This is a genomic window from Stenotrophomonas sp. 86428_Sma, assembly GCF_056481585.1.
Genome location: NZ_CM151156.1, coordinates 3937914 through 4168599, shown reverse-complemented (window position 1 = coordinate 4168599; position 230686 = coordinate 3937914). Strand labels below are relative to the sequence as shown.

Annotated in this window: 190 protein-coding genes, 1 tRNA gene, 1 other RNA gene, 2 pseudogenes and 1 riboswitch; of the genes and pseudogenes, 103 read left to right on the top strand and 91 right to left on the bottom strand. The window is 66.7% G+C overall.

Features of this window, described 5'->3' with window-relative positions; all coding sequences use genetic code 11:
• Positions 1-38: 38 nt before the first annotated feature.
• The 6 genes from ACZK3J_RS19125 to ACZK3J_RS19100 form a co-directional block, all read right to left on the bottom strand.
• Complete coding sequence (locus ACZK3J_RS19125; RefSeq protein WP_014038449.1) at positions 39-602, bottom strand: DUF3916 domain-containing protein; 564 nt, start codon at positions 600-602, stop codon at positions 39-41.
• Between the two features lie 245 nt (positions 603-847).
• Positions 848-1186 (bottom strand): hypothetical protein, encoded by a 339-nt coding sequence (locus ACZK3J_RS19120; protein WP_005410998.1) that lies wholly within the window; start codon positions 1184-1186, stop codon positions 848-850.
• A 77-nt stretch (positions 1187-1263) separates the two neighbouring features.
• On the bottom strand, positions 1264-2205 hold the full coding sequence (locus tag ACZK3J_RS19115; RefSeq protein ID WP_277779167.1) for a DegV family protein: 942 nt from the start codon (positions 2203-2205) through the stop codon (positions 1264-1266).
• A gap of 95 nt (positions 2206-2300) precedes the next feature.
• A complete protein-coding gene (locus ACZK3J_RS19110) occupies positions 2301-2933 on the bottom strand; it encodes a 2-hydroxychromene-2-carboxylate isomerase (protein WP_049400251.1) in 633 nt (210 codons plus the stop codon).
• Positions 2934-2953: 20 nt separating this feature from the next.
• On the bottom strand, positions 2954-4216 hold the full coding sequence (locus tag ACZK3J_RS19105; RefSeq protein WP_149908653.1) for an amidohydrolase family protein: 1263 nt from the start codon (positions 4214-4216) through the stop codon (positions 2954-2956).
• Entirely contained in the window at positions 4216-5625 is a 1410-nt protein-coding gene (locus tag ACZK3J_RS19100; RefSeq protein ID WP_277779168.1) for an amidohydrolase, read from the bottom strand. The genes ACZK3J_RS19105 and ACZK3J_RS19100 overlap by 1 nt, the downstream gene beginning before the upstream one ends.
• A gap of 151 nt (positions 5626-5776) precedes the next feature.
• Between ACZK3J_RS19100 and ACZK3J_RS19095 the strand changes: the two genes are divergently transcribed.
• Both ACZK3J_RS19095 and ACZK3J_RS19090 read left to right on the top strand, forming a co-directional pair.
• Entirely contained in the window at positions 5777-6553 is a 777-nt protein-coding gene (locus ACZK3J_RS19095) for an AMP nucleosidase (protein ID WP_005414446.1), read from the top strand.
• Positions 6554-6596: 43 nt separating this feature from the next.
• On the top strand, positions 6597-7136 hold the full coding sequence (locus tag ACZK3J_RS19090) for a DUF924 family protein (RefSeq protein WP_006384394.1): 540 nt from the start codon (positions 6597-6599) through the stop codon (positions 7134-7136).
• 77 nt (positions 7137-7213) lie between these two features.
• On the opposite strand, the gene grxD is transcribed toward ACZK3J_RS19090, so the two are convergent.
• Positions 7214-8140 carry a Grx4 family monothiol glutaredoxin gene (grxD, locus tag ACZK3J_RS19085; RefSeq protein ID WP_149908652.1) on the bottom strand — a complete coding sequence of 309 codons (927 nt, stop codon included), beginning with the start codon at positions 8138-8140 and terminating at the stop codon, positions 7214-7216.
• A 59-nt stretch (positions 8141-8199) separates the two neighbouring features.
• Between grxD and ACZK3J_RS19080 the strand changes: the two genes are divergently transcribed.
• Positions 8200-8979: a polysaccharide deacetylase family protein gene (locus tag ACZK3J_RS19080; RefSeq protein WP_478476177.1), complete on the top strand. Its 780-nt coding sequence runs from the start codon at positions 8200-8202 to the stop codon at positions 8977-8979.
• A 68-nt stretch (positions 8980-9047) separates the two neighbouring features.
• Here the strand turns inward: ACZK3J_RS19080 and ACZK3J_RS19075 are convergent, their stop codons facing one another.
• From ACZK3J_RS19075 to ACZK3J_RS19065, 3 genes are read right to left on the bottom strand one after another with little or no spacing between them, the layout of a single operon-like run.
• A complete protein-coding gene (locus tag ACZK3J_RS19075; RefSeq protein ID WP_149908651.1) occupies positions 9048-9764 on the bottom strand; it encodes a class I SAM-dependent methyltransferase in 717 nt (238 codons plus the stop codon).
• A 4-nt stretch (positions 9765-9768) separates the two neighbouring features.
• On the bottom strand, positions 9769-10386 hold the full coding sequence (locus tag ACZK3J_RS19070; RefSeq protein ID WP_149908650.1) for an SGNH/GDSL hydrolase family protein: 618 nt from the start codon (positions 10384-10386) through the stop codon (positions 9769-9771).
• Positions 10387-10389: 3 nt separating this feature from the next.
• Positions 10390-11664: a pyridoxal phosphate-dependent aminotransferase gene (locus ACZK3J_RS19065; protein WP_049463664.1), complete on the bottom strand. Its 1275-nt coding sequence runs from the start codon at positions 11662-11664 to the stop codon at positions 10390-10392.
• A 114-nt stretch (positions 11665-11778) separates the two neighbouring features.
• On the opposite strand from ACZK3J_RS19065, the gene rsgA reads away from it, so the two are divergent.
• Positions 11779-12888 carry a ribosome small subunit-dependent GTPase A gene (gene rsgA, locus ACZK3J_RS19060; RefSeq protein ID WP_032129866.1) on the top strand — a complete coding sequence of 370 codons (1110 nt, stop codon included), beginning with the start codon at positions 11779-11781 and terminating at the stop codon, positions 12886-12888.
• Between the two features lie 286 nt (positions 12889-13174).
• Positions 13175-14428 (top strand): flavohemoglobin expression-modulating QEGLA motif protein, encoded by a 1254-nt coding sequence (locus ACZK3J_RS19055; RefSeq protein WP_478476176.1) that lies wholly within the window; start codon positions 13175-13177, stop codon positions 14426-14428.
• A 423-nt stretch (positions 14429-14851) separates the two neighbouring features.
• On the opposite strand, the gene ACZK3J_RS19050 is transcribed toward ACZK3J_RS19055, so the two are convergent.
• From ACZK3J_RS19050 to ACZK3J_RS19030, 5 genes are all read right to left on the bottom strand, one after another.
• Positions 14852-17149, bottom strand: a complete 2298-nt coding sequence (locus ACZK3J_RS19050) for a TonB-dependent receptor (protein ID WP_478476175.1) — start codon at positions 17147-17149, stop codon at positions 14852-14854.
• A 160-nt stretch (positions 17150-17309) separates the two neighbouring features.
• Complete coding sequence (locus tag ACZK3J_RS19045; RefSeq protein ID WP_478476174.1) at positions 17310-17834, bottom strand: hypothetical protein; 525 nt, start codon at positions 17832-17834, stop codon at positions 17310-17312.
• A gap of 207 nt (positions 17835-18041) precedes the next feature.
• Positions 18042-18782 (bottom strand): acetoacetyl-CoA reductase, encoded by a 741-nt coding sequence (phbB, locus tag ACZK3J_RS19040; protein WP_049463659.1) that lies wholly within the window; start codon positions 18780-18782, stop codon positions 18042-18044.
• Positions 18783-18807: 25 nt separating this feature from the next.
• Positions 18808-20136 carry a CitMHS family transporter gene (locus tag ACZK3J_RS19035; RefSeq protein ID WP_032130486.1) on the bottom strand — a complete coding sequence of 443 codons (1329 nt, stop codon included), beginning with the start codon at positions 20134-20136 and terminating at the stop codon, positions 18808-18810.
• A gap of 75 nt (positions 20137-20211) precedes the next feature.
• Positions 20212-21351, bottom strand: a complete 1140-nt coding sequence (locus ACZK3J_RS19030; protein ID WP_414577987.1) for an OprO/OprP family phosphate-selective porin — start codon at positions 21349-21351, stop codon at positions 20212-20214.
• 242 nt (positions 21352-21593) lie between these two features.
• Here ACZK3J_RS19030 and ACZK3J_RS19025 point away from each other — a divergent pair, with 242 nt between their 5' ends.
• From ACZK3J_RS19025 to ACZK3J_RS19010, 4 genes are read left to right on the top strand one after another with little or no spacing between them, the layout of a single operon-like run.
• A complete protein-coding gene (locus tag ACZK3J_RS19025; RefSeq protein ID WP_134950964.1) occupies positions 21594-22283 on the top strand; it encodes a response regulator transcription factor in 690 nt (229 codons plus the stop codon).
• Entirely contained in the window at positions 22276-23667 is a 1392-nt protein-coding gene (locus ACZK3J_RS19020; RefSeq protein WP_414577985.1) for a sensor histidine kinase N-terminal domain-containing protein, read from the top strand. Before ACZK3J_RS19025 ends, ACZK3J_RS19020 begins: the two co-directional genes overlap by 8 nt.
• Positions 23664-24719: an ABC transporter substrate-binding protein gene (locus ACZK3J_RS19015; protein ID WP_049400238.1), complete on the top strand. Its 1056-nt coding sequence runs from the start codon at positions 23664-23666 to the stop codon at positions 24717-24719. Before ACZK3J_RS19020 ends, ACZK3J_RS19015 begins: the two co-directional genes overlap by 4 nt.
• A gap of 28 nt (positions 24720-24747) precedes the next feature.
• Positions 24748-25398 (top strand): response regulator, encoded by a 651-nt coding sequence (locus tag ACZK3J_RS19010; protein ID WP_005414428.1) that lies wholly within the window; start codon positions 24748-24750, stop codon positions 25396-25398.
• Positions 25399-26036: 638 nt separating this feature from the next.
• Here ACZK3J_RS19010 and ACZK3J_RS19005 read toward each other — a convergent pair.
• Both ACZK3J_RS19005 and ACZK3J_RS19000 read right to left on the bottom strand, forming a co-directional pair.
• Complete coding sequence (locus ACZK3J_RS19005; protein WP_369352802.1) at positions 26037-28679, bottom strand: hybrid sensor histidine kinase/response regulator; 2643 nt, start codon at positions 28677-28679, stop codon at positions 26037-26039.
• Positions 28680-28745: 66 nt separating this feature from the next.
• Positions 28746-29915, bottom strand: coding sequence for an OprO/OprP family phosphate-selective porin (locus tag ACZK3J_RS19000; protein ID WP_478476173.1), 1170 nt, complete (start codon positions 29913-29915; stop codon positions 28746-28748).
• 332 nt (positions 29916-30247) lie between these two features.
• On the opposite strand from ACZK3J_RS19000, the gene ACZK3J_RS18995 reads away from it, so the two are divergent.
• Complete coding sequence (locus ACZK3J_RS18995) at positions 30248-31591, top strand: dicarboxylate/amino acid:cation symporter (protein ID WP_049398388.1); 1344 nt, start codon at positions 30248-30250, stop codon at positions 31589-31591.
• 230 nt (positions 31592-31821) lie between these two features.
• Positions 31822-34113 (top strand): NADP-dependent malic enzyme, encoded by a 2292-nt coding sequence (locus ACZK3J_RS18990; protein WP_478476172.1) that lies wholly within the window; start codon positions 31822-31824, stop codon positions 34111-34113.
• 591 nt (positions 34114-34704) lie between these two features.
• On the opposite strand, the gene ACZK3J_RS18985 is transcribed toward ACZK3J_RS18990, so the two are convergent.
• Both ACZK3J_RS18985 and ACZK3J_RS18980 read right to left on the bottom strand, forming a co-directional pair.
• Complete coding sequence (locus tag ACZK3J_RS18985; RefSeq protein ID WP_049460793.1) at positions 34705-35448, bottom strand: basic secretory protein-like protein; 744 nt, start codon at positions 35446-35448, stop codon at positions 34705-34707.
• Positions 35445-38789 carry a GH92 family glycosyl hydrolase gene (locus ACZK3J_RS18980; protein WP_478476171.1) on the bottom strand — a complete coding sequence of 1115 codons (3345 nt, stop codon included), beginning with the start codon at positions 38787-38789 and terminating at the stop codon, positions 35445-35447. Before ACZK3J_RS18980 ends, ACZK3J_RS18985 begins: the two co-directional genes overlap by 4 nt.
• 421 nt (positions 38790-39210) lie before the next feature.
• On the opposite strand from ACZK3J_RS18980, the gene ACZK3J_RS18975 reads away from it, so the two are divergent.
• The 4 genes from ACZK3J_RS18975 (at position 39211) to ACZK3J_RS18960 (ending at position 42504) form a co-directional block, all read left to right on the top strand.
• Positions 39211-39408 carry a zinc-finger domain-containing protein gene (locus ACZK3J_RS18975; protein WP_005410967.1) on the top strand — a complete coding sequence of 66 codons (198 nt, stop codon included), beginning with the start codon at positions 39211-39213 and terminating at the stop codon, positions 39406-39408.
• A 15-nt stretch (positions 39409-39423) separates the two neighbouring features.
• Positions 39424-40539 (top strand): glycosyltransferase, encoded by a 1116-nt coding sequence (locus ACZK3J_RS18970; RefSeq protein WP_032129103.1) that lies wholly within the window; start codon positions 39424-39426, stop codon positions 40537-40539.
• The gene (locus tag ACZK3J_RS18965; RefSeq protein ID WP_049460789.1) at positions 40520-41851 is read left to right on the top strand and encodes an O-antigen ligase family protein; all 1332 of its coding nucleotides are present in this window, start codon (positions 40520-40522) and stop codon (positions 41849-41851) included. The genes ACZK3J_RS18970 and ACZK3J_RS18965 overlap by 20 nt, the downstream gene beginning before the upstream one ends.
• Positions 41852-42054: 203 nt before the next feature.
• On the top strand, positions 42055-42504 hold the full coding sequence (locus ACZK3J_RS18960) for an REP-associated tyrosine transposase (protein WP_049460787.1): 450 nt from the start codon (positions 42055-42057) through the stop codon (positions 42502-42504).
• Between the two features lie 146 nt (positions 42505-42650).
• On the opposite strand, the gene ACZK3J_RS18955 is transcribed toward ACZK3J_RS18960, so the two are convergent.
• The gene (locus tag ACZK3J_RS18955) at positions 42651-43568 is read right to left on the bottom strand and encodes an LpxL/LpxP family Kdo(2)-lipid IV(A) lauroyl/palmitoleoyl acyltransferase (RefSeq protein ID WP_049398382.1); all 918 of its coding nucleotides are present in this window, start codon (positions 43566-43568) and stop codon (positions 42651-42653) included.
• Positions 43569-43628: 60 nt separating this feature from the next.
• On the opposite strand from ACZK3J_RS18955, the gene waaA reads away from it, so the two are divergent.
• Together waaA and ACZK3J_RS18945 are read left to right on the top strand one after the other, a co-directional pair.
• Entirely contained in the window at positions 43629-44927 is a 1299-nt protein-coding gene (gene waaA, locus ACZK3J_RS18950) for a lipid IV(A) 3-deoxy-D-manno-octulosonic acid transferase (protein WP_049398381.1), read from the top strand.
• A 229-nt stretch (positions 44928-45156) separates the two neighbouring features.
• Positions 45157-46374 (top strand): APC family permease, encoded by a 1218-nt coding sequence (locus tag ACZK3J_RS18945; protein WP_049460785.1) that lies wholly within the window; start codon positions 45157-45159, stop codon positions 46372-46374.
• Between the two features lie 100 nt (positions 46375-46474).
• Here ACZK3J_RS18945 and ACZK3J_RS18940 read toward each other — a convergent pair whose 3' ends face one another.
• The 3 genes from ACZK3J_RS18940 to ACZK3J_RS18930 form a co-directional block, all read right to left on the bottom strand.
• Positions 46475-47833, bottom strand: a complete 1359-nt coding sequence (locus tag ACZK3J_RS18940) for a TolC family outer membrane protein (protein ID WP_049460783.1) — start codon at positions 47831-47833, stop codon at positions 46475-46477.
• A 16-nt stretch (positions 47834-47849) separates the two neighbouring features.
• Entirely contained in the window at positions 47850-48497 is a 648-nt protein-coding gene (locus ACZK3J_RS18935; RefSeq protein ID WP_049460781.1) for a protein-L-isoaspartate O-methyltransferase family protein, read from the bottom strand.
• A 136-nt stretch (positions 48498-48633) separates the two neighbouring features.
• A complete protein-coding gene (locus ACZK3J_RS18930) occupies positions 48634-49314 on the bottom strand; it encodes a TetR/AcrR family transcriptional regulator (protein WP_049398377.1) in 681 nt (226 codons plus the stop codon).
• A 119-nt stretch (positions 49315-49433) separates the two neighbouring features.
• On the opposite strand from ACZK3J_RS18930, the gene ACZK3J_RS18925 reads away from it, so the two are divergent.
• Both ACZK3J_RS18925 and ACZK3J_RS18920 read left to right on the top strand, forming a co-directional pair.
• Positions 49434-50564 (top strand): efflux RND transporter periplasmic adaptor subunit, encoded by a 1131-nt coding sequence (locus ACZK3J_RS18925; RefSeq protein WP_032129094.1) that lies wholly within the window; start codon positions 49434-49436, stop codon positions 50562-50564.
• A 4-nt stretch (positions 50565-50568) separates the two neighbouring features.
• Positions 50569-53730, top strand: a complete 3162-nt coding sequence (locus ACZK3J_RS18920; RefSeq protein ID WP_100437662.1) for an efflux RND transporter permease subunit — start codon at positions 50569-50571, stop codon at positions 53728-53730.
• A 235-nt stretch (positions 53731-53965) separates the two neighbouring features.
• Here the strand turns inward: ACZK3J_RS18920 and ACZK3J_RS18915 are convergent.
• Positions 53966-54109 (bottom strand): annotated as a pseudogene (locus ACZK3J_RS18915) (LysR family transcriptional regulator); the annotation flags it as partial.
• A 119-nt stretch (positions 54110-54228) separates the two neighbouring features.
• Positions 54229-55134 carry a LysR family transcriptional regulator gene (locus ACZK3J_RS18910; protein WP_032129092.1) on the bottom strand — a complete coding sequence of 302 codons (906 nt, stop codon included), beginning with the start codon at positions 55132-55134 and terminating at the stop codon, positions 54229-54231.
• Positions 55135-55251: 117 nt separating this feature from the next.
• Here ACZK3J_RS18910 and ACZK3J_RS18905 point away from each other — a divergent pair, with 117 nt between their 5' ends.
• On the top strand, positions 55252-56025 hold the full coding sequence (locus tag ACZK3J_RS18905) for an SDR family oxidoreductase (RefSeq protein WP_478476170.1): 774 nt from the start codon (positions 55252-55254) through the stop codon (positions 56023-56025).
• Positions 56026-56189: 164 nt separating this feature from the next.
• On the opposite strand, the gene leuB is transcribed toward ACZK3J_RS18905, so the two are convergent.
• From leuB to ilvC, 9 genes are all read right to left on the bottom strand, one after another.
• On the bottom strand, positions 56190-57251 hold the full coding sequence (gene leuB / locus ACZK3J_RS18900) for a 3-isopropylmalate dehydrogenase (protein ID WP_049462530.1): 1062 nt from the start codon (positions 57249-57251) through the stop codon (positions 56190-56192).
• A complete protein-coding gene (leuD, locus tag ACZK3J_RS18895; protein WP_006390726.1) occupies positions 57241-57819 on the bottom strand; it encodes a 3-isopropylmalate dehydratase small subunit in 579 nt (192 codons plus the stop codon). The genes leuB and leuD overlap by 11 nt, the downstream gene beginning before the upstream one ends.
• Positions 57819-59237: a 3-isopropylmalate dehydratase large subunit gene (leuC, locus tag ACZK3J_RS18890; protein WP_049462528.1), complete on the bottom strand. Its 1419-nt coding sequence runs from the start codon at positions 59235-59237 to the stop codon at positions 57819-57821. The genes leuD and leuC overlap by 1 nt, the downstream gene beginning before the upstream one ends.
• A 60-nt stretch (positions 59238-59297) precedes the next feature.
• Entirely contained in the window at positions 59298-60077 is a 780-nt protein-coding gene (locus ACZK3J_RS18885; protein WP_049462526.1) for a class I SAM-dependent methyltransferase, read from the bottom strand.
• 10 nt (positions 60078-60087) lie between these two features.
• Positions 60088-61674: a 2-isopropylmalate synthase gene (locus ACZK3J_RS18880; protein WP_049462523.1), complete on the bottom strand. Its 1587-nt coding sequence runs from the start codon at positions 61672-61674 to the stop codon at positions 60088-60090.
• Positions 61671-62762, bottom strand: coding sequence for a threonine dehydratase (locus ACZK3J_RS18875; RefSeq protein ID WP_049462521.1), 1092 nt, complete (start codon positions 62760-62762; stop codon positions 61671-61673). Before ACZK3J_RS18875 ends, ACZK3J_RS18880 begins: the two co-directional genes overlap by 4 nt.
• Positions 62763-62858: 96 nt before the next feature.
• A complete protein-coding gene (locus ACZK3J_RS18870) occupies positions 62859-63110 on the bottom strand; it encodes an ACT domain-containing protein (RefSeq protein WP_014038403.1) in 252 nt (83 codons plus the stop codon).
• Positions 63094-64830: an acetolactate synthase 2 catalytic subunit gene (gene ilvG, locus ACZK3J_RS18865; protein WP_478476169.1), complete on the bottom strand. Its 1737-nt coding sequence runs from the start codon at positions 64828-64830 to the stop codon at positions 63094-63096. Before ilvG ends, ACZK3J_RS18870 begins: the two co-directional genes overlap by 17 nt.
• 39 nt (positions 64831-64869) lie before the next feature.
• Positions 64870-65844 (bottom strand): ketol-acid reductoisomerase, encoded by a 975-nt coding sequence (ilvC, locus tag ACZK3J_RS18860; RefSeq protein ID WP_014038401.1) that lies wholly within the window; start codon positions 65842-65844, stop codon positions 64870-64872.
• A gap of 612 nt (positions 65845-66456) precedes the next feature.
• On the opposite strand from ilvC, the gene ggt reads away from it, so the two are divergent.
• Positions 66457-68250, top strand: coding sequence for a gamma-glutamyltransferase (gene ggt / locus ACZK3J_RS18855; protein ID WP_223224664.1), 1794 nt, complete (start codon positions 66457-66459; stop codon positions 68248-68250).
• 558 nt (positions 68251-68808) lie between these two features.
• On the opposite strand, the gene ACZK3J_RS18850 is transcribed toward ggt, so the two are convergent.
• Entirely contained in the window at positions 68809-70386 is a 1578-nt protein-coding gene (locus ACZK3J_RS18850) for a BCCT family transporter (RefSeq protein ID WP_049461383.1), read from the bottom strand.
• 245 nt (positions 70387-70631) lie between these two features.
• Positions 70632-70733: riboswitch (TPP riboswitch) on the top strand.
• Positions 70734-70815: 82 nt separating this feature from the next.
• On the opposite strand from ACZK3J_RS18850, the gene thiC reads away from it, so the two are divergent.
• From thiC to ACZK3J_RS18820, 6 genes are all read left to right on the top strand, one after another.
• Positions 70816-72660 carry a phosphomethylpyrimidine synthase ThiC gene (thiC, locus tag ACZK3J_RS18845; RefSeq protein ID WP_049461385.1) on the top strand — a complete coding sequence of 615 codons (1845 nt, stop codon included), beginning with the start codon at positions 70816-70818 and terminating at the stop codon, positions 72658-72660.
• A gap of 139 nt (positions 72661-72799) precedes the next feature.
• The gene (locus ACZK3J_RS18840) at positions 72800-73471 is read left to right on the top strand and encodes an ion channel (RefSeq protein ID WP_032128402.1); all 672 of its coding nucleotides are present in this window, start codon (positions 72800-72802) and stop codon (positions 73469-73471) included.
• 260 nt (positions 73472-73731) lie between these two features.
• Positions 73732-76056, top strand: coding sequence for a winged helix-turn-helix domain-containing protein (locus ACZK3J_RS18835; protein WP_049461386.1), 2325 nt, complete (start codon positions 73732-73734; stop codon positions 76054-76056).
• Positions 76057-76171: 115 nt separating this feature from the next.
• Positions 76172-77071, top strand: a complete 900-nt coding sequence (locus ACZK3J_RS18830) for a helix-turn-helix transcriptional regulator (RefSeq protein ID WP_032128400.1) — start codon at positions 76172-76174, stop codon at positions 77069-77071.
• A gap of 49 nt (positions 77072-77120) precedes the next feature.
• On the top strand, positions 77121-79979 hold the full coding sequence (locus ACZK3J_RS18825) for a TonB-dependent receptor (protein WP_049400560.1): 2859 nt from the start codon (positions 77121-77123) through the stop codon (positions 79977-79979).
• 170 nt (positions 79980-80149) lie between these two features.
• Entirely contained in the window at positions 80150-80359 is a 210-nt protein-coding gene (locus ACZK3J_RS18820) for a hypothetical protein (RefSeq protein WP_032128398.1), read from the top strand.
• A 55-nt stretch (positions 80360-80414) separates the two neighbouring features.
• Here ACZK3J_RS18820 and ACZK3J_RS18815 read toward each other — a convergent pair whose 3' ends face one another.
• Positions 80415-81536 carry an HDOD domain-containing protein gene (locus ACZK3J_RS18815; RefSeq protein ID WP_049461388.1) on the bottom strand — a complete coding sequence of 374 codons (1122 nt, stop codon included), beginning with the start codon at positions 81534-81536 and terminating at the stop codon, positions 80415-80417.
• Positions 81537-81688: 152 nt separating this feature from the next.
• Positions 81689-82225 carry an inorganic diphosphatase gene (gene ppa / locus ACZK3J_RS18810; RefSeq protein WP_005410935.1) on the bottom strand — a complete coding sequence of 179 codons (537 nt, stop codon included), beginning with the start codon at positions 82223-82225 and terminating at the stop codon, positions 81689-81691.
• 184 nt (positions 82226-82409) lie between these two features.
• Between ppa and ACZK3J_RS18805 the strand changes: the two genes are divergently transcribed.
• From ACZK3J_RS18805 to ACZK3J_RS18790, 4 genes are all read left to right on the top strand, one after another.
• Complete coding sequence (locus ACZK3J_RS18805) at positions 82410-82883, top strand: hypothetical protein (protein ID WP_032128396.1); 474 nt, start codon at positions 82410-82412, stop codon at positions 82881-82883.
• Between the two features lie 72 nt (positions 82884-82955).
• On the top strand, positions 82956-83456 hold the full coding sequence (locus ACZK3J_RS18800; protein WP_014038389.1) for an RNA polymerase sigma factor: 501 nt from the start codon (positions 82956-82958) through the stop codon (positions 83454-83456).
• Between the two features lie 104 nt (positions 83457-83560).
• On the top strand, positions 83561-84493 hold the full coding sequence (locus ACZK3J_RS18795; RefSeq protein ID WP_478476168.1) for a FecR family protein: 933 nt from the start codon (positions 83561-83563) through the stop codon (positions 84491-84493).
• A 267-nt stretch (positions 84494-84760) separates the two neighbouring features.
• The gene (locus ACZK3J_RS18790; protein ID WP_478476167.1) at positions 84761-87679 is read left to right on the top strand and encodes a TonB-dependent receptor; all 2919 of its coding nucleotides are present in this window, start codon (positions 84761-84763) and stop codon (positions 87677-87679) included.
• Between the two features lie 96 nt (positions 87680-87775).
• Here ACZK3J_RS18790 and ACZK3J_RS18785 read toward each other — a convergent pair whose 3' ends face one another.
• Entirely contained in the window at positions 87776-88033 is a 258-nt protein-coding gene (locus tag ACZK3J_RS18785; protein WP_006390068.1) for a DUF2789 domain-containing protein, read from the bottom strand.
• Between the two features lie 106 nt (positions 88034-88139).
• Between ACZK3J_RS18785 and ACZK3J_RS18780 the strand changes: the two genes are divergently transcribed.
• Genes ACZK3J_RS18780 through ACZK3J_RS18760 form a run of 5 tightly spaced genes read left to right on the top strand, consistent with a single transcriptional unit; the run spans position 88140 to position 91092 of the window.
• Entirely contained in the window at positions 88140-88727 is a 588-nt protein-coding gene (locus tag ACZK3J_RS18780; protein WP_101766032.1) for a biliverdin-producing heme oxygenase, read from the top strand.
• 31 nt (positions 88728-88758) lie between these two features.
• Positions 88759-89226, top strand: coding sequence for a YbaN family protein (locus tag ACZK3J_RS18775; RefSeq protein WP_478476166.1), 468 nt, complete (start codon positions 88759-88761; stop codon positions 89224-89226).
• A complete protein-coding gene (exbB, locus tag ACZK3J_RS18770; RefSeq protein WP_478476165.1) occupies positions 89213-89941 on the top strand; it encodes a tonB-system energizer ExbB in 729 nt (242 codons plus the stop codon). The genes ACZK3J_RS18775 and exbB overlap by 14 nt, the downstream gene beginning before the upstream one ends.
• A gap of 9 nt (positions 89942-89950) precedes the next feature.
• The gene (gene exbD / locus ACZK3J_RS18765) at positions 89951-90376 is read left to right on the top strand and encodes a TonB system transport protein ExbD (protein ID WP_478476164.1); all 426 of its coding nucleotides are present in this window, start codon (positions 89951-89953) and stop codon (positions 90374-90376) included.
• Positions 90373-91092: an energy transducer TonB gene (locus ACZK3J_RS18760; protein WP_478476163.1), complete on the top strand. Its 720-nt coding sequence runs from the start codon at positions 90373-90375 to the stop codon at positions 91090-91092. The genes exbD and ACZK3J_RS18760 overlap by 4 nt, the downstream gene beginning before the upstream one ends.
• Before the next feature lie 93 nt (positions 91093-91185).
• On the opposite strand, the gene ACZK3J_RS18755 is transcribed toward ACZK3J_RS18760, so the two are convergent.
• Complete coding sequence (locus ACZK3J_RS18755) at positions 91186-93213, bottom strand: sodium-translocating pyrophosphatase (RefSeq protein WP_478476162.1); 2028 nt, start codon at positions 93211-93213, stop codon at positions 91186-91188.
• Positions 93214-93520: 307 nt separating this feature from the next.
• Between ACZK3J_RS18755 and ACZK3J_RS18750 the strand changes: the two genes are divergently transcribed.
• Entirely contained in the window at positions 93521-94024 is a 504-nt protein-coding gene (locus ACZK3J_RS18750; RefSeq protein WP_277778979.1) for a hypothetical protein, read from the top strand.
• 165 nt (positions 94025-94189) lie between these two features.
• Here the strand turns inward: ACZK3J_RS18750 and ACZK3J_RS18745 are convergent, their stop codons facing one another.
• The 3 genes from ACZK3J_RS18745 to ACZK3J_RS18735 form a co-directional block, all read right to left on the bottom strand.
• On the bottom strand, positions 94190-94579 hold the full coding sequence (locus ACZK3J_RS18745; RefSeq protein WP_049421719.1) for a DUF488 domain-containing protein: 390 nt from the start codon (positions 94577-94579) through the stop codon (positions 94190-94192).
• A 120-nt stretch (positions 94580-94699) separates the two neighbouring features.
• Positions 94700-95494 (bottom strand): hypothetical protein, encoded by a 795-nt coding sequence (locus ACZK3J_RS18740; RefSeq protein WP_049400701.1) that lies wholly within the window; start codon positions 95492-95494, stop codon positions 94700-94702.
• Between the two features lie 205 nt (positions 95495-95699).
• Complete coding sequence (locus ACZK3J_RS18735; protein WP_478476161.1) at positions 95700-96956, bottom strand: 6-phosphofructokinase; 1257 nt, start codon at positions 96954-96956, stop codon at positions 95700-95702.
• A 136-nt stretch (positions 96957-97092) separates the two neighbouring features.
• On the opposite strand from ACZK3J_RS18735, the gene ACZK3J_RS18730 reads away from it, so the two are divergent.
• The 3 genes from ACZK3J_RS18730 (at position 97093) to ACZK3J_RS18720 (ending at position 99924) form a co-directional block, all read left to right on the top strand.
• Complete coding sequence (locus tag ACZK3J_RS18730) at positions 97093-97656, top strand: adenylate kinase (RefSeq protein ID WP_032128385.1); 564 nt, start codon at positions 97093-97095, stop codon at positions 97654-97656.
• 328 nt (positions 97657-97984) lie between these two features.
• Positions 97985-99349 (top strand): UDP-N-acetylmuramate:L-alanyl-gamma-D-glutamyl-meso-diaminopimelate ligase, encoded by a 1365-nt coding sequence (gene mpl, locus ACZK3J_RS18725; RefSeq protein WP_478476160.1) that lies wholly within the window; start codon positions 97985-97987, stop codon positions 99347-99349.
• Positions 99346-99924: an LON peptidase substrate-binding domain-containing protein gene (locus tag ACZK3J_RS18720; protein ID WP_032128383.1), complete on the top strand. Its 579-nt coding sequence runs from the start codon at positions 99346-99348 to the stop codon at positions 99922-99924. The genes mpl and ACZK3J_RS18720 overlap by 4 nt, the downstream gene beginning before the upstream one ends.
• A 220-nt stretch (positions 99925-100144) precedes the next feature.
• Here the strand turns inward: ACZK3J_RS18720 and ACZK3J_RS18715 are convergent, their stop codons facing one another.
• Positions 100145-102139 carry a bifunctional DedA family/phosphatase PAP2 family protein gene (locus ACZK3J_RS18715; RefSeq protein ID WP_049421707.1) on the bottom strand — a complete coding sequence of 665 codons (1995 nt, stop codon included), beginning with the start codon at positions 102137-102139 and terminating at the stop codon, positions 100145-100147.
• A gap of 85 nt (positions 102140-102224) precedes the next feature.
• Here ACZK3J_RS18715 and ACZK3J_RS18710 point away from each other — a divergent pair, with 85 nt between their 5' ends.
• The 3 genes from ACZK3J_RS18710 (at position 102225) to ACZK3J_RS18700 (ending at position 103925) form a co-directional block, all read left to right on the top strand.
• Positions 102225-102887 (top strand): serine/threonine-protein kinase, encoded by a 663-nt coding sequence (locus tag ACZK3J_RS18710; protein ID WP_049460648.1) that lies wholly within the window; start codon positions 102225-102227, stop codon positions 102885-102887.
• Complete coding sequence (locus ACZK3J_RS18705) at positions 102884-103390, top strand: DUF2867 domain-containing protein (protein ID WP_277778977.1); 507 nt, start codon at positions 102884-102886, stop codon at positions 103388-103390. The genes ACZK3J_RS18710 and ACZK3J_RS18705 overlap by 4 nt, the downstream gene beginning before the upstream one ends.
• Positions 103391-103565: 175 nt before the next feature.
• Positions 103566-103925, top strand: coding sequence for a DUF6984 family protein (locus tag ACZK3J_RS18700; protein WP_049421701.1), 360 nt, complete (start codon positions 103566-103568; stop codon positions 103923-103925).
• 164 nt (positions 103926-104089) lie between these two features.
• On the opposite strand, the gene ACZK3J_RS18695 is transcribed toward ACZK3J_RS18700, so the two are convergent.
• Positions 104090-104773 carry a hypothetical protein gene (locus ACZK3J_RS18695; RefSeq protein ID WP_180868157.1) on the bottom strand — a complete coding sequence of 228 codons (684 nt, stop codon included), beginning with the start codon at positions 104771-104773 and terminating at the stop codon, positions 104090-104092.
• 108 nt (positions 104774-104881) lie between these two features.
• On the opposite strand from ACZK3J_RS18695, the gene ACZK3J_RS18690 reads away from it, so the two are divergent.
• The 3 genes from ACZK3J_RS18690 to ACZK3J_RS18680 all read left to right on the top strand — a co-directional run bounded on the left by ACZK3J_RS18690 (position 104882) and on the right by ACZK3J_RS18680 (position 107769).
• Positions 104882-105700, top strand: coding sequence for an SDR family oxidoreductase (locus ACZK3J_RS18690; protein ID WP_478476159.1), 819 nt, complete (start codon positions 104882-104884; stop codon positions 105698-105700).
• Between the two features lie 93 nt (positions 105701-105793).
• On the top strand, positions 105794-106786 hold the full coding sequence (locus tag ACZK3J_RS18685) for a YiiG family protein (protein ID WP_149908745.1): 993 nt from the start codon (positions 105794-105796) through the stop codon (positions 106784-106786).
• Between the two features lie 17 nt (positions 106787-106803).
• Complete coding sequence (locus ACZK3J_RS18680) at positions 106804-107769, top strand: YiiG family protein (protein WP_478476158.1); 966 nt, start codon at positions 106804-106806, stop codon at positions 107767-107769.
• 65 nt (positions 107770-107834) lie between these two features.
• On the opposite strand, the gene ACZK3J_RS18675 is transcribed toward ACZK3J_RS18680, so the two are convergent.
• Positions 107835-108707 (bottom strand): ion transporter, encoded by an 873-nt coding sequence (locus ACZK3J_RS18675; protein WP_478476157.1) that lies wholly within the window; start codon positions 108705-108707, stop codon positions 107835-107837.
• A 63-nt stretch (positions 108708-108770) separates the two neighbouring features.
• Between ACZK3J_RS18675 and ACZK3J_RS18670 the strand changes: the two genes are divergently transcribed.
• Positions 108771-109997 (top strand): acetylornithine transaminase, encoded by a 1227-nt coding sequence (locus ACZK3J_RS18670; protein ID WP_478476156.1) that lies wholly within the window; start codon positions 108771-108773, stop codon positions 109995-109997.
• 53 nt (positions 109998-110050) lie between these two features.
• Here the strand turns inward: ACZK3J_RS18670 and ACZK3J_RS18665 are convergent, their stop codons facing one another.
• Positions 110051-110653 (bottom strand): HAD-IA family hydrolase, encoded by a 603-nt coding sequence (locus ACZK3J_RS18665; RefSeq protein WP_149908744.1) that lies wholly within the window; start codon positions 110651-110653, stop codon positions 110051-110053.
• 122 nt (positions 110654-110775) lie between these two features.
• On the opposite strand from ACZK3J_RS18665, the gene azu reads away from it, so the two are divergent.
• Positions 110776-111225, top strand: a complete 450-nt coding sequence (gene azu, locus ACZK3J_RS18660) for an azurin (protein WP_049460658.1) — start codon at positions 110776-110778, stop codon at positions 111223-111225.
• A 111-nt stretch (positions 111226-111336) separates the two neighbouring features.
• Here the strand turns inward: azu and hemL are convergent, their stop codons facing one another.
• Both hemL and thiE read right to left on the bottom strand, forming a co-directional pair.
• Positions 111337-112626, bottom strand: a complete 1290-nt coding sequence (hemL, locus tag ACZK3J_RS18655) for a glutamate-1-semialdehyde 2,1-aminomutase (protein WP_478476155.1) — start codon at positions 112624-112626, stop codon at positions 111337-111339.
• A 16-nt stretch (positions 112627-112642) separates the two neighbouring features.
• On the bottom strand, positions 112643-113269 hold the full coding sequence (gene thiE / locus ACZK3J_RS18650) for a thiamine phosphate synthase (RefSeq protein WP_032128373.1): 627 nt from the start codon (positions 113267-113269) through the stop codon (positions 112643-112645).
• 34 nt (positions 113270-113303) lie between these two features.
• On the opposite strand from thiE, the gene ACZK3J_RS18645 reads away from it, so the two are divergent.
• Entirely contained in the window at positions 113304-113528 is a 225-nt protein-coding gene (locus tag ACZK3J_RS18645) for a rubredoxin (protein WP_014038358.1), read from the top strand.
• 59 nt (positions 113529-113587) lie between these two features.
• On the opposite strand, the gene ACZK3J_RS18640 is transcribed toward ACZK3J_RS18645, so the two are convergent.
• The 8 genes from ACZK3J_RS18640 to ACZK3J_RS18605 all read right to left on the bottom strand — a co-directional run bounded on the left by ACZK3J_RS18640 (position 113588) and on the right by ACZK3J_RS18605 (position 117718).
• Positions 113588-114433 (bottom strand): SirB1 family protein, encoded by an 846-nt coding sequence (locus ACZK3J_RS18640; protein ID WP_049400716.1) that lies wholly within the window; start codon positions 114431-114433, stop codon positions 113588-113590.
• Between the two features lie 144 nt (positions 114434-114577).
• A complete protein-coding gene (locus ACZK3J_RS18635; protein WP_049421686.1) occupies positions 114578-115021 on the bottom strand; it encodes a DUF192 domain-containing protein in 444 nt (147 codons plus the stop codon).
• A gap of 21 nt (positions 115022-115042) precedes the next feature.
• Positions 115043-115690, bottom strand: coding sequence for a ribose-5-phosphate isomerase RpiA (rpiA, locus tag ACZK3J_RS18630; RefSeq protein ID WP_006389802.1), 648 nt, complete (start codon positions 115688-115690; stop codon positions 115043-115045).
• Positions 115691-115712: 22 nt separating this feature from the next.
• Positions 115713-116192 (bottom strand): EVE domain-containing protein, encoded by a 480-nt coding sequence (locus ACZK3J_RS18625; protein WP_032128370.1) that lies wholly within the window; start codon positions 116190-116192, stop codon positions 115713-115715.
• Positions 116189-116782 carry a 5-formyltetrahydrofolate cyclo-ligase gene (locus ACZK3J_RS18620; protein ID WP_134951474.1) on the bottom strand — a complete coding sequence of 198 codons (594 nt, stop codon included), beginning with the start codon at positions 116780-116782 and terminating at the stop codon, positions 116189-116191. The genes ACZK3J_RS18625 and ACZK3J_RS18620 overlap by 4 nt, the downstream gene beginning before the upstream one ends.
• 83 nt (positions 116783-116865) lie before the next feature.
• A non-coding RNA gene (ssrS, locus tag ACZK3J_RS18615) (6S RNA) lies at positions 116866-117051 on the bottom strand.
• Positions 117052-117203: 152 nt separating this feature from the next.
• Complete coding sequence (locus ACZK3J_RS18610; RefSeq protein ID WP_005410899.1) at positions 117204-117500, bottom strand: cell division protein ZapA; 297 nt, start codon at positions 117498-117500, stop codon at positions 117204-117206.
• Positions 117497-117718: a TIGR02449 family protein gene (locus tag ACZK3J_RS18605; protein WP_005410898.1), complete on the bottom strand. Its 222-nt coding sequence runs from the start codon at positions 117716-117718 to the stop codon at positions 117497-117499. The genes ACZK3J_RS18610 and ACZK3J_RS18605 overlap by 4 nt, the downstream gene beginning before the upstream one ends.
• 153 nt (positions 117719-117871) lie before the next feature.
• Here ACZK3J_RS18605 and ACZK3J_RS18600 point away from each other — a divergent pair, with 153 nt between their 5' ends.
• Positions 117872-118420, top strand: a complete 549-nt coding sequence (locus ACZK3J_RS18600; RefSeq protein WP_032128368.1) for a YecA/YgfB family protein — start codon at positions 117872-117874, stop codon at positions 118418-118420.
• 5 nt (positions 118421-118425) lie between these two features.
• Positions 118426-119748, top strand: a complete 1323-nt coding sequence (locus ACZK3J_RS18595; protein WP_100437673.1) for an aminopeptidase P N-terminal domain-containing protein — start codon at positions 118426-118428, stop codon at positions 119746-119748.
• A 450-nt stretch (positions 119749-120198) separates the two neighbouring features.
• Here the strand turns inward: ACZK3J_RS18595 and pepQ are convergent, their stop codons facing one another.
• From pepQ to rph, 7 genes are all read right to left on the bottom strand, one after another.
• Positions 120199-121530 (bottom strand): Xaa-Pro dipeptidase, encoded by a 1332-nt coding sequence (gene pepQ / locus ACZK3J_RS18590; RefSeq protein WP_478476154.1) that lies wholly within the window; start codon positions 121528-121530, stop codon positions 120199-120201.
• Between the two features lie 75 nt (positions 121531-121605).
• Entirely contained in the window at positions 121606-121980 is a 375-nt protein-coding gene (locus tag ACZK3J_RS18585; RefSeq protein WP_010484030.1) for a PilZ domain-containing protein, read from the bottom strand.
• Entirely contained in the window at positions 121977-124256 is a 2280-nt protein-coding gene (locus tag ACZK3J_RS18580; protein WP_149908742.1) for a DUF1631 family protein, read from the bottom strand. The genes ACZK3J_RS18585 and ACZK3J_RS18580 overlap by 4 nt, the downstream gene beginning before the upstream one ends.
• 201 nt (positions 124257-124457) lie before the next feature.
• The gene (hemW, locus tag ACZK3J_RS18575; RefSeq protein ID WP_049461727.1) at positions 124458-125684 is read right to left on the bottom strand and encodes a radical SAM family heme chaperone HemW; all 1227 of its coding nucleotides are present in this window, start codon (positions 125682-125684) and stop codon (positions 124458-124460) included.
• A gap of 56 nt (positions 125685-125740) precedes the next feature.
• Complete coding sequence (rdgB, locus tag ACZK3J_RS18570; RefSeq protein ID WP_049461728.1) at positions 125741-126337, bottom strand: RdgB/HAM1 family non-canonical purine NTP pyrophosphatase; 597 nt, start codon at positions 126335-126337, stop codon at positions 125741-125743.
• On the bottom strand, positions 126334-126723 hold the full coding sequence (locus ACZK3J_RS18565; protein ID WP_032956062.1) for a VOC family protein: 390 nt from the start codon (positions 126721-126723) through the stop codon (positions 126334-126336). The genes rdgB and ACZK3J_RS18565 overlap by 4 nt, the downstream gene beginning before the upstream one ends.
• Positions 126720-127445 carry a ribonuclease PH gene (rph, locus tag ACZK3J_RS18560; protein WP_012512000.1) on the bottom strand — a complete coding sequence of 242 codons (726 nt, stop codon included), beginning with the start codon at positions 127443-127445 and terminating at the stop codon, positions 126720-126722. The genes ACZK3J_RS18565 and rph overlap by 4 nt, the downstream gene beginning before the upstream one ends.
• Positions 127446-127569: 124 nt before the next feature.
• Here rph and ACZK3J_RS18555 point away from each other — a divergent pair, with 124 nt between their 5' ends.
• Positions 127570-128430, top strand: coding sequence for a YicC/YloC family endoribonuclease (locus tag ACZK3J_RS18555; protein ID WP_019661992.1), 861 nt, complete (start codon positions 127570-127572; stop codon positions 128428-128430).
• Positions 128431-128581: 151 nt separating this feature from the next.
• On the opposite strand, the gene ACZK3J_RS18550 is transcribed toward ACZK3J_RS18555, so the two are convergent.
• The 9 genes from ACZK3J_RS18550 to fdnG all read right to left on the bottom strand — a co-directional run bounded on the left by ACZK3J_RS18550 (position 128582) and on the right by fdnG (position 140376).
• Positions 128582-129715 carry a Fic family protein gene (locus tag ACZK3J_RS18550; protein WP_049461729.1) on the bottom strand — a complete coding sequence of 378 codons (1134 nt, stop codon included), beginning with the start codon at positions 129713-129715 and terminating at the stop codon, positions 128582-128584.
• A gap of 182 nt (positions 129716-129897) precedes the next feature.
• On the bottom strand, positions 129898-130977 hold the full coding sequence (gene selD / locus ACZK3J_RS18545; protein WP_478476153.1) for a selenide, water dikinase SelD: 1080 nt from the start codon (positions 130975-130977) through the stop codon (positions 129898-129900).
• Between the two features lie 26 nt (positions 130978-131003).
• Positions 131004-131099: transfer RNA gene (locus ACZK3J_RS18540), tRNA-Sec, on the bottom strand.
• Positions 131100-131123: 24 nt separating this feature from the next.
• Positions 131124-133055: a selenocysteine-specific translation elongation factor gene (gene selB, locus ACZK3J_RS18535; RefSeq protein ID WP_049461753.1), complete on the bottom strand. Its 1932-nt coding sequence runs from the start codon at positions 133053-133055 to the stop codon at positions 131124-131126.
• Positions 133052-134476 carry an L-seryl-tRNA(Sec) selenium transferase gene (gene selA, locus ACZK3J_RS18530; protein ID WP_049461731.1) on the bottom strand — a complete coding sequence of 475 codons (1425 nt, stop codon included), beginning with the start codon at positions 134474-134476 and terminating at the stop codon, positions 133052-133054. The genes selB and selA overlap by 4 nt, the downstream gene beginning before the upstream one ends.
• Before the next feature lie 4 nt (positions 134477-134480).
• Positions 134481-135464, bottom strand: coding sequence for a formate dehydrogenase accessory protein FdhE (gene fdhE, locus ACZK3J_RS18525; protein WP_049461732.1), 984 nt, complete (start codon positions 135462-135464; stop codon positions 134481-134483).
• Between the two features lie 271 nt (positions 135465-135735).
• Complete coding sequence (locus tag ACZK3J_RS18520) at positions 135736-136383, bottom strand: formate dehydrogenase subunit gamma (RefSeq protein WP_049461733.1); 648 nt, start codon at positions 136381-136383, stop codon at positions 135736-135738.
• Positions 136380-137297 (bottom strand): formate dehydrogenase subunit beta, encoded by a 918-nt coding sequence (gene fdxH, locus ACZK3J_RS18515; protein ID WP_012481154.1) that lies wholly within the window; start codon positions 137295-137297, stop codon positions 136380-136382. The genes ACZK3J_RS18520 and fdxH overlap by 4 nt, the downstream gene beginning before the upstream one ends.
• A gap of 10 nt (positions 137298-137307) precedes the next feature.
• Complete coding sequence (gene fdnG, locus ACZK3J_RS18510; protein ID WP_478476152.1) at positions 137308-140376, bottom strand: formate dehydrogenase-N subunit alpha; 3069 nt, start codon at positions 140374-140376, stop codon at positions 137308-137310.
• 290 nt (positions 140377-140666) lie between these two features.
• On the opposite strand from fdnG, the gene gmk reads away from it, so the two are divergent.
• From gmk to recG, 5 genes are all read left to right on the top strand, one after another.
• Complete coding sequence (gene gmk, locus ACZK3J_RS18505) at positions 140667-141332, top strand: guanylate kinase (RefSeq protein WP_014038334.1); 666 nt, start codon at positions 140667-140669, stop codon at positions 141330-141332.
• Between the two features lie 110 nt (positions 141333-141442).
• Positions 141443-141742 (top strand): DNA-directed RNA polymerase subunit omega, encoded by a 300-nt coding sequence (gene rpoZ / locus ACZK3J_RS18500; RefSeq protein ID WP_005410877.1) that lies wholly within the window; start codon positions 141443-141445, stop codon positions 141740-141742.
• Between the two features lie 106 nt (positions 141743-141848).
• The gene (locus ACZK3J_RS18495; RefSeq protein WP_478476151.1) at positions 141849-144011 is read left to right on the top strand and encodes a RelA/SpoT family protein; all 2163 of its coding nucleotides are present in this window, start codon (positions 141849-141851) and stop codon (positions 144009-144011) included.
• Between the two features lie 177 nt (positions 144012-144188).
• The gene (locus tag ACZK3J_RS18490) at positions 144189-144575 is read left to right on the top strand and encodes a RidA family protein (RefSeq protein ID WP_049461736.1); all 387 of its coding nucleotides are present in this window, start codon (positions 144189-144191) and stop codon (positions 144573-144575) included.
• Between the two features lie 7 nt (positions 144576-144582).
• Complete coding sequence (gene recG, locus ACZK3J_RS18485; protein WP_134951129.1) at positions 144583-146694, top strand: ATP-dependent DNA helicase RecG; 2112 nt, start codon at positions 144583-144585, stop codon at positions 146692-146694.
• Positions 146695-146838: 144 nt separating this feature from the next.
• Here recG and ACZK3J_RS18480 read toward each other — a convergent pair whose 3' ends face one another.
• Positions 146839-148167, bottom strand: a complete 1329-nt coding sequence (locus ACZK3J_RS18480) for a Fic family protein (RefSeq protein WP_065427838.1) — start codon at positions 148165-148167, stop codon at positions 146839-146841.
• A 225-nt stretch (positions 148168-148392) separates the two neighbouring features.
• Between ACZK3J_RS18480 and ACZK3J_RS18475 the strand changes: the two genes are divergently transcribed.
• The 11 genes from ACZK3J_RS18475 (at position 148393) to ACZK3J_RS18425 (ending at position 164809) form a co-directional block, all read left to right on the top strand.
• The gene (locus tag ACZK3J_RS18475; RefSeq protein ID WP_032127836.1) at positions 148393-149331 is read left to right on the top strand and encodes a nucleoside hydrolase; all 939 of its coding nucleotides are present in this window, start codon (positions 148393-148395) and stop codon (positions 149329-149331) included.
• An 88-nt stretch (positions 149332-149419) separates the two neighbouring features.
• The gene (locus tag ACZK3J_RS18470) at positions 149420-149662 is read left to right on the top strand and encodes a type B 50S ribosomal protein L31 (protein WP_032127837.1); all 243 of its coding nucleotides are present in this window, start codon (positions 149420-149422) and stop codon (positions 149660-149662) included.
• Between the two features lie 296 nt (positions 149663-149958).
• The gene (locus ACZK3J_RS18465; protein WP_032127838.1) at positions 149959-151236 is read left to right on the top strand and encodes a citrate synthase; all 1278 of its coding nucleotides are present in this window, start codon (positions 149959-149961) and stop codon (positions 151234-151236) included.
• Between the two features lie 346 nt (positions 151237-151582).
• Positions 151583-152653: a hypothetical protein gene (locus tag ACZK3J_RS18460; RefSeq protein ID WP_049461739.1), complete on the top strand. Its 1071-nt coding sequence runs from the start codon at positions 151583-151585 to the stop codon at positions 152651-152653.
• 300 nt (positions 152654-152953) lie between these two features.
• Positions 152954-153316, top strand: a complete 363-nt coding sequence (locus ACZK3J_RS18455; RefSeq protein WP_049461740.1) for a NirD/YgiW/YdeI family stress tolerance protein — start codon at positions 152954-152956, stop codon at positions 153314-153316.
• Between the two features lie 549 nt (positions 153317-153865).
• Complete coding sequence (locus tag ACZK3J_RS18450) at positions 153866-154375, top strand: CS1 type fimbrial major subunit (protein WP_478476150.1); 510 nt, start codon at positions 153866-153868, stop codon at positions 154373-154375.
• Between the two features lie 51 nt (positions 154376-154426).
• Entirely contained in the window at positions 154427-157159 is a 2733-nt protein-coding gene (locus ACZK3J_RS18445; RefSeq protein ID WP_478476149.1) for a TcfC E-set like domain-containing protein, read from the top strand.
• On the top strand, positions 157156-158289 hold the full coding sequence (locus ACZK3J_RS18440) for a CfaE/CblD family pilus tip adhesin (protein ID WP_478476148.1): 1134 nt from the start codon (positions 157156-157158) through the stop codon (positions 158287-158289). The genes ACZK3J_RS18445 and ACZK3J_RS18440 overlap by 4 nt, the downstream gene beginning before the upstream one ends.
• A 17-nt stretch (positions 158290-158306) precedes the next feature.
• Positions 158307-159014 (top strand): pilus assembly protein, encoded by a 708-nt coding sequence (locus ACZK3J_RS18435; RefSeq protein WP_414576908.1) that lies wholly within the window; start codon positions 158307-158309, stop codon positions 159012-159014.
• Between the two features lie 59 nt (positions 159015-159073).
• Positions 159074-163996 (top strand): ESPR-type extended signal peptide-containing protein, encoded by a 4923-nt coding sequence (locus ACZK3J_RS18430; protein WP_478476147.1) that lies wholly within the window; start codon positions 159074-159076, stop codon positions 163994-163996.
• A gap of 69 nt (positions 163997-164065) precedes the next feature.
• Positions 164066-164809 carry a hypothetical protein gene (locus ACZK3J_RS18425; RefSeq protein WP_107432127.1) on the top strand — a complete coding sequence of 248 codons (744 nt, stop codon included), beginning with the start codon at positions 164066-164068 and terminating at the stop codon, positions 164807-164809.
• 304 nt (positions 164810-165113) lie between these two features.
• Here ACZK3J_RS18425 and ACZK3J_RS18420 read toward each other — a convergent pair whose 3' ends face one another.
• A complete protein-coding gene (locus ACZK3J_RS18420; protein ID WP_012511978.1) occupies positions 165114-165758 on the bottom strand; it encodes a hypothetical protein in 645 nt (214 codons plus the stop codon).
• 443 nt (positions 165759-166201) lie between these two features.
• The gene (locus tag ACZK3J_RS18415) at positions 166202-168625 is read right to left on the bottom strand and encodes a penicillin-binding protein 1A (protein ID WP_049461748.1); all 2424 of its coding nucleotides are present in this window, start codon (positions 168623-168625) and stop codon (positions 166202-166204) included.
• 219 nt (positions 168626-168844) lie between these two features.
• Here ACZK3J_RS18415 and ACZK3J_RS18410 point away from each other — a divergent pair, with 219 nt between their 5' ends.
• The 13 genes from ACZK3J_RS18410 (at position 168845) to tkt (ending at position 185049) form a co-directional block, all read left to right on the top strand.
• Positions 168845-169903, top strand: a complete 1059-nt coding sequence (locus ACZK3J_RS18410; protein WP_010484061.1) for a pilus assembly protein PilM — start codon at positions 168845-168847, stop codon at positions 169901-169903.
• Positions 169903-170799: a PilN domain-containing protein gene (locus tag ACZK3J_RS18405; RefSeq protein ID WP_049422632.1), complete on the top strand. Its 897-nt coding sequence runs from the start codon at positions 169903-169905 to the stop codon at positions 170797-170799. Before ACZK3J_RS18410 ends, ACZK3J_RS18405 begins: the two co-directional genes overlap by 1 nt.
• A complete protein-coding gene (locus ACZK3J_RS18400) occupies positions 170796-171452 on the top strand; it encodes a type IV pilus inner membrane component PilO (protein ID WP_049400744.1) in 657 nt (218 codons plus the stop codon). The genes ACZK3J_RS18405 and ACZK3J_RS18400 overlap by 4 nt, the downstream gene beginning before the upstream one ends.
• Before the next feature lie 26 nt (positions 171453-171478).
• Complete coding sequence (locus ACZK3J_RS18395; protein WP_010484064.1) at positions 171479-171985, top strand: pilus assembly protein PilP; 507 nt, start codon at positions 171479-171481, stop codon at positions 171983-171985.
• Between the two features lie 21 nt (positions 171986-172006).
• Positions 172007-173980, top strand: coding sequence for a type IV pilus secretin PilQ (locus ACZK3J_RS18390; protein WP_049422631.1), 1974 nt, complete (start codon positions 172007-172009; stop codon positions 173978-173980).
• A gap of 244 nt (positions 173981-174224) precedes the next feature.
• Complete coding sequence (locus tag ACZK3J_RS18385) at positions 174225-175250, top strand: AAA family ATPase (protein WP_032127852.1); 1026 nt, start codon at positions 174225-174227, stop codon at positions 175248-175250.
• 8 nt (positions 175251-175258) lie between these two features.
• On the top strand, positions 175259-176188 hold the full coding sequence (locus tag ACZK3J_RS18380) for a DUF58 domain-containing protein (protein ID WP_049461750.1): 930 nt from the start codon (positions 175259-175261) through the stop codon (positions 176186-176188).
• Positions 176185-176634: a DUF4381 family protein gene (locus tag ACZK3J_RS18375; protein ID WP_049461751.1), complete on the top strand. Its 450-nt coding sequence runs from the start codon at positions 176185-176187 to the stop codon at positions 176632-176634. The genes ACZK3J_RS18380 and ACZK3J_RS18375 overlap by 4 nt, the downstream gene beginning before the upstream one ends.
• Positions 176631-177635, top strand: coding sequence for a vWA domain-containing protein (locus tag ACZK3J_RS18370; RefSeq protein ID WP_049400749.1), 1005 nt, complete (start codon positions 176631-176633; stop codon positions 177633-177635). The genes ACZK3J_RS18375 and ACZK3J_RS18370 overlap by 4 nt, the downstream gene beginning before the upstream one ends.
• Positions 177632-179488: a tetratricopeptide repeat protein gene (locus tag ACZK3J_RS18365; protein WP_478476146.1), complete on the top strand. Its 1857-nt coding sequence runs from the start codon at positions 177632-177634 to the stop codon at positions 179486-179488. Before ACZK3J_RS18370 ends, ACZK3J_RS18365 begins: the two co-directional genes overlap by 4 nt.
• Positions 179485-181200 carry a BatD family protein gene (locus tag ACZK3J_RS18360; RefSeq protein ID WP_149908737.1) on the top strand — a complete coding sequence of 572 codons (1716 nt, stop codon included), beginning with the start codon at positions 179485-179487 and terminating at the stop codon, positions 181198-181200. Before ACZK3J_RS18365 ends, ACZK3J_RS18360 begins: the two co-directional genes overlap by 4 nt.
• A gap of 57 nt (positions 181201-181257) precedes the next feature.
• Positions 181258-182577, top strand: coding sequence for a dicarboxylate/amino acid:cation symporter (locus tag ACZK3J_RS18355; protein WP_032127858.1), 1320 nt, complete (start codon positions 181258-181260; stop codon positions 182575-182577).
• 474 nt (positions 182578-183051) lie between these two features.
• On the top strand, positions 183052-185049 hold the full coding sequence (gene tkt / locus ACZK3J_RS18350; RefSeq protein WP_478476145.1) for a transketolase: 1998 nt from the start codon (positions 183052-183054) through the stop codon (positions 185047-185049).
• 126 nt (positions 185050-185175) lie between these two features.
• Here tkt and ACZK3J_RS18345 read toward each other — a convergent pair whose 3' ends face one another.
• Positions 185176-187128 carry an acetyl-CoA hydrolase/transferase C-terminal domain-containing protein gene (locus tag ACZK3J_RS18345; protein ID WP_277778958.1) on the bottom strand — a complete coding sequence of 651 codons (1953 nt, stop codon included), beginning with the start codon at positions 187126-187128 and terminating at the stop codon, positions 185176-185178.
• Positions 187129-187162: 34 nt separating this feature from the next.
• Complete coding sequence (locus ACZK3J_RS18340; RefSeq protein ID WP_277778957.1) at positions 187163-187720, bottom strand: flavin reductase family protein; 558 nt, start codon at positions 187718-187720, stop codon at positions 187163-187165.
• Positions 187721-187838: 118 nt separating this feature from the next.
• Here ACZK3J_RS18340 and ACZK3J_RS18335 point away from each other — a divergent pair, with 118 nt between their 5' ends.
• Genes ACZK3J_RS18335 through ACZK3J_RS18325 form a run of 3 tightly spaced genes read left to right on the top strand, consistent with a single transcriptional unit; the run spans position 187839 to position 189959 of the window.
• Positions 187839-188204 (top strand): BlaI/MecI/CopY family transcriptional regulator, encoded by a 366-nt coding sequence (locus ACZK3J_RS18335; RefSeq protein ID WP_010484077.1) that lies wholly within the window; start codon positions 187839-187841, stop codon positions 188202-188204.
• Entirely contained in the window at positions 188197-189399 is a 1203-nt protein-coding gene (locus ACZK3J_RS18330; RefSeq protein ID WP_277778956.1) for a M56 family metallopeptidase, read from the top strand. The genes ACZK3J_RS18335 and ACZK3J_RS18330 overlap by 8 nt, the downstream gene beginning before the upstream one ends.
• Positions 189396-189959 (top strand): hypothetical protein, encoded by a 564-nt coding sequence (locus ACZK3J_RS18325; protein WP_032127863.1) that lies wholly within the window; start codon positions 189396-189398, stop codon positions 189957-189959. Before ACZK3J_RS18330 ends, ACZK3J_RS18325 begins: the two co-directional genes overlap by 4 nt.
• 57 nt (positions 189960-190016) lie before the next feature.
• Here the strand turns inward: ACZK3J_RS18325 and ACZK3J_RS18320 are convergent, their stop codons facing one another.
• The 3 genes from ACZK3J_RS18320 to ACZK3J_RS18310 all read right to left on the bottom strand — a co-directional run bounded on the left by ACZK3J_RS18320 (position 190017) and on the right by ACZK3J_RS18310 (position 192496).
• Complete coding sequence (locus tag ACZK3J_RS18320) at positions 190017-190817, bottom strand: MBL fold metallo-hydrolase (RefSeq protein ID WP_049461818.1); 801 nt, start codon at positions 190815-190817, stop codon at positions 190017-190019.
• An 11-nt stretch (positions 190818-190828) separates the two neighbouring features.
• Positions 190829-191647: a S1/P1 nuclease gene (locus ACZK3J_RS18315; RefSeq protein WP_049461819.1), complete on the bottom strand. Its 819-nt coding sequence runs from the start codon at positions 191645-191647 to the stop codon at positions 190829-190831.
• 219 nt (positions 191648-191866) lie between these two features.
• A complete protein-coding gene (locus tag ACZK3J_RS18310; RefSeq protein WP_279943146.1) occupies positions 191867-192496 on the bottom strand; it encodes an OmpW/AlkL family protein in 630 nt (209 codons plus the stop codon).
• A 193-nt stretch (positions 192497-192689) separates the two neighbouring features.
• Between ACZK3J_RS18310 and gap the strand changes: the two genes are divergently transcribed.
• The 3 genes and pseudogenes from gap (at position 192690) to ACZK3J_RS18295 (ending at position 197864) form a co-directional block, all read left to right on the top strand.
• Positions 192690-193694, top strand: coding sequence for a type I glyceraldehyde-3-phosphate dehydrogenase (gene gap, locus ACZK3J_RS18305; protein WP_032127866.1), 1005 nt, complete (start codon positions 192690-192692; stop codon positions 193692-193694).
• Positions 193695-193819: 125 nt separating this feature from the next.
• A pseudogene (locus tag ACZK3J_RS18300) lies at positions 193820-196491 on the top strand (DUF2339 domain-containing protein).
• The gene (locus tag ACZK3J_RS18295) at positions 196488-197864 is read left to right on the top strand and encodes a DUF3999 domain-containing protein (RefSeq protein ID WP_478476144.1); all 1377 of its coding nucleotides are present in this window, start codon (positions 196488-196490) and stop codon (positions 197862-197864) included. Before ACZK3J_RS18300 ends, ACZK3J_RS18295 begins: the two are co-directional and overlap by 4 nt.
• Positions 197865-197934: 70 nt before the next feature.
• On the opposite strand, the gene ACZK3J_RS18290 is transcribed toward ACZK3J_RS18295, so the two are convergent.
• Entirely contained in the window at positions 197935-198840 is a 906-nt protein-coding gene (locus ACZK3J_RS18290; protein ID WP_478476030.1) for an IS110 family transposase, read from the bottom strand.
• Positions 198841-199792: 952 nt separating this feature from the next.
• On the opposite strand from ACZK3J_RS18290, the gene ACZK3J_RS18285 reads away from it, so the two are divergent.
• The 5 genes from ACZK3J_RS18285 (at position 199793) to ACZK3J_RS18265 (ending at position 205744) form a co-directional block, all read left to right on the top strand.
• The gene (locus ACZK3J_RS18285; protein ID WP_277779284.1) at positions 199793-200968 is read left to right on the top strand and encodes a phosphoglycerate kinase; all 1176 of its coding nucleotides are present in this window, start codon (positions 199793-199795) and stop codon (positions 200966-200968) included.
• Entirely contained in the window at positions 200965-201618 is a 654-nt protein-coding gene (locus tag ACZK3J_RS18280; protein WP_164081446.1) for an HAD hydrolase-like protein, read from the top strand. The genes ACZK3J_RS18285 and ACZK3J_RS18280 overlap by 4 nt, the downstream gene beginning before the upstream one ends.
• 180 nt (positions 201619-201798) lie before the next feature.
• Positions 201799-203265, top strand: a complete 1467-nt coding sequence (gene pyk / locus ACZK3J_RS18275) for a pyruvate kinase (RefSeq protein ID WP_032127871.1) — start codon at positions 201799-201801, stop codon at positions 203263-203265.
• A gap of 196 nt (positions 203266-203461) precedes the next feature.
• Positions 203462-204466, top strand: coding sequence for a class I fructose-bisphosphate aldolase (locus tag ACZK3J_RS18270; RefSeq protein ID WP_010481439.1), 1005 nt, complete (start codon positions 203462-203464; stop codon positions 204464-204466).
• A gap of 129 nt (positions 204467-204595) precedes the next feature.
• Entirely contained in the window at positions 204596-205744 is a 1149-nt protein-coding gene (locus tag ACZK3J_RS18265; protein WP_277779285.1) for an ABC transporter substrate-binding protein, read from the top strand.
• A 91-nt stretch (positions 205745-205835) separates the two neighbouring features.
• On the opposite strand, the gene ACZK3J_RS18260 is transcribed toward ACZK3J_RS18265, so the two are convergent.
• Together ACZK3J_RS18260 and cysK are read right to left on the bottom strand one after the other, a co-directional pair.
• Entirely contained in the window at positions 205836-206435 is a 600-nt protein-coding gene (locus ACZK3J_RS18260) for an O-acetyl-ADP-ribose deacetylase (protein WP_032127873.1), read from the bottom strand.
• A gap of 275 nt (positions 206436-206710) precedes the next feature.
• Complete coding sequence (cysK, locus tag ACZK3J_RS18255; RefSeq protein ID WP_032127874.1) at positions 206711-207670, bottom strand: cysteine synthase A; 960 nt, start codon at positions 207668-207670, stop codon at positions 206711-206713.
• A 207-nt stretch (positions 207671-207877) separates the two neighbouring features.
• Between cysK and ACZK3J_RS18250 the strand changes: the two genes are divergently transcribed.
• From ACZK3J_RS18250 to ACZK3J_RS18205, 10 genes are all read left to right on the top strand, one after another.
• Positions 207878-208861: a LysR family transcriptional regulator gene (locus tag ACZK3J_RS18250; RefSeq protein WP_043403003.1), complete on the top strand. Its 984-nt coding sequence runs from the start codon at positions 207878-207880 to the stop codon at positions 208859-208861.
• Between the two features lie 596 nt (positions 208862-209457).
• Positions 209458-209889: a DUF2946 domain-containing protein gene (locus tag ACZK3J_RS18245; RefSeq protein ID WP_049461867.1), complete on the top strand. Its 432-nt coding sequence runs from the start codon at positions 209458-209460 to the stop codon at positions 209887-209889.
• A 72-nt stretch (positions 209890-209961) separates the two neighbouring features.
• Complete coding sequence (locus ACZK3J_RS18240) at positions 209962-212025, top strand: TonB-dependent copper receptor (RefSeq protein WP_277779286.1); 2064 nt, start codon at positions 209962-209964, stop codon at positions 212023-212025.
• A 275-nt stretch (positions 212026-212300) separates the two neighbouring features.
• Positions 212301-213407 carry an efflux RND transporter periplasmic adaptor subunit gene (locus ACZK3J_RS18235; RefSeq protein ID WP_049399966.1) on the top strand — a complete coding sequence of 369 codons (1107 nt, stop codon included), beginning with the start codon at positions 212301-212303 and terminating at the stop codon, positions 213405-213407.
• Positions 213404-216529: an efflux RND transporter permease subunit gene (locus tag ACZK3J_RS18230; RefSeq protein WP_071228525.1), complete on the top strand. Its 3126-nt coding sequence runs from the start codon at positions 213404-213406 to the stop codon at positions 216527-216529. The genes ACZK3J_RS18235 and ACZK3J_RS18230 overlap by 4 nt, the downstream gene beginning before the upstream one ends.
• Positions 216522-217061 carry a GNAT family N-acetyltransferase gene (locus tag ACZK3J_RS18225; RefSeq protein ID WP_121504476.1) on the top strand — a complete coding sequence of 180 codons (540 nt, stop codon included), beginning with the start codon at positions 216522-216524 and terminating at the stop codon, positions 217059-217061. Before ACZK3J_RS18230 ends, ACZK3J_RS18225 begins: the two co-directional genes overlap by 8 nt.
• 178 nt (positions 217062-217239) lie before the next feature.
• Positions 217240-218760: an alanine/glycine:cation symporter family protein gene (locus ACZK3J_RS18220; RefSeq protein ID WP_478476143.1), complete on the top strand. Its 1521-nt coding sequence runs from the start codon at positions 217240-217242 to the stop codon at positions 218758-218760.
• On the top strand, positions 218753-219589 hold the full coding sequence (locus ACZK3J_RS18215; RefSeq protein ID WP_134951337.1) for a TrmH family RNA methyltransferase: 837 nt from the start codon (positions 218753-218755) through the stop codon (positions 219587-219589). Before ACZK3J_RS18220 ends, ACZK3J_RS18215 begins: the two co-directional genes overlap by 8 nt.
• 237 nt (positions 219590-219826) lie before the next feature.
• Complete coding sequence (locus ACZK3J_RS18210) at positions 219827-220819, top strand: hypothetical protein (protein WP_032130209.1); 993 nt, start codon at positions 219827-219829, stop codon at positions 220817-220819.
• 10 nt (positions 220820-220829) lie between these two features.
• Positions 220830-222281 carry an alanine/glycine:cation symporter family protein gene (locus ACZK3J_RS18205; RefSeq protein WP_049399972.1) on the top strand — a complete coding sequence of 484 codons (1452 nt, stop codon included), beginning with the start codon at positions 220830-220832 and terminating at the stop codon, positions 222279-222281.
• A gap of 264 nt (positions 222282-222545) precedes the next feature.
• Here ACZK3J_RS18205 and ACZK3J_RS18200 read toward each other — a convergent pair whose 3' ends face one another.
• From ACZK3J_RS18200 to ACZK3J_RS18185, 4 genes are all read right to left on the bottom strand, one after another.
• Complete coding sequence (locus tag ACZK3J_RS18200; protein ID WP_049461870.1) at positions 222546-223967, bottom strand: M28 family peptidase; 1422 nt, start codon at positions 223965-223967, stop codon at positions 222546-222548.
• A 224-nt stretch (positions 223968-224191) separates the two neighbouring features.
• Positions 224192-224596 (bottom strand): large-conductance mechanosensitive channel protein MscL, encoded by a 405-nt coding sequence (gene mscL / locus ACZK3J_RS18195; RefSeq protein WP_032130206.1) that lies wholly within the window; start codon positions 224594-224596, stop codon positions 224192-224194.
• Positions 224597-224651: 55 nt separating this feature from the next.
• Positions 224652-225368 carry a fumarylacetoacetate hydrolase family protein gene (locus ACZK3J_RS18190; protein ID WP_032130205.1) on the bottom strand — a complete coding sequence of 239 codons (717 nt, stop codon included), beginning with the start codon at positions 225366-225368 and terminating at the stop codon, positions 224652-224654.
• Between the two features lie 75 nt (positions 225369-225443).
• On the bottom strand, positions 225444-225725 hold the full coding sequence (locus ACZK3J_RS18185) for a hypothetical protein (RefSeq protein ID WP_005410817.1): 282 nt from the start codon (positions 225723-225725) through the stop codon (positions 225444-225446).
• A 178-nt stretch (positions 225726-225903) separates the two neighbouring features.
• Here ACZK3J_RS18185 and ACZK3J_RS18180 point away from each other — a divergent pair, with 178 nt between their 5' ends.
• Positions 225904-226239: a Rieske (2Fe-2S) protein gene (locus ACZK3J_RS18180; RefSeq protein WP_049401603.1), complete on the top strand. Its 336-nt coding sequence runs from the start codon at positions 225904-225906 to the stop codon at positions 226237-226239.
• Between the two features lie 510 nt (positions 226240-226749).
• Here the strand turns inward: ACZK3J_RS18180 and ACZK3J_RS18175 are convergent.
• From ACZK3J_RS18175 to thiS, 4 genes are all read right to left on the bottom strand, one after another.
• A complete protein-coding gene (locus ACZK3J_RS18175; protein ID WP_478476142.1) occupies positions 226750-228597 on the bottom strand; it encodes an SLC13 family permease in 1848 nt (615 codons plus the stop codon).
• Between the two features lie 27 nt (positions 228598-228624).
• Complete coding sequence (gene trmB, locus ACZK3J_RS18170; RefSeq protein WP_010481468.1) at positions 228625-229359, bottom strand: tRNA (guanosine(46)-N7)-methyltransferase TrmB; 735 nt, start codon at positions 229357-229359, stop codon at positions 228625-228627.
• Positions 229359-230153, bottom strand: coding sequence for a thiazole synthase (locus ACZK3J_RS18165; protein ID WP_010481470.1), 795 nt, complete (start codon positions 230151-230153; stop codon positions 229359-229361). The genes trmB and ACZK3J_RS18165 overlap by 1 nt, the downstream gene beginning before the upstream one ends.
• Before the next feature lie 153 nt (positions 230154-230306).
• The gene (gene thiS / locus ACZK3J_RS18160; RefSeq protein WP_008265079.1) at positions 230307-230507 is read right to left on the bottom strand and encodes a sulfur carrier protein ThiS; all 201 of its coding nucleotides are present in this window, start codon (positions 230505-230507) and stop codon (positions 230307-230309) included.
• Positions 230508-230686 lie beyond the last annotated feature (179 nt).

Genomic DNA, 230686 nt, shown 5'->3' with positions numbered 1-230686 from the left:
CGTGCGCCGGGCCACGTGCTGTGGACCCGGTGGACGCATCAACGCCGGTCCGCTACCTCGCCGTAAAACCAGTATTCCTGTTCCAGACCGTCATCGTGGTCGGTGGGAGGAATGCTGACCTGCACACCTCGCTCCTCAACGCCTTGGGGTAGGACGAGCTGCCATTCGGCGGAAAGACTGCGCGAGGTGATGGCGGTGACCTGGCCATCCGCTGTCGAGGCGACGTGGCCCTGGAAGTACGCTTCGTCCAGGTAAAGGCAAATCTCGCTGGAGAACATCCCTGGCTGGGCGATGCAGCAGGTTACCCGCACAGTAGCTTGTGAAGCGGGCCGCGACTGGATCAGATTTGCGCAGGCGCTGATGAGCGATTGGGCACAGGCACGCTGGATTCTCAGGGTGGTGGCCGGGCCTTCGATCAGACCGGCTCGGGTCGGAACCTTGTAGTTCCAGTAGCGAGCTTGACTGCCCAACTCCTCTGGCGAGGGAAACGCACCACTGAAGCAGTCAGCCCAATGCTGCAGGTCGCGTAGTCGGCGTGGGGCATCGCGCAGCTTCTTCTCGCCGCGCGTACCCGGCCGGGTGATGGCATCTCTGTTTCTCATTCCCACAGTGTGCCAGCCACATGCGCGGCGGGTTGGAAAGCGCCAACCGAGGTTGGCATCTACCGGAGCAGCCCTCGGAAGCGCAGGGCCATGTCCGGCGGCGCGTCAGTAGTGGCCAACCTTGGTTGGCAGCCGTTTGTGCAAGCGCCAACCAAGGTTGGCGTCTACCAGAGCATGGTCATCGGCACCGGGTCGATCACGACACGGGCACGGTAGCGCCGGGCCATGCCCGGCGGGCGGGTGCCTCAACGCACGTCGCGCAGTTCCCAGTGGCTGCCGGCCAGCAGGCGCAGGCGCTGCTTGAACACGTCACTGTCGATGCGGGTGGTGGCGACCAGGTTGATGCGCAGGTCCTTCTGCTCGCCGGTCACGGTGGCCTCCGGATCGGTCACGCCCCACTGCGGTTCCACCGCGTCCGGGTCGGGCTGCTTGGCCTTCCAGCGCTCGAACAGCGTGCCGCTGCGCAGGGCATCCTGCAGCTCTTCGGCGAAACCGGCGGCGCCCTGCGAGTGGAAGGACAGGTCAGGGTCATTGCCGCGGGCCTTGGACGGGTCGGGCAGGCTGATGTGGTACTGCGCAGGCATGGAGTTCTCCTTGAAGTGCGGCAAGACTGGCACAACCGCAGTGGAATCGATGTGCAGATTCCGGCCGTGGCCAGCGCTCATTCGAACCGATGCGGCCCATCGGCGAAGCCTACGGTGACCGCGCCCTTGCCGACGTTGACCATGCCGGTCAGGCTCATCACCGATTCGTACACGGTCACGCCATGGGTGGCGCAGACCTCTTTCAGCTGTGCGTAGCCGGGCAGGGCACGCAGCTCGTCCAGTTCTCCGCCGTAGCTGACGCACACCGTCGGCGTCATCAGTCCGGCACGTACGCGCTGGCCGACCACCGCGAACAGCTTCTGCACGGCATTGTCGAATCCCTTGATCTTGGCCACCGACCCGGTTTCGCCGCGGTAGCCGTGCAGCACCGGCTTGATGTCCAGCGCGCTGCCCAGCGCCGCACTGAGCAGGCCGACACTGCGGTCGCCCTTGTGCCGTGCGCGCGCACGCATGTAGTACAGGTCACGGGTGACCATGTAGCCGTGCACGTTGCCGGCCAGTTCCTCCAGCCGCTCGCGGATCTGCTGCACGCTGGCGTTGCTCTCGCGCAGGCGCACGGCTTCCACCGCCGTAACCGCCTGCGCGGCGAACAGGTTCTGGGTATCGAGCACGCGCAGCGCGAACGGTGAGTTGTAGCCTGCCGCCTGGCGCACCGGCTTGTAGTCGTTGAGGATGGCGAAGCTGGCCTGCAGCGCGTTGTCGTGGATCGGGCTGCGGGTCTTGGTGATGGTCATGCAGAACACGTGGTCGTAATCGATCACCAGCTGCTGCAGGAACAGGTCGCGGATCTGGTTGACACTGAAGGGAATGGTTTCCGCCTCGGCGCCGTGTTCGGCCACGTGCGCGTGCAGGAAGCTCAGGGTGGCCTGTTCATCGCGATGATCGGCCAGCACCGCTTCGCCGATGCGTACGGTGATCGGCAGCAGCACGATGTTGTGGGTGGCGATGAAGTCCGGCGGCAGGTCGCAGGCCGAGTCGACGACGATTCCGATGCGCATCCGCGGCTCCCCCTCCAGGGCGGTTGTAGGTTCGGAAACGTGAAATCTATCTCAAATCCCAGCCAGGCGCGCGAGGGAAACGCGCCACGCCCTGTTCAGCGACTGCGCTGCACCGCCACCGGCAGGGTGGCCAGGCGCAGCCATTCGGGCTGCCGCAGCAGGTCAGGATCGGCCAGAACGGCAGCCATCAGCGGGTGCGCGTCGTTGCCCCAGAACAGCTCCTCATCGATAGCCAGGGTCGGCACACCGAACACCCCGGCGCCAATTGCGGCCTCGGTGTTACGGCGCAGCTGCTCCTTCACCGCCGGGTCGGCGATGGCGCTGGCGACATCGTCAATACCCAGCTGTGCGGCCGGTTCGCGCAGGGCGTCAGGGCTGTCGGCCGCGTTGCCGTCGCGCCAGATCCAGTCGAACAGGACGTCCACCGCCTGCACGCTGGCACCCGCGGCCAGGCACAGGCGCAGGGCGGGCAGCGGGTTGAACGGATGGCCGGGCGGGAATCGCAGCGGTGTGCCCTCGGCCTGCGCGGTCCACAACAGTTGGCGGTAGATGAAGCGCCGCTTGGCCGGAATCTCCGCCGGACCGAGATTGCCAAGGTGATGCAGCACCGCACCGAAGGCGATCGGCACGGTCTGGATCTGCGCGAACTGCGGCAGCTGCTTCAGCTTCTGCCAGTGCAGGTAGGAGTAGGGCGAGATGAGGTCGAAGTACCAGCGCAGTGTCGCCATCGGTGTGTCCTCGTGTGCGGTCAGGGCTGCGCGTTGCGCTGCAGGTAGCGGTCACGCAGTTCAGTCTGGCGTGAGCGCATCGGCATCGCACGGCCGCCCAGCCAGACCTGCTCGGCATAGTGCGCCACGTCCAGCGGATCGCCCTCCCACAGCACCAGGTCGGCGCGCTTGCCGGGCTCGATGCTGCCGATCTGGTCGGCCACCCCAAACGCCTGTGCAGGCACCCGGGTCAGCCCGGCCAGGCCATCGGCCCACGGCAGGCCGTTGGCCACCGCGTTGCCGGCCAGCTGGCGCATCTTGCGCGCGTTGTGGGTGGCGTCGCCGCGCTGCACGAACGACACCGGCACGCCGGCACGCTGCAGGCGCGCGGCGTTTTCCAGGGTGGCGCCGATCTGGTCGAAGCTGGCCGGCAGGTTGGCCAGCACGTCGACGAACACCGGTACGTGCGCAGCGGCCAGCTCTGGGGCTACCTGCCAGGCTTCGCTGGCACCGGCGATGGCGATCTTCACCTTTTCGCGGGTGGCCCAGCGCAGCAGCTGGCGGATATCGGAGGCGCGATCCACCTCCACCACGATGCGGCCCTGGCCGGCCAGGTAGCGACTGAGTGTGCGGCGTCCGGCTGGCGTCAGCAGCGCGTGCGGCGAGTCCGCAGCCACCTGTCCGCGTGCTTCGTCGATCATCTGCTGCAACAGCATCCATTGCGCGGCGCGCGAATGCCCGGTCAGTTCGGAGGCGGCCGCGCCGATGCGCAGGAACAGGGCACGCGGGCCGATCGGATCGGCGCTGCCATCGAGCCGCATCACGCCGCCCTGGCCGGCCACGAAACCACCGCCGGTGGCAGCGCCCAGCGCAGTGAAGCCGATGCCTTCCAGCCGCGTGACCGGAATCAGCACTGAGGCCGGGTTGTAGGCGAGGGTGACGTCGAATTCCGGCCGCAGTGGCTGCTCACCGAGCTTCAGAGAACTGTCCACCGTGCTCGATTCACCGGAAACTTCTTCGATGCCAGTCTCGGTGATGCCACCGAACAGTGCCGGTGTCAGGGGACGGCCATTGGCCTCGACCACGCTGGCGCCGGCCGGCGCCGACAGGCCGTTGCCCACCGCGCGGATGATGCCGCCCTGCACCAGCACATCGGCGTTCTGCAGGCTGCCACGTGCGCTGGCGGTGTGCACCGTTGCGTTGCGCACCAGCAGGTCCTGCGCCGATGCCGTGGTTGCCAGCAACAGCAACGCCACCACGGTAGCGCCGGGCCATGCCCGGCGACGCTTGTTCAACACGCCCATCAGCGCACCTCCTGGCCAAGCTGGAAATCGGAACGCGGCGTCGCTGCCGGTGCACTGCGGTCGTACAACCTGCGGCCATCAATGAAGACCTGCTCGGCCAGCGCGTACGAGCTGAAGGGATTGCCGTTCCAGACCACCACATCGGCCATCTTGCCGGCCTCCAGGGTGCCGGTCTGGCCTTCAATGCCCAGTGCCTTGGCGGCGTTGGCGGTCATCCAGGTGATGGCATGTTCGGGCGTGATCTCCGGCATGCGCGCGCGGCGCGCGGACGCCATCACCTTGGCCGCTTCCTGGTTCAGGCGCTGGATGCCTTCGGGTGAGTCGGAGTGGACGATGGCGCAGCTGCTCTTCGGCCGGTCGACCAGCGCGATGTTCTCCGGGATGCCGTCGAAGGCTTCCATCTTGAAGCCCCACCAGTCGGCCCACAGCGCACCGCAGACGCCGTCGGCGGCCAGCCGGTCGGCCAGCTTGTAGGCCTCCACGCCGTGGTGGAACGCAGCGACCTTGAAACCGAATTCCTTGGCCAGATCGAGCATGGTGGCCATTTCGTCGGCGCGGTAGCAGTGGATGTGCACGCGGATGTCGCCTTCGATCGCACCGGCCAGCGTGTCCAGCTTGAGATCGCGCTTGCCGCCGGCATCACCGGCGCTGTCGCCCTTGTCGCTGCCGAACCAGCCCTTGCGCTTGGCCGGCTTCGGCTTGTTCTTGGCGATGTAGTCGGCGGCATCGATGAAGGCGGCGCGGTAGCCGGCCACGTTGCCCATGCGCGTGGCTGGGGTCACGCCCTTGCCTTCGCCATAGACGCGCTTGGGGTTCTCGCCGCAGGCCATCTTCAGGCCCCACGGTGCACCGGGGAACTTCATCGCCTGGTAGGTCACCGCGGGTACGTTCTTGAGGGTCACGCCGCGGCCACCCACCAGGTTGGCCGAGCCCGGCAGCACCTGCATGCTGGTCACGCCGCCGGCCAGCGCAGTGGCGAAGCCCGGGTCCTGCGGCCACACCGAGTGTTCGGCCCAGACGTTAGCGGTGACCGGTGCGGTCATCTCGTTGCCGTCGCTGTGCGCGCCGACGCCGGGGCTGGGGTACACGCCCAGGTGCGAGTGCACGTCGATCAGGCCAGGGGTGACCCACTTGCCCTGCGCATCGATGCGGGTGACACCGGCATCGGCCTGCAGCTGGCGGCCAACGGCGACGATGCGGCCCTCGCGCAGCAGCACGTCGGCATTGTCCAGGCGCTGGCCGGTGCCGGTCAGCACGGTGGCGTTCTGGATCAGCACCGGCGCATCGGGATGCGCCTGGTAGGTGCTGGGGTAGGGATCGGCGACGAAGCGCGAGGCGCCCACCGCCGGAGCCGTGCTCAATGAAAGCAGTGCCAGGGCTACCCCGGCGCGCAACAACGTCGATGCCATGCAGTTCCCCTTGCAGCTGGTCCAACCGTCGACGCTAGCCCGGAGGCGGCGGGCTTGCCAAGTGACCTTCTTCACAGGCCTGTCGACGGTGGCTCGACGGCACCGGCCGGGTGGCTGAAAATACCCGGTCCCCCGCCGTACCGGACTGCCCATGAAGAGCAAGCAGGAAATCGTCGACAACTGGCTGCCGCGCTATACCGGCGTACCGCTGGACCAGTTCGGCCAGCACATTCTGCTGACCAACTTCGGCGGCTACCTGCATACGTTCTCCGAGCTGACCGGCGCGCCGGTCATCGGCCTGGACCGGCCGATGGCCAGTGCCACCATCGATGGCATCACCATGATCAACTTCGGCATGGGCAGTCCCAATGCCGCGATCATCATGGACCTGCTGTCGGCGGTGATGCCCAAGGCGGTGCTGTTCCTGGGCAAGTGCGGTGGTCTCAAGCGCAAGAACCAGCTGGGCGACCTGGTGCTGCCGATCGCGGCGATCCGCGGCGAGGGTACCTCGGGCGACTACCTGCCGCCGGAAGTACCGGCGCTGCCGGCCTTCGCGCTGCAGCGTGCGGTTTCAACCATGATCCGCGACCTCGGCCACGATTACTGGACCGGCACCGTCTACACCACCAACCGCCGGGTCTGGGAGCACGACGAGGCCTTCAAGGAGCGGCTGCGGGCAATGCGCTGCATGGCCATCGACATGGAAACGGCCACGGTGTTCGCCGCCGGCTTCGCCAACCACATCCCCAGCGGCGCGCTGCTGCTGGTTTCGGACCAGCCGATGATCCCGGACGGGGTCAAGACCGAGGCCTCCGATGCCAAGGTCAGCTCCCAGTTCGTGGAAAACCATATCCAGATCGGCATCGAGGCGCTTAAGCTTATCCGGCGCAACGGCAAGTCGGTCCGCCACCTGCGCTTCGACGAATGATGATGAAGACCGGGCGCGGGGCGTCCGGGCCTGGGAGTAGGTAATGGACGTTGCCGCGCAAGTGGTGGAATTCTGGAAGGAGGCGGGCCCTGCGAAGTGGTTCGCCCGCGACGACGCGTTCGACGCGCAGTTCCGCCAGTTGTTTCTGGATGAGCATTTCGCCGCCGCTTCGCGCGGGCGCGAGCATTGGCTGGGCAGTGCCGAAGGGGCGCTGGCCCTGATGCTGCTGCTGGACCAGTTCCCGCGCAACTGTTTCCGGGGCACTGCCCATTCCTACGCCACCGATGGCCTGGCCCGGCATTACGCCATGCGTGCCATCGAGGAGGGCCTGGACCTGCAGCTGGTGCCGAAGCTGCGCGCCTTCATCTACCTGCCGTTCGAGCACTCCGAGGATCCGCTGGACCAGGACCGCTCGGTGGCGATGTTCGACGTGCTGGGTGACAAGGAATACCTGCAGTACGCCGAACTGCACCGCGACATCATCCGCCGTTTCGGGCGCTTCCCGCATCGCAACGCCGTGCTGGGCCGCATCCCCACGCCGGAAGAACTGGATTACCTGGCCGAAGGCGGGTTCGCCGGCTAAGAAAAAGGGGACGGAGGGGATTAAGTCGTTTGAGGCACAAACGACTTAATCCCCTCCGTCCCCTTTTTCAGTGCCGATCAGTACTTCGGCACGCCGTTGTCGACGTCTTCCGACCAGGCGTTGATGCCGCCGGTGACGTTGAACACCTTGGTGAAGCCCAGGGCGCGGAACTGCTCGGCGGCCTGCGCGCTGCGGCCACCGTGGTGGCACATGAACGCCAGTGCGGTGTCCTTGGGCAGGGCCTCCAGCTCCGCACGGCCGTTGCCGTCGAAACTCTTGAACGGCACGCCCACGGCAGCGATCTCGCGCTCGTCGGCCGGGCGCACGTCCACCAGGGTGATGTTGCCGGCACGCACCAGGTCATCGGCATCACGCACGCTGATTTCCTGCACCGGCTTGGGTGCGTTCGGATTGTCGATGGCCAGGCCCTTGCCGCGGATGTCGTCGACCCAGTCGATGGTGATGCCGTTGGCGCGACGCGCGCTGGTCAGGTCGAACTGCACGCGCAGGCCGTTGGACTCGGCAGCGATCGCGCCTTCGTCGTGCGGGGCCAGCTGGAAGTTCGGCTGGAAGCCGGCGTCGATGCTCAGCTGCAGGGCAGCGCCCGGGGCATCGGCCAGCGCGCCCTTGAGCATTTCCACGGCGGCCGGGGTCACGGTGATGCTCGGCGGGGTGCGGTCCGGTGCGGCCATGCCCAGCACGCTGCTCAGCTCGCCGCTGGCGGCCATCTGCAGCACGATGTCGCTGCCACCGACCAGTTCGCCGTCGATGTACAGCTGCGGGATGGTCGGCCAGTCGCCATAGGCCTTGATGCCTTCACGGATTTCCTGGTCGGCCAGCACATTGACGTGGGCGAACTCGACGCCGAGGTCCTGCAGGGCGCCCACGGCCTTGGCCGAGAAACCGCACTGCGGCATCGACGGCTGGCCCTTCATGAACAGCACGACGCGGTTGGCGTTGAGGATGGATTCGATGCGCGAACGCAGGGCGGGATCGAGGGACATGGACGTCGGGTTTCCGGGAATTCGAATCATCAATTCTACCCCTCATGGCATCATGGGGGATGAGCAACGCAGGAACATTGCATCGCATCCCGACCCGGCCCTGGCGCTGGCTGCCCCGGCTGGTGGCGTCGCAGTTGGTCGTGATCCTGGTATGGGTACTGGCAGGCTGGAAATGGGGCCTGCCGCTGATGGTGGCCAGCCACGCGCTGTTCATGGTGCCGATATTCCTGCCCAACAGCCGCTTCTATGCGCCGGTGCTGAGCCGACTGCCGGAGGCCGGCAACACGGTATGGCTGACCATCGATGACGGCCCCGGTCCGGAAACCCGTGCCGTGCTCGACCTGCTGGACCGCCACCAGGCACGCGCCACCTTCTTCCTGGTGGGCGAACGTGCGCTGGCGCAGCCGGAACTGGTCGCCGAGATCCTGCGCCGTGGCCACGACCTGGGCAATCACAGCCACAGCCATCCGCAGGCACGCTTCTGGCGGCTGGGCCCGGCGGCGATGCGCGCCGAGATCGAGGGCTGCCAGCATGCCCTGCAGGCGGTAAGCGGCCAGCCGGTGCGCTGGTACCGCTCGGTGGTGGGCATGACCAATCCGTTCGTGGCGCCGGTGCTGCAGCGGTTGGGGCTGGTCCGGGTAGGCTGGAGCGCGCGCGGCTACGACGGCGTCGGCTGCACGCCGGACGGCGTGCTGGCACGGCTGCTGCCAGACCTGTGCCCGGGCGCGATCGTGCTGCTGCACGAAGGTGCCGCCCATGGGCACAACCTGGTGATCATCGAGCGCGTGCTGCAGGCGCTGGACGAGCGCGGGCTGAAGGCGCAGCTGCCGGCCGGATAACCGGTAGCGCCGGGCCGCGCCCGGCGAGCGCAGCGGCATGGATGGAATCCGCCGGGCATGGCCCCGCGCTACCGGATGCGGTGCGCCACCAGCAGCCAGCTGTTGAACGGGGTACGCCCGTGCAGCGGCCGGGGCGACGTCACCTGCAATCCGGCCTCGATCAATGTCGCCTGCAACACCTGCGGATCGGGATAGTGGCGCGGTCGTGTGCCCATCCAGCCGATCAGCCAGGCCAGCCGGTCGGCCACCCGCGTGGTGCGGTCGCGGCCATCGCCGGTGGCCAGCGGTGTACGCAGCAACAGGCAGCCGCCGTGGGCCACCTGCGCGCTGGCCGCGCGCAGCAGGGCCTGCTGTGGGCCCGCGTCCAGATACTGAAGCACGTCCAGCAGCAGGACGTGCCCGGCCTGCGCCGGCAGCGGCGCCTGCACATCCACGCAGTCGAAGCGCACGTCCTGCAGGTCGGCGGCAGCACGTTGCGCGCGGGTGATCTTGCCGGCATCCACGTCCACGCCCAGGTAATGCTGGGTACCGCCGCGCTGGCGCAGCACATGGGCGAACAGGCCCAGCCCGCAGCCCAGGTCCAGCACCGGCTGCCCATCGTCAGGCAGATGCTGCAGCACGCCGTCGTACAGCGGATCGCTGCCGAGCTTGCCGCGGGTGTAGTAGTAGTCGCGGCGGCTGCCCCAGACCTGCGCCGGCCGGAATGCGTCGGCGATCAAGCGGGCTTGCGGGGCCGCCAGGGGCGTGCAGGGCAGGGGCGTGCCAGTCCGTGGCGTGCCGTCCATCGCCTCAGTCCGTGCCGCCAAGCAGGTGCGCGGCCACCGGCAGGGCGCGCGCGCTCCACAGCGCGTACATCCGCGCCGAAGGGTGCAGGCCGTCTTCGGCAATCATCGCCGGGTCGTCACCGTGGTCACGGCTGATATCGGTGATGTCGACGAAGGCCACGCCCTGCTGGGTGCTGATCACCTCGGCAGCCGCATTGAATTCGTCGGTCTCGATCTCGATCGTGGCCAGGTCGCGGCCACTGCCGGCGCCGAACGGGGTCGCACCCCAATCGGGAAAGGACAGCACCAGCACGCGGCCGGCATCACCGCCAGCGAAACCGATGGCCCGCTGCAGCAGCGCCTGGAACTGGCTGCGGTATTCGTCCAGCGGACGCCCACGGTACTGGTTGTTGACGCCGATCAGCAGGCTGACGAAATCGAACGGCCCCTGCGGCGCGGCCGCATCGATGCCTGCATCAAGTTCGTCGGTGGTCCAGCCGGTGGTCGCAATGGTCTGCGGATCGGACAGCTCAATGCCCTGCGCACGCAGCGCGGTGGCCAGCTGGTGCGGCCAGCGGCCTTCGACTGCAACCGCTTCACCGATGGTGTACGAATCGCCCAGCGCCAGGTAGGACAGGGTCACAGGTCAGGCCACCGAACGGCGCGGCTTCAGCGGCACGACCTTGGTCGCGTCCTCGGCACGGCGGGCCAGGGCACGGTCAATGCGCGCGAATACATCGCGCATCACCGAGGCTTCCGGCATCAGGGTCACGCGGAAATGGTGGCGGTAGGGCACGTTGAAGCTCGAGCCCGGCACCACCAGCACGCCCTCGTTGTTCATCAGGTCCAGCGCGAAGTTGTGGTCGTCGAAGCCCTTCGCCGCAGCGCCGACCACGGCCGGGAACGCGTACAGCGCACCGGCCGGCGCGACCAGCGACAGGTGTTCGCTGGCTTCGCAGGCTTCGATCACCGCACGGCGGGTTTCGTACAGGCGGCCGCCCGGCGTGCACAGCTCGGAAATGGTGTCCGGGCCGTTCACCGCGGCCTCGATGGCGTACTGGCCCGGCACGTTGGCGCACAGGCGCAGCGCACCGAGCAGGTCCAGCGCCGCGCGGAAGTCACCCAGGCGGGCATCGTCGCCGCTGAGGTGGGCCCAGCCCACGCGCCAGCCGCAGGCGCGGTGCACCTTGCTCAGGCCGCTGAAGGTCAGGCACGGATGATCACCGGCCAGCGGCGCGACCGGCTGGAACAGCGCGTCGTCGTACAGGATCTGGTCGTAGATCTCATCAACCAGCAACAGCAGGTTGTGGCGGCGCGCGATCTCCACCACGCGCTCCAGCAGTTCGCGTGGGTAGCTGGCGCCGCTGGGGTTGTTCGGGTTGATCAGCACGATGGCGCGGGTGCGCGAGGAAACCAGCGTCTCGATCTCGCTCGGGTCCGGCTGGAAGCCGTTCTCCGGTGCGCAGCGGTAGTACACCGGGCGGCCATCGTTGAGGATGGTCGAGGCCGACCACAGCGGGTAGTCGGGCGAGGGCACCAGCACTTCGTCGCCGGGATTGAGCAGCGCACGCAGCGACAGGTCGATCAGTTCGCTGACGCCATTGCCGAGGAAGACGCGGTCCGGGTGCGCATCGGGCGCGCCACGGCGGGCGTAGTAGCTGGCGATGGCTTCACGCGCGACCGGCAGGCCCTGCTGGTGCGTGTAGGGGTCGGTGCGGCCCATGTCGTCGGCGATCGCACGCTGAAGGTGCTCCGGCGCGCGGAAACCGAAGGCGCCGGGATTGCCGATGTTGAGCTTGATCAGCTTGCGGCCCTGCGCCTCCAGCTCCCGGGCTCGCCGCGCCAGTTCTCCGCGGATTTCGTAGCGCACTTCGGAAAGGCGCTCGCGGATGGCCAGGGGCTTGGGCGAGTTGGTGGACATGGGAGCTGGGCCGTCAAAAGGCATGGGGCTTCCATCCTACCGGAATTGCTGCAATGCATGGCAAGGGCTCCGGGCCCGTCATTGCTGGGCTGGCAGGGCGCCGGCACAGGTAGAATGGCGGCGATGACCCAGACCCCCGATTTCATCGCCCTGCAGACCATTGGCTGGCCCTGGCCGGGCCCGGCGCAGCAGGCCGACTGGCAGGCCGCGATGGCCGCACATCCGCAGGCCCGCCCGGCACGGGTGATCGAACAGCACCGCACCCACTACGTGGTGGCCGATGGCCCGGATGCGTCGATCAAGGCCGAGTCGCTGCCGGAATGGCAGCGCCCGCGCTTCCCCAGCCATGAACGGCCAGCGGTGGGTGACTGGGTGCTGCTCGATGGCATCCGCATCGTCGCCCTGCTGCCGCGGCGTACCGCGATCAAGCGCGGTGCGGCCGGCGAGCATTACCACCAGCAGGTGATCGCCGCCAACATCGATACGGTGTTCATCGTCTGTGGCCTGGATGCCGACTTCAATCCGCGCCGCATCGAACGCTACCTGCTGCTGGTCGGTGGTGGCGGTGCAGAACCGGTGGTGGTGCTGACCAAGGCCGACCAGACCGAGTACAGCGAGGATGCGCTGGCGGTGCTGGAAGAGCTGGAGATGCAGGGCATCGCGCTGCATGCGATCAACGGCCTGGATGCCGACAGCGTGGCGGTGCTGCAGCCGTGGCTGGGCCCGGGCCGCACGGTGGTGCTGGTCGGTTCCTCCGGTGCCGGCAAGTCCACGCTGACCAACACCCTGCTGGGCGAGCAGCGGATGAAGACCAACGCGGTGCGCGCCAACGATTCGCGCGGACGCCACACCACCACGCACCGCGCGCTGATGCCGCTGCCGACCGGCGCCTGCCTGATCGACACCCCGGGCATGCGCGAGCTGAAGCCGACCGGCGAAGAGACCCTGTCCGAGGGGGGGTTCGCGGACATCGAAGCGCTGGCCGCACAGTGCCGTTTCAACGACTGCAAGCACCAGCAGGAACCGGGCTGTGCCGTGCGTGCAGCGATCGAGGCCGGCGAGATCGAAGAGAGCCGGCTGCTGAACTACTTCAAGCTGAAGGAAGAAGTGGCCGCCGCTGCCGCCAAGCTGGCGGTGCGCCAGGCCGAGACCGCGCAGGAACGCGGTGGCAAGAAGGGCAAGGGCCAGCAGTTCCGCCCGGCAGGCAAGCCGCGCAGGCGTTGATCGGTATCGCGGGGGCGGATCCCATTGCACCGCAATGGGCTCTGACCCCTGCAATGAAACCCGCCTCTGCCTGCTTCGGGTGGATGCCAACTGCCCGCTCCTGGTAGGTGCCAACCTTGGTTGGCACGGATGTATCCGAAGCCCGCCTCTGCCCGCTCCTGGTAGGTGCCAACCTTGGTTGGCACGGATGTATCCGAAGTCCGCCTTCAGCGGATGCCAACCAAGGTTGGCAGCTACCCGATCCATTGCACCTACCAACGTGCGGGCAGGGCGCTATAGTCCGCGCATGGAACCGACTGCGACGCTGGACCGTGACGTGGCCCACCATGCAGCGCTCGATGCGCGCCTGGTCGAGGCCGTGGGAGGCATCCGCCTGCTGGGCCTGACCAGCTGGCCAGCCACGGTGCAGGCACCGTTCCTGGACAGCGTGGCGCGTGGCCAGCCGGTACTGCCGAAGGTGGATTACCCGAAGCTGAACTTCAGCGAAGAACGCCGCGCGCTGGCCGCGATCGCCGCCGACTGTGACGACAGCCATCCGCTGGGCCACTACGTGCGGCAGTCGGCACAGAGCTGGGACCTGGCCGCACAGCTGCTGGAAGGGCTGGGCACCGCTGCAGTCGATACCTGTTCGGTGCAGCTGTTCGGCGCCCCCGAGCAGCCGCTGCCGGGCAATGGCCCGAGTACGCGTGAGGCTGCACGCCACTTCATCCAGATCGCCGCCGAACTGGACCACGAACTGCTGGCGCCGGAAGAACAGGTGCCGGTCTCGGCCATCGCGCTGCAACTGCAACTGCAGAACGATCTGGACGCGTTCTTCGAATCGCGCATCATCCAGGTACAGCTCGATCCGGAGCTGGTGTCCAAGGCCGCCGCCGGCCCGACCCGCATCCGCCTGCGCACTAGTGCGCGCTTCAGTGCCTACGACCGCGCGCAGCTGTTCCACCATGAAGCGCTGGTGCATTCGCTGACCGCCCTGAACGGCCGCGAGCAGCCGGTGCTGCCGAGCCTGGCACTGTCCTCGCCGCGGGTGACGGCCACCCAGGAAGGGCTGGCCACCTTCGCCGAGCAGATCACCGGCAGCATCGACATCGAGCGCCTCAAGCGCATCAGCCTGCGCACCGAAGCGATTGCGATGGCCCGCGAAGGTGCCGATTTCATCGAAGTGTTCCGCTATTTCTGCGATGCCGGGCAGAACGCGGAGGAGAGCTTCGCCTCGGCACAGCGCGTGTTCCGTGGCGTGCCGCCGAGTGGCGGCCTGGCCTTCACCAAGGACACGGTGTACCTGCGCGGCCTGGTGTCGGTGCACACGTTCTTCCGCCACATGCTGGCCGAGGACCGGTTGCAGGTCTGCCGTTGGTTGTTCGCGGGCAAGATGAGCCTGACCGATGCGATCGCGTTCGCGCCGTTGTTCGACGCGGGGGTGCTGAAGCCGCCGCGCTGGCTGCCGCATTGGGTGAGCCGGGCGAATGGCCTGGCCGGGATGCTGGCGTTCTCGCTGTTCGCCAACCGGATACGGATGGACCAGCTGGCGCCGGAATGAAATGCGTTGGCGGATCCTCCAGCGCCTGCCTGCTATCGGTGGGGAGGAGGCGGGGCACCCTGGCCAGGACACGCAAAAACCCCTCCATGGTGCTCGATGGCGCCATCCATGGCGCCAACGGTCCTGGCCAGGGTGCCCCGCCTCCTCCAGACAGTTTCCTGCGGGCGCGGTAGCAGGTCCACCAGAGGGATTGCGCTTGAAAAGCAAAGAGCCGGGCAATGCCCGGCTCTTTGCTTTTGCTTTTCATTGCCTCCGCGCCGGCGCAGGAAATTGTCGAGCGCGGTGGGACGGGCCGAGGCAGGACCGTGAGGCGCATGGATGCGCCGACCGAGCCTACAGGGACGTACTTGCGGCGTGTCCTGCCTCGGCCCGTCCCACCTCGCCCCGCTGCGGTACTGATGCGCCGCAGCGCCCGCTTCTGACTTAGAACTCCGCCGCCACCGTAATGAACAACTGCCGCGGTGCGCTCGCATGGATCGCATAACGCGTGCCCTTCGGATCAGTCGGTGCGAACGAACTCAGCTGGCCGGCATAGCGCTTGTTGGTCAGGTTGGTCGCATTCAACGACACCCGCACGTTGCGCAGGCCCAGGCCGGGGCCGAAGTCGTAGCCCGCGCCGGCGTCGAAGGTGGTCACGCCCGGCACCGACTGGTCATTGGTGTAGGTGTAGTAGCGCTTGCCGGTGTACTTGGCACGCAGGCTGGCGAAGAAGCCATCGCGGTTCCAGCTGATTTCACTGGAGGCCATGCGCTGCGGCGTATCCACGGTGATCTTGCCGGCCACCGGCACTACCGCGCCGCCGGACAGGTAGTCGTCCTCGTAGGTGGTCTTGTTCCAGGACAGCGCGTTGTACCACTGCAGGCCATCGATCGGCTTGAGGATGAAGGTCAGTTCCGCGCCGTAGCTCTTCACCGAACCGACGTTGATGAAGCGCGTCACGCACTCCGGACGCGTGCCGACTTCGATGCTCGAGCACGGGTTCAGCGACAGCAAGCGGTTGTCGAACTTCACGTTGTAGCCCGCGATCGACGCCTGGTACTTCTCGCCGAAGGTACGGAAGCCGGCTTCCAGGCTCTTGGACTTCTCCGGCTCCAGCCCGGCACTGGCCGCGAACGATTCCGGCGACACCTGCAGCGGGCCGCCGCTGCCACCGCCGACGAAGGCGGCGATGTTTTCGGCATACGAGGCGAACAGCTCGTTGTTGGCGTTGAGCTTGAAGCCCAGGCCCAGCTGCGGCAGCACCGATTCCTTGGCAGTCAGCGTGCCTGAGGCGATGCTGGTTTCCACGCCCGGGTTGGCGGTGGCGCGCATGCGGGTGTTCGGGCTCTTGATGCCCACGTCCACGGTCAGGCGCTGGTCCAGGAAGCGCATGCGGTCCTGCACGTAGAACTGGCGCGTGCGGATGTCGAAGTCCTGGTTGAACAGCAGGCGGTCCGGGTTCTTCAGGTACAGGTCGTCCAGGAACGGGCCGCTGATGTAGTAGAAGTTGCGCGAAACGTTATGGTCGTTCTGCTCGTACCACAGGCCGGCTTCCAGTTCGTGGATGCCCACCGTCCACGACAGCGCGGCGGTCAGGCCATCGCGGTTGATCGTGTAGTTGGTGCTGCGGATCGAAATCGGCAGCATCTTGTCGGTGCCCGGGTAGGACGGCTGGCCCGGTGCCCACCAGTGGCCCTGGCCACGGTTGTCGTGGTGATATGCCAGCAGCTTCAGGCGACCCTGCTCACCCAGGCGCAGGTCGGCATCCACCGAATACAGGTTGTCGTCGCGCAGCGCACGGCTCTGGTAGTACGCATCGTCGATGCTGTTGACGCCGCCGCTGAATGCGCAGCGCGCCTTGTTGTAGGTGCCCGGCGCGCAGTACGCGGCGGCGACGGCGCGATCCCAGTCCGGTGCATAGATGTTCCAATCCCAGCCCAGGCCACGTGCCAGCATGTCCTTGGACAGGTAGGCGTAGTTGGCCTGGCTGGCGCGCGAGGTGGCCACGAACGCACCGAAACGATGGTCGCCCACGTTCCACACCGCCTTGGCGTTGAACTGGCGGGTGGTCTGGTTCTGGTACGGCGCAGCCCACATGTCCTGGTCCTGGTGCACGCCGGACACGTAGGCCGAGAAGCCGTTGATGTCGCCGGTATCCACGCGCAGGTAGCCACGGCGCTGGCTGTTGTCGCCAACGGTGACGCTGGCGCGACCGCCGAATTCGGTGGACGGGTCCATCGAGAAGTACTGGATGGTGCCGCCCAGGTTGCTGGTCGAGGCCACGCCCAGCGAACCGATGCCCTGCGACAGCTCGGCACCGGCCAGGTTCTCGGCGATGATCGCGCGGGCGATGCTCAGGCCGTTGTAGTTGCCGTAGCTGTTGTCGCCCAGCGGGATGCCGTCCAGCGTGTAGCCCAGGCGGCTCTTGTCGAAGCCACGCAGGCTGATGGTCTGCGATTCCTCGTTGGCACCGAAGGCGTCGTTGGACTGCACCGACACGCCCGGCAGGCGATCGAGGATCTTCTGGCCGCTGGTGCCCGGCGGCAGCACCTGCTTGTCGACGGCGGTGATGCGCTGCACCTGGCGGGTCTCGCCCTGGCCGATCACGGAGACGGTATCCAGCGTCTGCGCGCTCAGCGCGGCATCGGTGCTGGCGCCGGTATCGGCGGCGGTGGCAGCATGGGCGCTGGCGGCGGCGGAAAGCGCGATCGCCACGGCGATCGTCAGGTGTCGGGTCTGCATGGTGGTCCGTTGCATTGGGGGTGGTCACCGGCACGGGTGCGCGGTGCATGGCCACTATGCGAACGGAACATGAAACCTTCTTTACGAAAAACCAACGAACGGTGCAGGGCAGTGGTGTGCGTCCTGCAACCTGTTCGTCATGGTGGTATGCCGGAGAGAATCAGAAGCGCTCACCGGGCCAGCTGAATTTGAGCTGGTCCATGCAGTCACGATCATGTTCGGAGAATGAGAACCCGATCTGGATGCCGTTCACTACCGTGCCGAACACCGTCGACTCGTCCAGACTATGCCCTGACGGGACGGAAAGGACGTTGAAGTCGGGGTAGCGACGACCCATCTGCTTTCGCGAGATGCAGGCGCCGCCCAGCGACAGCGTAATGCCTTTGATGATTCGCCCCGACGCGTCGGTGTGGATCTGGCCAGAAGGCCCCTTGATCCTTCCGGCGACCACGAATGGCGCCAGATCGATGGTGGCGCTGTCGCCCCGGCCCCTTCCTGCTTCCGAACGCGAGCCGGCTGGAGCCAGGGGTGACAGCTGCGCGACAAGGTCAGAGCGTGCCAGTTGGAAGGACCAGCGCTCCACGAGCCGCCAGGTTGCGTCCGCCTCTTCTGCAGTGGCAGCGGGTGGGGTTGCCGCCAGTGGCGTGGTGGCGACCGCAAGAAGCGCAATCAGCATTGCACGCATGCCAACCTCCTTGATCCGCGATGTCAGCCGTTCGTCCATTGGGCGCGGCAAGCGCTGGCAGGTATAGCACCGGTTCTGCCGATGCATCGGGAAGTGCGTCTCAGAAATGCAGAAACAAAAAGGGGCCGGATCTCCCTCGCAAGCGAAGGTTCACCGGCCCCGCGCACTCCGTGGGGGAGGCGGTCCACGCGCTGCGTGGAGACGGGCTCAACCCATGTACAGGCCACCGTTGACCGGATAGTCGGCGCCGGTCACGTACGAGGCTTCATCCGAGGCCAGCCATGAGCACAGGCCGGCCACTTCTTCCGGACGGCCCAGGCGTCGCACCGGCACCGAGGCGGCCAGCCGGTCCAGCACGTCCGGCGGGAAGCTGCTGATCGCCTGGCTGGCGATGTAGCCCGGCGACAGCGTGTTGACGGTGACCCCGCGTGAGGCCACTTCGGCGGCCAGCGCACGGCTGAAACCATGCATCGCGGCCTTGGCGGTGGCGTAGTTCACCTGGCCGATCTGGCCCTTGTGGGCGCTGACCGAACCAATGTTGATGATGCGGCCCCAGCCACGCGTGGCCATGCCATCGACCACCTGCTTGGTGAGGTTGAACAGCGCATTGAGGTTGGAGGCAATCACCGCGTTCCAGTCCTCCACCGTCATCTGCCGGAACAGCAGGTCGCGGCTGCCACCGGAGTTGTTGACCAGCACGTCCACTTCACCGACTTCGGCGCGGACCTTGGCGAACGCCGCGCTGGTCGAGGCCCAGTCGGTCGCGTTGCCTTCGGAGGCGATGAAGTCGAAGCCCTGTTCGCGCTGCTCGCGCAGCCAGTTGGCCTTGCGCGGTGAGTTCGGCGCGCAACCGGCAACCACGGTGTGGCCGCTGCGGGCCAGGCTCTGGCAGATGGCAGTACCGACACTGCCCATGCCGCTGGTGACGTAAGCGATTCGAAGCGTCATTGCAGAAGGCTCCTTTGGTAAGGGATCAGGCCGCGAGCGGGTACAGGCCGAACAGCAGGCTGCCGACCATCAGCAGCATCGAGATGGCGATGGCCCACTTCAGGGTGAACTTCTGGTGGTCGGCGAACTCGACCTTGGCCAGGCCCACCAGCAGGTAGGTGGACGGCACCAGCGGGCTGAGCAGGTGCACCGGCTGGCCGGCCAGCGAGGCGCGCGCCATCTCCACCGGGGTGATGCCGTAGTTGCCGGCGGCCTCGGACAGGATCGGCAGCACGCCGAAGTAGAACGCGTCGTTGGACATGAAGAAGGTGAACGGCATCGACGCTACTGCGGTGATCACCGCCAGGTACGGGCCCCACGATTCCGGGATCACCGCCAGGAAGCTGTGCGACATCGCTTCGACCATGCCGGTGTTGTTGAGGATGCCGGTGAAGATGCCTGCGGCGAAGATCAGCGACACCACCGACAGCACGTTGCCGGCGTGGTTGACTACGCGGCGGCGCTGTTCGGCCAGGTTCGGGTAGTTGATCACCAGGGCGATGGCGAAGCCGACCATGAACAGCACCGGCATCGGCAGCACGCCGATGATCAGCGCCGTCATCAGCGCCACGGTCAGGGCCAGGTTGACCCACAGCAGCTTCGGACGCTTGATGTCCTCGGCGTCTTCCACGGTCGGCAGCGGGTTGCTGTCGTCGGACACGCTGTTGTCCATCCAGCTGCCACCCTTGGGCAGGGTCACCACGCCGAGGCGACGGCGTTCCTTCAGGCCCAGGTACCAGGCCAGCAGCAGCACGCCGGCACAGGCGATCACCATCGACGGGATCAGCGGCACGAACACATCGGCGGGGTCCACGTGCAGCGCGGTGGCCGCGCGGGCGGTCGGGCCGCCCCACGGGGTCAGGTTCATCACGCCGCCGGCGAGGATGGTCACGCAGGTCATGTTCAGCGCGTTCATACCCAGCCGCTGGTACAGCGGCAGCATCGCCGAGACGGTGATCATGTAGGTGGTCGAGCCATCACCGTCGAGCGAGATCAGCATCGCCAGCACCGCGGTGCCGAGCACGATCTTCATCGGATCGCCCTTGACGAAGCGCAGGATCACCCGCACCAGCGGATCGAACAGGCCGGCGTCGATCATCACCCCAAAGTAGAGGATGGCGAACATCAGCATCACACCGGTCGGCGCGATCTTCTTGATGCCCTCCAGCATCATCTCGTCGATGTTGGCGCCGAAGCCGCCGATCAGCGCGAACAGGATGGGGATGGTGATCAGGGCGACGAGCGGCGACAGGCGTTTGCTCATGATCAAGTACATGAACGTAATGACCATGCCAAAGCCGAGGATGCTCAGCATCATCTGCGGACTCCTTGCGAATACAGGACGTGGGGGAGTGGAAGGGGCCCGGGCGGAATGCCCGGAATGTCGGGCTTAGAAGTCGTACTGCAGGCGGCCGGTGACCGCACGCGTGCGGTCCACCGTGACCCCGGCGAGGCGGTCGCGGTTGCGGCTTTCGATCACGTTGAGCATGAAGCGCAGGTTGTCGCGCAGGTACCAGTTGCCACCCAGCGTCCATGCTTCGGTGCTGCCGCGGCGCAGGTCGGGGGCACCGTCGAGGTGCTGTGCGCCCCACATCTGGTCGTAGCGCAGCGCCACTTCGAAGGCACCGGCCCTGTGGCGGATGTCCTTCACCCGCGCGAAGCGGCCGGTCTTGCGGTCGTAGGCGCGGCTTTCGCCGGTGATGAACCAGCTGAGCATGCCGTAGGCGGCCATCACGTCGCCGCGCTGCGCGCCGTCATCGAAGGTGGCGCCACTGAACTCGCCCTGCCACGACAGCGGGCCGCGCACCTGCGCGTATTCCAGCGACCACTTGTTGACGTCGGTATCGCGGCCGGCGGAGAAGTCGACCAGGGTCAGGCGGCTCTCGTCGGACAGGTGGCCGGCCGGGCGCGGGCGGATGCGCAGGCCAGGCACGCCATTGGCGCCGGGGTTGTCGTAGGCCTCACGGGCCAGCGACAGGCCCAGGTGCAGCACGTCGCCATCGCTGGGCGAGGGCGCCCAGGTGACGCGGCCACCGGCGGCGCGGCCCTTCACCTGCCAGGCGTCGATGCTTTCCAGGCTGTAGATGCTGGCCGCCCAGGTGAAGTCGCCGGGGTTGGCCTGCCACGATGCGCCCAGGCGATACAGCGGCGCCAGCGTGGTGCCGGCGTTGCCGCGCTCCAGGAAGCTGCCGTAGTTGGAGCTGGTGCGGTCATCCAGCGAGAAGTACTGCTTGAACTGGCCCACGGTGAGCTTGCCGGCCTTGCCGAAGCTGCGTGCCAGGTACACGTCCTTGGCCTCGACGCGGTCGCCGGAGAAATCGGCTTCCAGCTTGTAGTCGACCACGAAGAACTTGCCGGACACATCGACCCAGGCACGGCGGATCTCGGTGTCATCCTTGTTCGGCGTACCGCGGTTGTCGTTGTCGAAGGTGGCGAAGTCCAGGTGCAGGCGGCCTCCGAGCGAAGCCGTGACCGGACGATCGTCTTCGGCGGCAAAGGCCGGCGCCGACAGGGCAGCCAGCGCCATCATGGCGGCAGGGCGCCGCCAGGCAAACGTGAATTCCACAAACCCTCCCAGGTGCGCGCCAGGCGCGCGGCAATCGTGGGCACCGGACGGTGCGCGGCCGCAGTCTGGGTTGCCGTAGCTGTCATCGTCCTGTCAACGGATTGTGCGGTGCAGCGTAAAACCGGCCACTGCGCTCACTGGGCCACGCCCGGCAAGCGCGGCGGCGGCATGCGGTAGCATTCGTTTCCCCTCCCACCCCCGTGCCCATGCGCCTGCTGCTGGTCGAAGACAACCCGGATCTGGCCGATGCGATCATCCGCCGCATGCGCCGCAGTGGGCACGCCGTGGACTGGCAGGCCGATGGCCTGGCCGCCGCCAGCGTGCTGCGCTACCAGAGCTTCGACCTGGTGGTTCTGGATATCGGCCTGCCCAAGCTCGATGGCCTGCGCGTGCTGGCCGGCATGCGCGAGCGCGGCGACAGCACACCGGTGCTGATGCTGACCGCGCGCGACGGCATCGAAGACCGTGTGCAGGCGCTGGACGTCGGCGCCGACGATTACCTGGGCAAGCCGTTCGATTTCCGCGAGTTCGAAGCGCGCTGCCGCGTGCTGCTGCGACGCGCGCGCGGCCAGGCCAGCGAAGTGGTGCAGATCGGTGGCTTCCAGTTCGACAATGCCGCGCACCGGGTCAGCCTCGACGGCGAACCGATCGAACTGCCGAACCGCGAGTACCGGCTGCTGGAGATTCTGGTCGGCCGCCTCGGCCAGGTGGTCGGCAAGGATGAGATAGGCAATGGCCTGTTCGGCTTCGACGACGAGGCCGGCCCGAATGCCATCGAGCTGTATGTGGGGCGCCTGAGAAAGAAGCTGGCAGGTGCACCGCTGCGCATCACCACGGTGCGCGGCGTTGGCTACCTGCTGGAAGCCAGTGATGACAGCGCCGACGCCAATGGCTGACGCGCGGACCGCGAACGCCGCACCGGGCTCGCTGCGGCGCACGCTGCTGCTCTACCTCGGCGCGTTGCTGGCGGTGTTCGCGGTGGCTCTGCTGTTTGCCGCGCGCGGCTATGGCCAGCGCGCCGCCAACCGTTCCTACGATCACCTGTTGGTGTCCTCGGCGTTGTCCATTGCCGATTCGGTGGCCCTGGTCGATGGCCAATGGCAGGTCGATCTGCCCTATGCGGCGCTGGACCTGCTGGCGATGGCCCCGGAAGACCGCGTGTTCTATCGGGTCGCCGACAGCCGTGGCAACCTGATCACCGGCTATGGCGACCTGCCGGCGCCGCCGCGCCGGCCCGGCACGCAACCGCAGCTGTTTGATGCGGCGTACAGTGGCGAGACCGTGCGCTTCGTGGTGGTCGGCCGCAGTTTCGCCGCCGCCTCGGCGCAGGGCGAAGTACAGGTGCAGGTCGGCCAGACCCGGCGTGCGCGTGAAGCGGTCGCGCAGGACATGGTCAACCGCGCACTGCTGGCGGTCGGTGTGCTGTCCGGCCTGCTGCTGGCGCTGGTGGCCTTTGGCGTGCATCGCGCATTCCGGCCATTGGTGCGGGTGGAACGCGAGCTGTCACGCCGCGAGCCCTCTGACCTGAAGCCGCTGGATGCCCGTGTACCGCGCGAGATGGACCAGATGGTGGCGGCGTTGAACCGCTTCATGGAACGCCTGTCCAGCAGCAACGAGACCTTGCGTGCGTTCATGGCCGAGGCCGCGCACCAGATGCGCACGCCGTTGGCGGCATTGCGTGCGCAGGCACAGCTGGCGCTGGATGACGACGATCCCGAAGACATGCGGCGCAGCCTGCAGGCGATCGAGCGCAACGCCACCCACATGAGCCGGTTGTTGAATCAGTTGCTCAGCGATGCCAGCGTGATCCATCGTTCGCATCTGCAGCGCTTTGCTGCAGTGGATCTGGCCGAGACCGTGCACCAGGCCCTGCATGAAGCGCTGCCGCAGGCCGGCCCGGCGCCGCGCGTGCAGCTGGCGATGACCGCCGAGCCGGTACAGGTGCATGGCGATGCGCTGCTGCTGCGCGAGGCGATCAAGAACCTGGTCGACAACGCGTTGAAGTACGGTGGTGATGGGCCGTTGCAGATCGCATTGACCGTGGAAGGCGGGCAGGCCGTGCTGACTATCGCCGACCACGGTGCCGGCATTGCCGCCGCCGATGCCGAACGCGTGTTCGAGCGCTTCGCCCGTGGCGAGGGCGCGCCGTCCGGCGGCGCCGGGCTGGGCCTTGCCATCGTCAAGCGTGTGGTCGACAGCCACGGTGGCCGCATCGACCTCAGCAATCGTCCTCAGGGCGGGCTGATCGCCACCATCCGCCTGCCCCGGAGCAGTCCATGATCCGCCTGTTCACTGCTGCCGTTGCCTTGCTGTTGGCCCTGCCGGTGCTGGCTGCGCCCGGCGATGTGCGCCGTTTTCCCGCACAGGCAAAGACCACGGCGCAGCTGCGCATCCACGGCACCACCGACATCGAAGTGTTCGCGGTGGTCATCGCCGATTACCAGCGGCTGCACCCGGGCACCGAAGTGGTGTACGAGGACATCATCACCCAGGACCTGTACGCGCGGTACCTGCACGACCGCGGCGGACCGGCATCGCCGGACCTGCTGATCTCCAGTGGCATGGACCTGCAGACCAAGCTGGTCAACGATGGTCATGCACTGCCGCACCGCTCCGCGCAGACCGCCGCGCTGCCGGCCTGGGCGCAGTGGCGCAACGAGGCATTCGGCATCAGCTACGAGCCGGTGGTGATGGTCTACAACACCCGCGCGCTGACGGCTGCGAGGGTGCCGCACACGCGCCGGCAACTGCTGGACCGGTTGCGCGCCGAAGGCGCACCGCTGCGCGGCAGGGTCGGCACCTATGACATCGAACGCAGCAGCGTCGGCTACCTGCTGTCAACGCAGGATGCGCAGCGTGGCAGCATCGCCGGTGCGCTGCTGGGCGCGCTGGGCGACAACGATGTGGTGCGCGAGGAGCGCACCGGCGTGCTGCTGGACAAGGTGGCCAGCGGACAGCTGTCGCTGGTCTACAACGTGCTCGGCTCTTACGCGCAGGCGCGCATCGACGCGGGTGCTCCGCTGGCGATTGTGGAGCCCGAGGACTACACGCTGGTGGTACTGCGTACCGCGGTGATTCCACGCACCGGCCCACACCCGGAAGAAGCCCGGCGCTTCCTCGACTACCTGTTGTCGCCGCGTGGCCAGCAGGTGCTGTCACGCGAGGCACGGCTGATGCCGATCGTCACCGGCAGCGCACGTGGCGACGATGCGCCCGGCCGCAGCCGCCGCCCGATCCAGCTGGGCCCGGGCCTGCTGGTGTACCTGGATGCACTCAAGCGCCGCCAGTTCCTCGATGCCTGGCGCAGCAGCGTGGAGCCGGCAGGGCGCTGAGGCGACGGCCTGCCCGTACAATGGCGGCATGAGCGAATACACCATCCTGATCGCCGATGACCACCCGCTGCTGCGTTCGGCGGTGGTGCAGTCATTGCGGCAGAGCCTGCCGCTGGCGCAGGTGCGCGAGGTCGCCAGCGCCGAGGCATTGGCCGAAGCCCTCGACGCGCACCCGGACGTGGACCTGGTGCTGCTCGACCTGACCATGCCCGGTGCACACGGTTTCTCCGCGCTGCTGCACGTGCGCGGCTCGCATCCGGACATTCCGGTGGTGATCCTCTCGTCCAACGACCACCCCCGTGTGATTCGCCGCGCCCAGCAGTTCGGTGCCGCCGGTTTCATCCCGAAGTCGGCCCCGGCCGAGACCATTGGCGAGGCCGTGCAGGCGGTGCTCGATGGTGGATTGTGGTTCCCGGCGATGGCCGCCGAACGCTCCGAGGCCGACGCCCTGCTGGCCAGCCGCCTGGCCCAGCTGACCCCGCAGCAGTTCCGCGTGTTGCTGTGCCTGGCCGATGGCCTGCTCAACAAACAGATCGCCTATACGCTGGGATTGGCCGAGAACACGGTGAAGGTGCATGTCACCGCGATCCTGAAGAAGCTCGAATGCCATAGCCGCACGCAGGCGGCAGTGCTGGTGAAGGCGCTGGAGCCGGAAGGCGACGCGGGCATCGGGTTGTAGTTTCCAGCCAACGGCGCAGCCCCTCGTGGGTGGACACGTAGAGCAGTTCATGGGTGAGGCCGGGCAGGTGGACTGCACAGGGGCCGCTGCAAGTACGTCCATGTAAGCTCGGTCGCCGCTTGCTCGTGTGCGCAGTCCTGCGCACACGGCAAGACCGGGGTTGGGCGTCCTGCCCAACCCGCCCGAGGCATGCCTCGGGCCCATGCGGCTCACGCCCCTACGCAGCCCACCTGCCCGGCCACGGACAGGTTCCGTGCGCATCCATCCACGGAAGAGAAAAGAACATCAAAAGCAAAGGCAGCCTGGCAGGCCGCCTTTTGTAGAGCCGAGCCCACGCTCGGCTGCTTTGCGGCCGGTCCGCGATGCCGAGCATGGGCTCGGCTCTACACGAGCAAGCGCAGCGCGCGACCGGCTTTTGTTCTTCTTTTTCTTCTCCGTGGGTGGCAGGCCACCGAAATCTGTCAGAGGCCGGTCGGGTTGGGTTCGCGGGGGTGTCAGCCGCATGGATGCGGCTGCCAAGCCTCCAGGGATGGATTCACGGCGTCCCCCGTGCACCCAACCCGACCGGCCCACCACGGCTTCTGCTTTCCACGACCAACCAGACACCACCCACGAGGGGCTGCGCCGTTGGCTGGAAACTACCCGCGATGCCGGATCAACAACTGACTCATCAGCGCCCGCAGCGCCGGCGGCTTCACCGGCTTGGCCATCATTCCCCAGCCACGCTCGGCAGCCATCTCACGCAATCCCGCATCGCGCTCGGCAGTGACCAGCACCACCGGCGGGCGGGCCCGCCACAGCTCTGCCAATGTCTCGTACAGCACCGGCCCGTGGTGATCGCCCATGCGCACATCCAGCAGCACCAGCTCCGGCACGGTTGCCGTCGTGGCCAACTGCAGCGCTGCCTGCGGGCCATCGGCCAGCAGCACCTCGCAGCCCCAGCGCTCCAGCAGCGCGCGGCTGGCCGCGCACACGTGCGGATCGTCATCGATCACCCACACCCGGCGCCCTCGCAGCGGGTTGTCCGCCGCCGGTTCCTGCGCCAGCACCGGCGCGGGCGCGGTGGCGGGTATCGCGCTGGCGTCGCCGAACGGCACGCCCACGGCGAACACGCTGCCCTGGCCCAGCTGCGAGCGCAGCCGGATCGGATGTCCGAGCAGGCGGCCGATGCGGTCGACGATGGCCAGGCCAAGGCCGGCACCGCGCTGCTGGCCGTCGTGCAGGCGGCGGAATTCCTCGAAGATCTCGCCCTGCAACGCATCGGGGATGCCGGGGCCCTGGTCGTGCACTTCGATCCACAGCAGGCCTTCGCGGCGACGGCAGCCCAGAAGCACGCGGCCACGTTCGCTGTAGCGCAGCGCGTTGGACAGGAAATTCTGCAGGATGCGGCGCAGCAGCGCTTCATCGCTGACCACCACCGCATCGGTATCGACCCAGTCCACCACCAGGCCACGTGACTGCGCGGCGATGCCGAATTCGCGCGCCAGTGTCTGCAGCAGCGGCCCGAGCCGGAACGCCTGCACACGGGTCGGCAGGCTGCCCGATTCCAGCCGCGCGATATCCAGCAGGCTGTTGAGGATCGCATCCTGCGCGGCCAATGCAGCGTCGATGTGATCGCTGGTCTGCTGCTGCGCCGGGTCGCTCAGCTTGCCGCGCAGCACCGAGACGAACATGCGTGCTGCGTTGAGTGGTTGCAGCAGGTCGTGCACGGCCGAGGCGACGAAGCGGGTCTTGTAGCGGTTGGCCTGTTCGGCCTCGCGGCGTGCTTCGTCCAGGTCGTGGGTACGTTCGGCGATGCGGTGTTCCAGTGCATCGGCCAGCGAGCGCAGTTCGCGTGCAGCATTCTTGTAGCTGGTGATGTCGGCGTAGCTGGTGACGAAACCGCCGTCGGGCAGCGGGTTGCCGCGGATTTCCAGCACCGTACCGTCGTCCTTCTCACTTTCGCGCATGTGCGGACGGCCGCTGCGCAGGTGGTTGAGGCGACGCTCGATGGCCTCGTCGACTGGGCCGGGACCGAGCAGGCCACGGCGTGCGTTGAAGCGGAACAGTTCCTCGATGGGCCGCCCCACGCGCACCAGGTCCAGCGGGAAACGGAACAGTTCCAGGTAGCGCGAATTCCATGCGACCAGACGCAGGTCCCGGTCGATCACCACCACGCCCTGCGGCAGGTGTTCAAGGCTGCGGCTTAGGCCGCTGTCGGCATCGGTGGCGGCCTGCAGCAGGCCATCCTGTGCGGTGCGCAGTTCCTGTGCATGCTGCTTGAGCAGGGTTTCCAGCTCGCGGCGGCTGCGCAGGCGATGCTTGGCCAGGCGCCGGCGCTGCTGCACGAACAGCACCAGGAAGCCCAGCGCCAGCCACGCAGCACCTCCGGTAAGCGCGGCCGCACGGCCGGCGGCGGTGGCGGCACTGGCGTCGTGCAGCAGGTGCAGGTTCCAGTCTTCGGCCGGCAGCGCAAGGCTCTGCCACAGCATCGGCTGCGGCAATGCCGGGTCCAGCAGGCGCACCATGCGGCCGCCATCGGCCAGTACATCCTCGGTACGTGCGCGCAGCGGCTGCAGGGTGCGATCAGCGTACTGGCGGGCGTCCAGCATCTCGCGGCGCTCATCGGCGCCCAGTGGGCGCAGCAGGCGGTAGCGCCAGCTGTCACGGTTGGCCAGGAACACCACGTCGTGGTCGTCGCTGGCCAGCACCACGTCAGGGCTGCTCAGCCACTCCTGCTCCAGCGCCGACAGCTCGACCTTGATCACCACCACGCCGAGCCGCTTGCCGTCTTCCTCGATGGCCTGCGACAGGTAGTAGCCGGGCACGCCGGTGGTCATGCCGATGCCGTAGAAGCGGCCGCGGCCCTGGGCCAGCGCCTGGCGGTAATAGGGACGATAGCTGTAGTTCTCACCGACGTTGGTGGTCGGCTGGTCCCAGTTGCTCGCCGCCACCGCCACGCCATCGTGACCGACCAGGGTCAGGGTCGAGGCACGGGTGACTTCATTGGCGCGTTGCAGCTTGAGGTTCAGCCGCTGCCGTTCGGTGGGCGAGGGCTGCACACGCAGGGCGTGCAGCAGATCCGGATCCAGTGCCAGTACCTGCGGCAGCGTGCCGAAGCGGTCGATGCGCTGCTGCAGGCCCTGGCCATACAACTGCAGCTGGCGTTGTACCTGGCTGCTTTCCTCACCGAGGGCGCGCCGCCAGGCGTAGTGGCCGGCGGCGACCGCACACAGCATGGTGCCGCCGACCATCACCGCGATGGTCAGCAACAGCATCCGGTGGCGGCTGAGCCAGTACATGGCGGCAGTCTACGCAGGGCCGGCGGGCGTGGCGTACACGCCCGCCGGGATCTGACGTGGAAGGGGTCAGAAGTGCATCTGCGCGCGCAGTTCGAAGATCTCCGGCGTGCTGCGCACGCCGCGACGGCTGGCGTCGACCTTGACGTAGTTGGCCTGGAACTTGAAGTGGCTGGTCAGGTACCAGTTCGCACCCAGAGTGAGGTCGTGCTGGCGGCCGCCGAGGATGCTGCCATCGTCGAGGTCCATGCGGCTGTAACGGGCCACCAGTTCCACCGCGCCGTAGTCGTGCGCCGGCTTGATGTTGGCCACCGCACCGGCGTTGTACGGGCGCGATTCGCCGGTCAGCACCCAGCTCGCCATCGCGTACTGGCCGCTGCCGGTGTAGTCGGGCTTGCCGTCATGGCGGGTGACCGTGGCGCGCAGGGCTTCGGCCTGCACCGAGAACGGGCCGCGGATCCAGATGCCTTCCAGGCCGGTGCGGCGGATCTGGTCGGCGGTGACCAGCGCGCCGGAATCGACATAGCGGATGTCGGTCAGGCCGGCTTCCGGACGTGCGCGCAGGCGCGCGCTGGCCTCGTGGTGCACGTCGCGGCCATCGCTGTAACCGCGCGGATTTTCCTGCGAGTAGGCCAGGCCCAGGTGGATCACGTCACCCGGCGCCTTCACCGGGGTCCACACCGCACGCACGGCCTGGGTGGTGCCCGGGTTGTCACCCTGCAGGTCCTTGCCGCCATAGGCGCCGGCCTGCAGCAGGTACTGCGGGCGCTCAAGCACCCATTCCACACCCGTGCGGCGGCCAGCGTAGAAGGCCTGCACCGGCAGCGCGGTTTCCAGGAAGCTGCCGGCGCGCGAGGACGTGTTCGCGTCCAGGCCGACCGGGGTCTTCATGTAGCCGAAGCGGAAGCGGCCGATGTCGCGGCCGAAGAAGGCCTTGCTTTCGAAGCGCACGAACACGTCCAGCCAGGTATCGGACTGGAAGTCGTAATAGACCATCGCGTCGTAGGCGCCCTTCTTCTTCAGCGTCGCACCGAACTCCTTGCGGCGCACGGCGTCGTCGTCCTCAAGGCCACTGCCCGAGGAGAAATCGTTGTAGTCGTAGGCGATGTTGGCGGTAGCGGCCAGCTCGGTGCCGTCGCCGAAGGCGTACTTGGTCGGCCAGTTGTCGAAATCGGCAGCCGAAGCGAAGGCGGGAAGCGCGGCCAGCGACAGGGCCAGCAAGGTGGGAATCGGGCGCATGTTGGGTGCGGCTCTCTCAGATTGCGTGTGGACAGGACAACAACGGCCGCAAGGGCCGGAACTTTCGCAATGACGCGCCCGGCCGTTCAGCTCGGGCCACCGGCCTCCCCGTGATCGGGCGGTGCGGCGCCAGTGTAGGCATCGCGGCCACCTGAACCGGGGGGCTAGTACCAATAGGTTATCTGCGCCAGCGTGCCCGGCGCGTACAAAGGCGTCCATTGGTCGCACCCCCTGCGCGTGCTGCACAGGGCCTGCGGTCAGTTTCCACGGTAACGGTTCCCGTGCAGTCCCGGGGCCGTACGTGCCTGAAAACGCCCCTTCCGGAGTCCGCCATGCACATCCCGACCGCAGCACCGGTGCCTGCAAAGCCGTTGCCGATCTATCGCCAGCTGTACTTCCAGGTGATCGTGGCGATCGTCCTGGGCGCCATCCTCGGCCACTACGAACCGTTGATCGGCGAGAAGATGAAGCCGCTCGGCGATGCCTTCATCAACCTGGTGAAGATGATCATCGCACCGGTGATCTTCCTGACCATCGTCACCGGCATCGCCGGCATGACCCACCTGCGCACGGTGGGCCGCGTATTCGCCAAGGCGATGGCGTACTTCCTGTTCTTCTCCACGCTGGCGCTGATCGTCGGCATGATCGTGGCGCACGTGGTGCAGCCCGGCGCCGGCATGAACATCAATCCGGCCGAGCTGGACCAGACCGCGGTGCACAGCTACGTCGAGAAGTCGCATGACCTGACCCTGGTCGGCTTCCTGATGGACATCATCCCGAAGACGCTGCTCAGCGCGTTCGTCGATGGCAACATCCTGCAGGTGCTGTTCGTGGCCGTGCTGTTCGGCATCGCGCTGGCATCGGTGGGCGAGAAGGGCAAGCCGATCGTGAACTTCCTGGAGGCGCTGGTCGCCCCGGTGTTCAAGCTGGTCCACATCCTGATGAAGGCCGCGCCGATCGGTGCCTTCGGCGCAATCGCCTTCACCATCGGCAAGTACGGTGTTGGCTCGCTGATCAACCTGGCCTGGCTGGTGGGTTCGTTCTACCTCACCGCCTTCCTGTTCGTGGCGGTCATCCTGGGCCTGGTCTGCCGCCTGTGCGGCTTCTCGGTGTTCAAGCTGGCGCGCTACCTGAAGGCCGAACTGCTGCTGGTGCTGGGCACCTCCTCGTCGGAGTCGGCGCTGCCGTCGCTGATGGAGAAGATGGAACGCGCCGGCTGCAGCAAGTCGGTGGTGGGCCTGGTGGTCCCGACCGGCTACTCGTTCAACCTGGACGGCACCAACATCTACATGACCCTGGCGGCGCTGTTCATCGCCCAGGCCACCAACACCGAACTGACCCTGGGCCATCAGATTGCCCTGCTGCTGGTCGCCATGCTCAGCTCCAAGGGAGCGGCCGGCGTCACCGGCGCCGGCTTCATCACCCTGGCCGCCACCCTGGCCGTGGTGCCGGAGGTGCCGGTGGCCGGCATGGCGCTGATCCTGGGCGTGGACCGCTTCATGAGCGAGTGCCGCTCGCTGACCAACTTCATCGGCAACGCCGTGGCCACCGTGGTGGTCTCGCGCTGGGAGGGGGCGCTGGACCGCAACCGCCTGAAGCTGGCGCTGGATGGCCGCGAAAGCGAACTGCCGCCGCTGATCGATGCCGTGCCCGAGGCGCTGCCGGCCAGGGGCTGATCCAGGTGTGTGGTACCGCGGGGCCGATCACGACAGTGGTACGGCCCCGCGGCGTTTCAAGGCGTCCCATGGCTGTCATGGGACGCACCGAAGCTGGTGTCGCGGTACCGTCGCATACGGCACGGAATTGTGCGGTCGCAGCATGCCTGCGACAGGATAGCGACAGGTCCAGACGCTCCAACGGGGGTATCATCCCCTGTCCCTTCTGCCCATTCATGTAACCCACATCGATGTCCAACGAAGATTTCAAACAGGCCGCCCTCGATTACCACCGGATGTCCCCGCCGGGAAAGATCAAGGTTTCCGCTACCAAGCCCATGCTGACCCAGCGCGACCTGTCGCTGGCGTATTCGCCGGGCGTGGCGTACGCCTGTGAAGCGATCAAGGCCGACCCGCAGCAGGCCAGCGAGCTGACCGCCCGCGGCAACCTGGTGGCGGTGATCTCCAACGGCACCGCGGTGCTGGGCCTGGGCAACATCGGCGCGCTGGCCGGCAAGCCGGTGATGGAAGGCAAGGGCGTGCTGTTCCAGAAGTTCGCCGGCATCGATGTGTTCGACATCGAAGTGGACGAGACCGACCCGGACAAGCTGGTCGACATCATCGCCTCGCTGGAGCCGACCTTCGGCGGCATCAACCTGGAAGACATCAAGGCGCCGGAATGCTTCGTGGTCGAGCGCAAGCTGCGCGAGCGCATGAAGATCCCGGTGTTCCATGACGACCAGCACGGCACGGCGATCATCGTCGGCGCGGCCGTGCTCAACGCCATGGCGATCACCGGCAAGAAGATCGAGGAAGTGAAGCTGGCGACCACGGGCATGGGCGCAGCCGGCATTTCCTGCGTGAACATGCTGGTGCAGCTGGGCCTGAAGCCGGAAAACATCCTCGCCTTCGACCGCGAGGGCGTGATCCACACCGGTCGTACCGACCTGGATCCGGAAAAGCAGCGCTATGCGCGCGACACCGACAAGCGCACCCTGGCCGAGATCGTCGACGGCGCGGACATCTTCCTGGGCCTGTCGGCACCGGGCATCCTGACTGCCGACATGGTCAAGACCATGGCGCCGGACCCGGTGATCTTCGCGCTGGCCAACCCGACCCCGGAAATCATGCCGGAGGTGGCGCGCGCCGCCCGTCCGGACGCGATCATCGGCACCGGCCGTTCGGACTACCCGAACCAGGTCAACAACGTGCTGTGCTTCCCGTACCTGTTCCGCGGTGCGCTGGACGTAGGCGCCACCGCGATCAACGAGGAAATGAAGATCGCCTGCGTGCGCGCCATTGCGGCGCTGGCGCGTCGTGCGGCCACCGACATGGGTTCGGCCTATGGCGGCGAGACCCCGAGCTTCGGCCGCGAATACCTGATTCCGCGCCCGTTCGACCGCCGCCTGCTGGTGGAGTTGTCGGCCGCCGTGGCCCAGGCCGCGATGGACTCGGGCGTGGCCTCGCGCCCGATCGAGGACATGGGCGCCTACCGTGACAAGCTGGCCCAGTTCGTCTACCGCACCAGCCTGATGATGAAGCCGGTCTACGACCGCGCGCGCAGCGACAAGCAGCGCGTGGTGTACGCCGAGGGCGAAGAGGAAGTGGTGCTGCAGGCGGTGCAGAACGTGGTCGACGACGGCCTGGCACACCCGATCCTGATCGGCCGCCCGGAAGTGATCGAATCGCGCATCGAACGCCTCGGCCTGCGCCTGAGGATCGGCGAGAACGTTGAAGTCACCAACATCAACGACGACCCGCGCTTCAACGAATACTGGCAGTACTACCACGGCCTGACCGGCCGTCGTGGCGTGACCGTGGCCGCGGCGAAGAACCTGATGCGTTCGCGCCCGACCCTGATCGCGGCGGTGATGGTGGCCCGTGGCGAAGCCGATGCGATGCTGACCGGCATCGTCGGCCGCTTCCACAAGAAGCTGGGTTACGTGCGCAGCGTGCTGCCGCTGGAGCCGAAGGTCACCTCGACCTCGGCGATGACCGGCGTGATCAACCAGCAGGGCGTGTTCTTCTTCGTCGATACCCACGTGCAGGAAGACCCGACCGCCGAGCAGCTGTGCGAAGCGACCCTGCAGGCGGCCTACCGCATGAAGCTGTTCGGCATCGAGCCGAAGGTGGCGCTGCTGTCGCACTCCAACTTCGGCAGCCACGATTCGAAGGACGCGCTGAAGATGCGCCAGGTACGCGAGCTGCTGCTCAAGCGCAACCCGCGTCTGAACGTGGACGGCGAGATGCAGGGCGACACCGCGTGGGACGAAGCGCTGCGCCAGAAGCTGCTGCCGGGCTCGACCCTGCAGGGTCGAGCCAACCTGTTCGTGCTGCCGAACCTGGAAGCGGCCAACATCGCCTACAACCTGGTGCGTGTGTTCACCGACGGCGTGGCGATCGGCCCGATCCTGATGGGCGTGAACAAGCCGGTGCATATCCTGACCACCAGCGCGACCTCGCGCAGGATCCTGAACATGACCGCCATTGCGGCGGTGGATGCGCAGATCCGCAAGCAGCTGGAAGCGGAAAAGAAGGCGTAAGCCTTCTTTCCAGCGTCAGCTGCAGAAGCGCGCCCCCCGGGGCGCGTTTCTGTTTCCGCAAAGCGGAAACGGGTAGTGCCGGCCGCTGGCCGGCAACCCCCAATGATGTTCAGGCGCACAACGGCAGCCGGCCAGCGGCCGGCTCTACCTCCGGGCTGTGCCGCACGCGCTACGCAACCCGGTCATTTCGCAATCGCCGCGGTCGCTGCGCGTTTCTGTTTCCGCAAAGCGGAAACGGGTAGTGCCGGCCGCTGGCCGGCAACCCCGATGATGTCCAGGCGCACGACGGCAGCCGGCCAGCGGCCGGCTCTACCTCCGGGCTGTGCCACACGCGCTACGCAACCCGGTCATTTCCCTGCAACGCCATTGCGGCCCAATACGCCCACGCGGCCCGGCCGTGGGAAGGGACCGGACCGGCCTTCCCACCCTGGGCCCGACCACCTCCCCATCGGCGAAAGTGTCATGCGCAATCGAGTGACCCGGCGGTATTTCCAGCAGCTGTTCGCGCTCTACGCAGGTTTCGTGCAGTCGCGCTGAGGCAGCAATGCGGTAGCGCCGGGCAATGCCCGGCGAACGTGCGGTGCGTGGGTGTCAGTGCCGCTTGCCGCGCCGTGCCGGCGCCGGCGGTGGTGCGTCCGAACGCGGCTTGGCGTACTGCGCCCACAGCGCCGGCAGTGCCTTGCCGGTATGCTTCTGCCACAGCGCCGGTGCATAGCGGCCGTCGCGCAGGGCCTTGTCCAGTGCCAGCACCAGGCCGGGATGTTCCGCCTCCGCCCACTTCAGGAACGCACCGGTCACCCGGTAGCCGCTGTCCACGTTCTGCCCCTTCTCGACCTTGCCGGGCAGTGCCCAACCGGCCGCGGCATTGTCCATGCCGTAGCGGTCGCGCGCGTAGTCGGCGATGCCTTCCACCAGCCAGCCCGGTACCCGTGCATCGCCATAGCCGGGATACCCCTGCACGATGTGCATCGCCTCATGGGTGACCAGGTCGATGTCGTTCGGATGCTGCTCCAGCCAACCCGGATTGATGGTGATCGTCGCTGCCTGGTCCTTGTCGCCGACGAAGGCGATGCCGGTGTAGGCCGGATCGATCACGATACGCACCATTGACGGCGCAGCGGGATGGAAGTCCGCACGTTCGCGCAGGTACGCGAAGAAGAACGTATCGATCACCCGCTTGCGCTGCGGTGCGGCCAGGGCGCCACGGGCGTCCTGGTAGTTCAGCGTCACGCCGTCGCGGGTCAGCTGCGTATCGAACGCCTGGGTCTGGCCGAAGCTTGAGAAGGACAGGGCAACAAGGGCCAGAGGCAGTAGACGGAAGCGCATGCAGCTCATTGTACGGTGCCGGCCGCCAGCAGTTCGATCTCCGCCAGCGGCAGCCGTGCCGGTGCCGCCAGGCGCAGGCGGTACTCGCCGTAACGACCAGGTTTGGCGATGCGGAACGGACGGGTCTGGCGGGCGGATTCGAAGTCTTCGCCGCTGCGCTGGTCGAGCACGGCCCAGCTGCCGCCGCCGTTGCGCGCCTCCAGCGTCCATTCACCGCCCTGGATGCGGCCGTCACCGCTGGTCAGCGTGTACATCGTCGGGGTGCCCTCGGCCAGGCCGGTCAGCGCGATGGTTGCACCGGCGCCCAGACCCACTGTGGTGCCGGCATCGTCATCGACCAGCGCGGGCAGGGTACGGCCATCGGCCAGCGTCGCCTTCGCGCCGCTGCCGAGCAGGTCGTGCAGCAGCTGCGGGTGCTGGCCGCGCGCGGTCAACGAGCGCGGCACATCGTCCACGCCGCTGCCCCAGCGCGAGGGGCGGGGTCCCATCACGAAGTCGAGGGTCGCGCCCTTGGCGATCAGGTCGTGCGGCACCCAGGTCTTCGTCCACGGCGTACCGTTGATCTTCAGCGACTGCACGTAGACGTTCTCACGCGAGTTGTTGGCCGCGTTCACGGTCAGCACCGCGCCACCCTGCAGCTCCACCCGTGCATGCTCGAATGCCGGCGAGCCGATCACGTACTCCGGGGCGCCCATGCGCAGCGGGTACAGGCCCAGCGAGGCCAGTACGTACCATGCCGAGGTCTCGCCATTGTCCTCGTCGCCCGGGTAGCCCTGGCCGATCTCGCTGCCGACGTACAACCGCGACAGGATCTCGCGCACGTGCTGCTGGGTCTTCCACGGCTGCCCGGCGTACAGGTACATCCACGGGATGTGGTGCGCCGGCTGGTTGCTGTGCGCATACATGCCCATGCGCACGTCGCGCGCTTCGGTCATCTCGTGGATGGTGCCGCCGTACGAGCCGGCCAGTGCCGGGTCCGCGGTTTCAGGTGTGGCGAAGAAGGTATCCAGCTTCGCCGCCAGCTTTTCGCGGCCGCCATACAACGCGGCCAGGCCTTCGCCATCGTGGGCGGCGGTGAAGGCGAAGGTCCAGCCATTGGATTCGGTGTAGTCGTGGCCCCACACGCGCGGATCGTAGGCCTTTGCGTCCACGCGCCAGCGACCATCGGCCTTGCGGCCCTGGAAGAAGCCTGCCGCCGGATCGAACATCGTCGCGTAACTGGCGGCGCGATGGCGGAAGTAGTCGGCCTCGGTGCTGTAGCGCTCGCGTGCGGCGGGCGCGGTCGCGCGCTTGGCCAGGGCATCGGCCATGTTGGCGATGCCAAAGTCATTGAGTGCGCCTTCCATCGTCCACGACATGCCTTCGTGCACGTCGGCGCTGGCATAGCCGCGGAAGGTCGAACGGTTCATGCCCTTGCGGCCGACATGGCGGTCCGGCGGCACCACGGTCGCGTTCTTCAGCGCGGCGGCATAGGCCTCGGCCGGATCGAAACCGCCGACGCCCTTCAGCCATGCATCGGCGAAGGCCACATCGGAGCTGGTGCCGACCATCAGATCAGCGTAGCCCGGCGATGACCAGCGTGCGATCCAGCCGCCGGCGCGGTACTGCTCGATGAAGCCCTGCACCAGCTGCCCGGCATCGTCGGGCGTGAACAGCGCATAGGCCGGCCAGGTGGTGCGGAAGGTGTCCCAGAAGCCGTTGTTGACGAATACCTTGCCGTCGCGCACGGCGGCATAGCTGCGGGTCGCGCTGCCCTCGGTGTTGTCATCGCTGGCGCTGGCCTGGTTGGCGTAGCGCCACTCCGGTGCGGCGGCGCTGCCCACGTTCTCATGGCCGGAATTGGGGTACACGAACAGCCGGTACAGGCTGGAGTACAGCGTGGTCTTCTGGTCGTCGCTGGCATCGCCGATGTCGAAACGGGCCAGGCGCGCATCCCATGCATCCTGCGCACGGCCGGCCACGCTCTCCAGCGTATCGGTGGCGGCGATTTCCAGCGCCAGGTTGTGTCGTGCCTGCTCCACCGAGATCAGCGAAGTGGCGATGCGCATGGTCACCCGCCGGTCGCTGCCGGCATCGAACTTGATGTAGCCGGTCGGGCGGCCGGTGTCGAGGCGCCCACTGCTGCGCCACGGCTTGTCGAAGCGGGCCACCACGTACATGCGGCTGGCGCCGTTGGACAGGCCGCTGCGCGTGTCGGTGTAGCTGGACAGCGTCTGCGTGGCGGCGTCCAGAGTCAGGCCGCCACGTGCATCGACGTTGTCGAACAGCAGGTTGGCGTCGCCGTCCTCCGGGAAGTCAAAGCGGAACAGCGCGGCATGGTCGGTCGGCGCGATCGAAGCCGCGACGCCGTTGTCGAAGCGCACGTCGTAGCGGTAAGGGCGGGCGCTTTCATGGCTGCGGTCGAACGACAGGGCACGCTTGCGGCGGTCAGCCTCCGGCACGCCACGACTGGCCGATGGCATCACCTGGAAGGTCTGGCGGTCGCCCATCCACGGGCTGGGCTGATGGCTCAGCGCAAGCGCCTGCAGCTGCGGGCGGTTCTGTGCGTCGTTCTGTTCGTTCCAGCGGTACAGCCAGTTCAGTGCGCCAGCATCGGTCACCGGGGTCCAGAAGTTGAATCCGTGCGGTACCGCGGTGGCCGGGAAATTGTTGCCGCGCGAGAAGGTGCCGTTGGCCTGGGTGCCACGGGTGGTCAGCACCCAGTCGGAGACGCGCGCTGGCTGCTGACGTGGCACTGTGTCCAGGCGCACGTCATCGATCCAGCCCGAGACCGGTGCACCGTCGGCACTGGCCACGTCCAGTTCGATCGCCACCACGCGGCGGCCCTTCAGCGCGGGCACGTCGCCCAGCCGCACCGCCTTGCGCGCCCACTGCTGCGGATACAGCGTCTTCGAATCGCCCTGCGCGCGGGCGCCGAGGGCCACCCCATGCTGGTCACGCGCAGCGCCGGCCGAAACCCGACTGCCATCGTCCAGCAGCAGGTCCAGAGACACATAGGTCGAAGCCACGGTGTCCTTGCCGACGATCTCCGGCAGCACCAACCACGACAGGGTGGTATCCGCCTCGATGGTCACGTCCGCCTTGAACAGTTCGCGCCGCGCGCTGCCGCCTTCGCTGCTGTAGCGCAGTGCATGCAGGCCGCTGTAGCCCGCATTGCGCTTGGCGGCGTAAGGCGCAGCAGGGCCGTTGCCGATCGTGACCTGCAGTGCGCCTGCGGCCGGTGCCGGCGCCGGCTGGCCCGGTTCGAACGAGGTCTGCAGTCCCTGTGCCAGCACCGGCATCGCGGTAGTCGCACAGGCCAGGGCCAGGGCGAGCGGAAGCAGGGCGCGGCGTGGATCGGACAGGGTCATGCAAGGGTCTCCCGGAAGGGCAGGCGGCGGGCAGAACCCGCATCGGCGGACACCACGGACAGCATCGCTCCGCCCGCCGGGATGGCAGTGGAAGAAGCGATACCGGTCCGGTGGGGGCGGGCCATGCGATCGGGTCGGATTGGAGTGGGCCGGTTTACGACCTGGCCCGATCCTGCAACAGCCGTGGCAACCTGACAAGTGCCATTTAGTTCGATCCAAATGCGGGAAATATTGTTGTCGGCGGATTTTCGGCGTGAACCTGCAGGATCGATCGGGAATTTCCACCGGCACCCCGTCCCGAGGTGGCATGCAGGGCCGCAGGGAATCGGCCCGGTACGCGCAAAGACCCGTTGCGGCGCAATGTCGGGGCGGCCCAGATGCTAGAATCACAGGCCTCGCAACCCGTTCATCGACATCCGCCATGAGCCATACCGCCACCGCGCCCGCCAACGCCGAGAAGCGCTACACCGTGCACCGCAGCGATCTGCCGCTGAGCTGCCCGACCCCGGAAATGGCGCTGTGGAACTCGCATCCGCGCGTGTACCTGCCGATCGAAGACGAGCCCAACGGCGAAGCGCAGTGCCCGTACTGCGGTTCCGTGTTCGTGCTGGCCGACTAAGCGGCCGCCCCTTCGATGCGCCGATTGACCGTGGTGCAGTTGCTGCCGGCGCTGCACTCCGGCGGTGTCGAGCGCTCGACCCTGGAAATTGCTGCGGCCCTGGTCGCTGCCGGCCATCGTGCGCTGGTGGTCTCCGCCGGTGGCCGCCTGGTGCAGCCGCTGCTCGATAGCGGTGCCGAGCACCTCACCCTTGATATCGGCCGCAAATCGCTGCTGACCCTGCGCCACCTGCCGACCCTGCGCCGCCTGTTCGCTGAAGTTGGCGCCGACATCGTGCATGCCCGTTCGCGGCTGCCGGCCTGGCTGGGCCTGTACGCGATCCGCGCGATGCCTGCCGCACAGCGCCCGCATTGGGTGACCACCGTGCACGGGTTGAACTCGCCCAGCCGCTACAGCGCGGTGATGACCAGCGGTGAACGCGTGATCTGCGTGTCCAATACCGTGCGCGACTATGTGCAGCGGCACTACCCCACGGTTCCCGAAGCGAGGCTGCAGGTGATTCCGCGCGGCGTCGATGTCGCACAGTTTCCCCGCGTGGCCCGCGCCGACCGTCGGCCACGACTGGCGCTGGCAGCCGATTACCCGTGGCTGGCGCAGGTTGAGGGCCCGCTGCTGCTGCTGCCGGGGCGGGGCACCCGGCTGAAGGGGCATGCTCATGCGCTGCAGTTGCTGGCGGATGTGCGCGCGGCCGGTGTGCCGGCACAGCTGTGGATGCTGGGCACCGATGAACCCGGCCGTGAAGCCTACGTGGCCGACCTGCGCCGGCAGGCGGCTGCTTTGGGCGTGACCGACGCCGTGCAGATCAGCACGCCGACCGCGCGCATCGCCCAGGCCTATGCGGCCAGCGATCTGGTCCTGCAGCTGTCGGACAAGCCCGAAGCGTTCGGCCGCACCGTGGTAGAAGCGTTGTCGGTCGGTCGCCCGGTACTGGGCTGGGACCATGGCGGCGTCGGCGAACTGCTGCAGCAGCTGCAGCCGGCCGGCGCCGTGCCGCTGGGCGATGCACGGGCGCTGGGTGAACGTGCGCTGGCCCTGCTGGCGCAGCCGCCGTCCTTGCCGACCCGCATCCCGTTTACCCTGCAGGCCATGCAGCGCGACACCCTCCGCCTCTATGCCGACCTCGCCGGCTGACCCCGCAACCCTCGTGCGCGAGGACCGCGCCGGGCGCTGGGCGCCCTGGTGGGTGCTGGCGTACGTGGCGCTGTGGCCGTTGCCGGGCATCGCCGAAACCGTGCTGGGTCTTGGCGCGCTGTATGCCGCGGTGCGCATGATCATGCGCCGCCTGCAGCGCCGCCCGCACCTGCTGACACCCGCCGCGTGGGCGCTGACCTCGATCCTGTTCCTCGGTTACTGGCTGCCGCAGGCGTTCTCCGCCTTCGATGCGATCGATCCGGCGGCGTCGTGGACCAAGGCGGCCGCCGGCCTGCGCTATCTGCCCTTCATGTGGCTGGTGGCGATCGCCGTGGCCACGCCGGAACGCCGGCGGCTGACCTTCGGTGGCCTCGCATTGATTACCGCTGCGTGGACGCTGGATGCACTGGTGCAGGCGGTCGTGGGTACCAGTCCGTGGTTCTGGTCACTTGAGCAACTGAAGTTTGCAGTAAGCGGTCACGCGTTGTGCCCGGCCAGCGAGGCAGCATGGGTCGATCGCCTCAGTGGCGCGCTGGGGCCGTGCAACCTGAAGTTCGGCCAGGTGCTGGCCAGCCTTTCACCGTTCCTGTTGCTGCCGCTGGCGCGCCGCTTCGGCAATCCAGGGTGGGTCCTGGCTGCGGCGGCGCTGGGCTGCGTGCTGCTGCTGGCCGGCTCGCGCGCGTCGTGGATCACCTTCGCGCTGGTGCTGGCCTACAGCGGCGTGCGCCAGTTCGGCTGGAAGCGGTTGGTGCTGCTGGGGCTGGTCGCTGTGCTCGGAGCGGGTGTGCTGACCGCCAGCGTGCCGCAGCTGCGTGAGCGCTTCGCACGTACGGCGATGGCCTGGGAGGGGAGCGAACGCGGTGTCGACGAGGCGTTGTCGGGGCGCGCGCGGATCTGGGACGCCGCGGCCTGCATGATTGAAGAGCACCCGATCAACGGGGTCGGCGCGCGCGGTTTCCGCGATGCCTATCCGGCCTGCGTGTCTGGCGACGAACCGGCGGTGTGGGGCGATGCCCCGGCGTTGCATGCCCATCAGATCGTGCTGGAAATCCTTGCCGAAACCGGCGTGCTGGGCCTGCTGTTGTGGCTGGCCGCCGTCGCCCAGGCGTGGCGCGCCTGGCGTTTCGCACCGCCCGCGGCCCGTGACCGCGCGCGCCCTGCGATGCTGGCGCTGGCGGTCACCGTGTTCCCGCTTAACACGCACCTGGCGTTCTATTCCGCGTTCTGGGGTGGCCTGACCGTGCTGTTGGCCGCGTTGTTCGCCGGCAGCCTGTTGGCCCGCGAAACGGATGACACGCCGACGGTGGTGTGATCGCCCATCCACGCATGGCGTGGCTCTACTCCACGTACCGAACAAACGTCCCCATGGTGGATCCACGCCATGGCGTGCATGGGGCGGTCACCGAACGAACGTCGCCGTAGTAGATCCACGCCATGCGTGGATGGGGCTTTACCGACGCAAACACGCGCCAACCTCCACTAGCCGTGCCTCCGTGTGTATCGCACGCTGAGGCCATGGCCAGCCCAAGACTCCGCTACGGTCGTTACTCCTGCACCGGTAACGTCTATTCATTGACTACGGTAACCCTCGATCGTGAACCCTTCTTTGCCGATGCTTCCAACGTAGCGATTCTGGTTGAGGCACTGCGCTTCGTAGAGCGCAAGGGGGTGAGCCACAGCTTCACCTGGGTGGTGATGCCCGACCATCTGCACTGGTTGATGGAATTGCGCGGGGGAACCCTGGCCGAGTGCATGGCCCTGCTCAAATCACGCAGCAGCCGGCTGCTGAATCGGCGATTGGAGCGGCGAGGGTCGCTGTGGCAGCACGGTTACCACGATCACGCCGTACGCAGCGATGAATCCCTTCACGAAAAGGCGATGTACATCCTGGCCAATCCGGTCCGTGCGGGCTTGGCGTGCGTGGTGGGGGAGTACCCGTACGCCTGGTGCCGCTGGCCGTTGTGAATCCCGGCACGGAATCGAAGAGCATCCACGCATGGCGTGGATCTACTTCAGAATGCCCCACGTCATTGAATCCACGCCATACGCGGATGAAGCCGCACAAGGCAGTAGATCCACGCCATGCGTGGATGAAGCCATCCCTCCCACCGCTACTTGTAGAAATCGCTCCGGCCGCCGGGCTGGCGCTTGAACCGCCGATGGATCCACAGGTACTGGTCCGGGGCTTCGCGCACCATTTCTTCGATGGCCTGGTTGACCCGCGTGGTATCGGCTTCCACATCCTCGCTGGGGAAATTCTCCAGCGGTGCGCCGATCTTCAGGAAGTACTTCCCGCCCTCGCGGCGGTGGAAGTACGGAATCACCGCGCAGCCGGTCATCCGCGCCAGCTGGTGGGTGGCGGTAATGGTGGATGCGGTATGGCCGAAGAACGGCACGAACACGGTGTCCTTGCCACGCATGTCCTGATCCGGCGCATACCAGAGGAAGCCGCCCTTCTTCAGGTGGCGCACGGTCGCGCGGATGTCCTCGTTGGCGAACATCGCCTTGGCATAACGCAGGCGGCCAAACTTCACCGCCCATTCGTACACCGGGTTCTTGTGCTTGCGGTACATGCCAGACAGGTCAACGTAGTCGCACAGCAGGCGGCCGCACATCTCCAGGGTCATGAAGTGGCCGGAGACCAGCAGCACGCCGCGGCCTTCGGCCTGCATCTGCCGCAGATGCTCGAGGCCTTCGATCTTCACCTGCGGGCGGATGCGGTCGATGCTGCCCCACCAGGCGCGGATGCACTCGAGCACGCCCACGCCCAGCGCGTCGAAGCTGTCGCGCACCAGGCGCTGGCGCCAGGCTTCGTCCTTCTCCGGGAAGCACAGCTGCAGGTTGACCTCGGCGGCGCGACGGCGGCTGCCGAGCAGGCGCCAGCTGATCCAGCCGACGCCCCGGCCGAGCGCACGCTGCAGCATCCACGGCAGGCGGGCGATGGCGAAGGCGCCGAGCATGGCGGCGAACATCGGCCAGTTGCGGGGATCGCGCAGCGACGGGCGGACGGCGGTGGTGGCATCGGACATGGCGCCATTCTACCAACCCGGCTGCGTGTCTTTCCCGGGGGGCTCCCGTATCCTTGCCGCATGCGTAAAGACCCTGTCGAATGGATCCTGCGCGGCCTGTACTCGGCCGTGCTCTACATCCTGCTGCCGATCACCGTGTACCACCTGGTCTGGCGCGGTTTCCGGGTCCGTGAATACTTCCGGCGCTGGGACGAGCGTTATGCCTCGTATCCGCAGCCGACCGGCCAGCCGCGGGTCTGGCTGCACGCGGTCTCGGTGGGCGAGGTCAATGCCGCCGCGCCGCTGGTGAATGCCCTGCGCCAGCAGCGTCCGGACATCCGCTGGGTCATCACCACCATCACCCCGACCGGCTCGGAGCGCGTGCGCGCGCTGTGGGGAGACGCGCTGGATCACGTCTATCTGCCGTACGACGTACCGGGCAGTGTCAACCGCTTCCTCGGCCATTTCCAGCCCAGCCTGGCACTGATCCTGGAAACCGAGCTGTGGCCGAACATGCTGTTCGGCTGCCGCGACCGTCGCATCCCGGTCTACATCCTCAACGCCCGCCTGTCCGCGCGTTCGCTGCGCGGTTACCGGGTGCTGGCGGCGCTGATCCGCCGTGCGCTGCGCACGGTCACCTGCGTGGCCGCGCAGTCGCAGGACGACGCCGAGCGCTTCGTGCAGCTGGGTGCTGCGCGTGAACAGGTGCAGGCGCTGGGCAACCTCAAGTTCGATATCGCCACGCCGGATGTGCAGGGCTTCGTCGAGCAGTTCCACGCCTGCGTGCCCGCCGGGCGCCCGGTGTGGATCGCGGCCAGTACCCACGATGGTGAGGAGCAGGCGGTGATCGACCTGCATCGGCGCCTGCGCCAGCAGCACCCCGACCTGTTGTTGCTGTGGGCGCCGCGGCACCCCGAGCGCTTCCCGAAGGTGGAGGCGCTGGCGCGCGAGCAGGGCTGGAACGTGACGACCCGTCGCGCGAAGCAATGGCCGGAGGCCGGCACGGATGTATTCGTCATCGACACCCTGGGCGAGCTGATGCCGTTCTATGCCTGCGCGCAGGTCGCCTTCGTCGGCGGCAGCCTGCAGCCGATCGGTGGCCACAATCTGCTGGAACCGGCGGCGATGGGCACTGCCGCTGTGACCGGTCCGCACCTGCACAACTTCGCCGAGATCTCACGGCGCATGCGTGAGGCCGGTGCCTTGCTGATCGGCGAGGACGTGCAGGCGGTAGGTGACCTGCTGCAGCACCTGCTGGGCGACGCAGCGGCGCGCGAGGACATGGCCCGTGCTGGATGCACGCTGGTCAGCAATGGCCGCGGTGCCCTGCAGCGCACGTTGGCGCTGGTCGCGCCACATCTGCCGCCGCCGCGCAGCTGAGCCGGGCAGCAACACCGCCAGGGCGGACACTACGTGGACCGACTGACGTGATCGACTGCATCAATTCTGCTTAGCAACCGGATTCCTGTCGCAGCAGGACCGGATGCGTGGCTGCGAACGTGTTTGTGGTCACATCGCGATGCGCACGGTACGGATTCTGATACCGCCCTTTGGCGCAGGCTGCCAGCCTGCTGTCGACCGCGCATGGGCGGAATCAAGAGGGCTTGCGATGGACAGCGACAACCGCCGTGGCCGGCACGCGCTGCTGGGAATGGATCACTTCGCGTTGGTGGCGTTGACCCTGGTGCTGGGGGGCAGCGTGATCGCCCTGGTCGGCCAGTACACCGCCGCCCAGGCCGGCCCGGCCATCGTACTGAGTCTGCTGCTGGCCGCACTGGGCACAGCGCCGATGCTGTATTGCCTGCACGAGCTGAACCAGCAGCAGCCGGAAGCCGATGGCCTGTACGGCCCGCTGCGGGCCGCCTGGGGCACGGCAGTCGCGCGCCTGCTGGGTGCTGTGCTGCTGCTGGAGCTGGTGGTGACCAGCGCCGGCGTGGCGCAGTCCATGGCGGGCCACGCGCGTGCGGTGTTTGCCAGTCGCGGTATTGAAACCGGCAGCGCATTGCCGGATCCGGTGATGGCCGTCACCAGCCTGCTGGTGCTGGGTGCGTTCGTGTTGCTGCCTCCGCGTCGCATCGCGCTGATGGTCTGCGTGCTGTTGACGGCGAAGATCGGTGTAGGGCTGTTGCTGCTGGCGCTGGCGGTCCGCCACGTGCACTACGCGAACTGGATCCCGTGGCTGCCGGACGCCACCGCGCCCTATCGGTTTGGACCCGGCGGGGTGCTGGCGGCAAGCGTGCCCTTGCTGGCGGTGTTTGCCAGTGTGGGTCTGGCATTGGGGTTTCCTGGGCGTGGCCCGCAGGTGCGTGCGCGGTCACCAGGGCTGCTGGCGGCCGCGCTGCTGCTGGCAATGCTGCTGCTGATCGTGCTGGCGGCGTTGCAGGCCGGCCTGGTCGAGTTCCCGGCATTGGCCAGTACGCGGCCGTTGTCGGTGGCATTGCAGGGCCATCCGCAGTTGCAGTGGCTGCTGCCGTTGCTGCCGCTGGCGGGCATGGCCGGGTTGGCAGCACTGTTGCTGGTGCTGTTGTCGTTGGCCACACATCTGGCAGCGCAGCTCTGGCCTGTGGCCGCGGATGAAGCGCCCGGGTTCCGGACGCGGCTGATACCAGTCACCGTGGTGCTGGCGGCGCTGCTGGCGTTGGGAACACCCGTCGATGCATTGCCGGTGCTGCCGGGCCCGGCCACCCTGCTGGTGATGGCGGCTTTGTGCCTGGCAGCACTGCGTGTGCGCGCGCCTATGCCGGGGGCTGCGATGGTGCTTGCGCCCCTGGCCGCGGCGCTGTGCGTGCTGGCCGCAGTGGAGCGGGCAGGCGCGTGGCCGGGCTGACGGCCGGCGGATCTGCGCCATGCCTGGGTGGGGCCGTACGCGCTGCCCACAAAAAAGCCACCCTCGCGGGTGGCTTCTTCGTTGCCGGCAGGGCGACGACTCAGTGCGTGGTCGTCGACGGGTTGCCCGCGTCCTGGGTCAGCAGGCGGTTCACGTCCTGCAGCTCGGCCACGTCCAGCGCACCCAGCGACTGGCTCAGCAGCAAGCGGTTCTGCAGGAAGGTGTAGCGGGCCTGTGCATAATCCAGCTGCGCCGAGAACAGGATGCGCTGGTTCTGGATCACGTCCAGCACGGTACGGGTACCGACTTCCAGGCCGACCTGCGACGCGTCGTACGCGCTCTGCGCCGAGACCACCGCCAGGCGGCGGGCTTCCACTTCGCTGATGCCCTGTACCAGGGTCTGGTAGGCATTGCGGGTGTTGCGGTCCAGGGCACGCTTCTGCTGCTCGTAGCCATCCTGGGCGATGTCACGCTGGGCCAGTGCCTGGCGGACGCCGGACTGGGTGGCGCCACCGGCGAAGATCGGCACGCTCAGGGTCAGCCCGATGCTGTTGGTGCGTGCATCCGGCGACAACGAGCCGGCACCGGTGCTGTCACCCCAGGTTGCGCTCTTGCCCCAGCTTCCGCCCAGCGACAGGGTCGGGTAATGGCCGCCACGAGCGGCCTGCACGCCAGCCTCGGCGGCGCTGACCTTCAGTTCCTGGGCCTTCAGCGCCGGATTCTGGTTGGTGGCCTGGTGCACCAGCTCATCGATGTTGCCACGGTTGGCCGGCACTTCCGGGCGGAAGTCCGCCGGCAGGCCGCGCAGGTTGACCACCGGCTGGCCGGTCAGTTCGGTCAGGGCCTGGTAGTTATCGGCCAGGGTGTTCTGCGCAACGATGGTGTTGGCACGCGCCTGGTCGTACTGGGCGCGTGCTTCGTGCACGTCGGTGATCGGCGCCAGGCCCACTTCCAGGCGCTTGTCGGCGAAGTCGAACTGCTTCTTCGCGGCCGCTTCATTGGTCTGTGCGGCGTTCAGCGATTCGATCGCCACCAGCACGTTGAAGTAGGCCGCCGAGGTGCGCACGATCAGGCTGTCGTTGGCCGAATCGAGGGTGAAGTCCGCCGCCTTGCTCAGCTCGCGCTGCGAACGCAGGTTGTTGATCTGGGTCCAGTTGAACAGCGTCTGGCTCCCTTCGATCGTGTAGTTGCGGCGCTTGCTGGTCACGGTGCCGGAGTTGGCGTCATGGTCCGCCTCGCTGCGCGAGCGGTTCAGCGTGGCCTGGCCGTTGATCTGCGGCAGCAGGGCAGCGCGGGCCTGCACGGCGCCTTCCTTGTCGTACAGCCGGGTGGATTCGGCGGCGGACAGCTGCGGATCGCCATTGCGCGCCATTTCGTAGACCTGCAGCAGGTCGGCGGCATGGGCGGACAACGGCAGCAGGGCAGTGGCCAGCGCAACAGCGAGGGATCGGCGGATCATTGCGGCTTCCTTGGACTCAGAGGTGGAACTGGGGGGCCGGGGCGGCACCACGCAGGTAATCGATATCGGTCTCGAACAGGGACTCGGTGCTGCCGTCGGCCGTGACCAGCAGGGCCTCCATCGCCGGCGAACGGCCATGGATCACGAACAGGCGACCACCCGGACGCAGCCACGAGGCGAACTGTGACGGCACCACGTCGACCGCACCAGTGACACAGATCACGTCAAAGCGGCGTTCGGTCTGCCAGGACAGGGCGTCGGCCACTTCCACGCGGACGTTGGTGCCCAGGCCGGAAGCGTCCAGGCGGGCACGCGCGGCGGCGGCCAGTTCCGGGTCGATCTCCAGGCTCAGCACGTCGCGCGCCAGCGCGCCGATGCAGGCTGCCAGGAAGCCGCTGCCGGTGCCGATTTCCAGCACTTCGTCACCCGGCTGCAGATCCAGTGCCTGCAGGGTACGGCCCTCGATGACCGGCTTCATCATCTTCTGGCCATGGCCGATCGGGAGTTCAACATCGGCATAGGCCAGTGCCCGGTGTGCATCGGCGACAAAGGCCTCGCGCGGCAGGCGGGCCAGGACGTCGAGCACCTTGATGTCCAGCACGTCCCAGGGACGGATCTGCTGTTCCACCATCAGTTCGCGGGCGTGGGCGTAATCAATCGTCATGAGGTTCAAATCCAGCGCAGTGGGCCGGCCATTTTACCGGTGCCGGAGGCCGGCGGCGCGCCCAGAGCATCAGCTGCCGGGTGGCCGGGGTCGCAGTGCCGGAAGTCATCGCGACCTCCGGTTCGTTCAGTTTTGGTTATCCGGCCGTCCCGGCCCCTCGCGGCGCATAGGCGCGCAGGAAGAAGTCGATGCTGGCGGTCACATGGGCAAGAGGGTCGCACTCCACCGGTGACAGTGGCATGCCGCACATCATATGCATGTGCACTTCGCCCTTGACCAGGGTCAGGAACTGCTGGCCAGCCAGGTAATAGTCGGGGATGTCCAGTTCGCCGCGTTCGCCGCGCGCGCGCAGGAAATCGGCCAGGGCCTCGCAGGTACGTTCCGGGCCGGCCTGCCAGAACAGCTCGCGCAGGCGTTCGTCGGTCTCCGGCGCCATCATCATGCGCTGGATCGAGATCGCTGCGTCGGAGGTGATCAGCTCGAAGAAGGCCAGGCCGATGCCGATCAGCTGGTCGCGCAGGGGGCCGTCCGCGTCGGCCACGAACAGCGCGTCAGGCAGCATTTCAATGCATTTTGACTGCACGGCCTCGGAGAACAGGGTTTCCTTGTCGCCGAAGTGGCTGTACACAGTCAGCTTCGAGACGCCGGCCTGAGCGGCGATGGTGTCCATGCTCACGCCGGTATAGCCCTGTTCGATGAACAGTGCCTTGGCTGCTTCAAGGATCGCCGCGCGCTTGCCGAGGTCCTTGGGACGCCCGGGTCCGGCGGCCTTGGCAGCGGGCTTGGCCGACGGCTTGCGGGAAGTGGGAGAACTCATCGCGACAATACTAGACCAAGCGGTTCGATATTTATACTATACCGGCCGGTTTATTAAATTGGGCCGGCAGTCGCGGCTCCCCCCTTAGTTGCAACCCTGCGTTTTCAGGACGTTGACCGATGAAGATCGTGCGCTGGATGGGCGGTATGGTGTGGGTGGCTGCGCTGGCAGCCTGTTCGGGACAGGAACAGGCGCCACAGGCGGCCGTACCGGTGCTGGTGGTTCACCCCGGCGAACAGGCCGGGCAGGCCCCGGCGGCGTTCCCGGGCACGGTGCGTGCCCGGCAGGAAAGCCCGCTGTCGTTCCGCGTCGGTGGCAACCTGGTCAAGCGCCATGTCGATGCCGGGCAGCGGGTCAAGAAGGGCGATGTGCTGGCCGAGCTGGACGTGGCCGACTTCGCGCTGCAGGCCCGCGCCTCGCAGGCGCAGCTGGCTGCGGCCGAAGCCGATCTGGTACGTGCCCGCGATGACCTCAAGCGCTACCAGGTGCTGGCCGACCAGCAACTGGTCAGCCGCTCGCAGCTGGACCAGCAGTCCGCCGCCTTCAAGGCCGCGCAGGGCCAGGCCAACGCCGCCCGCGCCAACCTCGATGTGCTGCGCAACCAGGCCGATTACGCCCAGCTGCGCGCACCGGCCGACGGCGTGATCGCCAGCCGCGAGGCCGAGGCCGGGCAGGTGGTGTCGGCCGGCCAGACCATCTTCAACCTGGCCGCCGATGGCGGGCGCGAAGTGCTGATCGACCTGCCCGAGGCCACCATCCGCGACTATGCGGTGGGCCAGCCGGTCGAGGTGGAGCTGTGGAACCGTCCTGGCCAGCGCCTGCCGGGCACGATCCGCGAGATCGCCGCCGCCGCCGATCCGCAGGCACGTACCTACGCGACCCGGGTCAGCCTGGCCGCCGATGCGCTGGCCGATGTCGAACTGGGCCAGAGCGCACGCGTCTACAGCAGCGCCGGCCGCCACGGCACCCTGCAGCTGCCGCTGGGCGCGCTGCAGCGCGGTGCCAACGGTACCGCCAGCGTGTGGCTGGTCGACCCGGCCAACAGCACGCTGAAGGCTGCAGCGGTCACCACCGGTGCGTTTGGCAGTGAGACCGTGCCGGTGCTGTCCGGCGTGAGCGCAGGTGACTGGGTGGTTGCTGCTGGTGGCCATCTGCTGCGTGCCGGTCAGCCGGTGATCGCCGTGGACCGGCAGAACCGTCCGGTGCTGAAGCCGGCCGCGCCGGCCGCAGCCGCCAAGGCCAAGGAGTAAGCCGGTGCGCCGCTTCAATCTCTCCGAGTGGGCGCTGGCCAACCGACCCCTGGTGCTGTTCGCGATGCTGGCGTTCGCGCTGATCGGCGCGTGGTCGTACAAGCATCTGGGCCAGTCCGAGGATCCGCCGTTCACCTTCAAGGCGATGGTGGTGCGCACGCTGTGGCCGGGCGCTACCGCCGAACAGGTCTCGCGGCAGGTGACCGAGCCGCTCGAGAAGGCGCTGATGAATACCGGCGAGTACGAGTTCATCCGCTCGTATTCTCGGCCGGGCGAGTCGCAGATCATCTTCATGGCGCGCGACAGCCTGCGGTCCAAGCAGATCCCCGACCTCTGGTACCAGGTGCGCAAGCGTGTGGGGGACATCCGCCCGACACTGCCGCGTGAAATCGTCGGTCCGTTCTTCAATGATGAGTTCGGTGATACCTACGGCAACATCTATGCGTTGACCGGCAAGGGCTTCGACTACGCGGTGATGCGTGATTACGCCGACCGTATCCAGCTGGAGCTGCAGCGCGTGCCCGACGTCGGCAAGATCGACCTGGTCGGCCTGCAGGACGAGAAGGTGTGGATCGAGCTGTCCAACACCCGCCTGGCCACGCTGGGTGTGTCGATGCAGCAGGTGCAGCAGGCACTGGCCGACCAGAACGCGGTCACCGGCACCAGCTTCTTCGAGACCGCCACCGACCGCGTGCAGCTGCGCGTGACCGGCCAGTTCAACGACATCGACGCCATCCGCCAGTTCCCGATCCGCGCTGGCGACCGCACCGTGCACCTGGGCGACATCGCCGAGGTCAAGCGCGGCTTCGCCGACCCGGCGTCGCCGAAGATGCGCTTCATGGGCGAGGAGGCGATCGGCCTGGCCGTGGCAATGAAGGACGGCGGTGACATTCTCAAGCTTGGCGCCAACCTTGATGCCGAGTTCGAACGCCTGCAGAAGACCCTGCCGGCCGGCATGCAGCTGCGCAAGGTGTCCGACCAGCCGCAATCGGTGGAGGAGTCGGTCGGCGAGTTCGTGCAGGTGCTGACCGAAGCGGTGGTGATCGTGCTGCTGGTCAGCTTCTTCTCGCTGGGCCTGCGCACCGGCCTGGTGGTGGGCGTGACCATTCCGCTGGTGCTGGCGATGACCTTCTTCGTCATGCACTACTTCGACATCGGCCTGCACAAGATCTCGCTGGGCGCGCTGGTGCTGGCGCTGGGCCTGCTGGTGGACGATGCGATCATCGCGGTGGAGATGATGGCCACCAAGATGGAGCAGGGCTACGACCGCCTGCGTGCGGCCAGTTTCGCCTGGGAGTCGACCGCGTTCCCGATGCTGACCGGTACGCTGATCACGGCGGCCGGCTTCCTGCCGATCGCCACGGCGGCATCGAGCACGGGTGAGTACACCCGCTCGCTGTTCCAGGTGGTGACTATCGCACTGGTGGTGTCGTGGATTGCCGCGGTGCTGTTCATCCCGTACCTGGGCGACAAGATGCTGCCGGACCTGTTCAATCCGCAGCCGCCGAAGCCGGGCAGCCTGTCCGCGCGCTGGCTGGCCAAGCGCCAGCAGTGGGCCGACCGCTATCCGGCGCTGGCCAACCTGATCGCGCCGCCGCAGCACGGGCACGACCATGATCCGTACCAGCGCCCGTTCTATCGCAGCTTCCGTCGCTTCCTCGATGGCTGCCTGCGCCACCGCTGGTGGGTGATCGCCGCGACCATCGCCCTGTTCGTGTTCTCGCTGATGATGTTCCGCTTCGTGCCGCAGCAGTTCTTCCCGGATTCGACCCGGCCGGAACTGATGGTGGACATCGAGCTGGCCGAGGGTGCGTCGTTGCGCTCGACCCAGGCCCAGGCCGAGAAGCTGGAGAAGCTGCTGTCCAACCGCGATGGCATCGCCAACTACGTGTCCTACGTGGGCACCGGTTCGCCGCGCTTCTACCTGCCGCTGGACCAGCAGCTGCCGGCCACCAACTTCGCCCAGTTCGTGGTGCTGGCCAAGGACATCAAGTCGCGCGAAAGCACCCGTGACTGGCTGCTGCATGAGGTGATCCCGAAGTTCCCGGACGTGCAGATGCGCGTGACCCGCCTGGAGAACGGCCCACCAGTCGGCTATCCGGTGCAGATGCGTATTTCCGGCGAGCACATCGAGAAGGTGCAGGCGATCGCACGACAGGTCGAGGCCAAGGTGCGTGAGAACCCGCACGTGATGAACGTCAACCTGGACTGGAGCGAGCCGAGCAAGGTGGTGCGGTTGGTGATCGACCAGGAGCGTGCGCGCGCGCTGGGTGTGAGCAGTGCCCAGGTCAGCCAGTTCCTGTCCAGCTCGCTGGCCGGGCAGTCGGTGAGCGTGTATCGCGAAGGCAACCGCCAGATCGAGATGCTGCTGCGCGGGCCGGCCGATGAACGCAACCAGCTGGAGCTGCTGTCGAGCCTGTCGATGCCGACCGCCAACGGCGGCAGCATCACGCTGTCGCAGGTGGCGACGATGGAGTACGGCTTCGAGGATGGCATCATCTGGCACCGTAACCGTCTGCCGACGGTGACCGTGCGCGCCGACATCAGTGATGGCATGCAGCCACTGGACGTGGTGCATCAGATCCTGCCGACGCTGGATGGCATCCGTGCCGAGCTGCCGAATGGCTACCTGCTGGAAACCGGCGGTACCGTGGAGGATTCGGCACGTGGCCAGAACTCGATCAAGGCCGGCATGCCGCTGTTCCTGGTGGTGGTGGCCACGCTGCTGATGCTGCAGCTGCGCAGCTTCTCGCGTGCGGCGATGGTGCTGGTGACCGCGCCGCTGGGCATCATCGGTGCGACCCTGTTCCTGCTGCTGTTCCGCGCCCCGTTCGGCTTCGTGGCGCTGCTGGGCACGATTGCACTGGCCGGCATGATCATGCGCAACTCGGTGATCCTGATCGACCAGATCCAGCAGGACATCGATGCCGGGCATGACCGCTGGCATTCGATCATCGATGCCACGGTGCGCCGCTTCCGCCCGATCGTGCTGACCGCGCTGGCGGCTGTGCTGGCGATGATTCCGCTCTCGCGCAGTGCGTTCTATGGCTCGATGGCGATTTCGATCATGGGTGGCCTGATCGTGGGCACGGTGCTGACCCTGGTGTTCCTGCCGGCGCTGTACGCCGCGTGGTTCCGGGTCAAGCCGGACGAATCCGGGGCGTAACGCCCCGGGTTCGGCGGCCACTGCCCTGGTAGGTGCCAACCTTGGTTGGCACTGTTGCGCGCATCCACGCATGGCGTGGATCTACCGCAGCGGGTCTTGGCCCTGGTAGGTGCCAACCTTGGTTGGCACTGTTGCACGCATCCAAGCATGGCGTGGATTAACCGCAGCGGGTCTTGGCCCTGGTAGGTGCCAACCTTGGTTGGCACTGATGCACGCATCCACGCATGGCGTGGATTTACCGCAGCTGCAGGCCGCTCCGCAGCGCTGGCAGCAGCCATTCAATGAACACCTGCACGCGTTGCGCGCGGTGCTGCCGATGCGGCTGCAACAGGGTCACCGGCAGCGGTTGCGCCACGTGCTGTGGCATCACTTCCACCAAGGTTGGTAGTTTCTGCAGTAGAGCCACCCCATGGGTGGCTGCGGAGGACCAGGATCAGTCATCCACGCATGGCGTGGATCTACTGATCTGCGCGGCATGCATCCACGCATGGCGTGGATTTACTGCAGCTGCAGGCCGCTCCGCAGCACCGGCAGCAGCCATTCGATGAACACCTGCACGCGTTGCGCGCGGTGCTGCCGATGCGGTTGCAACAGGGTCACCGGCAGCGGTTGCGCCACGTGCTGTGGCATCACTTCCACCAGCGCACCGGATTGCAGTTCGGCCTGCACGTCGTAGCGCGGAATCTGCAGCAGGCCGAGCCCCGCCACGCAGCACGCGATCGAGGCCTCGGCGCTGTTTACCCGTACCCAGCCAGGCATCGGCAGCGTGCGCAGCTGGCCACCGTCCTGCCATTCCCACGGTTCCACCCGCGCCGTGGTCGGCGATGCGTAGTTCACCGCGCGGTGCTGCTGCAGGTCGGCAGGATGCTGCGGTACGCCGTGTTCGCGCAGGTAGGCCGGCGCGGCGACGTTGACGAAGTCGAGCTGTCCCAGCATGCGGGCCACCAGGCTGGAGTCACCCAGCTGGCCGACCCGCAGCACCGCATCACAGCCGTCTTCGATCAGGTTCACCGCGCGGTCGGTCATGCCCAGGTCCACTTCAACCTGCGGATGGCGCGCGAAGAAGTCGGGCAGGGCCGGGGCGAGGATGCGGCGGCCGATCCGGCTGGGCACATCGATCTTCAGCAGGCCCACCGGCTGCGCATCGTCTTGCCGGAACAGCGATTCGGCGTCTTCAACTTCGGCGATCAGGCGCAGGCAGCGGGCATGGAACACGTCGCCGTCGTGGGTGGTGGAGACCCGCCGGGTCGAGCGCTGCAGCAGGCGGGTGCCGAGCCGCTGCTCCAGCTCGGCCACCGCCGCGGAAACGGTGGAGCGGGGCAGGCCGAGCTGGTCGGCGGCGCGGGTGAAGCTGGCGCATTCCACCACCCGGGTGAAGATGCGGAAGCGATCGATCCGGTCCATTGTTCGCCTACTCTGGAAAGTTAAGTCAATGTGGCGGGCTTTATCCGCATTTTCTGCACGATATCGTCGTCAGGGCAGGGTTGCCACCCCGGGCAGCCCCCTCCTGAGACAAACGCCATGACCGACCATTCCCTCAAGGGCAAGACCGTGCTGATCGCCGGTGGCGCCAAGAACCTGGGCGGACTGATCGCCCGCGACTTCGCCAGCCAGGGCGCCAAAGCCATCGTCATCCACTACAACAGTGCCGCCACCCAGGCTGATGCGGAAGCAACGGTCGCCGCCGTGCAGGCCGCTGGCAGCAAGGCGGTGGCGCTGCAGGGCGACCTGATTTCGGCCGCAGCGATGGAGCGCTTGTTCGCCGATGCCGTGGCTGCAGTCGGCCGGCCGGACATCGCCATCAATACCGTCGGCAAAGTGCTGAAGAAGCCGATGCTGGAGATCAGCGAAGCCGAGTACGACGAGATGAGCGCGGTCAATGCCAAGGCTGCCTTCTTCTTCCTGAGGGAGGCCGGCCGCCACGTCAACGACGGCGGCCGCATCTGCACTCTGGTCACCTCGTTGCTGGGTGCGTTCACGCCGTTCTATTCAAGCTATGCCGGCACCAAGGCACCGGTCGAGCATTTCACCCGCGCGGCGTCCAAGGAGTTCGGTGAGCGTGGCATCTCGGTGACCGCGATCGGCCCCGGTCCGATGGACACGCCGTTCTTCTATCCGGCCGAGAGTGCCGATGCGCAGGCGTACCACAAGACCGCGGCGGCACTGTCGCCTTTCACCCGCACCGGCCTGACCGACATCGCCGACATCGTGCCGTGGATCCGCTTCCTCGTGACCGATGGCTGGTGGATGACTGGGCAGACCATCCTCGTCAATGGCGGTTACACCACCAAGTAAAGCAGCCACGCAGGGCGTGGCTCTACTGCGGTGGTGGGTGCCAACCTTGGTTGGCACGGATGGCGCATCCACGCATGGCGTGGATCTACAGTAGAGCCACCCCATGGGTGGCTGCGCACAATGTCCAAAGGGAGGGGCGCCACGCATGGCGTGGCGCTATCGGATCAGTTGAGTTTGGCCAGCACCGCGTCGGTGGCGGCAGCGGTGCTGACGGCCTGGCCCTTCGCCGCCAGATCGGCGGTGAACACGCCATCGTCCAGCACGGCGTGCACGGCGGCTTCCACCTCGGCGGCTTCCGCTTCCAGCCCCAGCGAATGGCGCAGCAGCATCGCGGCGCTGAAGATCGTCGCGTACGGATTGGCGATGCCCTTGCCGGCGATGTCCGGGGCCGAACCATGGATCGGCTCGTAGATGCCGACCGCACCGGGTTCGCCGAGCGAGGCCGAGGGCAGCAGGCCCAGCGAGCCGGCCAGCATCGACGCCTCATCGGTGAGGATGTCGCCGAACATGTTCTCGGTGACGATCACGTCGTACTCGCGCGGCTTGGCCAGCAGGTGCATCGCCATTGAATCGACCAGCTGGTGCTCCAGCGCAACGTCCGGGAACTCCTCGCGGCCGATGCGCGCGGCCACGTCACGCCACAGGCGCGAGGTTTCCAGCACATTGGCCTTGTCCACCGAGGTGACCTTGCCGCGACGCTGTTGCGCCAGACGGAACGCACTGCGCAGCACGCGCTCGATCTCGGCTACGGTGTAGCGGCACAGATCGCTGGCGCTGTCGGCGTCGCGGGTCTTGTCGCCGAAGTAAATGCCGCCGGTCAGCTCGCGCACCACCACGAAGTCCACCCCCTGCAGCAGCTCGGCCTTGATCGGCGAGGCGTGCAGGGCGGCTTCATGGGTACGCACCGGGCGCAGGTTGGCATACAGGCCCAGCGCCTTGCGGATCGCCAGCAGGCCCTGCTCCGGGCGCACCTTGGCATTCGGGTCGGACCACTTCGGGCCGCCGACTGCACCCAGCAGTACGGCGTTGGCGGCCTGGCAGGCGGTCAACGTAGAGGCGGGCAGTGGCTCGCCATGGCGATCGATGGCGACGCCACCGATGTCGTGCTCGCTGAAGGTGAAGGTGTGGTTGAAGCGTTCGGCGACGGCCTTCAGGACGGCGACTGCCGCGGCGGCCACTTCCGGGCCAATGCCATCACCGGGCAGGACAACAATTTCAGCGTGCATGCTCACTCTCGTAGCGTTCGATTTCAGGGACACGGCCCAACAGATACCCCAACTGGTCGACACCTTCCAGCAGGCAGGTCTGCGAGAAGCCATCCAGCGGGAAGGAATAGACGCGACCATCTGGCGTGCGCAGTTCGCGCGCGGCCACGTCGATGGTCAGCTCGTCGTCCGGGCGCTGCATCAGCGCCTGCACATCGGCCTCGTCCAGCACGATCGGCAGCAGGCCGTTCTTCAGCGAGTTGCCGCGGAAGATGTCGGCGATCTCGCTGCTGACGATGGCACGCAGGCCGAGGTCGGTCAGCGCCCATGGTGCATGCTCGCGCGAGGAACCGCAGCCGAAGTTGCGGCCCGCCAGCAGGATGCTGCGGCCGGCGTTGTGTGGCTGGTTGAAGGCGAAGTCGGCCACCGGGGAACCGTCGGCCTGCCAGCGCCAGTCATTGAACGCGTTGCGGCCGAGGCCGGCACGTTCGGTGGTGGACAGGAACCGCGCCGGGATGATCTGGTCGGTGTCGATGTTGGTCTGCGCCAGTACCACGCTGGACGAGGTCAGGGTACGGAAACCGGCCATCACGCCACCTCCTGTGCGAACAGTTCGCGGGTATCGGCGACGTGCCCGTTCACCGCGGCCCAGGCGGCGCTCATCGGCGAAGCCAGCAGCGTGCGCGAACCGGGGCCCTGGCGGCCTTCGAAATTGCGGTTGCTGGTGCTCACGGCCAGCTGGCCGGGAGCGACCAGATCGCCGTTCATGGCGATGCACATCGAACAGCCCGGCTCGCGCCATTCGGCGCCGGCCGCGCGCACGATCTCATGGATGCCTTCGGCCTCGGCCTCGCGCTTGACGATTTCCGAACCGGGCACCACCAGCATGCGCACCCGGTCAGCGACACGACGGCCGCGCAGGACCTGTGCGACCTCGCGCATGTCGCTCAACCGGCCGTTGGTGCATGAGCCGACGAACACCACGTCCACGGGTGTACCGGCCAGCGCCTTGCCGGCCTGGAAATGCATGTAGTCCAGGCCTTTCTGTGCGGCGGCATCGTTGGCCGCCGGAATCGGCGCATCCACTGCGATCGCGGTGCCCGGATGGGTGCCCCAGGTCAGGGTCGGGCGGATGTCGGCAGCGTCGATGTGCACTTCGCTGTCGAAATGCGCGCCGTCATCGCTGCGCAGCTGCTGCCAGCGTGCCACGGCGGCGTCGAAGTCGGCGCCCTTGGGGCCGCGCGGGGTCGCGGCGACGAAGTCGAAGGTGACCTGGTCCGGGGCCACCATACCGGCGCGTGCGCCGGCCTCGATCGACATGTTGCACAGGGTCATGCGCTGTTCCATGTCCATCGCTTCGATGGTGCTGCCACGGAACTCGATGACGTGGCCGGTGCCACCATTGACGCCGATCACGCCGATGATGTGCAGGACCACATCCTTGGCGCCAACGCCGGGTGCCAGCGGCCCATCAACGGTGATCGCCAGCGTCTTCGCCTTGCGCTGCAGCAGGCACTGCGTGGCCAGCACGTGGCCGACTTCACTGGTGCCGATGCCGAACGCCAGCGAACCGAACGCACCATGGGTGGAGGTGTGGCTGTCGCCACAGACGACGGTCATGCCGGGTTGGGTAAAGCCCTGTTCCGGCGCGATCACGTGGACGATGCCGCGGTTGTCCGAGGCCATGTCGAACAGCTCGATGCCGTGCTCGGCACAGTTGCGTGCCAGCGTGGCGACCTGCGCTTCAGAGGCGGCGCTGGCGTAGGGCAGCGTGCCGTCGGCAGAGGCCGGCAGGGTCGGCGTGGAGTGGTCCATCGTCGCCTTGGTGCGATCCGGGCGGCGCGGCGACAGGCCGCGCTCACGCAGTTCGGTGAACGCCTGCGGCGAGGTGACCTCGTGGATCAGGTGCAGGTCGATGTACAGCACGGCGGGCGCGCTGTCGGATTCAGGGACAACCACGTGGGCGTCCCACAGTTTGTCGTACAGGGTGCGGGGTGCGGAAGTCATGCGTGTGCCTGGCAGAAGTACGAAATAGCGAACATCAGTAAAGAAAACGGAACGGTCAAGTCAGCGGCGACGGGCAAGCACCCGCAGCCGCACGTAGTCGGCCAGCGGCTGGCCGCTGGCGTTGCGCGGCAGCTCGGCCAGCAGAACGGTGGCGGCCTCGCGCACGGTGGCGCGTGCCTCGGCCGGCAGATCGTCCAGCAGCGGTGCGGCGAACACACGCAGCCAGCCGGCCACGCCGGTCGGCAGAGCAGTCGGGCGCGGCGTGCACTCGATCAGCTGCACCTGGAAGCCATGCTGGCGCAGGCGGTCGGCGTAGGCATCGGCAGTGGGGAAGTACCACTGGAATGCGCTGGCGCCGTGGCCATGGGCCGCGCGTGCAGCCTGCACCGCCGCGATGATCGTGGCCACGTTGCCATGCCCGCCGAACTCGGCAACGAAGCGGCCGCCCGGGCGCAGTGCGCGGCGCACACCTTCCATCACCCGGTCGGGGTTGCTCATCCAATGCAGCGCTGCGTTGCTGAATACCGCATCGAACTCACTGTCGAACGACAGCGCGTGGCCATCCATCACCTGCGCATCGACGCCGCGCGCACGCGCGGCGATCACCAGTTCCGGTGAGGCATCCACACCGTGGATGTGCGCGCCGCTGAGCGCCAGCTCGGTGCTGAGCACGCCATCGCCACAGCCCAGGTCGAGGATGCGTTCACCGGCGCGCGGGTCGAGCAGGCGCGATACCGCGCCGCCGAGCAGCGGCACGAAGCCGGCGTCGATCGCATAATCCTGGGCGTTCCACTGCTGGCCAGCGGCGCTGGCCGGGGTGGGGGTGTCGAAGGCGCTCATGGCGGGGTCCTCAGGCGGTGGCGGGGGTGGCAACGTCGGTGTTGCTGTGGGCGGCAGCCTGGCGCTGGCGCAGCAGGCGGTTGGCCACATCCAGCCAGGCCAGCGCGGAGGCTTCGATGATGTCCTTGCTGGTGCCGGTGCCGTCGTACTCCACGCCCTCGTGGCGCACGCTCAGATTGGCTTCGCCGCGCGCATCGGCGCCGATGCCGACGCTGTGCACGTGGTAGCTGTCCAGCATCAGCTGCACGCCGGTAGCGGCCGACAGCGCGCCGAACAGTGCATCGACCGGGCCATCGCCCTGCGCGGTCTCGGCTACGCGGTTGCCGTCCGGGTCGGACAGTTCGACCAGTGCATTGGCGCGGCTGCCGACGTCGCTGATGGTCATCGACGCCAGGCGATAGCCCTGCGCGTTGGAGCCACCCTGCATCAGCGTCTGCAGGTCGGCATCGGTGACCACGCGCTGCTGTTCGCACAGGCCCTTGAACTGCTCGAACACCAGCTTCAGTTCGTCTTCGTCCAGCCAGAAGCCCAGCGCACGCAGGCGCGCTTCAACAGCGGCGCGGCCACTGTGGCGGCCCAGCACCATCTGCGAATCCTCCCAGCCCACGTCTTCCGGACGCATGATTTCATAGGTGCCGCGGTGGCGCAGCATGCCATGCTGGTGGATGCCCGATTCGTGGGCGAAGGCATTGGCACCGACGATGGCCTTGTTGCGCTGTACCGGCATGCCGACCAGGCGCTGCAGCAGCTGCGAGGTGCCGACGATGCGCGGGGTGTTGATCGAACTGTCCTGCTCGTAGAAGGCCTGGCGCACCTTCAGCACCATCGCGATCTCTTCCAGCGAACAGTTGCCGGCGCGCTCGCCGATGCCGTTGACGGTGCACTCGACCTGGCGTGCACCGCCTTCGATGGCGGCCAGCGAGTTGGCCACGGCCAGGCCCAGGTCGTTGTGGCAGTGCGCGCTGAAGATCACATTGGCGGCATTCGGCACGTCGGCGACGCCGGCGATGACCTGCTGGAACATCGCGCGGATCTCTTCCGGCGTGGTGAAGCCGACGGTGTCGGGCAGGTTGATGGTAGTGGCGCCGGCAGCGATGGCCACACGCGCGACTTCGATCAGGTAGTCCAGCTCGGTGCGGGTGGCATCCTCGGCCGAGAATTCGACATCGTCGATATAGGACCGGGCCAGCGATACGTGCTTGCGTACCGACTCCAGTACCTGCTCGCGGGTCATCCGCAGCTTGTGCTCGCGGTGCAGCGGGCTGGTCGACAGGAACACGTGCAGGCGCGGGTTGGCAGCGGCCTCCAGCGCACGTGCGGAGGTTTCGATGTCGGCCTGCAGGCAGCGCGACAGCACCGCCAGGGTCAGGCTCGGGCGGCGCAGTTCGCGGCCGATCAGTGCCATCGCCTCACGGTCGGACTGCGAGCTGGCCGGGAAGCCGGTCTCGATGATGTCCACGCCCAGTTCGTCCAGCGCACGCGCCATCACCAGCTTCTGCGGCGGGCTCATGCTGCAGCCGGGGGACTGCTCGCCGTCACGCAGGGTGGTGTCGAAGATGCGGATGCGCGGGGTGGTAATTCGTTCGATGGTGGTCACAGGGAAATCTCCTCGACAGCGGGTGCGACGGCTTGCAGGGGGGAAGGGGAAGAGGTGGGGGAAGCGATGGCGCTGGCCTTGGCGGGCGAGCGCGGTGTTTCGCTGCGCCGTCGCCGTGGTTTGCGTGGCGGGCGCGGGCGGATGTCGGTGAGCAGGCCGGCCAGGACGCCGGCATCGATGTTGCCGCCGGAGACCACCGCGCACTTGCGGCGGCCGGCGACGCGGCGGCCGGCGGCCAGCGCCAGCGCACCGGCGCCCTCGGCGATGATGTGTTCTTCCAATGCCAGGCGGACCAGGGTTTCGCGCAGTTCGGCTTCGCGCACGATCACCACATCGTCCAGCAGCGAGGTGCACAGGCGGCGGGTCAGGAAGCCGGGAATCTTCACCCGCACGCCGTCGGCCAGCGAAGCAACGGGGGCGATCTCGCGCACGTCACCGTGGATCGCGCGGGCCATCGAATCGACGCCTTCCACCTGCGCGCCAACGACGCGGACGCCCTGCGATTTCAGCGCCAACGCAACGCCGGAGGCCAGGCCGCCGCCGCCGATCGGTACGATCACTACATCCGGCGCGTGCGCGGCCAGCTCGATGCCGACCGTGCCCTGGCCGGCGATCACATCGGCATCGTCGAACGCGGACAGGAAGCGGTAGCCGTGGCGTTGTGCCAGTTCGACCGCGAAGGCGTAGGCCTCGTCATAGCTGGTGCCGTGCTGGCGCACGGTCGCGCCCCAGTGGGCGACGCCGGCGATCTTGGTGGCGGGCGCGCCATGCGGCATCACGGTGATGGCCGGCACGTCCAGGCGGTAGGCCGCCCACGCCACGCCCTGGGCATGGTTGCCGGCCGAGGCGCAGATCACTGGCCGGGTATCGCCGCGCTCGCGGCCGGCCAGCAGCGCATTCAATGCGCCGCGTACCTTGTAGGAACCGGTGCGCTGCAGGTTCTCCAGCTTCAGCCAGGTACCGAAGCGTTCGGCATGGTGCAGCGGGGTGGGCGGCAGGAAGCGGCGCAGACGAGCCTGCGCCGCCAGTACGTCGGCGACGCTTACGTCGCCGACATCGCTTTCCTGGCTGGTGTCAGCGGCCGGCATGGGCCACCAGCGCAGTGCAGAAGACCGCCGCATGCGGGCACGGGCGGCGAAGAAGACGCCTCCGTACCGGCACCGTGGTCGCTACGGTACGGGTGTTCATACGGATGCTCCTTCCACGGCGGTGACCTGCACGGACACGCAGTCGTAGATCTTCTCGATCTGCCGGCACAGCGTTTCCGCCGGACGCTGGCCATCCACCACCAGCTGCAGGTGCCAGCGGCCATCGTCGGCGGCCACCGGCGCACCACTGATCGCACGCGGCGCGAAGCCACGGCGTTCGGCCATGCCGATCACGCGCAGCAGCGCGCCTTCGGCCGGGTGCAGCACCAGGTCAAGCCGGTATTGCATTGGGGCTCTCCTGGCGGGCATGGGCGGGGTTGCTTTCCAGCATCGTGCTGTTGGCGGTGTTCGGCGGCACCAGCGGCCACACGTTGGCGCGTGCATCGATGGCCACGTGCAGCAGCGCCGGGCCTGGTTCGGCCAGCAGTGCGGCCAGGCCGCCTTCCACGTCGTCGCGGTTGTCGATGCGGGTGGCGGCGATGCCGAACACCTGTGCCAGTGCCACGAAGTCCGGGTTGTCGGACAGGTCGATCTCGCTGTAACGCTCGGCGAAGAACAGCTCCTGCCACTGCCGCACCATGCCCAGCGAACTGTTGTCCAGCAGCACGATCTTCACCGGCAGGCGGCAACGCGCGATGGTGGCCAGCTCCTGCACGTTCATCATGAAGCTGCCGTCGCCGGAGACCAGCACCACGGTGCGCTCGGGGCATGCGAACTGCGCACCCATCGCGGCCGGCAGGCCGAAGCCCATGGTGCCCAGCGCGCCACTGGTCAGATGATTGCGCGGGTGGTTGAAACGGCAGTGCTGGGCGACCCACATCTGGTGCTGGCCGACATCGCAGGCGATCACCGCATCGGCCGGTGCCAGCTCACTCAGGCGCTTCAGCAGGGCCGGTGCGTAGATGTGCTGGCCCGGCGCGTCGTAGCGTGCGGCGAAACGATCGCGATGCTGTGCACAGCGCTTGCGCCATGCGTCCTGGTGGGCCTTGGGGGAGGGGAAGGCCGCACGCAGGGCGCGGATGGCATGGCCGACGTTGCCGGGCACGGCGACGTCGGCGCTGCGCAGCTTGGAGATCTCGTAGGCGTCGGCGTCGATGTGGACGACGCGGGCGAACGGTGCGAACTCGGCCAGCTTGCCGGTGGCACGGTCATCGAAGCGCGCACCCAGCACCAGCAGCAGGTCGCTTTCCTGCACCGCCATGTTGGCCGCGCGGGTACCGTGCATACCCAGCATGCCCAGCGACTGCGGGTGGTTGGCCGGCAGTGCGCCCAGCCCACGCAGGGTCATCACCGTGGGGATGGCACTGGCCTCGACGAAGTCGCGCAGGTCCTGCACCGCGTCGCCCAGCGCGATGCCCCCACCGGCGTAGACCACCGGCTTTTCGGCGGCTGCCAGTGCGGCGATGGCCTCGGCGATGGCCGCTTCGGCCGGCGCAGGCGGCGGCTCGATGCTGCTCGGCACGTGCGCTGGCAGATGACTGGCATCGGCCAGCTGCACGTCCTTGGGCAGGTCGATCAGCACCGGGCCGGGCCGGCCTTCGCGGGCGATGCGGAACGCATCGGCGACCACGCGCGGCAGGTCATCGACGCTGCGCACCAGCCAGCTGTGCTTGACGATCGGCATCGTCAGGCCGAACACATCCAGTTCCTGGAAGGCGTCGGTGCCCAGCAGCGGCGTGCCGACCTGACCGGTGATGCAGACCATCGGTACCGAATCCAGCATCGCATCGGCAATGCCGGTGACCAGGTTGGAGGCGCCCGGGCCGGAGGTGGCCACGCAGACACCCACCTGGTTGCTGGCGCGGGCAAAACCGTTGGCGGCCAGCGCCGCGCCCTGCTCATGGCGTACCAGGATGTGCTTCAGCGACGAATCCACCAGCGCGTCGTAGAACGGCATGATGGTGCCACCGGGATAGCCGAACAGCGTGCGGACGCCTTCGGCCTCCAGCGCCTGGGTCAGCCAGCGCGCGCCGTTGGGCGGCGCGCTGCGATGTGTCGAAGAGTTCATGGGGGAACCTTGCAAAGCGGGTGGGGGAGGGCCGCGCGGTTACGCGGCCTGTCCTTGCAACCAGACCATCTTGGCGCGCAGTTCCTTGCCTACCTTCTCGATCGGGTGCTCCAGGTCGGCCTGCTTGAACCTGTTGTAGTTCGGCAGGCCCGCTTCGTACTCGGCCACCCAGTTCTTGGTGAAGGTGCCGTCCTGGATGTCCTTCAGCACTTCCTTCATGCGTGCCTTGGTGCCGGCGTCGATCACGCGCGGGCCGCTGACGTAGTCGCCGTACTGCGCGGTCTCGGAGATGAACTCCAGCATGCGCGAGATGCCGCCTTCGTAGAACAGGTCCACGATCAGCTTCAGTTCGTGCAGCACTTCGTAATAGGCGATCTCCGGCTGGTAGCCGGCTTCGACCAGGGTTTCGAAACCGGCCTGCACCAGCGCCGAGGCACCACCGCACAGCACCGCCTGTTCGCCGAACAGATCGGTCTCGGTCTCTTCCTTGAAGGTGGTCTGGATCAGGTTGGCGCGGGCGCCGCCGAGGCCGGCCGCATAGGCCAGGGCGTACTCGGCCGCCTTGCCGCTCTTGTCCTGGTAGACCGCCCAGATGCACGGCACGCCACGGCCGATTTCATACTCGCGGCGCACCAGCGCACCCGGGCCCTTGGGCGCGACCAGCACGACATCCAGGTCTTCGCGCGGCTTGATCATGTCGAAGTGCACGTTCAGGCCGTGCGCGAACAACAGCACCGCACCCTGTTTCATGTTCGCGGCCAGCACGTCGTCGTAGAGCTTCTTCTGCACCATGTCCGGGGTCAGCACGGCAACCAGGTCGGCATCCTTCACCGCGTCGGCCGGTGCTTTCACGGTGAAGCCATCGGCCTGTGCCTTGACCTCGGTCGGGCCACCCGGACGCAGGCCTACCACCACGTCGAAGCCGGATTCGCGCAGGTTCAGTGCGTGGGCGCGGCCCTGGCTGCCGTAGCCGATGACGGCGATCTTGGTCTGGGGCAGGTCGTTGGTGCTCATGGGGGAGGTTCCTTGCGGTGGGAAGAAAAAAGAACGGCCGGTCGTCGAGGTGACGTGCCGGCCGGTCAGGGGAAAGCGGTGGAGGGGGCGCCGCGCATCGCACAGGCACAGCCACCACGAGGCATCGTGGTGGTGTGGGTCCGGGTTTTGCGTTGGGCGTTGTGCATGGTGGTTGCGTCTGAAACCAGGTCCTGAAATGAAAAAACCCGCACCGGGGCGGGTGCGGGTTTTTGAAGAGTTCCGGTGTGTTTGTTGCTTACACGCTGGCTCGTCCCGCACCTGTTGGTTGGGTAATAAGTACGAGCACAAGAATCGAACGCAGCGAGGCGGCGCCGGTGTCGGCGGCTACGATGTGTGTTCGCGGTGGCGTGTTGTGATGCAACATGTGATCGAGAGAAACACAGCCGTTTCGGCGATGTCAACCCTCGCGATGGAATTTTTATCGGTTTCCGCTGCATCCAGCGCAATCGCTTGTGGCACAAGGATGGTTGCCGCTGAAAGTGTTTCGGTGAACCGGAATTCACTCCTTTCAGCGCGGTTTTTGCGCGGAATCCGGCGGATTTTCACCTTGGTGGGTGCGGACCTTCCGCCCCCATCCCAGGATCAACGTCCATGACCTCTGCCCGATACCGCATGAAGGCCGCAGCGGCGAAGATCGAGGGACCACCCTTCCATCGGAACCCGACCGTGTCCCGACGCCTTGCCCGTTCCCTGCTGGCCGCCGCTGTACTGGCCTCCGTGCCCGCGCTGTCTTCCGCCGCCGACCGCATCACCGGCCACACCTTCGCCACCCGTTCGGAGGTGATCGCCCCGCATGCGATGGCCGCCACCTCGCAGCCGCTGGCCACCCAGATCGCGCTGGACGTGATGAAGGGCGGTGGCTCGGCGGTGGACGCGGCGATTGCCGCCAATGCCGCGCTTGGCCTGATGGAGCCCACCGGCAACGGCATCGGCGGCGACCTGTTCGCCATCGTCTGGGACCCGAAGACGCAGAAGCTCTATGGCTACAACGGTTCGGGCCGTTCGCCGAAGTCGTTGACCCTGGCCGAGTTCCAACGCCGTGGCCTGAAGGACATCCCGCCTACCGGCCCACTGCCGGTCTCCGTGCCCGGCGCAGTCGACGGCTGGTTCGCGCTGCACGACCGCTTCGGCCGCAAGCCGATGGCCGACAACCTGGCGCCGGCGATCCGCTACGCCCGCGAGGGCCATCCGGTGGCCGAGGTGATCGCCTACTACTGGGACCGCTCGGTGCCCAAGCTGTCGCAGTACCCGGGCTTCAAGGAACAGTTCACGATCAACGGCCACGCCCCGCGCAAGGGCGAGATGTGGAAGAACCCGAACCTGGCCAGCACGCTGCAGAAGGTCGCCGACGGCGGCCGCGATGCCTTCTACAAGGGCGATATCGCCCGCACCATCGGCGACTACTTCAAGGCCAACGGTGGCTACCTGAGCTACCAGGACATGGCCGACCACCACGGTGAGTGGGTCGAACCGGTCAGCAGCAACTACCGTGGCTACGACGTGTGGGAGCTGCCGCCGAACAGCCAGGGCATCGCCGCGCTGCAGATCCTCAACGTGCTGGAAGGCTACGACTTCTCGAAGATCCCGTTCGGATCGCCGGAACACGTGCACCTGTTTGTCGAAGCGAAGAAGCTGGCCTTCGCCGACCGTGCGCGCTTCTATGCCGACATGGCGTTCCAGCCGGCGCCGGTGCAGAAGCTGATCTCCAAGGAGTACGCCGCGCAACGTCGCGCGCTGATCTCGATGGACAAGGCGCTGAAGGAAGTGCAGCCGGGCACGCCGAAGCAGTTGGAAGAGGGCGACACCATCTACATGACCGTGGCCGACGCCGACGGCATGATGGTGTCGCTGATCCAGTCCAATTACCGCGGCATGGGCAGCGGCATGGTGCCGCCGGGGCTGGGCTTCATCCTGCAGGACCGTGGCGAGATGTTCGTATTGCAGAAGAATCATCCCAACGGTTATGCGCCGGGCAAGCGCCCGTTCCAGACCATCATTCCGGCCTTCATCACCAAGGGTGGCAAGCCGTACGCCAGCTTCGGCGTGATGGGCGGCGCGATGCAGCCGCAGGGCCACGCGCAGATCGTGATGAACCTGGTGGATTTCGGCATGAACCTGCAGGAAGCCGGTGATGCACCGCGCATCCAGCATGAAGGCTCGACCGAACCGACCGGGCAGGCCACGGCGATGACCGACGGTGGTGAGGTGAATCTGGAAACCGGCTTCCCGTATGAGACGGTGCGTGCGTTGATGCGCAAGGGACATCGCATCGTGTTCGCCGATGGTCCGTATGGCGGGTATCAGGCGATCATGCGTGATCCGGAATCCGGCGTTTACTACGGTGCGTCTGAGAGTCGAAAGGATGGGCAGGCGGCGGGGTATTGAGGTTTCCCGGCCACCGGGCGCAGCCCCCTCCGCGGTGATGGTTCGTGGAAGCGGGATCATGTGATTGGGCCGGGCGGGTGGGCTGGTCGGGGGACGCCGTGAATCCGTCCCTGGAGGCTTGGCCGCGGCATCCATGCCGCGGACACCCCCGCCCAGCCCACCCGCCCGGCCACGGATAGTTTCCGTGTCCATCACCGCAGGAAAAGAAAAAAGAAGATCAAGAGCAAAGGCAACGGCAACAGCCGCGTGCTGTGGGTTGGGGTCGGATCCGTTTCCCACAGGAAAACGAATCCGACCCCTTCTTGTTTTCCGATACACCTCATCCACGCATGGCGTGGATGGACCAACCGTCACACGTAACCTGTCGGGGGTGGGGCGGTGTGGGTGGGCAGGACCGTTGGCGCCATGGATGGCGCCATCGAGCCCCCAGGGACGGGTTTACGGCGTGTCCTGCCTACCCACACCGCCCCGCCCAACCAGCAGAAACCCAGAGCTGCCCTGGCTTTTGAATTTGCACTTGCTTGAAAAAGCGGTGCAGCCGCAGGCTGCAAAACCCACTCAATCCTGATCGTGCGCGCGCGCCGCCTCCGCCGGGGTCTCCTCCTGAGCCGCCATCTCGCGCGCGATCCACGCATCGATCATGTGCCGCTGGCGCTGCGCCTGCCGCCGCTCGCGCGTGTACTCCTGGTCCAGCACCCGGTACAGCGACACCATCACCAGCACCATCAGCAGCGCGAATGGCAACGCCGCAATCGTGATCATGCCCTGCAGTGCATCCAGGCCACCGGCCAGCAGCAACGCCGCTGCAATCAGCGCCACCGCGATGCCCCAGGCCAGCTTGCGCTTCAACGGCGGATCGCCTGCCTCGTCAGTGGACATGCTGGCCAGTACCAGCACCGCCGAATCGGCTGATGTCACGAAGAAGATCATCAGCAGCACCAGTGCGATGCAGGAAAGCAGCAAGGGCAGCGGCATGCTGTCAAACAGGGTGAACAGCACCGTTTCATAGCCATTGCCCAGCGCCTGCACCAGGTCGGCGTGGCCGAAGATCTGCGCCCACAGCGCAGTACCACCAAACACCGCGAACCAGAAGAAGCCCAGCACCGTGGGTGCCAGCACGACGCCGATGACGAACTCGCGGACGCTGCGCCCACGCGAGATGCGCGCGATGAACGAGCCGACGAACGGGGCCCAGGAAATCCACCACGCCCAGTAGAAGATGGTCCAGTCCGCCACCCATGTGCTGCCCGAGAACGGCGACATGCGCAGGCTCATCGTCACCAGCTGGTTGAGGTACGACCCCAGTGTGGTGGTGAACGTATCGAAGATGAATCCGGTCGGACCCAGCACCAGTACGGTGGCCGCAAGAAGCGCGGCCAGCGCAAGGTTGAAGTTGGACAGCCACTTCACCCCGCGCTCGACTCCGCTGGCGGTGGACGCCATGTACAGCACGAACGCGATGGCGATGATGGTCAGCTGCAGTGGCACACCCGCGTGCAGGCCGAACACGCGTTCCATGCCGGCAGCGATCTGGATGGTACCGAACCCCAGCGTGGTGGCCACGCCAATGGCAGTGGCAACAACCGCGGCGATGTTGACCACGCGTCCGATCCAGCCGCGATGGTGCCGGCCGATGATCGGTTGCAGCATGTCACTGACCAGTCCACGGCCATTGCGGTTGAACTGGAACCAGGCCATCGCCAGGCCGATCAGCGCGTAGATTGCCCATGGATGCAGACCCCAATGGAAGAATGCATAGCGCATCGAAGCCCGCGCCGCGTCCATGCTCTGCGGTGCGAGGCCTTCTGGAGGCTTGGTGAAGTGGGAAATCGGCTCGGCGGCGCCCCAGAACACCAGGCCGATGCCCATGCCGGCGGCGAACAGCATCGACATCCAGCTGGCGCGCGAGAACTCCGGCTCGGCATCTTCACCGCCGATGCGCAGGTTGCCGAAGCGACCGAATGCCAGGTACATCAGGAAAGTCAGCGCCAGGAACACGACCAGAAGATAGAGCCAGCCGACACTGCGGATGACATCGGCCAGTACCGACTGCACCACGGTATTGAAGGGGCCGGGTGCAACACCGGCAAGCAGCACCAGAAGCAGAACCAGTGCGATGGAAACGCGAAACACCATGAAGGAGCTTCTCCGATCAAGGGATTGAGGGGAGCGAGCAGAGCTTGCTGCGAGGGGCCGGCGACATGCAGCACAGACCGGGCAGGGGCCGCGGAGGCGGCGGGGAAACACCGGCCGCAGCGGCACGATGCGCGTGCACGTTACTGAATGCGATGTCACGGTTCTGTTAATACAGAAACAGCAGATCCACGCCGTGCGTGGATGGAACCACCAGGAGCTGCAGTGCGTTCTATGCTCTAATGCACACCAAGAAGCGGGGGTACCGCGGCCATGTGGCCACGGTTGAGACAGTCCCTTGGAACCTGATCCGGCTCATACCGGCGTAGGGAAGCTTTGCAGTGCAGCCATGCCCGGACTCCGCCCAAGGACCGTCCTGGCGCGGCAGCAGTGCGCCGCCGCTTCGTCCCTGACCTTCCTGGACGATGCCCGATGAACGCACAGCTCTCCGCCCTGCAGCAACAGGCCCAGCAACTCTCCGAATCCGTGACCCGGCCCATTCCCGGCTCGCGCAAGATCCACGTGCCCGGTTCACGCCCGGATCTGCAGGTGCCGATGCGCGAGATCGCGCTGACCCGCACGCCGACCTTGTTCGGCGGCGAAGAGAATGCACCGGTGACCGTTTACGACACGTCGGGCCCGTACACCGATCCGGAGGTGCGCATCGATCTGTCCGCTGGTTTGCCGGCACTGCGTCGCGGCTGGGTGGAAGAACGCGGTGATACCGAGCGGCTGGAAGGACTGAGTTCTTCGTTCGGTCGCGATCGCGAGCATGACCCGAAGCTCGATGCGGTGCGCTTCCCCGCGCGCAGCCTGCCACGCCGTGCGCGTGCAGGTGCCAACGTCACCCAGATGCACTACGCGCGCCGCGGCATCATCACGCCGGAAATGGAATTCGTCGCCATCCGCGAGAACCAGCGGCTGGACGCGATCCGCGATGCCGGCCTGCTGCAGCAGCACCCGGGCGAGGCGTTCGGCGCTTCGATCCAGAAGATCATCACCCCGGAGTTCGTGCGCGACGAAATCGCCCGCGGCCGTGCGGTGCTGCCCAACAACATCAACCATCCGGAAAGCGAGCCGATGATCATCGGCCGCAATTTCCTGACCAAGATCAACGCCAACATCGGCAACAGCGCCGTGTCCTCGGGCATTGCCGAGGAGGTGGAGAAGCTGGTGTGGGCGATCCGCTGGGGCGGTGACACGGTGATGGACCTGTCCACCGGCAAGCACATCCATGAGACCCGCGAGTGGATCATCCGCAACTCGCCGGTGGCGATCGGTACCGTGCCGATCTACCAGGCGCTTGAGAAGGTCGATGGCCGCGCCGAAGCACTCACCTGGGAGATCTTCCGCGACACACTGATCGAGCAGGCCGAGCAGGGCGTGGACTACTTCACCATCCACGCCGGCGTGCTGCTGCGCTATGTGCCGCTCACCGCCAAGCGGGTCACCGGCATCGTCAGCCGCGGTGGCTCGATCATGGCCAAGTGGTGCCTGGCACACCACAAGGAGAACTTCCTCTACACGCATTTCGAAGACATCTGCGAAATCATGAAGGCCTACGACGTGACCTTCTCGCTGGGTGACGGCCTGCGCCCGGGCTGCATCGCCGATGCCAACGACGCTGCGCAGTTCGGTGAGCTGGAGACGCTGGGCGAACTGACGAAGATCGCCTGGAAGCACGACGTGCAGACCATGATCGAAGGCCCCGGCCACGTGCCGATGCAGCTGATCAAGGAGAACATGGACAAGCAGCTGCGCGAGTGTGGCGAAGCGCCGTTCTATACGCTGGGCCCCCTGACCACCGACATCGCACCGGGCTACGACCACATCACCAGCGCGATCGGTGCGGCAATGATCGGCTGGTTTGGTACGGCCATGCTCTGCTACGTGACGCCGAAGGAGCACCTCGGCTTGCCCAACCGCCAGGACGTGCGCGACGGCATCATGGCCTACCGTATCGCCGCGCATGCGGCCGACCTGGCCAAGGGACACCCCGGCGCACAGGTGCGCGACAACGCGCTGAGCAAGGCACGCTTCGAGTTCCGCTGGGAAGACCAGTTCCATCTCGGGCTGGACCCGGAGAAGGCCAAGGAATTCCATGATGAGACCCTGCCGAAGGATGCGCACAAGCTGGCGCATTTCTGCTCGATGTGCGGCCCGCACTTCTGTTCGATGAAGATCACCCAGGACGTGCGCGACTACGCCGAGGCCGGCATGAAGGAGAAGTCGAAGGAGTTTCGCGCCGCCGGCGCCGAGGTCTATCACCAGGGCTGACGTGTAACGGGTAGTGCCGGCCGTCGGCCGGCATTCCGTCGTGCGTGGGACCAGGGAGAGTGCCGGCCAGTGGCCGGCACTACCGCTCATCACGCCGCTCCCGGCTATCCTCCGCCCATCACCCTGGGGAAAGGACGCCATGCCCGTTGCCATCACCACCCGCTGGCTGGCCATTGCCCGCCGCCATCCTTCGGCCTGGCTGCTGGGTGCCCAGTTGATCGCGGTGCTGCTGTATCCCGCACTTGATGACACCGCCGGCGGCCGTGCGGCGCTGGGCATGTTCGGCATGGCGGTACTCGGCCTGGCGCTGTGGGTGGTCCAGCGCAGTCCGCTGGGCACCTGGCTGGCACTGCTGCTGGCCATTCCTTCGGTGGTGTTCTCGCTGGCCGGCGCACTGCTGGATCGCAGTGCGCTGCTGACCACCGCGCAGCTGCTGGAAAGCCTGCTGTACTTCTATACGGCCGGTGCGCTCATCGCCTACATGCTCCAGGACCATAAAGTCACCCGCGATGAACTGTTCGCAGCAGGTGCGACATTCACGTTGCTGGCGTGGGCCTTCGCGTTTGCTTTCGCCGTGTGCCAGCAATGGTATCCGGGCAGTTTCCAGGGCACCGGTGGTGGCGCGCAGCGCACCTGGATGGAGCTTCTTTATCTGAGCTTCAGTTTGCTCTCGGGTGTTGGCTTGAGCGACGTTGTGCCACTGCATCCGCAGGCGCGCGCCTTGGTCATGCTGGAGCAGTTTTCAGGCGTGATGTACGTAGCTTTGGTGGTTTCGCGACTGGTTGGATTGACCATGCTGCGGCGCATGTGAAAATGAACGCCAGATAAAAATTTCGCGCCCCGCAGGGCGCGAATGGTGCAGCAGATTATGTGAATGCGTCGGCGAGAGAGAGCCTGGATGTCGACCACGCGATAGGCGAGGTAACCCGCATAGGCTAGTATTTGCCCGCTTCATTGTTTTTGCGGTATGCGCCGATGCTTTGTGCGGAGTCTGGCTTTTTGCTGTTCCCAGGACGGGAGGGTATCGAAGGCAAACGCTGCCCCGGACCTGTCTCTACTGTGTAGCGGAAAATGAACAGCAGTGAAAACCAGCCCCCCGGATTCGATCGGATCCGGATAGGAGAGTGCACTGTCACTCTGTCCTCGCGCGAAGTCGAGGTCGTCGGTGCGCGTCGCCCGCGTCGGCTGACGCCGAAGGCGCTGGGCGTGCTGCGTGTGCTGCTGCGCCAGCCGGGGCGTGTTGTCACCCGCGATGAACTGTTCGCGGAAGTCTGGCCGGACACGCTGCCGACCAATGATGTGCTTACCCAGGCCGTCACCCAGCTGCGCAAGGCGTTCAGCAACGACGACGACAACGGCCAGGCCTATATCGAGACCATCGCCAAGACCGGCTATCGCCTGCTGGTGCCGGTGCAGGTACTGGACGATGTCGAGCCGGCGCCGCCGGCGGGAGCCGATGACGAAATCGTGGACATTCAACCGGCGATGGCCATCGCCGAGGTGATGCCGCCACACCTGCAGGCATCGCGCCGCCGCTGGCGCCACGTCCGCCGGCGCGTACTGCTGGTGCTGGGCGTGCTGATGCTGGCCACGGTGGTGGTGCTGACCGCGCTGCTGCTGCGGCGGGCACCGGCCAGCAGTTCAGCTGTGGACGCGGCCGTGGAGAACGGCACGCGCGTGATCGGCAGCCCGCAGCGTCCCTATCGGTTGATCACCGCGACCAGCGGCTTTGAAACCTATCCCACGCTTTCACCCGATGGTTCATTGGTGGCCTATGAGGGCGCCAACGAAGACGGGCAGGGCGGTGGTGCGATCAAGGTGCAGACCTCCGGCAACGCGCCTGCACGGCAGCTGCTGGCTCCGCCGGCCGGCTCGGTCGATCGCTTCCCGAGCTGGTCGCCGGATGGACGCGAGATCGCCTTCGCGCGGTTCAGCAACAACGGCGGTTGCCAGGTGCTGATCGCCAGCGCGACCGGTGGTGCCCTGCGCCAGGCCACACGGTGCGATGGCACCGAGCTGCTCAGTTTCGACTGGACGCCGGACGGCCGTGGTCTGGTGTTCGGCAGCATGGTGGGGCGCTATGCCCATCGCGGCATCCGCAAGCTTGATCTGGCCAGTGGCCAATGGGAGGCGCTGGACTACGGTGTCGCCGAGGATGACTTCGACTATGCGCCGCGCTACTCGCCTGATGGCAAGTGGCTGGTATTCGTGCGCAATCCGCAGCTGGGCGACCTGTGGCGCATGCCGGCCGCGGGTGGCACGCCCGAGCAGCTGACCAACGAGGCCGCTGAACTGCGTGGCTGGGCCTGGTTGCGTGATGGCCGGACGATCGTGTTTGGACGCCGTGTCGACAGTGAGGTGCGCCTGTACTACCTGGACGTCGAGAGCCGCACGCTGCGCGACGCCGGGCTCGACGACGCACAATGGCCGGCGACGGCGCGCCGCGCGGGCATGCTGGCCTTCGTTCACCGCCGCGCGCAGTTCGGCATCTTCAAGGTGCCGATGGAGGGCGGTTCACCCCCGCAGCGCTTGTTTGCGTCCAGCGGCCGGGATGGGCAGCCGATGGCGGCGCCGGATGGACGCCAACTGGTGTTCACGTCCGATCGTTCAGGCAGCTTCGCGCTGTGGTGGGCGGACATGGAGCGCCCCGATTCGCTGCGGCCTATCGAAGGATTGCGGCCTGAGGCACGTCAGGCACCGGACTGGTCGGCCGACAGCCGGCGGTTGCTGGTGGTCGGGCGCGACGAACACGGACGCACGGTGGTCTATGAGATCGCCCCACGTGACGAACGCGTCCAGCCGTTGCCGGTACCGTCGGAGCAGCCGCTGCAGGCACTGTACGGCGCAAACCCGGACCAGCTGCTGGTAGTCGAGCGCGATGACCAGCAACAGACCCGGCTGAGCCTGTTTGATCGAAGCGTGCAGCCTTGGCGCCGCCTTGCCAGCATCGAGGGCGTGTCTCAGGCGCGGTTCGATCGCAGCAGCGGGCGTGTGCTGTTCACCCGCCTGGCGGCAGGCGGCCTGTGGTCGGTGGATGCGGCGCTGGCGCCAGGCAGCGTGCAGCAGATCAGCGATGACCAGCCCAGCCGGTGGCGGTACCGGGCCTGGACCGTGGCCGGCAACAGTGCGATCGGCTATCTCGGTACGTCCACCCGCTGCGGTACGACACTGGTGCTGATCCAGGCCGGGCGCGAGGAACCGGAACGCTGCCTGGATGCGGAACGCCTCAGTGCCGGCAACGGGCTGAGTGCCGGCGCCGATGGGCGCACCCTGTTCGTGGCAATGGCGGTCAGCGACGGTGCCGACATCGGTGTGATGCGTTTGCCCGAGCGCTCGCCGACGCTGCTTCCGGCGTTCTCCAAGTTGTTGTTGTTCAACGGAAATGGGCCTTCGTAATTTCTTCGTGGCGACCTCGCCGCGAATTCGTGGCGATCTCGTCTGACTTTCCTGACGTGGTGCCGCCTGATTTGGCAAAACGGAGGCCTGTACTAGGCAAATCCGTGGTGCCCCCATGCGTCAACTCTCGCTGGCCGATCGCGGCCAAACCGTCTCTCTGGACCGGTCGCTCGACGATGCTGCGCCGACCTGCCTGGGCGTGGCCCGGCTCGGCAGCCTGCAGACCGCAGGCAGCAGCTTCACTGTGTGGATGCAGGTGCGCGGCAGCTCCTGGGTGGAAGCCAAGGAAGGACGCTTCCGCTTGCGCCAGGGCGAGTGGATCGCCTTCGAGAAGGAGTCGCGGCCGCTGGTGCAGGCCGGTCGCAACGGCTTGTGCGTTGGCCTGAACCTGACGGTCGAAGCGCTGCGCGTGCTGGCCGAGATGGCCGATTGCGGTCTGTATGCCGGGCGTGGCCGCATGAACCGTGGCGATGCCCGCGTTGCGCTGCGCCTGTGGCGCGATGCGCTGGCCAGTGGCCAGCCGGCACAGGCACTGCGCCCGCTGCTGCTGCACCTGGCGGGCCTGCAGCGTGGGCTGGCCGACAACGTGCAGCGTTGCCCGGGGCGCTCGCGCAGCCGCAAGCGCCAGGTGTTCGGCCGCATGCAGCGCGCCCGCCTGTACCTGGAAGGCAACAGCCACCGCGTGGTGCGCATCGGTGAACTGGCCGAGCTGACCAACTTCTCCAGCTGGTATCTCTCCAAGACCTTCCAGAGCCTGTACGAGGAAAGCCCGCAGTCGCTTTCGGCGCGGCTGCGCCTTGAGCGCGCTGCCGACCTGCTGCGTGACACCGACATGATGGTCGGCGAAGTTGCTGCAGCCAGTGGCTTCGACAACTGCTGCAGCTTCGCGCGTGCGTTCCGCGCCCGCTACGGCCAGTCCGCATCGCGCTTCAGGGAGAACGGCGGCTTGCTGCCGCCACAATCTGCAAAGTCTCCGGTTGGTTCGCGCAAATACAGCGCTGCAACGCAATCGTAACGTGCTGGGGTGTTTTAACACGCTGCTAACACGTACCTTGGAGAGATAGATGAACGTTCGTAATCCCGCAGTGCGGCTGGGCCTTCTGCCGGCTGGCATTGCGTTGGCGCTGACGCCCGCCTTTGCTTCTGCACAGGAAGCAAAGGATGCGACCACCCTGGATCGCATCGAAATCACGGGCTCGCGCATCCGCGGCGCCTCGATGGAGACCCAGCAGCCGGTCCTCACCCTGAGCCGTGAGAACCTGGAAAAGCAGGGCTACACCACCGTCGCCGATGTCCTGCAGAACCTGACCTCGGCAGGTTCGCCGGCCATTTCCCGTGCGGACTCGCTGTCCTCCGGCGAAAACGTTGGCGGCTACTACGTCGACCTGCGCAACCTGGGCGCGCAGCGCACCCTGGTGCTGATGAACGGCAAGCGCCTGGGCGCGACCACTGCCGGCTACCAGGATCTGAGCCAGATTCCGATGGCCGCCGTCGAGCGCATCGAAGTGCTGAAGGATGGCGCCTCCGCCATCTACGGTTCGGACGCCATCGCTGGCGTGGTCAATGTGATCACCCGCAAGCGCTTCGACGGTGCTGAAGCCAGCGTCTACGTCGGCCAGTACGGCCGCGGCGACGGCGACACCAACACCTACTCGTTCACCCTCGGCTCCGAAGGCGAGCGTGGCGGCGTGACCCTGTCGGCCGAATACTCCAAGCAGGATCCGGTGTGGGCGAAGGATCGTTGGTTCAGCCGCGACGGCGGCCTGGGCCCGAACACCACCTCCGGTGATTGGAGCCCGCTGAGCCAGAACAGCACCTGGTGCGACCCGCGCGTGTGGGGCGACTGCAAGCCGCGCGCTGCAGGCCAGCCGCAGCCGGAGTGGATGACCCTGAATCCGGGCGGTGACCCGAAGAATGCGGCCGACTACCACCAGCTGACCCCGGCCGAGTACTCCAATGCCAACCAGCAGATGATGGTGCAGACCGGCATCGAGCGTAAGTCCGTGTACGTCAACGGCAGCTACGATCTGGCCGACTCGATCACCTTCAATGCTGACGTGCTGTACAACCAGCGCACCACCGACCAGCAGATCGCGGGTTACCCGTACCAGTCGCTGTCGTTCGGTACCCCGCTGTCGAAGGACAGCGCGTTCAACCCGATCGGTCAGGACGTCGAGTTCCGTCGCCGCCTGTGGGAAGTGCCGCGTACCACCAAGAGCGATCTTAAGACCCTGCGCTTCGCGCCGAGCCTGAGCGGCTTCTTCGAATTCGCCGGCAAGACCTGGGATTGGGACGTCGGTGCGCTGTGGAACCGCAACGAGCTGACCAAGACCGGCTACGGCGACATGAGCCTGATCGCATCCGAGCAGGCACTTGGCAAGTCGTTCATCAACGGCCAGGGTGTTGCCCAGTGCGGCACCGCCGCCAACCCGATCCCGCTGAGCCAGTGCCGTCCGTGGAACCCGCTGCTGCCGTATGGCGTCAACGGCCAGGGCTCGCTTGCCGACCGTGATCTGCAGAACTTCCTGTTCCCGACCTACACCGACACCGGTGTGACCAAGACCACCAGCTACACCGCCAACCTGTCCGGTTCGCTGTTCGAGCTGCCGGCCGGTGACCTGGGCGTGGCCATGGGCTACGAGCACCGCAAGGAAGAAGGCCGCTTCGTGCCGGACGCCTTCCGTCAGTCGGGCCAGTCGACCGGCCTGGCGTCGACCACCACCTCGGGCAACTACTCGCTGGATGAGTTCTACCTGGAACTGAACGTGCCGATCCTGTCGGACCTGCCGTTTGCCAAGGAACTGACCTTCAACGTCGCCAGCCGCTACTCCGACTACAGCAACTTCGGTGACACGATCAACTCGAAGTTCGGCCTGGTGTGGCGCCCGATCGAAGAGCTGCTGGTCCGCGGTACCTACGCAGAAGGCTTCCGCGCGCCGACCGTCGACGATCTGTACGGCGGCACCAACTCGAGCTTCGAGCGTTACACCGACCCGTGCGGTTCGACCTCGCCGGGCAACGTCGCTGGCAATGCTGCCTGCGCCGGGGCTGGCGTGCCGGCCAACTACGTGCAGGTCGGCCAGGGCTTCGCGCCTTGCAGCACCTTCCCGTGCGCGACCCCGGACCAGTTCGTCAGCGGTTCGAATTCGGCTCTGAAGCCGGAAACCTCCAAGAGCAAGACGGTTGGCCTGGTCTGGAGCCCGCGTTGGGTGCAGGGCCTGGACATCTCGCTCGACTGGTACCGCTACGAGCTGAAGAACATGATCATCGCTGACAGCGTTGATCGCATCCTGCGTGACTGCTACGTGCTGGGCAACGCAGCTCGCTGCGAAGGCGTCACCCGTGCCGCCGATGGCCATATCGAGGCGCTGACCTACGGCCTGGCCAACCTCGGCTCGATGGAGACCGAAGGCTACGACCTGGGTGTCAAGTACCGCCTGCCGGAACTGTCGATCGGCAAGTTCAGCATCGACTGGCAGACCAGCTACCTGGCCAAGTACGACGAAGCCGGCCAGAACAAGAAGGGTGAGAACATCACCATCGGTCGCGTTGGTGAGCCGGGCCTGTTCCGCGTCCGTTCGAACCTGGGCGTGAACTGGGAGCTGGGTGACTTCGGTGTCAACTGGACTGCTCGTTACTACTCGGGCATGAAGGAAAGCTGCATCGACGACGCATGGTGCGACGCCCCGAACCACTATGCCAATGGTGAGCCGGATCCGCTGCGCCACACCGGCTCCAACACCTTCCACGACGTGCAGGTCAGCTGGAAGGCTCCGTGGGATGCCACCATCGCCCTGGGTGCGAACAACGTGTTCGATCACCGCGGTGCGCTGCAGTACTCGGCGCCGAACTCGAGCTTCGCCTACTACGGTGGCTTCGACGTCGGTCGCTTCCTGTACATGAAGTACACCCAGCGCTTCTGATCGTTCGAAGTGCGATAGCAATACCGGGAGGGCGGACCGCAAGGTCCGCCCTCTTTTTTTGTAGGGGAATTCCGAAATGTCGTGGAAGGTGAGCAGAGTCACGTTCCTGTCGTGTCGTAATCAACACAGTTGCTGGGTCCACTTTCGGACACTTGCACATGGAGAGAGCGATGAAGAGCACGCTGTTGCACAAACTGTCTGCTGCTGCACTGATCTATGCAACATTGGTGGGTGCGGTGTTCGCCCAGACCGGTGGTGTCTGTGGGGGCGGGCTGTACTGCGAAGAGCTGCGCCAGCAATGCCTGGCTGCAGGCAATTCGAAGGTCATGTGCGATCTGCAGTATCGCCACTGCGTGCAGGACGCCTGCGGCGCGCGCTGATGCAAAAAAGGCGCGCCTTTGGGCGCGCCTTCGAGGTTGTTCCTGCGTTGACAGCTCAGGCCTCGCTGGGTACCAGTCCCATCAACGCATTGGCATGCTCGCGCCACTGCGGCAGCCTGTTGAGTACACCTGCGCGCTGCAGGTAGTCCTCATCCACCGGATCGCCGTTGACCAGCGCCAGCGCCACATGCACCGCACCGGTCACCCAGAAGCTGCGCGTATTGGCGCGCTGCGGCTGCAGGTGGAAGGCAACCGCTTCGATGATCGGCATCGGCAGGCCCCACAGGCCCAGCAGGTAGGCGCCGGCCTCGGCATGGCCGGGGCGGGTGTCACCGGCCAGCGACGGTTCGCTGCGCTCGTTGCGTACGCCGGGCAGCAGCAGGCCGATGTCGGCCAGCAGGGCGGCGGTCGCGCCCAGTTCGGCACTGGATTCGGGCAGCAGGCGCGCGGCCAGGCGCGAGGCGAGCAGGGCGCGCTGCTGCAGCGAATTGCGTTCGGCGGTGGACAACGTGGGTGCGGAAAACACCTCGCTGGCCAGCACCAGGTCGCGCAGCGTCGACAGGCCCAGGCGGGTCACGGCCGTGCGCAGGTCAGCGATGGTGCGTCCCTGGCTGAAGAACGCCGAGTTCGACAGCTGCAGCACCTTCGCGGCAATGGCCGGGTCGGCCGCCACCAGCTTGGCGACGTCGGCGCTGTCGGCGTCGTCGTCATGCTCCAGCGCCTGGGTCAGGCTCAGGTACAGGTGCGGCGGCGAGGGCAGCTTCTCGATACGGCCGATGGCATCGCGCAGGCGTGGGCTGTCCAGTACTTCGCGCAGCTCTTCCAGGCTGGTCAGCGCTTCCAGCAGCACTTCCGGTGCCAGTGGCAACGGCAGGAAACGGTGAGCGACACCGATCAGGCGTGCCGGCGGCGGCCGGTTGCCGTGCTGGGCATCGATCAGCGCGATGCGGATGGTTTCCGGGCGCAAGGTCCGGATCTGGCCCAGCAGCGTGGTGGCATTGAGATCCGGCAGCTGCGGGCAGACGATCACCGCATCCACGCCCTGCGTGGCCACCGCAGCCATCGCGGTCTGGCCATCGGTGGCGGTCAGCGGCTGCCAGTCTTCCCCAAGATCGGCAATGAATTCGGTCAGCTCGGCCGGCAGGCTGGCTGCATCCCCAACAAGCAGAATACGCACGACACATTCCCCTGGCTGTCTCGACGATGGATGTCGACGACGTGTGAAGTGACGCAATTTACCTAATACGGCGGCACGTGTGATGTGCCGTCGTCATGAAACGTGACCCGCATCGCTCCGGCGGGGTGCCACCGGAGCGATCCGGTTCAGGCTCAGGCCTTGCTGTCGAGATGGCGCTGGTGCGCCTCGATCAGGATCTGCTTGGCCTCAGCGGCGCCGCCCCAGCCGTCGAGCTTGACCCACTTGCCCTTCTCCAGGTCCTTGTAGTGCTCGAAGAAGTGGCCGATGCGCTCCAGCCAGTGGCTGGACACCTGGGCGATGTCTTCGACGTGGGCATAGCCACTGAAGATCTTCGACACCGGCACGGCCAGGATCTTCTCGTCGCTGCCCGCCTCATCGCTCATCTTCAGCACGCCGACCGGACGGCAGCGCACGACCGAGCCCGGCACCAGCGGCAGCGGCAGCACCACCAGCACGTCGGCCGGATCGCCGTCGCCGCACAGGGTGCTCGGCACGTAGCCGTAGTTGCAGGGGTAGCGCATCGGGGTGGACAGGATACGGTCGACGAAGATCGCGCCGGTTTCCTTGTCCACTTCGTACTTCACCGGCTCCGAGTCCTTCGGGATCTCGATGATGACGTTGATTTCTTCCGGCGGGTTCTTGCCGGGCGAGACGAGTTCCAGACCCATGGTCGTGCTCCAGGTGGGGGATGTAGACGGATAGCCCCCCATTTTATGCCTTTGCCGGGCGCTGTGCAGAGGGAGGGGCCGACGGCGCTGCGGGGCGGGGGCCTACCGGGCAGGCCGGGATTGGCTGATGGGGGCGGCCGGCATGGGAGCGCAGGCTGGACCAACCTTCCCAAGGAGTCTGCCCATGAACGTGTCTGCCCTGTCGTTTGGCCTGACCTGCATGTTGCTGGTTGCGCCTTTGGCCCAGGCGTCCCCTTATGTCGACCTGATCGACTACCCGCACCAGGAGGCCAACTGGGACCGCTTCTTTGCCCTGGAAGGCCGTTTGCAGCATGGCTTCGATGCCATCTGTGGCGACACCTTCTGCGAGGGCGAATACAGCGATATCCGCGCCCTGCGCCTGCGCTGTTCGGTGGATGCGGTGCGGGGAACCGTGCATGAATGCCTGTGGGCATTCGCCGCCAGCGATCTGGAGGTGTCCCGCAACGATGGCGCGATCGTGGCCCGGCAACCGACCTGGTTGTGCCGCCTGCCGCTGGTGGCGGGAACCCCGGTGGAAGCCTTCCATGCCGCGCTCGCCGCGCGCAATCCACTGCATGACCCGCTGCCGGGGACCTCGCAGAGCGTCTATGACGGGCTGACCGGGTGCATCCATTGATGAGAACGTGACTGATTCTCATTAACGGAGTAGCATGCGCGGCGCCTTCCGTCTGTCGTCCCGGTTCCGCGCATGTCCTCCAATGCCGCCTCCCTCACCGAACTGCTGATCCGCGAGCGGCCTGCGTTGCTGCGCCGGGTGCAACGCATCCTGGGGGGCGACAACGGCGCCGAGGACGTGATCCAGGCGGTGTGGTTCAAGGCACGTGGCGTCGATGACAGCCAGGCCATCGACAACCCGCGCGCCTATCTGTACCGGCTGGCCGCCAACCTGGCCACCGACCATGGCCGCGAATCGACCCGGCGCAACCGTCTGCTGGCCGACCACTACCTGTGGGGGCCGGACGAGGTGATCTCGACCGAAGAGCAGGCGATGGCACAGGACGAGCTGCAGCGGGTGCTTGACGCGGCGGGGCACCTGCCGGAGCCGACCCGCACCATCTTCCGGCTCAACCGCCTGCAGGGCCTGACCCAGGCCGAGATCGCACGCCGTCTGGGTGTGTCGGTGACTACCGTCGAGAACCATGTGCGCACGGCGCTGCAACGCCTGGCCTGGGCGCGCAGCGGCCGATGATCGCCCCGCCTTGGGGTTGGCCCTCGCTGAAACGTCTTGATCACTGGACCGCGGATGCGGTCTAGTTCCTCCGCCCGCGCTTGAATGCGCCTGTCCGCCAGCCGATGAGCCCGCCGAACACGCTGCCCGCCGCCAATGACGATGCCCTGGCCGAACAGGCCCGGAGCTGGATCGCGTGGCTGGCCTCGGGTGACTTCGGCGAGGGGCGCATGCACGAGTTCGAGCACTGGCTGGAACAACCGGGGCACCGCCGCGCCTTCGAGTACGAGCGCGCGCTGTGGCGCAGTGTCGGACCACGCCCGCAGGCCCGGCCGGCCGAACGCCGGCGCCCGCGGCGGCTGCGCTGGGCAATGGCCGCTGCAGCTGCGCTGGCGATGCTGGTGGCATGGCCGGAGGCCTGGTTGCGGCTGCAGGCCGACCATCGCAGTACGCATGTCGTGCAGAACGTGCAACTGCCCGATGGCAGTCGTGCCGTGCTGGATGCGGACAGCGCGATCGCCGTGCGGTTTGATGCCGATGCACGCCGGATCGAGCTGTTGCGCGGGCGCGCCTGGTTCGAGGTCAGCCCGGATGCCCAGCGGCGTTTCAGCGTGCTCGCGGCCAATGGCGTGGTCGAGGACATCTCGACCGCGTTCTCCGTCGCACGCGACAACGATCAGGTGGAAACCCAGGTCGGACAGGGCAGGGTGCGCGTGGCCAGCCCGGCCGACGGTGGCTGGACCTACCTGCAGGTGGGACAGCGCGCGGCCTATGGCGAGCGCAGTGGCGTGACGCGTCTGCAGGATGTGGCGGCCGACAGTGTGGGCGCGTGGCGGCAGGGTGAACTGCTGCTGGAGCAGGCCAGCGTCGCCGAGGCCGTGCAATGGGTCGGGCGCTATCGCGCTGGCCCGACCTTCGTGCGTGGCGATCTGTCGCAGCTGCCGGCCGTCAGTGCAGCGTTGCGCATTGATCGCCCGGAGCAGGCGCTGGACGCGTTGGCGGCAACAGCAGGTCTTCGGGTTACTCGTCTTCCATTCGGCGTCGCCATCGTGCAGTAGATCCACGCCATGCGTGGATGACCGTCCCTGTGCCGACCAACGGTCGGCACCCACCACTGCAAGCAGCCGACCAACGGTTGGCACCCACCGCGGCAACCAGCCGACCCACGGTCGGCACCTGTCGCGGCCGCAAATCGCTCTTGGGGTTGCCGCGCTTTCATCCGTCTTACTCCGCGAACGTACCCGCCGCCGCCAGTACGTCGCCGTGTCCGCCCGTGTTGCGGATGTCGCCGCGCCCGCGGCACCGATTACCTGACAGGTTCCCCCATGTTCGATTTCCATCGTCCGGGCCGCATGCCGCGCCCGTCCCGCCTGTGCATCGCCCTGCTGGCGGCCGGCCTGGCCAGCGCCGCGCCCTCCGTACTCGCGCAGGATGCCAGCGGTGACCACGCTGCCGTGCAGCGCTTCGATATCCCCGCGCAGCCACTGGACGAGGCGCTGCGCAGCTACATGCGCCAGTCCGGCGTGCAGGTCGTGTACCCGGCCACCCTGGCCCGGGGTGTGACCTCGCGTGCGGTCAGCGGCAGCCTGTCGGCCAGCGAGGCTTTGCAGCACCTGCTGCAGGGCAGTGGCCTGGCGGTGCGCCGGGTCAGTGCCGATGCGGTGACCCTGGAAGCGGCAGCGTCGGCGCAGGCCGACAGCGGTGTGATCGTCACCGATACGCTGAGCGTGGCCGGCGACCGTATCGACAGCGGCGCAACCAGCGACGAGGCGCGCCTGCTCGACGGCTATCGCAGCGTCGGCTCCACCACCACGCTCAACCGCACGCACCTGGAGCGATTCCGCGGTACGTCCAACGGCGACATCGTCAAGGGCGTGGCTGGCGTCACCGCCGGTGATCCGCGCGTGGGCAACGGCTTTGACGTCAACATCCGTGGCATCCAGGGCCAGGGCCGCGTGCCGGTGATCATCGACGGTGGCCAGTCCAGCATGGATACCTACCGTGGTTATGCCGGCCAGTCGCAGCGCACCTACCTCGACCCGGACCTGATCTCCAGCCTGACCATCACCAAGGGCCCGAGCCTGCAGGCCAACGCCTCCGGTGGCATCGGCGGCGTGGTCGAGATGGAGACGCTGAAGATCGGTGACGTGCTGCGCGAAGGCCGGGACTTCGGCGTGCGCGTGCGTGGCGGCCTGGCCAACAACAGCGCCAACAACCTGCCGTCCTACAGCGCCGCGCCGCGTACCGACCGCAGCGCCACCGGCAGCCAGTTCTTCAACGTGGCCGCTGCGGGACACTGGGATCGCTTCGATCTGGTTGCCGCCTACGCCTACCGCGACAACGGCAACTACTTCTCCGGCAAGCATGGCTACGATGACTTCCCGCAGACCCGGCGCACGCTGGCGCCGCTGAATCCGCCGCGTACCGAGGTCTTCAATACCTCGGCCCGCTCGAAGTCGGCGCTGCTCAAGGGCACCTGGCGCATCGACGATGCACAGACCCTGGAAGCCGGATACCGCCGCTATGAAGGCACCGCGGGCGAGATCATGGCCTCGCAGATCATCCGTGTGGATCGTGACCGCATTCCGCAGTGGGATCCGGGCCACGTCGACATGGACAGCTACAGCCTGCGCTACCGCTTCAACCCGGACAGTGAGCTGGTCGACCTGCGCGTCAACGCTGCGTACACCGACACCGACAGCGTGATGTACAACAGCCTGACCGGCATCACGCCGTGGTACTTCGACCGCCGCACCGAGTGGTACGACGCGCCCAGCTTCAGTGGCGATCCCGGTTACAAGGATGCCTACCGCAATCCGTTGCGGCAGAAGCGCTTCGGCCTGGATGCCAGCAATACATCCGTGTTCGACAGCAGCGCCGGCCGCTTCACCCTCGACTACGGCCTGTCCTTCAGCGATGAGGACATCGCCCCCGGCAGCTCCGGCCCGATCATGCACGATGACCTGGTCAACAACCGCTTCCTGCGCAATGCCGAGCGCAAGGAGTACAGCGCGGTGGCGTCGCTGAAGTGGGCGCCGGACGAACACTGGGAGATGCTGCTGGGCGGCCGCTGGAACCGCGTGGATGTGCACGACCGCAACCGCCTGGCCACGCCCGATGCCTACGAGGTGCAGGGCCAGTACCGCTACACCGAACTGCTCAATGGCAACCCGGCGCTGCCATCGTGGCGGGCCAAGCGCATCGCGCTGCTGAACTGGTATCCGGACGCCAACGGCAATTTCACCCAGGAATCGCTGCTGGCTTCACCGTACAAGAAGGGTACGGTGGGCGACATCGGTGGCTGGAACTTCTACGACGCCGGCAAGGCGCAGGACCTGGAGGTGCCGGTCAGCTGGACCTGGTCGCAACCGATCCGCCGTCGTGACACCGCGTTCTCGCCGACCGCCAGCGTGGCCTACCGCTTCAGCGAAGACACCATGGTCTACGTGAAGTACGCCGAAGGCACCAAGCTGCCGAGCCTGTTCGAGACCACGCTGGGCCTGTTCACCGCCGCCAAGCCGGTCGGCGAACTGAAGCCGGAGCGTGCGCGCAGCTGGGAAATCGGTGCCAGCACCATCCGCTACGATCTGTTCACTGCCGGCGACCGCCTGGCGCTGAAGCTGGCCTACTTCGATACCCGCATCGATGACCTGATCACCCGTGACTACCGCACGCTCTCGGCCGGCCTGATCCGCAACGTCGACCAGTTCAAGGTCTCGGGCATGGAGTTCCAGTCCAGCTATGACAGCGGCAAGGTATTTGCTGATCTGTCCGCGCACTATTACTTCAAGGCCAAGACCTGCGCACCGGACATCGCAGCCGAGCGCCGTGCCTATGGTGCACAGCGCAGGAACGATGAACTGGCCAACACGCCGAACTGCGTGGACGGCGGCTTCGAGGGCTCGTACACCAATACCCAGAACCCGCCGCGCTACATGGTCAACCTGACCCTGGGCTCGCGCCTGTTCGACGAGCGCCTGACCTTCGGTACCCGCGTGGTCCACAACGCCGGTCCGATCAGCAAGCTGGACAAGGATTGGAACGTGGGCCTGTCAGCGATCCAGCAGCTGTACCGGCCGACCACCCTGGTCGACCTGTTCGCCAGCTGGAGCTTCAACGACCAGCTGTCGGTGGAAGCCGGCGTGGACAACCTGACCGACCGCTACTACCTGGATCCGCTGGCCCTGGGCGTGATGCCGGCCCCGGGCCGCACCGCGCGCCTGGCGTTGACCTGGAAGTACTGATCGTCGGGGTCGGATCCCTTTCCTGCAGAAAGGGCTCTGACCCCAGCGGGAGACAACGGTAGCGCCGGGCCATGCCCGGCGCCTTCCTCCAGCCAGTTACAGCCCGGTCGCCGCCTTCACGGCATCTTCGTGCAGCGACTCGTTCAGCTCATCCACCACCGTGGTCCATGCCGCATCGGCCTGCAGCGACTCGGACAGGAACTGGCGCTGGGCATCGTTCCAGTACGGCGCTTCGACCACTTCCACATCGGTGGCCAGCTGGTGTTCGCGGATGAAGCGGGCGATGCCCTCGGCGCTGGCGTCCAGGCCCAGCTGCAGGAACAGGTTGGTCATGCGCGGTTCGGTGGTGATCATCGTCGGTTCCTGCGGGAAGAAGGGATACGCCATTATCGGTGCACATGGCCTTGGGGAAAGCCCCGTGGCGAACGTCTACAGCAGGACGACCCCCTTGGCATCCCCCATGAACGCACACATCGCCCCTGAAGACAGCCGCAGCCTGCGGCTCAAGGCCGCCACCCGCGACAGCCATGGCGCGCTGGACAAGCGCATCATGGCCGGCGACATCTTCGCCGACCGCAGCAACTTCGCCCGTTTCCTGCGCGTGCAGTACCGCTTTCATCGCAGCATCGATGCGCTGTATGCCAACCCTGCGCTGGATGCACTGCTGCCGGACCTGGGTGAGCGCCGCCGCCTGACCCAGGTGGCGCGCGACCTGCAGGATCTGGAGCAGACCCTGCCGGCGGCCGACATCGCACCGTTGCCGTCCGATCTGGAGCTACCCGCCGCATTGGGGTGGCTGTATGTGGCCGAAGGCTCCAATCTCGGCGGCACCATTCTGTACAAGATGGCTGCCAAGCTCGGCCTGGATCGTGATTTCGGCGCCCGCCACCTGGCCGCACACCCGGATGGCGCGGCGCGCCACTGGCGTGAATTCACCGCTGCGCTGGATGCGGTGCCGCTGAGCGCCGAGCAGGAGCAGCAGGTGATCGATGCGGCGGACGCCGCCTTCCGCAGCGTGCACGGCCACGTTGAAGTGGAATTCGCCTGATGCACGCCTCCCGCCTATCGGCGCAACGCTGATGCGCTGGCTCTGGTTCGCGCTGGGCTGGCTGATGGTCGGCCTCGGGGTGATCGGCGCGCTGCTGCCGGTGATGCCGACCACCATCTTCCTGATCCTGGCCGTGGGCTGCTTCGCGCGCAGTTCGCCGAAGTTCGAGCAACGCCTGCTGGCGCACCCGCGCTACGGCCCGTCACTGCGACTGTGGCGCGAGCAGGGCGCGGTGTCGCGCAAGGGCAAGGCGTTTGCCAGCGCCGGCATGGCGGTGGGCTTCGCGCTGTTCTGCTGGGGCGCACATCCGTCCTGGCGGCTGCTGCTGGGCGTGGGCCTGTTCTTCGCGGTCAGCGCCGGCTACGTGCTCAGTCGGCCCGCACCGCGGCTGGAGCCCAACCCGGTCGTGGAAGTGGACGACGCCAATGATCCGCGCGCGGCCCGCCGCCGTGCAGCGACCCCTGATGCTGATGGAAAACGAGACGATGCTGCCTGCTGACCTGGCCCCCGTGGCTGCCCCTGCACTGACGCCCTGGGGCATGTATCTGGCCGCCGACGTGGTGGTGAAGACAGTGATGATCGCGCTCGCGCTGGCGTCGCTGGCCACCTGGACCGTGCTGCTGGCCAAGGGCTGGGAGCTGGCCCGGCAGGGCCGGCAGCTGCGTGCAGCGCGCGCGCTGCTGCTGCAGGCGCCGAGCCTGCCCGGCGGGAGCGTGGAGGCCAGCCTGCAGCAGGGCACCGCACTCGCCATGCTGGACGCAGCGCGCACCGAACTGCGCCTGTCGCAGGAACTGGATAGCCGCGACGGCATCAAGGAGCGCGTGGCCTCGCGCTTGGACCGCATTGAACTGGAAACCGCGCGCGTGCAGCGACGTGGTATCGGCGTGCTCGCCAGCATCGGCGCGGTGGCGCCGTTCGTCGGCCTGTTCGGTACGGTGTGGGGCATCATGAACAGTTTCATCGGCATCGCCCAGAGCAACACCACCAACCTGGCGGTGGTTGCGCCCGGCATCGCCGAGGCTCTGCTGGCGACCGCGCTGGGTCTGGTCGCAGCGATTCCCGCCGTGCTGGTCTACAACCACTTCAGCCGTGTGCTGGCCGGCCTGCGGGGTCTGCTCGGTGATCAGTCGGCGGCCGTGCAGCAACTGGTCTCGCGCGATCTCGATCGTGCCGTTCCGCGTACCGCAGCGGCGCCGCTGCGTGCGGTGCACTGAGGCGCGACGATGGCGATCAGGACCGCGTCCGACCGTGACGATGCGCCGGAAGAAGCGCATGAGATCAATGTCACGCCCTTCATCGACGTGATGCTGGTGCTGCTGATCATCTTCATGGTGGCCGCACCGCTGGCCACCGTGTCGGTGCCGGTGCAGCTGCCGGCCAGCAATGCCAGTGCCACGCCGCCGGAACAGGCACCGGTGTACGTGACCGTCCAGGCCGATCTGTCGCTGCGCGTTGGCGAACAGGCCGTGGCGCGCGACGGGCTGGCGCCTGCATTGCAGGCGGCCACCCACAGTGACACCGCGCAGCGCATCTTCCTGCGCGCCGATACCCACGTGCCCTATGGCGAACTGATGGCCACGCTGGATACGCTGCGAGCGGCCGGCTACCTGAAGGTGGCGCTGGTTGGCCTGGAGCAGGGCGCACGATGAGTGGACTGCGGCGCTGGGCGACCAGCCTGGCGATCGTGCTGCTGGTGCATGCGTTGTTGATCGGCGCGGCCTGCTGGTGGGCGACGCGCGCACCGGTGCTGGCTACGACGGCGCCGCCCGCTGCGCTGATGCTGGAACTGGCGCCGATGGCGCAGGCACCGCCGGTGCCGCCGCGCGAGGTTGCGACCGGCCCGCTGCAGCAGCAACAGCAGCGGCAGGCGCCGAAGCCGGCCCTTCGCGAGCAGCCGAAGGCGCCGGTGCAGCTGCAGGGTGACCTGCCGCCGCCGCGTACACCGGAGCCGACGCCGTCGCCGGACACCGCTGACGCCAATGTCGCGCAGACCAGCGCACCGCCGCAGGTGGCGGCTGATGCGGCCACACGCTACACCGCACCGCAGACCACGGCGGGTGAGCGCAGTCGTGCCGAGGCGACCTGGGAAGGACGCCTGCTCGGGCACCTGCAGAAACACCGCCGCTATCCGCGCCAGGCCGAGCGTCTGCGCCAGCAGGGTGTGGTCTACGTGCGCTTTGCGGTTGCCCGCGATGGCGCGGTCTCGGGGTTGAAACTGGGCCGCAGCAGTGGCTTCGCGCTGCTCGACCAGGAGACGCTGGACACCGTGCAGCGGGCCAGCCCGGTACCGGCGCCGCCGGCCGAAGTGGCCGGCGACCCGGTGGACGTGATGGTGCCGGTGTCGTTCTTCCTGCGCGGGCGTTGACCTCGTAGCGTCGAGCTTGCTCGACCGCTCTTGCGGTGTGGGCCAGAAGCAGTCGAGCAAGCTCGACTCTACGGGTTTGCGCATGGTGTGGATCTACAGCAGCGGCACCAGCAGCAGCGCCACGATGTTGATGATCTTGATCAGCGGATTGATCGCCGGACCGGCGGTGTCCTTGTAGGGATCGCCAACGGTATCGCCGGTCACTGCCGCCTTGTGCGCCTCGCTGCCCTTGCCGCCGAAGTGGCCGTCTTCGATGTACTTCTTGGCGTTGTCCCAGGCGCCGCCGCCGGTGGTCATCGAAATGGCCACGAACAGGCCGGTCACGATCGTGCCGATCAGCAGGCCGCCCAGTGCGCGCGGCCCCAGCAGCAGGCCGACCACCACCGGCACCGCCACCGGCAGCAGCGAGGGCACGATCATTTCGCGGATCGCCGAGCGGGTCAGCATGTCCACCGCCTTGTCGTACTGCGGCTTGCCGGTGCCCTGCATGATGCCGGGGATCTCGCGGAACTGGCGGCGCACTTCTTCCACCACCGCACCGGCGGCGCGGCCGACCGCTTCCATCGCCATCGCACCGAACAGGTAGGGAATCAGGCCGCCGATCAGCAGTCCGATGATCACCGTGTGGTCGCTGAGGTCGAAGCGGAATTCCTGCCCCGGATGTGCTGCCTGCAGGTTATGGGTGTAGTCGGCGAACAGCACCAGTGCCGCCAGCGCCGCAGAGCCGATCGCATAGCCCTTGGTCACTGCCTTGGTGGTGTTGCCCACCGCATCCAGCGGGTCGGTGATGTCGCGGATCTCCGAGGGCAGCTCGGCCATCTCGGCGATGCCACCGGCGTTGTCGGTGATCGGTCCATAGGCATCGAGGGCGACGATCATGCCGGCCATCGACAGCATCGCGGTGGCGGCGATGGCGATGCCGTACAGGCCCCCAAGCGCGAACGCGCCCCAGATTGCCGCACACACCGCCACCACCGGTAGCGCGGTGGACTTCATGGAAATGCCAAGGCCGGCGATGATGTTGGTGCCATGCCCAGTGGTCGAGGCCTGTGCCACGTGCTGCACCGGCTTGTACTGGGTGCCGGTGTAGTACTCGGTGATCCACACGATCAGGCCGGTCAGTACCAGCCCGATCAATGCGCAGCCATACAGCGCCATCGGCCCATGCACGTTGTCACTCATCAGCCCGGTGGTGATCGGGTAGAAGGCGATGGCGGCCAGAACGCCGGAGACGATCACGCCCTTGTACAGTGCGCCCATGATCGAACCGCCCGGCTTCACCTTGACGAACAGCGCGCCGATGATCGAGGCGATGATCGACACGCCGCCCAGCACCAGCGGATACAGCACCGCATTGGCGCCTGCCTCGGCCAGCATCAGGCTGCCCAGCAGCATGGTGGCGATCACGGTCACCGCGTAGGTCTCGAACAGGTCGGCGGCCATGCCAGCGCAGTCGCCGACGTTGTCACCGACGTTGTCGGCGATCACCGCCGGGTTGCGCGGGTCATCCTCGGGAATCCCGGCTTCGACCTTGCCGACCAGGTCGGCACCGACGTCCGCGCCCTTGGTGAAGATGCCGCCGCCCAGGCGCGCGAAGATCGAGATCAGCGACGAGCCGAAGGCCAGCCCGACCAAGGCGTGCAGCGCCTGCTCCATCGGCAGGCCCAGGCGCAGCAGCAGTGCGTAATAGCCGGCCACGCCCAACAGGCCCAGCCCTACCACCAGCATGCCGGTGATCGCGCCGCCGCGGAAGGCGACATCCATCGCCGCGCTGATGCCGTGGCGCGCCGCCTCGGCGGTGCGCACGTTGGCGCGTACCGACACGTTCATGCCGATATAGCCGGCGGCGCCGGACAGCACCGCGCCGACCGCGAATCCAATCGCGGTGTACCAGCTGAGGAAGATGCCGACCAGCACGAACAGCACCACACCGGCCACGCCGATGGTCAGGTACTGGCGGTTGAGGTAGGCACGCGCACCTTCCTGGATCGCGGTGGCGATCGCGATCATGCGTTCATTGCCGGTGGGTTGGCGCAGGATCCAGCGCGCCGAGACGATTCCGAACAGGATCGCGAGAATGGCGCAGCCCAGCGCCAGTGACAGCCCGTGACGTTCCAGCATTAGACCCCTCCGCAGAATGGATGTAGGCATCCAGTGGCGATGAACGGCACCACGAGGGGGACGACGGGCTGCAGCCTGGAACCAACCCGTACCGACCTTGGTGGTCGTCCGACGTATGGCGGTGTTCAGCATTCCCTGGTGCCCGCAGTATGCGTGCCGGCACCTGTAGAGTCGAGCTTGCTCGACTGGCTTTTGCGAGCCGCGCCGCATGCCGCCAGTCCATGGGCATGATTCGAAAGCCACAGGCCTTTGCACCCCGTTAAGCCAGCCTCTGCAAGCCTGCGCTCAGTCCCGTAGGAGATTCCCCATGCGCCTGTCCCTGTTGATGCTTGCCGCCCTGGTCCCGGCCGTACCGGCACTGGCCGCGGAAACCCCGGAGCTGCAGCGCGCCGTGGGTGCCCCCCAGGCCGTGGGCGCGGTGCATACCCTGCGGCAGATTCCCGAGGCCTGCGCGCGCCTGGAAGGTGCCTTCACCGGTCAGGCGGCCGAGCCGTATCGCTTCGCACCGGTGCGGACCAGCGAGCAGTGCCAGCCGCGCGCGCGCTTCGTCGACTATGCCAAGGCGCAGCCGAGTGTGGACAAGGGCTGGAAGCTCAATGATGTGATCCGCGTGCCCAGCGCCGCCTGCCCGGCACAGCAGGCCGTGGTGCGCGTGTGGCGCCTGCCGTCTAGCAACAAGGTCGAGCTGGACGGGCAGGGCCAGTCGCGCATCTATCTGGAAGAGGCCAAGAAGCAGGCCGCCGCCGGCCAGATTCCGCAGGTGACGATGTTCGCCGCGCAGCTGCAGATGGAAGGCAAGGCCTGCAATTGAGGCCGTCCAGCAGCGCGCATCAACGCATGGCGTGGATCTACTGACGTGCCCGGCGCTGCGCATCCACGCATGGCGTGGATCTACTTCGCTGCGCATCGGTAGTGCCGGGCCATGCCCGGCGGGCAACCTGGTAGTGCCGGCCGCTGGCCGGCAAACCTGCAATCATCACTCCGCCAGCGTCGCCCCGCGCGCCACCAGCAGCTCTCGCAGGGCCCTGCGATGGCAATGCGCTTCATCCTCGCAGTAGCACCCCACGCTGATGTCGCTGTGCTGTGACATCGCGGCCAGCAGGTCCAGCGCGTGGGCTGCATCCGGCGCCTTCATCTCGGCCTTGTAGTGGCGGAAGAACGCATTCCAGTCGGCCGCGGTTTTCGCTTCGTGCGCGCGTTTTACCAGTTCCGCGCTGGGTGACAGGGGCGGGAACCAGACGTCGTACCAGTCCTGTGTCGCGAATTCGCTGCGTGGTACGCCGCGCGGTGGTCGCCGCACGGTACCGATACGCAGCCCTTCGCCGGGGTGGCGCGGCGTACCCAGTCGAACAACACGCAGTGCCATGATGACCTCCGGACGGGGTATCCATCATCCTGCGATGCACGTGCGCCAGGTGTGAACCGCTGTGGAAACGAAAAGGCCCGGGCGCCTGCGCACCCGGGCCTTTTCCCATGCTGGCAACGATCAGTTGCCGCGGCAGTCCTTCAACCACAACACACGACCAATCTGGTCGTAGCTGTCGACCACGCCGGTCAGCGTCACCTTCTCGCGCGGGCGCAGGGCCAGCGCATACGCGGCCTGGTTGGCTGCAAACGAGCAGGAAATGGCCACGCGCTCAAAGTCGATGCTGCCATCGCTGGGCAGGTCAAAGCTGGTGTTGTAGGTGCCGCCACTGCGCAGCACGGAGGTGATGCGACCGGTGATGGCGTAGGTCTTGCCCTTGTAGCGCGGCTCGACCGCGGCCGGGTTGTCCTTGTTCTGGTTGCGCAGCTGGAAGCCGAAGCGGTCGGCGGCAATCGTCACCACCGACGCCTGCGGAGTGGCCTTGGCCGCCTGTTCGCCAGCCTTGCCCGGCTTGATCTGGTTGAGCAGCTTGCACATTTCTTCGCGCACGCCGTCGGCCGAGGCAATGGCGCCCTTGTTGACCTTCACCACCATGCCGACGGTGCCCTGGCCGCCTTCGGAGGTGGCACTGATGATCATCGGAATCGGCTTGTGGGCCATGGATTCCGGCTCTTCGATCAGCATCGAGCCGCCTTCCACGTCCTCGCTGAGGACGTCCATGTTGGCGTTCTTGGCGATCACCCGCATCTGGCCGATGGCACTGGCCACGGTCAGGTCCGGATGGGTGACCGATGAGGTGAAGGTCGTGCCGACGAAGGGATTGCCCTTCTTCTGGAAGTTGCTTTCGCAGGTCGCAGCGAAGGCCGGCGCGGCGGCACCGCACAGCAGCGCGGCGATCAGGATCGGGTGCTTCATGGTTACAGTCCTTGTGAAATGGCAGCACAGGCCCGGGCCTTGAAGGCCGGGCAGCGTCGAATCTGGCTTGCGGCGGCCCCTTTGCCCCGGGCCGGAGCCCGATTGTGGGGTGCTTCGGCGGCCGCCGCAATGTGCCCTGCGCTCCGCACAGGGCTCAGCACAGAGGGGCGTATACGACTTAATCCCCTCCGTCCCCTTTTTCGGCTCAGCCCTCGAAGGCCGGCAGCTTCTGCTTCACGGCCACGTTCTTCAGCGTCACGTACTTCGGCAGGCCGTCGGTGCCGTACGGCAGCGGGGCTTCGCCCTTGATCAGCGGCGACAGGTAGGCGCGTGCCTTGGCGGTGATGCCGAAGCCGTCGCGGCGGATGAAGCCGGCCGGCATCTTCTTCTCGTGGTTGGCGATCTTCGACAGCGGCGCCGCTTCGATCTTCCAGCGATAGGGCGCATCGCTGCTGCGCACGATCACCGGCATCACACCGTTCTGGCCCTTCAGCGCCAGCTGCACGGCGGCCTTGCCGACCGCCTGCGCCTGCTCCCAGTCGGTCTTGCTGGCCAGGTGGCAGGCCGAGCGCTGCAGGTAGTCGGGCAGCGCCCAGTGCACCTTCAGGCCCAGCTGGTCCTTGACCCGGCCGGCCAGGTGCGCGGCCACGCCGCCCAGCTGCGAGTGACCGAACGAGTCCTTGCCGCCGCCCGCGTCGGCGACGAAGCGGCCATCGGCGGTGGCGATGCCTTCCGACGCCACCACCACGCAGTAGCCGACGCGCTCGACCACCGCCTTGACCTTGGCCAGGAACGCCGCTTCGTCATAGGCGCGTTCGGGCAGCAGGATGATGTGCGGCGCTTCGTCATCGCCGTTGCCGGCCAGACCGGCGGCCGCAGCCAGCCAGCCGGCGTGGCGGCCCATGGCCTCGTAGATGAAGACACGGGTGGAGGTCTCGGCCATTGCTGCCACGTCCAGCGCCGCCTCGCGCACCGACACGGCGGTGTACTTGGCCGCCGAGCCGAAGCCCGGACAGGTATCGGTCACCGCCAGATCGTTGTCGATGGTCTTGGGCACGCCGATGCAGGTCAGGTCGTAGCCGGAGGCCTTGGCCAGCTGCGAGACCTTCAGCGCGGTGTCGGCCGAGTCGTTGCCGCCGTTGTAGAGGAACCAGCGCACGTCGTGCGCGCGCAGCACTTCCAGCAGGCGGTCGTAGCGGGCACGGTCGGCGTCCAGCGATTTCAGCTTGACCCGGCACGAACCGAAGGCGCCGCCCGGGGTGTGGGCGAGGGCGCGGATGGCCGCAGCACTCTCCTTGCTGGTGTCGATCAGTTCCTCGCGCAGCGCGCCGAGGATGCCGTTGCGGGCGGCCAGGACCTTGATGCCCTTGGCCCGGGCCTGCTCGATCACCGCCGCTGCCGTGGCGTTGATGACCGCGGTGACACCGCCGGACTGGGCGTAGAGGAGAGTACCGTTGCGCATGCTTCTACCTGCTCGGGGGAGGGGACATTGCAGGGACATTACCCGGATGCGGTAAAGTGGCGCTATTGCGGTGCAGCGATACCGGTCCGTCCGGGACGCGAACCTTCTTTGTTTTCAACACGTTGGAGTCAGGTCAATGCGATTGGTTCTGTTGGGACCGCCCGGTTCGGGCAAGGGGACACAGGCGACGCGCCTGAAGGAAAAGCTGGGGATCGCCCACATTTCGACCGGTGACATGCTGCGCGCGGAAATCGCCGCGGGCACGGAGCTGGGCAAGCAGGCCAAGACGGTGATGGATGCCGGCAACCTGGTGTCGGACGACATCCTGCTGGGCATGCTGGAGTCGCGCCTGACCCAGGCCGATGTCGCCAAGGGCTTCATCCTCGATGGCTACCCGCGCAATGTGGCCCAGGCCAATGCGATGGACGGCCTGCTGGCCAAGATCGGCCAGCCGCTGGATGCCGTGGTGCAGCTGGACGTGGCCACCGAGCTGCTGGTCGAGCGCATCGCCGGTCGTGCCAAGGAACAGGGCCGCGCCGATGACACGCCGGAAGCGGTGCGCCAGCGCCTGCAGGTCTACAACGACCAGACCGCCCCGGTGGTCGACTTCTACGCCGGCCGTGGCACCCTGGCCCGCGTCGACGGCGTCGGTGAGCTGGACGAGATCGAAGCCCGCATCCTGGCGGCGATCAAGGGTTGATCCTGCAGGGCCGGTGCACTGCCGGTCCTTCGGGCGCAAAAAGCACAGGCCTGGTCCGCGAGGACCAGGCCTGTGTCGTTTGATAGGCGCCAGCAGAGGGCTTGCTCAGGGCCCCGCAGCATGAGCTCCCTTGGGGATGGCCTCTTGGGGAGTAGGACCGGTTCGGGTACTGCGGCTGGCAGTTCGAATTGTGTCCGGGTTCACAGAACATCGCTATCGGGATTTCCCTGACAGATGATTGGAGTTTTCTCACATCCTGTGTAGGACTTGTCTTACCCCGGATCGGACATTGGCCCTATACAGCCGTCATCGGTCACAATCCTCGGTCATGAGCAGCGTACATATCCTTGCAATCGCCGGCACCTTCATGGGCGGCGTGGCCGCCCTGGCGCGGGAACTGGGCCATACGGTCAGCGGCAGCGACCAGGCCATCTATCCGCCGATGTCGACCCAGCTCGAACAGCTGGGCATCACCCTGGACCAGGGTTACCGCGCCGACAGCGTGCCGGCCGGCACCGACGAGGTGGTGATCGGCAACGCGCTCTCGCGCGGCAACCCGGCCGTGGAGGCCGTGCTCGACGCCGGCCAGCGCTACATCTCCGGCGCCCAGTGGCTGTCCGAACAGGTGCTGCCGGGCCGCGACACCCTGGCCGTGGCCGGTACCCACGGCAAGACCACCACCACCACCATCCTCACCTGGCTGCTGGAAAGCGCCGGTCGTTCACCCGGTTTCCTGATCGGCGGCGTAGCCGAGGATTTCGGCGTCTCCGCCCGCCTGGGCCAGGGCCGCGAGTTCGTGGTCGAGGCCGACGAGTACGACACCGCCTTCTTCGACAAGCGCAGCAAGTTCGTGCACTACCGGCCGCTGGTGGCCATCCTCAACAACCTTGAGTACGACCACGCCGACATCTTCCCGGACGTTGCCGCGATCCAGCGCCAGTTCCACCATCTGGTGCGCACGGTGCCGGCTCGCGGCCGCTTGATCGTCAACGGCGAGGACCAGCACCTGGCCGAAGTGCTGGCGATGGGCTGCTGGACGCCGGTCGAACGCTTCGGATTCGATCCGTCGCTGGAATGGCATGCCGAGCTGCTGGCCGCCGATGGCAGCGCCTTCCGCGTGCATCACCGCGGGCAGGCAATGGGCGACGTGCAGTGGTCGTTGCTGGGCCGCCACAACGTGCTCAACGGCCTGGCTGCGCTGGCCGCCGCGCATGCGGTGGGCGTGGCACCGGCCGACGTGATTCCTGCACTGGCACGCTTCCGCAGCGTCAAGCGCCGCATGGAAGTGATCGGCCACCATGACGGCATCACCATCTACGACGATTTCGCCCATCACCCGACTGCGATCGCCACCACACTGGAAGGCCTGCGTGCCAAGGTGGGTGATGCGCGCATCGTGGTCGCGATGGAGCCGCGCAGCAATTCGATGCGGCTGGGCGCACACGCGCAGGCGCTGGCTCCGTCGCTGGCGCTGGCCGATGAAGTGGTGTTCCTGCATCGCCCGGAACTGGCCTGGGATGCCGCTGCGGTGATCGCTGCGGTGCGTGGCCAAGCGCACGCCGTGCCCGATACCGACGCGCTGCTGGCGCAATTGCAGGCCAGCGCGCGCAGTGGTGACCACGTGGTGTTCATGTCCAACGGTGGCTTCGACGGTGCACCGCGCCGTTTCCTGGCCGCGCTGCAGGCCCGATGAGCGTCGACGGTTCGCTGCCGCTGTTTCCGCTGCACACCACGCTGGTGCCGGGTGCGGCGGTGGGCCTGCGTGTATTCGAGCGCCGCTATCTGGACCTGGTCCGCGACAGCGGCCGCAGTGGTGAGGGGTTTGGTGTCTGTCTGATCCTCGATGGCGAGGAAGTCGGCGCACCAGCGACGCCGGCCGCCTATGGCGTGCAGGTACGCATCGAAGACTTCGATGTCGGCGCCGACGGCGTGCTGCAGTTGCGCCTGCGTGGTACCCGCCGCTTCCATGTCGAGCGCACCCGCGTACGCGACAACGGTCTGGTGGTAGCCGACGTGCGTTGGTGCGATGAAGACCCCGATGACGAATTGCGGCCGCAGCATGCGCTGCTGGCCACGGTGCTGGGGCACATCATCGAACAGGCCGGCGAGGCCTATGCGCCGGCCAACCCGGCATTGCTGGACCAGGCCAGCTGGGTCGGCTGGCGGCTGGCCGAACTGCTGCCACTGAGCGAGCAGCAGCGCCTGCAGCTGCTGCAGATGGACGACCCGCACCAGCGGTTGCAGCAATTGCTGGGCTGGATGCCGTAACCGGAAAACGCCAACCAAGGTTGGCCACTACCAGGGCGCAGCGGAACCGGAAGACGCCAACCAAGGTTAGCGACTGCCAGGGCGCAGCGGAACCGGGAAACGCCAACCAGGGTTGGCGACGGCCAGAGCGCGCCGGAACCGGTAGATGCCAACCTTGGTTGGCAGCCTTCACCCGAAGCGCCAACCAAGGTTGGCGACTACCAGAGAAGCACCGACTCGATCACGGCATGGTCTTCAACCGCAACACCGGCAGCCCGGTTTCGCTGTGCACATCCTCCCGCTGCGGCAGGTCCTGCACGGCGTCCTTCACCGCGTTCAACGCCGGGTCGACACCCCGCAGCGGGTGCCACATGCCGATCCATTCGAAGTGGCGCTCGTAACGCAGGGTCTGTGCACTGCCCAGCCACAGCGGCGTGTTGCCCGGCTGCAGCTGCGCGGGTGCCGGCCACAGGCGCAGCACATAGCGCTCATCCGGCTTCGCACCCTGGCGCACCATCAGCAGTGCTTCCACGCGGGTGTCCAGCGTGGCCGGCAATACCGGCAGTTCATCGGCGCCGGTGTTCTTGTCCAGCATCAGCAGCGCCTGCTGCCAGCCGGCCTGCTCCTGCCGCTTCCAGCCGCGGGCTTCCAGCTGCGCCTGCAGCGGCGCCAGCGGGCCTGCCACCTGCACGTCCAGCGGCCAGCGCTGGTCGTCGTCGAACTCGTTGCGGCGCGCCGGCAGCGTGGCCCAGTCGTGCTGCCACCAGGCTTGCGCATCCATCGCCTGCGGTGCCGGCAGGGTCGGCTCGAACCGCTCCAGCTTCACCGGAATGTGGCGCGGCGCGTACCACATCGCCGCCACGGCGAATACGCCGTAGAACAGCCAGGCCACCGGCTTCACCCAGAACGAGCGGTTGAAGCGGCGGCGGTAGGCGATGCCCAGCACCAGCAGCCAGAACGTGCCGAACAGCATGCCGCCGATCACATCGCTCAGCCAATGCGCGCCCAGGTACAGGCGCGAGAAGCCGATCAGGCTGACCACGATGCCCGACACCAGGTAGGGCCAGACGCGGGTGCGACCGGGCATCTCGCGGGCGATCAGCACCGCGAAGAAACCGAAGGTGATGGTGGCCATGGTCACCGACACCGACGGGAAGCCAAAGCCGCTGCTGGCATCGACCGGGCGCACCACATCCACGGTGGCACCGAGCAGCATGGTCAGGGCCAGGCCGAAGGCAAGCGCGGCCAGCCAGTGCGCGGCTGCCATCCAGCGCCGGCGCCAGATCAGATAGCCCATCGCCGCCGCGGTGGCCGGCAGCAGTACCTGCCAGGCGCCCAGCGATGCCAGCGCGGCCATCGGGTAGTCGGCCAGCGGATTGCGCAGCGCCAGCATGGCCTGGTGCACCAAGAGGTCGATCGCCAGCGGCTCGCCGTGTGCGACCACCACGGTCAGTAACGCGAACCAGCCCCAGCCCAGTACCAGCAGCATCAACGCCAGCATCGCCAGCGGCACCGATTCGCGGCGCTTGGGATCAAGCACGCCAACGGTGTAGCGGCCCAGCGTCGGGTGACGGTTGGACCAATCCAGCAGGCGCGCCAGCCAGTTGTCCATGCGCGCGGCCGACCAGCGATAGCCGTACAGCACGATGGCCCAGACCAGGCCGAGGATCACCGCCAGCAGGCCGACCACCACCACCAGTCGTCCGGCCACGGCGGCCACGGCGTCATACGCCTCGCCAAGAATCCAGCCCGGCGCCAGGAACAGCACCGCCCAGGAGATGCTGGCGATGCCGCTGGCCTGCACGTAACGGCTGGCGGGCATCTTCATCATGCCGGCGATGGCCGGCACGAACGGTCGGATCGCGCCGACGTAGCGTGCGATCAGGATGCTTTTGAAGGCATTGCGGCGGAACAGGTTCTCGCCGCGGTCGAGCAGCTGCGGGTAGCGGCTGAACGGCCACACGCCGCGCAGGCGGTCACCCCAGCGGCGGCCGATCCAGTAACTGATACCGTCGCCGGCAAATGCGCCCAGGGCTGCAGCCGCCACCGCGTACGGCCCGGAGATCTGGCCCAGGCCGATGAACACGCCCACCGCGAACAGCAACGGCAGCGCCGGCACGATGGCGCCAAGAATGATCACCGCATCGCAGAAGGCGATGAGGAAGATAACGGCACCCGCCAACACGGGGTGAGCGGCAATCCACGCGAGGGTGGCGTCGATCCATGAAGAGTCCATTGCCCGATTATAGGGGCGTGAAGGTGACTGGTTCCCAGCCGCTTCGTGACCGTTTGCAACGGGCGCCATCGCCTAGAATGGGCACATGCCGCATTCGCCAGACACGCCCTCGCACGCCCTGAAGGCCGACAGCTTCGGTCGCATCCTCCTTGTGGAAGGGCCTGCCGGCCCCTTCGTACGCCGTGATCTGGGCGCCACGCCGCTGTGGTTGCGGCTGCCGGCCTGGTGGCTGGCCCGCCGCGAGGCACGCGCGTTGCAGCACATCCACGGCATGGCCGATGTGCCGCAGCTGCTGGCGTGGGATGGCCGTCATCTCGACCGCAGCTTCATGGCCGGCGATGCCATGTACCAGCGTCCGCCACGCGGTGACCTGGCCTGGTTCCGCGCTGCGCGTCGCCTGCTGCAGCAGCTGCATCGCAATGGCGTGGCCCACAACGATCTGGCCAAGGAAGCCAACTGGCTGGTCACCGAAGACGGTCGTCCAGCGCTGATCGACTTCCAGCTGGCGGTGATAGGCAACCCGCGCTCGCGCTGGATGCGGCTGCTGGCCCGCGAGGACCTGCGCCACCTGCTCAAGCACAAGCGCATGTACTGCCGTGAATCGCTCACCCCGGTGGAGAAGCGGGTGCTCAAGCGCACCTCGTGGGTGCGCGAACTGTGGTTCGCCACCGGCAAGCCGGTCTATCGCTTCGTGACCCGCCGCATCCTGCATTGGGAAGACAACGAGGGGCAGGGGCCGAAGCCGTGAGCCCTGCGCAGGTGGTGACCGGCCCGCCGAGCGCGGGCAGCGTCCTGCGCCCACAGCTGGCCGGCGCCGACTTCGTGCACGCCTGCCAGGCGACGACCCGTCGCGATGGGCGCTCGGCCTTGCAGGCCTATCGCGATATGGCCGCGACCATTCCCGGCTGGTTCGACGGATTGATGGCGCTGCGCAACCACGGCGTGCGCCTGCTCGGCATGAAGCACCTGGGCTCATTGCGTGCGGTGCAGGATGTTGCGGATCCTCAACCCGGGCAGCGGCTGGGCATCTTCACCCTGCAGTCGCTGACTGACGATGCGATCGTGCTGGAAGACGACGATCGCCACCTGCGTGTGCAGCTAGCCCTGCAGTGGCAGGGCGCCGTGCTGGAAGTGGCGACGGTGGTGCATACGCACAACGCGTTCGGGCGCGTGTACATGCTGCCGGTTGCGCCGGTGCATCGGTTGATCGTGCCGCATCTGCTGAGGAAGCAGGTGCAGGCGTACCGGTAGATCCACGCCATGCGTGGATGCAGTTTGCGATCCATTACATGCTCGTCGGTCATTGCCAAGTGTCACTGAAACGTGGATTCTGCATGCGGCACTCCAGCACCAGTCCAACGCGATGTAAGCAGGGCCGGGGGGCGCGGTGAGTCGGTACGGGAGCAACCCTGAGATCAACGATGCGATGAGCAATCCGACGCGTGCTGTTTCCTGCTTTGAAAGGCAGTTGATCGAGGCTGTGGCATCTCATCTGCCTGAGGCCTCTGCCTCGCAGCTTCACGCCGACCTTGCTCTCGCAGCGGCCGTGGAAATGGGTCTTGGTGGAGCTCGGGTGGGATTTGTCATTTCCGGATATGAGCGTCCGCCGTATCAAGGGCAGCACGCGTATCCCGTCGAGTTGCAGATGCAGGACGCAGATGGTGCTGAACTCACGCCGATTCTTCATGCGGACGCAAATGACCGTCTACTGGAGCTGGAAATCATCCGCTGGGACGGTGCCGAGCTGATATCTCCTCGAATTGAAAGCTTGGTCTGCTATGCCTGAGGTGGCGATGAAGGGTTCTGGTGGAAACAAGCACGATGTGCGGATGGCCGGCCTCGAAGAGCCGGTGGACGTCACGGACGATTCTTGCGAATTCGAGTGAAGGGTCTTGCTAGTGGCGATGATGTGGAGCCGAGCATGGCCCGGCTCTACAGACGCCAGTGACCTTACGGCGTCGCCGGCACCACCTGCTGGCCAATGAAGTTGCGCTTGGCATCGAAGTCATAGGCGATCTGCAGCTGCCCCACGTCCGGGCAGGCGTGGCAGTCGCGCAGCGGCGTGCGGTACAGCAGGCGGATGCCGCCGTTATCCAATGGCGAAGCGCCGGCCGACTGCGCCGGTGCGAACGGCGTGGCCTGCGGGCTGGCCTTCAGTAGTTCCTGCACGGTCGGGTCGGCACGCAGGGTGTCGTCCAACTGCACGGCATCCACGTCGATGCGCTTGCCGCTGGCATCGACCAGTCGCGTGCCCTCATTGGTATTGGCGCGGAAGGGATACTCAATCGTGGCAATGCCCAGTCCTTCGTTCTCGTGCCAAGCGGTCACATAGGCCAGCTCGCCGCCGCTGGACAACTGCTCGGCGGCGGTGATGGCATCGGCGCTGGCGCCACCCGCGCGCATCGCATCGCGCAGGCAATCGCGGGTCGCGGCGTTCTCACCCTGGCGGCAGGCGTTGAGATCGCCATCCCAGACCACCGCCTCGCTCCAGCGCATCTTGCCGTCGGCGGCGGCCTTCTCCGCGCTGGGCGCGTCACCGGCGGGTGGCTCCTTGCCGGGTTCCGGCGAACGGCCCTGGCAGGCAGTCAGCAGGGCAAGCCCCAGGGCAGGCAGCAACAGGCGGGAACGGCGCATGGCGTGGACCTCGTGCGTTGGCTGGAGGCCCGAGTATCGTCAAGATCGGGTGAACTCCGCGTCGGCGCGGCATACTAGCGGCTCATTGCATACGCTGGAGTGTGGAACGTGGGCAGTCTGCAGGGCAAAACGCTTTTCATCACCGGAGCCTCGCGAGGGATCGGCCTGGCCATCGCACTGCGCGCTGCGCGCGACGGCGCCAATGTGGCCATTGCGGCCAAGTCGTCGGTGCCGAACCCGAAGCTGCCGGGCACCATCCATACCGCGGCCGAAGCGGTAACGGCGGCTGGCGGCCAGGGCCTGGCCCTGAAGTGCGACATCCGCGAGGAAGAGCAGGTGCAGGCGGCGGTGGCGGCCACGGTCGATACCTTCGGTGGCATCGACATCCTGGTCAACAACGCCAGCGCGATCTGGTTGCGCGGCACGCTGGATACGCCGATGAAGCGCTTCGACCTGATGCAGCAGGTCAATTCGCGTGGCAGCTTCCTGTGTGCGCAGGCCTGCCTGCCGTACCTGCTGCAGGCGCCGAACCCGCACATCCTCACCCTGGCGCCGCCGCCGAGCCTGGAGCCGAAGTGGTGGGCACCGCATACCGGCTACACGCTGGCGAAGATGGGCATGAGCTTCGTTACCCTGGGCCTGGCCGCGGAATTCGGCCCGCAGGGCGTGGCGGTGAATGCGCTGTGGCCGCGCACGGTCATCGCCACCGATGCGATCAACATGATCCCGGGCGTGGATGCGGCCGGCTGCCGCACGCCGCAGATCATGGCTGATGCCGCGCATGCGGTGCTGGTGCGCGAAGCGGCGGGCTTCCATGGCCAGTTCCTGATCGACGATGACGTGCTGGCGCAGGCGGGTATCACCGATCTTTCGGGCTACTCAGTGGATCCATCGCGTCCGTTGCTGCCGGATCTGTTCCTGGATTGACCGCGCGTCGCCGGAAGAGGCCGAGGGCTGCGACCTTCGGCCTGCTGCGCTAGAATGTGCGGCTGTAATCGTTTTCAACAGGGATGTGAACACATGTCACGCACTCTTTCCGTCGCGGCGCTGGCCGCTTCGCTGTCGTTGATCCTGGCCGCCTGCGGTGGCAAGGCACCCGCCGCTGCGGGCGGCGCCGCTGCCTCCGGCACGCCGGACGCCAGCGCGGCGCCGTCCGACCCGCAGCAGCAGTTGACCGCCAAGCTCAACGCCTACATCGGCTGCTTCAACGCGCTTGATTCGAAGACCCACGGCAGCATCGAGTCCTATACGCGCTGGATCAAGGATGTCGCCGCCGGCCCGACCGGTCGCGAGACACAGGTGTACGGTCCGTTCGAGATCAGCGATTACGACATGAAGCAGTGCGATGCCCCCGTGACCGAGGCGATCGCTGCCAAGCCAGTGCTGGCCGAACTCGATGCTGCTGCCGGCCACTACCAGCAGGCGCTGAAGGCACTGGTGCCGATCAGCAAGGACGCGCACGACTACTACGATCGCCAGGACTACGAAGACGACCAGTTCGCCAAGGGCAAGCAGCTGCACGCGCCCTTGATGGCCGCCTTCAAGGATTTCGTGGCTGCCAGTGCAACGTTCAATGCCGAGCTGGAGCGCCAGAACGACGCCGCCCAGCGCGAGCAGCTCAAGGCACTGGAGCAGGCCGAGGGTCGCACGCGCGAGTACTACCGCCTGGCGATGATGCTGGAAGCCAAGGCCATCATGGATCTGATGAGCGAGGATGATTTCGATCAGGCCAAGGCCCGCGAGCGTCTGGATGCGTTCAACCGCATTTCCGACGAAGCGCATGCGAAGGTGGCTGATCAGGAACCGGGCAAGCTGGACTGGAACAGCTTCGAGCGTGAGGCCGAGAACTTCCGTCGGGAAGGCAAGGCGCGGCTGCAGCGCGTCAGCGAGAAAGAGCCTTACACCGATTTCGAACGACGCATGCTTGATTCGCCGTCGATGGCGCCGCGTGGATCGGCCAGCAAGCTGATGCAGGAATACAACACGCTCGTTTTCCAGAGCAACCGCCAGTGACCGGCGCGCCAGCACCCATGCGAGAGACCATGACGACTTCCTGTCTGCGTATCGCGCCGCTGCTGCTGATCGGCGCTGTGGCTGGCCTGAGCGGCTGCAACAAACCGGCAGGGTTGTCGCTGGCCGACCCCAGCCTGGAGAAGGTGAACGCCTACATCGAGTGCTACAACGGCGTTGAACAACCCATTCACGAGGGTTTCCAGACCTACACCAGCTGGATGAAGGACCCTGAAGCCGGCCCGACCGGCAAGGAAGCGCAACCGCGTTCGCCCGGGAAGGTGCTGTCGCACCGCGTCGAGTACTGCGGCCAGCCACTGACCGACGCGCTGGCGAAGACCCCGGCCTTGCCGATGGATGGCCCCGCGCGTGACTATCAGCAGGCCTTCCAGGCATTGAACACCCTGGTCGAGCGCGCCGATGGTTACTTCACCCGCGAGGATTATCGTCGTGATGGCGGTGAAGGGATGCGCAGCCAGCATGCCCCGCTGATGCAGGCCTATGCTGATTTCTTCAAGGCCAGCGAAGCGATGGATGTGGCGCTGGAAAAGAACGAGAACGATCGCCGTGCCGCGCAGCTGAAGCAGATCGAGGAGAGCGAAGGGCGCTCGCTGGCCTACTATCACCTTCGCCTGCTGGGCGACGGCAAGCTACTGGCCACGGCGTTCCAGGACGACGCACCGGATATTGCGGCGCTGCGCGTGCAGCTGGCTGACTATCAGGCACTGGTGACGGAAATCCAGAACGGCGGCGTCGGCAAGGACGACCCGATGTGGGGCCACGTGCAGCGTTCGGCGGACAAGCTGGTGCGTACTGCGGGACGTGGCGTCGAGCGCCTGGAGCAGCACAAGCCGATCACCGCCGAAGCACTGGCGGCAGAGCGGAAGGCGTCGGGCAGTTGGCTCACCACCGACCCGGAAGGAGCGCAGTCAACGATCCTCGCCGCATACAATGATCTGGTGACCACCAGCAACCGCATGCGGTGAGCAACGGCACACGCATCCATGCGTAACCGCCGAGAGGTAGTGCCGGCCGCTGGCCGGCATCTGCCTCAATGGTTGAACGCATCCGGCAGCTTGCCGCCGCACTTGCGGCAGTGCAGTGCATCCGGTTCATGGCCTTCCAGCCCACAGTCCGGGCAGCCGCGCGCATCGCGGCGCGCGGCCAGCTCGGCTTCGCGCATGGTGCTGGCCAGTTCGGCAGTGTAGATGCCGGTGGGCACGGCGATGATGCTGTAGCCGATCAGGATCAGCACCGAGGTGACGAAGCGGCCAAGCACAGTCTGCGGCACGATGTCACCGAAGCCTACCGTGGCCATGGTCACCACCGCCCAGTACATGCTGGCCGGGATGTTGGTGAAGCCGTGTTCGGGGCCCTCGATCACGTACATCAGAGCACCGGCGATGATGGTGATGGTGATCACCGTGAACAGGAACACCAGCACCTTGCGCCGGCTGCGCCACAGTGACGTCATCAATACGCCGCTTTCCTCGATGTAGCGGGTCAGCTTGAGGATGCGGAACACACGCAGGATGCGCAGCGCGCGCACCACCAGCAGGCTCTGCGCGCCGGGGATGAACATCGACAGGTAGGCGGGCAGGATCGACAGCAGGTCGATGATGCCCCAGATGCTCACCGCGTAGCGCAGCGGGCGCTTGACCACCGCCAGCCGCAGCAGGTACTCGGCGGTGAAGATGATCGTGAAGCCCCATTCCAGGATGTACAGGCCGGTGGACCATTCGGCATGCAGGTGCTGCACGCTGTCGATCATCACCACCAGGATGCTGGCGATGATCGCCACCACCAGGATCAGGTCGAAATTGCGCGAAGGCCGGGTGTCGTGGCGGTAGATGATGTCGAACCACCGACGGCGCCAGCCGGTCTCGGTGGCGGGGTTCAGCTGGGGGGCGGAAAACGGTCGCATGGGCGCATTGTGCCGCAGGGGTTCCGGCGCGAGAATGGGGATTCCTGAACCCTGCCGACTGCCATGACCGCCGCTACCGATCCGCTGATCTCCCTTTCGCACTATTACCTGCCGGTCTACAAGCCCCGCCAGGTGGTACTGGAGCGCGGCCAGGGCGCCCGCGTGTGGGACAGCCAGGGCCGTGAGTTCATCGACCTGGCCGTCGGCATCGCCGTGTGTGGCCTGGGCCACAACGACCCGGACCTGGTCGCCGCGCTGGTCGAGCAGGCCGGCAAGCTCTGGCACACCAGCAACGTGTTCTACAGCGCGCCGCCATTGCACCTGGCCGAGGAGCTGGTGAAGGCCAGCCGCTTCGCCGAGCGCGTGTTCCTGTGCAACTCCGGCGCCGAAGCCAACGAAGTGGCGATCAAGATGGTCCGCAAGTGGGCCTCCAGCCAGGGTCGCCCGGCCGACAAGCGGGTGATCATCACCTTCCGTGGCAGCTTCCACGGCCGCACCATGGGCGCGGTGACCGCCACCGCCCAGCCGAAGTACCAGGAAGGCTACGAGCCGCTGCCCGGTGGCTTCCGCTACATCGATTTCAACGATGAGGTGCAGCTGGAAACCGCGATGGCCGCCGGCGACGTGGCTGCAGTGATGCTGGAGCCGATCCAGGGCGAGGGCGGCGTGATGCCGGCCAAGTCCGGCTTCCTCAAGCGCGTGCGCGAGCTGTGCGACCAGCACAACGCGCTGCTGGTGCTGGACGAGATCCAGGCCGGCATGGGCCGCACCGGCACGCTGTTCGCGCACTGGCAGGACGATGTGGTACCGGACATGGTCACCCTGGCCAAGGCGCTCGGCGGTGGCTTCCCGATCGGCGCGATGCTGGCCGGCCCGAAGGTGGCTGAGACCATGCAGTTCGGCGCGCACGGCACCACCTTCGGTGGCAACCCGCTGGCGGCCGCAGTCGCGCGCGTGGCGCTGCGCAAGTTGGCCTCGGCGGAGATCGCCGCCAACGTCAGCCGCCAGTCGAAGGCGCTGCGCGATGGCTTCGCCCGCATCAACGACGAGTTCGGTGTGTTCAGCGACGTGCGTGGCCGTGGCCTGATGCTGGGCGCGGTGCTGAGCAAGGACTTCGCCGGCCAGGCCGGTGCGATCCTCGACCACGCCGCCGAGCAGGGCCTGCTGACCCTGCAGGCCGGCCCGGACGTGCTGCGCTTCGTGCCGTCGCTGAACATCACCGACGAAGAAGTGGCCGAAGGCCTCAAGCGCCTGCGCGCAGCGATTGCTGCTTTCATCGCCGCGCGCTGACGCCGCGGCGCTGGGGTCGGATCCCTCTCCTGCGGAGAGGGCTCTGACCCCGATCAGCTCACCGCGTAACGCTTCAACACCTTGCCCAATCCCCGGCCATCGCGCACGGTTTCCGCGTGCAGGCCGGCGGCGCGTGCGCCGCGCACGTTGGCGAACAGGTCATCGACGAACAGCGTGCGCGCAGGCGCCACGCCGAGTACCTCAAGCGTGCGCAGGAAGACTTCCGGCGCCGGTTTGCGCAGGCCGAAATCGGCGCTGCAGAACACGCGGTCCTGCAGGGCAGGGAACAGTTCCGGTAGCAGGGTGGGCAAGGCCTGTTGCATCAGCGCGCCGTTGTTGGTCAGCACTGCCATCGGCAACTGCAGGGCCTGCAGCCGCTGCAACACGGCAGCCTGCGGATGGCTGGCGGCCCGCCGCGCCGCGGTCCAAGCAGTCACATCGACCGTCGTGCCTAGAAGCTCTCCCAGCTGCGCCAGATAGGCCGGGCCATCCAGCGTGCCATTGTCATGTGCCGCTTCCAGCCCGCTGTCGTACAGCGCGGCCTGCACGGTTTCCGGCACGACATCCAGCGCCTGCGCAAGGTACAGCACGCGCTGCGCGCGCTGGTAGTGCACCAGCACGCCATCCACATCCAGCAGCAACAGGTCGATCCGCATTGGTCGAGCATGCCATTGCGGTGGATGCGCGGAAACCCTGGAGTGCGCGTGCGACAGACGGTCGCAGACGGCGCCGCAGGGGCCTGCCTAGAATGGCGCTTGAATCCGCAGGAGATGCAACGATGAAGGCTTGGATGGTGGCAGTGGGACTGGGCGCGCTGATGCTGGCGCCGTCGGCGATGGCGCGGGTGTGTGCGGTGAGCATCGACAGCACCGACCAGATGAGCTTCAGCAGCCGCGAGATCAAGGTGGCCGCTGATTGCACCGCCGTGGATCTGACCCTGCGCCACACCGGCAAGCTGGCTGCTACCGCGATGGGCCACAACTGGGTGCTGACCCGCAGCGCGGATTACCAGCCGGTGGCGATGGCTGGCATGCGCATGACCCTGGCCGACAGCTACCTGCCGAAGGCCGACAAGCGCGTGCTGGCGCACACCAAGGTGATCGGCGGTGGTGAAACCGCGCGCGTGCGCTTCTCTACCCAGGGCCTGCAGAAGGGTGGGGATTACACCTTCTTCTGCTCGTTCCCCGGCCACTTCGCGATGATGAAGGGCAAGTTCGTCTTCGGTTGAGCAGCCACGCATGGCGTGGCTCTACCAGGAAAAAAAGGGGACGGAGGGGATTAAGTCGTTTGTGCACAAACGACTTAATCCCCTCCGTCCCCTTTTTCGTGCAGAGCGGGCTCAGCCCTTGGCGGCCTTGAACGCCACGCGTGCGGCGGCCAGCGTGGCCTCGATCACGGCATCGTCGTGCGCGCTGGACAGGAAGCCGGCCTCGTACGCCGACGGTGCCAGGAACACGCCCTGGTCCAGCATCGCGTGGAAGAAGCGGTTGAACGCCGGGATGTCACAGGCGGTGGCCTGCGCATAGGTCTCCACCTTCTCGCTGGTGAAGAACAGGCCGAACATGGCGCCCACGTGGGTGGTGGTCACCGCCACGCCGGCGTCGGCAGCGGCCGCTTCCAGGCCGGCACACAGGCGCGCGGTGCGCTCGGCCAGGTCGGCGTGGAAGCCCGGCTGCTGGATCAGTTCCAGCATCGCCAGGCCGGCGGCCATCGCCACCGGGTTGCCGCTCAGCGTGCCAGCCTGGTAGATCGGGCCGTCCGGGGCGATCTGCTGCATCAGTTCGCGGCGGCCGCCGTAGGCACCCACCGGCATGCCGCCGCCGATGATCTTGCCGAAGGTGGTCAGGTCCGGGGTGATGCCGTAGTGCGCCTGTGCACCGCCAAGGGCAACGCGGAAACCGGTCATCACTTCGTCGAAGATCAGCAGCGCGCCATGCTTCGTGCACAGTTCGCGCAGGTGCTGCAGGTAGCCTTCGCGTGGCGGAATGCAGTTGGCGTTGCCGACCACCGGTTCGATGATCAGGCCGGCGATGTCGTCACCCTGCTGTTCGAACAGGGCAGTAGCCGCTTCGAAGTCGTTGTAGGGCAGGGTCAGGGTCAGTTCGCTCAGGCCGGCCGGCACGCCCGGCGAGGTCGGCACGCCCAGCGTCAGCATGCCGCTGCCGGCCTTGACCAGGAACGAGTCGCCATGGCCGTGGTAGCAGCCTTCGAACTTGACGATGCGGTTGCGGCCGGTGGCGCCACGCGCCAGGCGGATCGCCGACAGCGTGGCCTCAGTGCCGGAGTTGACCATGCGCACCATCTCGCATGACGGCACCAGTCGGGTGATGGTCTCGGCCATGGTCACTTCGGCCGCGCAGGGCGCGCCGAAGGACAGGCCATTGTCGATCGCCTTCTTCACCGCCTGGCGGACGGCCGGATGGTTGTGGCCGACGATCATCGGGCCCCAGGAACCGACATAGTCGATGTAGCGGTTGCCGTCGACGTCGTACAGGTAGGCGCCGTCGGCACGCTCGACGAAGAACGGTTCGCCGCCGACCGATTTGAACGCGCGCACCGGCGAATTGACGCCGCCCGGCAGCAGCTGCTGGGCGCGGGAGAACAGGGCGTGGGACTGGTCGTGGTTCATGCGGATTTCCTGGGCATTACGCGAACTGGGCGAGGTAGGCGCGCTGGATCGCAACCGGGTCTTCGGCGGCGAACACGCTGCTGACCACGGCGACCAGATCGGCGCCGGCGTCGATGATGGGACCGACATTGTCCGGCGTCAGGCCGCCGATCGCCACCCGCGGCACGCCCAGTGCGGCGCTTTGCCGCAGCAGGTCGGTATGGGCGCGGCTGCTGGTGATCTTGGTGGTGGTCGGGAAGAACGCGCCGAAGGCCACGTAGCTGGCGCCGGCGGCCACGGCCTGCTCGGCATTGGCCAGCTGGTCGTAGCAGGAGGCGCCGATGATGGCCTCGGCACCAAGCAGCGCGCGCGCGCTGGGGATGTCACCGTCGGTGCCGCCCAGATGCACGCCGGCGGCGCCGACCGCCTTGGCCAGCGCCGGGTCGTCGTTGACGATCAGCGGCACGCCGTGTTCCGCGCACAGCGCCTGCAGGGCGGTGGCCTGCTCCCGCCGCAGCGCGTCACTGGCGGTCTTGTTGCGGTACTGCAGCCAGGTCGCGCCGGCGGCCAGCAGCGGCGCGGTGCGGGCCAGCAGGCGTGCGGTATCGGGCTCGTCCGGGGTGATCAGGTAGACGCCGCGGGGCGCCGGGGAAGCAGAAGTCATCGATGGCTACCGGTGAGTGGACCGCGATGGGACAATGGCGGCCCGTGAATCCAGCCCTGATTATCCGATGAGCGATGCCACCCCCACCACCTTGCGTACCTGGATGTGCGTGGTCTGCGGCTTTCTTTACAGCGAAGCGGAAGGCTTGCCGGAAGAAGGCATCGCGCCGGGGACGCGCTGGGAAGACATTCCCGAGACCTGGACCTGCCCGGATTGCGGCGTGACCAAGGCCGATTTCGAGATGGTCGAGGTCGATTGATGGCGGGGCCTGCAGGCCCTTCTGTGGGTGCGGACCGTTGGTCCGCACACCGGACAACCTCAATGCAGCCGCGGTACCGGCCCACCGAGGTCGATCAGCTTCTCGCGCAGCCACTGCGCATCGCTGGCTTCCGGGTTGCGCTTCAGATACTGCCCCAGGTCATGCCGGGCACCGGCCAGGTACTCCAGCTGCAGGTAGGCCAGGCCACGGTCACGCAGCGCGTCGTCCTGCTCCGGGGCCAGCTTCAGCAGGCGGTCGGCACTGCGTGCGGCACGGTCCCATTCGCCCGCTTCGGCATACACACCGTGCAGGTTGCGCAGCATCCGCATCAGGATCGCGCGCGCAGGGGCCGGGTCGAGGATCTGCGCCAGCACCTGGTCGTCGGGCATCTGCCCGCCCAGGTGTGACTTGGCCCGCTCGCGCAGTTCGTCCACGTCCAGCGGGCGGCCGCCATTGAACGGGTCCATCACCAGCACGCCGTCGTCAACCGGCAGGCGCACCAGGAAGTGGCCGGGGAAGGACACGCCGTCGAGCGGAATGCCCAGCCGGCGCGCGACTTCCATCTGCACCAGCGCCAGCGAGATCGGGTTGCCCAGGCGGCGCTCGAATACCTGGTTGAGGTAGCTGTTGCGCGGGTCGTAGTACTCGTCGTGGTCGCCGCTGTAGCCCAGCTCGTCGAACAGATGGCGATTGATCGCTGCCATCTTCAATGGGCTGTTGTCGATGCTGTCCACTTCCGAACGGAGGTGGTCGACATGGCTCTGGATCAGCGCGTCGTAGGTGGACGGCTGCAGATCGGGGTATTCATCGCGCGCGATCAGCAGCGCGGTCGGCAACAGTGGCAGCGCCTCGTCTTCGAGGTCGGCCAGTGCATCCCAGTCGGGGAGTGAGATCTGGTCCTGCATGACCACAGACTGGCGGCAATTGCAGGCGGTTTCAAGCGGTGTCGCGTGAAAAATCCGGGGGGCAGATCCCTTTCGCGTGCGAAAGGGATCTGACCCCTGCAGGGTTGCCGGCCAGCGGCCGGCACTACCGCGGGCAGAACCCTGTTACTCGATGCCTGGGCCGAATTTCAGCTCCGTGCCGTCCTTCAGCTTGAGCTTCTCGGCCTGACCGGCGTTGAGCTCCAGCACATAGCGCGCCGGTCCACCGCTGGGGTAGGGCGGGCACATGTCGCCGGCCGAGCACGGCGGCACATCGCGCTGCTGGCTGACCAGCTTGCGCTGGCTGTCGAAGTACAGGATGTCCAGCGCAAGCTTGGTGTTCTTCATCCAGTACGCCTGCATTTCCTCGCGGTCGTGGATGAACAGCATGCCGTGATCGGCGGCCATCTGGTCGCGGAACATCAACCCGCGCGCGCGGGTTTCATCGTTGGTGGCCAGCTCCACCTGGTAGCGGGCGCCATCCAGCTCGACCCAATGGCGGGCCGCGTCGGTAGCACAGCCGGCCAGGGCCAGCAGCGGAAGCATCAGCAGCGAACGCAACAGCGACATCGTCAGGATCCTTCGAAAGGGTCAGAGCACGACCGGCGGCTCACCACCGACGATCACCACATCGGCGCGGCGGCGCGCGAACAGGCCCACGCAGACCACGCCGGGCAGCTGGTTGAGCTCGCGCTCCAGCTTTTCCGGATCGGTGATCTGCAGGTTGTGGATGTCCAGGATCTGGTTGCCGTTGTCGGTGACCACGCCTTCGCGCCAGGTCGGCTGGCCGCCGGTCATGTCGCGGATCTGGCGGGCGACCAGGCTGCGCGCCATCGGGATCACTTCCACCGGCAGCGGGAACTTGCCCAGCACCGGCACCTGCTTGCTCGGGTCGACGATGCAGATGAAGCGCTCGCTGGCCTCGGCGATGATCTTCTCGCGGGTCAGTGCGGCGCCGCCACCCTTGATCAGGCACTTGTTGGCGTCGCACTCATCGGCGCCGTCCACGTACAGCGACAGGTTGCCGCTGTGGTTCAGCTCGATCACCTCGATGCCGTGCTGCTTCAGGCGCGCGGTGCTCTGTTCGGAGCTGGACACGGCACCCTTGATGCGGTGCTGGATGCGGGCCAGGGCATCGATGAAATAGGCCACGGTGGAACCGGTGCCGACACCGACGATCATGCCGTCTTCAACGTACTCGATGGCTTTCTCGGCGGCCAGGCGCTTGGCTTCGGACATGGGAGAACTCTCAGGCAGGGAATCAGGATTTCTTTTCCAGCGACAGCAGCAGCTTCCACTGCGCGGCGGTCACCGGGAACACCGACAGGCGGTTGCCCTTGGCAACCAGCGGGAAGCCTTCACCGAGCTCCTCGGCGTGCAGCTTGATCTCGTCCAGCGCGATCACCTGCTTGAGCTTGCGGTCGAAGGCCACGTCCACCAGCATCCAGCGCGGGTTCTCGCGCGTGCTCTTGGGGTCGTGGTAGTCGGATTTCGGGTCGAACTGGGTGTCGTCCGGATAGGCCGGGCTGGCGACCGTGGCCAGGCCGACGATGCCGGGCACCTTGGTATTGGAGTGGTAGAACAGGATGCCGTCGCCCACCTGCATGCCATCGCGCATGAAATTGCGCGCCTGGTAGTTGCGCACCCCGTTCCAGGGTTCGACCTTGACCTTGGCCAGGTCATCGATGGAGAAGGCGTCCGGTTCGGACTTCATCAGCCAGTAGCGCTTGCGGGCGGTCATGCGTTCACGGGGGCAGCGGAGGGGAACAGGGGGCCGTCTTCGGTGCAGATCGCATCCACCGGCACGTCCCACGACGCCACCGGCAAGGACTCGACCTGCTGCACCGCGAATGCAGCACCGACCAGCCAGGGCGGCGCCGGCCGGTCGTGGCGGAAGGCGAAGCTGCGATCATACCAGCCGCCCCCCATGCCCAGCCGCCGGCACTGTGTGTCGAAGCCCACCAGCGGGGTCACCACCAGCGCCATCTGCGCCGGTTCCAGGGTGTCTTCCACGGCCACGTCCGGCTCGGGAATGCCATAGCGGTTGCTGGTCAATGCTTGCCCGGGCCGCCATGGCGCGAAGCGCAGTACGTCGCCGGCCAGCACTGGCAGGCAGTAGGTGAGTCCTTCGGGCAGCTGCAGCTGCCAGCGGTGAAGGGCGATTTCGCCATCCAGCGCCCAGTAGCCGGCCACGGCGCCTTCGCGCGGGGCGAACGGCAGGGCCAGCAGGGCATCGGCAAGCGATTCGGCGGCGGCGATGCGCTCAGCGGCGGAAAGGTCGCGGCGGCGTTGCCGCAGGTCGTGGCGCAGGGCCTGGCGCGGGTCGGTCATGGCAGCGTGCGGCAAGGATCAGCCGTCATTGTGCCGGAAAGAACAAGGGCGACGCCCGAAGACGCCGCCCTTGCTGGAATATTGCATTCTCCGCAATGTCGATGCATGCGAAACGACCTTGAACCCGGGGGCTCAAGTGGGAACGCTGGAGAACCATCGGGCTTCCCGCTACAAGGCGGACCTGCACTCCCGGCGCTGTCGCGCTCCCGGTGTCGTTCTTAAGGGACAAGGCGAATGTTTGCACATGCCGTCGAGTACCGCAGAGAACGCGTGGCCATTATAGCCAGCACGCAGCATCTGGATAGGCCGTTCGTCGGCAACAGTCCGTGCCAATTCAGATATGAGAAAAGGGGACGGAGGGGATTAAGACGTTTCCGGCACGGAAGGGGCGAATGCGCCTTGATTCCCTCCGTCCCCTCTTCTACGGGGTGCCGTCGATCGCGCGGTCCAGGCGCCGGTTCAGGTCGGCCAGCGTCTGCTGCAGGGCGACTGCCTGGCGGGCGTTCTCGTCGCGCAGCAGTTGCAGTTCATGGGCCAGGTTCAACGCCGCCAGCACGGCGACGCGGTCGACCGCGGCCATGCGGTTGCTGCCGCGGATTTCGCGCATGCGCGCATCGAGCAGGCGCGCGGCCGCCATCAGGCTGTCGCGTTCATCGCCGCCGACACCCACGGTGTATTCACGATCGAGGATGCGGACACTGACCGGTTCGGCGCTCATGTGTGCTGCTCCAGGGATTTGAGCCGGCTGATCATTGCTTCCACCCGCGAGCGTGCCTGCTCGTTCTTGGCCAGCAGCGTGGAACGCTCGGCCACCAGCTGTTCCTGCTGGTGGCGCAGGCTGCGGTTCTCCTCGGCCAGGCGCTGGTTGCGTTCAAGCAACGCTTCCACGCGGGCAGCGAAGTCCTGCAGCTGGGCAAGGGGATCGGCGGGTTCCATACGGGCACGATAGGCAAGCCGGGTAAGGGCGGTCAAGCGTTGTCGCAGCAAGGCCTGACGGTCGCAGAGAGGATGCCGTCGGGTTGCTACACTACGGGGTCTCACGGGCGCGCGCGTGCGCGCCCCGGGTTTCCTTTCCGAACGAGCCGCACGATGACCGAACTTCCCTCCGTCGACGACGTTACCCGCGCCAGCCAGGAACTGGGCCTGGGCGCCACCGCTGCCGAGCTGCACGGCGCACTGTGCGGCTGGCTGGCCGCCGGTGGTGCCCCCGGCAATGATTGGCCGGCGCGTGTGCTGGCCGACGACAACCTGCCGCCGGTGGCCGCCGACAGCGTGCTGGGGCAGCTGCTGCAGGTCACCATCAAGCAACTGGAAGACCGCGATTTCGCCTTCGAACTGCTGCTGACCGATGGCGACGACGTGTCCGCGCAGGCTGATGCCATGTTCAGCTGGACCCGTTCCTTCCTGGGCGGCTTCGGCCTGGGCAGCGGCGGCCGCCGCCCGACCCTGTCCGAAGAGGGCGAAGAAGCGCTGACCGACATGGCCAGCCTGGCGCGTGCCTCCAGCGAGGATTTCGAGGCCGGTGGCGATGACGATGACGAAGCCCTGTCCGAGATCGAGGAATTCATCCGCGTGGCGGTACTGCTGCTGCACGGTGACGTGGTGCTGGCCTCGCGCCATCGGCAGCGCCTGAACTGATGGACATCAAGCAGCGCACCGGCATCGCGGCCGGCGAATACAAGCGTCGCCGCCGCCAGCTGATGGACATGGCCGGCGAGGATGCGATCCTGGTGCTTCCCGCCGCGGCCGAGAAGGTGCGCAGCCTCGATACCCATTACCCGTTCCGGCAGGATTCGGACTTCCAGTACCTGAGCGGCTTCCCGGAGCCGGAAGCGGTGCTGGTGTTGATCCCGGGCCGCCGCCACGGCGAGGCCATCCTGTTCTGCCGTGAGCGCGACGCCGAGCGCGAGGCCTGGGACGGCAGCCGCGCCGGCCAGGAAGGCGCGGTGGCGCAGTACGGCATGGACGATGCGTACCCGATCGACGATCTGGACGACATCCTGCCGGGCCTGCTGGAAGGGCGTTCGCGCGTCTATTACCACTTCGGCCGCGACGCCGATTTCGACCTGAAGCTGATCGGCTGGGTCAACCGCGTGCGTTCGCAGGTGCGCCACGGCGCGCAGCCGCCGCATGAGTTCCTGGAGCTGGGCCACCTGCTGCATGAGCAGCGCCTGTTCAAGTCCGGTGCTGAAGTGGCGCTGATGCACCACGCCGCGCAGATCAGCGTGCGTGCACATCTGGCGGCGATGAAAGCGGCGAAGGCCGGCATCCACGAATACGAACTGCAGGCCGAACTGGAACGCGTGTTCCGCGCCAACGACGCGGTGCCGGCCTATTGCAGCATCGTCGGTGCAGGTCGCAACGGCTGCATCCTGCACTACCGCGACAACAACGCACGTTCGCGCGATGGTGAGCTGGTGCTGATCGACGCCGGTGCCGAATACCGCGGCTATGCCAGCGACATCACCCGCACGTTCCCGGTGAACGGCCGCTTCAGCGCCGAGCAGCGCGCGCTGCACGACCTGGTCGGTGACGCGCAGGCCGCGGCACTGGCCCAGGCCAAGCCGGGCGTGGCCTACGAGATGGGTCACCTGGCGGCGGTGCAGACCCTGACCGAAGGCCTGCTGCGGCTGGGCCTGCTGAAGGGCACGCTGGAAAAGAACCTGTCCGAGGGCCTGTACCAGCGTTTCTACCGGCACAAGACCGGGCACTGGATCGGCATGGACGTGCACGACGTGGGTGACTATCGCCTGGCCGGCGATTCGCGCCTGCTGGAGCCGGGCATGGCATTCACCATCGAGCCGGGGCTGTATATCGGCGTGGACGATACGACGGTGGAACCGCGCTGGCGCGGTATCGGCATCCGTACCGAGGATGACGTGCTGATCACCGATGACGGGCATCGCGTGCTGACCGAAGGCCTGGCGCGCAGCGCCGACGAGATTGAAGCGGTGATGGCGGGGTAAGGGGTTTCGGCAGGGCTTGCAGCCCTGCACCTGCTGCAATCAACGGCAACGTCAAAAACCGAAGCGGCATTCCGTGGGAGGGCGGGGCACTGTGGGTTTGCGGGGACGCCGCAAGTACGTCCCTGTAGGCTTGGTCGCCGCATCCATGCGGCTCACACCCCGCAAACCCACAGTGCCCCGCCTTTGACAGGTTCAGGCGGCTGTTGGTGGGTGCCGACCGTTGGTCGGCACATCTGTCAGATATCGAATGAATCATCCACGCATGGCGTGGATCTACTGGCCACTGCGGCCGTTGGAACGCGCGGCTGTTGGTAGGTGTCGACCTTGGTCGACACAGAGCGAGCGCAGCGAGCGACCCGCTTCTGCTTTTCTTTTTTCTTTTCTGTGGTTGAACGCGGCAGGAAACTGTCAAAGGCCGGCTTTAGCTCCAAGCGCCCAACCACGAGGGGCTCAGCCGTTCGCCGCCGCAAACTCCGGCCGCGTCAGGTTGTCCGCCTCGCCTTCAGTGCACAGCACTTCGTCTTCAATGCGGATGCCGCCATACGGACGGAAGAAGTCCACGCGGTCCCAGTTGATTGCATCGCCATGGCCGGCATCCTTCACTTCATTCAACAGCATGTCGATGAAGTACAGGCCCGGTTCGATGGTCACCACCATGCCCGGTTCCAGCACGCGGGTCAGGCGCAGGTACGGGTGGCCGGCCGGGCGCTCGATGCGGCCGCCTTCATCGCTGGCCGCGAAGCCGGCCACGTCGTGCACCTGCAGACCGATCAGGTGGCCGATGCCGTGCGGGAAGAACGCGGCGCTGACGCCGGTTTCCACTGCGGTCTGCGGCGAGACCTTGATCACGCCGAAGTCCTTCAGGACGCCCATCAGCGAAAGATGCGCGTCCACGTGCAGCTGCTTGTAGTCGAAGCCCGGGCGCACCGCCGCGCACATCTGCTGCTGCGCGGCGTCAACAGCGGCGATCATCGCCGCGAATTCGTCGTGGCCCTGTGCGGCGTAGGTGCGGGTGATGTCGCTGGCGTAGCCGTGCGCGCTGGCACCAGCATCGATCAGGAAGCTGCGCAGCGGCTGCGGTGCCTTGCGGCCCAGCTCGGTGTAATGCAGCACAGCGGCGTGTTCGTTCAACGCCACGATGTTGCCGTAGGGCAGCTCGTTGGCATCCTGGCCGACGGCCTGGCAGTACGCCATGTGGATGCTGAACTCGTCGGCGCCGTTGCGGAACGCGGCTTCGGCGGCACGGTGGCCGCGCGCGCCCAGCACCTGCGCCTGGCGCATCAGCGCGATTTCATACGGCGTCTTGCTGCCGCGGTGCCATTCCAGGTAGTTCACCACCGGCGCCGGGTTGTTCGGCACGTAGTTGCCCAGCGTGCTCTGCGGCTCGCCGAGGATCGCGCAGCGCGACGGGTCGGCCGGCAGCTGGGCCAGTGCCTCTTCGGGCTTGCGGATGATGTGGATGTCGAAGTGCTCCACCCACCAGCCACTCGGTGCGTCCGGTACCACGTGCCAGTAATCGAACGGCTGGTGGAAGATCACCGCCGGACGCTTGCCGGGGGTGAACACGATCCAGCTGTTGGGCACGCGGGTCAGCGGCAGCCAGGCCTTGAACTGCGGATTCACCGCATACGGGTAGTCGCGGTCGTCGAACACCTGGTAGTGCAGGGTGCCGCTGGGCACCACCAGATGATCGAAGCCGCCGCGGGCCAGCGCCTGTTCGGCGCGTCGGCACAGCACGGCCAGGTGGTCGGAATACAGGGCGCCGGGGTCTTGCTGGATCATTGCGGTGGCTCGACACGGAAAACGGCCCTAGATTCTGCCGCATACCGCGAAAAACCGCTGTGCCGGAACCGGCACTCAGGCCGTCGAAACCGGTCCCTCGTCGCTGTCCTCGCCCACCCACTGGCGCAGCAGCTGCCGATGTTCGCGTGACAGGGTCAGGAAGCGGAAGCCGGTCCAGCTCTGGCCGGGAACGTGTGCGGGCTCGCTCCACAGCAGGTGCACGCCCACATCGATGGCCTGCTGGCGGCCATCACCCAGTGGCAACGGGAAGCGCAGCTGGTACAACGCATCCTCGCGCAGCGGCACGCTGGCCAGCATCAGCATGCCGGTTTCGGAGACATTGCCGAGGCGTCCGACCACGCACTCGCGCATCTGGTCGGTGACCGGCACCAGGTCCGAGACCTGGCGGCGCGGCGCGCGGCGGGTGTCCTGCGGCGGTACGGCTTTCATGCGGGGGTCTCCTGTGCGCGGCCCGTGGCCAGTGCGCGCAGCGCACCAAGGCTGGCTTCCCAGGCACGGTCGACCAGCCGGCCCTTGTCTTCGGTGACCAGTTGCGCGCGCCCGGCACTGATCTGCCGTGCCAGCGTATCCAGGTCGGTATCGGTGATCTTCTGCCCGCGTGGATTGACGAACAGGGCGTGGCCGGTCAGCAGGCTGTACCAGGACAGGCGCTGGCGGCGCAGCGTGCCATCACCGGTATCGATGTCGAACCAGCTGCCGAACGGCAGCGTGGACAGCTGCTGGTAGGCGGCTTCTTCGGCACTGCTGCGGGGCGTTGCAGGCGCCGTGCCGGTGGGCGCGCCGGCGTGTTCGCCCAGGCGCGCACGTGCCTTCAGGCGGGCACTGAGTTCGGTACGCGAGGTGCTTTCATCCTCGCCGCCGGGCGTGGCCAGCCTGCGCGCGACGGCCGCGGCTTCCTCGGCGTGGTAGCCGACCTGCAGCAGTGCGGCCTCCACGTCCGCTGCCAACGCGGTATCGGTGCCGCCGGGGGCGTCGATGGCCTGTGCGGTGATGGCAGCGATACGCTCGGTCTGTTGCAGGCGTTCCTGCCACTGTGGCGAATCATCGCCATGACGCAGGCGGGTGAGGGTCAGTGCATCGGCCCAGGCCTGGCGCAACAGGGTCTGCACGAAGCGCGGTGGCGACTGCGTGTCGCAGCACTGGTCGATCTGTGCGGTGGCCTGGCGACGGGCCAGTTCCAATCGTTCCTTGCCGCGCGCGGCCTCCACGTGGCGGCGCTCGGCCAGTTCGGCACGATGGGCCGCCGCGCGCTGGTGCTGCTGCACGTCTTCGTTGGCAGCGGCGAAGGCTTCCGGCGCGCGTGCATCCTGGCCGAGCAGGCCCTGCACGCTCTGCGCCATGCGCTGCAGCAGCTGCGGATCGACATCGTCGTCGCCCAGCCAGTTGGCACCGACTTCGGCGATCTGGTTGAGCAGCTCACGCGCGGGATGTTCGTCGCGTACGAAGAAGCCCGGGTCGGCCATGGCCGCGCGTGCCAGGGGCACCTGCAGGCGGGCCAGCAGGGCGGCCGGCACCGGATCGGGACGTTGCTGCTGTTGCACCTGCTGCATCAGCATGCGCAGCAGGTCCAGGTTGTCCCGGTCGTGACTGCCCAGCTGGGCCTGCGCACCATGCTCGCTGCGCAGCTGCGCGACCACGGCCGCTTGCAGGTCGGCCACGCCGGTTGCCGCGCTGGACTGAGCCTGCAGACGCGCGAGTACCGCGTCGACTGCCGCACTGGGCACTGCGCCGCTGTCCGCCGGGGCAGGGCTGGCGTGCCGGGCCTGCTGCAGCAGCTCATGCAAAGCACTGCCGGTGGATGTGGTCACGCCCGGCGTGGCGGGGCCGGCTGCACCACCCTCGTGGAAGGCGTCCTGTACCAGGCTGGACCAGGAGCCGGCCGGTGCCGAACCGTTCCAGCCGGTCAGGGGGGCCGCGCTGCGCTTGGCCGGCTGCGTGGTGCGGCCGCCACCCACCGACTGGGTGATGATCCGCCGCGTGCTCGACGAGCGTGCCAGGTAGGGGGTGTAGACCAGCCCCGGCAGTACGCCGGACTGGGCCAGCAGGGCATTGGCACGGTCAAGGATATCGCCCAGCCGTTCCAGCACCTGTCGTTCGAAACTGCGATACAGCGCCAGCTGTACGTCGACGCTCAGCGCGTCCTGTTCGGCAATCCGGCGCACCATCGCGCACAGTGCCTGCGGCGCCAGCGGCAGGGTGTCGGCCTCGAAGGCCGGCGCCGCCGCCAGTACCCCCAGGCGTTGGCCGAGCAGGTTCAGTGTGTTGGTTGAACGCTGGGTTTCGCGCCGCACCATCTCGGTCAGCAGCAGGTCGCGATCCACTTCGTGCTCATCAACCAGCGACAGCCCGAGCATGCCCGGCAGCGCTGGCGGCGTAGCACTGGTGCTGACACCGTTGGCCGGTTCGCGCAACCGTGCGAGGGCGTCGGCAACGGCATCGAGCATGCGGTCGGCGAAGTGGCCAGCGAAGGCGTGCAGCTGTCCACGCTGGGCCATCAGTTCGGCCTGCTGCTGCGGATTGCGTGCGCGATCGGCGTCGTGCAGCAGGGTCTGCTCCAGCGCTTCGACAGTCAGGATCAGGGGCGCGGCCAGCGTCTGCCGGCACAGGCCGATCAGCGCGCCCAGCAGCTCACGTACCCGCGGTGGCAGGTCGCTGGCGGCCAGGCGGTTCTTGTCGGCAGGAGTGATGGAAAAGACAGCTGACATCGGCAGGCGGTATCCGGATTCCCGCGGATCGATCTGGTGAATCTACCGTGTCGGCCGCTGTCGGCGCTACTTTAGGGCGAATGTGCATCCCATTCGCCGGGCATGGCCCGACCGATGAACGGTAGTGCCGGCCGCTGGCCGGCAATCCGCGCCGATCGAGCTGCCGGCCAGCGGCCGGCACTACCCCCTGTCAGGCGAGGATCACTCCTCCAGGAACAGGCTCACCACATCGTTGGTGAAACGGCGGCCCAGTTCGGTCGGCTGCACATGGCCATCGGTCACGTCCAGCCAGCCGCGCTGCACGGCCTCGGCCAGCGGTGCATCCAGCACGCTGCGCGACAGCCCGGTACGCGACTCGAAATCGCGCAGGCCGAAGCCTTCGTGCAGGCGCAGCAGATTCAGCATGTACTCGAAGGGCAGGCGCTCAGGCGCGATCACATCGTCACCCCCGAACGAGGCCGGGGTGCCCGCGCTGTCCAGATAAGCCTGCGGATGCTTCAGCTTCCAGCGTCGCAGCACGTGTTCCTCGGCGCCCGAGCTGATCTTGCCATGCGCGCCGGCACCGATGCCCAGGTAATCGCCGAAGCGCCAGTAGTTCAGGTTGTGCGCGCTCTGCCGGCCAGGGCGTGCGTAGGCGCTCACCTCGTACTGGCCGAAACCGGCCTGCGCCAGCAGCGCCTGGCAGTGTTCCTGCATGTCCCAGGCGTTGTCTTCATCGGGAATGCCCTGCGGCGGCCGCGCGAAGAACACCGTGTTCGGTTCCAGGGTCAGCTGGTAGTGCGAGATGTGTGCCGGCTGCAGCGCGAACGCGCGTTCCAGATCAGCCTCGGCACCGGCCAGGGTCTGTTCCGGCAGCGCGTACATCAGGTCGATGTTGAAGTTGTCGTAACCCGCGTCCTGCGCCATCTTCACCGCGCGCTCGGCTTCGCCACTGTCGTGGATGCGGCCCAGGCGCTTGAGCATCGCATCGTCGAAACTCTGGATACCGAAGCTGAGGCGATTGACGCCGGCCGCGCGATAGCGGTCGAAGCGGCCATGCTCGGCGGTGCCCGGGTTGGTTTCCAGGGTGATCTCGGCATTGGGCGCGAAACGCAGGCGTGCACTGGCCTGTTGCAGGAAACGGTCGATTGCTTCCGGCGGGAACAGGCTGGGCGTGCCGCCACCGAAGAACACGCTGTGCACCACCCGGCCCCAGACCAGCGGCAGGTCCTGGTCGAGGTCGCGCAGCAGCGCATCGATGTAGGCATCGAACGGCAGCTCGCCCTTGGCCTGGTGCGAATTGAAATCGCAGTACGGGCATTTGCGCACGCACCACGGCAGGTGCACGTACAGCGACAGCGGGGGTGGCACCAGTCGTACCGAAGTGTCGTGGTCCGCCGAACAGGCTTCGCCGGGCAGGTGGTTGCAGTGGTCGTGGGCGTGCGGCATGGGCTTCTTCGGTAGTGCCGGCCGCTGGCCGGCTTCCCTGGTTCGATCGGGTGGCGTCAGTACAGCGTCGCCAACTGCTGCTTGAGCTGTTGCAGGGCGAGGGCACGGTGGCTGATGGCGTTCTTCAGTGCCGGCTCCATCTCCGCGGCGGTCAGGCCGTGGGTGGTATCCAGGAACACCGGGTTGTAGCCGAAACCATTCGTGCCGCGCAGTTCGCGGATGATCTGGCCCTCCCAGCGACCTTCGCAGATCAGCGGCTGCGGATCGGTGGCGTGACGCAGCAGCACGATCACCGCATAGAAGCGGGCGCCGCGCTGGCCATCGGGAACGTCGGCCATCGCCTCCAGCAGCTTGGCGTTGTTGGCCGCGGCATTGGTCGGGTGGCCGGCATAGCGCGCGCTGTAAAGGCCCGGCGCACCGCCGAGGGCATCGACGATCAGGCCGGAATCATCGGCCAGCGCCGGCAGGCCGGTCGCTTCGCAGGCCGCGCGCGCCTTCAGCAGCGCGTTCTCTACGAAGGTCAGGCCGGTTTCTTCCACGTCGCCCAGGCCCAGCTCGGCGGCCGAGGTGATCTGCAGCGGCAGGTCGGCGAGGATCTCCTGCATCTCCACCAGCTTGCCGGCGTTGTGGCTGGCCAGTACCAGTTTCTTCATTGACGGGGCTCCAGCAGGTCCCAGGTGTTGCCATACAAATCGCGGAACACCGCGACCGTTGCATAGGGTTCTTCGCGCGGCGCTTCCAGGAACTCGACCCCGGCGGCCAGCATCGCCGCGTGGTCGCGGTGGAAGTCATCGGTGTTGAGGAAGAAGGCGACGCGGCCACCGGTCTGGTTGCCGATGCGGCTGCGCTGTTCCTCGTCGCTGGCACGGGCCAGCAGCAGGGCGGCAGCGCTGCCGTCGGTCGGCCCCACCACCACCCAGCGCTTGTGGCCCTGGTCGATGTCCTCCAGCAGTGCGAAGCCGAGCTTGCCGGTGTACCAGGCAATGGCTTCGTCGTAGTCGGCCACCACCAGGGTGGTCAGGGCGATGCGCCGGTTCATGCCGACAGCGCCGCCTGCTGTGCGTCCAGCAGCTCGCGCACGCCCTTTTCGGCCAGGCCCAGCAGCGCGTCCAGTTCATCGCGGCGGAAGGCATGGCCTTCGGCGGTGCCCTGCAGCTCGATGAAGCCACCGCCGTCGTTCATCACCACGTTCATGTCGGTGTCGCAGTCGCTGTCTTCGGCGTAGTCCAGGTCCAGCACCGGGGTGCCGCGGTAGACGCCGACCGACACCGCTGCCACCGCGCCCAGGATCGGGTTGCGCTTGATGTCGCCGCGCTTCATCAGCACATTCACCGCATCGACCAGGGCCACGTAGGCGCCGGTGATGGCGGCGGTGCGGGTGCCGCCGTCGGCCTGCAGCACGTCGCAGTCGAGGGTGATGGTGCGCTCGCCCAGCGCGTTGCGGTCCACGCAGGCACGCAGGCTGCGGCCGATCAGGCGCTGGATCTCCAGCGTGCGGCCGCCCTGCTTGCCACGGGCCGCTTCGCGGTCGCTGCGGGTGTGGGTGGCGCGCGGCAGCATGCCGTACTCGGCGGTCACCCAGCCTTCGCCCTTGCCGCGCAGGAAGCCCGGCACGCGGTTCTCGACGCTGGCGGTGCACAGCACACGGGTTTCACCGAAGCACACCAGCACCGAACCTTCGGCGTGGCGGGTGAAGCCGCGTTGGATGACGACCGGGCGGAGCTGGTCGGGCTGGCGGCCGCTGGGGCGGGAATCGGACATGGTGCGGGTTCCGTAATGGCGAGGGAGTACGCCGCCACGCCCGCAGCCTTCACGGGGCGGGCAAGGGGGCTCTGGTGAGGGCGCTAGGGTACCATTCCCCCTTTGCACGCACCGGACACAATCCATGATTCGAAGCATGACCGCCTATGCCGGCGGCGAGCGGGTCACCCCGTGGGGCACGCTGGGCTGCGAGCTGCGCTCGGTCAACCACCGCTTCCTGGAGGTCGGCACCCGCCTGCCCGAGGAACTGCGGGCGCTCGAGCCGCAGTTGCGCGAGCGTATCGCCGCGCGCCTGAGCCGCGGCAAGCTGGATCTGGTGATGCGCCTGCGCGCGCCGGAAGCGGCCGCCAACCTGCAGGTGGACGAGGCCCTGCTGGGCCAGCTGGGCCGCCTGGCACACCGCCTGACCTCCGATTTCCCCAATCTGCAGGTCAGCTTCACCGATCTGCTGCAGCTGCCGGGCGTCACCCGTGGCGAGGCCACCGATGCCGCCGCCCTGCAGGTCGAGGCACTGGCCCTGCTGGACCAGGTGCTGGATGGCTTCGTCGAGGCCCGTGAGCGCGAAGGCGGCAAGTTGTCGGCCGCCATCAGCGAACGCGTGGACGGTATCGAACGCATCGCTACCGAAGTGCGCACCTTGATTCCGGCCATTCGCGACGGCCAGCGCGCCAAGCTTGCCGCACGCCTGGCTGACCTGCCGCACCCGGTCGACCCCGGTCGCGCCGAGCAGGAACTGGTGCTGTGGCTGCAGAAGCTGGACGTGGATGAAGAGCTGGACCGCCTCGGCAGCCACATCGTCGAGATCCGCCGCGTGCTCAAGCAGCGCGAGCCGGTCGGCCGCCGCCTGGACTTCCTGCTGCAGGAGTTCAACCGCGAAGCCAACACGCTGGGGTCGAAGTCGGTGGACAGCCGTACGTCCAATGCCGCGGTGGAGCTGAAGGTGCTGATCGACCAGATCCGCGAACAGGTGCAGAACATCGAGTGATAGGGCGTGCCCGGGCGTGCCGTCAGGTCATCGAAGATGCGTGCCCTGGCGGTTGGGACGAGCGTGTGATGGGTGATCATTGATCCGCCTGGGTACGCATTTGGGGGATATTCAACGTCTCCCCTTCGATGCGCGGGCTGCGCCTACCTCCCTAGCGCTGCAGCAGTTCGGTGTATTGCTTGTAGCTGAACTGCTGGTTCCGTTTCTGATTCCCGGTACCGACAAGGACGTCAACGCTTTGCAGGACTTTGACAGCCGCGCTGGCGGTGGGAAATGTCACCCCCAGCCTTTCAGCTGCAAATGTAATGGTGAAGCGCGGCATCGTAGGCAGCATTTCGAACAAGCGGATCGCCTGCACCGTGCCGTCTTTCGCAGCCATGACCTTTCTCCGGTCGGCTGCGATGAGTGAGGCGATGTCGATGATGTTTCTTTGGGCGTTCTCGGCGGCTTCGGTCGTGCAGTCGAGGAAGAAGCGGATCCAACTCTCCCAGTCGCCATCGGCGCGGATGGCCGACAGAAGCCGGTAGTACTCGTCTTGATGTTTCTTGAGTTCGCCAGAGACATAGAGCAGTGGCTCCGGCAGCAGCTTCCAGTCTTCCAGCAATGCTGCAATCAGCAAGCGGCCTATGCGCCCATTGCCATCAAGGAACGGGTGGATCGTTTCGAACTGTGCATGGATCAAGGCAATGCGGACCAGAGGAGGAAGGTCTGTCGTAGGCTCGTGGATATAGCGCTCCATCTCACCCAGCAACCGTCCGACTTCCATGTGAGGAGGGGGGACGTAAAGAGCATTGCCTGGCCGGGTACCTGCGATCCAGTTCTGGGAGCGGCGCACTTCACCAGGTAACTTCTGCTCGCCGCGCGCACTGTTCAAAAGGATGCTATGTGCTTCGCACAACAGGCGCGTTGAGATCGGCAGGCCCCAATCGTGTTTCAGCTGGTCTCGCACATACGCGAACGCTTGCAGGTAATTCGTCACGTCGCTGACGTCTGTGGTACTGGCCACGTCGATTCCGGATTCTTGATCCAGCAGATCCGTCAGTGTCGCCTGAGTTCCCTCCATCTGGGAGGTCAACAAGGCCTCCTTGCGGATGGAGCTGTAGATCAGCCATTCAGCAGAAGCGACCAAACCTGACATGGCGGAGAGCCGTCCCAGCGCCGCCTCGGCTGCCGCATTGGCCATGTAGCAAGCAGGATCAAGGGGCGGCAATGGATGGGGCACGAAGGCCTTGACAAGCTCGCCGCCCGAATCGGTGGTGGTGTAAGTGCCGGTGGTCCTGGGCATTTGCGCTCCTGGCGAGGCGTTGTTAAAGGGATCTTTAAGAATCTCGGCCGCTATTAAAGCATGCTTTAATAGTGCTGAGGTTGCTCCCAGTGGCACGTTATCCGAGCAAACCGATGAAGTGGTGCCGCCGCCATGGCTGCGGATCTCAACGACGGGGGATGCGCGCCCGAGGCAAGAACATCTCAAACCACCCTGACGCCCGCCGCTCCCTCGCTCAAGCGCCCCAGCACGGCCGCCTGGCCGAACCCCGCATCGTTGAAGCAGGCCAGCACCGCATCCACCGCTTCCGGGGCGCACGACACCAGCAGGCCGCCGCTGGTCTGCGGGTCGGTCAGCAGTGGCTGCCAGTGGGCGGCCAAGCCCTCGGCGAAGCGCACCTCGGCGCCATACGAGGCCCAGTTGCGGTTGGAGGCGCCGGTTACGCAGCCGCGTTGCAGCAGGTCCAGGGTCTGCGGCAGCAGCGGCACCTGTGCACTGTCCACCTCGGCGGCCACGCCACTGGCGCGGCACACTTCCAGCAGGTGGCCGAGCAGGCCGAAACCGGTGACGTCGGTCATCGCGTGCACGCCATCCTGCGCGGCAAGGGACATGCCCACGCTGTTCAGGCGGGTGGTCGACTCGATCATCTGACGGTAGCCCTCGGCATCCAGCACTTCTTTCTTCAGTGCCGACGAATACACGCCCACCCCCAATGGTTTGCCCAGCACCAGTACGTCACCGGCGCGGGCATCGGCATTGCGCTTGAGCCGTTGCGGGTCGAGCACACCGATCGCGGCCAGGCCGTAGATGGGTTCCACCGAATCGATGCTGTGGCCACCAGCCACCACGATGCCGGCATCAGCACAGGCGCGTTCGCCACCCTGCAGGATGCCGCGGATGGTGTCCTGCGGCAGGCTGTTGATTGGCATGCCGACGATGGCCAGTGCGAACAGCGGGCGCGCGCCCATCGCATACAGGTCCGACAGCGCATTGGTGGCGGCGATGCGGCCGAAGTCGAACGGGTCGTCGACGATCGGCATGAAGAAGTCGGTGGTGGCGACGATCGCCTGATGGTCATCGAGGCGGTACACCGCCGCGTCGTCGCTGGTCTCGCGGCCGACCAGCAGCTCGGCCGGTGCCGGAAGCGCCGGAACGCCACGCAGCAGTTCGGTCAGCACGCCGGGCGCGATCTTGCAGCCGCAGCCACCGCCATGCGCGAGAGACGTCAGTCGTTGCGGGGCATCGGCCGTTGAAGGAGCGGGGGACTGCGCGTGCGTGGCCATGCCGACATCTCCTGCGGAAACACGAATGGCGGAAGGCAGCAGGAGTCGAACCTACCAGGGAACGATCGACGCCCCCTACTGGGTTTGAAGCCCAGCCGCATGCCCGGATGCGCATGCCTTCCGAAAGTACGGCGGTACCGGTGGGCTCAGTCGCGGGCCGCGTTCCACTGCAGGTCGCCGCGCGGCCGATGCTGGTCACCGACGCGTCGAGTGTAGCCAACGCGATTGAAGAACTCCAAGATCTGGATGCTGCGTTTGCGGCCCAGGCCGATGGCATCGCGGAACGCTGCCGCATCCACCGTGCCGCTGGCCTGTGACAGCTGCGCGACGATAGCAGCGAGTTCCGCAATGCGCGCGGGTGAATAAAACAAGTCCGGTACCACCTGGAACAGTTCACCACGTGCGGCGGCGCGGCGCAGGACGGCGCGGACCTCGTCTTCGGCCAGTCCGGCGTCGGCTGCCAGGGTGCGCACCCACGGTGGATCGAAGCCACCGGCATGCAGTTGCGGCAGCACGCGTTCCAGCAGAAGGCGTTCGCGTTCCGGAGGCGCATGGTCATGGCCGGGCAGGCGCCACCATGCGCCCACGCGCTGCATCGTGCCATCGGCCAGCAGGTCCTGCAGCAGTGCATTCCAGAGGCTCGCTGCAAGCGAGGGCAGGGTACTGCGCTGCAGGCGCCCGCTGTCGACGCCGGGTTCGTCGGGGCGTCGCTCATGCCATCCACGCAGTGAGGTGATTACCTGCTCGCGCAGCGCCTGCCAGTGCGGTGCGAGGATGATCACCGTGTCATCGCGGGTAGCGATGCGTCGCGCGTCCTCGGGCAGGTCGATGCGGTCGGCGGCGCGTCGGCAATAGCGTTGCAACGCGGTGAGGGGAATGCCGGCAGGTGCCTGCTGCAGCAGCGGGCCGATTCCCGTGCCTGCGGCCAGTTGCTCCAGTGCTCCCAGCCACGCCAGACGCGCAGGGCTGCGCCGACGCCGCTGCGGAGGATCCGGATCGAGCACGACGCCACCGCCCAGTGTGTGGGTGGCTGCTGAATCACGGGCGATGAAACGATCGCCACACATCGCGCAGACTGGTGCATCGAACACCAGCTGCACCAACTGACCATCGCCGTGGTCGTGGTCTTCCAGCAGCACCACATGGGCCTGCCGGTGCATCGTGCCCCAGTGGATGTGCAGCGGTGACCAGTCGCGCAGTGGCGGCGCCAGTGCGGAAAGTCGCAGGCGCACGTCGACGCGGGTAGTGGCCAGCAGCGCGCGTGGATCGGCAATCCAGTCGCCACGGCGGATGTCGTCGCGGGCGATGGCGGCCAGGTTCAGCGCGCAGCGTTGCCCAGCCATCGCGTGCTCGCTGGCCTGGTTCTGCGCATGGATGCTGCGCACGCGCACGTCGGTGGCGGCTGGCATCAGCTGCAGATGCTCACCCACCGCGGCGATGCCGCCATGTACCGCGCCGGTCACCAGCGTGCCGTGGCCGGCCAGCGAGAACACGCGGTCCACCGGCATGCGGAACAGTTCGCTGCGCAGTTCGGCCTGGCGTGTGCTGGCATCGTCCGCCGCCCACGCGTGCAGCTGGGTACGCAGTGCGCTGATGCCGGCATCGTCGGGTGCGGTGCTGTTGCAGGCGAACAGAGGGGAATCCTGCAGCGGTGTCGCGGCCAGCAGCGCGGCAATCTCGATCTCGACCCGGGCGAGGCGCGCCGCATCCACACGGTCGATCTTGGTCAGCGCCACCGCACCACGATCCACGCCCAGCAGCTGCAGGATCGCCAGATGCTCGCGGGTCTGTGGCATCACGCCGTCGTCGGCAGCGATCACCAGCAGGGCGACATCGATACCCGTGGCGCCGGCCACCATCGTGTGCACGAAGCGCTCATGGCCTGGCACGTCGACGAAACCCAGCGTCGCAGCCGGGCCTTCGGCGTCCCTGCTTTCCACCGGGACATAGGCGTAGCCCAGTTCGATCGATATACCGCGCGTTCGCTCTTCCTGCAGGCGATCGGTTTCGATGCCGGTCAGTGCGCGTACCAGGCTGGTTTTGCCATGGTCGATATGCCCGGCGGTGCCGACGATCATGCCTGCAGCGTGCTCCACTGGGCGAGGAAGTCGGCTTCGTCGGCCGGTTCCAGGCAGCGCAGGTCCAGCCACAGCGCGTCATCGGCAATGCGGCCCAGCACGGGTCGCGGCAGCTGACGCAAGCGCTTGGCCAGGCGATCCAGTCCGCCACGGCGCGCGCTGGTAATGCGCAGTCCGGCGCTGGCCAGCTGCGCCTGTGGCTGGGCGCCGCTGCCGATCTGGCTCTGCATTGGTGACCGTTCAAGATCGTAGTCGGCCGCGAGCACGGAACGCATCGGCTGCAGCAGGCGCTGAGCCTGCACGTCGAGGTCCTCCTGCGTGCGTGACAGGGTGCGCAGGGTCGGCAGTCGCTGTGCCAGCAGCTCCGGCTCGCGGTACAGGGCCAGCACCGCTTCCAGTGCGGCCAGGCCCATCTTGTCCATGCGCAGTGCCCGCTTCAGCGGGTTGCGGTTGATCCGCGCGATCAGGTCGGCGCGGCCGGCGATGATGCCGGCCTGCGGACCACCCAGCAGCTTGTCGCCGCTGAACGAAACCAGATCTGCGCCGGCCGCCAGCGTTTCCTGCACGGTGGGCTCGTGCGGCAGGCCGAAGACCGCCAGATCGCACAGACTGCCGCTACCCAGGTCCACCACCAGCGGCAGGCCGTGCTCGTGCGCGATCGCGGCCATCGCCGCGGTGTCGACCTTGGCGGTGAAGCCGGTGATCGCGTAGTTGCTGGCGTGCACCTCCATCAGCAGCGCGGTGCGCGTGCCGATGGCATTGGCGAAGTCAGCCGGATGGGTACGGTTGGTGGTGCCGACTTCCAGAAGCCGCGCACCGGCACTGCGCATCACGTCGGGAATGCGGAAGGCGCCACCGATCTCCACCAGCTCGCCGCGTGACACCACCACGTCGCGGCGGTTGGCCAGGCTGTTGAGCAGCAGCAGGACCGCCGCCGCATTGTTGTTGACCACAGTGGCGGCTTCAGCGCCGGTCAGTTCGCAGATCAATGCCTGCACCCGTGCATCGCGGTCGCCGCGACGGCCGCGGCTGATGTCGAATTCAAGATCCACCGGCGCGGTCATCGCGCGGGTGACCGCGTGCACGGCGGCATCCGGCAGCAAGGCGCGGCCGAGATTGGTGTGCAGCACGGTGCCGGTCAGATTGAACATCGGCTGCAGATCCTGCCGTGCGTCAGCGGCCAGTGCGGCCTCGACTGCTGCCACCAGCGCCGGGCCGTCAACCGCTTCCTGCAGCTGCGTGGCCGAGAGCTGGCCGGCGCTGATACGGTCGCGCAGCGCCTTCAGGTGCGAACGCAGCAGCTGGGTGATACGGCTGCGGCCGTGGCCCTCGATCAGTGCTGCCAAGGCAGGCAGACGCAGCAACCGGTCCAGCGAGGGCAGGGCAGCGGCCGATGCCGGGGTGGGGGGCGTGGCAGTCATCGCCTCACTCGCCGTCGGATTGCCACAGCAGCGGATTCTGGCTGGCGCGCGCATACCCTTCCTCGCCCAGCAGCAGGTCCAGCGCCAGCGTGCCGAGGTCGTCGGCCACCGGCTCCAGCGACGGGTCTTTCTCCAGATACAGGATCTTGCGGTAGCTGTGGCAGTGGTCGCAGGTCTCGGCACGGACCGCGCTCTCGCGCACCGCCTCGCCGCTGTCGCCGTCCACATCGGCCAGGGCGCGATAGGCGATGTCCTTGCCGGCGGCACCACACTGGCTGCACTGCACGCGTACGTAGTGCCACTGGCAGGCACACAGCGAGCACGACAGGTAGCGGTAGGAGGCATAGGGCGGCCGCGCCTGCACCATGCTGACCACCGGCAGGGTGCCGCACAGCGGGCACAGCCCCGGTGCATCGGCCAGCGGCTTCAGCTCGGTGGGGCGGAAGCTGTCCGCAAGCACCGCCCAGTAGACCTGCAGCGCGTTCATCACCAGCAGCGCAGCCACCGCATCCACCGACGGCGCGTCATCACGCTCCAGTACCGCATGCGCCTGCGCATCCAGCCACCCGTCATCGGCAGCAGCAACGCGCTGCAGTTCCTGGCGGGTTTCCGCCGGCAGGCCGGCTTCTTCAGCGCAGTGCTGGCATAGCGTGCGCAGCCAGCCGCGCCAACAGCCATCCAGCTGAAGTGTGTTGGCCGGCCGCAACGGCATCCCGGCGCCGGCCGCCGCACTCGACTGCTGTGCACGCGCCTGTGCCTGAAGCTCCTCGCGTTGCGGCGGTGTCAGATCCTCCAGCAGCGCCTGCTGCGCATCGGCCAACGCCGCCAGCAGCTGCAGGTAACCACCGATGGCACTGTGTGCAGCCAGACTGCGCAGGCGGTCCGCACGTCCGGCAAACAGCGACGCGGTATCGGGCAGGATGATGCGCGGCACATCGCGCGAGGCCAGCGTCTCGATCTCACCGGGTTCAAGGATGCGTTGCGCCATGCAGGGCCAGCCAGAAGAACCAGGCTCCATCCTCGCCGTTGTCGTCGCTGGCGTCCAGCGTGTCGAGGCAAAGCAGTCGAGCATCGCTCGACTCTACAAAAGCCGGTTTCGATCATTGCCATGTTCATCGTGTCGACCAAGGTCGACACCCACCAAAAGCACCGCGGACCTGTCGAGGGCGACCGGACCCGCCCCGCCATTCCTCAGGAAACCCGCTCTTGACGTTGATGTTGACGTTGATCCAGCGGGTGCAGGGCCGCAGGCCCTGCCGCTACCCCTCTTCCCGCCGTCCGCGCAGGATGTCCCGGAACCACTGCCGGTGATGCTTGTACGCCCACCCGTAGGTCACCTTGCCCTGGGTCATCGCCCGCACCGAACCCTTGATCCAGATCGCCGCATAGATGTGCACCACGATCGCGCACACCAGCACCCAGCCGAACAACGCATGGGCGAGCACCGAGAAGCGGATCAGCCCGATCGGGAAGAAGTGGCTGAAGTACTGCCGCCAGATCACGAAGCCGGTCAGCAGCAGTGCCGACAGGCAACCAATGATCGCCCAGAACAGCAGTTTCTGGCCGGCATTGAAGCGGCCCACCGGCGGCAGCTTCTCATCCTCGTTGCGCAGTACATCGCGCATGCCGCGCATCCACTTGCCATCGTCGGCGGTCGGCAGATTGTCGCGCCACATGCGGAACGCCAGCAGCGCAAAGCCCACCACCATGGCCAGGCCGATGAACGGGTGCAGGATGCGCGTCCATGGCCCACCGCCAAACAACTGGGTCAGCGGGAACAGGGCAGGGTGGAACAATGCCAGCCCGGACAGCGCGGTCAATACGAAGCAGATCGCCACAATCCAGTGATTGATGCGGGTCGGCGCGCGGTAGCGGATGATCTGCCGCGGGTGCGGGGCGTACTTCATGGCCGCTGCTCCTCTTCGATCTTCTTCGCCTCGTGCTCGGCTTCCTCTTCTTCCTCGTCATTGACCGTGTTGCGGCCGATGCCGATGTAGTGCAGGAAGCCGGCGAAGGCGGTGGCGGCAATCGCAAGCACGCCCAGCGGCTTGGCGACGCCCTTCCAGACCTCCACCATCGGGCTGATACGCGGGTCCTTGGGCAGATCGGCGTAGAGCTCCGGCTTGTCCACGTGCTGCAGCACGTACATCACGTGGGTGCCGCCCACACCCTGCGGGTCGTACAGGCCGGCGTTCTCGTAGCCACGCGATTTCAGGTCCTCCACGCGGCCGGCGGCATGCTCGGTCATCGCCTGCTTGCTGCCGAAGGTGATCGCGCCGGTTGGGCAGGTCTTCACGCACGCCGGTTCCTGGCCCACCGCCACCCGGTCCGAACACAGCGTGCACTTGTAGGCCTTGTGGTCCTTCTTGGAAATGCGTGGCACATCGAACGGGCAGCCGGTCACGCAGTAGCCGCAGCCGATGCAGTTCTCTTCCTGGAAGTCGACGATGCCGTTGGCGTACTGGATGATCGCGCCCGGCGACGGGCAGGCCTTCAGGCAGCCCGGGTCGCTGCAGTGCATGCAGCCTTCCTTGCGGATCAGCCACTCCAGCTTGCCCTTCTCGTCCTCGTACTCGCGGAACTTCATCACCGTCCACGACTGTTCGCTCAGGTCGGGCGGGTTGTCATAGCTGCCGACGCAGCTGCCGACCTCGTCGCGCAGGTCGTTCCACTCCATGCAGGCGACCTGGCAGGCCTTGCAGCCGATGCACTTGCTCACATCGATCAGCTTGGCGACCTGGCCGGTGTGTGCGCCACGCGCCTCCGGCGAGGGTGTGGTGGTGGCCGAGCGGCGGATGATGTCCAGGGATTGCAGTGACATGGCGTGTCTCCTACACCTTCTCGACCTTGACCAGGATGCACTTCGATTCGGGCGTCTGCGAATTGCCGTCACCGATGGCGTTGGTCAGCGTATTGGCGATGTATCCGGGCTTGGCCGCACCCAGGAAGCCCCAGTGGATCGGCACGCCCACCTGGTGCACAGTTCTGCCATCAATCTGCAGGGCCTTGATGCGCTTGGTCACCATTGCCACCGCTTCGATGTGCCCGCGCTTGGAACTGACCCGCACGCGGCTGCCGTTGTTGATGCCCAGCTCGTCGGCCAACGCCGCGCCGATCTCAACGAACTGCTCGGGCTGGATGATGGCGTTGAGCTTGCCGTGCTTGGTCCAGAAGTGGAAATGCTCGGTCAGGCGATAGGTGGTGGCCACATGCGGGAACTCGTCCGGCGAACCGATCTGTGCGCGATCGCTGGCGAACACGCGTGCCGCCGGGTTGTTCAGCGTCAGTGCCTGCCCCGGGCTGAGCGGATTGCTGCGCAGCGGGGTATCGAACGGTTCGTAGTGCTCCGGGAACGGGCCCTCGGCCATGCCGGCCTTGGCGAAGAAGCGCGCGATGCCTTCCGGGTTCATGATGAACGGGCCCATGCCGCCGGCGGGATCTTCGTCCGCCTTGAAGTCCGGCACGTCCACGCTGCCCCAGTTCTTGCCGTTCCATGCCAGCAGCGTGCGGCGCGGATCGAACGGTTTGCCGGCCACGTCGCACGAGGCGCGGTTGTACATCACGCGGCGGTTGGCCGGCCACGCCCAGGCCCAGCCCAGCGTGTTGCCGATGCCGGTGGGGTCGCTGTTGTCACGCCGCGCCATCATGTTGCCGGTCGGGCCCCAGGCGCCGATGTAGATCCAGCAGCCGGAGGACGTGCTGCCGTCGTCGCGCAGGTCGCCGAATGCGGCCAGCTGCTCGCCGGCCTTGCGCACCAGCTTGGTCGGGTCCTTTGGATCGAACACATCGGCCAATGCCTTGCCGTTGTATTCCATCGCCAGTTCTTCCGGCGTCGGCAGTTCCGGGTTGGAGTACTTCCAGGCCAGGTCGCGCACCGGCTCCCACCACGCGCCACCGTCCTTCTCGTACATCGCCTTGATGCGATGGAACAGCTCGGACATGATCTCGATGTCGCTGCGCGCTTCGCCCGGCGGATTGGCCCCCTTCCAGTGCCACTGCAGCCAGCGCGAGGAGTTCACCACCGCGCCGTTCTCCTCGGCGAAGGAGGTGGTCGGCAGGCGGAATACTTCGGTCTGGATCGTGCTCGGGTCGACGTCGTTCAGTGCGCCATGGTTCTGCCAGAAGGCGATGGTCTCGGTTTCCAGCGGATCCATGCTGACCATGAATTTCAGCTTGGAGAACGCACTGATCAGCTTGCCCTTGTTCGGCGCCGAGGCCAGCGGGTTGAAGCCCTGGCAGATGTAGCCGTGGATCTTGCCCTCGTTCATCAGCTCGTACGCCTGCAGCATGTCGTACGGCTTGTCGAGCTTGGGCAGGTGGTCGAAGCACCAGTTGTTGTCGGGGGTGGCGGCGTCGCCCCACCACGACTTCATCAGGCTGACGTGGAACTTCGGGTAGTTCTGCCAGAACGACATCTGGTTGGCGCGCAGCGGCTTCTGCGTGCGCTTGGCGATGTAGGCGTCGTAGTCCTGCTCGTCCTGTTTCGGCAGCGTCAGGTAGCCGGGCAGCAGGTCGGACATCAGGCCGATGTCGGTCAGGCCCTGGATGTTGGAATGCCCGCGCAAGGCGTTCATGCCACCACCGGCCACGCCGATGTTGCCCAGCAGCAGCTGCACCATGGTGCCGGCGCGCACGTTCTGCGCACCCACCGAGTGCTGCGTCCAGCCCAGCGCGTACAGGATGGTCATCGCCTTGTCCTTGCCGGCGGTGGACGCGATCATCTCCCACACTTGGCGGATGCTGTCGGCGGGCGTGCCGCAGATGCGTTCGACCATCTCCACGGTGTAGCGCGCGTAGTGCTGCTTGAGCAGGGTGTAGACGCAGCGCGGGTCCTTCAGCGTCGGGTCGCTGCGCACGAAGCCATCGTCACCGTACGCGTAGTCCCAGCTGGAGCGGTCGTAGCCGCGCTTCTCTTCGTTGTAGCCCGAATACAGGCCGTCCTTGAAGGCGAATTCGTCCTTCACCAGGAACGACATGTCGGTGTAGTTCAGCACGTACTCGTGCTGGATGCGGTCCTCGGTCAACAGGTAGTTGATCAGGCCGCCCAGGAACACGATGTCGGTGCCGGTACGGATCGGCGCGTACACGTCGGCCACTGCGGCCGAGCGGTTGAAGCGCGGATCGACCACGATCAGCCGGGCCTTGTTGTGTGCCTTGGCCTCGGTCACCCATTTGAACCCGCACGGGTGTGCCTCGGCGGCATTGCCACCCATGATCAGGATCAGGTCGGCATTCTTGATGTCGACCCAGTGATTCGTCATCGCACCACGGCCTAGCGTCGGGGCAAGACCTGCCACCGTCGGGCCGTGTCAGACACGTGCCTGGTTGTCGAATGCCAACATGCCAAGGGAGCGCACGACCTTGTGGGTCAGCACCGCGGTTTCATTGCTGGTGGCCGAGGCGGCGAGCATGCCGGTGGTCAGCCAGCGGTTGACCGTCTGCCCGGCCTCGTTCTTCTGCACGAAGTTGGCATCGCGGTCTTCCTTCATCAGCCGCGCGATGCGGTCCAGCGCATCGTCCCAGCTCAGCCGCTTCCACTCGTTCGAGCCCGGCGCCCGGTACTCGGGGTAGAGCAGGCGCGACTTGCTGTGGATGATGTCGGCCAGGCCGGCACCCTTCGGGCACAGCGTGCCGCGGTTGACCGGGTGGTCCGGGTCGCCCTCGATATGGAAGATGCTCGGCTCGGCATTCTTGGCACCGTCGCCGAGGCTGTACATCAGGATGCCGCAGGCCACCGAACAGTACGTACAGGTGTTGCGGGTCTCGGTCGCGCGGGTCAGCTTGTACTGCCTGACCTCCGCGAGCGCGATGCCGGGCGCGAAGCCCATCAGTGCCAGACTGGAGCCGACCAGGGTTGTCCCGGTCACTTTCAGGAACTGGCGGCGGCTCATCGATGGCATGCCGTTCTCCTGGGATGGCGGGGAGGCGCAGGCCTCCGGGCTGTCGTTGGGTACGGCCCGGTTATAGCACAGGCCCCCGGATGCCCATGTGGCACAAGGCCCCGCGCCTGCCGGACGGGCGCGCAACGCGGCCGCTCTGGTAAAGTTGCGTGCCCGCCCCCCGGGGAAGCGTCTGCCGGGCCTGGTTCCAGGATGTTCCGCGCAGCCCCCGCCGTCCTGGCGCGATCCTCCGCGCCGGATCTGGAACACCGAGGAAAAATTTTGCGAAATCAACCCGTTGGATCCCCCGCATGAGCGCCCCGTCGAAGCCGTCGGACGCCGTTGCGCGCGGCACGCTGTACATCGTTGCCGCCCCTTCCGGCGCCGGCAAGAGCAGCATCGTCAATGCCACCCTGGCGCGTGACCCGCAGATCGCCCTGTCGATCTCCTTCACCTCGCGCGCGATGCGCCCGGGTGAAGTGAATGGTCAGCACTACCATTTCGTCTCTGCGGAGAAGTTCGAGGAAATGATCGCCGCCGGCGACTTCTTCGAGCATGCCTGGGTGCACGGCGACTGGAAGGGCACCGCCCGCCAGTCGGTGGAGCCGCAGCTCGCCGCCGGCCAGGACGTGCTGCTGGAAATCGACTGGCAGGGCGCGCAGCAGGTACGCCAGCTGGTGCCGGGCACGGTCACCGTGTTCATCCTGCCGCCGTCCAAGCAGGCCCTGCAGGACCGCATGCGCAAGCGCGGCCAGGACAGCGAGGCGGTCATCGCCCAGCGCCTGGGCGCAGCCCGTGACGAGATGCTGCACTTCAACGAGTTCGACTACGTCATCGTCAACGAGGTGTTCGACACCGCCGTGGACGAGCTGTGCGCCATCTTCACCGCCAGCCGCCTGCGCCGGGAGGCCCAGAAGGTCCGCCACGCAGGCCTGATCCAAGCCTTGTTGACCCCCGATCCGGGCGCAACTGACTGATTCCAAAAGAATCGGGTAGGGGTTGGCTTGATTTTGTCCAGCCCCTGCCAGTACACTCCGTCCCCTTTCCCTCATTCGACTGAGCGGCCGACCGGTCGCCGGGAGCCCGTATGGCCCGCATCACCGTAGAAGATTGCCTGGAAGTCGTTAACAACCGTTTCGAACTGGTCATGATGGCTTCCAAGCGTGCCCGCCAGCTCGCCAACGGCGTGCAGGCCACGCTGGACAACAGCGAGACCGAGGACAAGCCGACCGTGCTGGCGCTGCGCGAAATCGCCGCCCGCAAGATCGACAACGCGCTGATCGACGAAGTCGAGAAGGCCGAGCGTGAGCGCGCCGAGCGCGAAGCGCTGGAGTGGGCTGCCGCGGAAGTGGTCGCCGACGAAGACATGTCCAAGAACGACGATTGATCGCATCGATCAACGCAATCGTTGGATGTGCCGAACAGCCCGCCCCGTGCGGGCTGTTTCGCATTCAGGATTTGCCGTAAACGTCGCGCTGGAATAGGCTTCGGGCATGAACCCAGGCCCCACTGCCAAGGTCGCCGCAGCCCCCGCTGCCGCCGTACCCGACTACGTCCTCCAGCTTGAACGCGCCGCCCATTACCTGCCGCCGGAACAGCTGCCGCTGTTGCGCCGTGCCTGGGAAGTCGGAGCCGCCGCACACGCCGGGCAGACGCGCAAGTCGGGCGAGCCCTATATCACCCATCCGGTGGCCGTGGCACAGGTGCTGGCCGAGCTGGGCCTGGACGTGGAAGCGCTGATCGCCGCGATCCTGCACGACACCATCGAAGACACCCCGCTGACCCGTGAGGCGCTGGCTGCCGAGTTCGGCGAAGCCGTGGCCGAACTGGTCGACGGCGTGACCAAGCTGGACAAGCTGAAGTTCCGCGACCGCCAGGAAGCGGCCGCCGAGAGCTTCCGCAAGATGCTGCTGGCGATGTCGCGCGACCTGCGCGTGATCATGATCAAGCTGGCCGACCGCCTGCACAACATGCGCACGCTGGGCGCGCAGAGCCGCGAAGCGCGCGGCCGCATCGCCCGCGAGACGCTGGAGATCTATGCGCCCATCGCCCAGCGCCTGGGCATGAGCCTGTTCAAGAGCGAGCTGCAGAACCTCGGCTTCAAGGCGCTGTATCCGTGGCGCCACGCGATCCTGGAAAAGCACATCCGCAGCCAGCCGGTGGTCCGCCGTGAAGCGCTGGCGCAGGTGGAAGTGCAGCTGTCGCAGCGGTTGGCGAAGGAAGGCATCGAGCACCGCCTGGTCAGCCGCATCAAGACCCCGTGGAGCATCTACAACAAGATGCGCGACGAGAACAAAACCTTCGACCAGGTGATGGACGTGTTCGGCTTCCGCCTGGTGGTGCGCAGCGTGCCCAGCTGCTACCACGCGCTGGGTTCGGTGCATGCCACGTTCAAGCCGCTGGATGGGCGTTTCCGCGATTTCATCGCCATTCCCAAGGCCAACGGTTACCAGTCGCTGCATACGGTGCTGTTCGGGCCGTATGGTTCGCCCATCGAAGTGCAGATCCGCACCGAAGAGATGGACCTGATCGCCGAACGTGGCGTGGCCGCGCACTGGACCTACAAGTTCGGCGGCGATTCACCGAACAGCGCGCAGAGCCGCGCACACGCCTGGATCGTTGAACTGATCGACTCGCAGCGTGCCGCCGGTTCCTCGCTGGAGTTCCTCGACAACGTCAAGGTCGACCTGTTCCCGGACGAGGTCTACCTGTTCACCCCGAAGGGCAAGATCCTGGCCCTGCCGCGCAATTCCACCGCGCTGGACTTCGCCTACGCCGTGCATACCGACGTCGGCAACATGGCCGTGGCCTCGCGCGTGGACAAGAAGCTGGTGCCGTTGCGCACCAAGCTGGTGTCGGGCCAGTCGGTGGAGATCATCACCGCACGCTCGGCCACGCCGAAACCGCAGTGGCTGGAATTCGTGGTTACCAGCAAGGCGCGCACCGCCATCCGCCACCAGCTCAAGCAGCTGGAACACGAAGACGCCGTGCAGCTCGGCCACCGCATGCTGGACCGTGCGCTGGAAGCGATGGATTCCTCGTTGGAGCGGCTGCCGAAGGGGCGCCTGGATGCGTTCCTCGCCGAGCACCGCTTCCCGCGCCTGGAGGCGCTGCTGGCCGAGGTCGCACTGGGCAACTGGATGCCGACGCAGGCTGCACAGGCGCTGATGGCCTACGCCGAACTGCGTGGCGGCCCGCATTCGCGCCACCACTCGCAGGAAAAGATCCTGATCAACGGCAGCGAGCGCGGCGTGGTCACCTTCGCGGGCTGCTGCCAGCCGATTCCCGGCGACGAGATCATGGGCTACCACACCGCCGGCAAGGGCATCGTGGTGCACCGCATGGACTGCCCGAACCTGGCCGAGCTGCGCAAGTCGCCCGAGCGCTGGGTGCCGATCGGCTGGGACACCACTGTTTCCGGCGACTACGACACCTCGCTGGTGGTGGAAGTGGAGAACGGCACCGGCGTGCTGGCGCAGCTGGCCGCCGCCATCGCGCAGAGCCATTCCAACATCGAGCGCGTGGACTACCTGGACCGTGATTTCAACGCCGCCGTGCTGGCGTTCAACATCCAGGTGCGCGACCGCAACCATCTGGCCGAAGTGATGCGCCGCCTGCGCCGCCTGTCGGTCGTGCAGTCGGTACGCCGCCAGTAATGCGAACCCGGTAGTGCCGGCCGCTGGCCGGCAACTTCGCGGTGCTTCCGACGTTCATGGGTTTGCCGGCCAGCGGCCGGCACTACCGAAGCGGCGCGGTAGATCCACGCCATGCGTGGATGCGCCCCCACCCGGTACAATCACCGCTCTGTTTTCCCCCAAGCACCGGAGCGACCCATGTCCCGCCAGATCATCAACACCGAAAAGGCTCCCGCCGCCATCGGCCCGTACTCGCAGGCCGTGCGCGCCGGCAACACCGTGTACTTCTCCGGCCAGATCCCGCTCGACCCGGCTACCGGCGACGTCGTCGGCGCCGGTGACGTCGAAGCGCAGGCCCGCCGCGCCTTCGACAACCTCAAGGCCGTGGCCGAAGCCGCTGGCGGCTCGCTGGACAAGGTCGTGCGCCTGGGCCTGTACCTGACCGACCTGGGCGAGTTCGCCAAGGTCAATGCGGTCATGCAGGACTACTTCCAGGCCCCGTACCCGGCCCGTTCCACCATCGAAGTTTCCGGCCTGCCGAAGGGCGCCAACTTCGAGGTCGACGCGGTGATGGTCATCGACTGACCGCCACGTGGCACGCAAGGCGGCGGTCACCCCGGTCCTGTCACCGTCCGGCGAAGCATCCCTGGCGATGCTCGCCGGCGTCGGTCCGGCCGTGGCCGCCAAACTGCAGGCGCATGGCCTGGCCACCCTGCAGGATCTCTGGCTTCATCTGCCGCTGCGCTATGAAGACCGGACCCGGCTGACCCGCATCGAAGACCTGCGCAACGGCGTACCGGCGCAGGTGGAAGGGCGGGTGGTCGCGGTCGAGCGCGGCATGCGCTACCGGCCGATGCTGAAAGTGGCGGTGGAAGACGAAGGGCAGGGCACCCTGGTGCTGCGCTTCTTCCACTTCCGCCAGCAGCAGGTCGGCCAGTTCGCGGTCGGCAACCGGCTGCGCTGCTTCGGCACGCCCAAACCCGGCCACCTCGGCCTGGAAATCGTCCACCCCAGCTACCAGGTGCTGGGCCGCAATGACGATCCCGAACTCGGCGACCGCCTCGACCCGGTGTATCCCACCGTGGAAGGCGTTGGCCCGATGACCATGCGCAAGCTGATCGGCCAGGCGCTGGACCGCCTGCCCGAGGAAAGCACGCTGGAACTGCTGCCCAGCGGCTGGCTGGATGGCCTCGGCCTGCCGTCACTGCGCAGCGCGCTGCTGACCGTGCACCGGCCGCCGCCGGATGCCGATCTAGCCGCGCTGGCCGCAGGCACCCATCCGGCGCAGCGTCGTCTGGCAATGGAAGAGCTGCTGGCCCATCACCTCAGCCTGCGCCGCCAGCGTATTGCCTTGCAGGCGCACCATGCGCCGCCGCTGGCCGGTCCCGGCAAGCTGGCCAAGGCGCTGCTGAAGCAGCTGCCGTTCGCGCTGACCGGCGCCCAGGCGCGCGTGTTCAAGCAGATCCGCGAAGACCTCGCGCGGCCCAGCCCGATGCTGCGGCTTGTGCAGGGCGACGTCGGCTCCGGCAAGACCGTGGTCGCCGCGCTGGCGGCGATGCTGGCGGTCGAGCAGGGTAAGCAGGTCGCATTGGCAGCGCCCACCGAGCTGCTGGCCGAGCAGCATCTCAACAACCTGCGCGGCTGGCTGGAACCGCTGGGCGTGCGCATCGCCTGGCTGGCCGGCAAGGTCACCGGCAAGGCGCGCGCCAAGGTGATGGAGCAGGTCGCCAACGGCGAGGCGCAGGTGGTGGTCGGCACCCACGCGCTGATGCAGGAGGCGGTGGTATTCCAGGATTTGGCCCTGGCCATCGTCGACGAACAGCACCGCTTCGGCGTGCACCAGCGGCTGGCCCTGCGCGACAAGGGCGCGGGCGGCAACAGCGTGCCGCACCAGCTGGTGATGACTGCCACGCCGATTCCACGCACGCTGGCGATGTCCGAATACGCGGATCTGGATGTGTCGGCCATTGACGAACTGCCGCCGGGCCGCACGCCGGTGCAGACCGTCGCACTCAACAACGATCGTCGTCCCGAGCTGATCGAGCGGATCGCGCTGGCCTGCCAGGAAGGGCGGCAGGTGTACTGGGTGTGCACGCTCATCGAGGAAAGCGAAGAGCTCGACGCCACCCCGGCGCAGGCCACCTACGAATCGCTGCAGGCGCTGCTGCCGGGCGTGCGCGTGGGGCTGGTGCATGGCCGTCTGAAGGCCGCCGAGAAGCTGGCGACGATGGTGGCGTTCAAGGCCGGTGAGATCGACCTGCTGGTGGCGACCACGGTCATCGAAGTGGGCGTGGACGTACCGAACGCTTCGCTGATGGTGATCGAGAATGCCGAGCGCCTCGGCCTGGCCCAGCTGCACCAGCTGCGCGGCCGCGTCGGTCGTGGTTCAGCGGTATCGCGTTGCGTGCTGCTGTACCAGGCGCCGCTTTCGCAGATGGCGCGCGAGCGCCTGCAGACCATGCGCGAAACCAATGATGGGTTCGTCATCGCCGAGAAGGATCTGGAGCTGCGTGGCCCCGGTGAACTGCTCGGTACCCGCCAGACCGGCCTGGCTGGCTTCCGCATCGCCGATCTTGCGCGCGATGCCGGCCTGCTGCCCGGCGTGCATGACCTGGCCGAGCGCCTGCTGGACCAGCAACCCGCGCTGGCCGATCGCGTGGTGCAACGCTGGATCGGCACCGCCGTGCGTTACGCCTCGGCGTAATGCCGCATTGGTGGGTGTGGACCCTGGTCCACACATCCACGCATGGCGTGGATCTACTGCGCGCCGCGCGCGTGAGTCGAGCATGGCTCGACTCTACAGACAGCGCTTTCGATCACCTTCCCGTCATCCCCGCATGGCGTAGATCTACAGCGCCAAACGTTCCGACAGACCGGGTAGCACGAGATACTCGGACGCCTTCCCGACGCGCTCTTTGCTGACAAGCCCGGAAGCCACCAATCCGTTCAGATCCTTCAACGCGGTCGGATAGGTAATGGTGTGTGCCGCCTGGTGGCTGGCGACGGTGTAGGTCCGGTCAGGATCCTTCAGCGCGTTGGCCAGCAACGCGCGCTGACGATGATTGAGAGGCACACCGCCAAGCCGGGCGGTTCGCAGCACGCGTCGCGCTGCCTGATCCTCCGCATGCTTCCTGGCGATGTAGGCATGCAAACCCTGGATCGATTGCTCAATCGCCTCCAGTTGTTGCGCCACGAAGTAGCCAAGATCCCGGTTGTCGCTTTCGGTGTAGAGGTAGGCCCGCATGTACTTGCCTGGGGACTTCTTCAACACGCTGGAAATGGAGAAGTACTCGGTCATCCAATATCCGGCATTCATCATCGCCCAGTAGAACAGTGCGCGTGCCGTACGGCCATTGCCATCCACGAAAGGATGGTCATAGCCAATCTGGAAATGCAGTGCGATGGCTTTGGCGACAGGATGGATGAACGGTGTGCTTTCCTCATTGATGAACGTGCACAGCCGCTCGATCCGTGCGGGCACTTCCTCGGCCGGAGGAGGGATGTGCAGCAGCGTAGGTGGTGAGCCGCGATCGAAGATCGCAACGTTGTCTTCGGCGGTTCTGAAACGCCCGCTGTCGGTTGGAAGCTCCAGCGTGCCGTCGGTGAGGATGCTGTGCAGCTCCAGAATCTCGCCGGGAGTGATCGGGCGTATGCCGCGCTCGCGGATCACGTTCATTGCCACGTAGTTGTTGTAGATCATGCGCTCGGACTGGTCGCGCGGCGCACGGCCTGTGCTCAGCATTTCCTTTGCCACCGCCCGCGTGGTCGAGGCGCCCTCCAGCTGCGATGAGGTCATCGCTTCCTCGATCAGCGAGCGGATCAGGAACCGTCCTTGGCCGCTGGCAGCATCCACACCCTTCACCGAGCCTGCGGCCTCCCGATCAATGTAGTGCAGGTGCCGCTGCATTGAATCGGTAAGTGCCAGCTTGAAGGGTTGCTGCGTCTTGTCCAGCAACAGCGGTAGCGGCTTCAGCAATGCTGCGCGCGTCCACGTGATGCCCAGCCACCACTGCTCCGCGTTCAGGCCCGCCGGTGGCGCTCTGTGGCGGACTTTGTCCCAGTGCTCATAGGCGCCGTTCACCTCGGGCCCGATCCGGGCGTCCAGGATGGTACCGAGGGTCTCCATGTACTTCCGGGTGAGGGTTGCCAGATCGGGAGCTGGCGCGGGCAGCTTCATGGTTGTTTTCTATAAAATGTTCAACACTTTTTATAGCAAATGATGTTGGGCGCTCCAAGCGACCCGAACTAGAATCTGTTCATGTTCGTGAGTGCGTTGGGCGGGGGCGTTGGTGGGGGCAACGGATCCAACCCTCTCCACTACATCTTTGCCGCCGGGGCAGACCGGTATTGCAACGGTCATCATCCCGGTCCACACTTCGTTGCCGATCTGAAGACGGCAACGATGACCCACAAGATCCCCCTGTTGATCGACACCGACCCCGGTGTGGACGACGCCCTGGCCCTGCTGATGGCCTTTGCCGATGAACGGCATGACGTGGTCGCCCTGACCATCGCCGCCGGCAATGTCGGCCTGCAGTACACCGTCCGCAACGCCCTCAAGCTCTGCGACATCGTCGGCCGCGCCGACGTACCGGTGTTTGCCGGCAGCCCGGATCCCCTGCTGCATCCCTCCGTTGACGCCGCCCACGTGCATGGCCGTGACGGCTACGGCGACGTGGACCTGCCGCCGCCGAGCCGCCAGGCTGAAGCCGAGCACGCCGCACTGGCCATCCTGCGCCTGTCGCACGAGCACGCCGGTGAACTGATGCTGGTGATGCTTGGCCCGCTGACCAACCTGGCCCTGGCACTGAAGCTGGACCCGACCCTTCCCGAGCGCATCAAGCGCATCGTGGTGATGGGCGGTGCGGTCACCTGCCACGGCAACATCACCCCGGCGGCCGAATTCAACATCGCGTTCGATCCGGAAGCGGCGCACGTGGTGTTCACTTCGTTCAAGCACCTGCTGGTGTCGGACTGGGAGGCCACCGTTGCCCATGGCCTGCCGCTGCAGGATGCTGAAAAGTGGCTGCAGGCTGATTCCGATCGCGCCCGTTTCTACGAGCTGATCTCGCGCAAGACCCGTGGCCTGTCCGAGGACAGCAAGGGTGGCCGCTGGTATACCGCCGATGCGGTCGCCATGGCCTGGGCGCTGAACCCGGAAGGGCAGCTGCAGGTCGAATCGCGGCCGCTGAACGTGGAGCTGAACGGTACGTTCAGCCGCGGCGCCACCATCGTCGACTGGAACCGCCAGACCGGCCAGCCGGACAACTGCGATCTGCTGATGGCCTACGACCAGCAGCGTTTCGAGGCCCTGGTGCGCCAGGCCCTGGGCGCGGACTGAAGTCTGTTGACCCGCACCGGTTGCCCCGAGCGGCAACCGGTGCTTATAATGCCGCTCTTGACCACCAGCCCATTTACGGTGTGAGCCCATGAAGGCCGATATCCATCCGAACTACCGCGACGTCGTCTTCCATGACGTCACCTCCGATTTCAAGATCCTGACCCGCTCGACCATGGCGACGAAGGAAACCATCAAGTGGGAAGACGGCAACGAATACCCGCTGGTCAAGGTTGAAATTTCCTCTGCTTCGCACCCGTTCTACACGGGCAAGCACAAGGTCATCGACACCTCGGGCCGTATCGACAAGTTCCAGAAGCGCTACGCGCGCTGATCTGTCGATCCAGCTTCGAACCGACGGCCGCGCTCTGCGCGGCCGTTTGTTTTTCCCCAACGCCAACCCAACGGGCGTTTGGATGGACGGAACACTGCGTTCGGATGACAACGCTTTTGCCGATCCGGGCCGCTCAACGGCCGGCGTCTGGCCGCCTGTCGTATACGACTTCTGTCTAGCGCCGGGCAAATGCTGCTGTGCGATAATGGCGTGATCCCCGGCACAGGCCGAGGACGTCATTCACGTGCCTGACCAATGCGCTTGGGCAGGCGCCTTCCCATGAAGGAGCGCACACAGTGTCCGATCTTGATCAGGTCACGCTCAACGCCGGCGATAAGTCGGTCGTTCTGCCCGTCATCAAACCCACCCTTGGCAACGACTGCGTCGACATCGCGAAGCTGACCAAGGAAACGGGGTATTTCACCTACGATTCCGGCTTCACCGCGACGGCCAGCTGCAAGTCCGCCATCACCTACATCGACGGCGACAAGGGCGTGCTGCTGTACCGCGGCTACCCGATCGAACAGCTGTCGGAAAAGTCGAGCTACGTCGAAGTGGCCTACCTGCTGATCAACGGCGAGCGCCCGAGCGCCGAGCAGCTGAAGGCCTTCACCGACGAGCTGGCGGCTGAAGCCAACGTCGATGAGTCGATCAACACCCTGATCGGCAGCTTCGCCAAGGATGCACATCCGATGGCCATCCTGACCGCCGCCATCGCGCAGCTGTCGGGCATCTACCACGCCTCGCTGGACCTGTCCGACGCCGAACAGCGCCGCCAGGCCGCTGTGCGCCTGATCGCCAAGGTGCCGACCCTGTCGGCGCTGATCTACCGCCACGGCAAGGGCCTGCCGGCCAACAAGCCGGACACCTCGCTGGACTACGTCAGCCGCTTCCTGAAGCAGACCTTCGAGTCGGCTGATGGCCAGTACGATCTGAACCCGGACGTGGTCAAGGCGCTGGACCTGCTGTTCATCCTGCACGCCGACCACGAGCAGAACGCCTCGACCTCGACCGTGCGCCTGGTCGGCTCGACCGGTGCCAACCCGTACGCGTCGGTTGCCGCTGGCGTCACCGCGCTGTGGGGTCCGGCCCACGGCGGTGCCAACGAAGCCGTGCTGAAGATGCTGGAAGAGATCGGCAGCGCCGACAACGTCGAGTCCGCCGTGGTCAAGGCCAAGGACAAGACCTCCGGCTTCCGCCTGATGGGCTTCGGCCACCGCGTCTACAAGAACTTCGATCCGCGCGCCAAGGTCATCGGCGAGATGACCAGCAAGGTGCTCAAGCAGCTGGGCGTGCAGGATCCGCTGCTGGACGTGGCCGTGAAGCTGGAACAGGCCGCGCTGCAGGACGAGTACTTCGTTGCCCGCAAGCTGTACCCGAACGTCGATTTCTACAGCGGCATCATCTACAAGGCGCTGCAGATCCCGACCGAGATGTTCACCGTCATGTTCGCCCTGGGCCGTACCTCCGGCTGGGTCTCGCATTGGCTGGAACAGCAGGTTGATCCGGAAATGAAGATCGGCCGTCCGCGCCAGGTCTACACCGGCAGCGACGTGCGCGACTACCAGGGCTGATCGCCCGCGTAGATTGTGCCGAGAACGCCCCGCATCCGCGGGGCGTTTTTTTTTGCTTCGGCTCTGGTAGCTGCCAACCTTGGTTGGCACGCTTTCGACACTCGTGAAAAATCATCCACGCATGGCGTGGATCTACTTTGTCCTCGCCCTTGGTTGGCACGCTTCCCCATCCACGCATGGCATGGATCTACCGCGTTCCCGCTTTTTGGTAGGTGCCAACCTTGGTTGGCACGCTCTTCACCGCGCCAAGACCGCGTGATTCAAGGGTCTCGCCAGCTTCACAAGCGCTCGCGCAGCCTCAGGACGCCAGCTGCACCCGCAGCATCTGATCCGGAGCGTCCGTCCCATGAGTACCCGATTCGACCCACCCGAGCGCGGCCCGCTCGGCCCTGACGTCGGCACTGTCGTCGCCGCCCCCATCGTCGCCCCGCCAAGCGAAAGCGCCGTGTCCTGGGGGGCAATCTTCGCCGGTGCCGCCGCCGCCGCCGCGTTGTCCCTCATCCTGCTGATTCTCGGCGTGGGCCTGGGGCTGTCCTCGGTGTCGCCGTGGTCGTTCGAAGGCGTCAGCAAGGAAACCTTCGGTTGGTCCAGCATCATCTGGCTCACCTTCACCGCGCTGGCGGCTTCCGGTCTGGGTGGCTATCTGGCAGGACGCCTGCGTACCAAGTGGACGCAGATCCACGGCGACGAAACCTACTTCCGCGATACCGCACATGGCTTCGTGTCGTGGGCGGTGGCCACGCTGCTCACCGCCGGTCTGCTCACCTCGGCCATCGGCGGCGTACTCGGCACGGGCGCGAAAGTGGCCGGTGCCACTGCAGGCGCCGCTGCCTCCACGGCAGGCGTTGCCGCCGCGAGTGCCGGTAGCGCCGCCGCGGCTGCGCCGGAAGGCGACCTCAACTACTGGGTGGACTCGCTGTTCCGCAGCGCCACCAGCGCAGGGCCGTCTGATCCTGCAACGCCGCCTCCGCCGGGTGCGCCGATGGATCCGAATGCGGCCCCGCCGCCGCCGGTCGCAAGCGTCGGCCCGCGCGACGCGCGCTTGGCCGCACCGCCGCGTCCGATGCCGGGCAATGGCCCGGTGGCTGACCGCCGTGAAGTGCGTGCCGAGGTGAATCGCATCATCGTCAACAGTCTGCAGGGAGATGGCCTGGATCCGGCCGACACCCAGTACCTGTCCCAGCTGATCGCGCGCGAGACCGGCATGAGTCAGGCCGAAGCGCAGGCGCGCGTGACCGATGTGCAGACGCGCATGCGTGCTGCGCTGGAGAAGGCCAAGAACACTGCCAAGCAGGCGGCCGACGATGCCCGCAAGGCAGCAGCGTATGCCGCGCTGTGGCTGTTCATCACGCTGCTGATCGGCGCGTTCTTCGCCAGCCTCAGCGCCACCTGGGGCGGCCGCCGTCGCGACCTGTAACCCCCGTTCCATGCAAGGAGACCTGCCATGAAAATGATTCTGCTCTGGTTGTTGGGCGTACCGATTCCGCTGCTGATCCTGTACGCGATCTTCTTCTGATCACGCGCCAACGCGAAGTCCACGCATGCGTGGATGGGTATTTGTAGAGTCGAGCCGTGCTCGACTCTACAAAACCTTGCTTCAGGATCTGAACGAATTCTGACACTGAATGTCGCTTTCACATCTTTTCGGATCTATTGCATAGGCATCACATCCGGGGCGATAGAACCTGAGGGCACTTACTCAGCCATGGAGAACGCCATGAATCGACTGCTTGCCATTGCCCTCATCGCCACGCCGCTGGCCCTGTTGAGCCCGCACGCATCCGCGCAGTACACCGGCCCGGGTGCGGGCACCGCTGCCAGCTCCGTGGCCGATGCGCGCGCCCAGCGCGACGACCACCCGGTGGTGCTGCGTGGCACCCTGGTCGCCAAGCTTGGCCACGAGCGTTACCAGTTCCGCGATGCCAGTGGCCAGATCGAAGTGGAGATCGATGACGAAGACCTGCCACCGCAGACCATTGGTGCGGACACCGTGGTGGAACTGCATGGCAAGGTCGACACGCATCGGTTCAAGCCGACCGACATCGATGTTGATCGCGTCACCGTGGTGCCCGCAGGCTGAGGCTCACGCGCACAGCGCGAACAGCAGTCGAGCATGGCTCGACTCTACAAAAGCAAGGCAATGAGATTTGTTGCATTCAACGCATGAGGGAAATTGCATAGCCAGGGCCGGTAGATCCACGCCATGCGTGGATGGCCCACTGTAGAGTCGAGGCAATGGGGTTTGTTGTATTCAACGCGTGAGGGAAGTTGCATAACCTTGTCTGTAGATCCACGCCATGCGTGGATGAACCACTGTAGAGTCGAGCCATGCTCGACTCGCACGCACAGCGCGAACAGCAGTCGAGCATGGCTCGACTCTACAAAGGCAAGGCAATGAGGCTTTTTGCATTTACCGAATGAGGGAAATTGCATAAGCCTGGAACGTTGAACTAATTCAAAGATTCTTCTTAACGCTCAACGTTTTAGGAATGCTTGAATGGCCTGCAGGACAATGGGTTTCTAACATTCTCTCCGTCGCCCGCAACCACCTCTGCGGGCGGCGCCTCCCTCCCTTTCTCCTTAGGGGAGGGGGGCTTTCTCATTCCCCCTTGTCCGAGAGAGACAACCCATGCACGCCATTCTCAAGAAGGCCGCGCTCGCTGCAGCGCTGGCCACGGCTTCGCTGTCCGCGCACGCCGTGGAAACCAAGATCTCCGTCTACGCCGACGTCGACCCGACCCTGGCCCTGCTGCGTGATGATGGCAGCGCGCTGCCGGATCTGGTCACCCTGACCCACGACCCGATGCGTGGTCTGCTGCCGAACACCCAGCGCGTTCGTATCCACTCCAACGATCAGACTGCCGATATCGAGGCAAAGATCGGCGGCGCGTTCGTGTTGGTCAGCGGCGATGGCAAGGTCACTGAGGCGATGACGGTCAGCCTCAACAGCCGCACGCTGGCGGTGACCCCGATTGAGTTCAAGGCCGCCGATCTGTTCACCGGCGCAGGTGCCACCCCGGGTGCTTCGATCTCGATGCCGCTGACCATCGCCCAGGCCACCCCGAAGCCGATCGCCACCAAGGGCACGTACACCGGCGTCGTCAACATCGTGCTGAACCAGAAAGCCGCCGCGCCGTAATCCCCGCGCCGGCCCGCACGCCGGGCCGGCTGCCTTTCCAGCGGTACCCCCATGACCCCACACGCCCCCGCTATCACCCGGCTGGCGGTCGCGCTCGCCCTGGCGCTGGCAACGCCGCTGGCGGCGGCGCGCGGCGTCCCGCCCGGCTTCGAGGATCTGGTCGAAGGCCAGACCGAACAACTCGACATCCAGCTGTTCGGGCGCTCGGCCGGGCTGTCGCCGGTGAGCGTGACCCTGGAGCACGTACAGCTGGAAGATCCAGCAAGCGTGCTGCAGGCGCTCAACCTGCCCGCCGAGGCGCAGGCCGCGCTGCTGCCCGCGTTGTCACAGCCGATGCCGCGCAACAGCCATCTGGCCTGCCGCTTCGGTGGCGCCACCGCCGGCTGCGGCTATCTCGACCCACCGGAAGACCCCGCCGCCGTGCGCGCGCTGTACGACGAAGGCGAGGGCGCGGTGCGCCTGTTCGTTGCCCGCCAGTGGATTCCGGGCAAGCCGGCTGCCGAGCGCTTCCACACCGTCAGCGCCAACGCCGAGAACGCTTTCCTGCACCAGCAGGTGATCAATGTGAGTGGCAGCCGCGACTACCAGACGCTGTCCGCGCGTGGCACCGGCGTGCTGGGCCTGTTCGATCGCGGGCATGTCTCCGCCGAATGGAACTTCAACCAGCAGCGCTACCGCAGCCGCGGCAGTGACAGCGCGTTCCAGTTCGACAACGTCTACTACCGCCATGACCTGGGGCAGGCGCATTACCTGCAGGCCGGGCGCATGGACCGCCGCAACCTGTCCAGCCCGCAGGGCGGCACCTTCAGCTTCAGCATGCTGCCGCTGGACCGCCTGCAGGGCCTGCGCGTGGGCACCACCCAGGCCTATGTGGATGCCGATGCCGCCGTGCAGGCCACGCCCCTGACCGTGCTGCTGGCGCGCGACGCACGCGTGGATGCCTACGACGGCACGCGCCTGCTGCAGACCTATTACCTGCAGGCCGGCATCAACCAGATCGACACCCGCAACTTCCCGTTCGGCAACTACACCATCACCCTGCGCATCTACGAAGACGGCGTGCTGGTGCGCAGCGAAGACGCGCCGTTCGACAAGGGTGGCGACTGGACCAACAGCCAGTGGCAGTGGTTCGTGCAGGGTGGCAAGCGCAACGAGCGCCGCAGTGACCGCTTCGATGGCGAACGCGTGGCCGTGGCCGGCATGCGCGTGCCGCTGGGCCGCGACGTGGCGGTGGTGGCCGGCGCCGCCGACCTGGGCGGCTTCCGCTACGGCGAGGTGCGCGTGGACCTTCGCCGCCTGTATGCCACCCAGGAACTGCGCGCCAGCTTCGGTGGCATGCGCGGCAACGATGGCAGCACCGGCCAGCAGCACCAGCTCTCGTACCGCCGTACCGCGTCCTGGAACATCTACCAGCAGCGCATGCGTGGCAAGGCCTGCCAGTTCGAGGCCGACGCCCGCGACCAGTTGGGCTGCACCAATTCGCTCAGCGCCTCGATGGCGCTGCCGCTGGCCGGTGGCAGTGCCTATGTGGGCTACACGCGGCGGCAGACCTGGCGCGCCGGGCGCGAGCTCCCCGGTGCGGAGGGCGACCCGCTGGCCGGGCTGGACCCGCTGCTGCCACCGCCGCCGCCGTGGCAACCGCGCCGCGAGCCGCAACTCAGCCGCACCTGGCAGGCCAGCTTCAGCCGCAGCCATCGCTGGCAGGATTTCAGCGTCTCCACCCGCGTGGGTGTGTGGCAGCAGCGTGCCAGCGACAGCCTGCGCGGCAGTGACCAACGCGACCGCGGCATCTACTTCAACCTGAGCCTGACCCGCCTGCTGCGCGGTACCGCCGGCAGCGGCCAGCGCCGCTACAGCGTGGACGTGCGCCAGCCGCAGCATCAGCGCCCGGACATCAACTACAGCGTCGGCCACAGCCTGCGCCAGGAAGTCGATGCGCAGTACCGCGAGCTGTCAGCCGAACTGCGCGCCAACAACAGCGACCGCTACAGCGCCACGCTCAGCGGCCAGCTGCAGAACAGCCTGGGCCAGAGCGGCGCCACGCTGGCGCACTACCAGCAGCGCGGCCGCAGCGAGACCGCCTACAGCGGCATGCACAGCTCCGGTTTCGCGCTGGGCAAGCGCGGCTTCTACTGGAGCGGCAGCAACGGTGCCGACGCCGGCCTGGCCGTGCAGGTGGCCGACACCGACGACGTCGACCTGCGTGGCGTGGCGGCCGAACTGCAGGTGGGCGGCCTGCGCCGTCAACGCCTGCAGATCGGTGAGCGCCGGTTGCTGCCGTTGTCCTCGTACCAGTCGCACCGTGCCGAAGTACAGGACGCCAGCACGCTGGACAGCATCGCCGCCATCCGTGTGACCGGCGTGGGTGGCGCACGGCCGTTGTTCCTCAGCCCCGGACGGCTGATGCGCATGCCAGTGCCGATCGAGGTGACCTACACCTTCATCGGCAACGCCAAGGATCTAGCCGGAGCGCCGTTGGGTGGCGCCCGCATCCTCAACGCGCCGGTGCCCGGCACCAGCGCCAACGGCGGCTTCGTCGCCGACTTCCCGCGTCGCGAAACAACGCTGTACCTGCTGCAGGACGACCGCCTGCTGCACTGCCCGCTGCAGGTGCGCGAGCGCCGCCAGGTGGTGCTGCTGGTCGGCGCCGTGCATTGCGAGCCGCTGGCCGTGGCCCAGCTGCCGGCCGAGATCCGCCAGCAGGCCCGTGTGACCCGCCTGCTGCAGGAACGCGCGTTGATTGCCGCCACGCCCCAGACCGCTGCTGCAGGAGGAACGCCATGAACCGGCGTGTGTTGTTGGTGTTGATGCTGGTGTGCGCGCTGGTGGTGCTGGCGCCGAGGGCGTGGGCGCAGTGGCCGCCGGAAACGCATCCGACGGATCAGCACAGGGACATCGTGATGACCTGGGATCGCTCGGCGGTGCCGGGTGATGTGGAGCTGTGGGCGCCACGGACGGTGTTGGGATTCAGTCACGACCTGGCGATGAAGTATGGGCAGATCCATGTTGTTTGTGAGTCTGCTTCTGATAGTGAGTTTGGGAGGTGTCCGACGGACGGGGTTCCATCAATAGTTAGCGGGCCATCCGAAATTGTCCTGCGTCTTGTAGAAAGCCGAACAGGCCTGCATGCGGAGCTTCGGGTGCTCGGAAGCCTTCAGAGAGTCCTGAATGATTGGACTTGTAGCCCGGATTATTGGGATAGCAGTCAGCGGGCGCTCCATGAAGCGTTCTATTACACGTGTGGTATCGATCAGCCAATCGGTACGGGTTCTAGGCTCGCATTGCCATCATCCGAATTGACGCGTCTTGTTGCAGGCCATTGGAAGGCAACGATGCGCCTGAACATCAAGGCCGACCCAGCCGCCGCACCGGTTGCAACAGCCACCTTCAACTTCGACTTCACCGTCACCGACTACGACGCGATTTCAATCTACTTCCCCGGCTTCGACGGCGTTGCACCTCTGGTCAACATGGACCTGCGCTACGACCCGATTCGCAAGGTCGTCGCCGGGCGCAAGGAAGTAGACATGTGTCTGTACGACGGCGTGGGTTCGCAGAGCGAATTCCTCGGCGTCACCGTGCGCGACAGCGGGCCACGCCCACCGCCTGGGCGGGACTTCGCGGTCTGGCATCAGGATGGCGGCAGCGACGACACCCAGCGTCTCGATTACCAGGTCGGTCTGAACTACGGCGGCAATCTGCTGGCGATGAAGCATGGCGAAGAACAGCTGCTGCGTGGCATCGACAGCGCACAGCTGCGCATGGTGCTGCTGCCCGGCATCAGCCAACCCGTGTACTGCGTGCCCACTCCACTGACGCTGGAAACACCGCCCACGCCCATCGCCAGCAAACGCCCCTGTCTCTACGACGGCGAACTGACGGTAGAGCTGCGCGTGCCGACCGCTAAACCCTGATGCCCCGGAGGCTCATCATGAAGAAGCTGCTGTTTTGCCTGTTGCCGTTGAGCACACTGCTGGCCCCGCCGGCACAGGCCAATCTGTCCATTCATCCGATGCGCGCAACGGTGGATGCCAAGCACGGCACGAAGATCCGCGTGTACTCGCAATCCACCCAGCCGCTATACGTGCAGGCACGCCTGCTGCGCATCACCAAGCCGGCACAGGTGGGGGAGGAAGAGATCGAAGTGGATGCCGCCGATGCGGCGATTGCCATCACGCCTGGCAAGTTCGCGCTCAGCGGTGGTGGCAATCGTCTGATCCGGGTGATTCCGCTGCAGACCGTCGAGAAGGAGGCGGCCTACCGCATCTACTTCGAGGGGGTAAAGGGCCCCGACGGCACGATCCTGGAAGGCGATGAACAGGTGGCGCAGGCCAACGTTGGTGTCAGCCTGGTCTGGGGCGCGCTGGTGAACGTAGTGCCCGCCAAAGGCAGCGTGGATCTGCAACTGCAGGGCAACACCCTGCGCAACACCGGCACGCTGCGCGTGGGCATCACCGGTGCTGCCGAGTGCAATGTCGGTGGCGTGTGCACGCCGCTTGAGCTGTCCAGAAGTCTTTACCCCGACGCTGCGCTGACCTTGCCGTTCCAGCTCCAGCCGGGCAGCACCCTGCAGCTGCAGTACCGACTGTCGAACGACAGCTATCGCGATCACGTAACGACCCTGGCGCCGAGCACCTGACCTTAATTGCCCTGCGTAAGCGCGGGGCTTCATTTCCCTTGTCCTGTTAAGGAGAGAGCATGAACCATATCTATCGTCGTATCTGGAGCACAGCGAAGCAGTGCTGGGTGGTTGGCAGTGAACTGGCACGCACGACGGGGAAGGGCACTTCTGGACGGCGTGCCACTGTACTGATGGGGTGCCTGATTTCACTGTCATTCGCGGCTGGTTCCGCTGAGCTGGATTCAGACGGGGAGCAGTTGGATCTGGTTGAAACCACACAGACTCTCGCTTTCGCAGAACCTGCCCAAGAGGCGCCAACTGTGGGCATGGCTCCAATGTCGGCGCGTGCGGGCCAAAACGCAATTGAGCTTGGCTATCTGGCAAGCGCAAGTGGAACTGGTGGTATTGCTATTGGGCTTAGAGCGAAGAGCAACGAAGCCTGGAGTGTGGCCGTGGGCTCGGACAGTCACGCGGCGGCCACGAACTCTGTGGCGGTGGGAGACTCGGCCAAAGCGACTGCGCGTGCTGCGATTGCTTTGGGCAAGAGCGCCAGGTCACTCGGTGAGGGCGATATTGCCATTGGTGGAGCAGCGCAGACAGTGGGAGTTGATGCTGGTATTTCACGAATTGCGATCGGTGCAGGGGCTAAGGCTGGAACTCAAGGCCGCACTGGGGCAGTCGCTTTGGGGGGCGCGTCCACGGCCGAGTTCGATGGTGTTTCCATTGGCTACAACTCCAAAGCGTCAAAGGCAGGGGCAGTGGCGTTAGGAGTGCATTCCATAGCCGATGAGATGAACACGGTATCGGTGGGCAACAAGACCATGAAGCGCCGTATCGTCAACCTTGATGACGCCCGCTTGACCAGTTCCAGTACCGATGCAGTGACCGGCAAGCAGCTCTACGCAACCGAGCAGAAGATCGGATCATTGAATGGCATGCTGAAGGCGGGTTCGCACACCGATGCCTTCGTAATTGGGACAGGCTCTGTGTCCGCCTCGGCCAACACGGTGTCTGTTGGCAGCGCAAGCAAGAAGCGCCGCATCCAGTATCTTGCCGACGGCGTGATTGGTGCCGGCAGCACGGATGCCATGACGGGTAACCAGCTGCATGCCACCAACACGAAGGTGGCGGCTGTCGAGAAAACTGCCAATGCCGCGAAGACGGATCTTGTAGCGGTGCGCGAAATCGCGCAGAAGGCCGCCAATCGTATTGACGCGGCCACGCTGGCCCTGGGCAAGGGGGCCACTGCAGAGAACGGCAGCTACGGCGTCAGCACCGCACTCGGCAACAACGCAAAGGCGTACAACGGCCGCAGCGTAGCGCTGGGCGACGACGCGCGCGCTGGTGTGGATGCGGACGGCAACAAGGTGGCGAACCAGAACGCGGGCGTCTCGGTCGGTGCCGGAACCCGTAGCGCCAACGGCGCCGTTGCAACTGGCTTCCGCGCAAACGCAAGCGGCAACTTCTCTATTGCCGTAGGCGGTGATGCCAAGGCCGAGGCCGAGCACGGTACGGCGGTTGGTTATCTGAGCAAGGCCAGTGCCGGCCAGGCCACTGCACTGGGGCGTGGTAGCGAAGCCACTGCGCAGTACGCCACTGCCCTCGGCAATCTGGCCAAGGCAACAACAACCAGTGCTGTGGCCCTGGGTGATCGCGCTCAAGCCAAGCATGACAACGCAGTAGCACTGGGTGCAGGCTCGGTGACTGCCTCGTCCGACTCTGTTTCCGTGGGGAGCAGTAGCAAGAAGCGAAGAATCCAGTACATCGCAGATGGTGTGGTTGGGGCCGGTAGCACTGATGCAATCACAGGCAATCAGTTGCACACCACCAACCAGGCCGTGACCAAAGCCCAGACAGCAGCAGACGGCGCGACCACCACTGCCAATGCCGCAAAGGTGGAATCGGGCAAGGCGCTGGCCGAGACGGTCGTGCTGGGTGGCCTGGTCAACCAGACCGCTGCCAATGGCAGTGTTCGTCTGGGCCAGAAGAACAGTGGCACGCAGCTGGACGTGCGCAACAGCGCCAATGCGAACCGCAGGATTCTGGGCGTCGCCGACGGAGCCATCAACGCGACCAGCAACGAGGCCGTGACCGGCAAGCAGCTCCATGAAACCAACGCGAACGTGAATGCGGCACAGACGACAGCCAGCGCAGCGAAGGTCAGCGCGGACAAGGCGCTGGCCGACACCGGAGTGCTGAATGGCCTTGTCGGTCAAGTCGCTGTCAACGGCAACGTTCGTGTCGGCGAGAAGAACAGCGGCACCATGCTGGATGTTCGCAACAGCGCGAACGCGAATCGGAAGCTGAGCGGTGTGGCTGATGGAGTAGTCAGCGCCAGCAGCTATGAGGCCGTCAACGGCAGGCAGCTCAACGCCACCAATGACAAGGTGGCTACGGTGGAGGACATTGCCAGGACTGCGGGCACGGAAGCTGCCGTGGCAAAGGGGGATGCGGCCAAGGCGCTGGCCGAGACAGCGGCGCTGGGCGGGTTGGTGGCGCAGGTATCCGCGACTGGCAATGTGCGCCTGGGTGAGAAGAACAGCGGTACGACGTTGGATGTGCGCAATAGCGCCAATGCTGAACGGAAGATCAGTGGTGTTGCAGATGGGCTCTTGAGCGCAAGCAGTGCCGAGGCTGTGTCTGGGAAGCAGCTGTACTCAACCAATTCACGGATATCGGCTCTGGAAGGTGTGGGTCAGTTTCTGAGTATTGGCGAGGCTCCCATCAGTGAGCCTGCTGAGGCGGGAGCCGGAGGCGTCGCCATCGGTAACTCAGCCAAAACAGGTTCTGAAAGTGGGACCGCAGTTGGCACGCGGGCCAGAGCAATGGGTAGGAATTCAACTGCGATTGGAAGGGGAGCGACCGTTTTTGAGGAATCCGAGAATGGATTTGCAATGGGGGCAGGTGCTGAGGTGGGAGCGGCAGGCGGCGGCGCAAACGACGGTGTTGCTATTGGTGCGGGTGCAAAGATCGGGGTTGGAGCGCATGGGTCGCTGGCACTTGGAAGAGATGCTCAGGCAAATGAAGCTGGAGTTGTATCGTTTGGCAACAGTGGTATGCAGCGCCGGATAGTGAACATTGCACGAGGCACCGCCGAACACAACGCCACCACTGTCTCCCAGCTTAAGGATTCATTGGCCACCCTCGGTGGCGGAGCAGGCATGAACGCTAGCGGAAACATCGTCGCCCCGACCTACACGATGCAGGGCGGAACGCAGAACACCGTGGAGGATGCGCTGATGGCACTCGATGGCGCCGTCATCACCGCCGGCCGTCGCGCAGACAAGGTGGAAGGTCAGCTCAGCTCGATCTTCCAGGATTCACCCTCGGCCCGTGCCGACGGCATAAGCCAGATCGCGCTGAATGGCGTGAACGGCATGGTGCTGACCAATCTTGCCGACGGTCGAGTAGCCCCAGGAAGCCGCGATGCCGTTACGGGCAACCAGCTGTACGCCGCAGAGCAGAAGATCTCGCAGAATCGGAATGATCTGGACGCGATGCGCAAGGAGCGGGAGATGGGGCTGCAGGCAATTCGAAGGTTGGATGCGAACGGCCCGATCGACTTCGGTGGCGCGCGTTTGACTGGCGTGGCCGAGGGGAAGCTGTCGGCTGACAGTTCGGACGTTGTGCGCGGCAGTCAGCTCTATGAGACCAATAGCCGTGTGTCGGCCGTGGAAGGTATCAGCCAGTACGTTAGCGTGGGTGCAGCTCCAGGCTATGGCCCTGCTCAGGCTGGCCCGGTTGGTCTTGCAGTTGGAAACTTCGCCACGACCGGCAGCGATGGAGGAACTGCAGTGGGGACCCATGCTAAGGCACTAGGCAGAAATTCCGTCGCCATTGGTCGCGCTTCGGTCGTGCACGAGGATTCCGATAGTGGATTTGCACTAGGAACTGGAGCGGAGGTTGGCATTGCTGGAGGTGGTGCGCGAGGAGGCATTGCTATCGGTGCTGGAGCAAAGGTGGGCATAGGAGCGGATGGTTCGCTGGCGATTGGCGAAGGATCTCAGGCGAATGAGGCAGGAGTGGCCTCATTTGGAAGTGGAGCTACTTATCGTCGTCTGGTAAACATCGCCAACGGCATCGCCAACCACAACGCCGCCACGGTCGGCCAGCTGCGCGGTGCGCTTTCCGCTCTCGGCGGTGAAGTCGATGCCAACGGCAACATCGTCGGCCCGCGCTTCAACGTCCAGGGCCAGACACAGTCCACGTTGAATGGTGCACTGGAGGCGCTGGATGGTGCGGTCGTCACCAGCACCTCGCGTGTGGACAAGGTCGAAACCCAGCTCCGTTCCGTCTTCCAGGACACTCCCTCGGTCCGCGCCGACGGCGTCAACCAGCTCACCCTCGCCGGTGCCAACGGCATGGTCATCTCCAACGTGGCCAACGGCCTGATCGCGGCCGGCAGCCGCGATGCGGTCAACGGTGGCCAGCTGCATTCGATGCAGCAGCAGCTCAATGGCCGCATGGATGGGCTGGAGCAGCGCATCGACGATGCCCCGGCACCGCGTGCCCTGGCGTCGTCCTCGGTGCCGAATCCGCAGACCGATGAAACTTCGGTGGTACCGGAAGGCAAGGATTCCCAGCAGGTCGCTTCGGTAGGCGAGGGCGACAAGCCCACACCACAGCCGAAGGCCAACAAGGACGACTCGCCGAAGCCGCAGGTCGATACCGCTGAGCTGGAGAAGATGCTGGCCCGCGCCAACGAGTACACCGATGGGGCGATCAGCAACTTCGAGCGCCGCCTGGACAAGATGGACAAGCGCTTCAACCGCATGGCGGCGATGAGCAGTGCGCAGACAGCGATGGCGATGAACACCGCCGGCCTGGCCACCTACAACCGCCTCGGTGCGGGTGTGGGCTACAGCGAGGGTGAGTCGGCGATGGCGGTGGGTTACCAGCGCGTGCTCAACGAGAAGGGCTCAGCCACCTTCAGCCTCAATGGGGCGTTCACCAACAGCGGTGAGCGCAGCATGGGCGTCGGTGTGGGCATCGGCTGGTAAGCCATGGAGCCCCGGCGTGACGCGCGTAATCCACCCCGCCGCGCCGGGGTCCTCGCCCAGGAGATGGCGATGTACAGATGGGTAAAGGGAATCATCAGCTATCGCACGTTCTATATCTGGCGGGCGCGCTATCGCTACTACACGCGGAACCTGGATCTGTGGACGCTGATGAGCGGGCTGTGCATCGCCGGTCTGTTGCTGGTGCTGTGGTACATGTGGCGGATGTTGAGCGTGCCGACGCCGCGCGTGCACCCGGAGACAGCGGCGCTGCGCATCGAGGGTGTCACCAGGGAGGCGATCCATCGCATCGTGCTGGTGCGCCACGCGGGCAGCACGCCGGGTGCCCCGTTTACTACGCCGGAGGAGGTACGGGCAAGCACGCTGCGCACGATGCGGGTACGGCAGGTGATGGACAGTGAAGTGGTGTGGCGGCTGAAAGCCGACATGCTGGCGGACATCGCTGACTACATCACCGCCACAGGTGGGTGCTTTCCCTACGATTGTCGGCGGGTGCTGGATCGGTTGGACTACGTGCGCCAGGCCGGTGTGGAGAATGCGCAGATCAACGCGGCGCTGGCGACGATCCTGGAGGTGTCGTTGGACCAGATGCCTTCGTTGGAGGCAGACGAGCATGAGCGGGTGAAGAGTGGTTGGTCGGATGGGTTCAACGACATCTACTACCAGTCCTGGGTGTTGCGGGACCTGCAGGCCATGCACGCACAGATGATGCGGGAGTATCCGCAGCGTGCCCCCGCACCGTGGTTGCCGCGGCTGCTCAGCGACCCGCTGCGCGATACCCGATTTGTCTGGTAGCAGGAGCAAGATGGGCATCATCTGCCAGAGCAGGTAACACCGCTTTTGTAGAGTCGAGCTTGCTCGACTGCTCTCCGCTCAGCCATCGAAATGCACGAAGCACAGTGCGGACCAGCGGTCCGCACCTACCAAACACGGGTGCAGCGCCCCTGTAGAGTCGAGCCATGCTCGACTGCTCTTCGGTCAGCAAGCGAGGTGCCTGAAGCACGGTGCGGACCAGCGGTCCGCACCTACCAAGACCGGCGCGGCTCCACCACGCCCGTCCCACACCGCTGCGCTCGCCAGCCATGGGCCGGCGCTACCGTCACCCGCCGATATACGCGGTGATCTCCGCTTCGGCCAGCACCTGCCGCAGCTGCGCCACCGACGCGCGCCGCATCGGCTTCTCATCCACAGGTGACAGCGGCGCCTGGCGCAGGGCGTCATACGGCAGCACGGCCAGGTCGAAGGTCAGCTCTTCGGCACTGAATACCCACACCGGCACGTCCAGGCAGCGCTCACGGTCCATGCGCAGGCGACGCGTCCGCGATTCGGCGGGAATGCCGTGTTCGTCCAGGAAGCGGTGCACGGCCTCCGGGTCGTCGCTGTGCAGGTGCAGCTGCACGGGGCTGTTGGCGTCGGCGGTGCCGTCCAGCACGGGACCGGCCAGGCGAGGGGCGAAGCCGTGCAGGAACTCCAGCGCGCGCATCGCGGCTTCACGGCGGCGCTGCAGTTCGTTGCCGTGCTGGGGCCCGGAGAACAGCCGCTGGTACTCGCGCAGGGCGTCCTCGATCTCGGTATTGCGGGGCAGGGAGGCATCGTCGTGGATGCCGAGCCGGCTGGCGGCCTTCAACTTGGCCTGGTGGTAGTCGCGGATGCCGCCTTCGGCCATCAGGCGGGCGGCTTCGTGGGCGAGGCGGTGGCGCCGCTCGCGGGTCTGGCTGGCAGCATGCTGGCGGGCGCGATGCATGCGATGACTCCCTGTTGCGACCTGGCTACAGACTAGCGCACGGATGTGACATCTGCGTGGGTATGGCGGATGCAACTGCTTTGGTGGGTGCCGACCTTGGTCGGCACGGGGCGCCAACCAAGGTTGGTAACTACCGGGGCGGCATCGGTGCCAACCGAGGTTGGCACCCACCAACGCTTTGGTAGGTGCCGACCTTGGTCGGCACGGGGCGCCAACCAAGGTTGGCAGCTACCAGAGCAGCATCGGCGCCAACCAAGGTTGGCAACTACCGGGCCGGCATCGGCGCCAACCAAGGTTGGCATCTACCAGAGCAGCATCGGTGCCAACCAAGGTTGGCAGCTACCAGAGCCGCATCGGTGCCAACCAAGGTTGGCATCTACCAGAGCGGCATCGGCGCCAACCAAGGTTGGCATCTACCAGAGCGGCACCTACCGAACCCTTCCTCAGAAGATATCGAACGCGGCGGCGTCGGCCTGCGGCGTATTGAGGTTCAGGTCGTAGTCGGTCAGGCGGTCCATGTCTTCCACCTTCACCCACTCGGTCGCGCCGTTGAGGGTGGCCTGGACCATGCCGCTGGGCGGGTCGTTCTGCGCGATCGGGGTGTCCTTCAGCGCGGTGCGCATGTAGTCGATCCAGATCGGCAGGGCGGCCTTGCCACCGTATTCGCGGTAACCCAGCGAGCGGAAGTCGTCGCGGCCCACCCACACGGTGGTCACGTACGGCCCGCCGAAGCCGGAGAACCAGGCGTCGCGGTGGTCGTTGGTGGAGCCGGTCTTGCCGCCCACGTCCTCGCGGCCGAGCACCTTGGCCTGCACGCCGGTACCGCGCTGGACCACGTCGCGCATCATCGACACCAGCTGGTAGGCGGTGCGGGCATCGATCGCGCGCGGGGCGGTGCGGGCATCCGGGTTGGCCGGTGCCGCCGGGGTTTCGACCTTGGCTTCGGCCTTGGCCGCGGCGGCCGGGTCCACCTTCGGGGCCGGAGCGCCGAAGTTGAAGCCGTCCACCACCTGGTTGACCGGCTGGTCGCTGCTGCCGGCGCAGTCGCGGCAGGCCAGCGCCGGGTTTTCCTTGAACACCAGGTTGCCGTCGCGGTCATTGACCTGGTCGATCAGCCAGGTGTCCACGCGCGAGCCGCCGTTGGCGAACACGGCGTAGCCGCGGGCCACCGACAGCGGGGTCAGCGAGGCGGTACCCAGCGACATCGACAGGTTCGGCGGCAGTTCCGATTCGGCGAAGCCAAACTCGCTGATGTACTTGCGCGCATAGTCCACGCCCATGCCATCGAGCAGGCGCACCGAGACCAGGTTGCGCGACTGCACCAGCGCTTCACGCAGGCGCATCGGGCCGCGGAAGCCGCCACCGTCGTTCTGCGGGGCCCAGGTCTTGCCGCGGCGGTCGCGGAACACGACCGGGGCGTCGAGCACGATCGAGGCCGGGTTGTAGCCCTTGTCGAAGGCGGCGGCGTAGACGAACGGCTTGAAGCTCGAACCCGGCTGGCGACGGGCCTGGGTGGCGCGGTTGAACTTGTTGCCGGAGAAGCTGAAGCCACCCACCAGCGCCTTCAACGCGCCGTTGTGGGCATCCAGCGAGACCAGTGCGGACTGGCCGCGCGGGATCTGGTCCAGCAGCCACTCACCTTCCTTGGCCCCGGCGCGCACGCGCACGATGTCGCCGCGCTGCACCAGCTTGCCCGGGGTCTTGTTGGTCCACTTGGCGGCGCCGGCCGGCAGCACGATCTCGCTGCGGTTTGCCAGCACCACCGTTGCGCTGCCATCGGCACCGGTGCTGGCGACGATGGCCGGCAGCAGGCCGGCCTGGCCGTACATGCCACGCAGGTGCTCGGCCAGGGCAGCGGCGTCTTCGCCGGCACCCACCTGCACCTGCTTCTCCACGCCGTGCCAGCCGTGGCGGTGGTCGTACAGCAGCAGGCCGTCGCGCACCGACTGGTTGGCGGCGGTCTGCAGGGTGGCATCGATGGTGGTGGTGACGTGGTAACCCTTGTTGACCACATCGCCGCCGAAGCGGGCGATCATTTCCTGGCGCACCAGCTCGGCCACGTAGGGGGCATCGACCTGCACCGGCGGCTCATGTGCGGTGGCGTGCATCGGCACGGCCTTGGCCGCGTCGGCCTCGGCCTGGCTGACGAACTTCAGGTCGGCCATGCGCTGCAGCACGTAGTTGTCGCGGCGCTGGCGGGCACGTTCCGGGTTGGAGATCGGGTTGCCCGAAGACGGGAACTTGGGGATGCCGGCCAGCGAGGCCATTTCATCCAGGTCCAGCTCGTTCAGCTTCTTGCCGTAGTAGAACTCGGCGGCGGCGGCCACGCCGTAGGCGCGGTTGCCGAAGAAACTCTTGTTCAGGTACAGCTCGAAGATCTCGTCCTTGCTCAGCTCGGACTCGATCTTCCGCGCCAGCAGGATCTCGGCCAGCTTGCGGGTGTAGCTGTACTCGGAACTGAGGAAGAACTGGCGGGCGACCTGCTGGGTGATGGTGGAGCCACCCGGCACGCGCTTGTCGTTGGTGGTGGCCAGCAGCCACACCGCGCGGCCGATGCCCATGTAGTCCACGCCGCCATGCTCGTAGAAGCGGGCGTCCTCGGTGGCCAGGAAGGCCTGCTTCAGGCGCTCGGGCACGTCCTTCATGGTGATGGGGGTACGGCGGGTCTCGCCGAACACCGCCATCAGCTTGCCGTCGGCGGCATAGACGTACATGGGCTCCTGCATTTCCACGTCGCGCAGGGTCTGCACGTCGGGAAGCTTGGAGGACACGGCGTAGTACAGACCGCCCACGGCGGCCGCGCCGATCAGCGCCAGGACCAGGACAATCAGGAAGATCCAGCGCAGCCAGCGGCGGAGTCGAGTCATCGGGTTCAGATTCCGATTGCGAATTTCGTGGTCGCAGAGTATAGATTACGCAAGGTGGCGGCTGGGGTCGGCACCGGGGAGCGCAAGGGGAACAGTCAGGGGCTGCATGGTGAATCCGTGAAGGACTTCACAGCAGGGCCGTTGCCATTTGCTAAGAATACGTTATTAATGCTCGGGCGCAGGTCTTGCGTCCAAGTGCCCGTCGGCAGGGGAGAAACCGTGGGGCTCATCCCAAAAAGTCAGTCGCCGCTTGTAGGCGTCGACATCAGTTCGACTGCGGTAAAGCTTTTGCAGCTGTCCCGCAGTGGCAATCGTTTTCGTGTGGAACATTACGCTGTGGAACCTCTTCCGCCGAATGCGGTGGTGGAGAAGAACATCGTGGAAGTGGAGGCCGTGGGTGAGGCCATCCGCCGCGCGATGAACCGCTCGGGGAGCAAGGCCAAGCTGGCCGCTGCCGCCGTCGCTGGGTCGGCGGTGATCACCAAGGTGATCCCGATGCCGGCCGAGCTCGACGAGAACGACATGGAAGCCCAGATCGAGCTGGAAGCGGTCAACTACATTCCGTACCCGATCGAGGAAGTGAACCTGGACTTCGAGGTGATCGGGGCGATCCCGAACAACCCGGAGATGGTCCAGGTGCTGCTGGCCGCGTCGCGTTCGGAGAACGTGGAACTGCGCCAGTCGGCGCTGGAGCTGGGTGGCCTGCAGGCCAAGGTGATGGACGTGGAGGCCTTCGCGGTCGAGAACGCCTATGCCCTGGTCGCCAGCGAGCTGCCGGTATCCATCGAGGGTGTGGTCGCGCTGGTCGACATCGGTGCCACCATGACCACCCTCAATGTCCTGCGCGGCGGCCGCAGCCTGTACAGCCGCGAACAGGTGTTCGGTGGCAAGCAGCTGACCGACGAGATCATGCGCCGCTACGGCCTGAGCTACGAGGAAGCCGGACTGGCCAAGCGCCAGGGCGGGCTGCCGGAAAGCTACGAGATGGAAGTGCTGGAGCCGTTCAAGGAAGCCACGGTCCAGCAGATCAGCCGCCTGCTGCAGTTCTTCTACGCAGGCAGCGAGTTCAACCGCGTTGATCACATCGTGCTGGCCGGTGGCTGCGCCGTGCTGGGCGGTCTGCCGGAAATGGTCGAGGAACAGCTGGGCGTGCCGACCGTGGTCGCCAACCCGCTGGCGCAGATGACCCTGGGGCCGAAGGTGAACGCGCATGCGCTGGCCCAGGATGCCCCCGCGCTGATGATCGCAACCGGTCTGGCGCTGAGGAGCTTCGACTGATGGCACGCATCAATCTATTGCCCTGGCGCGCCGAGCGGCGCAAGCAACGCCAGCGCGAGTTCTACGCAATGCTGGGCATGGCCGCGATCGGTGGCCTGCTGCTGTCGCTGGTGATCTGGTTCTACTACGACCGCCAGGTGAGCGGCCAGATGGACCGCAACGCCTATCTGGAAGCCGAGATCGAGAAGGTCAAGGAACAGAACAAGGAGATCGACCGCCTCGACGCGCAGAAGGAACGCCTGCTGGCCCGCAAGAAGGTGATCGAGGAACTGCAGGCCAAGCGCTCGCAGATGGTGCACCTGTTCGATGCGCTGGTGCGCACGATTCCCGATGGCCTGGTGCTGACCGCGCTGAAGCAGGAAGGCGACGTGCTGACCCTGGAAGGCCGTACCCAGTCCAATGCCCGTGTTTCGGCTTACATGCGCAATCTGGAGACCTCCGGTTGGATGACCAACCCGGAACTGTCGATCATCGAAGCGCGTGATCCCGAGAAGGACAAGGACGGCAAGGTGGGCCCGCTGGCCGACATCAAGGCGCTGCCCTATGTGTTCGTGGTCAAGGTGAAGCTGCCGGCACAGAGTGAGGAAGTGGCCGGTACGCCAGGCCTCAACGCCGATGGTTCGGTGGCAACGCCGGCTCCGCCCGCAGTGGCACCGCTTGCAGCCGGCCCGGATGCAGCGGCACCTGCTGCACCGGCCGCCGGCCAGCCTGCTGCTGCACCGGCTGCACCCGCTCCCGCCGCCGCGCCGGTCAACGCACCTGCTGCCACCCCGGCCCCGGCTACGCCGAACCAGCCGGCAGCCCCAGCTGCAAAGCCTGCGCCGAAGCCCGAGGGCAGCCGCCTGGCGCAGCCGCCGCAGGCCTTCAACGCCCCGCTGCAGGGGGATCGCGCATGAGCCAGAAAATCGATCTGAAGAACCTGGATTTCAACGACATCGGCAATTGGCCGCAGAAGGCCAAGATCGTCTTCTGCTCGCTGTTGGCGCTGGTGATCATGTTCGTGGCGTGGATGCTGCTGATCAGTGGCAAGCGCGAGGAACTGGCCGGCCTGGAATCGAAGGAAGTCGAGCTGCGTTCGGAGTTCACCAAGCAGCAGGAGCGTGCGGTGAACCTGGCGCCGCTGAAGCAGCAGCTGGCACAGATGGAACAGGTGCTGCAGCAGATGCTGCGGCAGCTGCCCAGCAAGACCGAAATGCCGGACCTGATCATCGACATCTCGCAGACTGCGCTGTCCAGCGGCCTGACCAACGAGCTGTTCGAGCCGGAGCAGGAGCAGGTCAAGGAGTTCTACGCCGAAAAGCCGATCAAGCTGCGCATGGTGGGCAGTTACCACCAGTTCGGTGCCTTCGTCAGTGGCGTGGCGTCGCTGCCGCGCGTGGTCATCCTGACCATGCACGACATCAACCTCAAGCCCAAGGACAAGACCAGCGGCAACGCCCGCAGCGGTGCGCTGGAGCTGTCCGGCACGGTCAAGACCTATCGCTATCTGGATGAGACCGAGGTGCAGGCACAGCAGGCGGCTGACGCCGGCAAGGAGGAGAAGAAGTGATCCGTTCCCTCTTTGCGCGTTGTGGGATGGCTGCCGTCGTGCTGATGCTGGCCGCGTGCGGCCGCGATGTGACCAGCACGCCGGGTGATGCACCGAATCTTGAAAAGTGGGTGGAAGGCGAGCGTGCCCGGCCGGCGCAGCCGCTGGAGCCGCTGCCGGTGATGCAGCAGTTCGAAACCTTCGAATACTCCGCACAGGGTCTGCGCGACCCGTTCACCGATGCCTGGACCAATCCGCAGCAGGGGAATGGCGGATTGCGTCCGGATCCGAACCGGCGCAAGGAGCCGCTGGAAGGCTTCCCGCTGGACGCACTGGACATGGTCGGCACCATCGGCACCGGAGCCGCCACCGTGGCGCTGGTGATGGGGCCGGACAAGGTGACCTACCGGGTACGCCCGGGCGGCTACCTGGGGCAGAGCGACGGGCGGGTCACGGCGGTCTTCGAAGACCACGTGGAGCTGATCGAACTGGTGCCGGATGGCGCGGGTGGCTGGCTGGAACGGCCGGCAACGCTCTCGCTTGAAGATCAATGATCGTTTACTGGGGATAGCACGATGACCTTTCACCAAGCCAAGGGGCTGCGTCCCATCCGGCGCTTTACCTTGAACCGTGTCAGCGCGTTGGGAGTCGCGCTGATGCTGGCCTGCGCTCCGGCGCTGGCCGCCGCACCGGCGGAAAAGCCGGTGGGCGCCACCGTGGCACCGGCGGCAGCGCCGGCCGGCCTGTCGGTGGCCAAGATCGATTTCAAGCGCGGCGATGATGGCGCCGGGCGCCTGATCGTCCAGTTCGACGGCCAGGGCGCGGTTCCGGACCTGCGTACGCAGGGCAACAGCGTGGTGGTCGATGTCGGTAACGCCCGACTGCCGGCCAACCTGCAGAAGCCGATGAACGTCATCGACTTCGCTACGCCGGTGCAGCGCATCGACGCCAAGCCGTCCGGTGCCGGTACCCAGCTGGTGCTGAGCACCGGCGGTGCGGTCGAATCACTGGCCTACCAGAGTGGCAACGAGTACGTGGTGGAGATCAGCCCGCGGCAGGCGCCGGCCGCCGTCGGTGCCGTCACCGCTGGCAGCGTCACCCAGGCTGCCAAGGCCGTCGGCCAGCGCGGTTTCACCGGCAAGCCGGTGACCTTCAACTTCCAGGACGTGCCGGTGCGCACCGTGCTGCAGCTGATCGCCGAGGAATCCAATCTCAACGTGGTGGCCTCCGATTCGGTACAGGGCAATGTGACCCTGCGCCTGGTCAACGTGCCGTGGGACCAGGCGCTGGACATCGTGCTGCGTGCCAAGGGCCTGGACAAGCGTCGCGATGGCAGCGTGATCTGGGTCGCTCCGCAGGCTGAGCTGGCCAAGTTCGAGCAGGAGAAGGAAGACGCGCGCATCGCCATCGAGAACCGCGAAGACCTGGTCACCGATTACGTCCAGATCAACTACCACAGCGCCACGCAGATCTTCAAAGCGCTGACCGAGGCCAAGGGCATCGGTGGCGGCAGTGGTGGCGGCAATGGCGGTGGTGGCGGCTCGTCGCAGGAGGAGAGTGGCTTCCTGTCCGGGCGGGGCCGCATCGTCGCCGACGAGCGCACCAACACGCTGATGATCAGCGACATTCCGAAGAAGATCGCGCGCATGCGCGAGCTGATCAGCGTGATCGACCGCCCGGTCGACCAGGTGCTGATCGAAAGCCGCATCGTCATCGCGACCGACACCTTCGCCCGCGAGCTGGGTGCGAAGTTCGGCATCAGCGGCAGCCGCGACAACGTGTACTTCAGCGGCAGCCTCGCTGCCAACGAGGAAACCCGCAAGTCGCAGGTCGATACCGCACTGGCCAACGCCAAGGCGGTCCGTGAGTGGCAGGCCGGTGGCAGCGTCGGCCCGGCGCCGATTCCCAGCGGCCCGACCATCAAGCGTGGCCTGAACTGGAACCTGCCGGTGGCTACGGCCAGCAATCCGGGTTCGCTGGCGCTGTCGATCCTCAACGCAGGCTACCTGCTGGACGTGGAGCTGTCGGCCATGCAGGAAGAGTCGCGGGGTGAGGTGATCTCCAACCCGCGCGTGGTCACCACCAACCAGCGCGAGGCGATGATCAAGCAGGGCAAGGAAATCGGCTACGTCACCATCAGTGGCACCGGTGCTGCCGGTGGCGCCGGTTCCACCCCGAACGTGCAGTTCAAGGAAGTGGTGCTGGAACTGCGGGTGACCCCGACCATCACCAACGACAACCGCGTGTTCCTCAACATGCAGGTGAAGAAGGACGAAGTTGACCGCCTGATCGAACTGCAGGGCTACGGCACGGTACCGTCGATCAACCGCCGTGAGGTCAACACCGCGGTGCTGGTCGAGGATGGACAGACCGTGGTCATCGGTGGTGTGTACGAGTTCACCGACCGCAGCAGCATCAGCAAGGTGCCGTTCCTGGGCGACGTGCCGTTCCTGGGCAACCTGTTCAAGAAGCGCGGCCGCAACAAGGACAAGGCCGAGCTGCTGGTGTTCGTGACCCCGAAGGTGCTGCGCGTGGCCAAGCAGAACTGAGCCCGCGCCTCCGCGAAACGCAGAAGGGCCGCCCTGCGCGGCCCTTCTGCGTTTCCGCCAGTAGATCCACGCCGCCCATGTCCAGTAGATCCACGCCGCCCATGTCCAGTAGATCCACGCCGCCCATGTCCAGTAGATCCACGCCATGCGTGGATGGGCCGTTCAGCCGTTCTTGATGCCATTCGCAGGGCACCCTGCGATGATGTCGGGAACCCGTGCCGTCCCGCGCCGGTCAAAGGCCTCCATGAACCTGCCACCGCCGATGCCCGAAACCGTCTCGCCGCCGTCCGCGCCGGCCACCTCCCGCCTGCATGCCGCTTTCAGCCAGCTGCGCGACGCATTGTCGGCCGAGATCGTGGGCCAGGCCGCGCTGGTCGAACGCCTGCTGATCGCGCTGCTGGCCGATGGCCACCTGCTGGTGGAAGGTGCCCCGGGCCTGGCCAAGACCACGGCGATCCGCGCGCTGGCCTCGCGCCTGGAGGCCGACTTCGCCCGCGTGCAGTTCACCCCGGACCTGCTGCCGGCCGACCTGACCGGCACCGAGATCTGGCGCCCGCAGGAAGGCCGCTTCGAATTTGTACCCGGCCCGATCTTCCATCCGATCCTGCTGGCCGATGAAATCAACCGAGCGCCAGCCAAGGTGCAGTCGGCACTGCTGGAAGCGATGGGCGAGCGCCAGGTCACCGTGGGCCGCCACACCTACGCGCTGCCGCCGCTGTTCCTGGTGATGGCCACGCAGAACCCGATCGAGCAGGAAGGCACCTTCCCGCTGCCGGAAGCGCAGTTGGACCGTTTCCTGATGCATGTGCGCATCGGCTACCCGGACCAGGCCGCCGAATCGGAGATCCTGCGCCTGGCCCGCGAGCGTGCCCGTGGTGCGTTGGGCGAAGCCGCACAAGCGCCGGAAAAGCTGCCGATGCAGGATGTGTTCGATGCCCGCCGCGAAGTGCTGGACCTGCACATGGCGCCGGCGCTGGAACGCTACCTGATCGAGCTGGTGCTGGCCTCGCGTGATCCGTCGCGCTATGACGCTGGCCTTGGCCGCCGCATTGCATGGGGCGCCAGCCCGCGCGGTTCCATCGCGCTGGAACGCTGTGCACGCGCGCGCGCCTGGTTGGCTGGCCGCGATTTCGTCACCCCCGATGACGTGCGAGCGGTTGCTGCCGACGTGCTGCGCCATCGCGTGCTTCCCAGCTACGAAGCCACCGCTGAAGGCTGGGATGGCGAACGCCTGGTGCAGGAGCTGCTGGCCCGGGTGCCGGCACCCTGAGCCTGCGCATGACCGATCCATCCCTGCACCACGCCTCCTCCGTCAGTGACGGTGACGGGCTGCGCCCGCAACTGTCCGAACTGGTGGCGCTGCGCCGCCTTGCACAGCGACCGCCGCCGCCACGCCGTGGCCGCGCCGGCAACGCCGGGCAGGCGCCGTCGCCGCTGCGTGGGCGCGGCATGGAATATGCCGAGTCGCGCGAGTACGTGGCCGGTGACGATGCACGCCATATCGACTGGCGGGTGACCGCACGGACCGGTCGTGCCCATACCAAGTTGTTTCAGGCCGAGCGCGAGCGGGTCAGCCTGATCGTGGCCGATACCTCGCCGGCCCTGTACTTCGGCACCCGCGTGCGCTTCAAATCGGTGCAGGCTGCACGCGCGGGCGCCGTCGCCGCGTGGTCGGCACAGCGTCGTGGCGATCGCATCGGCGCCCTGCGTGGCAGCGACCGTGAACCACCGATTGCACCGGCAGGCGGCCCGCGCGGCGTATTGCGCGTGCTGGACGCGCTCACCCGCTGGTATGCGCAGCCCCCGGCCGATGACCTTGGCCTGGAACGTGCGCTGGACCATGCCGGTCGCGTCCTGCGCCCGGGTGCACGTGTGCTGGTGCTGGCCGATCCGCAGCAGGCCATCCGTATTCCGCCGGCGCGCTGGAGTGCGCTGGCCCAGCACCACGACCTCAGCCTGGTGCTGCTGGTGGATCCATTGGAACTGCAGCCTCCGTCGGCCGCGCTGCAGTTCCAGACCCTGCAGCAGCGCATCGGCCTCGACCTGCGCCGCAGCGAGGTCCAGGCCCATTGGCAGGCGCATTTCGTTGAACCGCTGCAGGAGCTGCGGCGCCAGCTGGGAGCGCGCCGCGTCGATGTGCAGGTGCTGTCCACCGACGCGCCCAGTGATGCCTGGCTGGCGCCCTCACCGACCGAGGTGCCGGCATGAGCGCGAACCTGCCGCTGCGCGATGTGCAGGTGCCACCCGCTCCATCATGGTGGCCGCCGGCACCGGGCTATCTGATGATCGGCGGCGTGATGCTGCTGTTGCTGGCGGTGGCTGCATTCTTCTGGTGGCAGCGTCGCCGTCGCCGCCAACGCTGGTTGCAGCTGTTCGATCAGGAGCTGGCATCCACCGCCGATGCTGCTGCGGAACTGGCAGCGATCGCCGGACTGCTGCGTCGCGCCGCACGCCAGGCGCAGCCCGGCAGTGAATCCCTGCGCGATGACGCCTGGTGGCAGCGCGTGGATCCGCAGGGCACATTGCCGGAAGCACGCCGAAGCCTGTTGGCCGAAGGTGCTTATCGCCCACGCGTGGACGTCAACGAGGTGGCCGCAGTACGCCGCTGGGCGCGCGAGCGCTATCTGGCCATGCTGCTGGAGCGGCGCCGATGAATCTGCTGGCAAGTTACTGGCCATGGCCGGACCTGCAGCTGGCGTGGCCGTTGGCCCTGCTGGCGCTGCCGTTGCCGTTGCTGATGCGCTGGTGGAAGCGTCGTGCCGATCCCGGCGCTGCGCTGCGGGTGCCCTATGCGGCGACGGAACTGGAAGCGCTGTCCGGTGGTGGCCGCGTTGACGTGTCGTGGCTGCGCACGCTGCTGTTGTGGCTGGGTTGGTGCGCGCTGTGCGTCGCACTGGCTCGCCCGCAACAGCTGGGTGAAGCGATCACGCCGCCGCAGGAGGGCCGGCAGATGATGCTGGCGATGGACGTGTCCGGCAGCATGGGCGAGGGCGACATGGTGCTGGGCGGGCAGGCGGTGGATCGCCTGACCGCGGCCAAGGCCGTGTTGGCCGATTTCCTTGATCGTCGTGCCGGTGATCGCATCGGCCTGCTGATCTTCGGCGACCGCGCCTACACGCTGACGCCGCTTACGGCCGATCTGGCCAGCGTGCGCGACCAGCTGCGCGACAGCGTGGTCGGCCTGGCTGGGCGCGAGACCGCCATCGGTGATGCCATCGGCCTGGCGGTGAAGCGCCTGCGCAGCCAGCCTGAAGGCCAGCGCGTACTGATTCTGCTGACCGACGGCGTCAGCAATGCCGGCGTGCTGGAACCGCTGCGTGCCGCCGAAGTCGCGCGTGCCGAGGGCGTGCGTATCCACACCGTCGCCTTTGGCGGTGATGGCAGCATGCGCCTGTTCGGTATTCCCATTTCCGCCGACCAGGATCCGGTCGACGAGGCTACCTTGAAGAAGATCGCGAGCATGACCGGCGGCCAGTTCTTCCGCGCCCGCGACACTGCACAGCTGGCCGGCATCTACGCCGAACTGGACCGGCTCGAGCCGATCGCTGCGAAGGGACCAAGCCTGCGACCGCGCGAGGAACGCTATGCATGGGCGCTGGGCCTGGCCTTGCTGCTGGGCGCTTTGGCCTGGCTGTGGCCGGAGCGTCGCCGATGATCGCGCTTGCTTCGAATCTTCCCGACTGGAACGCGCTGCACTTCCTGCGTCCGGAATGGCTGTGGGCGTTGCTGGCGCTGCCGTTGATCATCGCTGTGGCGTTGTATCGGCAGCGGCGCAGCGACGTGTGGCGAACAGCGGTGGATGCCCACCTGTTGCCGCATCTGCTGGCTGCGGGCACGCGCCGCCGTGCACGCCTGCCCTGGGCCGTGCTGCTGGGCTGGACCCTGGCAGCGCTGGCCATGGCCGGGCCGAGTTGGCGGCAGCAGGCACAACCGATGTTCCAGGCCAGCGCACCGCTGCTGGTCGTGCTGGATCTGTCCAGCCGGATCAATGCCACCGATCTGCCGCCGTCGCGCCTGCTGCAGGCTCGGGCGAAAGTGGGCGAGCTGCTGCGTGCCCGCCAGGGTGGCCAGGTGGGCCTGGTGGTCTATGCCGAGGATGCCTACACCGTGGCACCGCTGACCGATGACGGCAGCAACGTCGCGCTGTATCTGGACGCGCTGTCGCCGGATGTGATGCCGCGCGACGGACAACGCGCCGACCGTGGCATCGACTGGGCGACGCGGTTGATGCGCCAGATCGGGGCATTGCGGGGGCAGATCCTGCTGGTCAGCGATCAGGCGGATGATGAAGCGGCACTGGCCGCAGCGCAGGCGCGCAGCCTCGGCATGCAGGTGTCGGTACTGGGGCTGGGCACATCTGCCGGTGCGGCGTACCGGGATGGCACTGGGCAGATCCGCCAGGCCGCGCTGGATGAAGGCAGCCTGCGTGCGGTGGCGACCGCAGGCGGAGGCCGCTATGCCCGCATCGCCACCGATGACAGTGATCTGCGTGCGCTGGGCGTACTTGATGCACGCGAAGGTACTGCGGCGCAGCGGCCCGGCGAGGGCAAGCAATGGCGTGATGAAGGGTTCTGGCTGCTGCCACCGGTGATGCTGCTGGCGCTGCTCGCTTTCCGTCGCCGCGCGCTGCTGGCGGCGGTGCTGGCGGTGGGCCTGCTGCCATGGATGAGTGATGTGCAGGCGCAGGCGCAGGCGCAGGCGCAGGCGCCTGCGGTGCCGGCCGCACCGCCGGCGCAGGGCACGCTGTGGAAGCGCGCCGACCAGGTGCAGCACCAGCGTCTGGCCGAAGGTGCGCAGGCTTACCGCAACGGTGATTTCGCCAGTGCCCGCAAGCAGTTCGAGGGCATCGACAGCGATGCGGGCTGGTACAACCTGGCCAATACGCTGGCCCGCCAGGGCAACTACGACGAAGCCATTGCCGCCTACGACCGCGCGCTGGCACTGCATCCCGGCATGGCCGATGCGGTCGCCAACCGTGCCGTGGTCGATGCCGCGCGCAAGCGCAAGCCGTCGGGTGGCAAAGGCCAGGATCAGCAGAAGCCACCGCAGAACGGGCAGCAGAAGCAGCAGAACGATTCACAGGGCCAGCAGAATCCGCAGGGCCAGCAGCCGCAGCAGGGCCAGCAGAATCCTGGTCAGGGACAGTCGCAGTCGGGTCAGCAGGGCCAGCCCAATCCCGGTGACGACAAGAACCAGTCGAGCCCGCAGCCCGGCGAGCGTGGCCGCGATGGACAGCAGGCGCCACCACAGGTGGAGGATGCCAAAGCGCAGGCCCAGGCTGATGAGCAGCAGCGCCAGCGCATGCAGCAGGCCATGCAGCAGGCACGTGAGGGCAAAGGCGATCAGGATGGCAAGCCCGTGCCAGGCAGCGACGGCACCACCCCACGCCAACGCGAGGAGCAGCAGGCGGTGGAGGCGTGGATGCGGCGCGTGCCGGATGATCCGGGCGCATTGCTGCGGGCCAAGTTCCAGCTGGAAAACGAACGCAGGAAGAGGGAAGGGCGATGACGCGGGCGATCAACATGCACGGGCACTGGCCCCGACAGGTACTGGCGGCACTGCTGCTGTGGCTGCCGCTGCTGGCCTGGGCGCAGCCGCGTGCGTGGCTGGACCGCGACCGCATCGCGATGGGCGACACGGTCACGCTCAATGTCGAGAGCGACCAGGGCGCCCCTGACTTCACACCGTTGCGCACCGACTTCGACCTCAGCGGGCAGACCAGCAGCCGCCAGGTAGCGTGGAGCAACGGCAGCATGCAGCAGCGCAATCTGTATGGCGTGGCACTCACGCCACGGCGTAGCGGTGCACTGGTGGTGCCGGGCCTGCAGGTGGGCAGCGTACGTACCGCACCGTTGACCCTGCAGGTGGATGCCGCTGCCGTGGCCGGTCCCGACAGCAATGCGGTGGCGTTCATCGAAACCGCTGTCGATGACGAGACACCGTATGTGCAGCAGAGCGTAGGCGTGGTGGTGCGGTTGTATTTCGCTTCGCAGCTGGCCTCCGGCGAACTGGTGCTGGATACACCGGCCGGCGCGTCGTTGCAGCGGGTGGGCGATGACCGCACCGATGTGCGACAGGTCAACGGCCGCCGCTACAACGTGGTCGAGCGGCGCTTCCTGCTGATCCCCGAGCGCAGCGGTGCACTTCGGCTGGCCGGTGCGCGCTTCAGCGGGCGCAGTGCCGGTGGCTTCTTCGACGATTTCTTCGGCGGCGGCGACGGGCGCATGAATGCCACTGGCGCGGACCGCACGTTGCAGGTGCAGGCGCAACCGGCACAGGCGCCGCAGCCATGGCTGCCGCTGCAGGGCCTGCAGCTGCGCTACACCAGTGCACCGACCAGCGCCCGTACCGGCGAGGCGGCCAACGTGGTGGTGGAGGCGATTGCCGAAGGCGCTACCCGCGCGCAGTTCACCGATCTGCCGGTGCCCGACGTCGGCAACGCCGCGCAGGTGTTCGCAGAACCTGCGCAGTACGAAGAGACCTTCAATGGCAGTACGCCGCGGCTGAAGATCACCCGCCGCTATTCCATCGTGCCGCGCCAGCCGGGTTCGCTGGTGGTGCCGGGGCCGCGCCTGCCGTGGTGGGACGTGCGCAATGGCAAGGCACAGGAAGCGAAGCTGCCGGACCTGACGCTGGCCGTGGTGGCCGGTAACGGGGCTGGCAGTGCGCCACCTGCACCGCTGCCGCCGATCGACACCGATGCGGCGCTGCCGGATGGCGATGGCCAGGACAGCCGTATCGCGGCGACCGATCCGCGCGCCAGTGGTTTGTCCGAGCGTCCGTGGCCGTGGATGGGCGCCGCCATCGGCCTGGCGTTGCTGTGGCTGCTGACGCTGTTGTGGGGCTGGCAGCGAGGCCGTCGCCCGCGCGTGGCGGCGCCCGTGGCGGCCAAGGGCGCTGTGCCGGCTGTGGCGACTGGACGTGCAGGCGTGGCCGAACTGCGCCGCGCGCTGGATGGTGAAGGGTTTGATCAGGTGGAAGCGCAGCTGTGTGCGATGGCCGGTGTCGAACGTATCGAGCAGGTCATCACGCGGCTCGATGACCCGGCCCAGCGGCAGGTGCTGCAGGAACTGCAGCAGGCCCGATGGGGCGGGCAGGGTGATCTTGCGCCGCTGCGCACGCGCCTGCGCGAGGTCTTCCGTGACGGACCGCACTGGTCGGCGGCTGCAGGCACCGCTGACACTGGCCTGGCGCCGCTGTATCCGCCGCGGCGAACCTGAACCGGCGCCGCTTGCGCGCTTTGTTAGAGTGCATTCATTTTTCGAGGAAACCCGCGCATGACAGCAGCTGCTGCCGACAAGAAGAAGTTGCCCCTGCATTGGAAGATGGGCATCGGCTTTGCGATCGGCCTGATCCTGGGACTGATCGTGCACGCCCTGGGCGGCAGCGTCGATGGTCTGCAGGCCGGTGCCAAGTGGGTAATGGACTACATCACCACCCCGGCTTCGGGCCTGTTCCTCAACCTGATCTTCATGTTGATCGTGCCGCTGATCTTCTCGGCGCTGATCATGGGTGTGTCGGAGATGGGCGACATCCGCGCCCTCGGCCGCATCGGCTGGAAGACCCTGGCCTATACCGTGCTGCTGTCCGGCATTGCCGTGGGCATCGGGCTGGTGCTGGTGAACCTGCTCAAGCCGGGTGTGGGCGTCGACCCGCAGGTCGCTGCGATGATGCTGTCGGAGAACGCCGAGCGCAGCAAGGAGATTGTCGCGGGCATCCACGGTACGCCGAAGGGCATGGACATGCTGCTGTCGATCGTGCCGAGCAACGTGCTGCAGGCCGCGTCTGACAACGGCGCGATCCTGTCGCTGATGTTCTTCGCGCTGATGTTCGGCATCGGCATGGTGCTGACCGACAACGAGAAGGTCGCGCCGCTGCGCCGCGCCATCGAAGGCGTGTTCGAAATTTCGATGACCCTGATCAACCTGGTCATCCGCCTGGCCCCGTATGCGGTGGCCTGCTTCATGTTCAACCTGGCCGCGCTGTTCGGCTTCGAGCTGATCATCCGCCTCGGTGCCTACGTGGGCGTGGTGGTGCTGGCACTCGGCCTGCACATGGTGGTGAGCTACGGTACGGCCGTATGGCTGTCCGGTCGTTCGCCGCTGTCGTTCTTCCGCGATACCCAGGAAGCGACGGTGATGGCGTTCTCCACCGCCTCCAGCAACGCCACCCTGCCGACCGCGCTGCGCGTGGCCGACCAGATGGGCCTGCCGCAGCGCGTGTCGCGCTTCGTGCTGACCGTGGGCGCCACCGCCAACCAGAACGGCACCGCGCTGTTCGAGGGCGTGACGGTGATCTTCCTGGCCCAGTTCTTCGGCGTGGACCTGAGCATCGGCCAGCAGATCATGGTGATGGCGGTCTGCATCCTCGGTGGCATCGGCACGGCCGGCGTGCCGTCAGGCTCGCTGCCGGTGGTGGCGATGATCTGCGCGATGGTGGGCGTGAACCCGTTGGGCATCGGCCTGATCCTGGGCGTGAACCACTTCCTGGACATGTGCCGTACCGCGCTGAACGTGACCGGCGACCTGGCCCTGACCACCCTGGTGGCCAAGGGCGAATCGCACGATGGCCCGGCGCTGGGCCCGCAGCAGGACTGAGTCCGGATTCCCGTCCCCGGACTCCGGGGACGGGTAGTGCCGGCCGCTGGCCGGGTACGCGTCATCGCATGCGCGCTGCCGCTCCCACGTTTCGCGATGCGAATCGCGGGCCCCCTTACCGGCCTCCACACCCCGGCGCCTATGGCGCAGCCCCCGAACTCCGGGGGCGGGTAGTGCCGGCCGCTGGCCGGGTACGCGTCATCGCATGCGCGCTGCCGCTCCCACGTTTCGCGATGCGAATCGCGGGCCCCCCTTACCGGCCTCCACACCCCGGCGCCTATGGCGCAGCCCCCGAACTCCGGGGGCGGGTAGTGCCGGCCACTGGCCGGCAACTCCATGATCTTCATTGAATTCCGCGCAACTGCCGGCCAGCGGCCGGCACGACCGGGCAAGGTGAACCGACCCCCCGCCCGGCGACTATGGGACAATAGGCCGCCCGCACGTCCGCGGCCGCCTCCCGATTCCGACAGAACCATGACGCAGCCTACCCGTCGCCAGTTGGCCAACGCCATCCGCTTCCTTGCCGCCGATGCGGTTGAAACCGCAAAGTCCGGCCACCCCGGCATGCCCATGGGCATGGCCGACATCGCCGAAGTCCTCTGGAACGACTATCTCCGCCATAACCCGAGCAACCCGCACTGGTTCAACCGCGACCGTTTCGTGCTGTCCAACGGCCACGGTTCGATGCTGCAGTACGCGCTGCTGCACCTGAGCGGTTACGACCTGCCGATCGAGCAGCTGAAGCTGTTCCGCCAGCTGGGCAGCCACACCGCCGGCCACCCGGAACGCCACGAGACCCCGGGCGTGGAAACCACCACCGGCCCGCTGGGCCAGGGTTTCGCCAATGCCGTGGGCTTCGCCCTGGCCGAGAAGCTGCTGGCACAGCGCTTCAACCGCCCGGAACTGGAAGTGGTCGACCACCGCACCTGGGTGTTCATGGGCGATGGCTGCCTGATGGAAGGCGTGTCGCATGAAGCCGCTTCGCTGGCCGGTACCTGGGGCCTGCACAAGCTGGTCTGCTTCTGGGACAACAACCACATCTCCATCGACGGCAACGTCGAGGGCTGGTTCACCGACAATACCCCGGAGCGTTTCGAGGCCTATGGCTGGAACGTCGTGCGCGATGTCGATGGCCACGACCCGGAAAGCATCAAGGCCGGCATCGAGGCCGCGCTGTCGCAGAGCGACAAGCCGACCCTGATCTGCTGCCGCACCACCATTGGTTTCGGTTCGCCGAACAAGGCGGGCAAGGAATCCAGCCACGGCGCACCGCTGGGCAAGGACGAACTGGAAGCCACCCGCAAGCAGCTGGGCTGGGAATACGGTCCGTTCGAGATCCCGCAGGCGATCTACGACGGCTGGCGCGCCAATGGCGCTGGCACCCTGCGCCAGGCCGAGTGGGAACAGCTGTTCGACAAGTACGCCAGCCAGTACCCGGCTGAAGCGTCCGAGCTGACCCGCCGTTCGCATGGCGAGCTGCCGGCCGACTTCGTTGCCAAGGCCGATGCCTACATCGCCCAGGTGGCCGCTGAAGGCCCGACGATCGCCTCGCGCAAGGCCTCGCAGCTGGCCATCGAAGCCTACGCCCCGCTGCTGCCGGAAATCGTCGGCGGCTCGGCCGACCTGGCGCACTCCAACCTGACCCTGTGGAAGGGCAGCAAGTCGGTTGCCAGCGACGACGCCAACGCCAACTACGTGTACTACGGCGTGCGCGAGTTCGGCATGACCGCCATTGCCAACGGCCTGGCCCTGCACGGCGGCTTCATTCCGTTCGACGCCACCTTCCTGGTGTTCAGCGACTACGCCCGCAACGGCGTGCGCATGAGCGCGCTGATTCCGGCCCACGCCATCCACGTCTACACCCACGACTCGATCGGCCTGGGCGAAGACGGCCCGACCCACCAGCCGGTGGAGCACCTGGCCTCGCTGCGTTACATCCCGAACAACGACGTGTGGCGTCCGTGCGATGCGGTCGAGTCGGCGGTGAGCTGGAAGGCTGCGATCACCCGTCAGGACGGCCCGAGCTGCCTGGTGTTCAGCCGCCAGAACCTGCCGCACCAGCCGCGCAACGCCGAGCAGATCGCCCAGATCGAGCGCGGTGGCTACGTGTTGGCCGATGCCGCCGGCACCCCGGACGTGATCCTGATCGCCACCGGTTCGGAAGTCTCGCTGGCCACCGAAGCCAAGGCCCAGCTGGACGCGGCCGGTATCAAGACCCGCGTGGTCTCGATGCCGTCCACCGACGTGTTCCTGCGCCAGGATGCGGTCTACCGTGAATCGGTGCTGCCGAATGCCGTGCGCAAGCGCGTGGCCGTGGAAGCCGGCGTCACCGGTTTCTGGCGCCAGTTCGTCGGCCTGGACGGTGCGGTGATCGGTATCGACACCTTCGGTGCCTCGGCCCCGGCCGACCAGCTGTACAAGCACTTCGGTATCACCACCGCCCACGTGGTGGAAGCCGCCAAGGCGCTGTAAGCAGCCTCGGGAAGCAGGAAGGGAAAGGCCGGCGCACGCCGGCCTTTTCTTTGCCGCAAGAAAAAGGGGACGGAGGGGATTAAGTCGTTTGTGCACAAACGACTTAATCCCCTCCGTCCCCTTTTTTCAGGCGGTGCGTGCCAGTGCGAGGCGCAGCAGTCTCGCGTCCAGGCGCTCGCCGAAATCCTTCGGTGCCTGCAGGCCCATACGCTGCAGGTACACCGCATCGCCGTCGCCAGCCGGTTGCCGCAGCGCTGCCCAGACGGTACGCAGTTTGTCGCCGCGGGTCTGCGTGTTGGCCTTCAGCCAGCCCAGCGCTTTCACCAGCACCTGCTCGATCTCGTTGAAGTCGCTGCCCAACGGATAGTCGGGCAGGCTGCCATCGACGCGGAACGGTGCCAGTGCCGCGGACAGTGCCTGCGGCGTGTTGCGCTGCTGGCGCTCCGGATCCGGTTGCGTGGCCGCCAGCAGCTTGCGCGAGGCGTGTGCCTGCTGCAGCAGGCCGCCCTGGAACGGGGTCTCGGTGATCGCGGTCATTGCATGCACGCAGTCCTCGTCGGTCAAGCCGCGCAGATCGGCGATGCCGTATTCGTTGAGGTAGATGTCGCGCAGGTGGCGTGGGATGGTGGTGTGCCCGTAGTTCCAGCGCACGTTGGATTCGCGCTGGCCCTTGTCATCGCGCGCGGCGCGGAACATCAGCACGCTGCGCGCTTCCGGCAGCGCATGTGCCATCGCCACGAAGTTGTACTGACCACCCACGCCGGACACCACACGTCCATCATCCAGCGCATCCGACACCGCCGCGCCCAGCGCGGTGGCCATCATGCAGGAGTTGAAGAAGCGCGCGTGCCGGCGCTGCAGGCGTTCCAGTGTCTCGTTGCCACCGTACAGCTGGTTGATCTCGCTGATGCGGCGCATGCCGATCGCACGGCATTCGTCTTCCGGCAGCGTGCGCAACCACTCGTAGAACTCCGGCGAGCCCAGGTAGAAGGCGCCATGCAGATACTCGCCCTCGGCAGCCAGGGTGGCGTGGTCGATGGACAGCGTGCTGCCGTTCTCGATGCGTTGCATCAGCGCCAGGTCATCGTGCACCTTGCGCTTGATCACGCCGGTCTGCACCAGCCGGCGGAAGCCCTCGTTGAGCATTTCGCTGCAGCCATACAGGCCGACCTCGAACGGATCCAGTCCGCCGATTTCCTGCACCAGCGGGTGGCTGGCCAGCTGCGGATCCAGCGCGTGCAGCACGCGGCGGTAGCGGGCGTTGTCGGTGTGGCGCAGCACCAGCGCATGGCTGAGCGCGTCGGCCAGCGTGCCGATGCCAATCTGCAGGGTGCCGCCGTCGCGCACCAGTGTGCTGGCATACAGGCCGATCGCGTAGTCGGCATCGCCGACCGGCTGCCGCGGCAGCCCGAACAACGCCGGGTACGGTGGTGGCGGGGTGATCACCAGATCGAAGAACGACACATCGACCGTGGCCGAGCCACCCAGGTAGGGTAGCTGCGGATCGATCTCGGCGATCAGCAGCGGGCGAGGCAGCCCGCGAGCGGTCATCGCATCCAGCGTGTCCTGGGTGATGTCGTTGTTGCACGACAGCGAGAGCCGGCGGTCGTTCGGCCGCATCGCCACCTTCTGCACGATCACCTGCGGCGCGCGCTGCGCCACCGCATCGGCGGCGTGGGTGTAGTTCAGGCTGGTATAGCTGGACTGCGCCTGCCGCGAGCCGAGCAGGGCGCCGGACTGCATGTAGAACTCTTCCACCTGCACATGTGCCGGCAACGCGTCGCGCGCGATCGCATCGGCATAGGCCAGGCGCGGGAAATCGTCGCCGAAATGGCGCTGCGCGAACGGCGCCATGAAGCGCGCTTCCAGGCCGTTGCCGCGCGCCTTCGGCGGGTTCAGCGACAGCGCGGTATACAGCTGCAGTGGCCGCGACGGATCGTGCTCGACGCGTGCGTAAAGGGCATTGAGCAGCCGATGCGGCTTGCCCAGTGCCAGCGGTGCCCCGATCCGCAGCGGCCCGTCCACGCGCGCAAACAACCAGTCGACGGCGGCGTCCAGGTCGGTGAGGTGTTCGGTCATGCGGGGCGGTCCTGCGTGTCGGGGAGTGCGGGCATTACAGCATGTCGGGCTTGAACCGCCGTCGACGGGAGACTTCGGCGCCAGACACCATGAACCGCCCATCGCCCCGGTAATGCATCGTGCGCGGCAGTTTCGGCCGGGGCGCAACATGGGCGCGTACGATTTCCCAGATGAACAGGTTGTTCGACGCCACCTGGCTGTCGTCGTACAAGCGGCATTCGAAGCACGAATGGCATTGGCCGACCAGCGGCGCGCCGACCTCGCGCGCGGGCAGCGCATCAAGCTCGAAACGGGCGAACTTGTCGACCTCGCGGCCGCTGCAGTTGCCGATGTCCACCACGGTATCGAGCAGTTCCACACCCGGCACATTGATCACGCACTCGCCGCTGCCACGCGCCAGCGCATGGCTGTGGTTTGCGTCCCACAGGTAGGTGGCGACCAGCGAAGGCGAGAAGCCCATCACCATGTGCCAGCCCATCGTCATCAGGTTGCGCTGGCCGCGCCAGGCGGTGCTGACCAGCACGACCGGCCCGGGTTCGAGGAAGCGGCGGGCCTGCTCGACCGGGAATTCCTTCTTGGGCAGCGCTTTCATCCGGGGCCTGGGGCGGGAGGAATCGATGCTGGCGCAGCCGGGATGAACCTGGAGTCGAGGGGCTTGACAGACGATTCGATTACGCGCGTAATCGGGTCGTCGATTACGGATGTAAACCATGACCCCGATCAGCGAAGCCGAAGCCGTTGTGATGGAGGTGCTATGGCAGCAGGCACCGCGTAGCGCCGATGACGTGGTCGCCGCACTGGCCCACCGTGACTGGGCCGAGCCGACCATCAAAACCCTGCTCAACCGCCTGCTGACCAAGGGCGCGATTGCTGCCGAGCGCGATGGCCGGCGCTACCTGTACCGGCCGCTGCTGCAGCGGCAGGCCTGGGTGGAGGCGCAGAGCCAGGACTTCATTGGTCGTGTCTTCGAAGGGCGCGTTGCGCCGTTGGTTGCGCACTTCAGCGAACGCGGCCAGTTGAGTGCGCAGGACATCGCCGAACTGAAGAAACTGATCCAGGAGCTGGACCATGACTGAGCTGCTCGATGGGCTGTGGCAGGCCAGCCTGTGGCTGGCGGTGGGCGTGGTCGTGCTGGCGGTGCTGCGACCCTTGCTGGTGCGGCTGGGGGGCGTGGCGTTGGCCTACCGCAGCTGGTGGCTGCTGCCGTTGCTGCTGCTGGCACTGATGCTGCCGTTGCAGCAGGTGGCACTTCTGGAGCATGTGCCAACGCTGCCGCTGAAAGTGGTACCCGGCGCCGTCGAAGGCATGGCAGGGCAGTCGTTGCCGTGGGCCGGGCTGTTGCTGCTGGCATGGATGCTGGGGGCGGTCCTTTGTCTGCTACGCGATCTACGTGCGCAGCGGCGCTTTGAACGTGGCATGGGCCAACTGTGTGCACGCGCCGATGGCAGCTGGCAGGCCAGCGCCGACCCGGGCCTGCCCGCGCTGGTCGGCCTGTGGCGTCCGCGCATCGTGGTAGGCCCGGATTTCGACCAGCAGTTCACCGCACAGGAGCAGGGCCTGATCCTGCAGCACGAGCGCAGCCACCGTCGCAATGGCGATCACTGGGCCAATGGGGCGCTGCTGATGGCACGCGCGGTGTTCTGGTTCCATCCGCTTCTGCCGTGGGCCTCCCGCCGATTCCTGCGTGACCAGGAGCTGGCCTGCGATGCCCGCACCATTGCCCCGCAGCCTGCGCTGCGCGGTCTCTACGCCAGCACGCTGCTGAAGGCGCAGCTGGTCCATCCGGTTGCGCCAGCGGTCTGCCATTGGCGCAGCCAACCCGTGTTGAAGGAGCGTATCGCCATGTTGAAGCAGTCCAAGCGGAAGGCATTGCCGTGGGTGTCGGGGCAGGTGCTGGTGGTCGGGTTGTGTCTGGGAATGGGAGCGGTGGCGTGGGCCAGCCAGGGCGGTGCAGCCGCAGACGGCCAGACAGTGGCCGCCATGGATCGGGAGATAGAGGTCGACAAGATGTCGCCGCCGTCCTATCCGAAGTCCGCGTTCGAACAGCGACAGGTGGGCGTGGTGAACCTGCGCGTGGAAGTGGATGCCAAGGGCCATCCGACTGACGTCCAAGTGCTCAGCGCAACCAATCCGGGTGTGTTCGATGCGGTGTCGATCGCCGCTGCGCGGAGCTGGACCTATCGTCCGGCGATAAAGAACGGAAAGCCCGTTGCAGGGGCTGTGAAGATTCCGATCACCTATGCCATGGACAACACCGAGGACTCCCAGTGAAGACCGCGCCGCTGTTGATGATGGCGGCGCTGTTGGCAGGATGCGCGACCCAGGATCGCCTGACCACCGTTGATACCCGCAGCGAGAATGTCGGCCATCAGCGCCTGCAGCCGCAGGCCGGTGGCGGCAGCGGGCAAGTGCAGACGTATTCGCTGGGCGCGAGCGAGGGCTACCGGATGCCGCAGTTGTACGCGGCGCCGGATCCGGAGGTCGGTGATCGTGACCCGCGTGCGGAGCTGGCGCCGACCACCATCTGCCTGCAGGTAGTGGTTGATGCACAGGGCAGTGTCGAACGCAGCGTGCCGCTGACCGATCGCCCTGAGTGCGCGGCAGGTGCTGCAGGCGAGAATGCGCCCCTGCTGCAGGCGGCGCAGGAAGCCGTGGCGATGTGGAAGTACTCGTCCGCAGCGGTCTGCCACTTCGCGGCTGGCAAGGTGCCTGCCGACCGTGGCGACTGTCGCGGCGCCGAGCGCGTCGAGCCGGTGGCGGTCACCCTGCAGTATGCCTTCACCTTCGAGATCGTGAAGGGACAGCACGTGGTGCGTACGCAGGGAAAATGACCGCTTGCGATGACCGGGGCAGCGCCGGGCCATGCCCGGCGAGCGCAGCGGCGTGGATCAGGCCCCGCCCTGGATGTTGGCCTTCACCGCGGGCTGCATCAGCTTGGGTTCTTCCAGCGTCGCATCGCGTGCCTGGCGCACGCTGACGAACTCCGCCTCGGCCACGCCGTCATGCACGTGGATGTTGTGTGCGCGCTGTTCGCCGATGGTGGTTTCGTTGGCGAATGCACGACCACCCGGACCGTAGTCGTGGCAGACGAACACGCGCGTCGCATCGGGCAGCGCCAGCAGGCGCTGGATTGAACGGTACAACTGCGCGGCGTCGCCACCTGGGAAATCGCAGCGGGCGGTACCGCCGTCGGGCATGAACAGCGAGTCGCCGGTGAACAGCGCATCGCCGATCAGGTAGGCGATGCTGTCGCTGGTATGGCCGGGCACGGCGATCACCTGACAGCGCAGTTCGCCCAGAGCAAAGGTTTCGCTATCGCTGAACAGGTGATCGAAGATGTCATCGGCCGCAGGAAGCTGCAGGCCGTAGCGCGGTGCGAAGGTGGCCTGCACCGCGCGGATGCCTTCGCCGATGGCCAGCGTGGCCTGCGGGAAGCGCTCCTTCAGGCGGCGCCCAGCCGACACATGGTCGGCGTGGGCATGGGTTTCCAGCAGCCAGCGCAGCTGCAGGCCCTGTTGTTCGATGGCCTGCAACGCGGCATGCAGCGGCGCTTCACTGCTGGCGTCGGTATCCGGGTCGTAGTCCAGGACCGGGTCGATCAGCGCTGCCTCGCCGCTGGCCGGGTCGCTGACCAGATAGCTGAAGGTGTTGCTGTCACGGTGGAAGAACGACTGCACCTGGACCGGCATCGGAACTCTCCTCAGCGCGTGCCGAGCACGCGGTTCAGCAACTGCGCCAGGTTCTCACCGGCCAGTCGCAGCTGCGCTTCGGCCAGCGGCCGGTAGCGCTCGGTGTATTCGTCACCGATTTTACGCGAGGCCGGATAAACGCCAGCTTGCATGGAGATGCGGCAGCTGGCTTCGGCCCACGTCTGCGGGTCGCGCTGCGGGTTGGACTGGCGCGCCAGCTTCGGCGCGCGCTGGCTCTGCAGCAGCGGGAGATAGCCGGCGTCGTCCAGCTTGCGGGTGTTGAGCATGCCGCTGTCCCACAGCGAGTGCAGGTTGGTACCGCGGTTGCCGAACTGCAGCTGGAAGTCGTTGCCGCCCTTGTCGTGGGCGTAACCGGCGTGCATCGGCTGGTGGATGTCGCCGACCAGGTGCACGACGAACTTCAGCGCCTGCAGGCGCTCGCCGTCGGTCAGGCTTCGGTCGCCGAGGATGGCGCTCTGTGCCTTCAGGGCCTCGACGATGCAGTTGCCGTTCTTGCAGTGCTTCGGTGCTTCGTAGTGGCAGTTGTCTTCGGCGATGTTGACGTAGTGCCAGCCGGCCGAGCGACGGCCCAGGCCCGGGTCTTTGGCGCGCAGCTGGTCGGCCCACGGCGCGATGCTGGCCAGGGTGGCATCCGGTTCGGTAGCCAGCAGGCGGTCCACTTCGGCGCGGGCGGTGGGGTTGAGGCGGGCGTCGGCGACTTCGGCGACAAGGCGGTGGCCTTGCGCGCCCCAGGCATGGGCGGGGGCGGAGACGGAGAGCAGGGCCGGCGCCAGGGCGGCGGCGAGGAACAGGGAGTGCAGGGCTTTCATGCGCACATTCTAGCGGGGGCAGGTGGATTGAAGAGCGGCGCGTTCCTGTTCCGAAGGGGGAGCGCAGCGGGAGGGGCTCCGTTCCCCGCCTCGCCCCCGCTCCGAAACCGCTTCAGTCCCAGGAACAAAAAAGCCCCGGCAATCACCGGGGCAACATGCTGCGAGGGTTTTGCGTGTAGCGGGGGAGCGGGGGCGAAGCCCCCGCGCTCAACACACCGCTTAGAACTTGAAGACGTACGAAGCGCCGTAGACCAGCGGATCGATGTTGACCGTGCCGATCTTCTCGCCGTTCAACTTCACCTTGCTGTCGATGTCGATCCAGCGCATGTCCACGCGCAGTGCGCCCTTCTCGCCGATCGCGAAGTCCACGCCCGCATGCGCGGCCAGGCCCCACGAATCCTGCAGCTTCAGGCGGCTGTCCTTCAGCGCACCGGTGGTGTCTTCGCTGAAGAAGGTCGTGTAGTTCACGCCCGCACCGATGAACGGCGACACCTTGCCCTTGCTGTTGAAGTGGTACTGCACGGTCACCACCGGCGGCAGCTGCTTGGTGCTGCCCACGCGGCCCAGGCCGTTGATGTTGATGTCGTGCTTGAACGGCAGCGCGGCCAGCACTTCGATGCCCAGGTTGTCGGCAATGAAGTACTCACCGGTGATGGTCGGCTTGACGTCGTTGTCGACGTCGACCTTCAGGGTGTGGTTGGCCAGCCAGCCGTTGTTCGACTTCGGGGCCACCTGGTGCACGCCGGCGGAGAGGGTCCAGTCGCCCTTGGACTGGGCCATGGCCGGGGCGGCGACGAGGGACAGGGCGGCGGCCAGGCTGGCCACGATCAGGGGGGAGGTCTTGCGCATGGGGGGGATCTCGTTGCTGGGTGGATGCGGCCAGTCTCGGCCTCACATCGCGCTAACGCTTTGATCCGGATCAAATCCTGTCCGCCGGCCTGCTGCCTGCCGGGGCTGGCCGGCGGTGGCCAGCCCCGGTTTGCTAGACTTGTGGGCCCTATCCATCCCGCCGCACCCGTCGCGGCCGCAGGAGCTTGAGAACATGGCAATCAAGGTTGGTATCAACGGTTTCGGTCGCATCGGGCGTAACGTCCTGCGCTCGGCGGTGCTGAACTTCGGCGACGACATCGAAATCGTGGCCATCAACGATCTGCTGGAGCCGGACTATCTGGCGTACATGCTCAAGTACGACTCCGTGCACGGCCGTTTCAAGGCTGACGTGGCGGTGCAGGGCAACGACCTGCTGGTCAACGGCAAGAAGATCCGCCTGACCCAGGAACGCGACCCGGCCAACCTGAAGTGGAACGAAGTGGACGTGGACGTGGTGATCGAATCCACCGGCCTGTTCCTGACCAAGGAAACCGCGCAGAAGCACATCGATGCCGGCGCCAAGAAGGTCATCATGTCGGCCCCGTCGAAGGACGACACCCCGATGTTCGTCTACGGCGTGAACGACAAGACCTACGCCGGCCAGGCGATCGTCTCCAACGCGTCGTGCACCACCAACTGCCTGGCCCCGCTGGCCAAGGTCATCAATGACAAGTGGGGCATCAAGCGTGGCCTGATGACCACCGTGCATGCGGCTACCGCTACCCAGAAGACCGTCGATGGCCCGTCCAACAAGGACTGGCGTGGTGGCCGCGGCATCCTGGAGAACATCATTCCGTCGTCCACCGGTGCGGCCAAGGCCGTCGGCGTGGTCATCCCGGAACTGAACAAGAAGCTGACCGGCATGAGCTTCCGTGTCCCGACCTCGGACGTGTCGGTGGTCGACCTGACCGTCGAGCTGGAAAAGGAAGCCACCTACGCCGAGATCTGCGCTGAAGTGAAGGCACAGAGCGAAGGCCCGCTGAAGGGCATCCTGGGCTACACCGAAGACAAGGTCGTGGCCACCGATTTCCGCGGCGAGACCTGCACCTCGGTGTTCGACGCCGAAGCCGGCATCGCCCTGGACGGCACCTTCGTCAAGCTGGTCACCTGGTACGACAACGAGTGGGGCTACTCGAACAAGTGCCTGGAAATGGCCAAGGTCGTCGCCGCCAAGTAAGGCTGGCCAAGATCGCACGCGGACCCCGGCCTGGCCGGGGTTCGTCGTTTATGGGGCCAGCCCTGTCGTAGCATGGGGCGGTCGACCGCTGCCGCTGGGGCGCGGGATTGCAATGGAAGCATGCAATGGAAGCATTGATTGCCCTGGTGGTACTGGTTCTGCTGGCCATCCCGCTGCTGCTGCTGGTAGCGCTGGTGATGATTGCCGGCCTGCGCCGTCGTGTGGCCGCGCTGGAAGGTGCCTTGGCCGCCGCGCCGGCCGCCCGCCCTGCTGCAGCCGAGCCTGCGCCGGAACGGGCTGCGCCCATGCCTGCGGCTGGCGCCGATCCGCCGTTCCTGCGGCCGGTGGCGGCTGCCGCGCCGCCTCCCCCCAGCCAACGCCGCCGGTGCACGAACCGGTGCCTGCGGCAGTGGAGGCGCCGCGCCCGGTCGCACCACCGCCGGTGCCACCCGTGCCAGTGCAGCCGCCGTTGCCTTCCGAACCGACGCTGCCGAATTTCATCGAGCGCGGCATCGGAGCGGTCAAGCGCTGGTTCACCGAGGGCAACGTGCCGGTCAAGATCGGCATGCTGGTGCTGCTGGCCGGTGTTGCCGCGCTGTTGAAGTACGTCAGTGACCAGGGCTGGCTGGTGCTGCCGATCGAGCTGCGCCTGGCCGGTGTCACCGTGGGTGCGCTGGGCCTGCTGGCGTTCGGTTGGCATCAGCGCGAGCGCCGGCGCTTGTTCGCACTGGCGCTGCAGGGCGGTGCCATCGGCGTGCTGCTGCTGACCATCTTCGCCGCGTTCAAGCGGTTCGAGCTGCTCAACCCCGGGTTTGCCTTTGCCAGTTCGATCGCGCTGGTGGCCGGGCTGTGCGTGCTGGCGGTGGTGCAGAACTCGCGCACGCTGGCGGTGCTGGGCATCCTCGCAGGCTTCATGGCACCGCTGTGGCTGTCCACTGGCAGCGGCAACCACGTGGGGTTGTTCAGCTACTACGCGGTGCTCAACGCCGGCATCTTCGCCATTGCCTGGTTCCGGCCGTGGCGCGCGCTGAACCTGCTGGGCTTCGCCTTCACCTTCGGCATCGGTACGTTCTGGGGCGTGCTGCAGTACGCGCCGGACAAGTTCAGCAGCACCGAGCCGTTCCTGCTGCTGTTCTTCGCCTTCTACCTGCTGATCCCGCTGCTGTACGCACGCCGGCAGCCCGCCGGGCGGCGTGACCTGGTCGACGGCAGCCTGGTGTTCGGTACGCCCTTGGTCGCCTTCTCGCTGCAGGCCGGCATGCTGCACGAGCAGCCGATGACGCTGGCGCTGTGCGCACTGGGCCTGGCGGCGATCTACGCCGTACTGGCGCGGGCACTGATTGCGCGCGCGTCGTACACCGTGCTGGCGCAGTCGCATGCGGTGCTGGCGGTGGGCTTCGCCACGCTGGCGGTGCCGCTGGCCTTGTCGGCGCGTGCCACCGGCGCGGTGTTCGCGCTGGAAGGTGCAGGCCTGGCCTGGCTGGGCCTGCGCCAGAAACGCTGGCTGCCGCAGGTGTCCGGTGCGTTGTTGCAGATGGGCGCGGCGTTCGCTTTCGTGGCCGGTGGCGATCACTGGCATGAGGACCTGCGCTTCCTGCTCAACCCGACCGCGATCGGTGCACTGCTGCTGGCCGTTGCCGGCTTCGCGTCGGCCTGGAGCTACCAGCGCAGGCAGCGCCACGAGATTGCCCTGGTCTACTACCTGTGGGGCCTGCTGTGGTGGTTGGGTGGCCTGGTGCACGAGATCACCCGGTTCTTCCCCTACCGCATCGAAGTGGATGCACTGCTGGTGCTGGCTGCCGTTACCGCATGGCTGGCCGCCGAAGTACAGCGGCGCCAGCCGGCGCGTGCGCTGGGGGTGACCGCACTCGCGATGCTGGCGCTGGGCTTCCCACTGGCGCTGATACAGAGCGACGCGCACCATCAGCCGTTCGCCGGCTACGGCGCGCTGGCCTGGGCGGTGTTCGCGGTGCTGGGCGTGCGCACGCTGCTGTGCCTGCGCCAAGGCGGCAATACCGTGGCACGCATCGCGCAGTTCCTGTGGTGGCTGCTGTGGCCGTCGCTGCTTTCGCTGCTGGCCCTGTGGGGCGGTGGTGAAGCCGGGCTGGCACAGGGCTGGACCACGTTGCTGGTGACGCTGCCGTGGCTGCTGATGGCGGCGCTGTCGCTGTGGCGCTGGAATGCGCTGCGCTGGCCGCTGGGTGCAGCGTTCGACCGCGTGCGCCAGCCGCTGCAGTGCGTGCTGTTCGGCCTGTTGTCGATCGGCTGGCTGTCCGGCCAGCTGCTGCCGGGCGATGCTGCGCCGCTGCTGTGGCTGCCGGTGCTGAATCCGGCGGAGATCGGGCAGTGGCTGAGCCTGCTGCTGCTGGCGCGTTGGCTGTACAGCGATCAGGCGCCGCAGGCGCTGCTGGGTATCCGCATGCCGCTGCTGTCACTGGCAACCTTCGTCGCGTTGACCAGCGTTGTGCTGCATGGCGTGCATCAGTGGGGCGGCCTGTCCTGGAACGCGTCGATGATGCGCTTCAGCCTGGCGCAGACCAGCCTGACCGTGCTGTGGAGCGTGCTCGGCGTGATTGCCTGGGTGTGGGGCTCGCGCCGTGGCCAGCGCGTGTTGTGGATGGTGGGTGCGGTGCTGATGGGCGTGGTGCTGGCCAAGCTGGTCATCGTCGATCGCCAGCACCTGGGCAACCTGCTGGGCATCGCATCGTTCATCGCCTACGGCCTGCTGTGCACGGTCGTGGGTTATCTGGCACCGGCACCGCCGAGCGCGGCGCCGACCGTGGAGGAAAAACAATGAAGACGTGGAGCAGGGCGCTGCTGCCGGCGATGTTCGGCATGCTGGCCGCCGTCACCGCACAGGCCGCCGATTACCGTACCCAGTACGCCGAGCAGTGGCCGCTGACGTTGTCCAGCGCACAATCGGGTGCCTACCGTGTCGTGCTGGAACCGGCGATCTACCGTCGCGCCGGTAGTGCGGACCTGGGCGATGTGCAGGTGTTCAATGCCGCCGGCCAATCGTTGCCGTCGGCATTGCTGGCGCCGGACCAGCCGCTGGCACAGCCGCCGGTGCAGCGTGAGCTGCCGTGGTTCGCGTTGCCGCCGCTGGCCGAAGCGCAGCGCAACGACCTGCAGTTGCTGACCGAGCGCGATACCGATGGTCGCGTGCGCCGGGTCGAGGCGCGTGTGGGTGGTGGTGCGGTAGCGAACGGGCAGGGCGGTTGGCTGATCGATGCCAGCGTGCTCGGCCAGCAACCATTGGCGGCACTGGTGCTGGATTGGGCGGACAGTGGCCAGCCGTTGCAGGCACAGGTGCAGCTGGACGTCAGCGACGACCTGCAGCACTGGCGTGCGATTGGCCGCGACATTCCGCTGGTGGATCTGCAGCGCGCCGGCAAGCGCCTGCTGCAGCGCCGTCTGCAGGTGGATGGTGAAGCGCGCTATCTGCGTGTGCTGGCGCAGGGCGATGCCCGTCTGCCAACGCTGCGCAGCGTACTGGCCGAGTTGCCGCCGGCACCGGCCACACTGCCGTGGGAGTGGCTGCCGCTGGAACCGACCTCGAAGCGCAAGGGCGAATACACCTTCGAGATGGATGGCCGCTTCCCGGCGGCGCGTGCTGACGTGGCCAGCACCGACAACAGCCTGGTGCAGTGGACATTGTTCAGCCGCGATGACGAGAGCGCGGAATGGCAGCGCCGCAGCGCACCGTGGATTGCCTACCAGCTGCAGCAGGGCGCCCAGGGCCAGCGACAGCAGTCCGCCGCCCAACCGCTGGGCGGCATCCACCGCGACCGTTACTGGAAGCTGGTGGCGAACCCGGCTGAAACCGCGACGGCGCCGACCCTGCGTCTGGGCTATCAGCCGGAAGTGTTGGTGTTCCTGAGCCAGGGCGCGGCGCCGTATGCGCTGGCGGTGGGCAGCTCGACTGCGCGCCGGATGGAGGCGCCGATCGGTGTGCTGATCGAGGAGCTGCGGCAGCGCAATGATCCGTCGTGGCAGCCGACGCTGGCGCGCCTGGAGGGCAGCCCGGAGCCGCTGGCCGGTGAGTCGGCACTGAAGCCGCAGCACGACTGGAAGTCGTGGCTGCTGTGGGCGTTGCTGGGGCTGGGTGTGTTGGTTGTTGGCGGCCTGGCGGTCAGTCTGCTTCGGCAGAAGCCGGCGCCTTCGGCGTAGGTTCCGGCGAACGGCGCAGCCCCTCGTGGGTGGCCGTAGCGTCGGTAGAGTCGAGATCCTATGTTCGTGGTCAAGCCTGCTGGAAGCAGGCTTGACCCACCTTCAGCATGGCCGGATCGAAGTCCCGGCCGCTTTTGAAGACACCCCAGGCGATCCTGGCCAGCTTTCTGGCCAGGATGTTGAAGACGGCGGTGCTGGGGTGACCGCGTTTTGACAGCTCGTCGTAGAGCGGTTGCCCCCGACGACACCGCTTGAGCCCCATGGCGGCCATGTAGAGCATCTGGCGCAGCACTGGCGCGCCCTGTTTGGACAGCCGACGCCGTCCCGTTCTTCCGCCAGACTCGTTAGGCCGGGGATCCAGGCCGGTGCAGGCGATCCACGCGTTGGCGTTGGCCAACGGCCAGCGCGTCATGTAGTAAATCAGGTGAGCGGCGACGGCAGGGCCGACACCAGGGATGGTCAACAGGCGCTTGTAGAGCGTGCCATGCTCTCCATCGCGACCCAAGCGCTGCAGTTCGCTTTCCAGCTCGGACAGCGTCCCAGCCAGAGCGCAGAACAGATCTGACAGCTCCCCGGGGGCACTTTTACTTACCCCGAAGGATTGCTCCAGGCGCGCGCGTGTCTTTACCAGCGTCTGCCGCTTGCGCAGCAAATCGTGCATCTGCTGCTGCTCGTCGGTACGCGGTACGTATTCACGCAGGCGATCGTTCTCCTTCTTCACGTACCGGGCGATCGCTTCGGCGTCCATGGCGTCCGTCTTGCCACGCGAGCCCGTCGCCCGGCCGTAGTGCTTGATCAGACGTGGATTGATCACATAGACAACGTGGCCTGCCTGGCCAGCCATCCGAGCCAACAACTCGTAGTACCGCCCCGTCGCCTCCATGCCAATCCGGCATCGCTGGGGCAAGGTGTTGAGCCACTGGGCTATGCCGGCCCGGGTGTTGGCGATCCTGTCGCCGGCCTTGCGGTCGGCCACTGCCGGTACGAACTCCTTGGAGTCCACGTCCACGCCAATATCGAGAGAATCAGACATTTGTACGGCTCCCAGCTATCTTTAAGGGGCTGGGGTGGTACCGCACCGACGTTAGCTTGCCTACATCGACGATCCCCTTTGGGGGCCGTACGATCCTTTATCGACGTTCGTGTGCGGGATGGGGATCGCTCGACTCGTCTGTCGGCTAGTATCCGCAGATGCATGCTTGACGGTCCCTCCACCCTGGCTCCTACATACCGCGTAGGAGCCGGGAGGAACATACAAGCTTGCTCGACTGCAAAGCTGCGCTTGGCCGGGCGGGGTGGGTTCGCGGGGGACGCCGCAAGTACGTCCTTGTAGGCTTGGCCGCCGCATCCATGCGACGGACACCCCCGCGAACCCACCCCGCCCGGCCTCTGACAGTTTCCGGGTGCGTCCACCCACGGATGAGAAAAAAGAAGAGCAAAAGCAAAAGCGGCTTGGCTGCGCGCTCCTTGTAGAGCCGAGCCCATGCTCGGCTCTTCATTTTTTTCCCGACACCAGAAGCCGCTCTTGCTTCCGCCTTTGCCATCCGCGTCACCTCATGAACCTGTCGAGGCCGGGGTAGTGTGGACTGGCAGGGGTGTCAGCCGCATGGGCCCGAGGCATGCCTCGGGCGGGTTGGGCAGGACGGCCAACCCCGGTCTTGCCGTGTGCGCAGGACAGCGCACACGAGCAAGCGGCTGCCAAGCCTCCATGGACGGATTCACGGCGCCCCCTGCCAGCCCAGACCGCCCCGGCCCACCCCCAGCATCATGAAGCGCCAGCGCTTTGGCAGTTGCTGTTGCCGTTGCCGTTGCCGTTGCGTTGCCGTGCGCCTCTGCCTGCCGCAGGCATCGACCCCCCACCACCCGCACCCGATACAATGGCCGTCTGCCGTACCCCGGCATCCCGTCCCTGAGCCAAAGAGTTGCCCATGTCCATCGTCCGCATGACCGACCTCGACCTCTCCGGCAAGCGCGTGCTGATCCGCCAGGATCTGAACGTGCCGATCGAGAATGGCCGCATCACCTCCGAACAGCGCATCACCGCTTCGCTGCCGACGCTCAAGCGCGCGCTGGAGCAGGGCGCGGCGGTGATGGTCACCTCGCACCTGGGGCGCCCGAAGGAAGGCGTGTGGAGCGAGGCCGATTCGCTGGCACCGGTCGCCGCGCGCCTGTCCGAGCTGCTTGGCCGCGAAGTGCCGCTGGTGCGCGACTGGGTCGACGGTGTCGACGTGCAGCCGGGCCAGCTGGTGCTGCTGGAAAACTGCCGCATGAACGTCGGCGAGGGCAAGGACGATGAAGCCCTGTCGAAGAAGTACGCCGCCCTGTGCGATGTGTTCGTGATGGATGCCTTCGGTACCGCACACCGCGCGCAGGCCTCGACCCATGGCGTCATCCGCTTCGCCCCGGTCGCTGCCGGTGGCCCGCTGCTGATGGCCGAACTGGACGCGCTGGCGCAGGCGTTGGATGCACCGGCCAAGCCGCTGCTGGCCATCGTCGCCGGCAGCAAGGTCAGCACCAAGCTGGAACTGCTGGCCAACCTGGTCGGCAAGGTCGACCAGCTGATCGTCGGTGGTGGCATCGCCAACACCTTCATCGCTGCCGCCGGCTACAACGTCGGCAAGTCGCTGTACGAGCCGGACCTGCTGGACACCGCGAAGAAGATCGTGGCCGATGCCAAGGCGCGCGGCGCCGACATCCCGCTGCCGGTCGACGTGGTCACCGCCAAGCAGTTCATGCCGGATGCGGTCGCCGAGGTGAAGGCGGTCGACGCCGTTGCCGAAGACGATCTGATCCTGGACATCGGCCCGCAGACCGCGGCGCAGTACGCGCAGCTGATCGGGAAGGCCGGTACCGTGGTCTGGAACGGTCCGGTCGGTGTGTTCGAATTCGAGGCCTTCAGCAAGGGCACTGAAGCGCTGGCCCGTGCCATCGCCAGTTCGCCGGCGTTCTCCATCGCCGGTGGCGGCGACACCCTGGCCGCGGTCGACAAGTTCGATATCGCCCAGCAGGTCAGCTACATCTCCACCGGTGGCGGCGCGTTCCTGGAGTTCCTGGAAGGCAAGACCCTGCCGGCGGTGGCCGCACTCGACGCGCGCGGCGCATGAGTGCCGATCGCAGCAAGGATGTCCTGTTCTTCGACCTGGACGGCACGCTGATCGATTCGCAGGTGGGTATCACCGCCTGCATCGCCTATGCGCTGCAGAAGATGGACCATCCGGTGCCACCGCAGGAGACCCTGCTGGGCTGGATCGGTCCGTCGCTGCGCACCACCTTCGCGCCGCTGTTCGGTGAACCGGCGCGGGTGGAACAGGCGGTGGGCTACTACCGTGAGCGCTTCGACGCCGAGGGCTGGCGCGAGCACACGGTGTACCCGCAGGTGGAAGACACCCTTCGCACGCTGCATGGTCGTGGCCATCGCCTGGCGGTGGTCACTGCCAAGAACGAGCCGCACGCGCGCCGCATCCTTGCCCACCTGCCGTTCGGTGGGCTGTTCGAGGAGATCGTCGGTTCAACCCTCGATGGCTCGCGCAGCCACAAGCCGGAACTGGTCGGTGAGGCGCTGCGTCGGCTGCAGGTGCAGCCCGCGCAGTGCTGGATGATCGGCGACCGCCGCATGGACATTGAAGGCGCGCGTCACCATGGCCTGCGCAGCGTCGGTGTGTTGTGGGGCTTTGGCGGTGAGGCCGAACTTACCGAAGCCGGTGCCGGGCAGCTGGCCCGTGAACCGGCGCAGCTGGAAACGCTGCTGGCGTGATGCGCCGTTGATCGGTAGCGCCGGGCCACGCTCGGCGCTACCGCCACCCTGCGCCAGCGTATGTCCGGACGATGTCCGTTCCATGACCCGCGAAGTCAGGCGGCACAAGGCTGTAACCGTATACATGCGGCGTGAAGGATGTGCTAATTTCCGTTCTTTATCGGGAGAGGCCCATTCACCATGTTCGAGCGTCAGCGTCGCACCAAGATCCTTGCCACCCTCGGTCCGGCCACTGATCCGCCGGGCGTGCTGGAGGATCTGTTCCGCGCCGGCGTCAACGTGGTGCGCCTGAACTTCAGCCATGGCGATCCCTCCGGCCAGGCCAAGCGTGCTGCCGAAGTGCGCGCTGCCGCGGCCCGCGTGGGCGTGGAAGTCGGCATCCTGGCCGACCTGCCGGGCCCGAAGATCCGCATCGAGCGCTTCGCCGAAGGCAAGGTACAGCTGAAGGCGGGCAACCGCTTCGACCTGATCGCAAGCACCAGCGCCGGCCCGGGTGACGCCACCCAGGTGGGCGTGAGCTACCTCGGCCTGCCGCAGGACGTGGGTCCGGGCGATGTGCTGCTGCTCGACGACGGCCTGATGCAGCTGCAGGTGGTGGAAGTGCAGGGCGAACGCATCATCAACACCGTACTGAACGACGGTGTGCTGTCCGACCGCAAGGGCCTGAACAAGCAGGGCGGCGGCCTGTCGCTGGGCGCGCTGACCGAGCGCGACAAGGAACTGATCGGCATCGTCGCCAAGATCGGTGTCGACTTCATTGCCGTGTCGTTCTGCCGCAATGCGCAGGACATGAACGACGCGCGTGAGATCGCCCGCTCGCACGGCTGCGATGCCGCGCTGGTGTCGAAGATCGAGCGCACCGAGGCGATCGAGAACCTGGAAGAGATCGTCGAGGCCAGCGACGTGGTGATGGTGGCCCGTGGCGACCTTGGCGTGGAAATCGGCGATGCCGAACTGCCGGGCCTGCAGAAGAAGATCATCAAGGCCTCGCTGGCGCAGAACAAGGTGGTGATCACCGCCACGCAGATGCTGCAGTCGATGGTCGAAAGCCCGATCCCGACCCGTGCCGAAGTGCTGGACGTGGCCAACTCGGTCATCGACGGTACCGACGCGGTGATGCTGTCGGCCGAGACCGCTGCCGGTGCCTGGCCGGTCAAGGCCGTGGAAGCGATGGCGCGCATCTGCCTGGGTGCAGAGCGCCAGTTCCAGACCGAGACCGACTTCAACGCCTCGCCGCGCAACCTGGAACGTGCCGACCAGGCCATTGCCATGGCCACCATGTTCCTGTCGCAGCACGTGGGCGTGCGCGCGATCGTGGCGATGACCGAATCCGGTGGCACTGCCCGCTACCTGTCGCGTTTCCGCGCCAAGGCGCCGGTGTTCGCGGTCACCCGCCACGACGGTGCACGCCGCCAGATGGCGCTGATGCGCGATGTCTACCCGATCAACTTCGACAGCCGTGGCCTGACCCCGCGTGAAGCCGCACGCGGCAGCATCCGCCTGCTGGTGGAAGCCGAACTGCTGCAGGCCGGTGACCGCGTCGTGTTCACCAGCGGTGAGCACATGGAAACCCTGGGCGCGACCAACACCCTGCGCCTGCTGGAAGTGGGCGAAGACGGCCGCGCCAGCGGCCTGGGCGATCTGTAAACCCAGGCGGCCCTGGGTCGGAGCCGCTGCGCGGGTCCGACCCGGGGTCAGATCCCTGAAGGGGTCGTGACCCGGCGCAACAGGACATCGTCTGTCCGGTGCGGACATTGGAATCGTTTCCAGACTGCCCTGCACGTCGGTGCAACGGGCGGCGGGGCTATACTTACGTTTTTCCCGCACCCGCCACAGGAAGTACATGAGCATCGAACAGCTGGCTGAAACCGCCCAGGCCATGGTTGCCCCGGGCAAGGGCATCATCGCGATCGACGAATCCACCGCTACCATCGCCAAGCGTTTCGCAGGCGTCGGTATCGAGAACACCGAGGAGAACCGTCGTGCCTACCGCGAACTGCTGCTGACCACGCCGAAGCTCAACGAGCACATTTCCGGCGCCATCCTGTTTGACGAAACCATCCGTCAGTCGACCAAGGACGGCGTGCCGTTCGCCAAGTACATGGCCGACCACGGCATGATTCCGGGCATCAAGGTGGACAAGGGTGCGCACCCGCTGGCCGGCTGCCCGGGCGAGCTGGTGACCGAAGGCCTGGACGGCCTGCGCGAGCGCCTGCAGGAGTATTACAAGCTGGGTGCGCGCTTCGCCAAGTGGCGTGCGGTGATCAACATCGGCGAAAGCATTCCGTCGGGCACCTGCATCGAGTCCAACGCCCACGCGCTGGCCCGCTATGCCGCCCTGTGCCAGGAATGCGGCCTGGTGCCGATGGTCGAGCCGGAAGTGATCATGGACGGCGACCACGACATCGAGACCTGCTACGAAGTCACCGAAGCCACCCTGCGTTCGCTGTTCGATGCCCTGTACCAGCAGAACGTGCTGCTGGAAGGCACCATCCTGAAGGCCTCGATGGTCATCTCGGGCAAGGGCTGCGATGAGCAGGCCGACGTCGAGGAAGTGGCCGAGTCGACCGTGATGTGCCTGAAGAGCACCGTGCCGGCCATCCTGCCGGGCGTGGTGTTCCTGTCCGGTGGCCAGAGCGACGAGCAGTCCACCGAGCATCTGAACGCGATGAACCAGCTGGGCAACCTGCCGTGGCCGCTGAGCTTCTCCTACGGCCGCGCCATGCAGCAGGCCGCGCTGAAGCTGTGGGCCAAGGACATGAAGGGCAACTACGCTGCCGCCCAGAAGACCGTGTACGAGCGCGCCAAGGACAACGGCCTGGCGGCGCTGGGCAAGTGGAACGGTTGATCCGTCCCATCGCAGGATGAACAGGGCAACGCCGGCATCACGCCGGCGTTTGCTTTTGCGGGTATCTTTTCCGCCCCCACGCACCGGGCCGGTGTGCGGGACATACATGGAAGGCCAAGGAGAAAAAACATGCGTTTGGCAGCAATCACACTGGCCGTCGCCACGGTCCTGATCGCCGGCGGTTGCAACCGCATCGGTGGCGGTGGTGACGCAGGCAAGGCCGCGTCGCTCGATTTCGACAAGCCGGTGTCCGGCGAGATCACCTCGCGCAGCGGCATCAACTTCAACGACGGCAGCCATCACCAGCTGTACCAGATCAAGCTGGAAGACAGGGAACTGGTCGGCCTGAAGCTCACCGGCGCACTGACCGGTTCGATCGCCGTGTTCAACAACGGCAGCCTGGTGTCCACCAGCAGTACCGGTTACGAACGCGAAGGCGATGTCTCGCTGGCCTTCCGTGCCAACGGTGGCGGCACCTACCAGGTGGCGGTCAACGCCAACGGTCCGAGTGCCTTTGGTCCGTACCGCCTGCGCGCCGAGAAGCTGAAGCCGTACGACGGCAAGCCGCTGGTGGGCAGTGGTGAGATCGTCGATATGCTGGCCAGCAACTCGCAGGACTACACCCTGCAGGTGGAGAAGGCGGGCCTGTACGAGATCCGCCTGGTCTCGGATGTCTTCGATCCGGTGCTGAAGCTGTCCGGCCAGGGCGTGGATGCCGAGAACGATGACGGCGGCGACAGCACCAACTCGCGCCTGAACCTCTCGCTGAAGCCGGGCAAGTACACCCTGACTGCACGCGGCCTCGGCGACGGCGTCAATGGCATGTTCACCCTGTCGGCCACCCGCATTGAACTGCCAGGCAACCTGGTGGATCGCGATGGCACGGCACTGCCGAAGTCGGGCAGCGCGTACACCATGCTCGACAACGAAGGCCGCCGCCGCTTCCTGCTGACCCTGGATCGTCCGGCCGACGTGCGCCTGGACGCGATTTCCAGCCAGGTCGATACCGTGCTGCGCGTGGTCGGCGGCGACGTCGAGCTGACCGACGACGACGGTGGCAATGGCACCAATGCACGCCTGGAAGAGACGCTGCCGGCAGGTCACTACACCGTCGACGTGTCCAGCCTGAACAACGGTGCGGGCCTGGTGGAAGTGCGCGTGCAGGTCGAAGGTGCCAGCGCCGACGGTGCTGCCGCCTCGGCCGCACGCGCCGCTGCCGATGCAGCTGCTGCCGTGGCCGATGACGCCGCTGCTGCGGTGGAAGCAGCCAGCCGTTGAGGTGATCCACACGTAGCGTGGATGACCTCAAGGCCGCAACGGGAAAGGCCGGGCAATGCCCGGCCTTTCCTTTTACCGGAAGCGCTGCGGTTCAGTGCGCAGCGGCGAAGCCCGCATCGCCCAGAGGCGGCAGCATCGATCCGCGCGGTTCGTTGTCCGTGCTTTGTCCCGCGGCGCTCAATGCCTGCTGGTAGGCCTTCGCCGTAGCAGTGTTGAACGCCACCAGCACGATGCGCATCGGCTGTGCATGGCTGCGCTGCCACGCCAGTGTTTCCGTCACTGCGATCTGCGCGGCCTGGTACAGCGGATAGCCATACACACCGCAGCTGATCGCCGGGAAGGCGATCGACTTCACGCCCAGCGACTCGGCCAACTGCAGCGATTTCCAGTAGCAGTTGGCCAGCAATGCCGGTTCGTCGCGCTGGCCGTCGTGCCAGACCGGGCCCACCGTGTGCAGTACATGCCGCGCAGGCAATGCGTAAGCGTCGGTGGCGCGCACTTCGCCGGTCGGGCAACGCACGCCCGGACGCAGTTCCGGCAACTGCTCGCACTCGGCCAGCAATGCCGGCCCGGCCGCGCGATGGATCGCGCCGTCGACGCCGCCGCCGCCGAGCAGTGTTTCATTGGCCGCGTTGACGATCGCATCCACCGCCAGGGTCGTGATATCGCCCTGCCAAACTTCGATCTTCATGCGTCCGTCTCCTGCCTGTGAGGTGTTCCGCGCAGCATCTGCGCCGGCTGTTCCCACGGTAGGGGACAGGGCATCGATACTGCGTCATGACCGTCTCACGCGCTGCGATCCGACGGCCTTCACGCACGATGGCGGGCGACGCCTTCACGCAGGCTGAAGCAGAAAGGGCTCAGAGCTTTTTCCCGCACGGAAAAGGCTCTGACCCCTGCGATCCATGGTTCTGGCAAACCGGGTCAGAGCCCTTTCCCTGCAGGAAAGGGATCCGACCCGATGCATCACGGCAGGCCGGCCAGCCAGTCGTCGTCGGAACCCTCATTCACATCGGCGAACAGCGGTGTGGAGAAATAGCGCTCGCCGGTATCGGGCAGCATTGCCAGGATCACCGAGCCCGGTTCAGCGCGGGCGGCCACGTCCAGCGCGCTGGCCACGGTGGCGCCGGCGGAGATGCCGACGAAGATGCCTTCCTCCGCAGCCAGGCGGCGCGCGGTGGCGATCGCGCGGTCATCTTCGACCGAGACCAGTTCGTCCACCACATCGCGGTTGAGCACGTCCGGCACGAAGTCCGGGGTCCAGCCCTGGATCTTGTGCGGCTTCCAGTCATCGCCCTTCAGCAGCGCGGCGCCGGCCGGTTCGGTGGCGATGATACGGGTCTGCGGGCGCGCGACCTTCAGCACTTCGCCCACGCCGGTAAGCGTGCCGCCCGTGCCCCAGCCGCTGACGAAGTAGTCCAGCCGCTTGCCGGCGAAGTCGCGCAGGATCTCGGCGGCGGTGGTGTTGCGGTGGTAGGCCGGGTTGGCCGGGTTGGCGAACTGGCTGGCCAGGAACCAGCCGTGCTGCTCGGCCAGTTCGGCCGCCTTGCGCACCATGCCGCTGCCGCGCTCGGCGGCCGGGGTCAGGATCACCTTGGCACCATAGGCGCGCATCAGCTTGCGGCGCTCCACCGAGAAGGTCTCGACCATGGTGGCCACGAACTTGTAGCCGCGCGCGGCGGCGACCATCGCCAGTGCCACGCCAGTGTTGCCTGAAGTGGCTTCGACAATGGTGTCGCCCGGCTTGAGCAGGCCGCGTGCCTCGGCGTCGAGGATGATCGCCAGCGCCAGACGGTCCTTCACCGAACCGCCCGGGTTGAACGACTCGACCTTGGCGTAGACGCTGACCTGCGCGGGCGCCAGGCGCTGCAGCCTGACGATGGGGGTGTTGCCGACGGTATCGAGGATGGAGTCGTACAGGGCCATGGAAGCGCTCCGGAAACGGGGCCGCGCCGGGCTTCGGCGGGCGAAGGGGGAGGGCTGGCTGTTCAGGCCAGCGGCTGCCGGCTGACCGTAGCGCCGGCATATGACGCCCGGAAATGACCAGATACCTTTCTTAAACAACCTTTGGTTATAAGCTGGTGACGGCAATTGACCCTAGAGTGGACCTCCGCCCCACGCCGCCTGCCTCCCATGACGCTGACCCAGCTGCGCTACCTGGTTGCCATCGCCGACGCCGAGCTGAACATCACGCTGGCCGCCTCGCGCGTGCACGCCACCCAGCCCGGCCTGTCCAAGCAGCTCAAGCAGCTGGAGGACGAGCTGGGTTTCCTGTTGTTCGTGCGCAAGGGCCGCAGCCTGGAGTCGGTCACCCCGGCCGGCACCGAGGTCATCGCCCGCGCTCGTGCGGTGCTGGCCGAGGCCAACAACATCCGCACCTACGCGGCCAACCAGCGCCGCGAGAGCCAGGGCCAGCTGATCCTGACCACCACCCACACCCAGGCGCGCTTCGTGCTGCCGCCGGCGGTGGCAGCGATCAAGCAGGCCTATCCCCAGGTGAGCGTGCACCTGCAGCAGGCCGGCGAAGCCGACGCGCTGGACCGCTTGAACCAGGGTGATGCCGACATTGCGATCATCAGCACCGCTGGCGGTGAGCCCACCGACGGCATCGCGGTGCCGCTGTTCCGCTGGCGACGTCTGGTGGTGGTACCGAAGGGCCACCCGCTGGACCGCGCCGGCCGCGCCCCAGACCTGGCCGCGCTGGCCCGCCAGCCATTGATCAGCTACGAATCCTCGACCCGGCCGAATTCCTCGTTGCAGCGCGCCTTCGCTGCGAACGGCCTGGTGCCGGATCTGGCGCTGACCGCGCTGGATGCCGACCTGATCAAGACCTACGTGCGTACCGGTCTGGGCGTGGGCCTGCTGGCGGAGATGGCGGTCAGTTCCAACGACGAAGACCTGAGGTCGTGGCCGGCCCCGGAGCCGATCACTGAGTGCATTGCCTGGGCGGTGCTGCCTCGCGATCGCGTGCTGCGTGATTACGCGCTGGAGCTGGTGCACGTGCTGGCACCGCAGATCGATCCGCGTGATCTGCGCAGGGTGCTGGATGGCAACCAGGCGGCGGCGTGGCCGGTGCCACCGACGTGGGAGTCACTGACCCAGACCATCACGGTGTGAGGGGTTGGTCGAGCAGGGCTTGCAGCCCTGCACCTGCTGTGGACAAAGGCAACAGCAACAGCAGAAGCGGCATTCCGTGGGTTGGCGGGGCGGTGTCGGAGTGCGGGGACGCTGCAAGTACGTCCCTGTAAGCTTGGCAGCCGCATCCATGCGGCTGACACCCCGCACTCCGACACCGCCCCACCTCTGACAGATTCCGGCGGCTGTTGGTAGGTGTCGACCTTGGTCGACACGGTAGATCCACGCCATGCGTGGATGCTTTTCGATTCCAGTTCGAAATGTTCGATTCCGATGGAGATTCATCCACGCATGGCGTGGATCTACTGCAGATCGCAGAAATCTGTCGAAGGCGGGGTGGGTCCGGTTGCGGGGACGTGAGCCGCATGGATGCGGCGACCGAGCTTACATGGACGTACTTGCAGCGGCCCCCGCAACCGGACCCACCCCGCCTACCCACAGGAAGCCAGCTTTTGATGTTGCTTCGGCTCTTGACGTGGACGTGGCCTCTGCGGGTGCAGGGCGCAGCCCTGCCGAAAAACCCCTCCTGCGACGGTTCGTCGCACGGGCAACCCTGGACCCGGCTCTAAACTAGCGGGGTGACTCGCCTGTCCCGCCCGCAGCGCCTCCTGCTCCAGCTCGCCGTCCTGGCGACGCTGTTGATGGTGCTTGCGCCACTGGTCAGCCGCGCGCTGCAGGCGCAGCCGATGGAGCATGCCGCGATGGCAGGCATGGACCACGCCGCCATGGGCCATGACATGCACGACATGGCCATGGCCGGGCACGATCAGCACGGCGTCGCGCCGGCCGCGCCCAGCCGCCCGCCCGACCCCCACGCCGTGCACGGCGAAGCCTGCGAATACTGCGTGCTGGCCATGCGCCTGCTGCCGTGGCTGGCGGTGCTGGTGCTGCTGTTGCCGCTGCTGTGGCGGCCGCGCCTGGTGTTCCCGTGGTCGCAACAGGTGCTGCCGGCACTGCGTTGGCCGGCGCATGCCGCGCGCGGGCCACCGCGCTTCTCCTTCGTCCGCTGATATCCCTATCGAATCTGCCGCACGACGCCTGACCCGGCGCCGTGCGCGCGTGCGTACTTTGGAGCTGTTCCGATGAAAATGACTTCCCGCCCCGCGGGCGCCTGCGCGCGCCTGCCGGTTGCCCTTGGCCTGGCCGTGGCCGCGTCACTGGCCCACGCTGCGCCTGCCGAAGAGGCACGTACCCTCGACACGATGGTGGTCACCGCCGCCGCACCGTCGTCCCCGCTGCACTGGGTGACCGACCCGCGCCTGCCGCGGCAGCCGGTGCCGGCCAGCGACGGTGCCGATTACCTGAAGACCGTCCCCGGCTTCTCCGCCATCCGCAACGGCGGCACCAACGGCGACCCGGTGCTGCGCGGCATGTTCGGTTCGCGCCTGAACATCCTCAGCAACGATGGCAACCTGATCGGTGCCTGCCCGTCGCGCATGGACAATCCGCTGTCCTACATCGCGCCGGAAAGCTTCGACCGGCTGACCATCATCAAGGGCCCGCAGAGCGTGCGCTGGGGGGCGGGCGCGTCGGCCGGCACCGTGCGTTTCGAGCGCGATACGCCGCGCTTCGAGGAGCCGGGCCTGCGTGCCGATGCCAGTGCGCTGGTCGGTTCGCGCAACCGCAACGACCAGGTGCTGGACCTGACCTTGGGTAACCCGACAGGCTACGTACGCGCCAGCGGCAACCGTTCCGAAGCCGATGACTACAAGGACGGCCACGGTGACGTGGTGCCGTCGAAGTGGCGCAAGTGGAACGGTGACGTAGCCATCGGCTGGACGCCGGATGCCGACACGCTGCTGGAAATTTCCGCCGGTGCCGGTGATGCGATCGCGCGTTACGCGGGCCGTGGCATGGACGGTGCCGCGTTCGAACGCACCAGCTACGCGGCGCGTTTCGAGAAGCGCAACCTGCCGGGGGCATGGGACACGTTGCAGGCCAACGTGTACTACAACAACGCCGACCATGTGATGGACAACTACACGCTGCGCACGCCGAACCCGAACAGCATGATGCCGATGCCGATGGCGTCGAACGTGGACCGCCGTACCCAGGGCGGCCGGGTCAGTTCCGAGTGGCGCTGGCAGGATGTGCAGCTGGTGGCGGGTGTGGATGGCGAAGACAGCCGCCATCGTGGGCGCATGGGCATGGGCCGCGACACCTACCGCCAGGCCGCCTGGGAAACCGATGCCAACTTCCGCCGCTATGGCGTGTTCACCGAGTTGACCCTCGGCGCCGGCACCGAGCAGCGCTGGATCAGCGGCCTGCGCATCGACCGCGCCAGCGTCCGCGATGAGCGGCAGTCGGTGCGCGGGATGATGGGCAGCCGGCCGAACCCGACCGCTGGCCTGCAGCGCAAGGAATGGCTTGGCAGCGGCTTCCTGCGCTACGAGCAGGACCTGGCCGATGGCCTGACCTGGTACGCCGGCCTCGGCCACAGTGAACGCATGCCCGACTACTGGGAGCTGTTCTCGCCCAACCACGGCCCGGCCGGTGCAGTGAACGCGTTCACCGGCGTGCAGCCCGAGCGCACCACCCAGCTTGATGTGGGCATGCAATACAAGGGGCCCCGTGTGCAGGCGTGGGTGTCGGCGTACGCCGGGCAGATCCAGGACTACATCCTGTTCACCTACCACGGCAGCGGCATGATGGGCATGAGCCAGGCCCGCAACGTCGATGCCCGCATTGCCGGTGCCGAGGCGGGCCTGGAAGTGAGCGTGGCCGAGCAGTGGAAGCTGGGCGGCACGCTGGCCTATGCCTGGGGCGAGAACCGCGACCAGCATCGCCCGCTGCCGCAGATGCCACCACTGGAAGCACGCCTGAGCGCGAACTGGGAAGGCCAGCGCTGGAGTGCCGGTGCGCTGCTGCGCGCGGTGACCCACCAGCATCGTGTCGCAAATGGCCAAGGCAATGTGGTCGCGCAGGACCTGGGGCCGAGTGCCGGCTTCGCCACCTTCGCGCTCAACGCTGCTTACCGCTTCAGTTCGCAGCTGCAGCTCAGCGCGGGCGTCGACAACCTGTTCGACCGTGCCTACAGCGAGCACCTGAATCTGGCCGGCAGCGCCGACTTCGGTTTTCCGGCTGACCCGGTGCGCATCAGCGAGCCGGGCCGCAGCCTGTGGATGAAGGTGAACTACCGGTACTGATCCGCCGGGTGTAAAAAAAACCGGGGCCGGATCCCCGCCAGGATCCGCCCCCGCCCGACGCCCTCTGCCGGGCAGCTTCGACTCTACGATGGCAACGCCTGCGGTGCACGGCTGGATACACCTCGACACATGCCGACACCGCTGCGGTCAGCCTTGCACGGAACGGGTTCACGGCGCTATCGCGACGCCGGTTCCACGCCAGTAAACGCTTGGCACATATCGCTTCTGTGGGCGCTTGCCTACACTCGGCGGCCGTGGATCACTCAGGACCGTTCATGTTGGCTCGCATCGCTTCGACCCTGGCCCTTGGCCTCAGCCTGGCCGTGCTGGCCGGGTGCGCGGGCAAACAGGAGGCCGCCGCCCGTCGGCAGGGAGAAGCGGTGCCGGTCACCGCGCAGGTCGTGCAGTCCACGCAGTGGAATGACACGCTGCAGGCACTGGGTACGGCCAAGGCGCGCGAATCGATCAGCGTCACCGCCAAGGTCAGCGAGATCGTCGAGAAGGTGCACTTCGAAAGCGGCCAGCATGTTGCCGCTGGTGCGCCGATCGTGACCCTGCGCGGGCAGGCCCAGGAGGCCGCGCTGGTGCAGGCGCAGGCCACCTTCCATGAGGCCGACCAGCTGTACAGGCGCCAGCGCGAGCTGGCCACGCAGCGGCTGGTGTCCAGCGCCACGCTGGATACGCAGAAATCGATCCGCGATGCCGCCGAGGCGCGTGTGGCGCAGATGCAGTCGGACATCGGTGACCGCCGCGTGCGTGCACCGTTCGCCGGTGTGCTCGGCATCCGCCAGGTCAGCCCGGGCACGTTGCTGACGCCGACCACGGTGATCGCCACGCTCGACGACATCGAACACATGCACATCGATTTCCAGGTGCCGGAAGTGGAACTGGCCGCGCTCGGCGTCGGTGACAAGGTCAGTGCCACCAGCGTGGCGTGGCCAGGCCGTACCTTCGAGGGGGTGGTCAGCACCATCGACGCACGCATCGATCCGGCCACCCGTGCGGTGACCGTACGGGCCGACTTCGCCAACGGCGACCATGCCCTGCGCCCGGGCATGCTGCTGGACGTGCGCCTGTTCCACCCCGAGCGCCCGGCGCTGGTGATTCCGGAAATCGCCGTGGTGCAGGTCGGTCGCGATACCTTCGTGTACCGCATCACCGCCGACGACAGCGTCGAGCGCGTGGATGTGGTCACCGGCGCGCGCCGTGCCGGCGTGGTCGAGATCAGGCAGGGCCTGGAAGCGGGCCAGCGCATCGTGGTCGATGGCACCGGCAAGCTGCGCCCGGGCCTGAAGGTCGCAGCCAAGGACGCGGCACCGGCCACGGGTGCCAAGCCGGCTGATGCACCGGCGCCGGTCGCGGCCGAGGGCCACGGCGGATGAAGCTGTCCGACATCTCCATCCAGCGGCCGGTGTTCGCCGTGGTGATGAGCCTGTTGCTGCTGGTGCTGGGCGTGATGTCCTTCACCCGCCTGACCCTGCGCGAACTGCCCGCCATCGATCCGCCGATCGTTTCGGTATCGGTGGATTACACCGGCGCTTCGGCCGCGGTCATCGAAAGCCGCATTACCCAGGTGCTGGAAGATGCGCTGGCCGGCATCGAAGGCATCGATACGATCAACGCGCGCAGCACCAACGGCCGCTCGCAGGTCAGCATCGAATTCACCTCCAACCGCGATATCGAAGCGGCGGCCAACGATGTGCGCGATGCGGTCAGCCGCGTCGCCGACCGCATGCCGGAGGAAGCGCGTCCGCCGGAGATCGCCAAGGTCGAGAGCGATGCCGACCCGATCATCTGGTTCAACATGGTCTCCTCGACCATGGACACGCTGGAGCTGAGCGACTACGCCGACCGCTACGTGGTCGATCGTTTCTCCAGTCTCGATGGCGTGGCCCAGGTCCGCATCGGCGGCCGCCAGCGCTATGCGATGCGGATCTGGCTGGACCGTGACCAGCTGGCGGCGCGCGGACTGACCACCGGCGACGTGGAAACCGCGCTGCGCAACGAGAACGTGGAACTGCCGGCCGGCCGCATCGAGTCGACCGACCGCGATTTCACCCTGCGCGTGGAGCGCAACTACATCAAGCCCGAAGACTTCGCGACCATCCCGCTGGGCAAGGGTCGTGACGGTTACGTGGTGCGCATGGGCGATGTGGCGAAGATCGAGCTGGCCTCGGCCGAGCGCCGCGCGTACTACCGCAGCAACGGCGAGCCGGGCATCGGCCTGGGCATCGTCAAGACCTCCACCGCCAACTCGCTGGACGTGGCGCGTACTGCGCGCGCTGAAGCCGAACGGGTCGCGCTGACCCTGCCCAAGGGCACGCAGATCTTCGTTGCCTTCGACAACACCACCTTCATCGAAGCCGCGGTGGACCGCGTCTACGCCACGCTGGTGGAGGCGATGATCCTGGTGCTGGCAGTGATCTGGCTGTTCCTCGGCAGCTTCCGCGCTGCGCTGATTCCGGCGGTGACGGTGCCGGTCTGCCTGGTCGCGGCATTCATCGCGCTGTATGCGTTCGACTTCTCGATCAACCTGCTGACCCTGCTTGCCCTGGTGCTGTGCATCGGCCTGGTGGTGGACGATGCGATCGTGGTGGTGGAGAACGTGCAGCGCCGCATCGACCTGGGCGAACCCCCGCTGGTCGCCTCCAAACGCGGTACCACGCAGGTCGCCTTTGCGGTGATCGCCACCACCGCGGTGCTGGTGGCGGTGTTCCTGCCGGTCGGGTTCCTGGAAGGCAATACCGGGCGCCTGTTCCGCGAACTGGCGGTGGCGCTGGCGGCGGCGGTGGCGTTGTCCGCCTTTGTGGCGCTGACGCTGACGCCGATGATGGCCTCCAAATTGCTCAAGCCGCATACCGGGCAGGCACCGCGTGGCCTGCATGGCTTCATCAACCGCAACCTGGAACGCCTGGCCGGGGCCTATGGGCGGGTGCTCGACCACCACGTGGACCGCACCTGGATCTACCTGCTGGTGATGGTGGCCGCACTGGCCGCCAGCTGGGGCCTGCTCAAGCTGCTGCCGTCGGAACTGGCGCCGGCCGAAGACCGCGGTTCGTTCCAGATCATGATCGACGGCCCGGAAGGCGCCGGCTACGACTACACCGTGCAGCAGGTGCAGCAGGTGGAATCAATGCTGGCACCGCATGTTGGCCCGGACAAACCGATCGTGCGCGCCAATCCACGCGTGCCCGGTGGTTGGGGTGCCAGCGAGGAAATGCACACCGGCCGCGTCAGCATCTTCCTGCAGCCGTGGCGCCAGCGCAGCGAAGGCACGCCGGAAGTGGCCAACGAACTGCAGAAGGAACTGGACACCATCCGCGGCGTGCGCGTGCGTACGCAGGTGGGCGGTGGCCTGGTGCGCAGCGGCGGGCAGCCGTTCCAGATCGTGCTGGGCGGCCCGGAATATGCCGAGATCGCGCAGTGGCGCGACCGTATCCTGCTGCGCATGGCCGACAACCCCGGCCTGGTCGGCCCGGACTCGGATTACAAGGAAACGCGGCCGCAGATGCGGGTCAACATCGACCGCCAGCGTGCGGCCGACCTCGGCGTGCCGGTCACCGCGATCGGTTCGGCACTGGAAACCATGATGGGCTCGCGCCGCGTCACCACCTTCGTCGACAACGGCGAAGAGTACGACGTGCTGGTGCAGGCCGGTCGCGATGGCCGTGCCAGCCCGGCCGACCTGGCCGCCATCCGCGTGCGCGCGACGTCCGGCGAACTGGTGCCGCTGTCCAACCTGGTCACGCTGAGTGAGGTGGCCGAGGCCGGCACCCTGAACCGCTTCAACCGCCTGCGCTCGATCACCATCAACGCGGGCCTGGCGCCGGGCTATCCGCTGGGTGAGGCCATTGCCTGGGCGCAGCAGGTCACGCGCGAGGAGCTGCCGCAGTACGCACAGGTGAACTGGAAGGGCGAATCGCGCGAATACCAGAGTGCCGGTGGCGCGGTGCTGCTGACCTTCGCCATGGCGCTGCTGGTGGTCTACCTGGTGCTGGCCGCGCAGTTCGAGAGCTTCATCCACCCGCTCACCATCATGCTGACCGTGCCGCTGGGCGTGCTCGGCGCGCTGGTCGGGTTGTGGGTGAGTGGCGGTACCGTGAACCTGTTCAGCCAGATCGGCATCGTCATGCTCGTCGGCCTGGCCGCGAAGAACGGCATCCTCATTGTTGAATTCGCCAACCAGCTGCGTGACGACGGAAGAACCGTGCGCGAGGCGATCATCGAATCGGCGATGGTGCGCCTGCGCCCGATCCTGATGACCTCGATCGCCACCGTGGTCGGTGCGATTCCGCTGGTGGTGGCCGGTGGCCCCGGTTCGGCCAGCCGTGGCACCATCGGCATCGTGATCATCTTCGGTGTGACCCTCTCGACGTTCCTGTCGCTGTTCGTGGTGCCGGCGTTCTACGCGCGGCTGGCGCCCTACACCCGCTCGCCGGAAGCGGTGAAGCGCGAGCTGGAGAAGCAGGAAGCGGAATCGCCCTCGGTGGGTGGCCATGCCTGATCCGACCACCGTGCTGCGAGGCGACGGCTTCCAACTGCGCCCCTGGCGCCCGGATGATCTGGAATCGCTGCTGCGCCATGCCAACGACGCCGAGGTATCGCGGGGCCTGCGTGATCGTTTCCCGTACCCGTACACGCGCGAGGATGGCGAGGCCTTCCTCGCCGGTCGCGTGCTGGCCCCTGGCACCCTGAACCTGGCCATCGAGATCGACGGCCAGGCCTGCGGCAGCGTCGGGGCCCAGCAGGGCACTGCCGAGCGCGGGCACATGGCGGAACTGGGCTACTGGCTGGGCCAGGCCTACTGGGGCCAGGGCCTGATGACCCGGGTGGTCGGCCTGTTCGCACCCTGGGTGATGGACGAGCTGCGCCTGTTCAGGCTGCAGGCCGGGGTAGTCGACTTCAACCTCGGCTCGGCCCGGGTGCTGGAAAAGAACGGCTTCCAGGAAGAAGGCGTGGACCGCTGCGCGGTCTACAAGCGCGGGGTGCTGCACGACCTGCGCCGCTTCGCCCGGGTGCGCACGCAGCTGCCCTGAACACGCGGGCCGGCCGCGGTAGAGCCGAGGCCGTGCTCAGCCGCCGTCATCACCACGCCGAGCATGGGCTCGGCTCTACAACACAGCGCTACCGCAGCGGCCTTCGATCAGGGAGAATCGACCGGTCCCCTCCAGCCGACGGGACGTCCTTACAACCCGCCGACTGGAGAGAGCGCGCGTGGAAGCTACCGTACATTTCATCAACAGCATCATCTGGAGCAAGGCACTGATCTTCGTGTGCCTGGGCGCCGGCCTGTTCTTCAGCCTGCGCACGCGCTTCATGCAGATCCGCGGCTTTCTCGAGATGTGCCGCCTCACCGTCAAGGGTGAGAAATCCGACGCCGGTGTGTCGTCCTTCCAGGCCCTGGCCATGTCGATGGCCGGGCGCATGGGTATCGGCAACATCGCCGGCGTGGCCACCGCCATCGCCTTCGGCGGCCCCGGTGCGATCTTCTGGATGTGGGTGATGGGCTTCCTCGGCGCATCCACCTCGTACGTGGAATGTACGCTGGCACAGATCTACAAGACCAAGGACGCCGAAGGCCGCTACCGTGGTGGTCCGGCGTACTACATCGAAAAGGCCATGGGCCTGAAGTGGTACGCGCTGGTCTTCGCCATTGCCACGATCATTGCGGCCGGTTTCCTGATGCCCGGCGTGCAGGCCAACGCCATCGCCGACAGCATCATCAACGCCTGCCGTGGCACCGCGCTGTGTGGTCCGCTGGATGGCCAGACGATGGGCATGGAGTCGGTGCAGGCGCTGAAGCTGGGCATCGGCATCGTGGTGGCGCTGCTGCTGGGCGTGGTGATCTTCGGCGGCGTCAAGCGCATCGCCAACTTCGCCGAAGTGGTGGTGCCGTTCATGGCGGCAGCCTTCATCCTGACCGCCATCGTCATCATGATCATCAACTACGATCGCGTGCCGGAGATGTTCGGCATCATCTTCAGCAGCGCCTTCGGCACCCACGCCGCGTTCGGCGCGATGATGGGCCTGGCGGTGGAGTGGGGCATCAAGCGCGGCATCTACGCCAACGAAGCCGGCCAGGGCTCGGGCCCGCACGCGGCAGCCGCCTCGGAAGTCTCGCACCCGGCCAAGCAGGGCTACGTGCAGGCCTTCGCCATCTACTTCGACACCATGATGGTGTGCACCGCCACCGCGTTCCTGATCCTGGCCAGCGGCACCTACAACGTGTACTCGCCGGCAGGTGCCGGCGCCCCGCCGATCTTCCAGGGCCTGGCCGGCATTCCGGAAGGCGCGGGCTACGCCCAGGCGGGTGTGGAAGCCGTGCTGCCGGGCTGGGGCTCGGCGTTCGTGTCCATCGCCATCTTCTTCTTCGCCTTCACCACCATCATGGCGTACTACTACATGGCCGAGACCAATCTCAGCTATGTGAACCACAACAAGAAGCGACCGCTGACCGTGCTGGTGCTGCGCCTGGGCATCATCGGCATGGTGGTGTTCGGCGCGTTCCATAATGCAACCCTGGCCTGGGCGCTGGGTGACATCGGCGTGGGCCTGATGGCCTGGCTGAACATCATTGCCATCCTCATCATCCAGAAGCCGGCCATGCTGGCCCTGCGTGATTACGAACGACAGAAGAAGCTCGGCCTCGATCCGATCTTCGACCCCGATGCCCTGGGCATCAAGAACGCCGATTTCTGGCGTCAACGCAAGCTGGAGTTGTCCCGTAGTGAATGATCCCTGGAAGAACGCCCGCCGCCCGTCGTCGCGACCGCCGCGGGCCACCCCGCTGCCACCGCGTGAGGGCGGCACCCCGCCACCGCCGGGGCGTGGCAATGACGAACTGCGCCTGTATGGCTGGAACGCCGTGCAGGCCCTGTTCGCCAAGCGCCCGCAGGCGCTGCGCAAGCTGTACCTGGTGGACGCGCTGATTCCGCGCATGCAGCCGGTGTTGAAGTGGTGCGTGGCCAACCGTGTGGGCTACCGCGTGGTGGAGGAGGGCGACCTCAACAAACTGGCCGCTACCACGCACCACGAAGGCCTGGTGGCCGACGTGCTGCGCGCGCCTGTCGTACCGCTGGCGCAGTGGCTGGAGGATCTGGGCGAAGGCCCGGCGTTGGCGCTGTGGCTGGACGGTGTCGGCAATCCGCACAACTTCGGTGCGATCCTGCGCTCGGCCGCGCACTTTGGCGTCAAGGCGCTGCTGCTGCCGGCGGGCAGCACGCTTGCGCTGTCCGGTGCCGCTGCGCGCGTGGCCGAAGGTGGTGCGGAGTCGGTGCCGCTGGTGCAGTTGCCGGAGACCGCCCAGGCGATGGCGCAGCTGCGTGCGGCCGGCTTCGGGCTGGCCGCGACCCTCGTTGATGGTGGCGACGACGTGTTCCGTGCGTCGCTGCCGGAACGGTTGATGTACGTGATGGGCGCCGAAGGCGAGGGCATGGACCGCGGGCTTGCCAGCGAATGTGACCTGCAGGTCTCGATTCCCGGCAGCGGCGCGGTGGAGAGCCTGAACGTGGCCTCGGCCACGGCCGTGCTGCTGGCACAGTGGGCGAGCCGCCGCCACGGATGATCCCGTCGTGCTGATGCTGTGTTGATCTCCTGACCCGGCCCTTGCGGCCGGGTTTTCTTTTGCGCGGCGCAAGAGCGCAAACGATGCACGCGCAGCAAACTGGGTCATCCGCGTCAGCTTGCGTTGCTTCAAACACGCTTGATGGACAGGCAAGCAATTTTAGTATTTGTCTCATTGCTGGGCCGTTTCCTGCATCGCACGGTGGAGTTCCTTCCAACGTCGTACAGGAGTGGTTCCATGCATCGAATCCAACGCCGCACACGTCGCACTTGCCTGGTGCTGGCACTCGCTGCGCTTGCCGCACCATCGCTACAGGCCGCGGAACGCAGTCTCGATGGTGTCAATTTCACCGGCCCGTTGATCACGCCGAATCCGGCCGGCCTGCCGCAGGGCAACTGGTACATCGAGCCCTATCTGGTGCGGGTCGACAGCCGCGACCACTACGACAACAACGGTGATCGTCGCCGCAGTGCCGGGCACAGTGGCGCCTGGGCCACGGTGGTGCCGATCATCTATGGCTTCAGTGACCGGGTGATGGGCCAGGTCAATCTCAGTGCCTCGCGCTCCGAATCCGGCAGTGCGCGCAGCAGCGGCTTCCGCGCCGGTGACACCACCGCACGCCTGCAGTACCTGCTGCAGGCGCCGAATGCCGATGGCACCCGTCCGGCCATCTCGGTCGCGCTGGTGCAGCGTTTCAGCACCGGCAGCCATGACCGTATCACCGGCAATCCGCTGGATGCACAGGGCGACGGCGTTCAGCGCACCACCGCGGCGCTGGGCGTGCAGCAGGTGGTGTGGCTGGGCAATGACCGCCCCGTGCGCTGGCGCGCCCAGCTCAGCGCCGGGCCGGCACCGTCGCGCACTGCCATTTCCGGCACCAGCGTGTACGGCACCGATGACAGCTTCCAGGGGCACATTTCGCGCGGCTCGGTACTGGGCCTGTCGGTAGGCGCCGAGTACAGCTTCAATTCGCGCTGGGTGGGGGTGATGGAAATGGCCGCCAGCCGCGAGACCGGCCAGCGTCTGAGCGGCTTCGCACGCAACGGCAGTGGTGCGATCGAGCGGATTGAAGAGCACCGTCCGGCCAGCCGCAACGTCAGCCTGGCGCCGGCGGTGGAATACCACTTCAGCCCGTCGCTGGGCCTGATCGCCGGCGTCGAATTCACCGTGGCCGGGCGCAACACCGGCCGCATCATCAGCCCCCAGGTCGCCCTGGGCATGTTCTTCTGAGGGGCTGCCGATGAACATCGAATCCATCGTCAACACCATCCTCGGCATCGTCTGGAGCCCTTACCTGGTGGTGCTCTGCCTGCTCGCCGGCCTGTACTTCAGCGTGCGTACCCGCTTCATCCAGTTGCGCGCGCTGCCGGAGATGCTGCGCCTGATGTTCCGGCACGAGCGCTCCGAAGCCGGTGTGTCACCGTTCCAGGCCCTGTCGCTGTCGTTGTCCAGCCGCGTCGGCGTCGGCAACATCGCCGGCGTTGCCATGGCCATCGCCTTTGGTGGCCCGGGCGCGATCTTCTGGATGTGGATCGTCGCCTTCCTCGGCGCCTCCAGCGCCTTCATCGAATCCACGCTGGCACAGATCTACAAGGACCGCGATGCCAAGGGCCAGTACCGCGGTGGCCCCGCGTACTACATCGAAAAGGGCCTGGGCCAGCGCTGGTATGCAGTGCTGTTTGCGCTGGTGACCGTACTGGCCGGTGCGATGCTGGCCGGCACCCAGTCCAATGCGATCACCAGTGCGGTGAACGAAGCCTGGGACGTGCCGGTGATGACCACCACGGCGGTTCTGCTGGTGGTGCTGGGCGCAATCCTGATCGGCGGTGTGCGCCGCATCGCGCGGGTTGCCGAGTGGGTGGTGCCGTTGATGGCGGTGGCGTATCTGCTGGTGGCGGCACTGGTAATGGTGCTCAATGCAGAGAAAGTGCCGGAGGTGATCATGCTGGTGCTGCGCAGTGCATTCGGTGTGGATGCAGCGTTCGGTGCAATGATCGGCACCGCCATCCAGTGGGGCGTGCGCCGTGGCGTGTTGTCCAACGAGGCCGGCATGGGCAGCGGTGCGCATCCAGCCGCCGCCGCCGAAGTCACCCATCCGGTCAAGCAGGGCCTGGTGCAGTCATTTTCGGTCTACATCGACACGATGGTGGTGTGCAGTGCTACCGCCTTCCTGATCCTGTCCACGGGCCTGTACAACGTCTACGACCCGGCTGTGAACGGCATTCCGGATGAGGCGCGCCTGCTGCTGGGCAATCTGCCTGGCGTCGAGGCCGGGCCGCGCTTCGTGCAGCACGCGGTGGAGTCCGCGCTGCCGGGCTTCGGCCGCTCGTTCGTGGCGCTGGCGATCCTGCCGTTCGCGTTCACCACCATCCTGGCGCTGTACTACATGGCCGAGACCAATATCAGCTACCTGTGCCGTGATCGTCCCGCGCCGTGGGTGATGGGCGGGTTCCAGCTGCTGTTCCTGGCCGCGACCGGCTACTCGGCGGTGAACAGTGCGACGATCGCGTGGTCGCTGGGCGACATCGGCGTCGGCCTGATGAGCTGGTTGAACATCATCGCCATCCTGCTGCTGCAGAAGCCAGCGCTGGCGGCGCTGCGCGACTACGAACAGCATCGCCAGGCGGGCAAGGATCCGCTGTTCAACCCGAAGCTGCTGGGTGTGCGCAACACCAGCGTGTGGGAGGGCTGACAGGATCGGGTCAGATCCCTCGCCACGGCGAGGGCTCTGACCCACGCCATCGCCCGGTGGGTGCGCCATTACTCGGTGGATGCGCCCTTACCCGGTGGGTGCGCCATTACCCGGTGGGTGCGAACCTTGGTTCGCACCGCCCTTCCCGCTGCGTTCGCCGGGCATGAACCCTTTTCAATGCCGAGCGGGAGGTTCCGCGCGCATTGCGATGCGCTCATTGCAATGGCGCCCACAGGTCATGGGGCGCGGTCCGGCGCTACCGCATCACTCGTTCGGCGGCGTGGTCGCCTTGGCTTCGCTGCCGAAGTTGCCATCGGCCTCTGCCGCCAGGTACGCGAACACGGTGTACGCGGCCACGTTCTGCGCCAGCGCCTTCGGGTCGATCTTGTCCAGCGTGTCGTCGGCGGTGTGGTGCAGGTGGAAGTAATCCGAGCCGTCCTGCGCCAGCCATGCCCACGCGCCACCCTTGGCGGCCAACGGGCCGACGTCCGGGCCCGGGCCACCCTTGTCGGCCTGGTACTCGATGCCCAGCGGCTTCATCACTTCGGCAATCTGCTTCGTCGCTTCGCGCGAGCCTTCCGGGTTCGGCGAACCGGTATTGAAGGCATAGATGCGGCCGGCACCGAAGTCACTCTCGGCCGCCAGCTGGTGCAGGGCCACGTCCTTGGCATGCGCCTCGGCGTAGGCCTTGCCGCCATACAGGCCCTGTTCTTCGTTGGCGAAGGCGATCACGCGGATGGTGCGCTTCGGCGCCTGCTTGAGCTGGCCGATCAGATGGCCCGCAGCCATGGTGATGCCCACGCCTGCGCCGTCATCCACCGCGCCGGTGCCCAGATCCCAGGAATCCAGGTGGCCGCCGATCACCACCACTTCCTTCGGCAGGCTGCGGCCGGTGATCTCACCGATCACGTTGTACGAGGTGGCGGTGCCATCCCAACCGCAGTCCAGCGCCACCTTCACGGTGGTGCTGCCACGTGCCAGCAGGCGGGCCAGCTGGTCGGCGTCGGGCACCGACAGTGCTGCAGACGGCACCGGGGTCAGGCCGTCGTCGAAGCGGGTGATGCCGGTGTGCGGCACGCGATGCGAGTCGGTACCGGCCGAGCGCATCAGGAAACCGACCGCGCCCTTGCGGATCGCTTCGGACGGGCCCTTGCTGCGGATCGCGCCGCCACGGCCGTAGTCGCGGCCATCGCGGAACGGCAGCATCTGGTAATCGACGAACGCGATCTTGCCCTTCAGCGAACCGGCCGGTGCGGCCTGCAGTGCGGCCAGGTCGGCGAAGCGGACCACTTCGGCTTCAACGGTTCCGCCCGGGCTGCCACCCAGCGCCGTGATCTGCAGCGGCTGCGGGTTCCTGCCGGTCACTGCGGCGTGTTCACTGCGGCGCTCCCACTTCGGGAACGTCACCGGTTCCTTCCACACCTTGTCGAAGCCGAGGGCCTTGAACTTGGCTTCGGCCCAGGCCACGGCGCGGGCGTCGGCCTCGCTGCCGGCGATGCGCGGGCCGATTTCGGTGGTGAGCGATTCAACCACTTTCCAGCCGGTGTCATCGGCCAGCGCCTGGTCGCGCAGCTGCGCAGCGGTGGACAGCGACGCCGGGGGCAGGGTGGTGGTGTGCGGCGCCGCGAAGGCCGGGGCGGCCAGCAGGGCGAGGGAGGATGCGATGGCAAGGACGCGGCGACGCATGGACAGCTCCGGGAAGGGACCAAGCCTTGGAGCTTAACAGTCGTTCAGCCCGGCGCATGGGCGGGAGGTCATGGCTGGCGCGAACGCTGTTTTCCGCCATGACCGGCAAAGCGAAAGCCCCGCCGGGGCGGGGCTTTCGTGCAGTCGCGGTAGTGCCGGCCGCTGGCCGGCTCCCGCATGTTCCGATGTTGCCGGCCAGCGGCCGGCACTACCGGTAGGCGGCCTTACTTCTTCAGGCTGTCGCGGATCTCGCGCAGCAGCACCACTTCCTCGGCCGGTGCGGCCGGGGCGGCTTCCTGCTTGCGCGACAGGCGGTTGATCGTCTTGACCACCAGGAAGATGGCGAAGGCCACGATCACGAACTGGATCAGCGTATTGATGAAGTCGCCGTAGCCGATCACCACGGCCGGGATTTCCTTGCCGTCGGCACCGATGCTGGCCGGTGACAACGTCCACGCCAACTGCGAGAAATCCACCTTGCCGATCAGCATGCCCAGCGGCGGCATGATGATCTTCTCGACCAGTGCGGTCACGATCTTGCCGAAGGCCGCGCCGATCACCACGCCGACGGCGAGGTCGATGACGTTGCCGCGCATCGCGAATTCCTTGAACTCGGTGAGCATTCCCATTGTTGTTTTTCTCCGGTGGGGGAAGTGGACAGCGCGCAGGGTAGCGCAGGTGATGTCAGCCGGCGATCACGCCGTGGCGCTCGGCCACGTTTTCCAGGCGGGCACTGAAGCGGTCGCCGGGCTTCAGCGCGGCCACTCCGGACGGGGTGCCCATGAACACCAGGTCGCCGGCGCGCAGCTGCCACAGCTTGGACAGCTCGTGCAGGATCTCCGGCACGTTCCAGATCATCTGGTCCAGCAGCGCCTGTTGGCGCACTTCGCCGTTGACCTCCAGCGACAGGTTCAGCGCGGCCAGGTCGCCGACTTCCTCGGCGTGGACGATTTCACTGATCGGCGCGGAAGCATCGAAGCCCTTGGCCGCATCCCACGGGTGGCCCTTGTCCTTGGCGGCGGCCTGCAGGTCGCGGCGGGTCAGGTCCAGTCCAACGGCATAGCCGTAGACCAGCGCCTCGGCGTCGGCCATGGCCAGCTCGCCCACGGGCGCGTCACGGCCGATCGCCACCACCAGCTCCACTTCGTGGTGCAGGTTGGCGGTTGCCGGGGGATAGGGAATGGCATCGTCGTGGCCGACCACGATCGCATCGGCCGGCTTGCTGAAGAACATCGGACGGCCGCGATCGTCGGCCGCCGGCACTGCTGCGCCCATTTCGCGGGCATGGTCGGCGAAGTTGCGGCCGACGCAGTAGATACGGTGCACGGGGAAACTGCCGCCACCGGCTACCGGCACACGCGGCAGGGCTACGGCAGGGATCACATCGGAGACATCGGACATGCGGGCATCCAGGAAGGGCGTGCCCGCAGTCTAGAACGCATGGCGCCCGCCGTCAGCGGGCGCGTAGGGCGTGGATCAACGCGAGGCCGGCAGCACCGGCTTGCGCACCACGCGGTACTCGCCTTCGACCACGGTCGGATCGACCGGACGGGCAACGCCCGGCTTGCGCGAGGCCAGCAGCTTCCACGCCAGGCCGACCAGGATCATCGCCGCACCGACGAACACGCCGATGAACACCATCGCCGCCAGGATCGCCAGGCCGAGCAGGCCCACGGCAACGCGCACCAGCGGGTGACGCGGCTTGCGCGGCGCGAACAGGGTGCGGAACTGGTTGAAGGCGGATGCGCGATTGAACATGGCGGCTCGATAGGCTGGGATCAGCGAAACCAGAGTATCGGGACGTGCCACTGTCATTGAGTGAAAAACTCGTTAAATATAGCCTGTGCTTATTACGAATCAATGACTTGTGTTCATGTTGCAGCCAGTCACCTGAGCGGGCGTGCGACAATGCGCGTTTACTGTCCGAGCCTTCGCCATGACTGCCGCCGCTGCCCTGATCGCCCTTGATGCCATTGCCGATGGCGCGTTTGCCGAGGTCGAAGCGGTGGTTGATGGCGATGCCGAATCGCTGGTGCTGTACCGCGACGGCGCGCAGGTGCGCGCGTTCCTGAACATCTGCCCGCACGCCGGCCGTCGCCTGGACTGGGCGCCGGGCCAGTTCCTGAAGAGCCGCGAAGGCCACCTGGTGTGCGCCGCCCACGGCGCCTCGTTCGCGCTGGACAGCGGCGACTGCATCGCCGGCCCCTGCAAGGGCGACCGCCTGCGCGCGGTGCCGGTGGACGTGCGCGACGGGCAAATCTACCTGGCCTGACCTATCGGTGTGCGGACCAACGGTCCGCACCCACCGGATCAACAGATATCCAGAGATCCATCCACGCATGGCGTGGATCTACCGTGTCGACCACGGTCGACATCTACCAAAGCAGTGCAGGACGCCGTTCCGACAGATCGCAGAAATCTGTCGAAGGCGGGGTGGGTCCGGTTGCGGGGGCGTGAGCCGCATGGGCCCGAGGCATGCCTCGGGCGGGTTGGGCAGGACGCCCAACCCCGGTCTTGCCGTGTGCGCAGGAAAGCGCACACGAGCAAGCGGCGACCGAGCTTACATGGGTGAGGGCGCTTTGCTTGCGAAGCACTGCTTCGCAAGCGCCCGAACGCACAGCCGCCAGCGGCTGGGCCGGGTCCCGGAGGGGGACTTGCAGCGTCCCCCGCAACCGGACCCACCCCGCCATCCCACGGAATGCACGCTTCTGCCGTTGATGTTGCCGGCCAGCGGCCGGCACTACCGGGGTGCAGGGCGCAGCCCTGCCAACAAACCTCAACCTCAGAACATCAGGTTGATCATCAACACCACTACGCAGGTGTAGATCAGTGACAACGGGCCGCCGACCCGCCACATCTCGCGCGGGGTGTAGTTGGCCGGGCCGGTGATCATCGAAATCACCGGGTTGGAGGCCGTCATCAGGTTGTTGGACGCCGACAGCGCCACGATCAGCGCGAACGCCGTCGGGTTGCCGCCCGCCGCCAGCGCAAGGTTCACCGCAATGGGCACCATCACGATGGTGGCGCCCACATGGCTGATCACCAGCGAGAACGCCGTGGTCAGCAGCGCCAGCGCCACCTCCAGCACCCACACCGGGATGCCGGTGGGCAGCTTGTCGATGGTATGGCCGGCCACCCATGCCGCCGCGCCACTGGAATCCATCGCCCAGCCGAGCGGGATCAGCCCGGCCATCATGAACACCGTTTTCCAGTTGATCGAGGCGTAGGCCTCGTCCATGCGCAGCAGGCCGGTCAGCAGCATGCCGGCCACGCCGGTCATCAGCGTCAGCGCCACCGGCAGCTTGCTGGTCAGCGCGATCAGGATGGTCAAGGCGAAGATCGCCATCGCGATCTTGAACTTGTGCGGGCGCTGCTCGCCGGTCGGGTAGTCGGTCACCACCACGAAGTCACGGCTGCGGGCGGCCTGCGCCAGGTCGGTCCAGATGCTGTGGAAGACCAGCATGTCGCCGGCGCGCAGCTGCACGTCGCGCACGTCCTCGCGGATCACTTGCTTGTCGCGGTTGATCGCCAGCAGGCTGATGCCGCGCTCCTTGCGCAGGCGCAGATCGGCTGCGCTCTTGCCGATCACGTTCGAGGTCGGCGGCACCACCGCTTCGGAAATGCCGGCGCGGCTGGGGTTGAACAGGTCGCCCAGGTGCTTCAGCCGCGAAGACATGCGCAGGAACTGGTTCTGCGCGAAATCGTTGATCTGCTCACGCGGGCCCATCGCGCCGAGCACGCTGCCGACCCAGATGCGCATCTCCGCCGGTGGCGCCAGGCGGGTGTCATTGCCGGTTTTCAGGGCCAGCAGCAGCGGGGCATCGTGCAGGTTCTCGGCCTCGCCCAGGGTCATGCCCACCAGCGGGCTTTCGGCACTGACCACCAGCTCGAACACATCGCCTTCGATGCCATAGGTCTTGGCGAAGTAGCTCTCGGTGCGCGCGGGCGTGACCCCGTCGTTGACCAGGTTCTCTTCCTCGATCAGCTTGCGGTCGCCGTAATAGCGGAAGTACAGCAGCGAGGCGATCAGCAGGGCCACGCCGATCGGCAGCGGCGCGAACATGCGCAGCGGCTCGATGGTGGCCAGGCCGGAAGGCAGGTTGTTGTTGGCCGAGGCCAGCAGATCGTTCAGCAGGATCAGCGGTGAATTGCCGACCATGGTCAGCGCACCACCCATCACGATTGCCGCCGAAATGGGCAGCAGCAGGCGCTGCAGGGTCAACCCGGTGCGCGCGGCCAGTCGCGAGGCGACCGGCAGGTACAGCGCCATCACCGAGGGGTTCTGCATGAAAGAGGAATTCAGGCCGGCAATGGCTGTGGTCATCATCAGCAGCCGCTGCTCGACACCATGGCCGCGCCGCAACAGCCACGCGGCCAGCCGGTTCAGCGCCCCGGTGCGGTCCAGGCCCGCACCGAGGATGGTGGTGGCGATGATGCTCATCACCGCGTTACCGGAGAAGCCGCCGAAAATTTCCTCCGGCGCGATCAGCCCGGTGACACCGAGCACCACCAGCACCACCAGCGCGACCACGTCGGCGCGGATGCGCTCGAACAGGAACATCGCCATCGTGAAGCCGACCAGCCCGAGCACGAGCTTCATGTCGTTGGTCAGCGTCAGCGCGGTATCCATGTGGGGCGCGGTGTCCTCAGGCGATCGTCAGGTGCGGTCGTACAGCAGGTCCCAGACGCCGTGGCCGAGCTTCTGGCCGCGGGTCTCGAAGTGGGTCTGCGGCCGCCAGTCCGGACGCGGCACGCTGCCACGCGGGCCGGCGCGGTTGACCAGGCCAGCGGTGGCGTCGAGCACGTCCCACATCTGCTCGGCGTAGTCTTCCCAGTCGGTGGCGCAGTGCAGGCGGCCGCCCGGGCGCAGCTTGCGCACCAGCAGCTCGGCAAATGCAGGCTGCAGCAGGCGGCGCTTGTTGTGGCGCTTCTTGTGCCACGGGTCCGGGAAGTAGATGCGCACTTCATCCAGCGCGCCATCGGCAATCTCGTTCTGCAGCACTTCCACCGCATCGTGGTGGTACAGGCGCACGTGGTCGGCGTTGTCGTCGGCCAGCGCGTTCAGCAGCCGGCCCACGCCGGGCGCGTGCACTTCGATGCCGATGTAGTCACGCGACGGATCATGCTGGGCGGCGAAGCGCAGCGCGGCACCGTTGCCGAAGCCGATTTCCAGCACCTTGTGCGCCGGGCGGCCGAAGGTGGCGTCCAGATCACGCGGCTGGCCGTTGTAGTCGATGCCGAAGCGCGGCCAGCGCTCGTCGAACGCGCGCTGCTGGGCGGGGGTGAAGCGGCCCTGGCGCAACACGAAGCTGCGCACCTCGCGGCGGCCCTCGCTCACGGTGAAGGGCTTGGGCGGGGCCTTGGAACCGGCGCTGTCGAAGGGATTGGTCATCAGCCGATCAACCCATCCACCGGAGAGGAGGCGCTGGCGTAGCGCTTGCGCGGGATGCGCCCGGCCAGGAAGGCCTCGCGGCCGGCCTCGACCGCCTTGCGCATCGCACTGGCCATCAGCACCGGGCTGCGCGCACCGGCAATGGCGGTGTTCATCAGCACGCCGTCGCAGCCCAGCTCCATCGCGATCGCCGCATCCGACGCGGTGCCCACGCCGGCGTCGACGATGATCGGCACCTTGGCGTCTTCGATGATCTGCAGCAGGTTGTACTTGTTCTGGATGCCCAGGCCCGAACCGATCGGCGCAGCCAGCGGCATCACCGCAGCGCAGCCGATCTCTTCCAGGCGCTTGGCCAGGATCGGGTCGTCGGAGGTGTAGACCATCACCTCGAAGCCGTCCTTGACCAGCTGTTCGGCGGCCTTGAGGGTCTGCACCACGTCCGGGTACAGCGACTTCTGGTCGCCCAGCACTTCCAGCTTGGTCAGGTTGTGGCCGTCCAGCAGTTCGCGCGCCAGCCGGCAGGTGCGCACCGCGTCTTCGGCGGTGTAGCAGCCGGCGGTGTTGGGCAGGATGGTGTAGCGCTCCGGCGGCAGCACGTCGAGCAGGTTCGGCTCGCCCGGGTTCTGCCCGATGTTGGTGCGGCGGATGGCCACGGTGACGATCTGGGCGCCTGCAGCCTCGGTGGCCAGGCGGGTTTCTTCCAGATCCTTGAACTTGCCGGTGCCGGTGAGCAGCCGCGAGCCATAGGTCTTGCCGGCGATCACCAGCGAATCGGGGGAGACATGAACGTTCATGGCGCGATTATCGCTTATCCGCCTGAAGATGGGATCACGCAATGGCGTGCAGCCAGCAGGAGGGTAAAGGTAGTGCCGGCCGCTGGCCGGCAGATGCAGGGTGCCTGACGGCGTCGGATTGCCGGCCGGCGGCCGGCACTACCCGGGATGGCCTCAGCCCCCGCCCAGCGCGTGCACGATCTCCACCACGTCGCCTTCGGCCAGGACATGCTCGCCATGGCGGCTGCGGCTGACGATCTCGCCGTTGACCTCCACCGCCACCCGGCGCTGCAGCAGCTGCTCGGCCTCAAGCAGGTCGTGGAGGGTCGCCGAGGCGGGCAGGGTGCGGGGTTCGCCGTTGAGCTGGATGTTCATCCCTGCATTGTCGCTGATAGCCCGTCGGGATCGGAACGTTTGTAATTTGAACCGGGCGCCAGCTCCGGCACAGCAGGTTTCGGCGTGGTCAGGCGACAATCCATGCGGCGGCGCAGCGTGAGCAAACGGCGGCGCGGTGAAACCATTGACCGTGCGCCGGCGTACGTGCGCCGGATTCC

Coding starts and splice junctions, on each gene's coding strand:
- ACZK3J_RS19125 (WP_014038449.1), bottom strand. CDS start 602: ATGAGAAACAGAGATGCCATCACCCGGCCGGGTACGCGCGGCGAGAAG.
- ACZK3J_RS19120 (WP_005410998.1), bottom strand. CDS start 1,186: ATGCCTGCGCAGTACCACATCAGCCTGCCCGACCCGTCCAAGGCCCGC.
- ACZK3J_RS19115 (WP_277779167.1), bottom strand. CDS start 2,205: ATGCGCATCGGAATCGTCGTCGACTCGGCCTGCGACCTGCCGCCGGAC.
- ACZK3J_RS19110 (WP_049400251.1), bottom strand. CDS start 2,933: ATGGCGACACTGCGCTGGTACTTCGACCTCATCTCGCCCTACTCCTAC.
- ACZK3J_RS19105 (WP_149908653.1), bottom strand. CDS start 4,216: ATGGGCGTGTTGAACAAGCGTCGCCGGGCATGGCCCGGCGCTACCGTG.
- ACZK3J_RS19100 (WP_277779168.1), bottom strand. CDS start 5,625: ATGGCATCGACGTTGTTGCGCGCCGGGGTAGCCCTGGCACTGCTTTCA.
- ACZK3J_RS19095 (WP_005414446.1), top strand. CDS start 5,777: ATGAAGAGCAAGCAGGAAATCGTCGACAACTGGCTGCCGCGCTATACC.
- ACZK3J_RS19090 (WP_006384394.1), top strand. CDS start 6,597: ATGGACGTTGCCGCGCAAGTGGTGGAATTCTGGAAGGAGGCGGGCCCT.
- grxD (WP_149908652.1), bottom strand. CDS start 8,140: ATGTCCCTCGATCCCGCCCTGCGTTCGCGCATCGAATCCATCCTCAAC.
- ACZK3J_RS19080 (WP_478476177.1), top strand. CDS start 8,200: ATGAGCAACGCAGGAACATTGCATCGCATCCCGACCCGGCCCTGGCGC.
- ACZK3J_RS19075 (WP_149908651.1), bottom strand. CDS start 9,764: ATGGACGGCACGCCACGGACTGGCACGCCCCTGCCCTGCACGCCCCTG.
- ACZK3J_RS19065 (WP_049463664.1), bottom strand. CDS start 11,664: ATGTCCACCAACTCGCCCAAGCCCCTGGCCATCCGCGAGCGCCTTTCC.
- rsgA (WP_032129866.1), top strand. CDS start 11,779: ATGGCGGCGATGACCCAGACCCCCGATTTCATCGCCCTGCAGACCATT.
- ACZK3J_RS19055 (WP_478476176.1), top strand. CDS start 13,175: ATGGAACCGACTGCGACGCTGGACCGTGACGTGGCCCACCATGCAGCG.
- ACZK3J_RS19050 (WP_478476175.1), bottom strand. CDS start 17,149: ATGCAGACCCGACACCTGACGATCGCCGTGGCGATCGCGCTTTCCGCC.
- ACZK3J_RS19045 (WP_478476174.1), bottom strand. CDS start 17,834: ATGCGTGCAATGCTGATTGCGCTTCTTGCGGTCGCCACCACGCCACTG.
- phbB (WP_049463659.1), bottom strand. CDS start 18,782: ATGACGCTTCGAATCGCTTACGTCACCAGCGGCATGGGCAGTGTCGGT.
- ACZK3J_RS19035 (WP_032130486.1), bottom strand. CDS start 20,136: ATGCTGAGCATCCTCGGCTTTGGCATGGTCATTACGTTCATGTACTTG.
- ACZK3J_RS19030 (WP_414577987.1), bottom strand. CDS start 21,351: ATGATGGCGCTGGCTGCCCTGTCGGCGCCGGCCTTTGCCGCCGAAGAC.
- ACZK3J_RS19025 (WP_134950964.1), top strand. CDS start 21,594: ATGCGCCTGCTGCTGGTCGAAGACAACCCGGATCTGGCCGATGCGATC.
- ACZK3J_RS19020 (WP_414577985.1), top strand. CDS start 22,276: ATGGCTGACGCGCGGACCGCGAACGCCGCACCGGGCTCGCTGCGGCGC.
- ACZK3J_RS19015 (WP_049400238.1), top strand. CDS start 23,664: ATGATCCGCCTGTTCACTGCTGCCGTTGCCTTGCTGTTGGCCCTGCCG.
- ACZK3J_RS19010 (WP_005414428.1), top strand. CDS start 24,748: ATGAGCGAATACACCATCCTGATCGCCGATGACCACCCGCTGCTGCGT.
- ACZK3J_RS19005 (WP_369352802.1), bottom strand. CDS start 28,679: ATGTACTGGCTCAGCCGCCACCGGATGCTGTTGCTGACCATCGCGGTG.
- ACZK3J_RS19000 (WP_478476173.1), bottom strand. CDS start 29,915: ATGCGCCCGATTCCCACCTTGCTGGCCCTGTCGCTGGCCGCGCTTCCC.
- ACZK3J_RS18995 (WP_049398388.1), top strand. CDS start 30,248: ATGCACATCCCGACCGCAGCACCGGTGCCTGCAAAGCCGTTGCCGATC.
- ACZK3J_RS18990 (WP_478476172.1), top strand. CDS start 31,822: ATGTCCAACGAAGATTTCAAACAGGCCGCCCTCGATTACCACCGGATG.
- ACZK3J_RS18985 (WP_049460793.1), bottom strand. CDS start 35,448: ATGAGCTGCATGCGCTTCCGTCTACTGCCTCTGGCCCTTGTTGCCCTG.
- ACZK3J_RS18980 (WP_478476171.1), bottom strand. CDS start 38,789: ATGACCCTGTCCGATCCACGCCGCGCCCTGCTTCCGCTCGCCCTGGCC.
- ACZK3J_RS18975 (WP_005410967.1), top strand. CDS start 39,211: ATGAGCCATACCGCCACCGCGCCCGCCAACGCCGAGAAGCGCTACACC.
- ACZK3J_RS18970 (WP_032129103.1), top strand. CDS start 39,424: ATGCGCCGATTGACCGTGGTGCAGTTGCTGCCGGCGCTGCACTCCGGC.
- ACZK3J_RS18965 (WP_049460789.1), top strand. CDS start 40,520: ATGCCGACCTCGCCGGCTGACCCCGCAACCCTCGTGCGCGAGGACCGC.
- ACZK3J_RS18960 (WP_049460787.1), top strand. CDS start 42,055: ATGGCCAGCCCAAGACTCCGCTACGGTCGTTACTCCTGCACCGGTAAC.
- ACZK3J_RS18955 (WP_049398382.1), bottom strand. CDS start 43,568: ATGTCCGATGCCACCACCGCCGTCCGCCCGTCGCTGCGCGATCCCCGC.
- waaA (WP_049398381.1), top strand. CDS start 43,629: ATGCGTAAAGACCCTGTCGAATGGATCCTGCGCGGCCTGTACTCGGCC.
- ACZK3J_RS18945 (WP_049460785.1), top strand. CDS start 45,157: ATGGACAGCGACAACCGCCGTGGCCGGCACGCGCTGCTGGGAATGGAT.
- ACZK3J_RS18940 (WP_049460783.1), bottom strand. CDS start 47,833: ATGATCCGCCGATCCCTCGCTGTTGCGCTGGCCACTGCCCTGCTGCCG.
- ACZK3J_RS18935 (WP_049460781.1), bottom strand. CDS start 48,497: ATGACGATTGATTACGCCCACGCCCGCGAACTGATGGTGGAACAGCAG.
- ACZK3J_RS18930 (WP_049398377.1), bottom strand. CDS start 49,314: ATGAGTTCTCCCACTTCCCGCAAGCCGTCGGCCAAGCCCGCTGCCAAG.
- ACZK3J_RS18925 (WP_032129094.1), top strand. CDS start 49,434: ATGAAGATCGTGCGCTGGATGGGCGGTATGGTGTGGGTGGCTGCGCTG.
- ACZK3J_RS18910 (WP_032129092.1), bottom strand. CDS start 55,134: ATGGACCGGATCGATCGCTTCCGCATCTTCACCCGGGTGGTGGAATGC.
- ACZK3J_RS18905 (WP_478476170.1), top strand. CDS start 55,252: ATGACCGACCATTCCCTCAAGGGCAAGACCGTGCTGATCGCCGGTGGC.
- leuB (WP_049462530.1), bottom strand. CDS start 57,251: ATGCACGCTGAAATTGTTGTCCTGCCCGGTGATGGCATTGGCCCGGAA.
- leuD (WP_006390726.1), bottom strand. CDS start 57,819: ATGGCCGGTTTCCGTACCCTGACCTCGTCCAGCGTGGTACTGGCGCAG.
- leuC (WP_049462528.1), bottom strand. CDS start 59,237: ATGACTTCCGCACCCCGCACCCTGTACGACAAACTGTGGGACGCCCAC.
- ACZK3J_RS18885 (WP_049462526.1), bottom strand. CDS start 60,077: ATGAGCGCCTTCGACACCCCCACCCCGGCCAGCGCCGCTGGCCAGCAG.
- ACZK3J_RS18875 (WP_049462521.1), bottom strand. CDS start 62,762: ATGCCGGCCGCTGACACCAGCCAGGAAAGCGATGTCGGCGACGTAAGC.
- ACZK3J_RS18870 (WP_014038403.1), bottom strand. CDS start 63,110: ATGCAATACCGGCTTGACCTGGTGCTGCACCCGGCCGAAGGCGCGCTG.
- ilvG (WP_478476169.1), bottom strand. CDS start 64,830: ATGAACTCTTCGACACATCGCAGCGCGCCGCCCAACGGCGCGCGCTGG.
- ilvC (WP_014038401.1), bottom strand. CDS start 65,844: ATGAGCACCAACGACCTGCCCCAGACCAAGATCGCCGTCATCGGCTAC.
- ggt (WP_223224664.1), top strand. CDS start 66,457: ATGACCTCTGCCCGATACCGCATGAAGGCCGCAGCGGCGAAGATCGAG.
- ACZK3J_RS18850 (WP_049461383.1), bottom strand. CDS start 70,386: ATGGTGTTTCGCGTTTCCATCGCACTGGTTCTGCTTCTGGTGCTGCTT.
- thiC (WP_049461385.1), top strand. CDS start 70,816: ATGAACGCACAGCTCTCCGCCCTGCAGCAACAGGCCCAGCAACTCTCC.
- ACZK3J_RS18840 (WP_032128402.1), top strand. CDS start 72,800: ATGCCCGTTGCCATCACCACCCGCTGGCTGGCCATTGCCCGCCGCCAT.
- ACZK3J_RS18835 (WP_049461386.1), top strand. CDS start 73,732: ATGAACAGCAGTGAAAACCAGCCCCCCGGATTCGATCGGATCCGGATA.
- ACZK3J_RS18830 (WP_032128400.1), top strand. CDS start 76,172: ATGCGTCAACTCTCGCTGGCCGATCGCGGCCAAACCGTCTCTCTGGAC.
- ACZK3J_RS18825 (WP_049400560.1), top strand. CDS start 77,121: ATGAACGTTCGTAATCCCGCAGTGCGGCTGGGCCTTCTGCCGGCTGGC.
- ACZK3J_RS18820 (WP_032128398.1), top strand. CDS start 80,150: ATGAAGAGCACGCTGTTGCACAAACTGTCTGCTGCTGCACTGATCTAT.
- ppa (WP_005410935.1), bottom strand. CDS start 82,225: ATGGGTCTGGAACTCGTCTCGCCCGGCAAGAACCCGCCGGAAGAAATC.
- ACZK3J_RS18805 (WP_032128396.1), top strand. CDS start 82,410: ATGAACGTGTCTGCCCTGTCGTTTGGCCTGACCTGCATGTTGCTGGTT.
- ACZK3J_RS18800 (WP_014038389.1), top strand. CDS start 82,956: ATGTCCTCCAATGCCGCCTCCCTCACCGAACTGCTGATCCGCGAGCGG.
- ACZK3J_RS18795 (WP_478476168.1), top strand. CDS start 83,561: ATGAGCCCGCCGAACACGCTGCCCGCCGCCAATGACGATGCCCTGGCC.
- ACZK3J_RS18790 (WP_478476167.1), top strand. CDS start 84,761: ATGTTCGATTTCCATCGTCCGGGCCGCATGCCGCGCCCGTCCCGCCTG.
- ACZK3J_RS18785 (WP_006390068.1), bottom strand. CDS start 88,033: ATGATCACCACCGAACCGCGCATGACCAACCTGTTCCTGCAGCTGGGC.
- ACZK3J_RS18780 (WP_101766032.1), top strand. CDS start 88,140: ATGAACGCACACATCGCCCCTGAAGACAGCCGCAGCCTGCGGCTCAAG.
- ACZK3J_RS18775 (WP_478476166.1), top strand. CDS start 88,759: ATGCGCTGGCTCTGGTTCGCGCTGGGCTGGCTGATGGTCGGCCTCGGG.
- exbB (WP_478476165.1), top strand. CDS start 89,213: ATGCTGCCTGCTGACCTGGCCCCCGTGGCTGCCCCTGCACTGACGCCC.
- exbD (WP_478476164.1), top strand. CDS start 89,951: ATGGCGATCAGGACCGCGTCCGACCGTGACGATGCGCCGGAAGAAGCG.
- ACZK3J_RS18760 (WP_478476163.1), top strand. CDS start 90,373: ATGAGTGGACTGCGGCGCTGGGCGACCAGCCTGGCGATCGTGCTGCTG.
- ACZK3J_RS18755 (WP_478476162.1), bottom strand. CDS start 93,213: ATGCTGGAACGTCACGGGCTGTCACTGGCGCTGGGCTGCGCCATTCTC.
- ACZK3J_RS18750 (WP_277778979.1), top strand. CDS start 93,521: ATGCGCCTGTCCCTGTTGATGCTTGCCGCCCTGGTCCCGGCCGTACCG.
- ACZK3J_RS18745 (WP_049421719.1), bottom strand. CDS start 94,579: ATGGCACTGCGTGTTGTTCGACTGGGTACGCCGCGCCACCCCGGCGAA.
- ACZK3J_RS18740 (WP_049400701.1), bottom strand. CDS start 95,494: ATGAAGCACCCGATCCTGATCGCCGCGCTGCTGTGCGGTGCCGCCGCG.
- ACZK3J_RS18735 (WP_478476161.1), bottom strand. CDS start 96,956: ATGCGCAACGGTACTCTCCTCTACGCCCAGTCCGGCGGTGTCACCGCG.
- ACZK3J_RS18730 (WP_032128385.1), top strand. CDS start 97,093: ATGCGATTGGTTCTGTTGGGACCGCCCGGTTCGGGCAAGGGGACACAG.
- mpl (WP_478476160.1), top strand. CDS start 97,985: ATGAGCAGCGTACATATCCTTGCAATCGCCGGCACCTTCATGGGCGGC.
- ACZK3J_RS18720 (WP_032128383.1), top strand. CDS start 99,346: ATGAGCGTCGACGGTTCGCTGCCGCTGTTTCCGCTGCACACCACGCTG.
- ACZK3J_RS18715 (WP_049421707.1), bottom strand. CDS start 102,139: ATGGACTCTTCATGGATCGACGCCACCCTCGCGTGGATTGCCGCTCAC.
- ACZK3J_RS18710 (WP_049460648.1), top strand. CDS start 102,225: ATGCCGCATTCGCCAGACACGCCCTCGCACGCCCTGAAGGCCGACAGC.
- ACZK3J_RS18700 (WP_049421701.1), top strand. CDS start 103,566: ATGAGCAATCCGACGCGTGCTGTTTCCTGCTTTGAAAGGCAGTTGATC.
- ACZK3J_RS18695 (WP_180868157.1), bottom strand. CDS start 104,773: ATGCGCCGTTCCCGCCTGTTGCTGCCTGCCCTGGGGCTTGCCCTGCTG.
- ACZK3J_RS18685 (WP_149908745.1), top strand. CDS start 105,794: ATGTCACGCACTCTTTCCGTCGCGGCGCTGGCCGCTTCGCTGTCGTTG.
- ACZK3J_RS18680 (WP_478476158.1), top strand. CDS start 106,804: ATGCGAGAGACCATGACGACTTCCTGTCTGCGTATCGCGCCGCTGCTG.
- ACZK3J_RS18675 (WP_478476157.1), bottom strand. CDS start 108,707: ATGCGACCGTTTTCCGCCCCCCAGCTGAACCCCGCCACCGAGACCGGC.
- ACZK3J_RS18670 (WP_478476156.1), top strand. CDS start 108,771: ATGACCGCCGCTACCGATCCGCTGATCTCCCTTTCGCACTATTACCTG.
- ACZK3J_RS18665 (WP_149908744.1), bottom strand. CDS start 110,653: ATGCGGATCGACCTGTTGCTGCTGGATGTGGATGGCGTGCTGGTGCAC.
- azu (WP_049460658.1), top strand. CDS start 110,776: ATGAAGGCTTGGATGGTGGCAGTGGGACTGGGCGCGCTGATGCTGGCG.
- hemL (WP_478476155.1), bottom strand. CDS start 112,626: ATGAACCACGACCAGTCCCACGCCCTGTTCTCCCGCGCCCAGCAGCTG.
- thiE (WP_032128373.1), bottom strand. CDS start 113,269: ATGACTTCTGCTTCCCCGGCGCCCCGCGGCGTCTACCTGATCACCCCG.
- ACZK3J_RS18645 (WP_014038358.1), top strand. CDS start 113,304: ATGGCGGCCCGTGAATCCAGCCCTGATTATCCGATGAGCGATGCCACC.
- ACZK3J_RS18640 (WP_049400716.1), bottom strand. CDS start 114,433: ATGCAGGACCAGATCTCACTCCCCGACTGGGATGCACTGGCCGACCTC.
- ACZK3J_RS18635 (WP_049421686.1), bottom strand. CDS start 115,021: ATGTCGCTGTTGCGTTCGCTGCTGATGCTTCCGCTGCTGGCCCTGGCC.
- rpiA (WP_006389802.1), bottom strand. CDS start 115,690: ATGTCCGAAGCCAAGCGCCTGGCCGCCGAGAAAGCCATCGAGTACGTT.
- ACZK3J_RS18625 (WP_032128370.1), bottom strand. CDS start 116,192: ATGACCGCCCGCAAGCGCTACTGGCTGATGAAGTCCGAACCGGACGCC.
- ACZK3J_RS18620 (WP_134951474.1), bottom strand. CDS start 116,782: ATGACCGACCCGCGCCAGGCCCTGCGCCACGACCTGCGGCAACGCCGC.
- ACZK3J_RS18610 (WP_005410899.1), bottom strand. CDS start 117,500: ATGAGCGCCGAACCGGTCAGTGTCCGCATCCTCGATCGTGAATACACC.
- ACZK3J_RS18605 (WP_005410898.1), bottom strand. CDS start 117,718: ATGGAACCCGCCGATCCCCTTGCCCAGCTGCAGGACTTCGCTGCCCGC.
- ACZK3J_RS18600 (WP_032128368.1), top strand. CDS start 117,872: ATGACCGAACTTCCCTCCGTCGACGACGTTACCCGCGCCAGCCAGGAA.
- pepQ (WP_478476154.1), bottom strand. CDS start 121,530: ATGATCCAGCAAGACCCCGGCGCCCTGTATTCCGACCACCTGGCCGTG.
- ACZK3J_RS18585 (WP_010484030.1), bottom strand. CDS start 121,980: ATGAAAGCCGTACCGCCGCAGGACACCCGCCGCGCGCCGCGCCGCCAG.
- ACZK3J_RS18580 (WP_149908742.1), bottom strand. CDS start 124,256: ATGTCAGCTGTCTTTTCCATCACTCCTGCCGACAAGAACCGCCTGGCC.
- hemW (WP_049461727.1), bottom strand. CDS start 125,684: ATGCCGCACGCCCACGACCACTGCAACCACCTGCCCGGCGAAGCCTGT.
- rdgB (WP_049461728.1), bottom strand. CDS start 126,337: ATGAAGAAACTGGTACTGGCCAGCCACAACGCCGGCAAGCTGGTGGAG.
- ACZK3J_RS18565 (WP_032956062.1), bottom strand. CDS start 126,723: ATGAACCGGCGCATCGCCCTGACCACCCTGGTGGTGGCCGACTACGAC.
- rph (WP_012512000.1), bottom strand. CDS start 127,445: ATGTCCGATTCCCGCCCCAGCGGCCGCCAGCCCGACCAGCTCCGCCCG.
- ACZK3J_RS18555 (WP_019661992.1), top strand. CDS start 127,570: ATGATTCGAAGCATGACCGCCTATGCCGGCGGCGAGCGGGTCACCCCG.
- ACZK3J_RS18550 (WP_049461729.1), bottom strand. CDS start 129,715: ATGCCCAGGACCACCGGCACTTACACCACCACCGATTCGGGCGGCGAG.
- selD (WP_478476153.1), bottom strand. CDS start 130,977: ATGGCCACGCACGCGCAGTCCCCCGCTCCTTCAACGGCCGATGCCCCG.
- selB (WP_049461753.1), bottom strand. CDS start 133,055: ATGATCGTCGGCACCGCCGGGCATATCGACCATGGCAAAACCAGCCTG.
- selA (WP_049461731.1), bottom strand. CDS start 134,476: ATGACTGCCACGCCCCCCACCCCGGCATCGGCCGCTGCCCTGCCCTCG.
- fdhE (WP_049461732.1), bottom strand. CDS start 135,464: ATGGCGCAACGCATCCTTGAACCCGGTGAGATCGAGACGCTGGCCTCG.
- ACZK3J_RS18520 (WP_049461733.1), bottom strand. CDS start 136,383: ATGAAGTACGCCCCGCACCCGCGGCAGATCATCCGCTACCGCGCGCCG.
- fdxH (WP_012481154.1), bottom strand. CDS start 137,297: ATGTCACTGCAATCCCTGGACATCATCCGCCGCTCGGCCACCACCACA.
- gmk (WP_014038334.1), top strand. CDS start 140,667: ATGAGCGCCCCGTCGAAGCCGTCGGACGCCGTTGCGCGCGGCACGCTG.
- rpoZ (WP_005410877.1), top strand. CDS start 141,443: ATGGCCCGCATCACCGTAGAAGATTGCCTGGAAGTCGTTAACAACCGT.
- ACZK3J_RS18495 (WP_478476151.1), top strand. CDS start 141,849: ATGAACCCAGGCCCCACTGCCAAGGTCGCCGCAGCCCCCGCTGCCGCC.
- ACZK3J_RS18490 (WP_049461736.1), top strand. CDS start 144,189: ATGTCCCGCCAGATCATCAACACCGAAAAGGCTCCCGCCGCCATCGGC.
- ACZK3J_RS18480 (WP_065427838.1), bottom strand. CDS start 148,167: ATGAAGCTGCCCGCGCCAGCTCCCGATCTGGCAACCCTCACCCGGAAG.
- ACZK3J_RS18475 (WP_032127836.1), top strand. CDS start 148,393: ATGACCCACAAGATCCCCCTGTTGATCGACACCGACCCCGGTGTGGAC.
- ACZK3J_RS18470 (WP_032127837.1), top strand. CDS start 149,420: ATGAAGGCCGATATCCATCCGAACTACCGCGACGTCGTCTTCCATGAC.
- ACZK3J_RS18460 (WP_049461739.1), top strand. CDS start 151,583: ATGAGTACCCGATTCGACCCACCCGAGCGCGGCCCGCTCGGCCCTGAC.
- ACZK3J_RS18455 (WP_049461740.1), top strand. CDS start 152,954: ATGAATCGACTGCTTGCCATTGCCCTCATCGCCACGCCGCTGGCCCTG.
- ACZK3J_RS18450 (WP_478476150.1), top strand. CDS start 153,866: ATGCACGCCATTCTCAAGAAGGCCGCGCTCGCTGCAGCGCTGGCCACG.
- ACZK3J_RS18445 (WP_478476149.1), top strand. CDS start 154,427: ATGACCCCACACGCCCCCGCTATCACCCGGCTGGCGGTCGCGCTCGCC.
- ACZK3J_RS18440 (WP_478476148.1), top strand. CDS start 157,156: ATGAACCGGCGTGTGTTGTTGGTGTTGATGCTGGTGTGCGCGCTGGTG.
- ACZK3J_RS18435 (WP_414576908.1), top strand. CDS start 158,307: ATGAAGAAGCTGCTGTTTTGCCTGTTGCCGTTGAGCACACTGCTGGCC.
- ACZK3J_RS18430 (WP_478476147.1), top strand. CDS start 159,074: ATGAACCATATCTATCGTCGTATCTGGAGCACAGCGAAGCAGTGCTGG.
- ACZK3J_RS18425 (WP_107432127.1), top strand. CDS start 164,066: ATGTACAGATGGGTAAAGGGAATCATCAGCTATCGCACGTTCTATATC.
- ACZK3J_RS18420 (WP_012511978.1), bottom strand. CDS start 165,758: ATGCATCGCGCCCGCCAGCATGCTGCCAGCCAGACCCGCGAGCGGCGC.
- ACZK3J_RS18415 (WP_049461748.1), bottom strand. CDS start 168,625: ATGACTCGACTCCGCCGCTGGCTGCGCTGGATCTTCCTGATTGTCCTG.
- ACZK3J_RS18405 (WP_049422632.1), top strand. CDS start 169,903: ATGGCACGCATCAATCTATTGCCCTGGCGCGCCGAGCGGCGCAAGCAA.
- ACZK3J_RS18400 (WP_049400744.1), top strand. CDS start 170,796: ATGAGCCAGAAAATCGATCTGAAGAACCTGGATTTCAACGACATCGGC.
- ACZK3J_RS18395 (WP_010484064.1), top strand. CDS start 171,479: ATGGCTGCCGTCGTGCTGATGCTGGCCGCGTGCGGCCGCGATGTGACC.
- ACZK3J_RS18390 (WP_049422631.1), top strand. CDS start 172,007: ATGACCTTTCACCAAGCCAAGGGGCTGCGTCCCATCCGGCGCTTTACC.
- ACZK3J_RS18385 (WP_032127852.1), top strand. CDS start 174,225: ATGAACCTGCCACCGCCGATGCCCGAAACCGTCTCGCCGCCGTCCGCG.
- ACZK3J_RS18380 (WP_049461750.1), top strand. CDS start 175,259: ATGACCGATCCATCCCTGCACCACGCCTCCTCCGTCAGTGACGGTGAC.
- ACZK3J_RS18375 (WP_049461751.1), top strand. CDS start 176,185: ATGAGCGCGAACCTGCCGCTGCGCGATGTGCAGGTGCCACCCGCTCCA.
- ACZK3J_RS18370 (WP_049400749.1), top strand. CDS start 176,631: ATGAATCTGCTGGCAAGTTACTGGCCATGGCCGGACCTGCAGCTGGCG.
- ACZK3J_RS18365 (WP_478476146.1), top strand. CDS start 177,632: ATGATCGCGCTTGCTTCGAATCTTCCCGACTGGAACGCGCTGCACTTC.
- ACZK3J_RS18360 (WP_149908737.1), top strand. CDS start 179,485: ATGACGCGGGCGATCAACATGCACGGGCACTGGCCCCGACAGGTACTG.
- ACZK3J_RS18355 (WP_032127858.1), top strand. CDS start 181,258: ATGACAGCAGCTGCTGCCGACAAGAAGAAGTTGCCCCTGCATTGGAAG.
- tkt (WP_478476145.1), top strand. CDS start 183,052: ATGACGCAGCCTACCCGTCGCCAGTTGGCCAACGCCATCCGCTTCCTT.
- ACZK3J_RS18345 (WP_277778958.1), bottom strand. CDS start 187,128: ATGACCGAACACCTCACCGACCTGGACGCCGCCGTCGACTGGTTGTTT.
- ACZK3J_RS18340 (WP_277778957.1), bottom strand. CDS start 187,720: ATGAAAGCGCTGCCCAAGAAGGAATTCCCGGTCGAGCAGGCCCGCCGC.
- ACZK3J_RS18335 (WP_010484077.1), top strand. CDS start 187,839: ATGACCCCGATCAGCGAAGCCGAAGCCGTTGTGATGGAGGTGCTATGG.
- ACZK3J_RS18330 (WP_277778956.1), top strand. CDS start 188,197: ATGACTGAGCTGCTCGATGGGCTGTGGCAGGCCAGCCTGTGGCTGGCG.
- ACZK3J_RS18320 (WP_049461818.1), bottom strand. CDS start 190,817: ATGCCGGTCCAGGTGCAGTCGTTCTTCCACCGTGACAGCAACACCTTC.
- ACZK3J_RS18315 (WP_049461819.1), bottom strand. CDS start 191,647: ATGAAAGCCCTGCACTCCCTGTTCCTCGCCGCCGCCCTGGCGCCGGCC.
- ACZK3J_RS18310 (WP_279943146.1), bottom strand. CDS start 192,496: ATGCGCAAGACCTCCCCCCTGATCGTGGCCAGCCTGGCCGCCGCCCTG.
- gap (WP_032127866.1), top strand. CDS start 192,690: ATGGCAATCAAGGTTGGTATCAACGGTTTCGGTCGCATCGGGCGTAAC.
- ACZK3J_RS18295 (WP_478476144.1), top strand. CDS start 196,488: ATGAAGACGTGGAGCAGGGCGCTGCTGCCGGCGATGTTCGGCATGCTG.
- ACZK3J_RS18285 (WP_277779284.1), top strand. CDS start 199,793: ATGTCCATCGTCCGCATGACCGACCTCGACCTCTCCGGCAAGCGCGTG.
- ACZK3J_RS18280 (WP_164081446.1), top strand. CDS start 200,965: ATGAGTGCCGATCGCAGCAAGGATGTCCTGTTCTTCGACCTGGACGGC.
- pyk (WP_032127871.1), top strand. CDS start 201,799: ATGTTCGAGCGTCAGCGTCGCACCAAGATCCTTGCCACCCTCGGTCCG.
- ACZK3J_RS18270 (WP_010481439.1), top strand. CDS start 203,462: ATGAGCATCGAACAGCTGGCTGAAACCGCCCAGGCCATGGTTGCCCCG.
- ACZK3J_RS18265 (WP_277779285.1), top strand. CDS start 204,596: ATGCGTTTGGCAGCAATCACACTGGCCGTCGCCACGGTCCTGATCGCC.
- ACZK3J_RS18260 (WP_032127873.1), bottom strand. CDS start 206,435: ATGAAGATCGAAGTTTGGCAGGGCGATATCACGACCCTGGCGGTGGAT.
- cysK (WP_032127874.1), bottom strand. CDS start 207,670: ATGGCCCTGTACGACTCCATCCTCGATACCGTCGGCAACACCCCCATC.
- ACZK3J_RS18250 (WP_043403003.1), top strand. CDS start 207,878: ATGACGCTGACCCAGCTGCGCTACCTGGTTGCCATCGCCGACGCCGAG.
- ACZK3J_RS18240 (WP_277779286.1), top strand. CDS start 209,962: ATGAAAATGACTTCCCGCCCCGCGGGCGCCTGCGCGCGCCTGCCGGTT.
- ACZK3J_RS18235 (WP_049399966.1), top strand. CDS start 212,301: ATGTTGGCTCGCATCGCTTCGACCCTGGCCCTTGGCCTCAGCCTGGCC.
- ACZK3J_RS18230 (WP_071228525.1), top strand. CDS start 213,404: ATGAAGCTGTCCGACATCTCCATCCAGCGGCCGGTGTTCGCCGTGGTG.
- ACZK3J_RS18225 (WP_121504476.1), top strand. CDS start 216,522: ATGCCTGATCCGACCACCGTGCTGCGAGGCGACGGCTTCCAACTGCGC.
- ACZK3J_RS18210 (WP_032130209.1), top strand. CDS start 219,827: ATGCATCGAATCCAACGCCGCACACGTCGCACTTGCCTGGTGCTGGCA.
- ACZK3J_RS18205 (WP_049399972.1), top strand. CDS start 220,830: ATGAACATCGAATCCATCGTCAACACCATCCTCGGCATCGTCTGGAGC.
- ACZK3J_RS18200 (WP_049461870.1), bottom strand. CDS start 223,967: ATGCGTCGCCGCGTCCTTGCCATCGCATCCTCCCTCGCCCTGCTGGCC.
- mscL (WP_032130206.1), bottom strand. CDS start 224,596: ATGGGAATGCTCACCGAGTTCAAGGAATTCGCGATGCGCGGCAACGTC.
- ACZK3J_RS18190 (WP_032130205.1), bottom strand. CDS start 225,368: ATGTCCGATGTCTCCGATGTGATCCCTGCCGTAGCCCTGCCGCGTGTG.
- ACZK3J_RS18185 (WP_005410817.1), bottom strand. CDS start 225,725: ATGTTCAATCGCGCATCCGCCTTCAACCAGTTCCGCACCCTGTTCGCG.
- ACZK3J_RS18180 (WP_049401603.1), top strand. CDS start 225,904: ATGACTGCCGCCGCTGCCCTGATCGCCCTTGATGCCATTGCCGATGGC.
- ACZK3J_RS18175 (WP_478476142.1), bottom strand. CDS start 228,597: ATGGATACCGCGCTGACGCTGACCAACGACATGAAGCTCGTGCTCGGG.
- trmB (WP_010481468.1), bottom strand. CDS start 229,359: ATGACCAATCCCTTCGACAGCGCCGGTTCCAAGGCCCCGCCCAAGCCC.
- ACZK3J_RS18165 (WP_010481470.1), bottom strand. CDS start 230,153: ATGAACGTTCATGTCTCCCCCGATTCGCTGGTGATCGCCGGCAAGACC.
- thiS (WP_008265079.1), bottom strand. CDS start 230,507: ATGAACATCCAGCTCAACGGCGAACCCCGCACCCTGCCCGCCTCGGCG.